Annotated in this window: 214 protein-coding genes, 2 tRNA genes, 1 pseudogene and 1 riboswitch (1 of these 218 only partly in view); of the genes and pseudogenes, 128 read left to right on the top strand and 89 right to left on the bottom strand. The window is 62.7% G+C overall.

Translation table 11 applies throughout. From position 1 onward, the window contains the following. The 3 genes from NKI01_RS06675 to NKI01_RS06665 form a co-directional block, all read left to right on the top strand. On the top strand, positions 1-243 hold the 3' portion of the coding sequence (locus tag NKI01_RS06675; RefSeq protein WP_023677641.1) for an ETC complex I subunit. 63 nt of this gene lie to the left of the window's left edge; only the last 243 of its 306 coding nucleotides appear in the window; its start codon lies beyond the left edge, outside the window; it ends in the stop codon at positions 241-243. A 55-nt stretch (positions 244-298) separates the two neighbouring features. After that, positions 299-375, top strand: a tRNA-Arg gene (locus tag NKI01_RS06670). A 60-nt stretch (positions 376-435) separates the two neighbouring features. After that, positions 436-1,656, top strand: coding sequence for an anion transporter (locus tag NKI01_RS06665; protein WP_352962336.1), 1,221 nt, complete (start codon positions 436-438; stop codon positions 1,654-1,656). 108 nt (positions 1,657-1,764) lie between these two features. On the opposite strand, the gene NKI01_RS06660 is transcribed toward NKI01_RS06665, so the two are convergent. From NKI01_RS06660 to NKI01_RS06645, 4 genes are all read right to left on the bottom strand, one after another. After that, complete coding sequence (locus NKI01_RS06660; protein WP_352481771.1) at positions 1,765-2,079, bottom strand: cupredoxin domain-containing protein; 315 nt, start codon at positions 2,077-2,079, stop codon at positions 1,765-1,767. Positions 2,080-2,090: 11 nt separating this feature from the next. Further along, positions 2,091-2,615 carry a DUF4142 domain-containing protein gene (locus NKI01_RS06655; RefSeq protein WP_352962335.1) on the bottom strand — a complete coding sequence of 175 codons (525 nt, stop codon included), beginning with the start codon at positions 2,613-2,615 and terminating at the stop codon, positions 2,091-2,093. Between the two features lie 104 nt (positions 2,616-2,719). Beyond that, the gene (locus NKI01_RS06650; protein WP_023719752.1) at positions 2,720-3,391 is read right to left on the bottom strand and encodes an RNA polymerase sigma factor; all 672 of its coding nucleotides are present in this window, start codon (positions 3,389-3,391) and stop codon (positions 2,720-2,722) included. Positions 3,392-3,643: 252 nt separating this feature from the next. Continuing rightward, on the bottom strand, positions 3,644-4,813 hold the full coding sequence (locus tag NKI01_RS06645) for a cystathionine beta-lyase (protein ID WP_352588592.1): 1,170 nt from the start codon (positions 4,811-4,813) through the stop codon (positions 3,644-3,646). A gap of 435 nt (positions 4,814-5,248) precedes the next feature. Between NKI01_RS06645 and NKI01_RS06640 the strand changes: the two genes are divergently transcribed. From NKI01_RS06640 to NKI01_RS06620, 5 genes are all read left to right on the top strand, one after another. Next, positions 5,249-6,277, top strand: a complete 1,029-nt coding sequence (locus NKI01_RS06640; RefSeq protein WP_023719749.1) for an amino acid ABC transporter substrate-binding protein — start codon at positions 5,249-5,251, stop codon at positions 6,275-6,277. Between the two features lie 80 nt (positions 6,278-6,357). Continuing rightward, on the top strand, positions 6,358-7,545 hold the full coding sequence (locus NKI01_RS06635; RefSeq protein ID WP_023719748.1) for an amino acid ABC transporter permease: 1,188 nt from the start codon (positions 6,358-6,360) through the stop codon (positions 7,543-7,545). Between the two features lie 4 nt (positions 7,546-7,549). Then, the gene (locus NKI01_RS06630; RefSeq protein ID WP_023719747.1) at positions 7,550-8,707 is read left to right on the top strand and encodes an amino acid ABC transporter permease; all 1,158 of its coding nucleotides are present in this window, start codon (positions 7,550-7,552) and stop codon (positions 8,705-8,707) included. Positions 8,708-8,776: 69 nt separating this feature from the next. Beyond that, positions 8,777-9,526: an amino acid ABC transporter ATP-binding protein gene (locus NKI01_RS06625; RefSeq protein WP_031194215.1), complete on the top strand. Its 750-nt coding sequence runs from the start codon at positions 8,777-8,779 to the stop codon at positions 9,524-9,526. 257 nt (positions 9,527-9,783) lie between these two features. Further along, positions 9,784-11,703, top strand: coding sequence for a multicopper oxidase domain-containing protein (locus NKI01_RS06620; protein ID WP_352962334.1), 1,920 nt, complete (start codon positions 9,784-9,786; stop codon positions 11,701-11,703). A gap of 74 nt (positions 11,704-11,777) precedes the next feature. Here NKI01_RS06620 and NKI01_RS06615 read toward each other — a convergent pair whose 3' ends face one another. From NKI01_RS06615 to NKI01_RS06605, 3 genes are read right to left on the bottom strand one after another with little or no spacing between them, the layout of a single operon-like run. Further along, entirely contained in the window at positions 11,778-12,491 is a 714-nt protein-coding gene (locus NKI01_RS06615) for a HoxN/HupN/NixA family nickel/cobalt transporter (protein WP_023719744.1), read from the bottom strand. Between the two features lie 30 nt (positions 12,492-12,521). Further along, entirely contained in the window at positions 12,522-13,550 is a 1,029-nt protein-coding gene (locus tag NKI01_RS06610) for a cation diffusion facilitator family transporter (protein ID WP_502895887.1), read from the bottom strand. Beyond that, on the bottom strand, positions 13,547-13,810 hold the full coding sequence (locus NKI01_RS06605) for a metal-sensing transcriptional repressor (protein ID WP_023719742.1): 264 nt from the start codon (positions 13,808-13,810) through the stop codon (positions 13,547-13,549). The genes NKI01_RS06610 and NKI01_RS06605 overlap by 4 nt, the downstream gene beginning before the upstream one ends. 103 nt (positions 13,811-13,913) lie before the next feature. Between NKI01_RS06605 and NKI01_RS06600 the strand changes: the two genes are divergently transcribed. After that, entirely contained in the window at positions 13,914-14,585 is a 672-nt protein-coding gene (locus tag NKI01_RS06600) for a TIGR02117 family protein (protein ID WP_352481908.1), read from the top strand. Between the two features lie 194 nt (positions 14,586-14,779). On the opposite strand, the gene NKI01_RS06595 is transcribed toward NKI01_RS06600, so the two are convergent. Then, positions 14,780-15,985: an FAD-dependent monooxygenase gene (locus NKI01_RS06595; protein ID WP_352962333.1), complete on the bottom strand. Its 1,206-nt coding sequence runs from the start codon at positions 15,983-15,985 to the stop codon at positions 14,780-14,782. A gap of 19 nt (positions 15,986-16,004) precedes the next feature. After that, positions 16,005-16,250, bottom strand: a complete 246-nt coding sequence (locus NKI01_RS06590; RefSeq protein WP_023722726.1) for a zinc-finger domain-containing protein — start codon at positions 16,248-16,250, stop codon at positions 16,005-16,007. A gap of 150 nt (positions 16,251-16,400) precedes the next feature. Here NKI01_RS06590 and NKI01_RS06585 point away from each other — a divergent pair, with 150 nt between their 5' ends. The 3 genes from NKI01_RS06585 to NKI01_RS06575 all read left to right on the top strand — a co-directional run bounded on the left by NKI01_RS06585 (position 16,401) and on the right by NKI01_RS06575 (position 20,821). Continuing rightward, positions 16,401-18,602: an RNA degradosome polyphosphate kinase gene (locus tag NKI01_RS06585; RefSeq protein WP_352495566.1), complete on the top strand. Its 2,202-nt coding sequence runs from the start codon at positions 16,401-16,403 to the stop codon at positions 18,600-18,602. Next, positions 18,602-20,134, top strand: a complete 1,533-nt coding sequence (gene ppx, locus NKI01_RS06580) for an exopolyphosphatase (protein WP_352962330.1) — start codon at positions 18,602-18,604, stop codon at positions 20,132-20,134. The genes NKI01_RS06585 and ppx overlap by 1 nt, the downstream gene beginning before the upstream one ends. A 63-nt stretch (positions 20,135-20,197) precedes the next feature. After that, entirely contained in the window at positions 20,198-20,821 is a 624-nt protein-coding gene (locus NKI01_RS06575; RefSeq protein WP_352588586.1) for a hypothetical protein, read from the top strand. 18 nt (positions 20,822-20,839) lie between these two features. Here the strand turns inward: NKI01_RS06575 and NKI01_RS06570 are convergent, their stop codons facing one another. From NKI01_RS06570 to betI, 5 genes are all read right to left on the bottom strand, one after another. Then, positions 20,840-21,253 carry a DoxX family protein gene (locus tag NKI01_RS06570; RefSeq protein WP_352588583.1) on the bottom strand — a complete coding sequence of 138 codons (414 nt, stop codon included), beginning with the start codon at positions 21,251-21,253 and terminating at the stop codon, positions 20,840-20,842. A gap of 140 nt (positions 21,254-21,393) precedes the next feature. Then, complete coding sequence (locus tag NKI01_RS06565; RefSeq protein WP_352501902.1) at positions 21,394-21,828, bottom strand: DoxX family protein; 435 nt, start codon at positions 21,826-21,828, stop codon at positions 21,394-21,396. A 159-nt stretch (positions 21,829-21,987) separates the two neighbouring features. Next, entirely contained in the window at positions 21,988-23,385 is a 1,398-nt protein-coding gene (gene fumC / locus NKI01_RS06560) for a class II fumarate hydratase (protein ID WP_352817510.1), read from the bottom strand. Positions 23,386-23,650: 265 nt separating this feature from the next. Further along, complete coding sequence (locus NKI01_RS06555; RefSeq protein ID WP_352962328.1) at positions 23,651-24,406, bottom strand: SDR family NAD(P)-dependent oxidoreductase; 756 nt, start codon at positions 24,404-24,406, stop codon at positions 23,651-23,653. Between the two features lie 112 nt (positions 24,407-24,518). Continuing rightward, on the bottom strand, positions 24,519-25,157 hold the full coding sequence (gene betI / locus NKI01_RS06550) for a choline-binding transcriptional repressor BetI (RefSeq protein WP_352541621.1): 639 nt from the start codon (positions 25,155-25,157) through the stop codon (positions 24,519-24,521). Between the two features lie 86 nt (positions 25,158-25,243). Between betI and choX the strand changes: the two genes are divergently transcribed. The 3 genes from choX (at position 25,244) to NKI01_RS06535 (ending at position 28,493) form a co-directional block, all read left to right on the top strand. Next, positions 25,244-26,179 carry a choline ABC transporter substrate-binding protein gene (gene choX, locus NKI01_RS06545; protein WP_352962325.1) on the top strand — a complete coding sequence of 312 codons (936 nt, stop codon included), beginning with the start codon at positions 25,244-25,246 and terminating at the stop codon, positions 26,177-26,179. A 101-nt stretch (positions 26,180-26,280) separates the two neighbouring features. After that, complete coding sequence (locus NKI01_RS06540) at positions 26,281-27,036, top strand: alpha/beta fold hydrolase (RefSeq protein ID WP_352962324.1); 756 nt, start codon at positions 26,281-26,283, stop codon at positions 27,034-27,036. Between the two features lie 8 nt (positions 27,037-27,044). Then, complete coding sequence (locus NKI01_RS06535; protein ID WP_352481758.1) at positions 27,045-28,493, top strand: amidase; 1,449 nt, start codon at positions 27,045-27,047, stop codon at positions 28,491-28,493. Between the two features lie 43 nt (positions 28,494-28,536). Here the strand turns inward: NKI01_RS06535 and NKI01_RS06530 are convergent, their stop codons facing one another. Continuing rightward, positions 28,537-29,334 carry an NIPSNAP family protein gene (locus NKI01_RS06530; RefSeq protein ID WP_352481757.1) on the bottom strand — a complete coding sequence of 266 codons (798 nt, stop codon included), beginning with the start codon at positions 29,332-29,334 and terminating at the stop codon, positions 28,537-28,539. 150 nt (positions 29,335-29,484) lie between these two features. On the opposite strand from NKI01_RS06530, the gene NKI01_RS06525 reads away from it, so the two are divergent. After that, positions 29,485-30,078, top strand: a complete 594-nt coding sequence (locus NKI01_RS06525) for an LmrA/YxaF family transcription factor (RefSeq protein WP_023722739.1) — start codon at positions 29,485-29,487, stop codon at positions 30,076-30,078. 60 nt (positions 30,079-30,138) lie between these two features. Here NKI01_RS06525 and NKI01_RS06520 read toward each other — a convergent pair whose 3' ends face one another. After that, positions 30,139-30,732: a hypothetical protein gene (locus NKI01_RS06520; protein WP_023722740.1), complete on the bottom strand. Its 594-nt coding sequence runs from the start codon at positions 30,730-30,732 to the stop codon at positions 30,139-30,141. Between the two features lie 119 nt (positions 30,733-30,851). Between NKI01_RS06520 and NKI01_RS06515 the strand changes: the two genes are divergently transcribed. Continuing rightward, entirely contained in the window at positions 30,852-31,988 is a 1,137-nt protein-coding gene (locus NKI01_RS06515) for a metallophosphoesterase (protein ID WP_352481755.1), read from the top strand. Positions 31,989-32,048: 60 nt separating this feature from the next. Here the strand turns inward: NKI01_RS06515 and NKI01_RS06510 are convergent, their stop codons facing one another. Next, positions 32,049-32,228, bottom strand: coding sequence for a CsbD family protein (locus tag NKI01_RS06510; protein ID WP_352481754.1), 180 nt, complete (start codon positions 32,226-32,228; stop codon positions 32,049-32,051). 133 nt (positions 32,229-32,361) lie between these two features. Between NKI01_RS06510 and NKI01_RS06505 the strand changes: the two genes are divergently transcribed. The 3 genes from NKI01_RS06505 to NKI01_RS06495 all read left to right on the top strand — a co-directional run bounded on the left by NKI01_RS06505 (position 32,362) and on the right by NKI01_RS06495 (position 35,340). Beyond that, positions 32,362-33,804, top strand: coding sequence for a patatin-like phospholipase family protein (locus tag NKI01_RS06505; protein WP_023722743.1), 1,443 nt, complete (start codon positions 32,362-32,364; stop codon positions 33,802-33,804). 29 nt (positions 33,805-33,833) lie between these two features. Next, positions 33,834-34,502: a glutathione S-transferase family protein gene (locus tag NKI01_RS06500; RefSeq protein ID WP_023722744.1), complete on the top strand. Its 669-nt coding sequence runs from the start codon at positions 33,834-33,836 to the stop codon at positions 34,500-34,502. An 82-nt stretch (positions 34,503-34,584) separates the two neighbouring features. Next, positions 34,585-35,340: an SDR family NAD(P)-dependent oxidoreductase gene (locus tag NKI01_RS06495; protein WP_023722745.1), complete on the top strand. Its 756-nt coding sequence runs from the start codon at positions 34,585-34,587 to the stop codon at positions 35,338-35,340. A gap of 19 nt (positions 35,341-35,359) precedes the next feature. On the opposite strand, the gene NKI01_RS06490 is transcribed toward NKI01_RS06495, so the two are convergent. Next, positions 35,360-36,211 (bottom strand): LysR family transcriptional regulator, encoded by an 852-nt coding sequence (locus NKI01_RS06490; protein WP_352481751.1) that lies wholly within the window; start codon positions 36,209-36,211, stop codon positions 35,360-35,362. A 97-nt stretch (positions 36,212-36,308) separates the two neighbouring features. On the opposite strand from NKI01_RS06490, the gene NKI01_RS06485 reads away from it, so the two are divergent. The 7 genes from NKI01_RS06485 (at position 36,309) to NKI01_RS06455 (ending at position 39,843) form a co-directional block, all read left to right on the top strand. Continuing rightward, complete coding sequence (locus NKI01_RS06485; RefSeq protein ID WP_352962323.1) at positions 36,309-36,770, top strand: RidA family protein; 462 nt, start codon at positions 36,309-36,311, stop codon at positions 36,768-36,770. A gap of 47 nt (positions 36,771-36,817) precedes the next feature. After that, positions 36,818-37,606, top strand: coding sequence for an SDR family oxidoreductase (locus NKI01_RS06480; RefSeq protein WP_023722748.1), 789 nt, complete (start codon positions 36,818-36,820; stop codon positions 37,604-37,606). A 429-nt stretch (positions 37,607-38,035) separates the two neighbouring features. Further along, the gene (locus tag NKI01_RS06475; protein ID WP_010915421.1) at positions 38,036-38,245 is read left to right on the top strand and encodes a cold-shock protein; all 210 of its coding nucleotides are present in this window, start codon (positions 38,036-38,038) and stop codon (positions 38,243-38,245) included. A gap of 414 nt (positions 38,246-38,659) precedes the next feature. Next, positions 38,660-38,881 carry a hypothetical protein gene (locus NKI01_RS06470; RefSeq protein ID WP_031195260.1) on the top strand — a complete coding sequence of 74 codons (222 nt, stop codon included), beginning with the start codon at positions 38,660-38,662 and terminating at the stop codon, positions 38,879-38,881. Then, positions 38,881-39,288 carry a hypothetical protein gene (locus tag NKI01_RS06465; RefSeq protein ID WP_023722751.1) on the top strand — a complete coding sequence of 136 codons (408 nt, stop codon included), beginning with the start codon at positions 38,881-38,883 and terminating at the stop codon, positions 39,286-39,288. The genes NKI01_RS06470 and NKI01_RS06465 overlap by 1 nt, the downstream gene beginning before the upstream one ends. 1 nt (position 39,289) lies before the next feature. Next, the gene (locus NKI01_RS06460) at positions 39,290-39,454 is read left to right on the top strand and encodes a hypothetical protein (protein WP_023722752.1); all 165 of its coding nucleotides are present in this window, start codon (positions 39,290-39,292) and stop codon (positions 39,452-39,454) included. Between the two features lie 71 nt (positions 39,455-39,525). Then, positions 39,526-39,843: a YkgJ family cysteine cluster protein gene (locus tag NKI01_RS06455; RefSeq protein ID WP_036245865.1), complete on the top strand. Its 318-nt coding sequence runs from the start codon at positions 39,526-39,528 to the stop codon at positions 39,841-39,843. Between the two features lie 38 nt (positions 39,844-39,881). Here the strand turns inward: NKI01_RS06455 and NKI01_RS06450 are convergent, their stop codons facing one another. Next, positions 39,882-40,802, bottom strand: a complete 921-nt coding sequence (locus tag NKI01_RS06450; protein ID WP_352588556.1) for an AraC family transcriptional regulator — start codon at positions 40,800-40,802, stop codon at positions 39,882-39,884. A 44-nt stretch (positions 40,803-40,846) separates the two neighbouring features. Here NKI01_RS06450 and NKI01_RS06445 point away from each other — a divergent pair, with 44 nt between their 5' ends. After that, complete coding sequence (locus NKI01_RS06445) at positions 40,847-41,392, top strand: nuclear transport factor 2 family protein (RefSeq protein WP_352962322.1); 546 nt, start codon at positions 40,847-40,849, stop codon at positions 41,390-41,392. 86 nt (positions 41,393-41,478) lie between these two features. Further along, a complete protein-coding gene (locus NKI01_RS06440; protein ID WP_023722756.1) occupies positions 41,479-42,090 on the top strand; it encodes a LysE family translocator in 612 nt (203 codons plus the stop codon). A 6-nt stretch (positions 42,091-42,096) separates the two neighbouring features. Here the strand turns inward: NKI01_RS06440 and NKI01_RS06435 are convergent, their stop codons facing one another. Genes NKI01_RS06435 through NKI01_RS06425 form a run of 3 tightly spaced genes read right to left on the bottom strand, consistent with a single transcriptional unit; the run spans position 42,097 to position 43,961 of the window. Beyond that, the gene (locus tag NKI01_RS06435) at positions 42,097-42,483 is read right to left on the bottom strand and encodes a nuclear transport factor 2 family protein (protein ID WP_352495556.1); all 387 of its coding nucleotides are present in this window, start codon (positions 42,481-42,483) and stop codon (positions 42,097-42,099) included. Between the two features lie 16 nt (positions 42,484-42,499). Beyond that, positions 42,500-42,946, bottom strand: coding sequence for an OsmC family protein (locus NKI01_RS06430; protein ID WP_023722760.1), 447 nt, complete (start codon positions 42,944-42,946; stop codon positions 42,500-42,502). 52 nt (positions 42,947-42,998) lie between these two features. Continuing rightward, a complete protein-coding gene (locus tag NKI01_RS06425; RefSeq protein WP_352962321.1) occupies positions 42,999-43,961 on the bottom strand; it encodes a zinc-dependent alcohol dehydrogenase family protein in 963 nt (320 codons plus the stop codon). Between the two features lie 146 nt (positions 43,962-44,107). Here NKI01_RS06425 and NKI01_RS06420 point away from each other — a divergent pair, with 146 nt between their 5' ends. After that, positions 44,108-44,707, top strand: coding sequence for a TetR/AcrR family transcriptional regulator (locus tag NKI01_RS06420; protein WP_352495553.1), 600 nt, complete (start codon positions 44,108-44,110; stop codon positions 44,705-44,707). Positions 44,708-44,923: 216 nt separating this feature from the next. Here the strand turns inward: NKI01_RS06420 and groL are convergent, their stop codons facing one another. Next, on the bottom strand, positions 44,924-46,579 hold the full coding sequence (groL, locus tag NKI01_RS06415; RefSeq protein WP_352481739.1) for a chaperonin GroEL: 1,656 nt from the start codon (positions 46,577-46,579) through the stop codon (positions 44,924-44,926). Positions 46,580-46,641: 62 nt separating this feature from the next. Beyond that, positions 46,642-46,938 (bottom strand): co-chaperone GroES, encoded by a 297-nt coding sequence (gene groES, locus NKI01_RS06410; RefSeq protein WP_006333965.1) that lies wholly within the window; start codon positions 46,936-46,938, stop codon positions 46,642-46,644. A 215-nt stretch (positions 46,939-47,153) separates the two neighbouring features. Between groES and NKI01_RS06405 the strand changes: the two genes are divergently transcribed. Further along, complete coding sequence (locus tag NKI01_RS06405) at positions 47,154-48,089, top strand: bifunctional helix-turn-helix transcriptional regulator/GNAT family N-acetyltransferase (protein ID WP_352962320.1); 936 nt, start codon at positions 47,154-47,156, stop codon at positions 48,087-48,089. Between the two features lie 37 nt (positions 48,090-48,126). Here NKI01_RS06405 and NKI01_RS06400 read toward each other — a convergent pair whose 3' ends face one another. Beyond that, positions 48,127-48,960 carry a GyrI-like domain-containing protein gene (locus tag NKI01_RS06400; RefSeq protein ID WP_352642913.1) on the bottom strand — a complete coding sequence of 278 codons (834 nt, stop codon included), beginning with the start codon at positions 48,958-48,960 and terminating at the stop codon, positions 48,127-48,129. A 294-nt stretch (positions 48,961-49,254) separates the two neighbouring features. Then, positions 49,255-49,458, top strand: a riboswitch (cobalamin riboswitch). Positions 49,459-49,550: 92 nt separating this feature from the next. On the opposite strand from NKI01_RS06400, the gene NKI01_RS06395 reads away from it, so the two are divergent. The 7 genes and pseudogenes from NKI01_RS06395 to NKI01_RS06365 all read left to right on the top strand — a co-directional run bounded on the left by NKI01_RS06395 (position 49,551) and on the right by NKI01_RS06365 (position 58,786). Continuing rightward, the gene (locus tag NKI01_RS06395) at positions 49,551-50,369 is read left to right on the top strand and encodes an ABC transporter ATP-binding protein (protein WP_036244226.1); all 819 of its coding nucleotides are present in this window, start codon (positions 49,551-49,553) and stop codon (positions 50,367-50,369) included. Next, positions 50,366-51,310 (top strand): ABC transporter substrate-binding protein, encoded by a 945-nt coding sequence (locus NKI01_RS06390; protein WP_352962319.1) that lies wholly within the window; start codon positions 50,366-50,368, stop codon positions 51,308-51,310. Before NKI01_RS06395 ends, NKI01_RS06390 begins: the two co-directional genes overlap by 4 nt. 29 nt (positions 51,311-51,339) lie before the next feature. After that, positions 51,340-52,341 carry a FecCD family ABC transporter permease gene (locus tag NKI01_RS06385; RefSeq protein WP_352962318.1) on the top strand — a complete coding sequence of 334 codons (1,002 nt, stop codon included), beginning with the start codon at positions 51,340-51,342 and terminating at the stop codon, positions 52,339-52,341. 82 nt (positions 52,342-52,423) lie between these two features. After that, positions 52,424-52,903, top strand: coding sequence for a MarR family winged helix-turn-helix transcriptional regulator (locus tag NKI01_RS06380; RefSeq protein WP_023717107.1), 480 nt, complete (start codon positions 52,424-52,426; stop codon positions 52,901-52,903). After that, positions 52,900-54,078 carry an HlyD family secretion protein gene (locus NKI01_RS06375; protein WP_352962315.1) on the top strand — a complete coding sequence of 393 codons (1,179 nt, stop codon included), beginning with the start codon at positions 52,900-52,902 and terminating at the stop codon, positions 54,076-54,078. Before NKI01_RS06380 ends, NKI01_RS06375 begins: the two co-directional genes overlap by 4 nt. A 313-nt stretch (positions 54,079-54,391) precedes the next feature. Next, a pseudogene (locus NKI01_RS06370) lies at positions 54,392-55,928 on the top strand (DHA2 family efflux MFS transporter permease subunit). 173 nt (positions 55,929-56,101) lie between these two features. Continuing rightward, complete coding sequence (locus tag NKI01_RS06365; RefSeq protein WP_352849104.1) at positions 56,102-58,786, top strand: EAL domain-containing protein; 2,685 nt, start codon at positions 56,102-56,104, stop codon at positions 58,784-58,786. Between the two features lie 48 nt (positions 58,787-58,834). Here the strand turns inward: NKI01_RS06365 and NKI01_RS06360 are convergent, their stop codons facing one another. Continuing rightward, a complete protein-coding gene (locus NKI01_RS06360; RefSeq protein ID WP_352962312.1) occupies positions 58,835-59,353 on the bottom strand; it encodes a CAP domain-containing protein in 519 nt (172 codons plus the stop codon). Between the two features lie 213 nt (positions 59,354-59,566). Here NKI01_RS06360 and NKI01_RS06355 point away from each other — a divergent pair, with 213 nt between their 5' ends. From NKI01_RS06355 to NKI01_RS06335, 5 genes are all read left to right on the top strand, one after another. Continuing rightward, positions 59,567-60,328, top strand: coding sequence for a Tll0287-like domain-containing protein (locus NKI01_RS06355; RefSeq protein WP_023717112.1), 762 nt, complete (start codon positions 59,567-59,569; stop codon positions 60,326-60,328). Further along, complete coding sequence (locus NKI01_RS06350; RefSeq protein WP_352962308.1) at positions 60,325-63,111, top strand: ATP-binding response regulator; 2,787 nt, start codon at positions 60,325-60,327, stop codon at positions 63,109-63,111. Before NKI01_RS06355 ends, NKI01_RS06350 begins: the two co-directional genes overlap by 4 nt. 2 nt (positions 63,112-63,113) lie before the next feature. Beyond that, positions 63,114-63,485: a response regulator gene (locus NKI01_RS06345; RefSeq protein WP_023717114.1), complete on the top strand. Its 372-nt coding sequence runs from the start codon at positions 63,114-63,116 to the stop codon at positions 63,483-63,485. 24 nt (positions 63,486-63,509) lie between these two features. Beyond that, the gene (locus NKI01_RS06340; RefSeq protein WP_023717115.1) at positions 63,510-65,075 is read left to right on the top strand and encodes an adenylate/guanylate cyclase domain-containing protein; all 1,566 of its coding nucleotides are present in this window, start codon (positions 63,510-63,512) and stop codon (positions 65,073-65,075) included. A 113-nt stretch (positions 65,076-65,188) separates the two neighbouring features. Further along, positions 65,189-65,887, top strand: a complete 699-nt coding sequence (locus NKI01_RS06335; RefSeq protein WP_084642425.1) for a superoxide dismutase — start codon at positions 65,189-65,191, stop codon at positions 65,885-65,887. A 483-nt stretch (positions 65,888-66,370) separates the two neighbouring features. Here the strand turns inward: NKI01_RS06335 and NKI01_RS06330 are convergent, their stop codons facing one another. Continuing rightward, on the bottom strand, positions 66,371-66,736 hold the full coding sequence (locus NKI01_RS06330) for a winged helix-turn-helix transcriptional regulator (protein ID WP_352481730.1): 366 nt from the start codon (positions 66,734-66,736) through the stop codon (positions 66,371-66,373). A gap of 107 nt (positions 66,737-66,843) precedes the next feature. Here NKI01_RS06330 and NKI01_RS06325 point away from each other — a divergent pair, with 107 nt between their 5' ends. Next, a complete protein-coding gene (locus NKI01_RS06325) occupies positions 66,844-67,548 on the top strand; it encodes a glutathione S-transferase family protein (RefSeq protein WP_352481729.1) in 705 nt (234 codons plus the stop codon). 9 nt (positions 67,549-67,557) lie between these two features. Here the strand turns inward: NKI01_RS06325 and NKI01_RS06320 are convergent, their stop codons facing one another. Continuing rightward, entirely contained in the window at positions 67,558-67,695 is a 138-nt protein-coding gene (locus NKI01_RS06320; protein WP_352856446.1) for a hypothetical protein, read from the bottom strand. Here NKI01_RS06320 and NKI01_RS06315 point away from each other — a divergent pair. Next, entirely contained in the window at positions 67,694-68,518 is an 825-nt protein-coding gene (locus NKI01_RS06315; RefSeq protein ID WP_352962305.1) for a DUF2189 domain-containing protein, read from the top strand. The genes NKI01_RS06320 and NKI01_RS06315 overlap by 2 nt on opposite strands. 6 nt (positions 68,519-68,524) lie before the next feature. On the opposite strand, the gene NKI01_RS06310 is transcribed toward NKI01_RS06315, so the two are convergent. Next, on the bottom strand, positions 68,525-69,157 hold the full coding sequence (locus NKI01_RS06310; RefSeq protein WP_023674336.1) for a LysE family translocator: 633 nt from the start codon (positions 69,155-69,157) through the stop codon (positions 68,525-68,527). A 122-nt stretch (positions 69,158-69,279) separates the two neighbouring features. Continuing rightward, positions 69,280-71,247, bottom strand: a complete 1,968-nt coding sequence (locus NKI01_RS06305; protein ID WP_352909496.1) for a pilus assembly protein TadG-related protein — start codon at positions 71,245-71,247, stop codon at positions 69,280-69,282. Positions 71,248-71,584: 337 nt separating this feature from the next. Here NKI01_RS06305 and NKI01_RS06300 point away from each other — a divergent pair, with 337 nt between their 5' ends. Next, on the top strand, positions 71,585-72,445 hold the full coding sequence (locus NKI01_RS06300) for a TIGR01459 family HAD-type hydrolase (RefSeq protein ID WP_352859359.1): 861 nt from the start codon (positions 71,585-71,587) through the stop codon (positions 72,443-72,445). 31 nt (positions 72,446-72,476) lie between these two features. Next, complete coding sequence (locus NKI01_RS06295; RefSeq protein ID WP_352962301.1) at positions 72,477-73,460, top strand: bifunctional riboflavin kinase/FAD synthetase; 984 nt, start codon at positions 72,477-72,479, stop codon at positions 73,458-73,460. A 2-nt stretch (positions 73,461-73,462) separates the two neighbouring features. Here NKI01_RS06295 and NKI01_RS06290 read toward each other — a convergent pair whose 3' ends face one another. After that, entirely contained in the window at positions 73,463-74,017 is a 555-nt protein-coding gene (locus tag NKI01_RS06290; protein WP_352962298.1) for an HdeD family acid-resistance protein, read from the bottom strand. A gap of 340 nt (positions 74,018-74,357) precedes the next feature. Between NKI01_RS06290 and NKI01_RS06285 the strand changes: the two genes are divergently transcribed. Beyond that, a complete protein-coding gene (locus tag NKI01_RS06285; protein ID WP_352962295.1) occupies positions 74,358-75,263 on the top strand; it encodes an alpha/beta hydrolase in 906 nt (301 codons plus the stop codon). 199 nt (positions 75,264-75,462) lie between these two features. Further along, positions 75,463-76,275, top strand: coding sequence for a MipA/OmpV family protein (locus NKI01_RS06280; protein WP_023717125.1), 813 nt, complete (start codon positions 75,463-75,465; stop codon positions 76,273-76,275). Positions 76,276-76,310: 35 nt separating this feature from the next. On the opposite strand, the gene NKI01_RS06275 is transcribed toward NKI01_RS06280, so the two are convergent. Both NKI01_RS06275 and NKI01_RS06270 read right to left on the bottom strand, forming a co-directional pair. Continuing rightward, positions 76,311-76,523 (bottom strand): antitoxin Xre/MbcA/ParS toxin-binding domain-containing protein, encoded by a 213-nt coding sequence (locus tag NKI01_RS06275; protein ID WP_352495538.1) that lies wholly within the window; start codon positions 76,521-76,523, stop codon positions 76,311-76,313. Between the two features lie 112 nt (positions 76,524-76,635). Beyond that, positions 76,636-76,821, bottom strand: a complete 186-nt coding sequence (locus tag NKI01_RS06270; RefSeq protein ID WP_023717127.1) for a hypothetical protein — start codon at positions 76,819-76,821, stop codon at positions 76,636-76,638. A 43-nt stretch (positions 76,822-76,864) separates the two neighbouring features. Between NKI01_RS06270 and ileS the strand changes: the two genes are divergently transcribed. Both ileS and NKI01_RS06260 read left to right on the top strand, forming a co-directional pair. Beyond that, positions 76,865-79,855 carry an isoleucine--tRNA ligase gene (gene ileS, locus NKI01_RS06265; RefSeq protein WP_352962292.1) on the top strand — a complete coding sequence of 997 codons (2,991 nt, stop codon included), beginning with the start codon at positions 76,865-76,867 and terminating at the stop codon, positions 79,853-79,855. A 195-nt stretch (positions 79,856-80,050) separates the two neighbouring features. Further along, the gene (locus NKI01_RS06260; protein WP_023717129.1) at positions 80,051-80,731 is read left to right on the top strand and encodes a hypothetical protein; all 681 of its coding nucleotides are present in this window, start codon (positions 80,051-80,053) and stop codon (positions 80,729-80,731) included. A gap of 77 nt (positions 80,732-80,808) precedes the next feature. Here NKI01_RS06260 and NKI01_RS06255 read toward each other — a convergent pair whose 3' ends face one another. Continuing rightward, complete coding sequence (locus NKI01_RS06255) at positions 80,809-81,261, bottom strand: nucleoside deaminase (protein WP_023717130.1); 453 nt, start codon at positions 81,259-81,261, stop codon at positions 80,809-80,811. A gap of 76 nt (positions 81,262-81,337) precedes the next feature. On the opposite strand from NKI01_RS06255, the gene NKI01_RS06250 reads away from it, so the two are divergent. From NKI01_RS06250 to NKI01_RS06230, 5 genes are all read left to right on the top strand, one after another. Continuing rightward, positions 81,338-83,374 carry a pseudouridine synthase gene (locus NKI01_RS06250; protein ID WP_352962289.1) on the top strand — a complete coding sequence of 679 codons (2,037 nt, stop codon included), beginning with the start codon at positions 81,338-81,340 and terminating at the stop codon, positions 83,372-83,374. Then, positions 83,355-83,909, top strand: coding sequence for a 16S rRNA (guanine(966)-N(2))-methyltransferase RsmD (rsmD, locus tag NKI01_RS06245; RefSeq protein ID WP_352849091.1), 555 nt, complete (start codon positions 83,355-83,357; stop codon positions 83,907-83,909). The genes NKI01_RS06250 and rsmD overlap by 20 nt, the downstream gene beginning before the upstream one ends. Positions 83,910-84,013: 104 nt before the next feature. Further along, on the top strand, positions 84,014-85,378 hold the full coding sequence (locus NKI01_RS06240) for a M16 family metallopeptidase (RefSeq protein WP_352962285.1): 1,365 nt from the start codon (positions 84,014-84,016) through the stop codon (positions 85,376-85,378). 286 nt (positions 85,379-85,664) lie between these two features. Beyond that, positions 85,665-86,915 (top strand): M16 family metallopeptidase, encoded by a 1,251-nt coding sequence (locus NKI01_RS06235; RefSeq protein WP_352495532.1) that lies wholly within the window; start codon positions 85,665-85,667, stop codon positions 86,913-86,915. Beyond that, on the top strand, positions 86,912-87,781 hold the full coding sequence (locus tag NKI01_RS06230; protein ID WP_352962281.1) for a patatin-like phospholipase family protein: 870 nt from the start codon (positions 86,912-86,914) through the stop codon (positions 87,779-87,781). Before NKI01_RS06235 ends, NKI01_RS06230 begins: the two co-directional genes overlap by 4 nt. 249 nt (positions 87,782-88,030) lie before the next feature. Here the strand turns inward: NKI01_RS06230 and NKI01_RS06225 are convergent, their stop codons facing one another. Next, positions 88,031-88,927: an MBL fold metallo-hydrolase gene (locus tag NKI01_RS06225; protein WP_352962277.1), complete on the bottom strand. Its 897-nt coding sequence runs from the start codon at positions 88,925-88,927 to the stop codon at positions 88,031-88,033. 140 nt (positions 88,928-89,067) lie between these two features. Here NKI01_RS06225 and NKI01_RS06220 point away from each other — a divergent pair, with 140 nt between their 5' ends. Continuing rightward, entirely contained in the window at positions 89,068-89,970 is a 903-nt protein-coding gene (locus tag NKI01_RS06220; RefSeq protein WP_352962273.1) for a LysR family transcriptional regulator, read from the top strand. Between the two features lie 350 nt (positions 89,971-90,320). On the opposite strand, the gene NKI01_RS06215 is transcribed toward NKI01_RS06220, so the two are convergent. Both NKI01_RS06215 and NKI01_RS06210 read right to left on the bottom strand, forming a co-directional pair. Next, positions 90,321-90,857: a dihydrofolate reductase family protein gene (locus NKI01_RS06215; protein ID WP_352962270.1), complete on the bottom strand. Its 537-nt coding sequence runs from the start codon at positions 90,855-90,857 to the stop codon at positions 90,321-90,323. A gap of 232 nt (positions 90,858-91,089) precedes the next feature. Then, positions 91,090-92,820, bottom strand: a complete 1,731-nt coding sequence (locus NKI01_RS06210) for an adenylate/guanylate cyclase domain-containing protein (RefSeq protein ID WP_352962364.1) — start codon at positions 92,818-92,820, stop codon at positions 91,090-91,092. A gap of 238 nt (positions 92,821-93,058) precedes the next feature. On the opposite strand from NKI01_RS06210, the gene NKI01_RS06205 reads away from it, so the two are divergent. After that, positions 93,059-93,946 (top strand): HNH endonuclease, encoded by an 888-nt coding sequence (locus tag NKI01_RS06205; RefSeq protein WP_352962267.1) that lies wholly within the window; start codon positions 93,059-93,061, stop codon positions 93,944-93,946. A gap of 177 nt (positions 93,947-94,123) precedes the next feature. Here the strand turns inward: NKI01_RS06205 and NKI01_RS06200 are convergent, their stop codons facing one another. Next, positions 94,124-94,693 (bottom strand): hypothetical protein, encoded by a 570-nt coding sequence (locus NKI01_RS06200; RefSeq protein WP_352962264.1) that lies wholly within the window; start codon positions 94,691-94,693, stop codon positions 94,124-94,126. Between the two features lie 111 nt (positions 94,694-94,804). Continuing rightward, positions 94,805-96,802 carry an AAA family ATPase gene (locus NKI01_RS06195; protein ID WP_352962261.1) on the bottom strand — a complete coding sequence of 666 codons (1,998 nt, stop codon included), beginning with the start codon at positions 96,800-96,802 and terminating at the stop codon, positions 94,805-94,807. 337 nt (positions 96,803-97,139) lie between these two features. On the opposite strand from NKI01_RS06195, the gene NKI01_RS06190 reads away from it, so the two are divergent. From NKI01_RS06190 to NKI01_RS06170, 5 genes are all read left to right on the top strand, one after another. Next, the gene (locus NKI01_RS06190; protein ID WP_352962258.1) at positions 97,140-98,195 is read left to right on the top strand and encodes a LacI family DNA-binding transcriptional regulator; all 1,056 of its coding nucleotides are present in this window, start codon (positions 97,140-97,142) and stop codon (positions 98,193-98,195) included. 85 nt (positions 98,196-98,280) lie between these two features. After that, positions 98,281-99,534: an ABC transporter substrate-binding protein gene (locus NKI01_RS06185; RefSeq protein WP_352496165.1), complete on the top strand. Its 1,254-nt coding sequence runs from the start codon at positions 98,281-98,283 to the stop codon at positions 99,532-99,534. Positions 99,535-99,912: 378 nt separating this feature from the next. Beyond that, a complete protein-coding gene (locus NKI01_RS06180; RefSeq protein ID WP_352962254.1) occupies positions 99,913-100,842 on the top strand; it encodes a carbohydrate ABC transporter permease in 930 nt (309 codons plus the stop codon). Then, positions 100,842-101,699, top strand: a complete 858-nt coding sequence (locus NKI01_RS06175) for a carbohydrate ABC transporter permease (protein WP_352481296.1) — start codon at positions 100,842-100,844, stop codon at positions 101,697-101,699. The genes NKI01_RS06180 and NKI01_RS06175 overlap by 1 nt, the downstream gene beginning before the upstream one ends. A gap of 27 nt (positions 101,700-101,726) precedes the next feature. Further along, a complete protein-coding gene (locus tag NKI01_RS06170; RefSeq protein WP_352962251.1) occupies positions 101,727-103,709 on the top strand; it encodes a glycoside hydrolase family 127 protein in 1,983 nt (660 codons plus the stop codon). Here the strand turns inward: NKI01_RS06170 and NKI01_RS06165 are convergent. Further along, positions 103,696-104,442 (bottom strand): gamma-glutamylcyclotransferase, encoded by a 747-nt coding sequence (locus tag NKI01_RS06165; RefSeq protein WP_352818344.1) that lies wholly within the window; start codon positions 104,440-104,442, stop codon positions 103,696-103,698. The two genes, NKI01_RS06170 and NKI01_RS06165, sit on opposite strands and share 14 nt — an antisense overlap. A 314-nt stretch (positions 104,443-104,756) precedes the next feature. On the opposite strand from NKI01_RS06165, the gene NKI01_RS06160 reads away from it, so the two are divergent. The 3 genes from NKI01_RS06160 (at position 104,757) to NKI01_RS06150 (ending at position 106,724) form a co-directional block, all read left to right on the top strand. After that, positions 104,757-104,840, top strand: a complete 84-nt coding sequence (locus NKI01_RS06160; RefSeq protein ID WP_352481318.1) for a hypothetical protein — start codon at positions 104,757-104,759, stop codon at positions 104,838-104,840. Between the two features lie 101 nt (positions 104,841-104,941). After that, complete coding sequence (locus NKI01_RS06155) at positions 104,942-106,105, top strand: putative hexosyltransferase (RefSeq protein ID WP_023717154.1); 1,164 nt, start codon at positions 104,942-104,944, stop codon at positions 106,103-106,105. Next, entirely contained in the window at positions 106,092-106,724 is a 633-nt protein-coding gene (locus NKI01_RS06150) for a hypothetical protein (protein WP_023717155.1), read from the top strand. The genes NKI01_RS06155 and NKI01_RS06150 overlap by 14 nt, the downstream gene beginning before the upstream one ends. On the opposite strand, the gene NKI01_RS06145 is transcribed toward NKI01_RS06150, so the two are convergent. The 4 genes from NKI01_RS06145 to NKI01_RS06130 all read right to left on the bottom strand — a co-directional run bounded on the left by NKI01_RS06145 (position 106,721) and on the right by NKI01_RS06130 (position 110,717). Then, on the bottom strand, positions 106,721-107,176 hold the full coding sequence (locus tag NKI01_RS06145) for a GtrA family protein (protein WP_352481293.1): 456 nt from the start codon (positions 107,174-107,176) through the stop codon (positions 106,721-106,723). The two genes, NKI01_RS06150 and NKI01_RS06145, sit on opposite strands and share 4 nt — an antisense overlap. Then, on the bottom strand, positions 107,154-107,846 hold the full coding sequence (locus tag NKI01_RS06140) for a class I SAM-dependent methyltransferase (protein ID WP_352481292.1): 693 nt from the start codon (positions 107,844-107,846) through the stop codon (positions 107,154-107,156). Before NKI01_RS06140 ends, NKI01_RS06145 begins: the two co-directional genes overlap by 23 nt. Continuing rightward, complete coding sequence (locus tag NKI01_RS06135; protein WP_156948034.1) at positions 107,821-108,891, bottom strand: glycosyltransferase family 2 protein; 1,071 nt, start codon at positions 108,889-108,891, stop codon at positions 107,821-107,823. Before NKI01_RS06135 ends, NKI01_RS06140 begins: the two co-directional genes overlap by 26 nt. A 443-nt stretch (positions 108,892-109,334) precedes the next feature. Further along, positions 109,335-110,717 carry an FAD-binding oxidoreductase gene (locus NKI01_RS06130; RefSeq protein ID WP_352791214.1) on the bottom strand — a complete coding sequence of 461 codons (1,383 nt, stop codon included), beginning with the start codon at positions 110,715-110,717 and terminating at the stop codon, positions 109,335-109,337. Positions 110,718-110,943: 226 nt separating this feature from the next. Here NKI01_RS06130 and NKI01_RS06125 point away from each other — a divergent pair, with 226 nt between their 5' ends. After that, complete coding sequence (locus NKI01_RS06125; RefSeq protein WP_023717160.1) at positions 110,944-111,951, top strand: AraC family transcriptional regulator; 1,008 nt, start codon at positions 110,944-110,946, stop codon at positions 111,949-111,951. Between the two features lie 133 nt (positions 111,952-112,084). Here the strand turns inward: NKI01_RS06125 and efp are convergent, their stop codons facing one another. Beyond that, positions 112,085-112,651, bottom strand: coding sequence for an elongation factor P (efp, locus tag NKI01_RS06120; RefSeq protein ID WP_023717161.1), 567 nt, complete (start codon positions 112,649-112,651; stop codon positions 112,085-112,087). Between the two features lie 114 nt (positions 112,652-112,765). Here efp and epmA point away from each other — a divergent pair, with 114 nt between their 5' ends. The 7 genes from epmA to lpxK all read left to right on the top strand — a co-directional run bounded on the left by epmA (position 112,766) and on the right by lpxK (position 119,566). Beyond that, positions 112,766-113,812: an EF-P lysine aminoacylase EpmA gene (gene epmA / locus NKI01_RS06115; RefSeq protein WP_023717162.1), complete on the top strand. Its 1,047-nt coding sequence runs from the start codon at positions 112,766-112,768 to the stop codon at positions 113,810-113,812. A 169-nt stretch (positions 113,813-113,981) separates the two neighbouring features. Continuing rightward, entirely contained in the window at positions 113,982-115,325 is a 1,344-nt protein-coding gene (locus NKI01_RS06110) for a TldD/PmbA family protein (protein WP_023717163.1), read from the top strand. Then, a complete protein-coding gene (locus tag NKI01_RS06105) occupies positions 115,312-116,118 on the top strand; it encodes a 3'(2'),5'-bisphosphate nucleotidase CysQ (protein WP_352496159.1) in 807 nt (268 codons plus the stop codon). Before NKI01_RS06110 ends, NKI01_RS06105 begins: the two co-directional genes overlap by 14 nt. Before the next feature lie 74 nt (positions 116,119-116,192). After that, positions 116,193-116,438 (top strand): DUF4170 domain-containing protein, encoded by a 246-nt coding sequence (locus tag NKI01_RS06100; RefSeq protein ID WP_352588488.1) that lies wholly within the window; start codon positions 116,193-116,195, stop codon positions 116,436-116,438. Between the two features lie 5 nt (positions 116,439-116,443). Then, positions 116,444-117,223 carry a lysophospholipid acyltransferase family protein gene (locus NKI01_RS06095; protein ID WP_023717166.1) on the top strand — a complete coding sequence of 260 codons (780 nt, stop codon included), beginning with the start codon at positions 116,444-116,446 and terminating at the stop codon, positions 117,221-117,223. Then, entirely contained in the window at positions 117,220-118,536 is a 1,317-nt protein-coding gene (waaA, locus tag NKI01_RS06090; protein WP_023717167.1) for a lipid IV(A) 3-deoxy-D-manno-octulosonic acid transferase, read from the top strand. The genes NKI01_RS06095 and waaA overlap by 4 nt, the downstream gene beginning before the upstream one ends. Before the next feature lies 1 nt (position 118,537). Continuing rightward, positions 118,538-119,566, top strand: coding sequence for a tetraacyldisaccharide 4'-kinase (gene lpxK, locus NKI01_RS06085; RefSeq protein WP_023717168.1), 1,029 nt, complete (start codon positions 118,538-118,540; stop codon positions 119,564-119,566). Positions 119,567-119,820: 254 nt separating this feature from the next. Here lpxK and NKI01_RS06080 read toward each other — a convergent pair whose 3' ends face one another. Both NKI01_RS06080 and NKI01_RS06075 read right to left on the bottom strand, forming a co-directional pair. After that, positions 119,821-120,054, bottom strand: coding sequence for a DUF2093 domain-containing protein (locus tag NKI01_RS06080; protein ID WP_031193470.1), 234 nt, complete (start codon positions 120,052-120,054; stop codon positions 119,821-119,823). A 234-nt stretch (positions 120,055-120,288) separates the two neighbouring features. Further along, entirely contained in the window at positions 120,289-121,215 is a 927-nt protein-coding gene (locus NKI01_RS06075; RefSeq protein WP_352962245.1) for a LysR family transcriptional regulator, read from the bottom strand. Positions 121,216-121,305: 90 nt separating this feature from the next. Between NKI01_RS06075 and NKI01_RS06070 the strand changes: the two genes are divergently transcribed. Both NKI01_RS06070 and NKI01_RS06065 read left to right on the top strand, forming a co-directional pair. After that, positions 121,306-122,199 carry a DMT family transporter gene (locus NKI01_RS06070; protein WP_352962242.1) on the top strand — a complete coding sequence of 298 codons (894 nt, stop codon included), beginning with the start codon at positions 121,306-121,308 and terminating at the stop codon, positions 122,197-122,199. A 68-nt stretch (positions 122,200-122,267) separates the two neighbouring features. Next, positions 122,268-123,086 carry a hypothetical protein gene (locus tag NKI01_RS06065; RefSeq protein WP_352962239.1) on the top strand — a complete coding sequence of 273 codons (819 nt, stop codon included), beginning with the start codon at positions 122,268-122,270 and terminating at the stop codon, positions 123,084-123,086. 34 nt (positions 123,087-123,120) lie between these two features. On the opposite strand, the gene mutL is transcribed toward NKI01_RS06065, so the two are convergent. Together mutL and NKI01_RS06055 are read right to left on the bottom strand one after the other, a co-directional pair. Beyond that, a complete protein-coding gene (gene mutL / locus NKI01_RS06060) occupies positions 123,121-124,980 on the bottom strand; it encodes a DNA mismatch repair endonuclease MutL (RefSeq protein ID WP_352845216.1) in 1,860 nt (619 codons plus the stop codon). A gap of 603 nt (positions 124,981-125,583) precedes the next feature. Further along, positions 125,584-126,486: a LysR family transcriptional regulator gene (locus NKI01_RS06055; protein ID WP_023717173.1), complete on the bottom strand. Its 903-nt coding sequence runs from the start codon at positions 126,484-126,486 to the stop codon at positions 125,584-125,586. A gap of 103 nt (positions 126,487-126,589) precedes the next feature. Here NKI01_RS06055 and NKI01_RS06050 point away from each other — a divergent pair, with 103 nt between their 5' ends. After that, the gene (locus NKI01_RS06050; RefSeq protein ID WP_023717174.1) at positions 126,590-127,579 is read left to right on the top strand and encodes a zinc-dependent alcohol dehydrogenase family protein; all 990 of its coding nucleotides are present in this window, start codon (positions 126,590-126,592) and stop codon (positions 127,577-127,579) included. 20 nt (positions 127,580-127,599) lie between these two features. Here NKI01_RS06050 and NKI01_RS06045 read toward each other — a convergent pair whose 3' ends face one another. Next, positions 127,600-128,502, bottom strand: a complete 903-nt coding sequence (locus NKI01_RS06045) for a LysR substrate-binding domain-containing protein (RefSeq protein ID WP_023717175.1) — start codon at positions 128,500-128,502, stop codon at positions 127,600-127,602. Between the two features lie 91 nt (positions 128,503-128,593). Between NKI01_RS06045 and NKI01_RS06040 the strand changes: the two genes are divergently transcribed. From NKI01_RS06040 to NKI01_RS06020, 5 genes are all read left to right on the top strand, one after another. Further along, positions 128,594-130,144: a trimethylamine methyltransferase family protein gene (locus tag NKI01_RS06040; RefSeq protein ID WP_023717176.1), complete on the top strand. Its 1,551-nt coding sequence runs from the start codon at positions 128,594-128,596 to the stop codon at positions 130,142-130,144. A gap of 41 nt (positions 130,145-130,185) precedes the next feature. Further along, on the top strand, positions 130,186-131,835 hold the full coding sequence (locus NKI01_RS06035; RefSeq protein WP_352962234.1) for an ABC transporter substrate-binding protein: 1,650 nt from the start codon (positions 130,186-130,188) through the stop codon (positions 131,833-131,835). A gap of 105 nt (positions 131,836-131,940) precedes the next feature. Continuing rightward, positions 131,941-132,420 (top strand): DUF3828 domain-containing protein, encoded by a 480-nt coding sequence (locus tag NKI01_RS06030; protein ID WP_352962231.1) that lies wholly within the window; start codon positions 131,941-131,943, stop codon positions 132,418-132,420. Positions 132,421-132,424: 4 nt separating this feature from the next. After that, complete coding sequence (locus NKI01_RS06025; protein ID WP_352962229.1) at positions 132,425-132,967, top strand: hypothetical protein; 543 nt, start codon at positions 132,425-132,427, stop codon at positions 132,965-132,967. A gap of 11 nt (positions 132,968-132,978) precedes the next feature. Further along, on the top strand, positions 132,979-134,163 hold the full coding sequence (locus tag NKI01_RS06020; RefSeq protein ID WP_352962227.1) for a mandelate racemase/muconate lactonizing enzyme family protein: 1,185 nt from the start codon (positions 132,979-132,981) through the stop codon (positions 134,161-134,163). A 29-nt stretch (positions 134,164-134,192) separates the two neighbouring features. On the opposite strand, the gene queF is transcribed toward NKI01_RS06020, so the two are convergent. Then, positions 134,193-134,654 carry a preQ(1) synthase gene (gene queF / locus NKI01_RS06015; RefSeq protein WP_352962225.1) on the bottom strand — a complete coding sequence of 154 codons (462 nt, stop codon included), beginning with the start codon at positions 134,652-134,654 and terminating at the stop codon, positions 134,193-134,195. A gap of 114 nt (positions 134,655-134,768) precedes the next feature. On the opposite strand from queF, the gene NKI01_RS06010 reads away from it, so the two are divergent. Beyond that, positions 134,769-136,814, top strand: a complete 2,046-nt coding sequence (locus NKI01_RS06010; RefSeq protein WP_352481281.1) for an oxidoreductase — start codon at positions 134,769-134,771, stop codon at positions 136,812-136,814. A gap of 141 nt (positions 136,815-136,955) precedes the next feature. Here NKI01_RS06010 and NKI01_RS06005 read toward each other — a convergent pair whose 3' ends face one another. Then, positions 136,956-137,363 carry a hypothetical protein gene (locus NKI01_RS06005; protein ID WP_352962223.1) on the bottom strand — a complete coding sequence of 136 codons (408 nt, stop codon included), beginning with the start codon at positions 137,361-137,363 and terminating at the stop codon, positions 136,956-136,958. 117 nt (positions 137,364-137,480) lie between these two features. Here NKI01_RS06005 and NKI01_RS06000 point away from each other — a divergent pair, with 117 nt between their 5' ends. Together NKI01_RS06000 and NKI01_RS05995 are read left to right on the top strand one after the other, a co-directional pair. Next, entirely contained in the window at positions 137,481-137,909 is a 429-nt protein-coding gene (locus NKI01_RS06000) for a MarR family winged helix-turn-helix transcriptional regulator (RefSeq protein WP_023717184.1), read from the top strand. A gap of 20 nt (positions 137,910-137,929) precedes the next feature. After that, positions 137,930-138,172, top strand: coding sequence for a type II toxin-antitoxin system Phd/YefM family antitoxin (locus tag NKI01_RS05995; protein WP_023717185.1), 243 nt, complete (start codon positions 137,930-137,932; stop codon positions 138,170-138,172). A gap of 5 nt (positions 138,173-138,177) precedes the next feature. On the opposite strand, the gene NKI01_RS05990 is transcribed toward NKI01_RS05995, so the two are convergent. Further along, positions 138,178-140,250: a putative bifunctional diguanylate cyclase/phosphodiesterase gene (locus tag NKI01_RS05990; RefSeq protein ID WP_352962221.1), complete on the bottom strand. Its 2,073-nt coding sequence runs from the start codon at positions 140,248-140,250 to the stop codon at positions 138,178-138,180. A 265-nt stretch (positions 140,251-140,515) separates the two neighbouring features. Here NKI01_RS05990 and NKI01_RS05985 point away from each other — a divergent pair, with 265 nt between their 5' ends. Then, the gene (locus NKI01_RS05985; protein WP_352548954.1) at positions 140,516-141,703 is read left to right on the top strand and encodes a glycine C-acetyltransferase; all 1,188 of its coding nucleotides are present in this window, start codon (positions 140,516-140,518) and stop codon (positions 141,701-141,703) included. A gap of 68 nt (positions 141,704-141,771) precedes the next feature. Further along, entirely contained in the window at positions 141,772-142,806 is a 1,035-nt protein-coding gene (gene tdh, locus NKI01_RS05980; protein WP_023717188.1) for an L-threonine 3-dehydrogenase, read from the top strand. A 197-nt stretch (positions 142,807-143,003) separates the two neighbouring features. On the opposite strand, the gene NKI01_RS05975 is transcribed toward tdh, so the two are convergent. Then, the gene (locus NKI01_RS05975; protein WP_023717189.1) at positions 143,004-143,453 is read right to left on the bottom strand and encodes a MarR family winged helix-turn-helix transcriptional regulator; all 450 of its coding nucleotides are present in this window, start codon (positions 143,451-143,453) and stop codon (positions 143,004-143,006) included. A 137-nt stretch (positions 143,454-143,590) separates the two neighbouring features. Between NKI01_RS05975 and hmgA the strand changes: the two genes are divergently transcribed. Genes hmgA through NKI01_RS05950 form a run of 5 tightly spaced genes read left to right on the top strand, consistent with a single transcriptional unit; the run spans position 143,591 to position 147,734 of the window. Beyond that, positions 143,591-144,904: a homogentisate 1,2-dioxygenase gene (hmgA, locus tag NKI01_RS05970; RefSeq protein WP_352640013.1), complete on the top strand. Its 1,314-nt coding sequence runs from the start codon at positions 143,591-143,593 to the stop codon at positions 144,902-144,904. 10 nt (positions 144,905-144,914) lie between these two features. Continuing rightward, a complete protein-coding gene (locus tag NKI01_RS05965) occupies positions 144,915-145,814 on the top strand; it encodes an MBL fold metallo-hydrolase (protein ID WP_352481276.1) in 900 nt (299 codons plus the stop codon). A 48-nt stretch (positions 145,815-145,862) separates the two neighbouring features. Then, positions 145,863-146,885, top strand: a complete 1,023-nt coding sequence (locus tag NKI01_RS05960) for a fumarylacetoacetate hydrolase family protein (protein WP_023717191.1) — start codon at positions 145,863-145,865, stop codon at positions 146,883-146,885. After that, a complete protein-coding gene (locus NKI01_RS05955) occupies positions 146,882-147,175 on the top strand; it encodes a hypothetical protein (protein ID WP_352481275.1) in 294 nt (97 codons plus the stop codon). The genes NKI01_RS05960 and NKI01_RS05955 overlap by 4 nt, the downstream gene beginning before the upstream one ends. Positions 147,176-147,179: 4 nt before the next feature. Further along, entirely contained in the window at positions 147,180-147,734 is a 555-nt protein-coding gene (locus tag NKI01_RS05950; RefSeq protein ID WP_023717193.1) for a DinB family protein, read from the top strand. Here NKI01_RS05950 and NKI01_RS05945 read toward each other — a convergent pair whose 3' ends face one another. The 3 genes from NKI01_RS05945 to hppD all read right to left on the bottom strand — a co-directional run bounded on the left by NKI01_RS05945 (position 147,735) and on the right by hppD (position 149,518). After that, positions 147,735-148,112 (bottom strand): type II toxin-antitoxin system VapC family toxin, encoded by a 378-nt coding sequence (locus NKI01_RS05945; protein WP_023717194.1) that lies wholly within the window; start codon positions 148,110-148,112, stop codon positions 147,735-147,737. Next, positions 148,109-148,333 (bottom strand): type II toxin-antitoxin system Phd/YefM family antitoxin, encoded by a 225-nt coding sequence (locus tag NKI01_RS05940; RefSeq protein WP_023717195.1) that lies wholly within the window; start codon positions 148,331-148,333, stop codon positions 148,109-148,111. Before NKI01_RS05940 ends, NKI01_RS05945 begins: the two co-directional genes overlap by 4 nt. Before the next feature lie 69 nt (positions 148,334-148,402). Beyond that, entirely contained in the window at positions 148,403-149,518 is a 1,116-nt protein-coding gene (gene hppD / locus NKI01_RS05935; protein WP_023717196.1) for a 4-hydroxyphenylpyruvate dioxygenase, read from the bottom strand. A 153-nt stretch (positions 149,519-149,671) separates the two neighbouring features. Between hppD and NKI01_RS05930 the strand changes: the two genes are divergently transcribed. After that, entirely contained in the window at positions 149,672-150,139 is a 468-nt protein-coding gene (locus tag NKI01_RS05930) for an Lrp/AsnC family transcriptional regulator (RefSeq protein WP_023717197.1), read from the top strand. 12 nt (positions 150,140-150,151) lie between these two features. Here NKI01_RS05930 and NKI01_RS05925 read toward each other — a convergent pair whose 3' ends face one another. The 4 genes from NKI01_RS05925 to aztA all read right to left on the bottom strand — a co-directional run bounded on the left by NKI01_RS05925 (position 150,152) and on the right by aztA (position 153,316). Next, positions 150,152-150,490: a protein tyrosine phosphatase family protein gene (locus NKI01_RS05925; protein WP_023674411.1), complete on the bottom strand. Its 339-nt coding sequence runs from the start codon at positions 150,488-150,490 to the stop codon at positions 150,152-150,154. 186 nt (positions 150,491-150,676) lie between these two features. Next, positions 150,677-151,603, bottom strand: a complete 927-nt coding sequence (gene aztC, locus NKI01_RS05920) for a zinc ABC transporter substrate-binding protein AztC (RefSeq protein WP_023717198.1) — start codon at positions 151,601-151,603, stop codon at positions 150,677-150,679. Between the two features lie 22 nt (positions 151,604-151,625). Next, entirely contained in the window at positions 151,626-152,501 is an 876-nt protein-coding gene (gene aztB / locus NKI01_RS05915; RefSeq protein ID WP_352481316.1) for a zinc ABC transporter permease AztB, read from the bottom strand. Further along, positions 152,501-153,316, bottom strand: a complete 816-nt coding sequence (gene aztA / locus NKI01_RS05910) for a zinc ABC transporter ATP-binding protein AztA (protein ID WP_352481273.1) — start codon at positions 153,314-153,316, stop codon at positions 152,501-152,503. Before aztA ends, aztB begins: the two co-directional genes overlap by 1 nt. A gap of 224 nt (positions 153,317-153,540) precedes the next feature. Between aztA and NKI01_RS05905 the strand changes: the two genes are divergently transcribed. Next, positions 153,541-153,885, top strand: coding sequence for a RidA family protein (locus NKI01_RS05905; RefSeq protein WP_352481272.1), 345 nt, complete (start codon positions 153,541-153,543; stop codon positions 153,883-153,885). Between the two features lie 179 nt (positions 153,886-154,064). Here NKI01_RS05905 and hutC read toward each other — a convergent pair whose 3' ends face one another. Both hutC and NKI01_RS05895 read right to left on the bottom strand, forming a co-directional pair. Beyond that, positions 154,065-154,826, bottom strand: a complete 762-nt coding sequence (gene hutC, locus NKI01_RS05900) for a histidine utilization transcriptional repressor HutC (RefSeq protein WP_352895294.1) — start codon at positions 154,824-154,826, stop codon at positions 154,065-154,067. Continuing rightward, positions 154,823-156,175 carry a formimidoylglutamate deiminase gene (locus NKI01_RS05895; RefSeq protein ID WP_352962218.1) on the bottom strand — a complete coding sequence of 451 codons (1,353 nt, stop codon included), beginning with the start codon at positions 156,173-156,175 and terminating at the stop codon, positions 154,823-154,825. Before NKI01_RS05895 ends, hutC begins: the two co-directional genes overlap by 4 nt. 98 nt (positions 156,176-156,273) lie before the next feature. On the opposite strand from NKI01_RS05895, the gene hutI reads away from it, so the two are divergent. From hutI to NKI01_RS05850, 9 genes are all read left to right on the top strand, one after another. Next, positions 156,274-157,524: an imidazolonepropionase gene (hutI, locus tag NKI01_RS05890; protein ID WP_352962216.1), complete on the top strand. Its 1,251-nt coding sequence runs from the start codon at positions 156,274-156,276 to the stop codon at positions 157,522-157,524. Next, positions 157,521-159,056, top strand: coding sequence for a histidine ammonia-lyase (gene hutH, locus NKI01_RS05885; RefSeq protein WP_352495270.1), 1,536 nt, complete (start codon positions 157,521-157,523; stop codon positions 159,054-159,056). Before hutI ends, hutH begins: the two co-directional genes overlap by 4 nt. A 490-nt stretch (positions 159,057-159,546) precedes the next feature. Beyond that, positions 159,547-160,356: an N-formylglutamate deformylase gene (gene hutG / locus NKI01_RS05880; RefSeq protein ID WP_352481267.1), complete on the top strand. Its 810-nt coding sequence runs from the start codon at positions 159,547-159,549 to the stop codon at positions 160,354-160,356. A 32-nt stretch (positions 160,357-160,388) separates the two neighbouring features. After that, positions 160,389-162,059: a urocanate hydratase gene (gene hutU, locus NKI01_RS05875; protein ID WP_352481266.1), complete on the top strand. Its 1,671-nt coding sequence runs from the start codon at positions 160,389-160,391 to the stop codon at positions 162,057-162,059. Positions 162,060-162,067: 8 nt separating this feature from the next. Beyond that, entirely contained in the window at positions 162,068-162,655 is a 588-nt protein-coding gene (locus NKI01_RS05870; protein ID WP_352962214.1) for a HutD/Ves family protein, read from the top strand. Between the two features lie 268 nt (positions 162,656-162,923). Further along, positions 162,924-171,494 (top strand): glycoside hydrolase family 94 protein, encoded by an 8,571-nt coding sequence (locus tag NKI01_RS05865; RefSeq protein ID WP_352962212.1) that lies wholly within the window; start codon positions 162,924-162,926, stop codon positions 171,492-171,494. Positions 171,495-171,858: 364 nt separating this feature from the next. Then, on the top strand, positions 171,859-173,628 hold the full coding sequence (locus NKI01_RS05860) for a glucan ABC transporter ATP-binding protein/ permease (RefSeq protein ID WP_352962209.1): 1,770 nt from the start codon (positions 171,859-171,861) through the stop codon (positions 173,626-173,628). 596 nt (positions 173,629-174,224) lie between these two features. After that, entirely contained in the window at positions 174,225-174,887 is a 663-nt protein-coding gene (locus tag NKI01_RS05855) for a glutathione S-transferase family protein (RefSeq protein WP_352962207.1), read from the top strand. A gap of 263 nt (positions 174,888-175,150) precedes the next feature. Further along, positions 175,151-175,915, top strand: coding sequence for a heme ABC transporter permease (locus tag NKI01_RS05850; protein WP_352481263.1), 765 nt, complete (start codon positions 175,151-175,153; stop codon positions 175,913-175,915). 242 nt (positions 175,916-176,157) lie between these two features. Here the strand turns inward: NKI01_RS05850 and NKI01_RS05845 are convergent, their stop codons facing one another. Continuing rightward, positions 176,158-177,216: a D-TA family PLP-dependent enzyme gene (locus NKI01_RS05845; RefSeq protein ID WP_352962361.1), complete on the bottom strand. Its 1,059-nt coding sequence runs from the start codon at positions 177,214-177,216 to the stop codon at positions 176,158-176,160. A gap of 145 nt (positions 177,217-177,361) precedes the next feature. On the opposite strand from NKI01_RS05845, the gene NKI01_RS05840 reads away from it, so the two are divergent. After that, entirely contained in the window at positions 177,362-178,048 is a 687-nt protein-coding gene (locus NKI01_RS05840) for a D-lyxose/D-mannose family sugar isomerase (protein WP_023674428.1), read from the top strand. A gap of 743 nt (positions 178,049-178,791) precedes the next feature. Here NKI01_RS05840 and NKI01_RS05835 read toward each other — a convergent pair. The 6 genes from NKI01_RS05835 to NKI01_RS05810 are packed head-to-tail and all read right to left on the bottom strand — an operon-like array spanning position 178,792 to position 184,745. Then, a complete protein-coding gene (locus NKI01_RS05835) occupies positions 178,792-179,658 on the bottom strand; it encodes an RDD family protein (RefSeq protein ID WP_352962205.1) in 867 nt (288 codons plus the stop codon). Then, positions 179,645-180,676 carry a stage II sporulation protein M gene (locus NKI01_RS05830; protein WP_352962203.1) on the bottom strand — a complete coding sequence of 344 codons (1,032 nt, stop codon included), beginning with the start codon at positions 180,674-180,676 and terminating at the stop codon, positions 179,645-179,647. Before NKI01_RS05830 ends, NKI01_RS05835 begins: the two co-directional genes overlap by 14 nt. Further along, positions 180,673-181,983 carry a DUF58 domain-containing protein gene (locus tag NKI01_RS05825; RefSeq protein WP_352962200.1) on the bottom strand — a complete coding sequence of 437 codons (1,311 nt, stop codon included), beginning with the start codon at positions 181,981-181,983 and terminating at the stop codon, positions 180,673-180,675. The genes NKI01_RS05830 and NKI01_RS05825 overlap by 4 nt, the downstream gene beginning before the upstream one ends. Further along, entirely contained in the window at positions 181,980-182,936 is a 957-nt protein-coding gene (locus tag NKI01_RS05820) for an AAA family ATPase (protein WP_352481258.1), read from the bottom strand. The genes NKI01_RS05825 and NKI01_RS05820 overlap by 4 nt, the downstream gene beginning before the upstream one ends. Continuing rightward, positions 182,923-184,122: a DUF4350 domain-containing protein gene (locus NKI01_RS05815; RefSeq protein WP_352481257.1), complete on the bottom strand. Its 1,200-nt coding sequence runs from the start codon at positions 184,120-184,122 to the stop codon at positions 182,923-182,925. The genes NKI01_RS05820 and NKI01_RS05815 overlap by 14 nt, the downstream gene beginning before the upstream one ends. Beyond that, complete coding sequence (locus NKI01_RS05810; protein ID WP_245278514.1) at positions 184,119-184,745, bottom strand: DUF4129 domain-containing protein; 627 nt, start codon at positions 184,743-184,745, stop codon at positions 184,119-184,121. The genes NKI01_RS05815 and NKI01_RS05810 overlap by 4 nt, the downstream gene beginning before the upstream one ends. 149 nt (positions 184,746-184,894) lie before the next feature. On the opposite strand from NKI01_RS05810, the gene NKI01_RS05805 reads away from it, so the two are divergent. Continuing rightward, positions 184,895-185,677: a hypothetical protein gene (locus NKI01_RS05805; RefSeq protein ID WP_023717223.1), complete on the top strand. Its 783-nt coding sequence runs from the start codon at positions 184,895-184,897 to the stop codon at positions 185,675-185,677. A gap of 60 nt (positions 185,678-185,737) precedes the next feature. Here NKI01_RS05805 and NKI01_RS05800 read toward each other — a convergent pair whose 3' ends face one another. Genes NKI01_RS05800 through NKI01_RS05790 form a run of 3 tightly spaced genes read right to left on the bottom strand, consistent with a single transcriptional unit; the run spans position 185,738 to position 188,477 of the window. Next, entirely contained in the window at positions 185,738-186,514 is a 777-nt protein-coding gene (locus NKI01_RS05800) for an N-formylglutamate amidohydrolase (protein ID WP_352962198.1), read from the bottom strand. After that, complete coding sequence (locus NKI01_RS05795) at positions 186,514-187,833, bottom strand: type I glutamate--ammonia ligase (protein ID WP_352962196.1); 1,320 nt, start codon at positions 187,831-187,833, stop codon at positions 186,514-186,516. The genes NKI01_RS05800 and NKI01_RS05795 overlap by 1 nt, the downstream gene beginning before the upstream one ends. Next, positions 187,830-188,477, bottom strand: coding sequence for a cysteine hydrolase family protein (locus tag NKI01_RS05790; protein ID WP_352962194.1), 648 nt, complete (start codon positions 188,475-188,477; stop codon positions 187,830-187,832). Before NKI01_RS05790 ends, NKI01_RS05795 begins: the two co-directional genes overlap by 4 nt. 152 nt (positions 188,478-188,629) lie before the next feature. Here NKI01_RS05790 and NKI01_RS05785 point away from each other — a divergent pair, with 152 nt between their 5' ends. The 5 genes from NKI01_RS05785 to NKI01_RS05765 all read left to right on the top strand — a co-directional run bounded on the left by NKI01_RS05785 (position 188,630) and on the right by NKI01_RS05765 (position 192,442). Beyond that, positions 188,630-189,352 (top strand): LuxR family transcriptional regulator, encoded by a 723-nt coding sequence (locus NKI01_RS05785; protein WP_352962192.1) that lies wholly within the window; start codon positions 188,630-188,632, stop codon positions 189,350-189,352. A gap of 83 nt (positions 189,353-189,435) precedes the next feature. Continuing rightward, a complete protein-coding gene (locus tag NKI01_RS05780; RefSeq protein WP_352962190.1) occupies positions 189,436-190,092 on the top strand; it encodes an acyl-homoserine-lactone synthase in 657 nt (218 codons plus the stop codon). A gap of 198 nt (positions 190,093-190,290) precedes the next feature. Continuing rightward, positions 190,291-190,758, top strand: coding sequence for a GNAT family N-acetyltransferase (locus NKI01_RS05775; protein ID WP_352962188.1), 468 nt, complete (start codon positions 190,291-190,293; stop codon positions 190,756-190,758). A gap of 39 nt (positions 190,759-190,797) precedes the next feature. After that, a complete protein-coding gene (locus NKI01_RS05770) occupies positions 190,798-191,424 on the top strand; it encodes a cupin domain-containing protein (RefSeq protein ID WP_352962185.1) in 627 nt (208 codons plus the stop codon). Between the two features lie 586 nt (positions 191,425-192,010). Then, positions 192,011-192,442, top strand: a complete 432-nt coding sequence (locus NKI01_RS05765; protein ID WP_352962182.1) for a YybH family protein — start codon at positions 192,011-192,013, stop codon at positions 192,440-192,442. 266 nt (positions 192,443-192,708) lie between these two features. Here the strand turns inward: NKI01_RS05765 and NKI01_RS05760 are convergent. Further along, positions 192,709-192,782: transfer RNA gene (locus NKI01_RS05760), tRNA-Gln, on the bottom strand. Between the two features lie 348 nt (positions 192,783-193,130). Beyond that, positions 193,131-194,063, bottom strand: a complete 933-nt coding sequence (locus NKI01_RS05755) for a lysylphosphatidylglycerol synthase domain-containing protein (RefSeq protein ID WP_352481248.1) — start codon at positions 194,061-194,063, stop codon at positions 193,131-193,133. Between the two features lie 328 nt (positions 194,064-194,391). On the opposite strand from NKI01_RS05755, the gene NKI01_RS05750 reads away from it, so the two are divergent. Both NKI01_RS05750 and NKI01_RS05745 read left to right on the top strand, forming a co-directional pair. Continuing rightward, the gene (locus tag NKI01_RS05750) at positions 194,392-195,813 is read left to right on the top strand and encodes a Ppx/GppA phosphatase family protein (RefSeq protein WP_352481247.1); all 1,422 of its coding nucleotides are present in this window, start codon (positions 194,392-194,394) and stop codon (positions 195,811-195,813) included. Further along, a complete protein-coding gene (locus NKI01_RS05745) occupies positions 195,810-196,520 on the top strand; it encodes an RlmE family RNA methyltransferase (protein ID WP_254817516.1) in 711 nt (236 codons plus the stop codon). Before NKI01_RS05750 ends, NKI01_RS05745 begins: the two co-directional genes overlap by 4 nt. A gap of 213 nt (positions 196,521-196,733) precedes the next feature. Here NKI01_RS05745 and NKI01_RS05740 read toward each other — a convergent pair whose 3' ends face one another. Then, entirely contained in the window at positions 196,734-198,155 is a 1,422-nt protein-coding gene (locus tag NKI01_RS05740) for an MFS transporter (RefSeq protein ID WP_352481246.1), read from the bottom strand. Between the two features lie 296 nt (positions 198,156-198,451). On the opposite strand from NKI01_RS05740, the gene guaB reads away from it, so the two are divergent. From guaB to NKI01_RS05725, 3 genes are read left to right on the top strand one after another with little or no spacing between them, the layout of a single operon-like run. Further along, complete coding sequence (gene guaB / locus NKI01_RS05735; protein ID WP_352458563.1) at positions 198,452-199,954, top strand: IMP dehydrogenase; 1,503 nt, start codon at positions 198,452-198,454, stop codon at positions 199,952-199,954. A gap of 31 nt (positions 199,955-199,985) precedes the next feature. Then, positions 199,986-200,525, top strand: a complete 540-nt coding sequence (locus NKI01_RS05730) for a hypothetical protein (protein WP_031193481.1) — start codon at positions 199,986-199,988, stop codon at positions 200,523-200,525. A 28-nt stretch (positions 200,526-200,553) separates the two neighbouring features. Continuing rightward, a complete protein-coding gene (locus NKI01_RS05725) occupies positions 200,554-200,973 on the top strand; it encodes an MAPEG family protein (RefSeq protein WP_023717240.1) in 420 nt (139 codons plus the stop codon). 12 nt (positions 200,974-200,985) lie between these two features. Here the strand turns inward: NKI01_RS05725 and rnd are convergent, their stop codons facing one another. Then, the gene (gene rnd / locus NKI01_RS05720; protein WP_023717241.1) at positions 200,986-202,137 is read right to left on the bottom strand and encodes a ribonuclease D; all 1,152 of its coding nucleotides are present in this window, start codon (positions 202,135-202,137) and stop codon (positions 200,986-200,988) included. Positions 202,138-202,194: 57 nt separating this feature from the next. Continuing rightward, positions 202,195-203,457 (bottom strand): MFS transporter, encoded by a 1,263-nt coding sequence (locus NKI01_RS05715; RefSeq protein WP_023717242.1) that lies wholly within the window; start codon positions 203,455-203,457, stop codon positions 202,195-202,197. Between the two features lie 257 nt (positions 203,458-203,714). Between NKI01_RS05715 and NKI01_RS05710 the strand changes: the two genes are divergently transcribed. The 4 genes from NKI01_RS05710 to aspS all read left to right on the top strand — a co-directional run bounded on the left by NKI01_RS05710 (position 203,715) and on the right by aspS (position 208,771). Continuing rightward, positions 203,715-204,983 carry an ABC transporter substrate-binding protein gene (locus NKI01_RS05710; RefSeq protein ID WP_352495294.1) on the top strand — a complete coding sequence of 423 codons (1,269 nt, stop codon included), beginning with the start codon at positions 203,715-203,717 and terminating at the stop codon, positions 204,981-204,983. A gap of 68 nt (positions 204,984-205,051) precedes the next feature. Continuing rightward, the gene (locus tag NKI01_RS05705; RefSeq protein WP_352962358.1) at positions 205,052-205,924 is read left to right on the top strand and encodes a carbohydrate ABC transporter permease; all 873 of its coding nucleotides are present in this window, start codon (positions 205,052-205,054) and stop codon (positions 205,922-205,924) included. A 19-nt stretch (positions 205,925-205,943) separates the two neighbouring features. Next, positions 205,944-206,768: a carbohydrate ABC transporter permease gene (locus NKI01_RS05700; protein WP_352587941.1), complete on the top strand. Its 825-nt coding sequence runs from the start codon at positions 205,944-205,946 to the stop codon at positions 206,766-206,768. Positions 206,769-206,980: 212 nt separating this feature from the next. Further along, positions 206,981-208,771, top strand: a complete 1,791-nt coding sequence (aspS, locus tag NKI01_RS05695) for an aspartate--tRNA ligase (protein ID WP_352495347.1) — start codon at positions 206,981-206,983, stop codon at positions 208,769-208,771. Positions 208,772-208,846: 75 nt separating this feature from the next. Here aspS and NKI01_RS05690 read toward each other — a convergent pair whose 3' ends face one another. Beyond that, positions 208,847-210,040 carry an aq_1923 C-terminal domain gene (locus tag NKI01_RS05690; protein WP_352587811.1) on the bottom strand — a complete coding sequence of 398 codons (1,194 nt, stop codon included), beginning with the start codon at positions 210,038-210,040 and terminating at the stop codon, positions 208,847-208,849. A 367-nt stretch (positions 210,041-210,407) separates the two neighbouring features. Here NKI01_RS05690 and parC point away from each other — a divergent pair, with 367 nt between their 5' ends. Both parC and NKI01_RS05680 read left to right on the top strand, forming a co-directional pair. Beyond that, a complete protein-coding gene (parC, locus tag NKI01_RS05685; protein WP_352587808.1) occupies positions 210,408-212,660 on the top strand; it encodes a DNA topoisomerase IV subunit A in 2,253 nt (750 codons plus the stop codon). 308 nt (positions 212,661-212,968) lie between these two features. Continuing rightward, on the top strand, positions 212,969-214,189 hold the full coding sequence (locus NKI01_RS05680; protein ID WP_023717250.1) for an AI-2E family transporter: 1,221 nt from the start codon (positions 212,969-212,971) through the stop codon (positions 214,187-214,189). Here NKI01_RS05680 and NKI01_RS05675 read toward each other — a convergent pair. From NKI01_RS05675 to NKI01_RS05665, 3 genes are all read right to left on the bottom strand, one after another. Continuing rightward, entirely contained in the window at positions 214,177-215,073 is an 897-nt protein-coding gene (locus NKI01_RS05675) for a DMT family transporter (RefSeq protein WP_023717251.1), read from the bottom strand. The genes NKI01_RS05680 and NKI01_RS05675 overlap by 13 nt on opposite strands. 122 nt (positions 215,074-215,195) lie before the next feature. Next, positions 215,196-215,960 carry an arginyltransferase gene (locus NKI01_RS05670; RefSeq protein WP_023717252.1) on the bottom strand — a complete coding sequence of 255 codons (765 nt, stop codon included), beginning with the start codon at positions 215,958-215,960 and terminating at the stop codon, positions 215,196-215,198. A 136-nt stretch (positions 215,961-216,096) separates the two neighbouring features. Next, positions 216,097-216,567 (bottom strand): RDD family protein, encoded by a 471-nt coding sequence (locus tag NKI01_RS05665; protein ID WP_023717253.1) that lies wholly within the window; start codon positions 216,565-216,567, stop codon positions 216,097-216,099. A 209-nt stretch (positions 216,568-216,776) separates the two neighbouring features. Here NKI01_RS05665 and sthA point away from each other — a divergent pair, with 209 nt between their 5' ends. Beyond that, complete coding sequence (sthA, locus tag NKI01_RS05660) at positions 216,777-218,165, top strand: Si-specific NAD(P)(+) transhydrogenase (protein ID WP_023717254.1); 1,389 nt, start codon at positions 216,777-216,779, stop codon at positions 218,163-218,165. A 9-nt stretch (positions 218,166-218,174) separates the two neighbouring features. Here the strand turns inward: sthA and NKI01_RS05655 are convergent, their stop codons facing one another. Further along, on the bottom strand, positions 218,175-218,849 hold the full coding sequence (locus NKI01_RS05655; protein ID WP_352962176.1) for an alpha/beta hydrolase: 675 nt from the start codon (positions 218,847-218,849) through the stop codon (positions 218,175-218,177). Between the two features lie 203 nt (positions 218,850-219,052). Here NKI01_RS05655 and NKI01_RS05650 point away from each other — a divergent pair, with 203 nt between their 5' ends. After that, positions 219,053-220,225 carry an OpgC family protein gene (locus NKI01_RS05650; protein WP_023717256.1) on the top strand — a complete coding sequence of 391 codons (1,173 nt, stop codon included), beginning with the start codon at positions 219,053-219,055 and terminating at the stop codon, positions 220,223-220,225. Between the two features lie 22 nt (positions 220,226-220,247). Here the strand turns inward: NKI01_RS05650 and NKI01_RS05645 are convergent, their stop codons facing one another. Further along, entirely contained in the window at positions 220,248-221,330 is a 1,083-nt protein-coding gene (locus NKI01_RS05645) for a LacI family DNA-binding transcriptional regulator (RefSeq protein WP_023717257.1), read from the bottom strand. Positions 221,331-221,496: 166 nt separating this feature from the next. Between NKI01_RS05645 and NKI01_RS05640 the strand changes: the two genes are divergently transcribed. Together NKI01_RS05640 and NKI01_RS05635 are read left to right on the top strand one after the other, a co-directional pair. After that, on the top strand, positions 221,497-221,640 hold the full coding sequence (locus NKI01_RS05640) for a hypothetical protein (protein ID WP_023717258.1): 144 nt from the start codon (positions 221,497-221,499) through the stop codon (positions 221,638-221,640). A 63-nt stretch (positions 221,641-221,703) separates the two neighbouring features. Continuing rightward, positions 221,704-221,847 (top strand): hypothetical protein, encoded by a 144-nt coding sequence (locus NKI01_RS05635; RefSeq protein ID WP_023717259.1) that lies wholly within the window; start codon positions 221,704-221,706, stop codon positions 221,845-221,847. Between the two features lie 69 nt (positions 221,848-221,916). On the opposite strand, the gene NKI01_RS05630 is transcribed toward NKI01_RS05635, so the two are convergent. Further along, positions 221,917-222,288 carry a DUF423 domain-containing protein gene (locus NKI01_RS05630; protein ID WP_023717260.1) on the bottom strand — a complete coding sequence of 124 codons (372 nt, stop codon included), beginning with the start codon at positions 222,286-222,288 and terminating at the stop codon, positions 221,917-221,919. A gap of 56 nt (positions 222,289-222,344) precedes the next feature. Beyond that, positions 222,345-223,604: a multidrug efflux MFS transporter gene (locus tag NKI01_RS05625; protein ID WP_023717261.1), complete on the bottom strand. Its 1,260-nt coding sequence runs from the start codon at positions 223,602-223,604 to the stop codon at positions 222,345-222,347. A 168-nt stretch (positions 223,605-223,772) separates the two neighbouring features. Between NKI01_RS05625 and NKI01_RS05620 the strand changes: the two genes are divergently transcribed. Together NKI01_RS05620 and NKI01_RS05615 are read left to right on the top strand one after the other, a co-directional pair. Then, a complete protein-coding gene (locus NKI01_RS05620; protein WP_023717262.1) occupies positions 223,773-224,435 on the top strand; it encodes a GntR family transcriptional regulator in 663 nt (220 codons plus the stop codon). Between the two features lie 96 nt (positions 224,436-224,531). Next, complete coding sequence (locus tag NKI01_RS05615) at positions 224,532-224,789, top strand: DUF982 domain-containing protein (protein WP_023674477.1); 258 nt, start codon at positions 224,532-224,534, stop codon at positions 224,787-224,789. 52 nt (positions 224,790-224,841) lie between these two features. On the opposite strand, the gene NKI01_RS05610 is transcribed toward NKI01_RS05615, so the two are convergent. Then, positions 224,842-225,000 carry a hypothetical protein gene (locus NKI01_RS05610; RefSeq protein WP_023717263.1) on the bottom strand — a complete coding sequence of 53 codons (159 nt, stop codon included), beginning with the start codon at positions 224,998-225,000 and terminating at the stop codon, positions 224,842-224,844. A gap of 123 nt (positions 225,001-225,123) precedes the next feature. Continuing rightward, complete coding sequence (locus tag NKI01_RS05605; RefSeq protein ID WP_352962173.1) at positions 225,124-226,167, bottom strand: aldo/keto reductase; 1,044 nt, start codon at positions 226,165-226,167, stop codon at positions 225,124-225,126. 280 nt (positions 226,168-226,447) lie between these two features. Here NKI01_RS05605 and ppk2 point away from each other — a divergent pair, with 280 nt between their 5' ends. Further along, the gene (gene ppk2 / locus NKI01_RS05600; protein WP_352962170.1) at positions 226,448-227,368 is read left to right on the top strand and encodes a polyphosphate kinase 2; all 921 of its coding nucleotides are present in this window, start codon (positions 226,448-226,450) and stop codon (positions 227,366-227,368) included. Positions 227,369-227,419: 51 nt separating this feature from the next. Here ppk2 and NKI01_RS05595 read toward each other — a convergent pair whose 3' ends face one another. Beyond that, positions 227,420-228,067, bottom strand: coding sequence for a dihydrofolate reductase family protein (locus tag NKI01_RS05595; protein WP_023717266.1), 648 nt, complete (start codon positions 228,065-228,067; stop codon positions 227,420-227,422). Positions 228,068-228,253: the final 186 nt, after the last annotated feature.

Here is a 228,253-nt window from a genome sequence, read left to right as displayed (position 1 = left end):
TATTGGGTGCTGGAATTCGATCCGGAGCAGCGCAAGAAGATCGATCCGCTGATGGGCTACACCACGTCCGGCGACATGCGAAGCCAGATCAGGCTGACCTTCGACACCAGGGAAGAGGCGGTCGCCTATGCCGAGAAGGAAGGGCTGGCTTTCCGCGTCGAGGAGCCGAAGGAAATCAAACGCCGCCAGATTTCCTATGCGGAGAATTTCCGCTATGACCGCAGGACGCCCTGGACGCATTGATCCTATGCCGGCCCTGCCGGCGCCCAACAATCAGCCGGTCATGCGGCCGGCCAGCGGTCCCGTAGCTCAGCTGGATAGAGCACCGGCCTTCTAAGCCGATGGTCACAGGTTCGAATCCTGTCGGGATCGCCAAACAATTCAGGTCCATTCCGGACAGGTTCACTCGCCAGTCGCGAACAGGATTTCCGAAACATGACAGCGATGGGTGCGGCGGCACTGCTGATCCTTGTCCTGACCTATGCCGGCGTCGCGGTCGGCAGGATACCAGGGCTGCGCCTCGACCGGGCAGGCATCGCGCTGCTCGGCGGTGCGGCGATGATCGCCATCGGCGCGCTCAGCATGGAGGACGCCTACCGCGCCATCAGCTTCGACACCATCACGCTTTTGCTCGGCATGATGATCGTCGTGGCGCATCTGAAAGTGTCCGGCGCTTTTCGCGCGCTCGGCGGGTTCGCCATTGAGCATGCGCATGCGCCATTCATGCTGCTGGTGATGGTGACGCTGTTGACCGGCGTCCTGTCGGCATTCCTGGTCAACGACGCCATCTGCCTGGTCATGGCGCCGATCGTCGTCCATGTCACCCGCGTCATCAACCGCAACCCGGTTCCCTATCTGATCGCCACCGCCACGGCCTCGAATTGCGGCAGTGTCGCCACCATCACCGGCAATCCGCAGAACATGGTCATCGGCGCCCTGTCGGGGATTTCCTATCCGGCCTTCTCGGCGGCACTTGCACCGGTCGCGGCGTTCGGCCTCTTCGCCGTCATCGTCATCATCCGCATCGTCTACCGCGCCGAATTTTCGCGCAAGGCCGAGCTCAGCCCCGAAGTCTATCGCGGCCGCATGCTGCCGGGGCAGGTGCTCAAGGCGGTGGTCGTCTGTATCGGTTTGGCGGTCGCTTTCTTTGCCGGCGTTCCCGTAGCCAAGGCGGCGCTGATTGGCGGTGCGATTCTGTTGCTGACCCGCGCCATCAAGCCTGAGCGCATCTATCGCGAGATCGACGGGCCGCTGCTGTTCATGTTCGCCGGGCTGTTCATCGTCGTCGCCGGTGCCGAAAAGACATTGCTGACGCCCGACATCGTCGCTTCGGCAAAGGACCTTGGGCTGAATGATGTCTGGCGGCTGTCCGGCTTCACCGCAGTGCTGTCCAACATCATGAGCAACGTTCCGGCCGTGCTGGCGCTGCGGCCGTTCATACCCGGCCTGGAGAATCCAGAGCGTGCCTGGCTGGTCGTCGCCATGAGCTCGACCCTGGCCGGCAATTTCACGCTGCTCGGCTCGGTCGCCAATCTGATCGTTGCCGAGCACGCGCGGGTCTCCGGCAAGCCGCTGGGCTTCATCGCCTTCTTCAAGGTTGGCCTGCCATTGACGCTGGTCACGCTTCTTGTCGGGACGGCATGGCTGGCGGCCTAAAAGCACGTCGCGTTCGACCGGCCTCATGCGACGCGCTTTAGGCTCTTGTTTTATGCATGTCGTTATCGCAAAACCGCTGCACACTTTTGCGCGACAGGCATTAGCCAGTCAGGGCGATGTCACCGTCACATGGCCCTTCATATTGGGATGGAAGCGGCAGAAATAATCGACCGATTCGGCCTTCTTCACCATCAGGCTTGCTGCCTGCTTCGGCGGGATCATCACTTCCCAGCCGCCGTTGACGGTTGCCGTGTGGGCGAACACGTCCTTGTTCACCCACTTGATCGTGTCGCCGACCTTCGCCTCGATGTTTCCGGGCGAAAACACAACCTTGTCGATCGTCACCTCAATGGTTTCGGCCTTGGCAGGTGCGGCGCCGATGGTCAGCGCCAGCGCAACCCACAGATGCCGCCTCGACACCATTGGCCCGATCCTCACTTCAGCATACCGGCGACGTGTTCGGCGTGCTGTTCGTGGCCCTGGAATATTTTCAGGCCGGTTTCCAGCAGGCTCTTCAGCTCGGCATTGCCGGCCGACGGGATCAGCAGAGTTTCGAGCGCGCCATTGACCTGCTTGTGGTAGGCCACCTCGCTGGCGACATAGGCCTTGTCGAACGCCGCGCCCTTGAGCTTGGCAAGCTTGGCACGTTCCTCGGCCGCCGCCTTGGTCAGCGCTTTGCTGGTCGGATTGTCCTCAGGCGTGACCTTGAGCTTCTTGACCAGGTCGAGAGCCTGTTTGTTGACGGCCTCGTGATCCCGCACCATGTCCTTGGCGAAATCTACGACCTCTTTGTTTTTCGATTTCTGCAGCGCCTGCTTGGCCACCTCGACGTCAAGCACGCCCGCTGTGTAGGCGATATGTGCGATCTGCGGATCGGTCGGCTTGTCGGCAGCTTGCGACAAGGGCGCTGCGCTAAGCAGGAAAAATGCGGCCAGTGCCGTGGTCGATCGAATAAACATGATGCTCTCCTTCGCCCCGACGCCGAGCTGCATCGGGCTTCGTTTTCAGTGATGCTCATTGGATGCAGGTCGCCGGAAAACGTTCCCGCGAAAATCGACGCGACCTATCCGGAAAGACCAAGCCGCTGCATCACGGCATTGGTCAGCCGTTCACAGCGCCGGCCCGCGAACGGAAACGCGTCGAGCAGCACCGGGCCGATCTGGTCGTCCAGCGCCTTGCGCACCAGCGCACGAGCGCGGTGCAGCCGGGTCTTGATGGTTTCTGGTCGCACGCCAAGCAGTTCGCCGGTCTCCTCGATGCTCAGCCCCTCGATGACTCGCGCCACGAACACCAGCCGGTAGACATCGGGAAGACTGTCGGTTGCCCGTTCGACAAGCTCAAGGATCTGCCGTTGCGCCATCGTCCGCTCCGGATCGTCGCTCGGGTTGAGGGGAAACCGGATGATTTCGGCTTGCGGATTTTCAGGTATCGCCACCATTCGCCGCCTTTTGCGCAAGCGGCCGAGCGCTTCGTTGATGACGATACGCGACAGCCACGTAGCGAGCGAGGCATCGCCACGAAAGGCCTCGAGGTGGGCAAACGCCCTGACATAGGCCTCCTGGACGATGTCCTCGGCCTCGCTGTCGTTGCGCACAACGCCGCGGGCGATGCGGTAGAGCCTCTGGTTGTGCGTCTTGATGATGGTGCGGAATGCATCGCCATCGCGTGCCAGCGCGCGGCCGACAAGCTGCATGTCGCCGGAAGCGGCGGACGTTGCCGTCAACACAGCCGGCATTGGCGATCTCCTGATAGGCTTCTCATCGGGATATTGGATGCATCGGCCGACAAAAGGTTCCCGACCGATCCGCCGGCCAGCCTCGATCCGCATCAAGCGCCGGCAGAAGCTATTCTATCGCTTCCGCCACGCCGGCGTCTCTATTTTGTAGACGCCGCTTCATCGGCTGATCGGTCGCCATGACACCGCTCAGGATCGCAGTGTTTCCAGGCTGTTACGCCGATTCCTGACTCAGTCTGGCAAGGTGCTGGCTCAGGCCTCTGCGGCCGCCGCCAGCCCGCGCGCCAGGTCGGCCTTCAAATCCTCGACATCCTCGAGCCCGATCTGCAGGCGCACCAGCGGTCCGTCATACGGGCCCTTGGCGACGGTACGGTCGCCCAGGAATACCGGCACGGCAAGGCTCTCATAGCCGCCCCAGGAATAGCCGAGGCCAAAAAACTTCAACGCGTCGAGGAAGGCGTGCTGCTGCTTCTGTCCGCCGCCTGCAAGGACGATAGAGAAGATGCCGCTCGATCCGCAAAAATCGCGCTTCCACAAAACGTGGTCGGGATGGCTGGGCAGCCCCGGATGCAGCACCTGCGCCACGCCCGGCTGGCCCTCCAGCCAGCCGGCGAGGGCAAGCGCGCTCTTTTGATGGTGCTCCAGCCGCACGCCCATTGTGCGCAGGCCGCGCAGCACCTGGTAGACGTCATCCGGCCCGGCGCAGCATCCCATCGTGTTGAACGTCTCGCAAAGCTGCTTCCAGCAGGCTGCGTTGGCCGAGACCGTGCCGAGCAGCACGTCGGAATGGCCGGCCGGGTATTTCGTCGCCGCATGGATCGAGATGTCGACGCCATGGTCGAGCGGGCGGAAGTAGAGCGGCGTCGCCCATGTGTTGTCCATCATGACGATGGCGCCGGCGGCATGCGCTGCCTTGGCGATGGCCGGTAAGTCCTGCACCTCGAAAGTGTTGGAGGCCGGCGATTCGGTGAACACCACCCTGGTGTTGGGCTTGATCAGCGCCGCGATGCCGGCGCCGATGCGCGGTTCGTAATACTCGACCTCGATGCCCAGCCGCTTCAGCATCGTGTCGGCGAAATTGCGGGTCGGGTGATAGACGGAATCGACGATCAGCAGATGATCGCCGGCCGACAGGAAGGCGAGCAGCGGCAGCGTCACCGCCGCCAGGCCCGATGGAACCGCGACCGTGCCCGCAGAGCCTTCCAGCGCATCGATCGCGCTGTTCAGCGCATCGGTGGTCGGCGTGCCCCGCGTTCCGTAGGTGTATTTCTGGCTGCGTGAAGCCATCGCCGCCGCGTTGGGATAAAGCACGGTCGAGGCATGCACCACCGGCGGGTTGACGAAGCCGAAATAGTCATGCGGGTTGTTGCCGGAATGGGCGAGCCGCGTGTTGATGCCCATCTCGCTGCCGTCTTTTGCCATTGCATTTCGTCCCGTGAGTAGGTCGTTAGCCATAGTGCGGCGGCATTGGCCGCGCAACCGCACCGCACTCGCCAGGCAAAGGTCTTGAATATGCCAATTCAGCAATGCGCCGTAGATCCGCAGGGCGCCCGGCGCGGTCGGGAAGTCGCGGTCGGGAAGGCGCGATCGGATTTTGCCGGCTTTATCGGCGCGTTGACCGATTTGCGGGCGCGTTGTCTGCGATTCAGGCATTTCAGCCAGTTGGTTTTCAAAGTCTTTCGGATTTGGTCATTTCCCTTGACCTCACAGGAATAATCGCCTTCGATGTTGTTCGTGAATGGGAGACAGCGCGTCGGTTACGATGCGGGATTCCGGTAATGGGCCGGGATACGAAGCTGCGTTCACACGGGAAAAAGTCAGGTTCGCCTGGAAAAAACAGAAAAGGGTCTGTGGGTCATGAAACACATTGCAATCGGCGTTTTGGGCGCCGCCGCGTTTGGATTCGCGGCTTCGGCCGCATCCGCGAGCACGCTCGACGACGTCAAGGCGAAAGGCTTCATCCAGTGCGGCACCAACACAGGTCTTGCTGGCTTCGCGGCGCCGGACGACAAGGGTGAATGGAAAGGCATCGATGTGGATTTCTGCCGCGCCGTGGCGGCCGCCGTCTTCGGCGATGGCACCAAAGTCAAATTCACGCCGCTCAGCGCCAAGGAGCGGTTCACCGCGCTGCAGTCGGGCGAGGTCGACATCCTGTCGCGCAACACCACCTGGACCATCAACCGCGATACGGCACTTGGCCTGAACTTCGTCGGCGTCACCTATTATGACGGTCAGGGCTTCATGATCAACGCCAAGAAACTGCCGGGCGTCAATTCGGCGCTGCAGCTTTCGGGCGCGGCGGTCTGCGTGCAGAGCGGCACCACGACCGAGCTCAATCTCGCCGACTACTTCAAGGCGAACAAGATGGAATACAACCCCGTCGTCTTCGAAAAGCTGGATGAGGTCAACGCCGCCTATGACGCCGGCCGCTGCGACGTCTACACCACCGACCAGTCGGGTCTCTACGGCATCCGCCTGACGCTCAGCGCGCCGGCCGACCATGTCGTGCTGCCCGAGATCATCTCCAAGGAACCGCTCGGCCCGGCCGTGCGCCAGGGTGACGACCAGTGGTACCACATCGTCAAGTGGACCTACTTTGCGCTGTTGCAGGCCGAGGAACTGGGCATCACCCAGGCTAATGTCGACGAGATGAAGAACTCGGACAATCCTGAGATCAAGCGCGTGCTCGGCCAGGAAGCCGACACCAAGATCGGCACCGATCTCGGCGTCTCCAACGACTGGGTCGTCAACATCGTCAAAGCAGTTGGCAACTACGGCGAAATGTTCGAACGCAATGTCGGTTCGGGCAGCCCGCTGAAGATCGCGCGCGGCATCAACGCGTTGTGGACCAAGGGTGGCCTGCAATACGCTCCGCCGATCCGCTGATCGAAATGTGATCCGGAAGGCAGCTTCCTGCCTTCCGGTTTCTCTTTCCAGGGGATGGTCGCCAGAAGGGTGGTGGTTTAATGGCATCGCAGGAAATTCTTCGCGAGGAGCCAAGCCGCGGTTCCTTCATCAATGATCCTCGCGTCCGCGGCATATTCTTTCAAGCACTGGTCCTCGTCCTGCTGGTAGCGGGTGTCTGGTGGGTCACCCACAACGTCATCGCCAATTTGACGCGGCTGCACATCGCTTCCGGCTTCGGCTTTCTCAAGGGCCGCGCCGGCTTCGACATCAGCGAAAGCGCCATCGCTTATTCATCGGATTCGACCTATTTCCGTGCCATCCTGGTTGGCTTTATCAACACCGTGATCGTTGCTGTCGTCGGCATCATCACCGCCACCATCATCGGTTTCATCGTCGGCATAGGCCGGCTGTCGCATAACTGGCTGATCAGGAAGATCTGCACCGTTTATGTCGAGGTGTTCCGCAACATCCCACCGCTGCTGGTCATCTTCTTCTGGTATTCCGGCGTGCTCGCCGTGCTGCCGCCGCCGCGCGACAGCATCAATTTGCCGTTCGGCTCCTTTCTCAACCAGCGCGGCTTCTATTTTCCCCGCGCTATGTGGGGCGAGGGATCCTGGCTGATCCTGGTCGCACTGCTCCTCGGCATCGCCATGGCCTGGTTCGTCGCCCGCAAGGCGCGACAGCGGCAGATGGCGACGGGGCAGCCATTCCCGGTGTTCTGGACATCCATAGCGTTGATCGTCGGCCTGCCGCTGCTGGCCTACGCGCTGAGCGGCTTTCCGCTGAGCTTTGAATTTCCAAAGCAGTCGACCTTCAATCTCGTCGGTGGCTTTCAGGTCAGGCCCGAGTTCCTGTCACTCTATCTGGCGTTGTCGTGCTATACGGCCGCCTTTATCGCCGAGATCGTGCGCGCCGGCATCAGGGGCGTCAGCGCAGGCCAGACCGAGGCGGCCGCTGCACTCGGGCTGCGTTCGGGATCGATCCTCAGGCTTGTCGTCGTGCCGCAGGCGATGCGCATCGTTATTCCGCCGCTGACCAGCCAGTACCTCAACCTGACCAAGAATTCCTCGCTCGCCATCGCCATCGGCTATCCGGACCTGACGGCGACGGCTGGCACGGTCTTGAACCAGACCGGGCAGGCAGTCGAAGGCGTGGTGATCATGATGGCGGTGTACCTGGCGCTCAGCCTGATCACGTCGGCGGTCATGAACGTGGTGAACGCCAGGATGGCGCTGGTGGAGAGATAAGGCCATGCAAGAGCACGATATGTCCTGGGTGCGGACGGAGATGGCGCTGGCGCAGGCGGCGCCGTCGAGCGAGCGCGGCCTCGGCGCCTGGGTCCGCAAGAATCTGATCGCGTCGACCGGCGACACCATCCTGACCATCATCGGCATCGTGCTGGTTGCCATGATCCTGCCGCAGATCGTCAATTGGGCTTTCATCAACGCCCAGTGGACGGGACCGGACCGCACGGTCTGCGCCACCGTGGCGCAGGGCGGCATCCAGCCGGACGGCTGGACCGGCGCCTGCTGGGCCTTCGTCAACGCCAAGTTCGGCCAGTTCATGTTCGGCCGCTATCCCCTGGAAGAGCGTTGGCGCCCGATCCTGGTCGCCATCCTGTTCGTGGCGCTGCTGGTGCCGCTGCTCATTCCGCGCGTACCGCGCAAGGGGCTGAATGCCATTCTTCTCTTTTTTGCGCTGCCGGTCGTCGCCTTCGTTCTGCTGCTCGGCGGCATGTTCGGCCTGCCCTATGTCGAAACCCCGCTTTGGGGTGGACTGCTGGTGACACTCAGCCTGTCCTTCGTGGGCATCGCTGTGTCGCTGCCGGTCGGCATCGTGCTGGCGCTCGGCCGGCGCTCGAACATGCCGATCGTCAAGCTGCTGTGCGTGATCTTCATCGAGACGGTACGCGGCATCCCGCTGATTACGGTGCTGTTCTTTGCCAGCGTGATGCTACCGCTGTTCCTGCCGGCCGGCGTCAGCTTCGACAAGTTCCTGCGCGCGCTGATCGGCGTGTCGCTGTTTGCCGCCGCCTACATGGCCGAAGTGGTGCGCGGCGGCCTGCAGGCGATCCCCAAAGGCCAGTATGAGGGCGCCGATTCGCTCGGCCTCAGCTACTGGCAGAAGATGGGTCTGGTCGTCATGCCGCAGGCGCTGAAGCTGGTCATTCCCGGCATCGTCAACACCTTCATCGGCATGTTCAAGGACACCAGCCTGGTCATCGTCATCTCGATGTTCGACCTCCTCGGCATCGTCAAGCAGAACTTCTCCGACGCCAGCTGGGCAACGCCGCAGACGGCCAGGTCCGGCCTGGTGTTCGCGGCCTTCATCTTCTGGCTGTTCTGCTTCGGCATGTCGCGCTATTCAATGTACACGGAACGCCGTCTCGACACCGGCCACAAACGCTAAAAAGGGGACCTTGTCATGGTCATAGAAAACGCCGTCAGCGCGGAAGAGATCAAGGTCAATGCCGCCAAGATGCATATTTCCACCACCGATGTCGCCATCGACATCATCGCCATGCACAAATGGTACGGCGAATTCCATGTCCTGAAGGACATCAATCTAAAGGTGATGCGCGGCGAGCGGATCGTCATCTGCGGCCCGTCGGGCTCCGGCAAATCGACGATGATCCGCTGCATCAACCGGCTGGAGGAACACCAGAAGGGCAAGATCATAGTCGACGGCAAGGAACTGACCAACGATCTGAAGAAGATCGACGAGGTGCGCCGCGAAGTCGGCATGGTGTTCCAGCACTTCAACCTGTTTCCGCATCTGACCATCCTCGAGAATTGCACGCTGGCGCCGATCTGGGTGCGCAAGATGCCGCGGAAGCAGGCCGAGGAAATCGCCATGCATTTCCTCACGCGCGTCAAGATCCCGGAACAGGCCAACAAATATCCCGGCCAGCTTTCCGGCGGCCAGCAACAGCGCGTGGCGATCGCCCGCTCGCTGTGCATGAACCCGCGTATCATGCTGTTCGACGAGCCGACCTCGGCGCTCGACCCGGAAATGATCAAGGAAGTGCTGGAGACGATGGTCGGGCTGGCCGAGGAAGGCATGACCATGCTCTGCGTCACCCATGAAATGGGCTTTGCGCGCAAAGTCGCCAACCGGGTGATCTTCATGGACCAAGGCCAGATCGTCGAGCAGAACACGCCGGCCGAGTTCTTCGACCACCCGCGCCACGAACGCACGAAACTGTTCCTGTCGCAGATCCTGCACTGATCCTGTACGCCGGTTCGGAACAAGACCGGCGGACCGGGCTCGCTGCGTTGCTCAGGGCCTTACGCGTATTCGACGAGCGCTGACCGTGCGCGGCGCGAGAAGATAGCAAGCGTGCTTCAGGCCGCTCGAGTGGTCACCTTGCAACCTGGTAGCTAAGGCCGGCACGGATCATAAGCGCGCCGGCTGCGTTCATTGCTATTGGGAGTTGTATAACGAGCCGCGTTGGCGCGTGCGGCGGCAGGTCAAGGTTCATCCCGATGCTCATCCAACCGATCGATTATTTTCTCGTCGTCTGGTTCGCACTGGCGCTGGCTTCGACGCTTTATGTCGGCTTCGATCAATATCGCAACAATCCCGAGCCGGTGGTGATGAAATGGGGATTCATCCTGGTTACCCTCTATATGGGTCCGCTCGGCTTGCTGCTCTACGTGCTAGCCGACAAGGAGCCCCGGCCGGGCGAGCATGAACTCTTTACCCGGCCGCTCTGGAAGCAGGGCGTCGGCTCCACCATCCACTGCGTCGCCGGCGATGCCACCGGCATCATTCTTGCCGCCGCCGTCACGGCGGCGCTCGGCCTGCCGATGTGGATCGACCTGATCGTCGAATATCTCGCCGGCTTTGCCTTCGGCCTGTTCATCTTCCAGTCGCTGTTCATGAAATCGATGATGGGCGGCACCTATTGGGAGAATGTGCGCAAGAGCTTTCTGCCCGAGTTCATCTCCATGAACTTCATGATGGCCGGCATGGCGCCGGTCATGAGTTTTCTGATGATGGGCCGCGACATGCGCGCGATGGAACCGACGGAGCTTTTGTTCTGGGGCGTGATGTCGATCGGCGTCATCGCCGGCTTTGCGCTTGCCTACCCGGCCAATGTCTGGCTGGTCGCCCGCGGCTTGAAACATGGGCTGATGACACAGCGCCAACAGGCGGCCGGCACCGACGGTCGAGAGCAGCCCCACCAAGGGCAACACGCGCAGATGCAAATGCAGCAGGCCGACGCCAGCGGCCATCACGGGCAGCACCACGATATGGCTTCCCACAAAGGCAAAGGCGGCGCCGGTCATCACATGGAGACGGATGCCACGACCCCGCAAGTCGCCGCCCTCAGCATGGTCTCCCTGCTGGCCCTCGCCATCGGCATGATCGCGCCGGCGAACTGGCTGAACCTAACCTTGTCGGCGCGCGATGTCGGCGGGGTGATCATGCCGCAAGGCATGATCATGGATCGCGACACGCCCGCCGACGCAATGCGCGACATGGCCGCCACCGATCCGCGCCTCGTGACCGCCTCTTATGGTCTGCCGGCAAAGGGCGACCAGGACCTGCCGTTTCGAATGGAGAACGGCGTCAAAGTGTTCGAGCTCAGGCCTTCGGTGGTCCGCTGGCAGATCCTGCCGGACGTTGCGGTCGACGCTTATGCCTATAATGGCCAGATTCCCGGCCCGCGAATTCACATTCGCCAGGGCGACCGGATCAGGATCAACGTCACCAACGGCCTGCCTGAGGAAACGACGGTGCATTGGCATGGCCTGATCCTGCCGAACCAGATGGATGGGCCAGCCGAAATCACCCAGGCGCCGATCAAGCCCGGGCAATCCTATTCATACGAGTTCACCGCAACCCAGCACGGAACCTATTTCTACCACCCCCATGCCAAGCCGGACCGGACCCAGGCGCTCGGCCTCTACGGTGCGCTGATCATCGATCCCGCCAATCCCGCCGATGAGGTCGCGGCCGACCATGATTACGTCATCGAGCTTCAGGAATGGCTGGTGCGGGAAGGGCTGACCTACCCGTCGATGCCGATGGACGGCGGCATGCCGAATTTCTTCACCATCAACGGCAAGGCCTATCCCTCGACCGAGACGATTCCGATGAAGGTCGGCGAGACGCTCAAGGTGCGGTTCATCGGCACCAACAACGGCTTCATCCATCCGATGCACATCCATGGCGGACCGTTCGAGGTCGTTGCCCGCGACGGCGAGACGATCCCTGCCTCGGGTCGTTTCCTTGCCGATACAGTCAACGTCGGGCCAGGTCAGCGCTATGACGTGATCTGGAAGGCACAGCGTCCGGGCAAATGGCTGATCCATTGCCACATCCCGCATCACACCACGAACAACAATGTCGAGGAGAAGGGCGGCGGCGGGCTCATGGTCGTGATCGATGGGACATGACCGGCGTCGGCTTGGCTCGTTCCAACCGCTGCACCGGCCCGGACGCCATGCAGTGGCTGAAACCATGTTTTCTCTTAAGCTGATGTGATCTGCCAGACAGCGACGCCGGCAAGGGCGAGACCGGCAGCGCCCTCGATGGCCCGGGAGATGGTTTCGAACAGCCGTGGCTGGCGCGCGAAAAACTGTACAAGCCGTTCCCGAAACACGATCGACAATACCGCGACGCAGGACAGCGTCAGCGCCACGCCGACCATCATGGTGATGGCAAACAGGACGCCGGCTGCCGGAACACCCCTGGAGATCGCGAAAGTCATCGCGAAAAGCGTCAGCGGGCAGGGGATCAGGCCTGCCATCACGCCGACAGCCTCGCCTTCGTGCCTGTGGTGATGGCTGTGGCTCAAAGCGCGCCAGAGCATCCAGACGCCAATGAGGCCGAGCAGCCCACGACTGATATGCTCCAGGAGCGGAGCGCGGCCAACGCTGCCCAATGCTATGGAGACCAGTGGCAGCGAGAGAGCCGCAATCAGAACGGCAATCGTCACATGCGTGAACGATAGCGTGATAGACACGAGCAGGCCGCGCGAGACCTTCGCATCCGAACCGGCAAGATAGGTCGCCAGGACCGCCTTGCTATGACCCGGCGTCAGCGCATGGGCAGCCCCGAACACGACGCCCATCGGCAGGAAGGCCATGAATGCCAGCCAATTGCCTCCGGCCGCAAGCAGCTTGATCTGCTCGCCGAGCGTCAGATAGATCGTGCGCTGAAATTCGACGAGCGTCTGGAACATCGGACGAGACTAGCAGAAAATCGGCGAGCGTCAGTGCATGTGGCCGTGGTCATGCGTGTGCTCGTGAGGGTGCGGATGGTCGTTCTCTCCACGTTCCGTTGAAAACCGGACATTCGCCTCAGCCAGGGCTGGCATATGCTGGGACAGTTCGTCTTTCAGCGCTGCCGCGATCTTGTTCGCCGCCGACAGCGGTAAGGTTTCGTCCGCGGCAATTGCGATGTCGGCGTGCAATCTATGACCGACCCAGCGCGCCTTAGCATCGACAATATGCGCGCCCGCAACATGCTCGGCGGCATGTCGGATTTCATCCATCACACCGGGTTCGATTCCGTCCAGCATGCGGGTCAGCACCGAACGGGCCGATTGCCACACGATACCGAAGATCGCAATCGTGATCAGCAGGCCGACGATCGGGTCGGCCAAGGAAAAGCCGAGCCAGACGCCGATGGCTCCGATGACCACGGCAAGGCTGGTAAGTCCGTCGGTGCGGGCGTGGTAGCCGTCGGCAATGAGCGCCGCGCTGTTGATTTCGCGGCCGACGCGGATACGGAACACGGCAACCGCCTCGTTGCCGAGGAAGCCGACAATGCCCGCCGCCGTCAGCCAGCCGAGGTGTGTCACTACTTGTGGATTGATCAGCCTGTCGATGGCTTGGTAGGCGGCGACAACAGCGCTGAACAGGATGATGAGCACGATGATGATGCCGGCCAGATCCTCGACCCGGCCCAAGCCATAGGTAAAGGTCCGCGACGGCTTGCGCCGCGCCAGCACGAACGCAATCCATAGCGGGATCGCCGTTGTCGCATCGCCGATGTTATGGATCGTGTCGGCCAGCAATGCCACGCTCCCCGACAGCACAACCACGACCATCTGCAACGCCGCGGTGATGGCCAGGATTACGAACGACCATTTGATTGCCCAGATGCCCCGGTCGGTGGTAGCAATTGTCGCATCGATGACGCCGTGGGTGTGACCGTGCGAACCGTGATCGCCGTGATGATGTGCGGCGTGCGAGCCGAACCCGAGCCAGTCCAGAATGCGGGCTACGATGGCATTCATAGATACTTCGCCAGCTGCTTGAGTTCCGCCAGCGAGTTGCCGCCGGTTTCCACGCTGTCCGTGAGGCAATGCTCGATGTGATCGTTGATCAGCTCGCGCTTGGCGCTGCTGATGGCCCTTTCGACGGCATGAAGCTGCTGCGCCAGATCAACGCAAGGGCGATGCGCCTCGATCATGGCCAGCACAGCCGCAAGGTGACCTTGCGCGCGCTTCAGGCGCTTTATGATGGAAGGATGCGAGGCGTGGAGGTGATCTGACATGCTTGAGCATATCCTCCCGGGGAGGATACGCGTCAAGCGCTTTGTCAGCCGTGCAACTCCAGAGACGCTTCACCTTGAGCATGGCTTGCTCTAAGCCTTTCCCATGAAGAAGCTTGCCCGTTTTCTTGGCCTGCTGGTCGTTGCAACAGTGCTTGCCGCAGCGCTGGGCACGCTGCTGCCGCGCCCGCTCTGGCCGGCGGCAGTTGCCGATCCGATCGGCGCAAGCCACCGCATCTTGGTGCTGCAAAATCCGATCCACACCGACATCGCCATCCCGGTCGACGACGATATGCGCCGGCGCTTCCATTTCCTGGTCGATGCCGGCATTCCTGCCGACATGGCGGAGGTCCGCTACATCGTCTTCGGCTGGGGCGGCCGCGCCTTCTATCTGGAGACGCCGACCTGGTCGGAGCTGAAGCCGATGCCGGTGATGAAGGCGCTGACCGTCGATGCCTCGGTGATGCATGTCGACATTTCCGGCGACATCGCCGAGCCGCATCCCGACGTCGCCGGCTTCGACATCGGCGACGAACGCTTTGCGGCGCTGCTCGATTACATTGCGGCAAGCTTCCAGCGGGGGCCGAACGGGGCCATTCCGATCGAGAATGCGGCCTATTCCCGCTTCGATCGTTTCTTCGAAGCCAATGGCCATTTCAACGCGCTGATCGGCTGCAACACCTGGACGGCGGCGGCACTGCGCACGGCCGGGCTGCGCACCGGCTGGTGGAACCCGCTGCCAGCCTCGCTCGGCCTGTCGATGCGGCTTCACAATTGAAGAGGGTTCCGGCTGATCAACGCCGCGATCCTTCGAGCCCTCCTTTCGCCAATCTCTAACGTTGCAGGACCTAGCAAGGCGCCGAAACTGCCAATCTCCCTCCTTGTGGGGGAGATGTCCGGCAGGACAGAGGGGGGCGCTGTCCCGCCGGCCTATCGAGCTTTTTATCGCCGATCCCCAGACTCGCGCGCCCGCTAGCCATAAAGCCAATCAAGATCGGCGGCGAGCTTTTCGGGTGAGCGCATCGCCAGGAACAGGTTGCGGGCCATCGCCACCGGCCCGGCCGCGTGCCAGGCGAGGCGGTTGACCGCGCCGCGGCGGGCGACCTGGGCGACGCGCGGCCGCCGCGCCTGTTCCCAAGCGGCAAGCGCGCCGCTGAGATCGGCAGGCGAGGTGGCAACGAAGCCGGCAAGCGTCGCCGCGTCCTCGATCGCCATCGCCGCGCCCTGTGCGGCAAAGGGCGTCATCGCATGCGCCGCATCGCCGATCAGCGCGACGCCTTCCGGTGTCGTCCACCGCCGCTGCTCGACGGTGTGGATCGGCCATGCCGTCCACGGCGCCGCCTCGCTCGCCAGACGGACCAGCGCCGGCGCGGTACCGCGCATGGCGCTGACGAGGATGGCGGGGTTGGCCTGCCCCGACCAGCCCTCGGCGATGCGCTCGCCCCTGGTGAAGGCGGCGAGGTTGAAGGCAGTGCCACGGCTGACCGGATAGGCGACCATATGGAAGCCGGGATAGAGGAATGCGGTAACGCAATCGGGCGCACCGATCGCTGCAAAGGCTTGGCCAGCAGGGCTGTCGGCACCGACGGTGGCGCGCCACGCCAGCTCACCTGAAAACCGGCTACTACCGAATTCGGCCGCTTTGCGGGCCAGTTGTTCTCGCACCGACGACCAGACGCCATCCGCGCCGATCAGCAGACAGCCAGCCTCGACCGTTTCGCCATCAGCCGATGCAGTGACGGCAACAGCTTTCGGTCCGGCTGCGATGTCGGTCACCCGCGCGCCAGCGACCAGTTCGATCCCGGGCTGCTCCGAAACCCGCTGCATCAGCGCTGACTGCAGATCGGCGCGGTGGGCGACGAGATAGGGTGCCCCCCAGCGCGTTTCGGCGGCCGGGCCAAGCGGTACGCGCGCCAGCTCGCCCAGCGTGGCGGCATCCTTGAGCACAACCGCCTCCGGCCGCACCGCCGTCGGCAGCAGCCGATCGAGTACGCCGAGTTGTCGAAGAATGCGTGTCGCGTTGGGCGACAACTGGATGCCGGCGCCGGCAGCCTCGAGGTGCTGCGCCTGTTCGAACAGTTTTATCCGATAGCCGCGCTCGGCGAAGGCCAGTGCCGCGGTCAGCCCGGCAACGCCCGCCCCGGCGATGACGACCTGCCGGGACTGCGTTTCCTGCATCAGGCTTGTCGCAGGAGAATCAGGCGGCCTGGTCGATATAAAGGCAGCCCGGCGGCACCGTTTCCAATGCCTTCAGCTTCGGCGAATAGCGATAGAGCGTCGAGCAGTAGGGGCAGACCTTTTCATTGTCGTCGCCCATGTCGAGAAATACATGCGGATGGTCGAAAGGCGGATTGGCGCCGGTGCACATGAATTCCTTGACGCCGATGTCGATTGCCGGATAGCCCGCATCGTTCTGGAAATGGGGAATGGAACCGCCTGCCATCGTCGTCTCCTGATCTTGTCGATTGCATCTGGATCATAACCCGTCTCTTTGCAAGATCGATGAAATGAAACTGTCGCAAAAGCCTGTCAGAGGATAAGTTAAGCCGGTTAACACCGTAATCCGCGGACGGGTGTGAGAAGAGCAGGAACTATGAACGAACTGAAGCCGGTCCAGAACGAATTCATCACCATCGAGGCTGCGAGCCGCGAAGGCGGCAATCCTGACCGCTTCGTCAACCGCGAGTTTTCCTGGCTGCAATTCAATCGGCGCGTGCTCGAGGAATCGCTGAACGCCAATCATCCGCTGCTCGAGCGCGTTCGCTTCCTGTCGATATCGGCGGCCAATCTCGACGAGTTCTTCATGGTCCGCGTCGCCGGTCTTGCCGGCCAGGTGCGCGAGGGCATCGTGCTGAAGAGCCCGGACGGGCGCACCCCCGAGCAGCAGCTCGAACAGCTGTTGCGCGAGGTCGAGCGCCTGCAGGAGGACCAGCAGAACAGCCTTTCGGCGCTGATGCTGCAGCTCAACAAGGAAGGCATCGAGAGCATCACCCGCGATGCGCTGACCAAGGACGAGAAGACCTGGCTCGAGGACCATTTCCAGGAGCAGGTGTTTCCGGTCCTGACGCCGCTGTCGATCGACCCAGCGCATCCGTTTCCGTTCATTCCCAATCTCGGTTTCTCGATGGCGCTGCAATTGCGCCACCGCAAGAACGGCGAGGAAATGAGCGCGCTTTTGCGCCTGCCGGTAGCGCTGAGGCGCTTCATCCGCTTGCCGGATCGCAAGCATCACGTCCGCTTCGTTCCGCTCGAAGAGGCGGTCAGTCTCTACATCGGCAAGCTGTTCCCCGGCTATGAGGTCAAGGGCTCCGGCACGTTCCGCATCATCCGCGACAGCGATATCGAGGTCGAGGAAGAATCCGAAGATCTGGTGCGGCTGTTCGAGACGGCGCTGAAGCGTCGCCGCCGCGGCTCGGTCATCCGGATCGAGTTCGACAGGCTGATGCCGTCCGAATTGCGCGACTTCGTCGCCGGCGAGCTTGGCGTCTCGGCCAGCCGCATCAGCGTGCTTACCGGGCCGCTGGCGCTTAGCCAGATCTCGGAGATCGTCGCCGTCGCTCGCGACGATCTGAAGTTCACGCCCTACAATCCGCGCTTCCCGGAGCGCATCCGCGAGCATGGTGGCGATTGCTTTGCCGCCATCCGCGAGAAGGACATCATCGTCCACCACCCCTACGAATCCTTCGACGTGGTGGTGCAGTTCCTGCGCCAGGCGATGGCCGATCAGGAAGTGGTGGCGATCAAGCAGACGCTCTACCGCACCTCCAACGACAGCCCGATCGTGCGGGCTTTGGTCGACGCCGCCGAGGCCGGCAAGTCGGTGACGGCGCTGGTCGAGCTCAAGGCGCGCTTCGACGAGGAGGCCAACATCCGCTGGGCGCGCGACCTCGAGCGCGCCGGAGTCCAGGTCGTCTTCGGCTTTCTCGAGCTGAAGACCCACGCGAAAATGTCGCTGGTGGTGCGGCGCGAGGATGGCAGGCTACGCAATTACGTGCATCTCGGCACCGGCAATTACCACCCGGTCACCGCGCGCATCTACACCGACCTGTCCTTCTTCACCACCGATCCGACGATCGCGCGCGATGTCGCGCAATTGTTCAATTTCATCACCGGCTATGCCGAGCCGGCCGAGCAGATGCGGCTGGCCATATCGCCGTTCACGCTGCGCAACCGCATCCTCAAGCATATTTCGGACGAGATCGGCCACGCGCTGGATGGCAGGCCGGCTCGCATCTGGATGAAGATGAATGCGCTGGTCGATCCGATCATCATCGATGCGCTCTACGATGCCAGCCGCGCCGGCGTCGAGATCGATCTCGTCGTGCGCGGCATCTGCTGCCTGAGACCGCAGGTGCCGGGCCTGTCGGAGAACATAAGGGTGAAGTCGATCGTCGGCCGCTTCCTCGAGCACAGCCGCATCTATTGCTTCGGCAACGGCCACGGCCTGCCCTCGGACGGGGCGATCGTCTACATCTCCTCGGCCGATTTGATGCCGCGCAATCTCGACCGCCGGGTCGAGACCATGGTGCCGATCACCAATCCAACTGTGCATGAACAGGTGCTCGGCCAGATCATGCTCGGCAACATCATGGACAACCAGCAAAGTTTCGACGTATTGGCTGACGGAACCTCCCGGCGCGTTGTGCTGGAGGAGGGCGAGGAACCGTTCAACGCGCAGGAATATTTCATGACCAATCCGAGCCTGTCCGGACGGGGCGATGCGTTGAAGTCGCATGCGCCCAAGCGCATCGCGCAGTTCAAGCGCCGCAAGAAACAGAACGCAGCGACGGGCTGATGATTTCAGCGTCCCAGGGCCGGCTTCAGGACCGCCGACCGCTGTCCATCATCGATATCGGGTCGAACTCGATCCGTCTTGTCATCTATGAAGGGCTGGCGCGCTCGCCGACCTTGCTGTTCAACGAAAAGATGCTCGCCGGCCTCGGCCGCGGCATCGTTTCGACCGGAAAGCTCGATCCCGAGGCGGTGACGCGCTCGATGGAAGAGTTCCGCCGTTTCCGCGCGCTCTCCGACCAGGCCGGCGCCGAGCGCATGTATGTGTTGGCGACCGCCGCCGCCCGTGAGGCGGTCAACGGCCCCGACTTCATCCACCGCGCCGAGGATGTACTCAAGACCGAGATCCAGGTGCTGAGCGGCCGCGAGGAAGCCCATTATTCGGCGCTCGGCGTCATCTCCGGTTTCCACCCGGCCAACGGCATCGCCGGCGATCTTGGCGGCGGCAGCCTCGAACTGATCGATATCGACGGCGAGGCGATCGGTGACGGCATCACCCTGCCGTTGGGCGGCTTGCGCCTGCAGGACATGGCGAAGAACTCGCTGACCCAGGCGGCAAAGATCACGCGCGAGCAACTGGCGCGGGCGAAATTGCTGAAGGGCGGACAGGGCAGGGCCTTCTACACGGTCGGCGGCACCTGGCGAAACCTCGCCCGTCTGCACATGGAAATGACCAACTACCCGCTCGGCGTCATGCACCATTACGAGATCGGCATCGAAAGCGCCGCGAGCTTCCTCCGGCAGGTCGCCAAAGCCGAGATCGATAAGGTCAAGGGCATCGAGGGCGTCTCCAAGAACCGCCGCTCGCTGCTGCCCTACGGCGCCATCGTGCTGCAGGAGATCATGGCGGCGATGCAGCCGTCGAAGATCATCGTGTCGGCGCTGGGCGTGCGCGAGGGCTTTCTCTATTCGCTGCTCGACAAGGCCGAACAGAAAGCCGATCCGCTGATCTCGGCGGCGGAAGAGCTTGCCCGCCTGCGCTCGCGATCGGTCGACCACGCGCATGAGCTTGTCGAATGGACCGGTAAGGCCTTCGCTGCCTTCGGCATCGACGAAACCAGGGATGAGGCGCGCTACCGCCACGCCGCCTGCCTGCTCGCCGATATCGGCTGGCGTGCCCATCCCGAATATCGCGGCAAGCAATCGCTCAACATCATCGCCCACGCCTCGTTCATCGGCGTCGACCATCCCGGCCGCGCCTTCCTGGCGCTTGTCAGCCTGTTTCGCCACGAGGGCGTGTTCAATGAAGCCGCGCCGGAAATCCGCGGGCTGGCGACGCCGCGCTATCTCGAGCGCGCCCGCGTCTTGGCGGCGCTGCTGCGCGTCGTCTATCTCCTGACGGCGGCAATGCCCGGCGTCATGCCGCGGCTGAAATGGGAAAACCGCGGCAATGGCGTGCTGGCGCTGGTGCTGCCGGCGTCGCTGTCCGACCTCTACGGCGAGCGGCCGGCCGGCCGGTTGGCACAGCTGGCAAAGGTCACCAACCGCCGGCTGGTGCTGGCGGTCGAGGGCGGGCCTAGTATTTCAGTGAAGTAGTTTCAGGCACGACGCCAATTGCATGTGGCAATTCGCTGCGAGCTCCACGCTTGGGAGAAGATCGTGAAATCCAGTCAAATCCTGCTGCTGCTTTCCATCCTGCCATTGTTGATTTTCGACGCGGCCAGAGCTCAGACGGTTTCCAAGGTTTCCGTTGCTGCAAAAGGCGCGTTTGAGTTTGACAAGAGTTATCCAAAAGCCGCAGACGGAAAAACACTGTTCAATTTGCTCACAGGTTTTCTAAAACCTAAAAGCGGGCAAAAGATAAACTATTTTGTATTTAGAATAAGCGACGAAATGATCAAATTTCAAAGATCGATTTCGATGAACACGTTTTATGCGGACGTTAATCTCTGTCCTGGCGCTGTCGATCGAACCGTGTCCGTTCATCAGCCCCTCGGCAACTTTCTTGAGCCTGTCGCGGGCCGAATCGACCTGTTGCCATACGTTAAGAGGGCAAGCCTGATCCAACTGCGCAACTACCTGTATGTCGCGATTGACAGCAATCTTCGGAGCTACTCCCCCAAGGGCGCAGATCAATATGGATATGAATGGTTGCCGATCGCGGTACAAAGCAGACAGGTTTGCCTGACCATCAGCGTCGGCCGAATGGGGCATGGGGGCTTCCTCTCTCAGCCCATAAACATAACCAGGCTTGCGGAGTTCGTCTTTCTCGACAGCAAATGAGCCGAGCCGGGCGGCAGCTTAGCCAGTCCCTGCAGCCATCCGGCCGTCGGCCGACCATGCACCCGCGCCAGCCATCGCCAGCGCCAGAAAACCGCCTGATATCGCGATGTCCTTCATCAGCATCTGCGAATGCATAAAGGTCAGCGTCGGATCGCCGCCGCCCTGGCCATAGTGGCCGATGAACGCTGTCGCGACGCAAAAGGCGGCGAGCAGCAGCGCCACGATCGGCGTCTTGAAGCCGACGAGGATTAGCAGCCCGGCGATCAGTTCGAACAGCCCGGTGCCCCAGGCAGCCAGCGTCGGCAGCGGCAGGCCAAGGCCGGCGAAATAGCCGGTCGTGCCGGCAATGTCGGTCAGCGCGTGGAAGCCGGACGGCACGAACAGTGCGGCGAACAGCAGTCGGGAAAGCAAAAGCAGCGCATTGCGGGGCATGGTAACCTCCGTTGTCGGCCGGGTGGCCAAGAGCCCGATCCTAGCAGAATTCCGGTCAGCGGACCGACAGGCACAAACGACAACGAAAAAGGGGCGCGGAAAATTCCGCGCCCCTTTTGTTCAGGAAATGCTGGACTGCTTCAGCCGCGCTTGGCGTCGATCGAATACGCGCCTGGGCCCGAGGAGGCGAGCACGAGGAAGCCGCCGGCAATGCCGAGGTTCTTCATGAAATTGATCATCTGCATCTGATCGGCCCAGCCCGTGTGGGCAACCAGCGCGGTGGCGACGGTGAAGATCGCCATTACCCAGCCGACGATCCGGGTCTGGAAGCCGACGAGGATGGCCAGGCCGCCAAGCAGTTCGATAAGGCCGACGACAATGGCGGTCACCATCGGCAGCGGCAGGCCAAGGCTGCCGAAATAGCCGGCGGTGCCGGCAATCGCCGTCAGCTTGCCGAAACCGGAAAGCAGGAAGATGACCGAAAGCAGGATGCGGCCGAGCAGGATCGTGCCCGAGGCGCCGGCGGCGGTGCCGGAACCGGCAAACGAAGTATTGGCGGACGTGTTGGTGGACATGCGTAACTCTCCAGAAGGGTTTGGCCAAACGGCTTGGGATACCCGTCTAGTTAGCGCAGGCCGACTGTTCACCAAAGATGCCAGATTGGTTACGGATTGTTCACCAAGGTAACGTTTTCGCGATCAACATGGGTGTTGAGATCCAGGCATATCAACGCCCTAGCCTGGATGCGTCATGTCCTCCGGCCGCACCAGCCGCTCATAATCGGCTTCGCTGACCAGCCCGGTGGCCAGCGCTTCCTGGCGCAGCGTGGTGCCGTTCTTGTGCGCCGCCTTGGCGATCTTGGCGGCGTTGTCATAGCCGATCGTCGGCGCAAGCGCCGTCACCAGCATCAGCGAACGGTCGAGTGCTGCCTTGATGTTGTCTTCGCGGGCCTCGATGCCGACGACGCAATTGTCGGTGAACGACACGGAAGCGTCGGCCAGCAGCTGTACCGATTGCAGGAAACAATAGGCCATCAGCGGATTGTATACGTTGAGCTCGAAATGGCCCTGACTGCCGGCGAAGCTGATCGCCGCATTGTTGCCGAACACCTGCACGCAAACCTGCGTCATCGCCTCGCATTGGGTCGGATTGACCTTGCCCGGCATGATCGAGGAGCCCGGTTCGTTTTCCGGCAGCGACAATTCGCCGAGGCCCGAACGCGGGCCGGAGCCGAGCAGGCGGATGTCGTTGGCGATCTTGAACAGCGCCGCCGCGCAGGCATTGATAGCGCCGTGCGAGAAGACCATGGAATCATGCGCGGCCAGCGCCTCGAACTTGTTCGGCGCGGTGACGAAATCGATGCCGGTGATCGCGGCGATGCGCGCCGCCACCTTTTCGGCGAAACCGACCGGCGCGTTGAGACCGGTGCCGACCGCGGTGCCGCCCTGTGCTAGCTCCTGCAGGCCGGGCAGGGTCATCTCGATGCGCTTGACCGATGAGGCGACCTGCGCCGCGTAGCCCGAGAATTCCTGGCCGAGCGTCAGCGGCGTCGCGTCCTGGGTGTGGGTGCGGCCGATCTTGACGATGTGGGCGAAAGCCCTGGTCTTGGCCTCGAGTGCCGTATGCAAATGTCTTAGCGCCGGTAGCAGGTCGTGAGTGATGCGCTCGGCGCAGGCGATGTGCATGGCGGTCGGATAGGTGTCGTTCGACGACTGGCTCATGTTGACGTGGTCGTTGGGATGCACCGGCTTCTTCGATCCCATGACGCCGCCCAAAAGCTCGATCGCCCGGTTGGAAATCACCTCATTGGCGTTCATGTTGGACTGGGTGCCTGAGCCTGTCTGCCAGACGACCAGCGGGAAATGCTCGTTCAGCTTGCCGTCGATGACCTCCTGGGAGGCTTCGACGATGGCCTTGCCGATCGCCGGATCGAGCCGCTTCAGCTCCATATTGGCCTCCGCTGCCGCCCGCTTGACGATGCCCAGCGCCCGCACGATCGACGCCGGCTGTTTCTCCCAGCCGATCTTGAAATTGGCAAGCGAACGCTGCGCCTGCGCGCCCCAATAGCGGTCGGCGGCGACCTCGATGGGACCGAACGTGTCGGTTTCGGTTCTGGTCTCTGGCGCGCTCACGAAGTCTCTCCGGTTTGCAATTTGCAAACGGCGTATCGCGTTGCACAAATGCCTTCAAGCGGAGATTGCGGGTGACGGGAATGCAAATCGGTTGAAGGTGCTGGCAATCTCCCCACTTGAGGGGGAGATGTCGCCGAAGGCGACAGAGGGGGGGCGGTAGGTCTTGACGCAACTCCCATAGCGGACGGAACAGGCTGGTGTTCCACGCGAGACGACCCCCTCTGGCCTGCCGGCCATCTCCCCCTCGAGGGGGGAGATCGCAACCTTACCCCGCCGTGTATCCTCCATCCACGGCGAAGATTCCGCCGCTGGTCCTTGCCGCTTCGTCGCTGGCGAGATAGACCGCGATGCCGGCAAGGTCGCTGGTCCGGCCGATGCGGCCGAGCGGATAGCTGCGCTCGACATAGGCCTTGGGCTCGGCTTGCGCGGCCTCAGGCAGGTTTTCGATCGACCTGCGCCGCATCGCTGTGTCGACCGTGCCGGGCGCGATCGCGTTGACCCTTATGCGCGGCCCGAGCTCGAAGGCGAGCGACTTGGTCAGCGAATTGAGCGCGCCCTTCGACAGCGAATAGAGGCTGGACGGCCGCTTCGGGATCATCTTGTGCGCGAAATAGGACGAGATGTTGATCACCGAAGCCGCACCCGGCGCGAGATGCGGCAACAGCCGTTGGGTGAGAAAGAATACCGCCGTGACGTTGAGCGCGAATGACTGCTGGAACTGGTCCTCGCTGACGGTCTCGAACGGCACAAGGAACGCTACGCCGGCATTGTTGACGAGGATATCGACAGGTGGGCCGCGCCTGGCATGCTCGACCACGGCATCGATGCCGGCGCTGGCCGACAGGTCGGCCGACAGCGTGTCGACATTATCCCCGAGCTGCTTGCGGGCGGCGTCGAGTTTTTTGCCGTCGCGGCCGACGATCAGCACGTCCGCGCCTTCGCGCAAGAAAGCCTCGGCGATTGCCAGCCCGATCCCGTCCGAGCCGCCGGTGACCAGTGCCCGTTTGCCGCCTAGTCTCATCCAACACTCCCGCGCATTGCCGTCTTGTCTGATAAGCAGAACAGCGCCGTTGCCAATTGTGGTCAAGCCGCCGGCCTATCCTACAATATGAACTTTCGGCTGATGCGCCTGTCTATTCGGCAGCGGCTGCACCGCGCCGAACAGCCAGCCGCGTAGCGACGAAATCCTTGACCTGATGAATGGCCTGTTCACGCGTGACGCTGCCTGGCTGCAGGCCAAGCCGCAACCACAGCCCGTCGATCAGGGCGGTGACGCCGAAAGCGATCTCGTCAGCATCGCGTGCCGGCGCCAGACCGCGCAGGCCAGATAGCAGGTTGGAGCGCATGCGCGCATGGATCACCTTCTGGATGCGGGCAAGCTTTTCGTCGCGCGGCACCTCCGCGCAAAGCGAAAGCCAGGCGTGGCAGAGGGACGGCTGGAAGAGATGCGGCTCGAAATTGCCTTCGATGATGGCCTCTATCCGTTGCATTGGCGTGCGCGCCTGTCTCAGCCGCTCGACCACCGCATGCCGCAGCACCAGGTTCGATTCGCGCATGGCATGCTCGAACAGCTCCCGCTTGCTGTTGAAATAATGCAGCACGATACCCTTCGACGCGCCGGCCTGTGCCGCCACTTTTTCTATGGTGGCGCCAGCTATGCCTTCGCGCTGAAGCACGGCAAAGGCGGCTTGCCGCAGCTCTTTGCGGCGTATGTCGCTGAGGCGCTTGAGTTTCACGGGCCGGATCCATGCATCGAAAACCGACGTTGACATTTTCGTCCGCCGAGATCAAGAATTGACCGGTGGGACAATATAAGGACCGAATGGTCAACACCGTTGGTGAAATGAGGAGAACCGAAATGCTTCGTAGCCTTGGAATAGGCGCCTCGCTCTGGGTCCTACTGGCGACCCAGCCGGTCTTTGCGGCTGAACCTGAACAATGCAAGGTCGTGCGCATGGCCGAGCCTGGATGGAACGACCTTGCCTTCACCACAGGCGTCACCAGCGTCTTGCTCGATGCGCTCGGCTACAAGCCGGCAAGCTCGCTTCTGGGCATCAACGTCATCTATGAATCCTTGAAGAACAATGATTTGGACGTGTTCCTTGGCTATTGGGATCCGGCGATGATCACCTATTACGAGCCCTATAAGAAGGACGGCTCGGTAGACGATGTGCGCGTCAATCTCGTCGGCGCCAAATACACCTTTGCCGTGCCGACTTACGTCTGGGAGGCCGGCGTCAAGGATTTTGCCGACCTGCAAAAGTTCGCCGACAAATTCGGCAGGAAGATGTATGGCATCGAGCCGGGCTCGAACCAGCTGATGATGGACGCCATCGCCGATAAGTCGCTGGGCCTCGATGGCTGGCAGGTCGTCGAATCGAGTGAAGCCGGCATGCTTTCCGAGGTCGGCTACGAGATCAAGGAAAAGCGCTTCATCGTCTTCCAGGGTTGGGCGCCGCATCCAATGAACACGATGTACGACTTCAAATATCTGAGCGGCGGCGACAAGTTCTATGGCCCGAACTTCGGCGCCGCGACGGTGACGACGCAGGTGCGCAAGGGCTATCTGCAGCAATGCCCGAATGTCGGGCAGTTGCTGAAGAACCTCGCCTTCGACGTCGATTTCGAAAATCTCGGCATGGGCTATCTCATCAATGACGGCCTGAAGCCGGAGGAAGCCGGCCTGAAGGCCATCAAAGGGAATCCGGATAGGCTCGGCGCCTGGCTTGCCGGTGTCACCACATTCGATGGCAAGCCCGCGCTCGACGCGGTCAAGCAGCAGCTCGGCCTTTGATATCGGTCGATCAGGCTGGCTGGAACGGCCGCAAGCGCAAGGTCGGTGCCGGCTGCACTGAAACGGCCTGCGTCGAAATCGCCGGGCAGGAGCCCGCGCTGGTGCTGGTGCACGGCTTCTCCGACACGAGCCGCAGCTTCTCCTTGCTGGCGCCGCATCTCGCCGGGCGCCGGCTTATCATCCCAGACCTGCGCGGGCATGGCGCCTCGCCGGCCGGGACACGCGGCTTCGCGTCAGCGGATTTCGCGGAAGATGTGGTGAGTTTGATCGAGCGGTTGCGCCTCGAGCGGCCGGTTCTGGTCGGGCATTCCTTGGGCAGTATGGTGGCGATCGAGGCAGCAGCGCGCTATCCAGAGATGATTGGCGGCCTGGTGCTGATGGCCGGAACGGTGCGGCCGCAGATCGGTGAGTATCACCCGATGACCATTGGTGTGCGGGCACTTCGAGACCCGATATCGCCGGCCGATCCGTTCTATGACTATTGGCATGCCTGCGAGGCCGAGGTTCCAGCGGACTTCCTGACCATGGTTGCAAAGGAGGCGTCAGCCATGCCGGCGGCACTTTGGCGAGCAATCCTGGAGCAGGTTCGGCGCGTCGATCTTACCGACAAGGCGCGTACGCTGCGCCTGCCGGCGCTTGTCATTGCTGGCGGGCGCGACCTGCTCTTCGACGAAACGCACCAACAGCGGCTCCTCGAAGAAATCCCTGCCGCGGAGTTCGTGGGCGCGGCGCGGTGCGGGCATAACCCGCACTGGGAGGATCCGGCATTGGTCGCGGCAGCCATCGCCCGATATTTCAAGGTCCGGAGTAAAGCTGGATCCCAGTCGACGGCCGACGCGACCGGCAGTCCGGGCTGAGAGCAGTCATGAACCTTTCCGAATATGTGGCGTTGGATGCCGTCGCCCTGGCCGGGCACGTTCGTTCGGGCGAACTGTCCGTTGTCGAGGTCGTCGAGGCGGCTATCGAAGCAATCCAAAGCATCAATCCCGCCATCAATGCCGTGACACTGATCGATGCGGACCGGGCGCTTTCCGCGGCGGCAAGCTGCAACCGGCACGCCGCACTCGCCGGCATTCCTTTCCTGGTCAAGGACACCGGCGTGAATGTGCGGGAGTGGCCGACGACGCACTCGTCGCTCTACTTCAAGGATGCCGCGCCGAAACCCGACAGCGAGATCGTCCGGCGATGGCGGGCCGCCGGTCTGATCTTGCTGGGCAAGACAAACACGCCTGAATTCGCCAATGACTTCGTCACCGAACCCAGCTTTCGCGGCCCCACCTTGAACCCTTGGGATCTTTCGCTGACGGCGGGCGGCTCAAGCGGTGGAGCTGCTGCCGCGGTGGCAAGCGGCATGGTGGCGGTCGCCCACGGTTCCGATATCGGCGGCTCGATCCGGGTGCCGGCTGCCTGTTGCGGCGTGTTCGGCATGAAGCCGTCGCGCGGACTCACGCCTGTCGGCCCCTGTCGAGGTCAGGTCGGCGCCGGGCTCTACGCCGACAACGTCCTGTCCCGCACCGTTCGCGACAGCGCCGCCATGCTGGACATAACTGCCGGTCCAGAACAAGGAGCGCCTTACTCCGTGTCAAAATCGGTGCCGTCCTACCTGGACTGGCTGTCTTCGCCCGGCGAGCATCTGCGCGTCGCGTGCCTGGCGCACCGGCCGGATGGCGCGCCGGTCGCGCCCGAGATCGAGGAAAAATTACGTCAAGCCATGGTCCTCCTCGAGGATATGGGGCACGAGGTCACACAGGCGCGTTTCCCGCGGGAAGGCAGCGCCGAAGCGGACTGGAGCATCTTCTGGATGTCGGAGGTCGCGCGGCTGGTTGACGAGCGCGCCGACGAGATCGGGCGGATGCCGGGGGCCGGCGAAATCGAAAGCCTCAGTCGTCACGCGCTCGACTGTTTTCGACGGTCCTCGGCCGCCGACTATCTCAGGGCGCAGGACCATGTGCACAGCGCTTCGCTGGCGATGGCGAGGGCGTTCGATGCGTTCGACCTGATCATGACGCCGACCACGGCCGGCCTGCCGCCCCGGCTTGGCGCCATCCATGGCGATGGTGCTCTCTTTGATTACGAGGCTTGGGCGAGCCGGGCTTACGGCTTTGCGCCTTTCACGGAAATCTTCAACGTCACCGGCCAACCGGCCGCCAGCCTGCCGCTGTTCCAGTCGAAAGGCGGCCTGCCGATTGGCATCCAGCTCATTGGCCGCAAGAACGAGGATCACCGTCTGCTGCGCGTTTCCCTTGACCTGGAGCAGGCAACCGCATGGACGGCGCGTTACCAGGCGATCCATGCCAGACACTTTCAGGCATGAACCAGGAGGCTCCGGCGACGTAGGAGGCGTCGACGATGTTGGTTCATACCGAAATTGGGTGCTGCCCGAGCAGCGATCGCGCCGTCGGTAACAGACGCAAAACCTCCGCGGGCCTGGCGAATTCCCGTTGTACGGTCTGCTGAAGCGCCTGCCAGTCTGGGGAGGCGGCCAAGGCCGCCTCGTGGCGGGTATGCGCCTCGGCGCTGTCGAAACCCGTGACGCTGATGAAGACGTTTTCGCTGGCCCGCACCGGCAGCCGCGGAAAGCTGTTTTCGGCATGCTCGGTGACGAAGGCGGCGAGCGGTTGTCCGCCAAGTGCGGCAAGAACCGGAAGAGCCCCGGTCTGGAAATCCCTGGCGAAGCCGGCTTCGAGGCCCGGTCGCAAATGATGAATCCTGATGACAACAATTGCCTGCAAAGCACTGCTTGTGCTTGGTTCTTCGAGATCCGTCTGGGGTACTCGTTGCGATCCCGAGAGGTCGAAGCCGGCGCCCGGCCAAGCCGGTTTCAGCAGCAGCACGTCGTCGGAATCGATCATCGTGGCGTTGGCGGCGTTGCGCCAGGCCGCCCAGACCGGCCCGTCATAGAAGGCGGCCAGCGCATGCTTCCGCGCGATCATGCCGTCGAAGCCGCGCAACCAGACGAACATATCTGGCCGGTCGAGGTCGCGGAACTGGCCGATGATGGTCATCCCCGCGGTTTCCTGGCCCTCGATCAAATGATTGTCGAAGATGCCGATCAGCGTCTCGCGTCGGCCAGGTTTCAGCGTGTATTGCCGAAGTTCGACGACGGGCGAGGCGAGCAGATCGGATTTAGGCGCGGCATTCAAAGGCAGGTTCATCGCTCGATCTCAAAAACAGGATAGTCATCCTGTTTTATAAAACAGACCGGTTGTCCTGTTTTGTCAATCTGCTATCGTGTGGAAATGTCAGCAGAGACCACAGCCCGCCCAAAGGCGCGGGCTAAAAAACGCACCAATGACCCCGAAGGCATGCGCAAAAAGGTGCTCGATGTCGCCGAAGAGGCGTTTCAGGCACGCGGCTATCACGCCTCCAGCATGGGCGACTTGATGGCGACGGCGGGCGTCACCGGCGGCGCGCTGCACCACCATTTCGCGACCAAGAAGGCGCTGGCGCTAGCAGTCATCGAAGAGCGGGTCGCCGCCGCCGTCGAGGAGACCTGGATCGCGCCAGTGCGGAGGGCCGGCTCGGCGCGGGAGGGCGTGCGCGCCGTGTTCGCGGCCGTCGCGGCGGAGCTGGAGCAGCAGGGATTCGTGCGCGGCTGCCCGCTCAACAATCTGGCGCACGAACTGTCGCTTGCCGATCCGGATTTCCGCATTGCCCTTGCCGACATTTTTTCGGCCTGGCGTCAGGCGATTGCCGACAAGATCAGGGCCGACCAGCAGGCGGGCCGGGAGCAGGGCACCGATCCGCAGCGCTTCGCAGCGCTCGCCGTCGCCACCTATTCCGGCGCCATGTCGATGGCCAAGACCGCACAGGACACAAGAGTGCTGCGCGACTGCCTGATGGCCTTGGAACAGGGAGTCACGAGGCGACGTCGCAGGATACTCCACAAAGCCCCTTGACGCCGGCAGGACAGAGGCGCCGCCGTCGCTCACTATGACCGAGGTGGGGAGGCCGAGCTCTTAATTCGGCAGCGGCTTGATCAGCTCGTAGCCGACCACGCTTTCGGCGCTGGTGCCCTCGTCATAGCGCCTGGCCACAACTGCCTGCAAGTCGGGTGCGTAAAGCGCGGTAAACTCGTCCCGCGTCTCGCCGGCCTCGCTCCTGATCGTCTGCTTGACCGCGAGCACGGAGTATTTGCATTCACCCAGGCTGAACGTCTCCTTGCCCTTGACGTTGATCTCCAGCGTCTCGGTGCCCTTCGGCGGCTTGTTCGGTGCGAGGCGGGCAAACACGATCTTGTTCTTAGCCCCCGCCTTCAGCGGGAACACCTTCCTGAGATCGGAAAACGGGATCATCGCCAGCTGCCCCGTGCTGCTGTCGCGAAACACCTCGATCAGTCCGCCGAACAGGTACTGCGACTGCGGCGATTGCGACTGGTATTTGTTGGCAACGGCCACCATTCCGCCCGCTGCCGGTCGAAATTCGCTGTGGATGCCAGGCCTTTCGAGAATGAAGCCGGCCTTGGCCGATTTGACGTCGATGCACTCGGCGCCATGCGCTGCGCTCGTCACCGCCAGAATGGCCATTGTCATGCCGATGGATGCAGTTTTCATGCCGTCCTCCTCTGCCCGCGCAAGTTGAATGCCGAAAGCAATGCCAGACCTGGGAGAACGTGTCGACATACTTTGCGAGCAACTGGACTGCCGATCCGCGTCGTGCTGAATTTTAGCGCATGATGCATCGCATTCCCGCCCTACCGGTTTCTCGGCGCAGCTTCCTGATGCAGGCAGCGGCCGTTGCCGCGGCCGGCGCCGTTTCGCGCCCGGCCTTCGGCCAGACCGGGCAGCGCATCCCGCCGATCGACGCCACCTTCCTGTTTATCGCTGATGTCCATGCCTGCCGAATGGCGAACGGATTGAGCCCGCATTGCGAGCAGGAGGGCAAGACCGACGCTGCCTTGCTGCGCAACGTCGCCGCACTCAACGGCGTCGGTGACAGACAATGGCCGGCTGAAATCGAAGGCGTTGCCACCGGCCTGCGCTCGACGGGCAACATCGGCACGCCGCTCGGCCTCGTCGTCGGCGGCGACATCACCGATGACGGCGGCGGCCAGATCACCCAGCCCAGCGAGGGCACGCAGCTGCTTCAGTTCAGCCAGCGCTACCAGCAGGGCGTCGGCCCCGACCGTGTGCACATGCCCGTCTATGTCGGCCTCGGCAACCACGACCTCGACCAGAACGGCCCGCGCTCGCATGTCGACTGGTACCGCCGCGAAATGCGCGACTATGTCGAGGTCAACCACCGCCCCGGCGTGTTCTTCAAGCCGCCTGCGCCGGCGACCGACTACGACGTCGAGACCGACTGCTATTCATGGGATTGGGGCGGTCTGCATCTTGTCCAGACGCACCGTTTTGCCGGCGATACCGGCCACGGCGCCGCCAACAGCCTGCCATGGCTGAAGCAGGATCTGGCGACCTATGCCGGCGACGGCCGCCCGGTCATCCTGTTCCAGCATTATGGCTGGGATACTTTTTCGATCGAAAGATGGGACGCCGCCGAGAGAACCTTCGACGACAGCGGCACGGGTCCGCCGCATTGGTGGAGCGAAGTCGACAGGCAGGCGCTGCTGGCCGTGCTGAAAGGCTACAATGTCGTCGGCATCTTCCATGGCCACCAGCACGCAACGCCGATGATCTACCGCCGTGACGGGCTCGACTTGTTCAAACCGAAGGCCGCCTTCATGGGCGGCTTTGCCTTGGCGCGGGTGACCGGAAACAGCATGGATGTGGTGCTGGGCGAAGCCGCCGGAAATCATGGCGAGGTCACCTTCACCAATGCATACAGCAAAAGCCTGACTTTCTTACGGTAAGAGAGGGCGCAAAAAAGGCGGCCGAGCCACCTTTTTCCTGGTTCGCGAAGGGGGCCAGTGTCAAAGCGCCTTCTTCACCTTGTCCTTCACGTCGCCGTAAGCCTTCTGCATCTTGCCGGTCGCCTTGTCGACGTCGCCTTCGGCCTCGGTGCGCCTGTTGCCGGTGGCCTTGCCGGCGGCCTGCTTGACCGAGCCCTTGGCTTGCTTGGCGACGCCTGCCACCTGATCCTTGTTCACCATCGCGCATCTCCTGGAGTTCGGGAGTTTTATTTGCGAGGCAAACGGTCAGGCACCGCTTCGGTTCCATGCATCGCCGGACAACCGGTTGCACCCGGCGCGGTAATGCGGCTAGGCTCTGCCCGGGGGGATTTCGATGCGTTTTCGCCTTGCCTGTGCCGTTGCGACGTCCATGCTTTTGGCAGGCTGCGTCGCCGATGATGTCGGGCCGATCAACGTCTTTACGCCCGAAGCCGGCAGGCCGTCGCCGGCTTTCATTCCAGATCCGGGCGACGACGGCTCGACTGTGCTCGGCCTCGCCTTCTCCGGTGGCGGCACCCGGGCCGCGGCCTTCTCCTACGGCGTTCTGCGGGCGCTGGACGACATCGTCATCGACGAGCAGCCGCGGCGGCGCACGCTGGTCGATGACATCAGGATGATTTCCGGTGCATCAGGCGGCGCGGTGACTGCCGCCTATTTCGGCTACAAGGGCGAGGACGGCTACCGCGACTTTCGCGAACGGTTCCTGATCCAGAATGCTGAGGCCGACCTTCGAACAAGGTTGTCGCCGTTCAACCTTGTCCGCGCCTACTATGGCGGCGTCAATGACCGCAGCGGTTTTGCCAAATGGCTGAACGACAATCTCTTCGACGATGCGACATTCGAGGCGTTCGCCAAGCCGGACCGGCCCATCATCTGGATCAACGCGTCCGATATCTATAACCGCACGCCATTTCTGTTCAGCTACGACACTTTCGCGGCGCTTTGTAGCGATCTCGACAAGATGCGGTTGGCTGATGCGGTCGCGGCTTCCGCTGCCGTGCCGGTGGTCTTCGCGCCGATCGTGGTTTCCGCCACCAGCCCGGATTGCGGCTACCGCAGGCCGCAATGGTTGAGCCGGGCACTGGCCGATCACAATGCCTCGATCAGGCTCAAGGCCTATGCCAGCGCGCTCGATTCCTATCAAAACGCCGATCCCCTCGACTATGTGAAATTGCTGGACGGTGGTCTGACCGATAATCTCGGCGTCACCGGCTTTACCCTGGAGCGCTCCGCCGCCGGCACCCCCTATGGTCCGCTGTCGCCGGCCGCCGCTGTCCGGTTGAGGACGCTGCTTTTCATCGTTGCCGACGCCGGCGCCGACAACGACGTGAGCTGGGCCAAGTCTATCCACGGACCGCGGCTTAGCGAGTTGCTCGACGCCGTGACGAGCACCACCATGGCGGCCGCGGTGCGCGACGAAGCCGACGCACTGAAGCTGGCCGTCTCGCAATGGCGCGGTGAATTGGTCCGCTACCGCTGTGCTTTGCCGACCTCGACCGTGGCTGCCTATCGCGGCTCGACTGCCGGCTGGGATTGCCGCGATGTTGAACTCGTGGTCCAATATCTGTCCTTTGCCGACCTCGACCAGGCGACACAGGCCAAGCTGAACGCTGTCCCGACGCGGCTGAAATTGCCGGTCGATCAGGTCGACCTCACCATCGCGGCCGGTCGCGAGGCGCTGCTGGTCAATACGGATATCACCAAGGCGGTCGCCGCCATCCGCGCTCGCGCCGGCGTCACGCCGGGGGCACAATTGGCCGCGGCACAAGCAAACTGAGCCGCTGGGCTCGACACGGAGAGACCATCTTGGCTGAATTCACGCTCTTCATCGGCAACAAATGCTTCTCGTCCTGGTCACTGAGGCCATGGCTGGCGATGAAGCATCTGGAGATACCGTTCGAGGAAGGTTTTGTGCGCCTGCGCACGCCCGAGACCGCCGCCAATCTGGCCAGGATATCGCCGACCGGCCAGGTGCCGGTGCTGAACCATCGGCTGCCGAATGGCGAGATCCGGATCGTCTGGGAAACCCTTGCCATCCTTGAATATCTTGCCGACCTGTTTCCCGACAAGAAGCTCTGGCCGGCCGATATCGGCGCTCGCGCGCACGCCCGCTCGGCGGCGACAGAGATGCATTCCGGCTTTCGCGAGGTCCGCTATGGCTGGCCGATGAATTTGCGCCGGCCAAAAGGCCACAAGCCGCTCGACGCCGAAGGTGAGGCGCAACGGGCGCGCATCGAGGATCTGTGGCGGCAATGCCGGGAAAAATACGGCAAAGGCGGGCCGTTCCTGTTTGGCCATTTCACCGCGGCCGACGCCATGTACGCGCCGGTCGTCACCCGCTTCGACACCTATGGCGGCACGCTGGCGCCCGACACCCGCGCCTATGTCGATGCCGTGCTTTCGATGCCGGCGATGCGCCACTGGTATGCGGAGGCGGCGAAGGAGCCATGGCCGGAGCCCGGCCCCGACGAATGAGCCGAGCAACCGGCGAGCTGGTCTTCCACTTCGCGGCCCGCGGCCTATCTGAAGATCGGGCAGGGGCTTTGGAGACTTCACAATGACAGCTGTTTCTTCCGCACTGGCCGGCAAGGTCGCGCTTGTCACCGGCGCCTCGTCGGGCATCGGCGAGGCAACCGCTGTGGCGCTGGCGGCCGCCGGGGCAAAGGTGGCGATTGCCGCCCGCCGCGCCGATCGCCTCGAAGCGCTGGCCGCGCGTATCGAAAAGGCCGGCGGCACGGCACTCCGTATCGCGGCCGACGTCACCAGCAACGACGATGTCACCGCCATGGTCGACAAGGTTGTCGCCGAATGGGGCCGCCTCGACATCCTCGTCAACAATGCCGGGGTGATGCTTCTGTCGCCGGCCGCCGAGGCGGTGCTCGATGACTGGCGCCGCATGGTCGAGCTCAACCTGCTGGCGCTGATGGGTGTCACCAAAGCGGCGCTGCCGCATCTCAGGGCCGCCAAGGGTCACATCGTCAATGTCTCGTCGGTCGCCGGCCGCGTCGCCAATCCCGGCGCCAGCGGCTATGCCGCAACCAAGTTCGGCGTCGTCGGCTTTTCCGAATCGCTGCGCCGCGAAGTCTACTCCGACAAGGTTCGCGTCACCGTCATCGAACCCGGCCTGGTGCGCACCGAGCTCGGCGACCATATCACCAATCCGGCGGCGAAGACTGGGCTCGACCAGCGGCTCGCCGCCATGGAGGCGCTGGCCGCCGAGGACATCGCCGCGGCCATTCTCTACGCCGTGAGCCAGCCGGCGCACGTCAACGTCAACGAGATCGTCATCCGCCCGACCGACCAGGAACGGTGAATGACGTCGGATCGTTTCGTTAGACTTCGAATCCCGCCCGCAGGAAATCGCCACACTCCTCGACCAGCCGGGACGGGTCCCTCGCAAGGTAGACGCCGAAATCCGCCATCGGCGCCGGCGGCAGGTTGAAGCGTCCGTTGAGGCTTTGGCAGTCGGGCGGCAGTCCTTCCTGCAGCAGAAGGCCGATGCCAAGCCCGGCCCTCAGCGCCGAGATCAGCGTCGCGAAAGTCGACACGCGGCAGCCGATCTTCCAGCCGAGCCCGGCCTCGGCGAGCGAGGCCAGCATTCTGTCCTGCCAGGAGCAGGCGCCTTCGAAGATGACCAGCGGAAGCTCGACCTCGTCATCGATCTCGATCATGCGGCTTGCCGCCCAGACCAGCTGTCGTGACAGATGACCTCGCGGCGCCTTTGTGAAGCGCGCCGGATCGGCCATGACGATGTCGCATTTTCCTTCGCCCAGCGACTTGCTGAGATCGGCGCTGCTGGCCGATGTCAGCTCGATCTCCACGGAAGGATGCCGGCGGCGGAAGTCGGCAATGATCAGCGGCAGCCGTGTCACCGCCAAATCCTCGATGATGCCCAGCCGGACACGGCCGACCAGCCTGCGGCCTTCTATCTCGCGCCTGGCATCGTCGCCGATCGCGATGGCCTTGCGGGCGAAGGCGAGCAGGATCTCGCCGGCCTCGGTCAGCGTCACGCCGCGCGGCGAACGGCGCAGCAGCTCGGCGCCGACTTCACCCTCGAGGCGCTGAAGCTGCATGCTCACCGCCGCCTGGGTGCGGGCAAGTCGATCGGCCGCCCGGCTCACCGTTCCCGTATCGGCCACGGTGACGAAGGCACGCAGCAGCCTGACGTCGATATCTCCAGTCATAAGAATTCCTGATAGCTGTGTCAGCACTATCAGGCTATCCGAAAGCCCGATCTGAATTCAAGGTCCGCTCGCACGAACGAAAACAGGAGCAGCCACCTTGTCCTACAGAAGAAGATTTGAGGAGTTCGGTGTCGCCTGGCCGTCGCTCGAGCGGCCTGCTTTGCCGTTCTCGCCGACGGTTCGGGTCGCCGACATCGTCTATGTCTCCGGTCAGATTCCCGAGATCGCGCAGGAGATCGCCGCGATCGGCCAGGTCGGCAGAGAGATCGTTCTGGCTGCTGCGCAGAACGCCGCCCGGCTCTGCGCGGCCAACATCGTCTATTGGCTGGACAAGGAACTGGACGGCAATCTTGACCGTGTCGTGAAATTCGCCAAGCTGACCGTCTATGTGAATGCGACGGCCGGCTTTTCGGCCTATTCGGAGGTCGGCAACGGAGCATCCGAATTTCTGCTCCATGTTTTCGGCGAGCGTGGCGAGCACGCCCGCTGCTCGCTCGGCATGGCCGGCTTGCCGGCCAATGTTCCGGTCGAAGCCGACGCTATCGTGCATGTCCGCTAGGGAAGTCGCTCGAAATAGCCAGTGAAACCAGCAGGAGGCTTGGCTTGATGGATGCAAATCTTGAGGGGCGGAGGGCGCTTGTTCTCGGCGGAGGCAAGGGCCTCGGTTTCGGCGTTGCCGAAGCGCTCGCGGCGAAAGGCGCCGAGATCATCCTGGTCGGACGAGGGGAGGCGACCCTGGATGTGGCGCGGCGCGCGATCGAGGCCGCCGGCCACATCTGCTCGACCTTCAGCGCCGACCTCTCCGACCACGACAGCGTCTCCCGGCTGATCCATGCCGTCGAGGACGAGCATCAGCGGATCGACATCGTCCTGCTCAATGGCGGCGGCCCGCCGCCCTTCGCGGCCAGCGTCTTCGATGCGAGCGTCTGGGAGAAGCAGTTCACCAGCATGGTGCTGAGCCAGATGCGCGTTGCCATTTCTTTCCTGCCAGGCATGCGGGCGCGGCGCTGGGGACGCATCATCGCCGTTTCCTCGACTTCCGTCCGCGAGCCGATCCCCGGCCTTACCGCCTCGAATGCGCTGCGTGCGTCGCTCGCCGGGTGGGCCAAGACGCTGGCCGGCGAAGTGGCGGCGGACGGCGTTACCGTCAACCTGTTGCTGCCTGGCCGTTTTGCGACGGACCGGACCAAACAGTTCGACGCCATGGACGCCGCCGACAGGGGTGTCGACGCTGCCGTGATCGCCGCCGAGAGTCAGGCCGATATCCCGGCAAAGCGCTACGGCACTCCCGCCGAATTCGGTGCGGTTGCAGCATTCCTGGCCAGCGACGCCGCCGCCTATATTACCGGCGTGGCTTTGCCGGTGGATGGCGGGCTCAGTCGCGGCATGGTGTGAGGAGCAGGGGGCGGCGGCGCGAATGGTCGCATCACACAGGAACGCCCCTCGTGCCTTTTATCTGCGCGGGGGGCGTCCTGGTGATCGTCCGCCTTTTCTCAAGATCGCTCTTTCGAGAACGGCGTTCGACACCGAAAAAATGCTCCGGCGCCAAAATGGTTCCCGGCTAAGTGGTTTTTTCGGCGGGCAATAGCCCGGTTTTCGCTGTCGTATTTGCCGCCGCCGCGCATCTCCACGAGTGTTGCAAATCAAAAAATTGACACAGCGCGCAAAGAAGTCTACAAGAATTTTGTCGATGTTTGTTTGACCGACTTTTGTTATCCGCGTGCCGAGGCGCGCCTTTGACGAACTTCCCCATCAAAATCGAGACAAACGTTGTTGTGCATCCGCATGACGGCGAACGAATATTTGCCATGGAAAGGGTTCGTTATGAGCACAGGCACAGTTAAATGGTTCAACGCCACCAAGGGTTTTGGTTTTATTCAGCCTGACGACGGTTCTGCCGACGTTTTTGTCCACATCTCAGCCGTCGAGCGCGCCGGAATGCGCGACATCGTCGAGGGCCAGAAGCTTGGCTACGAGATGGTCCGCGACAACAAGTCGGGCAAGATGTCCGCCGACCAGTTGAAGGCGGCCTAAAACGGAATTCAGCCTCACCGGTGACCACGGATGTACTGGCACCGGTGAATGGCAAATTCCAGCACATGATCGCGGGAGGTTAAGTCCCCGTTCATGCGCATGAGAAGAACGTTTCTTTGCGCGTCTCTCGGGATGCGCATGCGCTCTCATGGAAGGTCAGGCGGTGCCTGGCCTTTTTCATTTTTGCGCTTCGACCGCCGAAAGAGCGCTGCTCGACGGCCCGGACGTGCTAAGAGGCTGTTTCGAAATTCGCTCTGACGGCCATCAGACGGCCGTCAGAGTAGAATTTCCAAACGGTCTCTGAGGACGTTCCAGCAATTTGAAACCGGCTGCCGTATTGCTTTGTGCGGGATCCTGGCCGAAAGACCAGTCTCGCCACTTTTCGGCGGCGCGCTCCGAACCGGGAGAAAGACCTTGACCGCAACTTCAAAAAGACCCCGCGACCAGGCCGAATCCATTTTTAGCAAGACGCGGACCCAGTCGATGTCGCTCGACCGCATCAATTCCGAACGGGATGCCGTCAGCCAGGCGCGCGAAGCCAAGACCGCGCGGCTGCGCGAACTGCGCCTGGAAAAGGAAGCCGACGACATGGCGGCAGCGCTCGCGGCCTCGCCGAAACGCGCGGGCAAACGCTGATGGCCACCAAACGCGTGCCTCAAAAGGCGATCGCCGCCGATTCGACCATCGCCGATGTCGTGGGTGAACTCGACAAGCCGGTCGAATATGTCCGGCGCGTGCTCGAAAAGCTCGAGCGCTGCCGGCGTGTCCACGGCGATGCCCAGGTGCGGCTCGGCGTGCGCGGCCGTGCCGAATGCCCCAATTATCTGATCGAATACGTCCGGGAAAACGCCAAGACGCACGAGCGCGTGACCTATCAGGACGCCGCCTACAGTGGCAGCACGCATCGCGAGCTGGCGCCCCGGCACATCGAGGAAGCCAGGAACTGGTCGCCCGAAGAAATGAACATCACGGCCGTTTCGGCGCTCATCGGCCGCCTTCGCAATCCGAATGCGCCATCATCGCGTTTCTCTGACGAGGATTGATATGGCAATCAAGTTTTCCGCCAAGGGCCAGCCAGCCGCGCCTGCTGCCGCCGTGAAGCCGGCCAAGCCGGCCGCCGCACCAAAAACCGGTGAAGCCGCCGAAGCGGGTACCGATCTGTTCAGGTCGCCGGCCGAAGCACCGCCGCGCAAGCCGAAGAAGAAATAGCACCCTTGCAGCAAAATGCCGGCCGGAAATCTGCGCCAAGGCTGCTTGCCCTGGCGGTCGCAGAGGATTTTTTGTCGCCACAAGAGGGCGCCGATCCGGTTGCCTTCGATTGCCAGACCTGTGGCGCCTGCTGCGCCTACTCGTCAAGATGGCCGCGCTTTTCAACCGAGGATGACGCGCAACTCGACCTTATCCCGCAAAAATACGTGGCTGCCGATGAAGCCGGCATGCGCTGCGACGGCGCGCGCTGTTCGGCACTGTGCGGCGAGGTCGGCAAGTCGACCGCCTGCGGCATCTACGAGATCCGTCCCGACGTCTGCCGCGCCTGCATGCCGGGCGATGACGACTGCCTGATGGCGCGCCTGGCTCACGGACTGCCGACGCTGTAATGACGGCCCTCGGGCTGGCGTCTCACTTTTGAAATTCGTCAGTCAGATGAGCGAAAGTCGCTGCGGTAGAGGCCGGGCGATCGTCCGGTCAACCGTTTGAATGCCTGCGAGAACGACGGCACCGACTCATATCCGACGGCGCACCCGATCTCGCCAATGTTCTGGTTCGTTTCCCGCAGAGCCTTGGCGGCAAGGTTCATCCGCCAGCGAGTCACATAGGACAGCGGCGGTTGTCCCACGAGTTGAGCGAAGCGACGCGCGAAGGTGGCCCGGGACTGTGCCGCGCCGCTGGCAAGGGAAGCGATAGTCCAGGGACCATCCGGCCGCTCGTGGATCAGGCGCAAAGCCTGCGCAATGCCTTTATCGCGTAAGGCGCCAAACCATCCGCCTGTTCCGAGAGGCTGATGTTCTATCCAGGCACGCAATAAGAAGATCAACGTGCTGTCGAGAAGACGTGGGGCGACAATGTCGTGACCGCCGAGATTGCTTTTTGCTTCGACCTGCAGAAGTTCCAGGGCAAGCCGCAGCGGCTCGCTGGTGTCGATCTGATCTCGGGTCAAATGGATCAGCGGTGGAAGCAGCGAAACCATCGGATATGGTCCGACGCCGTCGAGTGAATATCTCGCACAAAGAAGAGTTGTCGCGCCGCTCTCGCTTTTCGGTTCCAGTCCGCTCCGATTTGCGGAAAGGACGGCGGATATCGATGCCGTCGGTGCATCCGCCGGATTGCAAAGGGCATGCCCGATACCGCTCGCGACAAGGATGACGTCTCCCTCGCCTAAGCGGATCGGCTCCTTTTCACCGGCTAGCCGCAGCCAGCATTCGCCGTTCTGTATGACGTGGATGGCGGCATTCCTTGTCGGATCGACCGAAATACCCCATGGCCGATGCAGGGTCGCGCTGCCGATCATGGCGCTGCCAAATCTCAGCGAAGCAAGAACTTCGGACAAGGCATCCATGAGAACCATCCTCCGATGATGAATCGGACAACGATATTAGACGATTGGATAAGAATCTAGCGGAATGGCATATCGACCATCTCACAAGCGTGGCTGATTATGTTGGCAATGTCGGCCTGCGGACGCTCCTGTCCACAACAGGCGGAAGCAGCCACCTCACGGAGCAAAACATGCGTGACGAACCATCAAATCCAGTTACAGCCAAGAGTCATAATTCGCTCGAAACCAACAAGACGATCGTCCTGGACTTCATCGACAAAGCAGTAAACCAGGGCAACATCGAAGCTGCTTCGATGCATTTTGGCGAACGCTACATCCAACATAATCCGAACATTGCGGATGGTGCGGACGGCTTCAAAGCCTATCTGCAGCAGCTCAAACAGTCATTTCCCCTCGTGAGGGGAGAGGTGAAGCGGATTTTTGCCGAAGGGGATTTCGTCATCGTGCACATGCAGGCAAAACGCGAACCCGAAGAGGAGGGCTTGGCCATCGTCGACATTTTCAGGCTGAACGAAAGTAAGCTCGTCGAACACTGGGAAGTTCGGCAACCCATCGCGGATAGCAAGCTGCACGCCAATAGCATGATCTGAATGCGGATAGGCTCTCAGGCTGGCTTGTGCCCGCACGTTTCGCTGATTACGCTGCCGGCGGCAGGGCCAGCACCGGGAGACCATCTGTGAGCATCGAATTCCTGTTGACGTCGCTGATTGTCGTGGCTTCGCCCGGCACTGGCGTTCTCTATACGCTGAGCGCCGGGCTTTCGCGTGGTGCGCGTGCCAGCATCATTGCCGCTTTCGGCTGCACGCTCGGCATCATTCCGCATATGGCGGCCGCCATCACCGGCCTCGCGGCTCTGCTGCACACCAGCGCCGTCGCCTTCGAGACGCTGAAATATCTCGGCGTCGCCTACCTGCTCTACATGGCCTGGAACACGCTGAAGGAGAAGGGCGGCCTGAGCGTCGACGAAAATGTCGCGCCGCGCTCGGCCGGCAAAGTGATCACTTCGGGCATCCTCATCAACATCCTCAATCCGAAGCTGTCGATCTTCTTCTTTGCCTTCCTGCCGCAATTCGTCAGCACCACCGAATCGCATGCGCTGTCGAAGATGCTGGAGCTCAGCAGCGTCTTCATGCTGCTCACCTTCGTGGTCTTTGTCGGCTACGGCATCTTCGCGGCGTCGATCCGCAGCCATGTCGTGTCGCGACCAAAGGTGCTGACCTGGATGCGCCGCACCTTCGCCGGAGCCTTTGTCATGCTCGGCGCCAAACTGGCGCTGGCGGACCGGTAGACAGCCTTATGCCTTCACGTAGCCCATGGCCTCGACAATCTGCCCGTCCGCCACACGCATCAGGTTGACGCCGCGCAGCGAATTGCCGTCGGCCATCCAGTAGCGCCAGCGGATCGTCGCCCGGTCGCCGGCGACGAAGGTTTCTTCGATGTCGAAGCGCATGCCGGGTCCGGTCGCGATCGCCGACCACAGTTCGACGCAGGCGCCCTTGCCGATGCGGCGGGCGCCGTCCGGGGCCGGCGTGGTGTTCTCGATCACGCAATCTTCCGCCACCAGATCGTCGAGCGCCGACGCGTCGTGGCGCTGGAAGACGTCGTTGTAGCGCCGCATGATCTCGGCCGTTTCGGCGGAGCGTTTTGCCGCGGCGATGTCGATGATGAGTTCCTGTGTCATTGGATATTCCTTCCCTTCAGTGATCAGCAACGGTTTCGACGAGGCGGGCCTTGAGCGTGATCGCCGCGACGCCGGCCAGCGCCCGCGACACGAGGCAGCTCTCCTTGGCCGTCTGCGCCAGCCGCTCGAAATCCCCGGCAGCCAGCCCGGCCACGCTTGCCTCCGTCTCCAACTCGATACGGGTGATCGTCGGTCCGGCCGCGGTGGCGCCGAGATGCGCTTTCGCGATTGTGTGAATGCGTGCGGGAGTATAACCTTCGCGGCCCAGGATGGCGCTCAGCGCCATCGAGAAGCAGCCGGCATGCGCCGCCGCGATCAATTCCTCCGGGTTGGTGCCGGGACCGTTCTCGAAACGCGACGGGAAGGAGTAGGCGCCTTCGAATACGCCGCTGCCTAGCCTCAGCCGGCCCGAACCTTCTTTCAACGATCCCTGCCATTGGGCCTCTGCTTCACGAATGGTCATTGTGTCTCTCCTTTGATTTGAGGGGGTCAATCAGATTTTGGGGGCGAACCAGTCAGGCGCCGTCGACGACCACTTTCCCGAAGACGTCGCCTTGCTGGAAATAACGGTAGGCGTCTTGGGCCTCGTCGAAGGCGAACACCTTGTCGATGACAGGCTTAAGCCGATGCACCGAGATGGCGCGCAGCATGGCTTCGAGGTTGGTGCGATTGCCGACGAAGAGGCGGCTGATGGTGGCGAGGCTGCGCTGGTAGACCGGGCCGGGGATCTGCACCGTCCCGCCTTTCGCATCCTGTATGGTGAGAAGCACGATGCGCCCGTAAAGCGCGCAGGCGATCATCGATTGCGCGAAGGTCGGCGGGCCGCCGGTCTCGACGACGAGGTCGATGCCACCGGTTTGCTCGCGCACAGCTGCACCCCATTCCGGCATGTCGGCCGTCGAGACGACGAGGTCGGCGCCCAGCGCCCGCAGCCGGTCCAGCTTCTCGCCGCGCGAGCTGACTGCCACGACCCGGCAGCCGAGCAGCTTGGCGAATTGCAGCGCAAACAGCGCGACGCCACCTGAACCGATGACCAGAACCCACTGCCCGGGCTTCGGCATCTCGGCCGCCGTCACGGCATTCCAAGCGGTCAGGCCGGCACAGGTCAGTGTCGCCGCTTGATGCCAGTCGAGATGATCGGGAAGCCACACCGCCCATTGCTCGTCGAGCACCGCGTATTCAGTCAGCATCCCGTCCAGCGTGCAGCCAAGCTGGTCGATCAGCCCGGCATTGATGCGGCCATCAATCCAGCGTGCAAAATAGCTGCCGGTGATGCGGTCGCCGGCGGCAAAGCGGGTGACGGCAGCTCCGACGGCAACGACTTCCCCGGCACCGTCGCTCAGCGGGACGACGTCTTGGCGCGGCGTCAGCGGATAGGTGCCGTTGAGGATCATCGTATCGCGGCGGTTGAGCGATGTGGCGCGGACACGCACGACGATCTCTCGCGGCTTCGGCGTCGGCTGCGTCCCGTCGTGCATCACCAGGCACCTGGTCCCGCCGGTTCCTTCAAGACGATAACTGCGCATTCGCCCCTCATTGATATATAGACTGATCTACATATTATATAGACCGGTTGTCATATTCGAGGCAAGGCCTATAATGCTCATTCCTGACAGAGGTTGACATGGCGAACGACACCCGCACCCGCATACTCGAGACGACGGCGCTGCTGCTAAGGCAGCGCGGCTACCACGGCACGTCGCTCAACGACATATTGAGCGCCTCAGGCGCACCGAGAGGCTCGCTCTACTTCCACTTTCCGGGCGGCAAGGATCAGCTGGTCGTCGAGGTTACGCGCGATAGCGTCGCCGATGTGACGCAGAGGCTGGACGCCGCGCTCGCTGCCGAAAAAGATCCGGCGGTGGCGGTCCACCACATCTACCAATCGGTCGCGCGCATGCTGGAAGACAACCAGTTCACGCTCGGTTGCCCGATCGCGCCCGTGGTGTTGGATTCGCCGACCGACATGCCGGAGTTGGCTGAGTTGTGCCGGTCGGCCTTCGAGCAATGGATAGGCCTGCTCAGGGCGGCCTTCGTCAGGGCAGGGGTGCCCGAGCGCCGCGCGCACGCGCTGGCGCTGCTGGTCGAATCATCGCTGGAAGGGCTGATGGTGATCGCACGCGCCACCCGCGACCGCGCCCCGGTGCTGGCGGTAGCCGATGAGGTCGCGGCGCTGATTGAGGGGGCATTGCCGGCGAAAGAGATCGCAGTCACGGCGCATTGACGTTTCGCGCTTCCACGGCATCGAGGCCAGCGCGGAGCCCTGCCGAAGGGCCGACGCTCCAGCTCTGCAATTCACGTTCTGCGCCGACGCCGAAGAAACGGTCAGGGGTATGCTCCCGCTGCTTTGGAATCGGACCGCCTCTCATCCTCCGTCCCATCAACGAAAAAGGGCGACCTCTCGGCCGCCCTTTCCGTACATGAAGGCTGATGGGTTGGATTAGAAATCCATACCGCCCATGCCGCCCATGCCGCCGCCGCCCATGCCGCCAGGCATGCCGCCGCCAGCCGACTCCTTCTTCGGAGCCTCCGCAATCATGGCTTCGGTGGTGACCAGCAGGCCGGCGACCGAGGCCGCGTCCTGCAGAGCCGTGCGCACAACCTTGACCGGATCGACGATACCCATGGCGATCATGTCGCCATATTCGCCGGTCTGGGCGTTGTAGCCGAAGGTCGCGCCCTTGTTCTCAAGGATCTTGCCGGCAACGATCGATGCTTCCGCACCGGCGTTGGCCGCGATCTGACGGGCCGGAGCCTGCAGCGCGCGACGCACGATGCTGATGCCGGCGGTCTGGTCGGAGTTGGCGCCGGTTGCCTTGATGCTCAGCGAAGCGCGCAGCAGTGCGACGCCGCCGCCGGGAACGATGCCTTCTTCGACGGCCGCACGGGTCGCGTTGAGGGCGTCATCGACGCGGTCCTTCTTTTCCTTGACTTCCACTTCGGTCGCACCGCCGACGCGGATGACGGCAACGCCGCCCGCCAGCTTGGCGAGACGTTCCTGCAGCTTCTCCTTGTCGTAGTCCGAGGTGGTCTCCTCGATCTGCTGCTTGATCTGGGCGACGCGGCCCTGGATCTCGGCCTTCTTGCCGGCGCCGTCGACGATGGTGGTGTTCTCCTTGGAGATCGACACCTTCTTGGCGCGGCCGAGCATGTTCAGGCCGACATTCTCGAGCTTGATGCCGAGGTCTTCGGAGATGACCTGGCCACCGGTGAGGATAGCGATGTCTTCCAGCATGGCCTTGCGGCGATCACCGAAGCCAGGCGCCTTGACGGCGGCGATCTTCAGGCCGCCACGCAGCTTGTTGACGACGAGCGTGGCCAAGGCCTCGCCCTCGACGTCTTCCGAAATGATGACCAGCGGCTTCGAGGTCTGCACGACAGCCTCGAGGATCGGCAGCATGGCCTGCAGGTTGGAGAGCTTCTTCTCGTGGAGAAGAATGTAGGCGTCTTCCAGATCCGCAACCATCTTCTCGGCGTTGGTGACGAAGTAGGGCGAGAGATAACCGCGGTCGAACTGCATGCCTTCGACGACTTCGAGCTCGGTCTCGGCGGTCTTGGCTTCCTCGACGGTGATGACGCCCTCATTGCCGACCTTCTGCATCGCTTCCGCGATCATCGAGCCGACCGAAACGTCGCCATTGCCGGCGATGGTGCCGACCTGGGCAACCTCTTCCGAGGTCTTGATCTTCTTGGCGTTCTTGATCAGCGTCGCGACGACGTCGGCGACGGCGAGGTCGATGCCGCGCTTGAGGTCCATCGGGTTCATGCCGGCGGCAACCGCCTTGTGGCCTTCCTGGACGATCGACTGTGCCAGAACGGTCGCGGTCGTGGTGCCGTCGCCGGCGATGTCGTTGGTCTTCGAAGCAACTTCGCGGACCATCTGCGCGCCCATGTTCTCGAACTTGTCTTCAAGCTCGATTTCCTTGGCGACGGTGACGCCGTCCTTGGTAATGCGCGGTGCGCCGAACGACTTGTCGATGACGACGTTGCGGCCCTTGGGGCCGAGCGTGACCTTCACCGCGTCGGCGAGGATGTTGACGCCGCGCAGCATGCGCTCACGAGCGTCGCGGGAGAATTTTACGTCTTTGGCAGCCATTTTTAGCTCCTGGCAGGGGCTTGGATTGAGCCCGAAGATTTAAATGAGGGTGAGGCCGATATTCAGCCGATGATGCCCATGATGTCGGCTTCCTTCATGATCAGAAGGTCTTCGCCATTGAGCTTGACTTCGGTGCCCGACCACTTGCCGAACAGGATACGGTCGCCGGCCTTGACGTCCAGCGGGACGAGCTTGCCGGCTTCGTCACGGGCGCCGGAACCGACGGCGATGATCTCGCCTTCCTGCGGCTTTTCCTTCGCCGTGTCGGGGATGATGATCCCGCCCGCGGTCTTGGATTCGGATTCGACCCGACGAACGACCACGCGGTCATGAAGCGGGCGGAACTTCGACTTTGCCATTTTTTATTCCTCGATGAGAATGGTGAGAACAGTTCCTCCGTCCGGCGGCGCCGGACATGGTTAGCACTCATCTTGGGGGAGTGCTAACGTGGCGCTGAAATAGTGTGGCAACTCGCGCGAGTCAAGGCGCCCGGTGAGCATCATCAGAACAATTGCTTCAAACAGATACTTGACCAAGTCAACTAAATGGCTGATCTTACCGGCAGGAGGATGCCATGATCATTCATCATCACCCAGGCAAGGAGCGGATCGACGCGGTGCGAGCCTTCAACCGCTTCTATACCCGCCAGATCGGGCTGCTCGACGAAGGGCTGCTGAAAAGCACCTTCTCGCTGACCGAGGCGCGGGTGCTCTATGAACTGGCGCATCGCGATGGCCTGACCGCCACGGACCTTGGGCGCGATCTCGGCCTCGATCCCGGTTATCTCAGCCGGCTGCTGAAGAAATTCGAGGAACGTCATCTGGTCGAGCGCGCCACGATCGAGGCGGATGCAAGGCGTTCGTCGATCGCCCTGACCAAGGCCGGGCGGCAGGCTTTCGCGCCGCTGAACCAGGGCTCGCACGACCAGGTCGCGGCATTGCTCGACCGGCTTTCGGTTCCCGAACAGGACAGGCTGGTCAAGGCCATGCAGACGGTGCAGCGTCTGCTGGGCGCGACCGCCGAACCCAACATTCCCTACACGCTGCGGCCTCTGCAGGTCGGCGACATCGGCTGGATCATCCATCGCCAGGGCCTGCTCTACGCGCAGGAATATGGCTGGGACGAAACCTATGAGGCGCTGGTCGCTGAAATCCTCGGCACATTCGTCAAATCCTTCGATCCGAAATGGGAACGCAGCTGGATCGCCGAGCGGGAAGGCGAGGTCGTCGGCTCCGTCTTCGTCGTGCGCCAGTCGGACGCGGTGGCGAAATTGCGCCTGCTCTACGTCGAGCCCTCGGCGCGAGGTCTCGGCATCGGCAAGCGGCTGGTCGAGGAATGTATCGGCTTTTGCCGCGCCACGGGTTACAGGACACTGACGCTGTGGACCAACGACGTGCTCGCCGCCGCCCGCCACATCTATGAGTCTGTGGGCTTTAAATTGACCAACGAGGAGTGCCACCATTCCTTCGGCAGGGATCTGGTCGGCCAGAACTGGAACCTGGAACTGTAGCAGCGCTTCCGGCGCTTCGGCGTCGGCCTGCCGTGCCTCACCCTTTGATCGGTATCCAGATTTCCAGCCCGCCATTGCCGCTGCGCGGATCAAATTCGGGGCCGTAACGCTCGAATTCCGGCGCATCGGCGATCTCGTGCCCAGAGGCTGGCAGCCATTTGTTCCAGATCGTGTTGACCGTGCGGCGGATGGTCGAGATATGGTCACGATGGGCGAACACGCCGTATTTCTGCGCCGGCACGCGCACACGCCAAAACTCCCTCGGCAGGTCCGAAAAATCGGACACTTCGACGCCAGCGATGTAGTCGAAATTGCCGGCGTCGTCGCCGTTGACGCAGACGCCATAGGCGACGTCGCCGATCTCGCCAGGAATGTTGCCAATATAGGGGCCGAACCGCTGCCACTGCATCGGGATGCCGGCGCTGGTTTCGCAGCTGTAGCGCTCGCCGAGACCGGCGATGAGAAACGGCCGGCTGGTCTCAAAACGCGGTGGTTCGAGAGTGGCGAGAAAGGACTGGTCCATCAGGATCGGCTCCACAAGATCGAGGTTGTCGAGCGAGCCTTGTGCGCGTACCAGTTCCGGCGTGGTGCCGAACTGGTCGCGGAAGGCGCGGGTGAAGGCCTCATGCGAGGCATAGCCGGCGTCGAGCGCGACCGAGAGGATGTCGGGTGCGCCGGCGCCAAGCTTGCGCGCCGCTTCGGTCAGTCGGCGAGAACGGACGTAGCTCATCACCGAACGGCCGGTAGCCGCGCCGAAAGCCCGCGTCACATGAAAGCGCGACACCCCGCTGCTCTTGGCGACATCGTCCAGCGAGACTGCTTCGGGCAGATGGCTTTCGACGAACCACAGCGCCTTCTCGGTCGGATTCATTTGGCACCTCGCATTGGCCCAGTCTCCGCATTGGCCCAGTCTTTACATGGCCCAGTCTTTACATTGGCCATGTCTTATATTGGCAAGATTATGGTGCCGCTTCCTGGCGGAGGCAGTTTGATCGAAATTGCGCACTGCGCAAATCGAGAGCGACGGTCGTCGGCAAGTCGCAGGCGTCGCGCGAAAAGGCTTGACAGGAAGCGGGCAAACGTCCTTTTAAATGTAACGTTATTACATCACGAGGTCTATATGGCTCCTTCTGACAAGACTTATTGCGCTGTGATTGGCGGAAAACTAGGGTGGCTGACTGATGGTCCCCGAGTCGAAAGGCAAGGGGTGAAAAGGGAACACGGTGAGATCTTCGGATCGAGGCCGTGGCTGCCCCCGCAACTGTAAGCGGTTAGCAAAATCCGAAGTGCCACTGGCCGGCAAGGCTGGGAAGGCAGGATGGCGCAAAGACCCGCGAGCCAGGAGACCTGCCATCAGCATGAGTTGACCGGACGGGGTGTGCCGGGAGGAGACGTGGACATCGGTCTTGTCGGCCGGTCCGTCCAGCTTCCTTCCGTCGCCATTGAGAAAGTGACGGTAAGTTGGACGCCTCCCAGCCTCTTCTTGAAGCGTGTGAACTGAGCGCGACGACGAATGGCCGGTGCCTGGTCAGCGCGGTGAGCCTTTCGATAGCGCCGGGCGACCGCCTCGCCATCATCGGCCCCAACGGCGCCGGCAAGACGACGCTGCTGCGCATGCTATGCGGTACGCTGCGGCCAAGCGCGGGAGATGTGAGATTTTCCGGACGCCGGCTGGAGAGGTTTTCGGCCGCCGAGCGGGCACTGCACATGGCGGTCGTTGGCCAGACCGACCAGCCTGATCCGCGGCTTGCCGTGATCGACTACGTCGAGCTTGGGCGCGTCCCGCATGCCGGCTTGCGACGGAGGAGCGAGCAACGCGACATCGTCATTGAAGCACTTCGCAGAACCGGCCTGCTGCCGCTGCTCGGCCGCACGATCGGCTCGCTATCCGGTGGCGAGCGGCAACGCGCCCAGTTGGCGCGCGCCATCGCCCAGGAGCCCAAAATCCTGTTCCTCGATGAACCGACCAATCATCTCGATCCGCGCGCCCGCAGCGACCTTCTCGAACTCGTATCGCAGTTTGGCATGACCGTCGTGGCGGTGCTTCATGATCTGTCGCTTGTCACGCCATTTGCCACCAGGGTCGCGGTGATGAACGAGGCCCGCCTGCAGGCACTTGCCAGTCCGCGCGAGGCGCTGACCAAGAAGTTGATCCGCGAGATTTTCGGCGTTGACGTGCTTTGGCTGCGCCATCCCACCGAAGACCGCGAACTCACGGTCTTCGACGTTCCGAACCGCGCCTCTTCACATCCCGATTTGACCAAGGAGCAACATCCGTGAAACGCCTCGTACTGTCTTTTGCCTCCCTCCTACTTGCCCAGACCGCCTTCGCTTTCCCGGTAACCGTTGATAGCTGCGGCACGCCGCTGACGTTCGACGCCGCGCCGAAGCGCGCCGTCATCCAAGATCTGAACATGGCGGAGATGGCCTTCGCGCTGGGGCTGCAACCATCGATCGTCGGCCTGACCGGCATCACCGGATGGTATAAGGTCGGTCCGGAATTCAAGGCCGAGCAGGGCGCGATCCCGGAACTCGCGCCGAAATACCCGACCCTCGAAAACCTCGTCGCCGTCGAGCCCGATTTCTTCTTCGCCGGCTGGTATTACGGCATGAAGCCTGGCGGCGAGGTGACGCCCGATACGCTGGCCCCGCACGGTATCAAGACGCTGGTGCTGACGGAAAGTTGCGTCCATCTCGACCAGAACCGCCCCGCAGCCTCGATGGACCTGCTCTATGGTGATGTCGAAAAGCTGGGCAAGATTTTTGGCAAGGAGGCGGAGGCGGGAGAGCTTGTTTCGAACTGGAAGGCGCAGCTCGCCGATATCACGGCAAAGATCGGCGACCGCACGGGAACGCGTGTGTTTCTTTACGACTCCGGCGAAGACAAACCCTTCACATCAGGCAAGTTCGCGATCCCCAGCGCCATGATCGCCGCAGCCGGCGGCGACAACATCATGGCCGACATGCCGACGAGCTGGGGCAATACGGATTGGGAGACGGTGGCGGCCCGCAATCCGCAATTTCTTATCCTGCTCGACTACCAGGACGGCGGCTACAGAAAACTGCTCGATTTCCTGAAAGCTCATCCGGCGATGAAGGAGACTGAGGCGGTCAAAAATGAGCACTTCATTGCGCTGCGCTATGGCGAACTGACGCCTGGGCCTGCCAACATCGAGGCGATCGGCAAGATCGCCAGGGCGATGCACCCGGAAGCTTTCTGAGCTTGCGCCAGAGAGCGTTCGAATTGGCGATGACAGCAGGAGCAGCAGCGATTGCCGCTCTTGCTCTGCTGTCGATTGCCTATGGATCGACGGTCATCGCGTTGAGCGACGTGATTGCTGCGCTCGGACATGCCGCCGGGCTGGACGGAGACATCGTGTCCGGTCCGGCCGGCAAGATCCCGATTGCCAAGATCGTCCTCGATCTTAGGCTACCGCGCACGATTATGGCCATCTGTGTCGGCGCCGGGCTGGGCGTCATCGGCGCGCTGCTGCAGACGGTAACGCGCAACGACCTCGCAGATCCGTTCTTGTTCGGCCTGTCGTCCGGAGCCGCGGCCGGCGCGGTTTCCGTCATCACCATTTTTGGCGACCATTTCGGTATCTGGACGTTGCCGGTCGCGGCCTTCACGGGCGGCGTATTGGCCGCCGGCATCGTGCTTTTGCTGGTTTCGCGGGTGAGGGGGCAAGGCCCCGAACGGCTGATCCTCGCCGGGCTTGCCGTCTCGTTCATGTTCACCGCCTTGACTAACTATCTCGTCTTTGCCGGAGACCAGCGCGCCGCTCACTCGGTGTTGTTCTGGACGATGGGCGGGCTCGGGCTGGCCCGTTGGGACAATATCGAGCTGGCTGCTCTGGGCGCAGGCACCATCCTTGTTTATGGACTTTGGAACCACCGCCGGCTCGACGCTTTCCTGGCCGGCGAGAATGCCGCTGAAAGCCTCGGCGTCCCGGTTGCGCGGATGCGCAGGATGACATTTCTCGTCGCCGCTTTCTCGACGGCGATCCTTGTCTCGGTCGCAGGCGTCATAGGTTTCGTTGGCTTGACGATCCCACATCTGTCCAGGACCCTGGCCGGCCCGCTTCATCTGCGCCTGATTGCAAGCTGCGCCCTCTTCGGAGCGGTGCTGTTGCTGGCAAGCGACCTTCTCGCGCGCACGCTGCTGCCGCCGCAGGAACTGCCGATCGGCATCATCACCAGTTCGGTCGGCGCTTTCTTCGTGGTCACGATGCTCATTCGCAATCGCTCATGATGTGACTGCCATGTACATTTGCCGCCTTCTGGCACAATCCGGGTTCCTTGAATTATGAGCACGCTTATTATATATGTCGCTCATGGTTTCCGACGGCATCGACAGATTGGGCTTTTTGATCCACGACGTGCAGCGCCTGATGCGCAAGCGCTTCGAGGCGCGCGCCAGTGGTTTCGGCCTTTCTTCGGCGCAATGGCGGCTTCTGGTCCGTGTCGCCAAGGAGGCGGGTGTCGCGCAGGCGCGGCTTGCCGAGCTTCTCGAAATCGAGCCGATCAGCGTCTCGCGCCTTGTCGATCGCATGGAGGAGGGCGGCTGGATCGAGCGCCGTCCCGACGCAACCGACAGACGAGTGCGCATGATTTTCCCGACCGCCAAGGCGAACGCAGCCTACGCCCACGTCAAGAGCCTTGCCGGCGAGGTGTATGAGGAATCGCTCGTTGGCGTTTCGCCGGAAGATCGCCGCGTCCTGGTCAAGGCGCTGGAGACAATGGTGCAGAATCTTGCGGATGGTGAGACGCCGCCCTCGGAAAAAGTGAAGAATACGGAAGGCGCAGCAGCATGAACGCGGTAGCCAAAGTAGATAAGAATGCGGCCAAGCTGGAGATGGAAGCTCCCGCGAAGCCGGCGGCAGCTCCGGCAACGGTCGCTCCGCAGGTAGCTCCGGCGCCAGTGGCGCCGAAGAAGAAGCGTCGTGCCGGCCGCTTCCTTTTGATGTTTGTGCTGCCCGCTGCGTTGATCGCCGGCGGCAGCTATGTCTGGGTGACCGGCGGCCGCTATCAGGAGACCGAGAACGCCAATCTGCAGCAGGCCAAGGTGTCGATAGCCGCCGATACGGCGGGCCGCATCGTTCAGGTCGATATTTTCGACAACCAGTCTGTCAAGCAGGGCGACGTGTTGTTCGCCATCGATCCCGAGCCCTACCGGATCGCATTGGCCCAGGCCGATGCGGCGGTGGCCGGCGCGCGGCTCAATGTCGAGCAGCTGCGTGCGGCCTACAGCCAGGCGCTGGCGCAAGAGAAGTCCGACGAAAGCCAGGTCCAGTACGCGCAGTCGCAGTATGACCGCGCCGCCGACCTTGCCCGCAAGGGCATCAACGCCAAGTCGTCGCTGGACGAGGCCAAGAACGACCTCGACAAGGCCAAGCAGCAGCTGGCCGTGGCCCAGCAAGGGATCGTCAGCGCCAAGGCGGCACTTGGCGGCAATCCCGACATCGAGACCGACAAGCATCCGACAGTGATGGCGGCGCTCGCCGCACGCAACAAGGCGGCCTACGATCTGGTCCAGACAACAGTCAAAGCGCCTGCCGACGGCATCATCAGCCAGGCCGCTTCGTTCAAGGTCGGCCAGTATGTCGGCTCGGGCACGCCGCTGTTTTCGCTGGTCGAGACCGGCGATACCTGGGTCGACGCCAATTTCAAGGAAACGCAGCTCACCAACATGAATCCGGGCCAAAAGGCCGAAATCGTGGTCGACACCTATCCGGGCAAGACGTTCGAAGCCACCGTCAAGGCGATTGGCGCCGGCACCGGGGCCGAGTTCTCGCTGCTGCCCGCGCAGAACGCCACCGGCAACTGGGTCAAGGTCACGCAGCGCATTCCGGTCCGCCTGGAGTTGACCGACGCCGACGCCAAGATGGCGCTGCGCACCGGCATGAGCGCGACCGTCACGGTGGACACCGGCGTTTCCCGCGGGCTGCCGGGCATTTTCCGCCGCGCCACGGCAGGCGAGGCCAAGTAAAGAGGCCTGACAGCGGCCGCATGGCAAACAGCGAGATGGATGCAGGTGACAGGATTGGTCCGAGGGAGGCGCAGGAAGAGTTGAATGCGTAGACGGGCTGCGCTGCGGCCTGGCTAAACCAGACAACGTTGCGCAGGATCTTCGGTCCTCAGGTTTCCGGGCGGCAGGCGCCCGCTTTGTCGAGACGCTCAGTCGATGTAACCCCCACATCGATGCTCGCGTCCCACCGCGATGAGGGTCTCTCTGCAGCGAGGGCCTCGCCGTCCGGAAACCTAATGTACACGTTTTTGTTACCTGCTGGAAGTTTTACGTCATGAGCACCCCAGAACCCTTTCGCGAAGTACCGCACCGCGGCCTGATCACAGTTGCGCTCATGCTGGCGACGATCATGCAGGCGCTCGACACGACGATCGCCAACGTCGCGCTGCCGACCATGACCGGCGATCTCGGCGCCTCCCCCGACAACATCAACTGGGTGCTGACCTCCTACATCGTTGCCGCCGCGATCATGACGCCGGTGACCGGCTGGCTTGCCGACCGCTTCGGTCGCAAGGAGCTGTTCCTGACGGCGGTGGTCGGCTTCACCGTCTTCTCCATGCTGTGCGGCATAGCCTGGAGCCTGGAGACCATCGTTCTCTTCCGGCTGATGCAAGGCGTCTTCGGCGCGGCCATCGTGCCGCTGTCGCAGACCTTCCTGCTCGACATCAACCCTAGGGAACGCCACGGCCAGGCCATGGCCATCTGGGGCGCCGGCATCATGCTGGGACCGATCCTTGGCCCGACGCTGGGTGGCTGGCTGACCGAGAATTTCAACTGGCGCTGGGTGTTCTTCATCAACCTGCCGGTCGGCATCATCGCCTTCCTCGGCATGGCCGCATATCTCCCCAGCGTGGCCCGGCGGGTGCGCAGCTTCGATTTCTTCGGCTTCGCCATGCTCTCGCTCGGTGTCGGCGCGCTGCAACTGATGCTCGATCGTGGCGGTGAGGTCGACTGGTTTTCCTCGATCGAGATATGGATCGAGCTTGGTCTTTCCATCACCGGCTTCTGGGTATTCACCATTCACACGTTGACGGCGGAGCACCCCTTTATCGACCCGAAGATCTTCCTCGATCGCAATTTCGTCACCGGGCTGGCGTTCATCGTTGTCATGGGCGTGCTCATTTTGGCGAGCATGTCGCTGCTGCCGCCAATGCTGTCGACCATCTTCGGCTATCCGACCCTCACCATCGGCATCGTCCTGGGGCCACGCGGTGTCGGCACGATGATCGCGATGCTGTTCGTCGGGCGGATCATGCACAGGATCGATGCCAGGATCCTCGTCGTCATCGGCTTCCTGCTGACCGCGCAATCGCTCTACACGATGTCCAGCTTCTCGCCGCAGATGGACAACTGGCTTATCCTCAGCTCCGGCGTCATCCAGGGCCTTGGAATGGGAATGGTGTTCGTGCCGCTGTCCACCGTGGCCTTCGCCACGCTCGACGCACGCTTCCGTACCGATGCCACGGCGTTGTTCAGCCTGGTGCGCAATCTTGGCTCATCGATCGGCGTATCGGTGGTGACGGTTCTGCTGGTGCGTAACACGCAGATCAACCACGCCGAGCTCTCGGCCTATGTCAACCCGTTCAATCCCAACCTCTGGGCGGCGTCGCCGGCAGCAGCGGGCGGCGATCCGATGGCGCTGTCGCTGATGGATCGCATGGTCAATATCCAGGCGATGATGATCTCCTACGTCAATGACCTTCAAGCTGCTGATGATGATGACACTGCTTGCCGTCCCGTTTGTTTTCCTGCTGCGCAAGCCAAAGGCTGCGCCGCCCGCCGGTGGAGCGCCTGCCGCGCATATGGACTAAGTCTCACGGCTCCGGCAACCGCGACCGGCTCACGGCTTCCGTTGCCTGTGCCGGTCGGGTCGGCATTGTGCCGGTTCACCTGCCATTAGTATATGCCGACCAATATGCACTCGCTTTTGGGTTGAAGGCGAGCCTCCTTTGCTTGCCTCAAGCATCAGCGGGAGGAACTGTGTTTGGCCACGAAATCATCCAGGCAAACCGCCGAAGTGCCCGAATCCGCCAATTTGACGACGCTGGCACAACTGGCGACTGCCTCATATGAGGCGCTCGAGCGCGAGCTTCGCGCCACGATTGCAGCGCTTCAGGACCAGGCACTGCGGTTCCAGACCGCGATCGAGAACATCTCGCAAGGCATCTGCTTTTTTGACGCCGATGAACGGCTGATCCTGTGCAACCGGCGCTATGCGGAAATCTATCGCCTTGCGCCGGAGCAATTGCAGCCGGGTGCGGCGCTGCGCGAAATCGTCGAGCGGCGCGTCGCTGTCGGGACCTCGGCAATGAATGCGGACGCCTATCTGGCGTTGGCCCGGGCAGTCAATTCGGGCACTGCTTCGGGGAACTGGACAGCCGAGCTCGCCGATGGCCGGACAATTCAGGTCTGCCATCAACCGATGCCTGACGGCGGCTGGGTGGCCACGCACGAGGACATCAGCGAGCTCAGCGCCAACCGCTTGGTCGTCGACGAGCGTATCTCCTTGCAGACGCTGATCGACCTGGTGCCTGACTACATGTGGGTGAAGGACACCGAAAGCCGCTTCGTCGTCGCCAACCGAGCCATTGCGTCCGACAGCGGTCGAGACAGCACGAGCGACATGATCGGCCTGAGCGACTTCGACCTTCATGCGCCGGATCTTGCGCAGAAATTTCGCTTCGTCGAGCAGCAACTGATGCGCGACGGACAACCGATGATCGACGAGGAGGAGTTCGTCGTCGATGCGTCAGGCACCGGCAAATGGTTCCTGTCTACGAAACTGCCATTGCGCAACGTTCAAAACAACATTTTCGGCCTCGTCGGCATTGCCCGCGACATCACTGCGCGCAAGCAGGCCGAAATCCTTCGCGATGGGCAGGCGCATATCCTCGAGATGATCGCAAAGAGCGCTCCCCTCGAAGACGTGCTCGAGCGGCTCATGCGTCTGGTCGAGTCCCAACTGGCGGGGATATTCGGTTCGGTCTTGCTGCTCGACAAGGATGGCAGCCACTTGCGCCACGCCGCCGCGCCGAGCCTGGCGAAAGACTACACCGACGCCGTCGACGGCGCCGCGGTCGGCCCTCGGGCGGGGTCTTGCGGAACGGCGGTCTATCGGCACGAGCCGGTGATTGTCGCTGACATCATGCAGGATCCGCTTTGGCAGGATTATCGCGAACTCGCGCGGCCGCACGGTTTGCGTTCGTGCTGGTCGACCCCGATCCTGTCGCATCAGGGCGCGGTGCTTGGCGTCTTTGCGATGTATTCGATGACGGTGCGCGAACCGACCGAGGCCGAGACCCGCCTGATCGATTTCACCACGCGCATCGCCGGGATCGCCATCGAACGCAAACAGGCTGAAGACCGGATCCACTTCATGGCCAATCATGACGTGCTGACCGGGCTTCCCAATCGCGCCTTGCTCGAGGATCGGCTTTCGCAGGCGGTCCTGTACGCCCAGCGATACGATCGCTGGGTGACGGTGGTGTTCATCGATCTGGACAATTTCAAATTTGTCAACGACACGCTCGGCCACAATGCCGGAGACGAGCTTCTGAAGATCGTCGCAAGTCGCATGGTCGACTGCGTGAGGGCAACCGATACCGTCGTGCGGCTTGGCGGCGACGAATTCGTCATCGTGCTTTTCGACCAGCCGGCGAACGTCGATCTCGTTTCCGAGACCTTGCAAAAGCTCAGGTCGGCACTCGCCGAACCGGTTCGGCTCGGGGCGCATCTTGTGCGGGCGACGGCCAGCATCGGCATTGCCAACTATCCGAAGGATGGGACTGATCCCGATACGCTGCTGGCAAATGCCGATGCGGCCATGTATCGCGCCAAGGAGTTCGGCCGCGACAATTTCCAGTTTTACGCTCCGGAGTTCAACACCCGGGCGCATGAAAAATTCGTGCTTCAGGAAGAGTTGCGAAACGCCTTGGCGCGTTCGGAATTCACTCTGCTCTACCAACCGCAAGTGGACCTTCGGTCAGGTCGGATTTTTGCGGTCGAGGCGCTGATACGCTGGAACCATCCAACGCTTGGCACGATAATGCCGACGATGTTCATCCCGACCGCCGAGGAGACAGGTCTGATCGTACCGATCGGCGACTGGGTTCTGCATGAGGCGTGCCGGCAGAACAAAGCCTGGCAAGACGCCGGGCTGCCGCCCTTGACCGTTTGCGTGAATGTGTCGGCGCGGCAATTCAGGGAGCGCAACCTGATCGATCGCATCGTCAGCGCGCTGAAGGACAGCGGCCTGGAGGCCAGGTATCTCGAGCTGGAGGTGACCGAGAGCCTTATCATGCAGGATATCGAGCTCGCCGTCGCGACCATGAACGCCCTGCAAAGCCTGGGTGTCCAGATCTCGATCGATGATTTCGGCACAGGCTATTCCAGCCTCAGCGCACTTAAGACCTTTCCCGTGGCGCGGCTGAAGATCGACAAATCCTTCATCAAGGATCTTGCCGCCGACGAGAACGACCAGGCTGTGGCCAGCGCGGTGATTTCATTGGGGCAAAATCTCAACCTGAGGGTCATTGCCGAGGGCGTTGAGACAGATGATCAGGTGGCCTTCCTGCGCAGGAACAATTGCGACGAAATGCAAGGCTATCATTTCAGCAGACCGGTTTGTGCGCAGGACATCGAGGAGTTGCTCGGCGGCCGCAAAGACTGACGGCTCGATCATCCGGCACGGACTCCGCCGACCAAAGGCGAAACCGTGCTATCTTCCGAGCACAAGGCACCAGTAGCGAAGCGTGTTGTCGCGGCCGTCGCGTACATAGGCGAGGCCGAAGCGGGTGAAGCGCGGGTCTAGCATGTTGCGGCGGTGGCCTGGCGAATGCACCCAGATATCGAACAGCTTCTGCTGGTCGAAGCGGCCTTCGGCGATGTTCTCGGCGGCGGCGCCGGCAATGCCATTGTCTTTGACGCGCGAGGCAAAGTCCTTGCCCCAGCCGGTGGTGTGATTCATGCGGCCGCGGCGCGCCATGTAGCCGGCCTGCTGCAAGGCCGCCTGTTCGAGACGAGGATCGGCGACAAGCGGTCCAAGACCGGCTGAGGCCCGAATGCCGCTCAGGGTGCCGGCCGCGGAAGCAGAGACACCGGCGCCTTCGCCGGTGGGCAGCACGGCGGTTGCGCAGGCGGCGAGCCCGGCAAGGGCGCCAAGGCCGGCAGCTCTGAGCAGCATGCGCCTGTTCAGGCTTGGTTTGCCTTCACAATTTTCAATTCTCGCAACGGTCATGCCCGCCTGACATAGCGGTGATCATGGCTTTTGCCGGGCAGGCGATTAGAATCTCGCTCAAGCCGACCCACAGCGCAACAAAAAGGGCCGAGCTCGCGGGTCGCAAGTCGCCCAGACTGTTCGTTGCGGAACCAGCAAAGTTTGCCGCTGGGTCCCCGCCTTTTATCGTGTTATGCTAATATACCCTAAAGGCCGTCCTTGAAGGGAACGGAAATGTCCGCCATGTCAACGTTGACCCGGACTTTCATTGCCGCTGTTCTTGTCGGCTGCGCACTCGTCGTCTCGTCTGCCATCGGAGCGGGAGTTACCGAGGATGTCGTGACGGGAACGCGACTCGCGGAATTGCTCCGTGCGGGGCGAAGCATCATCTCGAACTATCAGACGCTCATCAATGATCCTGCTCTTGGCGACAAGCACCTCGACGGTGAGCGCATTACGAGAGAAGCCATCGCCGCATACTCAAAACACACCGGCCACGACCCGCTTTCGGGCGGATTGACCGAGCGCGACCGGCGTCTGCTTGAGGCCCAGATTGAGGCGATGCGAGAGGTGGTGGACGAACAGCAAGATAACATCAACCGCGCGGGAACCGCTTTCAAAGGCTTCGTGCCAGCGGTGTTTGCGCGTCTGATGAATGACAAGTTCGCTGCCAAGGCCGGCAACGAAGCTCGGGTGCGCGTGACCGCGCCAGAGCAACTCGTGCGCAACCGCAAATCGCTTCCGGACGCATGGGAAGCACGGATCATCGAAAGCGTCTTGCTGGATCCGCAGAGAGCAAAGGGAGAAGCCTACACGGAAGTCACCGAGGCGGATGGGCGCCCTGCATTTCGAATGCTGCTGCCCGAATACTATACTGGCTCGTGTCTTTCCTGCCACGGCGAGCCGAAGGGCGAGATCGACGTGACAGGATACCCAAAGGAGGGCGGCAAAGCGGGCGATCTGGGAGGCGCGATAAGCATCGTCTTGTTCAAATGAGCGCTTTGGAACAATCACCGCACCGCGTGGAAACGGTATCGGCGCCGGCGAGGCCCTTTGCGCGTCCCTTTGCCCATCTACCGATTTCGGCCCGCATAGCTGCGCTGACAGCGGCCGGCCTTATCAGCCTTATCGTATCGTCAATCTTTCTCACACAGGCACTTTATCGCAGTGCAGATCGAACTGCGGAGACCAAAGCATTTTTCGACGCCGCGTCCACTGCGGCTGCGGCGCACGCAACATTCGGCGAATTGCGATACTGGCTGACTGATCTGTCGGTTAGCTTGTTGATGAATTCCCAGCGTAATGCCGAGCAGGCGCGCGAGCGACTACTGGCACATCTGGACCGCCTTTCGAAATCATCACCGGATGCGGTCAGGGAAATCCGCGTTGAGATGGATGCCTATGTCAAAACAGCGCTGGAGGCGGCCGACAGCTATACTCAAGACAACCGCATCATCGGCAACACTCTCCTCGCCGAGGCGCGCACCCACAGCGCAAACGTGGATGCTGCGCTTAACAAACTCGTCGACCGAGCGAGCGCCGAGGCAGAAGCCGCTCGCAACGAGGTCGTAACGGAAACCCAGAAAACGGCGACTACTGCTGCCGTTCTGGTGGCCATCGTGGTGATGATCGGGTCACTTCTCACCATCCTTGTTCTTCGCTCGATCGTCGGACCGTTGCGGCGGCTGAACCGGGTAATCGGAAATCTGACGGAAGGACGCTACGACGTCGAAATACAGGCAGAGGGAGGGGACGAGCTCGGCGCGATGGCGCGGACGCTTCGGCTTTTCCGGGCGAGCGCAATTGCCAAGCAACGACTGGAGGATGAGGCGGAGCGGCAAAGACGGACGATCGGAGCGGCACTCGAGGCGATTTCTGACGGATTTGTCCTGTTCGATTCGGAGGACAAGGTCCTTCTTGCCAACAGCAAATACTGCGAAATCTTTCCCGACAATGACCGAGCTACTCTGCCGGGGCAAAGCCTTCAGGATATTCTGAAAAGACGCTTGGCGAGCGGGCACGTCGACCTTGAGGGCGCGTCGCCGGAGGAATGGATTGCGAAGAGGCTGCGCATCCAGATGGATCCGGCAGGCTTCGTCCACGAGGGTCGCTTCGGAGAACGCTGGGTCCGCGTCAGCAAACGAAAGACCCCTGACGGCGGGACCGTCGCCGTTTACACCGACATCACGGAACTGAAGCAGAGAGAGGTCGAACTCGAGCGGGCCAAGAGTCATGCTGAAGCGGCAAATGAGGCCAAGAGCAGCTTCCTCGCGTCCATGAGCCACGAGCTGCGCACTCCACTGAACGCGATCATTGGCTACAGCGAGATGCTGATCGAAGAGGCGAGCGACCAGCAAATGAATGAGTTCGTGCCAGATGTGGAAAAGATCGCCGGGGCCGGTCGCCATCTCCTCGCGCTCATCAACGACATCCTCGATCTGTCGAAGATCGAGGCAAATAAGATGGCAAATTTCCTCGAGACTTTCGACGTCGCCGACTTGTTGCGCGATGTCCAGGCCACAGTCGCGCCACTGATGGCGAAAAACCGAAACAGTTTCGTTATGGACCTCGCGGGCGACCTCGGGAAGATGCATTCGGACCAGACGAAGTTGCGTCAGAACCTCTTCAATCTCCTCAGTAACGCAGCCAAGTTCACCGAGGGGGGCCGTGTAACACTGGCGATTCGACGCGAGAGGAGATCGGACGGCGACTGGCTGATATTCACAGTGTCCGACACCGGGATCGGGATGACGCCAAAGCAGCAAGAACGGCTCTTTGATGCTTTTACGCAGGCAGACGCCTCCACCACTCGCAACTACGGCGGGACGGGATTGGGCCTCAGCATAACCCGGAGTTTCTGCCGCATGATCGGAGGCGTTGTAACCGTTAAAAGCGAGTTCGGAAAAGGCTCGACTTTCACAATGGAGATTCCAGCCGAGTGCGACGAAGAACCTGGCGAGCAGAAACCCGCCGAGCCGCTGTCGTCGAGGCCCTCGGAGCAGGCGGTTCTGATCATAGATGACGAACCAGCCGCCCGAACTCTCATCGCCAGGTCCTTGGCTGAGGCGGGACTGGCATCAATCGAAGCAGCAAGCGGCGAGGAAGGCATAGCCGCGGCGCGAGCGCATCGCCCGGCCGCAATCGTTCTCGACATCATCATGCCGCATCAGGACGGCTGGTCAGTGCTGCGCTCACTGAAGGGCGATAAGGAGCTCTGCGAGATTCCGGTAATCCTTGCGACGATACTTGCAGATCGCGAACTCGGCCTCTCACTCGGTGCGGTCGAATACCTCACGAAGCCGATCGACACCCAGAAGCTTATACGAACAATAGAGGCTTGCGGCGGCGGCAACCGCGATGTGCTTGTTATTGACGACGATCAAGCCTCCCGCGACTTCCTTCGGCGTATCCTGATCAAGAAGGATTGGCGGGTTCACGAGGCAAGCGATGGCCTGCGCGGCCTCAAGCTGATGAAGCGGTTGTTACCGCGTCTGGTCCTGCTTGATCTGCTGATGCCCGAAATGGACGGGTTCCAGACCCTGAACGAGATGCAGCAGGTGCCCGAGCTTCAGAACATTCCGGTCGTCGTCGTGACTTCCAAGGATTTATCGGCGGACGAGCTCAAGTGGCTTCGCGACAGGGCGGTCGCGGTTGTAATCAAGGGCGCAAATAGTCGGTCTCAGTTGGTCGAGGCCCTCGAGCGCCAGATCTTCCCACTTGGGTCGACAGGTGCCAGCATTGCCGATCGCGGAACCGCCCCCATGGCTGAAGGAAGCTAAAGATGACGAGGATCCTTCTGGTAGAAGACAACGAATTGAACCGCGACATGCTTTTGCGGCGGTTGTCACGGCGTGGGTTCGAAGTCCTCATTGCGGAAAACGGACAGTCGGGCGTGGAACTCACCGTTTCGGAAAGGCCCGATCTCATCCTCATGGATATGAGCTTGCCGGTCATGGACGGGTGGGAGGCGACCCGGCGGATCAAGGCTGATCCGGCCACCTCCGGGATCCCGATCATTGCGCTTTCTGCGCACGCGATGGCCAACGATCGCGAAATGGCACTCGAGGCAGGCTGCGATGACTACGATAGCAAGCCGGTGGACCTGTCGCGACTTGTCCAGAAAATTGAACAATTGCTTGCCGCGAATCGATGAGGCGCGGACCGACGGTTTGAAAATATGCCTGCTAAGAACAAGTTCCAACGCCATGCGATCGCCGTCCATCTGGCGCAACAGCTCGCCGGACCGGCGCGGGCAATCTCAGGATTTCAGGAGTTGCTAACCGAGCAGGTGCAGGATCTCGGTCTGGGCCACATGAGACCGGATCTAGAGAAGGTTGGCGCCGCTGCTTGCGAATTGAGTAGCCTGATCGACAGCTTGATCCACGGCAAAGCGGACAATCAGAACCGGGCAGGGGTCGAGATCGAGGCGAAACTGCGCCACGACTTGCGAACGCCGCTCAACGCCATCATCGGCTATTCCGAAATGATTCGTGAAGAAGCCGAAGAATTGCACGAATACGCGCTGGAAGAGGATGTCAGGGTGATGCTCGCCGCGGCGGCTGAGTTGCTGGCGCATGTCGATGCGATTGCCGGCCTCTCGCGCGCACCCGACAGCGAGGAACCGCGGACCACGGATCAGGCTGAGATCGATGTGGCAGGGCTCGAACGGGCACTGATCAAGGCAGAGCACGACGCAAGCTCCGGTCACGGTGGCCGCATACTTGTCGTCGACGACATCACCAGCAACCGCGGTCTCCTCTCGCGCCGCTTGCAACGTGACGGTCATCAGGTAGTCACTGCCGAGTCCGGTCCGTCGGCGCTGACTCACCTCGCGGAACACGAGTTCGACCTGGTTCTGCTGGACGTCCTAATGCCGGACATGAACGGCATCGAGGTGCTCTCGCGATTGAAAGCGGAGCGCCGATGGCGGCATATCCCTGTCATCATGATATCGGGGTTGGACGAAGTGGACGCGGTGGTCCGCTGCATCGAGGCAGGGGCCGACGACTACTTGCCTAAACCTTTCAATCCGGTCCTGCTGCGCGCCCGGATCAACTCGAGTTTGGAGAAGAAACGTTGGCTCGACCGCGAGCACCAGTATCTTCAGCGGATCGAGGCGGAGAAGCGGCGGGCTGACTCGCTTCTCCATGCGATCCTGCCCGGTCAGATCGTGGCACGGCTGCAACGGGGCGAAGAGTTCATTGCCGACCGGTTCGATGAAGTGACCATTCTTTTTGCCGATATTGTCGGTTTCTCGAGCATAGCGGCAAGGTTGCCGCCGTCGGACCTGATCAAACGCCTCGACGGGCTATTCAGCACGTTCGACGTCTTGGCGGAGAAGCATGCCGTGGAGAAAATCAAGACCATCGGAGACGCCTATATGGCTGCGGGCGGTGTTCCGGAACCGGCAGCTGACCATGCCGACAGGATCGTGGCACTGGGGAAATCCATGCTGGACGCGTTGAAGCCCTTAGCGTGGGGCAACGATGGTTTTCGGATCCGCATTGGCGTGCACACGGGACCGGTGATCGCGGGCCTGATCGGCCGGCATCGGTTCGTCTACGACGTCTGGGGCGAAACCGTGAATATTGCAAGCCGGCTCGAGTCCCAGGGCGTGGCCGACCGCATGCAGATTTCGGAGGCAACCAAGCAGGCCCTGCACACCTCCTGGAAGCTCGAACCGCGCTGTAATGTAGAACTGGCAGGTGTCGGCAGGATTGAGACCTATCTCGTTCAACACTGATCGGAACAATGGCTAACCCTCAGGGAATTTCGCGAAGCGATGCTTGGAGTCGCGACACCTCGTAAACGAACAGCATGCAGCATTGGCGTTCCACTTTCACCCGGAGCTACACCATGAACAGGCGTCAGAGTCTTCTATTTCTCGCAGGAGCATCGGCCGCGGCAGCCAACACAACCCTGTTGGGCGCCGCGGCCTTTGCGCAGGAGACCCAACCCTTCAAGCTCCCACCGCTCGGCTACGCGAACAACGCATTAGAGCCGCACATCGACGCGACCACGATGATGATCCATCACGACCGCCATCACGCCGCTTATGTGAATGCCTGCAATCAACTCGTGCCGCTTTGGCCCGAGCTCGCCAGCACGCCGATGGAGGCTATTCTGGCAGATCTGGGCAAGGTCCCGGAAGGCGTGCGCAACAATCTTGGGGGACATTGGAATCACACTCACTTCTGGGAGCTGATGACTCCCGGGGGCCCCAACCAGCCCGGTGGCGACCTCAACGCCGCCATAAGCAGCACCTTCGGCAGCTATGCGGGCCTGACCGAAAAGCTCACGGCGGTTGGCCTTGGCCGCTTTGGCTCCGGCTGGGTATGGCTTGTCGTGAACAAGGACAAGAAGCTCGACATCGTCAGCACAGCCAACCAGGACACGCCGCTCGAGCTAGGGGCGCGTCCGGTGATTGGCGTCGACGTCTGGGAACACGCCTATTATCTCAAGTATCAGAACCGCCGCGCCGACTACCTCAAGGAATGGTGGCGCGTGGTGAACTGGGACAAGGCCCTCGCCAACTTCAAGAAGTCGACCGGCTGAGGGGGCCGCAGATCGCGACGCCTCGTCCCTTCAGCCGCAGCAGCCGGCCGCGTTCGTGGTCACAGCTGTTTTTTTCAGCGTCTCGCGCGAATACCGAGCGGTTCGCCGGCTGGGGTAGCGCCTTCGGTTCAGACATCCCGGTTGCCAATTTCCGCGACTGGCTTGTCTGTCGTGTTCACACCTTTGATATGCCCCAAGCTGTGACCGAAGGGCAGCAACGGGTCCGAGACGCGACCTTCGCGGCATCATTGGCAAAGGTCCGCAAGTGGCGCAAACCAGCCCACGCTATGCTGGACGCGAAGGTCAGCTTTTTGGCCCAATCATCCCGAAAGCGGATCTCCGCTTCCGGCCCAAACGCGACGTTAGAGTATCTGCTCGGCAATGACAGCTTCTGGCGCTGTCCGTGCATTCCGATATTCGGCCGGATCCTATCCAAAGCGGTTGTCCAGCCTCGGATAGCAAGCGTCAGATTTTCACGATCGGCTAGGCCGCTGTGTCTAGCCTCGTTTCCGGCATCGGTGGAGCCTGGCCGACCCGGTCGTCCCCGGTATGTTCCCACCATCTGCCCAAGGCCTCGATGAGCGGCACAAGCTTGAGACCGGGCGTCGTGAGATCGTAATCCACGCGTAGCGGATAGCCGGCATGCGCCGTTCGCCGCACAATCCCGGCGTCCTCCAGCTTGCGCAGTTCGAGAGCCAGAATGCGGTGCGACACGGTCGGGTTGTCACGCCTCAGATCGCTGAAGCGCTTGGTGCCGTCCTTGAGATAGTAGAGCAGCAAGGTGGGCCAGCGACCGCTGAGCACACGCATGGTCTCTTCGATCGGGCAGCGTGAGACGACATCTTTCATGGGGGGACCTGGTTACAGAATAGTGCGTAATTTACATGGGGCGACCAGCGTTTAGGGTCAAGTTTCGCTGCGCAGCGTAATCCCTAAATTATGGAAGAGACAAAGAAATGGAACCTATCCTCCTTTATGGCTTCCCGCTGGGAAGTTCGATGGGGCTCGTCGCTGCATTTGAACGCGTCGGACAGCCCTACCGCCTGTGTCGAGTCGACATGCTCACTGAAATGAAGAACGACGCCTATGCCAGCATCAACGGCCGTCAGGAAACGCCGGTGTTGATCACCGACGAAGGCAGGGTGCTCACCGAGACCATGGCGATTGCCGCTTGGCTCGAAGCCCGCGATACGCAACGTCGTATCAGCTTTGAGCCTCGCTCGCCGGAAGCCGACCGGATGCACCAGCTGATGGCTTTCGTGAACACCGGCTTCACCGCCGCTTTCACCCCGCTCTGGGCCGCATATGAAATGGAATCGGCCGAGCCGGTGCTGCTGGCAACCTTGCGTGACTTTGGCCGCAAGGTCGTTACCAACCGCCATGACCAGCTCGAGGCGATGATCCTCGACACGGATTTCCTGGTCGGCGACCGGCTGACGCTTGCCGATACCACGCTGATCGGCGTGGCGCGCTGGGCGGAGTTCCACAAGGCGGTCGACGGCGCAGCTTATCCCAAGCTGGCGGCGTTGCGCCGCCGGATCGAAAGCGATCCGGACGTGCGATTTGCGCAGGCCATCGAGGATGGTGAAAAGCCGGCCGGGTCAGGCGCTTGCCTCGGTCACGTGCGGCTGGCCGAGGTGATCGATCGCTTCGCGGCCTAATCTGTTCGTTCAGCCGCCCGGCGCGCCCTGGCGCCGGGTGGTGGCGACAAGCGCGCCGAGATCGGCTATCATCGCGCCGTTTTTGAAGTGGCAGCTGCGGGCGGCCATCCTGGCGGTGACCGCCCCGACACACGGGAGAAAGGTCATGGCCGGCTTTCATGTCATGGCGGACGCACGTGGAATGCATGTACAGCCCACGGTGCGCCGCATCAGCACCGAGGATCTGATCGATGCGCTCCGTCTCGGCGTAGAGGATTTCTGGGCAAAGCCGTCGCATTATGTGTTCCTGTGCCTGATCTATCCGGTGGTCGGCCTGATCCTGACGCAGTGGACGTCGGGCTCGAACGCCATCCAACTCATCTATCCGCTGATGTCCGGCTTCGCTTTGGTCGGTCCGTTCGCCGCTATCGGGCTTTACGAAATCAGCCGCCGGCGCGAGTTCGGCATGGATACATCCTGGTGGCATGCGCTCGACGTGCGCCACTCGCCGGCGCTGCCCGCGATTGCGGTCATCGGCATCATGCTGCTGGTACTGTTCCTGCTCTGGCTGTTCACCGCGCAATCGATCTACACCAGCCTGTACGGCAATCGGCCTCCGACCTCTATCGTCGGCTTTATTCGCGAGGTGCTGACGACCAGCAAGGGCTGGACACTGATCCTGCTCGGCAACCTGGCCGGGTTCGCCTTCGCCGCGATCGTGCTGGCGACGACTGTCGTCGCCTTTCCGCTGCTGCTCGACCGCGATGTCGGCGCGGTCTCGGCAGTCGAGACGTCGGCGCGCGCAGTTATGACAAACCCGCTGCAGATGGCGCTGTGGGGTCTGATGGTCGCCGTGCTCCTGGTCATCGGCTCGATCCCGCTATTTGCCGGGCTTGCCGTCGTCATGCCCGTCCTTGGCCACGCGACCTGGCATCTCTACCGCAGGGTGGTCGAACCGGAGCGGGCACAGCAGGTCAGGCGGCCGATGTAGGACCGATCAGCGTTGCGCGTCGGTTGCCATCTTGACGGCCAGCGCGGTCAGCACCGTGCCCATCATCCAGCGCTGGATCACCAGCCATAGCGGCCGCCCGGCGAGGAAGATGGCGATCGAGCCGGCCGTCACCGCGATGATGGCGTTGACGGTCAGGCTGATGGCGACCTGCGTGGCACCGAGCACCAGAAGCTGCGACAGCACGTGGCCCTTGCCGGGGCTGATGAACTGCGGCAGCAGCGACAGATAGAGCACTGCCACCTTCGGGTTGAGCAGGTTGGTCATCAGGCCCATGGCGAACAGCTTGCGCGGCCTGTCCTTAGGCAGTTCGCGGATCTGGAAGGGCGAGCGCCCGCCCGGCTTCACCGCTTGCCAGGCAAGCCACAGCAGATAGAGCGCGCCGGCAAGGCGCAGCACGTCATAGGCGAAGGGCACCGCGAGCAGCAGCGCTGTGATACCGAACGCCGCCGACAGCACGTAGAATAAAAAACCGAGCGCCACGCCGCCCAGCGAAATCAGCCCGGCCTTCGGCCCTTGCGACAGCGAGCGCGAGATCAGATAGATCATGTTCGGGCCGGGCGTCAGCACCATGCCGAGGCAGACCAGCGCGAAGGCGAGATGGTTGGCGGGTTCAGGCAAGAGCGTATCTCCGGATGGGGACACTCACCACATGCTTCCCCCACCCGCAAGGGCATGAGGGCAGGAGCCTTTGCGCCAGCGCGCTGCGCCCCTCTGCCTTTACGTCGCCAATCCCATCGCCTTCAGCCGACGATGCGCAGGTTCGACAATTCGTTGGCGATTTCCTTGAAATTGTCGGACAGCGTCGCGCCCGTCGCATTCCAGAACAGCTTGGCCGGCTTGCTCGGGTCGGCCGGATCCTTGCGGAAGCGCGAATCCGAGGAACACGCCTTCAGCGCATCGATCGCCTTCTTGTCGCCAGTATCTGTGGGCGACAGGTCGAGCGCCACCGTCATCACCAGAATGTTCGAATTCTTTGCATTGGCGCAGAGCGTTTTCATCTGCTCGTCGAGTGCTGCCGTGTAGTTGGCACCGGTATAGGTCGTCTTGCCGATATCGGTGCTGGTATTCATGAACAGGCGGGTCACGCTTCCAGATCCCGGATAGGTCAGGCCAGTGTAGCCGTAGGCGGCGTAGGTCGACCTGTTGTTGGCGTAGCTGCCGTCGCTGACGGCGCTATAGGTATTGGCTCCGTCGGTCAGCACCACGACCACCTTGTCGTTGCCCCTCTCGCTGTTCGGCCGGCCATCGGTGAACGGTGGGTTGCTCGATACCGTTCGCCAGCCCCAGGCAAGTCCCTCCGGTACGTTGGTGTTTCCGTTCGGCGCCATGGCGTCGATGGCATCCTTGATCTCCTGCTTCTCGGCGTCCTGGCTGACGTCCTTCAACGGCGTGATCGGGTTGGTGGTGCAGGAGGAATTCGGCCCATCACCCGCGGCTGCGGATTGCGAACCGTACGGTTTCACCAGGAAATATTTGCGCATGTCAGACTGTCGCTGCGAAGCGGTAGGACCGGCGACATAGGGCCAATCGGCCCACCAGTTGTTGCCGTAATTGTAAGACGTGCTGATGACGTCGTTGATGCCGTCACGGTTGAAATCGAGCCACAGAGTGCCAGCCTCATCCGGGGCGAACATCGGCACGAAAAGCGTGGCCGGCGCGGCTGTGTCGGGCGTGGTGTCGTCGACATTGTAGGGATATGGCCGTGCCTCGACGCAACCTTGCCAGCTCGCATAGCGGCTCGTCGTATAGATATATTCCGGTGCGCTCCAATGGCCGTACTGGCAGGTGCCGTTCTTCTTGTATGTGTCGCAGACATATTGCTTCGAATTGGGTACCTCTTCGCGGCCCGATTCGACCGTCATGTCGGCGTAGAGGCTGAAACGCGTCAGCGGCTGGTCCTTGGTCTCGCCCCAGCCGGTGCCGCGCTTGTACCAGATGCCATTGAGCTTCTCGGCATATTTGTCCGGATTGTTGGCGGCGCTCATCGTCGTCCAGTCGAAATCTTCATGCTGGATTGGGGAGATGCCGTCCTGATCCATCCAGCCGTCCTGGTCGTGGGTAGGGCCGATATTGACCGAGGCCGCAAACGGCACGAGCGAAAACTGAACCGGTTTGGTGATCTGCTTCATCTGCTGCGCCTGAAGCGCCAGCGTATCGACAAGCTGCTTTGCGGCCGACTTCAGCAGGTCTATTCGCTTCTCGCCGGTGCCGGAGCCGAGATCGCTCATCGAGCCCGAATTATCCAGCACAAGCGCGACTTCGAGGGTGTTCTTGAGGCGGAGTTCCGAACATTCGGTCAAGGTCGTGTCGCTTGCCGTGCCGCCGATCAGCAGGCTGGCGGCCGGGAGAAAATAGGGGTGGAAGGTGAGGCTGGCGCAGAGCTTCAAGGTGCCGCCGCCGGCGTTGTTGTTGGGCAGCGTGACGGTCAGCGCTGTGTTCGCCGGGTCGATACGTGCGAGATTGGTTTCGAAAAATGTCTTGGCGTAGGCCTTGACGTCGTCGTCGCTGGCGCCGGCGACGATCTGCTGGGCGGCGGCGAGGCCGGCCGCATCAAGTGCGTTCAGCGTTTCGTGCTTTTGGCGCAGCAACTCCCCGTAATCGACACTGAGCGCCAGACCGGCCATCAGCGGCACAATGGTGATTGCAGTCATTAAGGAGTAGTTGCCACGTCTGTCGTGTCGGAATTTTCCGATTATTGCCTTCAGCATTCCCGCCCCTCCCTATTTTTCCCGGACGATGCCACGCATTTTTAAATTTCCGATTGCTAAAATACGTCCAAGGTCGGTACGGATTTTCAATCCCCGTTAACCACACGTCCGCAATCGGCAATGCCGCTCCGCGCTCTCCGCGGCAAAGTCGCTAAAAGCGGATAAGGCGCTGGAAAAGAAAAGCTTTCGCCATCACTTACCCGCCGGCGCCCCGGGCGGCAATCTTGCGGGCACAACGAAAGCTGGTGACAGAGCGAAGCGCTTCGGTTAATCCGGGCCGGCCGCTACGGACCGTCGGTCGCGGCGCTTGCAAGCATCATAGTACAGGGACAACGGCATGGCGGATTCGCCCGACATCATCGGTTCGCTCGCAGACCTGTCGGGAGCCTATTCAGCCATCCTGTGCGATGTCTGGGGCGTGGTGCACAATGGCGAATGGCATTTCCCCGCGGCTGCTGCCGCGCTGATCGCTGCTCGCGCGGCGAAAATACCTGTCGTGCTGATCACCAATTCGCCGCGTCGCAGCGCCGACGTGGTGGCGCAGATGAACGCCATCGGTGTTCCTTCCGCCGCCTACGATCGTGTCGTGACGTCCGGCGACGTGACCCGCGACTTGATCGCCGAAGGGCCGCGAAAGATCTTCCACATAGGCGCCGATCGAGATTTCACGCTCTATGATGGTCTCGACGTCGAGCTTGTCGAGGAGTTCGAAGCATCCGGCGTGGTCTGCACCGGCTTGTTCAATGACGAGGTGGAGAAGCCGGAAGATTATGCCGATCTTCTGCGGCGGCTGCGTGCCAGGAACCTGCCCTTCATCTGCGCCAATCCCGACATCGTGGTCGAGCGCGGCGAACGTATGATCTGGTGCGCAGGGGCTTTGGCCCGCGAATACGCGCAGCTTGGCGGGCGCACGCTGATCGCCGGGAAACCTTATGCGCCGGTCTATGAGGTCGCCATGAAAGAGATCGCCGTCATTCTCGGCCGCACGGTCGAGCGTTCGCAAGTTCTGGCCATCGGCGACGGCATGATGACCGACATCAAGGGCGCGGCCGACAATGGCTTCGACGTGCTCTACGTATCGGGCGGCATCCATGCCCGCGATTACGGTGAAGCGCTGCAGCCAGACCCGGCCAGGCTCGCGGCCTTTCTCGAAAAATACGGCTACAGGCCGGTCGCGGTGATTCCCAGACTGCAATAAGTTCAGGCCCAGACTGCAATAGGTTCAAGCTATGACGGCAATGTTCGAACGCATTTCCGCAACCGCACCGCTGCCGGCCCATCTGCGCGGCGGCGTGGTGGCGATCGGCAATTTCGACGGCGTCCACCGCGGCCACCAGGCGGTGCTCGAACGCGCGCGCGCCGAAGCGGAGCGTCGCGGCGTACCTGCCCTGGTGCTGACCTTCGTGCCGCATCCGCGAAAAGTGTTCAGGCCGGACATGCCGCTGTTCGTGCTGACGCCGCCGCCGATGAAGGCGCGGCTGCTGTCGCATCTGGGCTTTGCGGCGCTGGTCGAGCAGCCGTTCACACGCGAGTTCGCCTCCTTGTCGGCGGAGGCTTTCGTCACCGGCGTGCTCGAGCGCAACCTCGGCATAAGCCACGCCGTCACCGGCTTCGATTTCCATTTCGGCAAGGACCGCCAAGGCGGCCCGGCCTATCTGATGGCGGCCGGCGAGCGCCACGGCTTCGGCGTCACGCTGGTCGATGCCTTCCGCGACGAAAGCGCCGAGGTGGTGTCGTCGAGCCGCATTCGCACGCTGCTGTGCGAGGGCAATGTGGCCGAGGCCGCCGGCCTGCTCGGCTACCGTTTCACCGTCGAGGCGGAGGTGATCGGCGGCCAGCAGCTCGGCCGGACACTCGGCTTTCCGACCGCAAACATGAGGCTTTCGCCGGAAGCCACCCTGAAGGAAGGAATTTATGCAGTCCGCTTCCGCCGCGCCGACGGCTCGCTTCATGATGGCGTCGCCAGCTTCGGCCGCCGGCCGACGGTCGACGACAATGGCGCACCATTGCTGGAGACTTTTGTGTTCGACTTTTCCGGCGATCTCTACGGCGAGATTTGTGCCGTGTCCTTTTTCGGCTACCTGCGTTCGGAGGTGAAGTTCGACGGGCTTGATGCGCTGGTCGCACAGATGAAGCGCGACGAGGCCGAGGCGAGGGCACTGCTCGCCGGCGTCAGGCCGCTTTCCGGGCTCGACGCGGCCGTGGCTTTCTGAATCTACTTTTTCAGCGCCAAGCCGACGGCGATGAAGGTCCAGCCCTGGAAGATCAGGTCGATGGCCAGGAACAGGCCGAGCACCCACACGCTGTTGACGGGCCAGCCCATGGCGATGACCAGGCCAGCCAGCGCGCTGATGATGCCGGCCGCGACCACCCAGCCCCAGCCCGGCTGCGGCCGGTGGCTGTAGCCGACCCAGGCCCTGAGCACGCCTGAAGCAAGGAGCGCAACCGCCAGGAGGAAAGTCAGCACCGTCGAGGCGAGGACCGGATTGTCGAAGGCGAAGAAGCCGGCGACGGCGTAGAGAAGGCCGCTGAGCAGCCAATAGAAGAAGCGGCCCCATGTCTTCACACCGAAGGCATGGATGATCTCGACAACGCCGGCCATCAGCATCAGCCAGCCCACGACAAAGACGGAGGCAACGGTTGCGATGAACAGATTGCCGAAGGCGATGCCGCCGAAGATCAGCAGCAACACGCCGAGTGCGATGAACCATCCCCACTTCGCCCGCGTCTGGCCAATGGCGTCTTTCAAGGCGTCGCCGTGCAGTGTCATCGCCCTTCTCCCTCAAAGTTGCCTAGCTTCTTTGTTCCGGAAGGTAGCGCCGATCGCCTTGCCCGTCCAGCGAGCAGGCTGCGAGCGCCACGCCCCGAGCGATCCGCTTGCCACACTTCCGCTTTGTCCCGAAGAGGCCAAATATCAGATGGAATATTCGACCATATGCGAGGGGAGTGCTAAAGATGACGAGTGGGTTTAGGGGCGACCCGCCGTCTCGTGTATTCGCCATGACGCAAGTGTAACGAAAAATCCCCAGCGCTGGCATTGGCCATTTATCGATGACGTGTGGCTGCTGCTGTACGCCGTTTTCTACGCTTGATGAGGCTAGGGAAGCAAAATGGGCGATGTGGACGAACACCCCGATCTGACGGAGATCAACGCCGTCCGCAGGTTGTTGACCTCAAAGCCACGAACGGTCCGCTGGGACGAACGCCGGGCACGGCTCGACGAGGTTGGTTCGGTGTGGCCGATTGCCGAGGACATCCGATGCGGGGATGTGGTTTTCGATGGCCTCGAGGGAGAGTGGTCCCTGGCGCCTGGGAGTGACAGGGATAAGGTTTTGCTGTTTTTCCACGGTGGTGGCTACTGCTCCGGCTCTCTTAAAAGTCATCGTCGAATGGTGACAGAGGCAGGTCGAGCAATGGGAATGCGCACTGTCGCGATCGACTATCGACGCGCACCGGAACATCCTTTCCCTGCGCAACATGAAGACGCACTCACCGCATGGCGCTTTCTGAGGCGGCAAGGCATCGCGCCGGATCGCATCGTGGTTGGCGGAGACAGTGCGGGCGGCAACCTCACCCTGTGCCTGGTCAGTATACTGCGCGCGGCAGGCGAGCCGTTGCCGCGATGTCTTTGGCTGGTTTCGCCCTGGACGGACCTTTCGATGTCCGGCGCGACACTATCAACCAAGGACGCAATCGACCCCATCATCCACCGGGCGTATCTGGAGGAACTGGCAACCGCCTATGTTCCCAATGGCGTTGGTCGGCGCGATCCCCTGATCTCGCCGTTGTTCGCCGATCTGAGCGGATTTCCCCCAATGCTTATACAAGTCGGTTCGGCCGAGACGCTGTTGTCGGACGCAACTCGGCTCGCGGAAGCCGCTGGCGCGACTGACGTCAAAGTACGTCTCGAAATTTGGCCGCATATGATTCACGCTTGGCCGGTTTGGAATGCGCGGTTGAGTGCCGGTCGCCGCGCTCTTCACAGCGCGGGCATGTTTGTCCACGAGTATTTATAACCCTTGCCGAGGCAACTGCTGGCGCATTCCAGACGTCTTGATCTGGGATCTTGGTGCGCCAATACGATTCGTTGCTATGCGGAAAACAGGGCCAACGCCGCCAATGTTACGGATATTAAGTCAAATTTTACCGAAATGGCGCCATGGCTTGGATGAAGGCTGGTTGTATCGGCCAATGCGTTCGACGTATGGAGTAACGATGCGGTCAGTCCCGACGATCCCGACGGTCTTGGCCGCATTCATGCTCGGCACCTGCGGCGTTGCCAAGGCCGGCGAGGGCACCTTCGGCTGGCTGTCCGGAGACTGGTACCTGACGGTCGGCGCCACCGGCATGGTCGCGCCGAATTTCGAGGGCGGCAAGAAGTACCTGCTCAGCGCCTCGCCGATCATCTCGCTCGGCAAGGCTGGTCCCGCGGCGCGCTTCAACTCGCGCAACGACAATATCTCATTGGCATTGATCGACGATGGCGGCGTCCGCGCCGGCCTGACAGGCAAGTTCCTGTTTTCCCGCGATGGTGGTGACGCCGACGAATTGAAGGGTCTCGACCCGGTGCGCTGGGGCGGCGAGGCTGGCGGCTTCTTCGAATTCTATCCTTTGGATTGGCTGCGTGCCCGCGCCGAATTGCGGCACGGCATTCGCGCCCATAACGGCTTTGTCGCCGACATCGCCGCCGACGCCTTTTACGATGTGACGCCCGACGTCAGGATTTCCGGCGGGCCGCGCGTTTCATTCGCCTCATCGGACTATTTCGACGCCTATTATGGCGTTGATGCCAAGGAGTCACTGGCCTCGGGGCTGAGCGAATATCATCCAGGCGGCGGGGTGAAATCTGCGGGCCTGGGCGGCGCGGTGACCTGGAAGGTGACCGAGCCGATGACGGCCAGTCTGTTCGGCGAATATTCCCGCCTGATGGGCCCGGCCGCCGATTCCAGCCTGGTCAAGGAGCGGGGCTCCAGGGATCAGTTCATGATCGGCGTGTCGACGACCTATCGCTTCGATTTCTCGATGTGAGCGGGCGGGTTGTGCACGACGGAGAGCCGCAAGGCTCAGACGACTATGCCGTAGCCGATCCGGTTGAGTTCCTCTTCCACAAGCGTGGCACCTGTTGCAGACTGAGGGAGATCGATGGGCGCGTCGTTGAGAACCCGACTTCGCTTACGCAGCCAGCGTTGCGCCTTTTCATGGTTGCCAAAAACGCGATTCGCCATCGTTGAAATGCGTTCAAGTCGCAAGGCGGACTCGGTAGTCGTCAGGGTCACATTCCGTCCTTCCAGCGCGCTAAACTGTGAAATGCAAACCGAAGATGCTGGTCTCTCGACGCCATCTACCGACAAACATAGGCGCAATTGGTGTACGCTCCTAGCGGAAGCATCAGAGTTCGGGCTTTTCAACATCGCCTGTCTCAGTTAAAAGCCCAGCCATGACGAGCTTTTCGCGCCTTCTCGCGACTGCGATACGAATTACAGGCCCGGTGTTCCGGGCGGCTTGACCGCCGCCGGAGCCGCCGGGAATCTTGCGCGCGGCCTCTCGCGCTTTTTCCAGATCATGATAGTTCAACGCCCGGGCTCTTTTGCCGACGGGCAACGCATATGGCAGACGAATGACTGATACCGAGACCGCCGAGACGATCGACTATTCCAAAACGCTCTACCTGCCGCAGACGGATTTTCCGATGCGCGCCGGTTTGCCGGAAAAGGAACCGCTGCTGGTCAAGCGCTGGCAGGATATGGACCTTTACCGCAAGCTGCGCGAAGACGCAGCCGGCCGCGAAAAATACGTGCTGCACGACGGCCCGCCCTATGCCAATGGCAACATTCATATCGGCCATGCGCTGAACAAGATCCTCAAGGACGTCATCACCCGCTCATTCCAGATGCGCGGCTATGACTCGAACTATGTACCCGGTTGGGATTGCCACGGCCTGCCGATCGAATGGAAGATCGAAGAGCAGTACCGCGCCAAGGGCAAGAACAAGGACGAGGTGCCGGTCAACGAGTTCCGGCAGGAATGCCGCGAGTTTGCGGCGCACTGGATCAAGGTGCAGGGTTCCGAATTCCAGCGCCTCGGCGTCGTCGGCGACTTCGACAATCCCTATGCGACGATGGCTTTCCACGCCGAGGCGCGCATCGCCGGCGAGCTGCTGAAATTCGCCATGTCCGGCCAGCTCTATCGCGGCTCCAAGCCGGTGATGTGGAGTGTGGTCGAGCGCACCGCGCTGGCCGAGGCGGAGGTCGAATACCAGGACTATGAGTCGGACACGATCTGGGCGAAGTTTCCGGTCGTCAGCCTCGCTCGCCAGGTCATCAACATCGATGATGGGCAGCCAGCCCTGGATCCCAAGCTGACGCAGACGTCGCTCGATCTGCTTGATGCCAACGTCGTCATCTGGACCACGACGCCGTGGACCATCCCCGGCAACCGCGCCGTCAATTACTCGCCGCGCATCAACTATGGTCTCTACGAGGTCACGGCGGCCGAGAACGCCTTTGGCCCCCAGCCCGGCGAAAAGCTGATCTTTGCCGAGAAACTTGCAGACGACGCTGCCGCGAAGGCCAACGTCACCCTGAATCGTCTTCGCAGCGTTGGCGCCGAAGAGCTTGAAAATCTTACGCTTTCGCATCCCCTCAAAAGTCTGGGTGGTGGCTACGAATTCCCTGTGCCGATGCTGGCCGGCGATCATGTCACCGACGATGCGGGCACCGGATTCGTCCACACCGCGCCGGGACACGGCCGAGAAGACTTCGACGCCTGGATGGATGCCGCCTCTGATCTTCGCCAGCGTGGCATCGACACCGCGATCCCCTTCACCGTCGACGATGCCGGCTTCTTCACCAAGGACGCGCCGGGCTTCGGGCCGGACCGCGAGGGTGGAGCGGCGCGCGTTATCGACGACGATGGCAAGAAGGGCAACGCCAACCAGGCCGTCATCGACGAGCTGATCAAGCGAAACGCGCTGTTCGCGCGCGGCCGGCTGAAGCACTCCTATCCGCATTCCTGGCGCTCGAAGAAGCCGATCATCTTCCGCAACACGCCGCAATGGTTCGTCTATATGGACAAGGAGCTTGGCGACGGCACGACGCTGCGCAGCCGCGCCCTGAAAGCCATCGACGATACCCGTTTCGTACCCGCCGCCGGCCAGAACCGCATCCGCGCCATGATCGAGGAGCGCCCTGACTGGGTGCTGTCGCGCCAGCGCGCCTGGGGCGTGCCGATCGCCGTCTTTGCCGATGCCGACGGCAATGTCCTGCGCGACGAGGCAGTCAACCAGCGCATCATGGACGCCTTCGAGAAGGAAGGTGCCGACGCCTGGTTCGCCGCCGGCGCCAAGGAGCGTTTCCTCGGCAATCACGATGCCTCGAAATGGCAGCAGGTGATGGACATCCTCGATGTCTGGTTCGATTCAGGCTCGACGCATGCCTTCACGCTTGAGGACCGGCCCGACCTGAAATGGCCGGCCGACGTCTATCTCGAAGGCTCCGATCAGCATCGCGGCTGGTTCCACTCCTCGCTGCTCGAAAGCTGCGGCACCAGGGGCAGGGCGCCCTACGAAACCGTCGTCACCCATGGCTTCACCATGGATGAGGAGGGGCGGAAAATGTCGAAGTCGCTCGGCAACACCGTCGTGCCGCAGGACGTCATCAAACAGTCCGGCGCCGACATCTTGCGGCTGTGGGTGGTGACGACCGATTATTGGGAAGACCAGCGGCTCGGCAAAAACGTGCTGCAGACCAACATCGACGCCTACCGCAAGCTGCGCAACACCATCCGCTGGATGCTGGGCACGCTCGCCCATGACGATGGCGAGGAGGTGCCGCTGGACAAGATGCCGGAGCTGGAGCGGCTGATGCTGCACCGGCTCGCCGAGCTCGATGAAGTCGTACGCTCGGGCTACGACGCCTTCGAATTCAAGCGCATCACCCGCGCGCTGCTCGACTTCATGGTGATCGAGCTGTCGGCCTTCTATTTCGATATCCGCAAGGATGCGCTCTACTGCGAAGCGCCTTCCAGCGTGAAGCGCAAGGCTTCCGTGCAGGTGGTGCGCCATCTCTTCGACTGTCTGGTGAAATGGCTGGCGCCGATGCTGCCTTTCACCATGGAAGAGGCTTGGCTCGACCGTCATCCGGATGTCGTCTCGGTGCATCTCGACCAGTTCCCGGAGATCCCGGCGGACTGGAAGGACGAGGCGCTGGCGGAGAAGTGGCGCAAGGTGCGGCAGGTCCGCCGTGTCGTCACCGGCGCGCTGGAGATCGCCCGCGCGCAGAAGGTCATCGGCTCTTCGCTGGAAGCGGTGCCGGTCGTCACTCTCGACGATGCCCTACTCGAAGCGGCGATCGCCGATGTCGACATGGCCGAGATGGCGATCACCAGCGATCTGGTTATCGCGCACGGCAAGGCGCCGGCGGGCGGCTTTACCCTCGACGATGTCAAAGGCGTCGCCGTGGTCGTCGAGAAGGCGGAGGACCGCGGCCTGGTGAAATGCGCACGCTCCTGGCGCTACACCGCCGATGTCGGCTCAGATCCGGAATTCCCGGATGTTTCGGCCCGTGACGCAGCTGTCCTGCATGAGCTGAAGGCTTTGAGCCGCCTTTAAGGCGGTGCACAATTGCCACGGCGGGCGGCCGATCGGCCCCCGTGCGTTGCCCTTAACGAGTGGTTGAGGTAAACACGCGAAACTCCGGACGACAAATTGTCGCCGGAATTCCGTCGGAAGAGCATAGGCGATGGGGGCCGGACCTTTCTTTGGCCGGCGGCAATCGAGAGGCTGTCTACAGTGGGACTTTTTGGCATGACCGAGAGAACTTACGCGCGCGTCGCGCTGCTGGCGCCGCTTGTCGTATCGAGCCTCGCCTTGTCCGGCTGCATGGGCTCGCCCACCTACGGGACCGACAAGACCGCGGGCGCGCAGCTTGCCGGCGACCTCACCGGGGCTTTTTCCTTCGCACCCAAACGCAAGGATAGTATCGACTACAAGCCGCGCCCCACGCTGGTGAAGCCAGGGCCGGGGCAGAAGGAAGTCTTGCCGCCGCCGCAGGAAAGCATCGAGACGGCGAGTGCCGAATGGCCCGAATCGCCGGAGCAGCGCCGTGCCCGCCTGCGCGCCGATGCCACCCTGCATCAGGACGACCCGGCCTACCAGGCGCAGGTCATCGATGACGTGCAGACGGATCCGGCGTCGGTCAAGGCCGCGCTGAAGCAGTCGGGCTCGAGCCACCCGCCAGCCTGGACTCCGGCCGATTCGGACAAGGACCGCGCCGCGGAAATCATGCGCCGCCGGGCTGAAGGCAAACAGGGCGACCCGACCACCCGCAGATATCTGAGCGAGCCGCCGGTGCAATACCGCGCTGCCGCCGACACTGCGCCGCAGGGTGACCTCGGCGAGGACGAGTACAAGAAGGAACGCCGCCTCAAAAGGGAGGCGGCCGCCAAGAGCAAGAGCAGCGGCATGTTCGACTGGCTGCCCTGGTAGACTGACGGCGCCAGAGACGTTCTGGCCTGGATTGGCTGAACTGGATTGGCTGACTTGGATCTGCCGAACCAGGAAAATCAGGGTCCGCGTCGCTCGCGAAAAAAGTCCTTCAGCAATGCTGCTGCAGCGTTCTCGGCCATGCCAGGATAGATGTCGGGCACATGATGGCAGGTCGGTGACGTGAAGAAGCGAACGCCATTGACGACTGCGCCGCCCTTCTCGTCGGCGACGCCGAAATAGAGCCGGCGCAGCCTGGCGAAAGAGATGGCGCCGGCGCACATGGTGCACGGCTCCAGCGTCACATAGAGATCGTGGCCGCTGAGCCGCTCGCTGGAAAGCTTGCGGCAGGCCTCGCGGATCGCCAGCATCTCGGCATGGGCGGTCGGATCGGCGAACTCGCGGGTGCGGTTGCCGGCACTCGCAACGACCGTATCGCCGCCGACGACGACCGCGCCAACCGGCACCTCGCCACGCAGGGCGGCGGCTTCGGCTTCTTTCAGCGCCAGCGCCATGAAATCCTGCCGCCTCACGCGGTTTCCATTCCGATTATCTCCTCGCCACTAGAGCGCGATCCTGTTACTACCCGCGCAAACGAGCAAAGGCCACATGGACGACAAAAACAAGAAATTCCCGCGCAAGGCCGGCCCGAAACCGGCGGGGCCGCGTGGTCGCGATGGCGCTCCCGGCAAGGGTGGCAAGCCGTCCTTCGGCGTCAAAAAACCCTACACTCCGCGCGGCGATCGGCCGGCGGCGGCCGAAGGCGAACGGCCGAAACGCGACTTCAAGCCGAAGCGCGAAGGCGACCGGCCGTTCGGCAAAGGGCCGCGTCCGGAAGGCAAGCCTTATGAGAAGCGCGAAGGTCCACGCAAGCCTTATGCACCGCGCGGCGATCGGCCGGCGGCGGCCGAAGGCGAACGGCCGAAGCGTGACTTCAAGCCGAAGCGCGAAGGCGACAGGCCGTTCAGCAAAGGGCCGCGTCCGGAAGGCAAGCCTTATGAGAAGCGCGAAGGTCCACGCAAGCCTTATGCACCGCGCGGCGACCGGCCAGCAGCTGCCGAAGGCGAGCGGCCGAAGCGCGACTTCAAAGGCAGCGAGAGGCCATTCAGCAAAGGGCCGCGTCCGGAGGGCAAGCCTTATGAGAAGCGCGAAGGTCCGCGCAAGCCCTACGCGCCCCGCGGCGACCGGCCGGCCGCTGCCGAAGGCGAGCACGGCGACAAGCGCTTCGACCGTCCCAAGCGTGACTTCGGGGATCGTCCTAAGCGTGATTTTGGCGGCGATCGGCCGCAAGGGGCACAAAGGGCACAGGCGGCATCGGAGGGCGGCTTCAAGCCGCGTCCGCGTCGCGTCGAGGCAACGGAAGAAGCCGGCGAACGCATTGCCAAGCGGCTGGCGCGTGCCGGCCTGGCCTCGCGCCGCGATGCCGAGGAACTGATCGCGGCCGGCCGCGTCAAGGTCAACGGCAGGTCGCTGACCTCGCCGGCCTTCAACGTGATGCCCGGCGACATCATCCATCTCGACGGCATGGAGATCCCGCCGATCGAGCGCACGCGGCTGTTCCTGTTCAACAAGCCGGCCGGCGTGGTCACCACCAACCGCGATCCCGAAGGCCGCAAGACCGTCTTCGACGTGCTGCCCCCCGGGCTGCCGCGGCTGATGACCATCGGCCGGCTCGACATCAACACCGAAGGGCTGCTGCTGCTCACCAATGATGGCGGCCTGTCGCGCGTGCTCGAACTGCCGGCGACCGGCTGGCTGCGGCGCTACCGCGTGCGCGTCCACGGCAAGGTCGAGGAAAGCGCGCTCGCGGGCCTGCGCGAAGGCATTGCCGTTGACGGTGTCTTTTATGGCGCCATCGAGGCGACGCTGGACCGCGAGCAGGGTTCGAATGCCTGGCTGACGCTCGGCCTGCGGGAAGGCAAGAACCGTGAGGTCAGGAACATCCTGGGCTCGCTCGGTCTCGACGTGACGCGGCTTATCCGCATTTCCTACGGGCCGTTCCAGCTCGACGATTTGCCGGAAGGCCATGTGTTGGAGATCAAGGGCCGCGTGCTGCGCGACCAGCTCGGCGAGCGCCTGGTCGAAGAGTCCGGTGCCAATTTCGACGCCGATATCGCCAAGCCGTTTTCCAACAAGCCGGTCAGGCGTGAGCGGGAGGAGGAGCCCGAGCGGCCGAAATTCACCCGTGACGGCGAACGCCGTCCGATCGGCGAGGGCGGCCTGATCAAGAACCGCAAGCGCCGCGAAGGCAGCCGCGACGAAGCGCTCGGCAAGCTGTCGACAAAACCGGAGAGGAGCTTTGGCGAGCGTGGCGCCAAACCTGAACGCGGCGACTTCGGGGACAAACCCCGTGGCGGCTTCGGCGGCAAGAAATCCGAACGCGAGCAGCGGCCGATCGAACCGCCGGGCCAGCGCAAGGCCAATGTCTGGATGGCGCCGGGGGCGCGGCCGATCGGCAAGGGCAGGGCGGAGGCAGACGCCGCCAAGGCGGCGGAAAACAAGGCGCGCAAGGCCGCTTTCAAGCCGTCTTATGGCAAGCCCGGCGGTGCAAAGCCGTTCGGCAAGCCTCGTGGCGAACGTTCGGATAGCGGTGGCGACCGGCCGCGTGGCGGCCCGAAAGGAAGCAATGCGGATCGTCGGCGGTGAGCTTCGCGGGCGTCCGCTGGCGACGCCCCGCACCTTTGCCATCCGCCCGACGACCGACCGCACGCGTGAGGCGGTCTTCAACGTGCTGGCGCATCGCTTTCCCGAAAAACTGAACGGCGCGCGCGTGCTCGACCTGTTCGCCGGCACCGGCGCGCTCGGCCTCGAAGCGCTGTCGCGCGGCGCTGCCTATGCTGTCTTCATCGAGGAATCCGCCGAAGGGCGCGGCCTGATCCGCACCAATGTCGAGGCTTTCGGCCTCACCGGCCGCACCAAGATCTTCCGTCGCGACGCGACGGCCTTGGGCGAGGCGGGCACCATTGCCGCATTCGGCCTCGTCTTTGCTGATCCGCCCTATGGCAAAGGCCTTGGCGAACGCGCTTTGCGCTCGGCCAAGGCCGGCGGCTGGCTCGCCCCCGGCGCGCTCTGCGTCGTCGAAGAAGCGGCGGCGGCGACGTTCGAGGCGGGGCCGGGCTTTTCGGTTGTCGACGAGCGCAACTATGGCGAGACGGTCATCCGCTTCATCGAGGTTGGGTGAGGCCCCGCAATTGGCGAGGAAGCAGCGCCTTCAAAATGACGAACAATTCGCTTTGCCTCGACCAGCAACCCCGCCTATCGTTCCACCCCAAACCGGAGCCATCTATGACATTTCAGGCTGAATGGCTGCGCGGAACGCTCTTGGGACTGGCCCTGGTGATGGCCGCGCCGGCTCTGGCGGACAACAATCCCGACGATGGCGCGGTGACGGATTTCCTGCTCGACAACGGCATGGAGGTCGTCGTCATCCCCGACCACCGCGCCCCGATCGTCACCCATATGGTCTGGTACAAGATCGGCAGCGCCGACGAGCCGCCGGGCAAATCCGGCATTGCCCATTTCTTCGAGCATTTGATGTTCAAGGCGACCAGCAACCATGCGGCCGGCGAGCTCGATCGCGCCGTCGCCGCCATCGGCGGCTCGGACAACGCCTTCACCTCCTACGACTACACCGCTTTTCATGAGACAGTGGTGCCGCAGGCGCTCGGTGAGATGATGGGCTTCGAGGCCGACCGCATGCGCAATCTCATCCTCAACGACGATGTCATCAAGACCGAGCGCGACGTCATCCTCGAGGAGCGCCGCTCGCGCATCGACTCCAATCCGCAGGCGGTGCTCGACGAGGAGATCGACGCCACGCTGTGGCAGAACCAGCCCTACCGCATCCCGGTCATCGGCTGGATGCAGGAGATGGAGAAGCTGAACCGCACCGACGCGATGGCCTTCTACAACAAATATTATACGCCCAATAACGCCGTGCTGGTGGTGGCCGGCGATGTTGAGCCGGAAACGGTCAAGGCGCTGGCCGAAAAGACCTATGGCAAGATCGCGCGCGGCCCGGATCTGCCGCCGCGGATCCGCCCGATCGAGCCCGAGCAGAACACCAGGCGCACGGTGACGCTGACCGACGGGCGCGTCAGCGTGCCGAGCTTTACGACGCAGTGGGTGGTTCCGTCCTATCACACGGCAAAGCCCGGCGAAGCCGAAGCGCTCGACGTGCTGTCCGAAATCCTCGGCGGCGGCAACCGCAGCCGGCTCTACCAGGAGCTTGTCGTCAGGCAAGGGATAGCCGCCGCGGCCGGCGCCTTCTTCCAGGGCACCATGCTCGACGACACCAATTTCACCGTCTATGGCGCGCCGCGCGGCGATGCCAAGCTTGCAGACGTCGAGGCCGCGGTAGACGTCGAGATCGCCCGCATCGCGAAAGACGGCGTCACAAGCGATGAGCTGGAAAAATCCAAGGACCGTTTCGTCCGCTCGATGATCTTTGCCCGCGACAAGCAGGAGGACATGGCCAACATCTACGGCTCGACGCTCGCCACCGGCGGCAACGTCCAGGACGTCCAGCAATGGCCCGACCGCATCCGCAAGGTCACCGCCGACCAGGTCAAGGCGGTCGCTGCCCGCTATCTCAATCTCGACCACGCAACGACCGGCTATCTTCTGCCGCAAACCCAGGCTGGGAATTGATGTGATGATGAACCAGCACGGTCCCGCTCTGCCTTCTCCCCCGGGCTCCTCCCCTTCTCCCCTTGTGGGAGAAGGTGGCCGAGCAAAGCTCGGTCGGATGAGGGGTGTTCCAGCTTGGCACCAACGGCACTCCGTCCAACACCCCTCAACCGTCTCGGCGCTTCGCGCCGATCCACCTTCTCCCACAAGGGGAGAAGGGAAGCACGCGCGCTCCGGCCCTCTTCTAGCGACCCTCATCCTCTCCCTCGTCTTCCTCATCCTGCCGGCGCTTTCGGCTCGTGCTGCCATGAACATCCAGGAGGTGACCTCGTCGAAGGGCATCACCGCCTGGCTGGTGGAGGATTATTCGGTGCCGATCGTCGCCATCCGCTTCGTCTTCGATGGCGGCGCGACGCAGGATCCGCCCGGTAAGGAAGGGCTTGCCAACCTGATGAGCGGTCTGTTCGACGAAGGCGCCGGCGACCTCGACAGCGAGGCCTTCCAGGTCAAGCTTGACGATGTCGGCGCCGAGATGAGCTTCGATGCGCAGCGCGACGGAATCTACGGCTCGATGCGCATGCTGGCCGAGCAGCGCGACGGCGCCTTCGACCTGCTGCGCGTGGCGGTCAACCAGCCGCGCTTCGACCAGGTGCCGATCGACCGCATCCGCGCGCAAATCCTGTCCGGCATCATCGCCAACGAGCGCGATCCCGATACGCTCGCCCAGCGCAAATGGCTGGACGCGATCTACGGCAGGCATCCCTATGCGCGGCCGGACCAGGGCACCAGGCAAAGCATCGCGACGATCACGCCGTCCGATCTCAGCGCTTTCCACAAGGCGAATTTCGCCCGCGACGGTCTGCATGTCGCGGTGGTCGGCGCCATCGACGCCGAGACGCTGAAGCAGAAGCTCGACCTGGTATTCGGCAGCCTGCCGGAAAAGCAGGCGCTTACGCCCGTTCCCGACATCGACCTGAAACTTGGCCAGCAGCTCGAGGTCGTTTACGACCAGCCGCAGGCCTCGCTGCAACTCGCCTATCCCGGCGTGAAGCGGAACGCGCCGGATTTCTTCGCCGCGGTGCTGATGAACGAGATCCTCGGTGGCGGCACTTTCACCTCGCGGCTGTTCGACGAGGTGCGCGAGAAGCGCGGCCTGGCCTATAGCGTCAGCTCCGACCTCGTCGACCACCAGCATTCCGAGGCGCTTTCCATCACCACCTCGACCCGCGCCGACAGGGCGGCCGAGACGCTGGCCGTGGTGCGCGACGTGGTCAAGCGCATGGCCGAGGAGGGGCCGACCGAAGCCGAGCTGGCGGCGACCAAGAAATACATGATCGGCGCCTATGCCATCAACAATCTGAATTCCTCCGGCGCGATCGCCGCAACGCTGGTCGAGATCCAGCTCGGCAAGCTCGGCATCGACTACATGCAGCGCCGCGCCGCGCTGATAAACGCGGTGACGCTGGACCAGGTCAAGGCAGCGGCGAAAAAGCTGCTCTCCGCCGAGCCGGCCGTCATGGTGGTCGGGCCGAAGCTGGGTGAGGCCAACAAGGGATGAGCCCTAGCTTCGGCATCGCCTTTGGCGGCGGCGGCGCGCGTGGGCTGGCGCATATCCACGTCATCGAGGTGCTGGACGAACTGGGCATAAGGCCGGCGGCAATCGCTGGCTCGTCGATCGGCGCCATCATGGGCGCCGGCATGGCCTCGGGCATGACCGGCAAGGACATTCACGACTATACGCGCTCGATCCTCGGCCGCCGCGCCGAAGTGGCGACGCGCATGTGGCGGGCGCGGCCCGGCACCTTTGCCGAAGCGTTGCAGGGCGGCCTGCGGGTCAGCCAGTTCAATGTCGAGCGCATCCTCAAGGCATTCCTGCCCGACGCCATTCCCGAAACCTTCACCGAATTGAAGATACCGCTGAAGGTGACGGCAACGGACTTTTATGGCCACAAGCTCGCGGTGCTCGACGAAGGCGAGCTGCATTCGGCGCTGGCCGCTTCGGCGGCGATCCCGGCGGTGTTCCGCCCGGTGATGCGCGACGGCAGGCTGCTGATCGACGGCGGCATCTACAATCCCGTGCCGTTCGATCTGATCGAGCTCGACGCCGACATCATCATCGCCGTCGACGTGGTCGGCGCGCCGACCGAGGCCGGGCGCAAATTCCCGACCTCCGTCGACCTGATGTTCGGCGCCACGCAGCTGATGATGCAGTCGATCATCGCCAGTAAGCTGAACCAGAGCCGGCCCGACATCCTGATCCGGCCGGCGGTGTCGAAATACCGGGTGCTCGATTTCATGAAGGTCGAGGCGCTGATGGCCGAGACGGCGGCGATCAAGGACGAGCTGAAGCGCGAGATCGAAAGGGCGGTCGAGGCGCGGGCCAAGGCCGAAGCCAGCAAGCGCACCAACCGTCTCGGCGGATGACCGTAATCAAGCGCTTGGCGTCAGCGCCCGCTGGCCCATGAGCGTGTCGACATCAGGCGGGCAGGGGCGGTAAGTTTGGGCGCGAAGGCCGGCGTTCATTCGCGCCCCCCTCTGCCCTGCCGGGCATCTCCCCCACGAGGGGGGAGATTGGCTGTCATCGGCGCTTTCGCCTATCACCAGCATTGCAGGATCGAGCGCCGAGGCTGAAGCTTCCGATCTCCCCCTCGAGGGTCGAGATTGGCGGCCATTTCAGCCCCACTTCATCTCGCCGGTGGCAACCTTGGAGCCGATGTCGAGCGCAACGCCCATGCCGAGGCCGGGGAAGCGGGCTTCCATGGCGCTCTTCAGCGCGGCCGCGTCCTTGGCTTTTGCCAGTTCTTCCTCGAAGGCGATGAGATAGGTCTTGGTGTGCTCGACGCCTGAAAGGTCCGTAGCGGCCTCAGGCATCATGTGTCCGGGCACGACGATCGCCGGCTTGCGCGCCGCGATCTTTTCGAGATTGGCCAGCCAGGCGGCGCGCTGTTCCTTGGTCGGGGTGTCGGCGGTCCAGACATGCACGCCGGCAAAGATCATCACCCCGCCGAACACCGCGTTCCGCGACGGCACGAAGAGATAGCGCCGGTTGGCGAGGCCTTCCGCGGCGACGATCTCGATGCTCTCGCCATCGACGCTGAGCGTCGTGCCGTCGAACGCTTCGGGGATGACGACGTCGGCCAGCGCCTGCGGGCCATTTTCCTTGAGCTGCGGCCCCCAGACGGCGAGCTTCTTGTCGACATTGCCGTTGATGGCGGCCACCGTCTCGGCTGCGGCGATCACCCGTGCCTGCGGGAACGCCTGCCTGATCGGCTTGAGGCCGAAATAATAGTCCGGGTCGGACTGGCTGACATAGATGGTGGTGAGCGTCTTGCCCGTCGCCTTGATCGCCTCGGCCACTGCCCGGCCGTCGGGGTAAGTGAAACCGCCATCGATCAGCACGGCCTCAGTGGCCCCGGAGACCAGCACCGGGGCGCGAAAGAAGCCGTTTTCCCCGGCGGGAAAATGCTTCCAGGAAAGGCCGCCTGCCGCATGGCCAAGCCCGGCGGGAGCAAAGACCGCGGCAGCGCCGGCGGCGAGGGTGGTTTTCATGATGCTTCTCCGTGTGAACATGGATGTCTCCTGGGAATGCGGAATTCGGCGGCCTCGATGCCCGCAAGATGGCAAAAGCGGAATGCATATTGAAGGCCGACAAAATAGACGTAATGTATGCTTTCGCCTGACAATGAGGCTGCCTCTGCCATGAGCGAAGCATGAACCTGAACCGGCTGGCCTATTTCGCCGCGGTGGTCGATGCCGGCTCGTTCACGCGGGCCGCCGAGCGGCTGGGCATCACCAAGGCGGTGGTCAGCCAGCAGGTGGCGCGGCTGGAGCGCGATGTCGGAACGACGCTGCTGATCCGCACGACGCGCCGCGTCCATCCGACCGAGGCCGGCCGGACATTCCATGCCCGCTGCCTGCAGGTTCTGCAGCAGGCCGAGGATGCCTTCGACGAGCTCGCGCAGGCCGCCGCCGAGCCGACCGGCACGCTGCGCATCGCGGCGTCCAACGACTACGGCACGTCGGCGGTGGTGCCGGTGGTCGCCGCCTTCAGCGCGCGCTATCCCGCCTGCCGGGTGGAGCTGACGCTGGGCGACGAGACGATCGACCTGGTTTCCGGCCACATCGACGTGGCCATCCGCGTCGGCTGGCTGGCCGATTCCAGCCTGCAGGCGCGGCGCATCGGCACCTTCCAACAATTCATGGTGTGCGGCGCCGGGTTTGAAGGCCGCTTCACCGCCGGCGAACCGCAAGACCTTGCCGGGCTGCCCTTCGTCGCCAACATGGCGCTGCGCGAACCGCTGCTATGGCAATTTTCGCGCGGCGACGAGCAGCAGGCCGTCCGCATGCAGGCAACGATTTCAATCGACGCAACGCCGGCAGTGCTGGCGGCGGTCCGCGCCGGCGCCGGCCTCTCGGTGCTGCCAGACTTTTTGGTGCGGGACGAGCTGGCCGCCGGGCGGCTGGTGCAGATCCTGCCCGAGTGGCGGCTGCCCTCCGGCGGCATCTACACAGTCTACCCCGCCGCCCGCTTCCGCCCGCCCAAGGTAACCAGCTTCGTCGAGATGCTGATTGCGGCCGAGCAAAAGGTGGAGTCAGGCGGGCGGGGGCGCTAGCTTGGGTGAGGAGCTGATGGCCGAAACAGGCGAGCTTGAAGCGCCGAGGCCGAAGCTGCGATCTCCCCCCAACGGCAGGGCTATCGCATAGGGAGCCCCCCTCATCCGACCGCTTCGCGGCCACCTTCTCCCCGCTGGGGAGAAGAGGCTGGCGTCAACGCCGGCGACCTCCTCTCCCTTCGGGGAGAGGTCGGATTGCCCCGAATTGCCCTTCGCAATTCGGTTGGCAATCCGGGTGAGGGGGCACTTGCCCATATGCGATTGCTACAGATTGAAACGAAGGCCGGCGTTCTTTCGCGCCCCCCTCTGCCCTGCCGGGCATCTCCCCCTCAAGGGGGGAGATTGGCTCATCACGCCTTCCCCGCCGCATACTCCAGCGCCACCACGCCGTTGCTGAATTGCCTGGCAAACACCAGCTCGAGCGGCAATTGCGCGCCGGGCGGGAACAGCAGCTTGCCCTGGCTGACAGCACCGGGGTAGCTGAGCAGCCGGATGCGGTCGACAAGGCCGTGGCGCAGCAGTTCCTGCGCGACGCTGAGGCTGCCATGCACATAGATGTTGCCGCCGCTGCCTTGCTTCAGCCCTCTGACCGCGTCCGGCAAGGCGCCAGTCAGCAGCTCGGCCGGCTGCCAGTCGAGCGCCTGCAAACTGGTCGACGCGACATATTTCGGCAGCGCATTGAACCGGTCGGCGAAATCTCCGGTCTCCTTGGGCCACGAGCCGGCAAAGATCTGATAAGTCGTGCGCCCCAAAAGCATGGCGCCGCTGTCGGCAAGCTCGTCGTCCTTGAATTTTTGCATTTCATCGTTCCAGGCCACGCTAGGCAGCTTTTCAACCTCGGCAATGCCATCGACGCTGATGAATTCGGTGATGATGAGTTTTCTCATGGCGGGTTCCTTCTGTCGGGGCGGCCGTGCGGGTCTTGTGCGAACTGCACCGTCAACTAGCGCGGCGCTTTTTCAGGTGGAGGGGTTTTCCCCGTTCGCTTCCAAAGACCGATACCGTGGGAAAAGCGTCTCCGACCTGCCCGTCGTTCGGCCATGCCACGAGGTCCGCGTCGGGTGGGGGCGGTCTTTTTTGCCTGTCCCCGATTGGATCTGGTTCGTAATTACGGGCTGGCTACAGGCGGGCAATACCGGCTTTCAGCAGTCCTTCGCGGACGTGCTGCACATCAGACTCCTGGGCATAGTGCAGGGTGGCGATGAATGAATCGAGGTCGAATTGGGGATCGAGCGTTCTGATCTTGCCTAGATGCGCCGCGGCCGCGATTTCGTCGCCGAGCCAGCCGTAGCAGGCAGCGGCGAAAGCGTGCTGAACCGAGTCCATGGTTGACAGATGCATGAAAGCTTCGATCGCCTCGCCATACTGGCGCGCGGCAAAATGCGCCTTTCCCAGATGGCTCCAGAACCTCTCCGGGTGGTGCGGGTTCAACTGCATTGCCTTGCGGATCCATTCAATTCCCTCTTCCGGCCTCCCCAGCCACGTCAATAACTCGCCTTGCTGCACCACCACGAGGTCGTAATTGGGATTGAGGGCCAGCGCCCGCTCTTGATGGTAGCGCGCTGTGGTCAGCTCATTGTTGTTCACGTTCACTGCCGCGAGGATGCGGTGGACATCGGCATCGTTGTTGTCCAGCGCCAGCGCCCTGTCCAGCGCTGCCATAATGTTGTTCCAGACGGCATCCCTGTCTTCGCACCAGTTATGGACCCAGGCCTGGCCAAGAATGCAGGCCCGCCAGGCATGGGCATGGGCATAATCGGGGTCGAGCGTGACGGCCCTTTCTATCAAGGTCTGCGCGCGTTCATTATCCGCAATCGTGCTTCGGTGATGCAGCACCTTGGCAGCAAGTACACATTCATACGCGGCCATGTTTGCAGGTTTCGCCCGCGCGAGCTGGTCCCGCTGAGCCGCCTCGACACGACCGGGCAGCGTGGCTGCGATCGCCGCGGTCACCTCATCCTGAATCGCGAATATATCGACCAGCTTCCGGTCATATTTGTCTGCCCAAATATGAGCGTCATTCGCCGTGTCGATGAGCTGAACCGTCACGCGCACCCTGTCGCCGATCTTGCGGACGCTTCCCTCCACCAGGTATTGGACGTCGAGTTTCTCGGCCACCTCGCGCACATTCACGGCGCGGTTCTTGTAGACGAAGGCGGAATTGCGCGAGATGACGAACAACTCATGGTGGCGGGACAATTCGGTGATGATGTCCTCGGTCAGTCCGTCCGCGAAAAATTCCTGCTCTGGGTCGCCGCTCATGTTGCTGAATGGCAGCACCACTATCGAAGGTTTCGAGATGGATCGCTTTGCCTCGACTTGTGGCAGGACAGGACTGTCAAACCCAACGCGATAGAGGCGAACCGGGCGGCTGATGTTCTTTAACGTCTTCTCGCCCAGGTCCTCCATGGCGATTTCGAGACGGTCGGCAATTTGCGTCGCCACCGCTGCGGTCACGCAGATACCGCCGACGTCGGCGAGTTGCTCGATGCGAGAGGCAATATTGACGCCGTCGCCGAAAATATCATCATCGTCGAAAATGATGTCGCCGAGATTTATGCCGATCCTGAATTCGATACGCCGTTCTTGCGGCACATCCGAATTGCGCCGTTTCATGCGCTGTTGGATTTCCACGGCGCATTTCACGGCATCGGTCACGCTCTGGAACTCAACGAGCATGCCGTCTCCGGTGGTCTTGATGATCCGGCCCTTGTTCTTCGCGATGGCGGGATCGACCAGTTCTATGCGATGGGTGCGAAGGCGTGCGAGCGTGCCGGATTCATCGGCCTCCATTAGCCGACTGTAGCCCGCCATATCGGCAGCCAGAATTGCGGCCAGTCTCTGTTCCATCGCTGAACCAAAAACCAAGCCTACGCTTCCTGGGCTGCCAAATCCAGCAATTTGGGCTTGTGGCTGAATCAAGAAGTCCGCAGCAGCGAGAAAGGGCGGATCAGAGGAGCTTTTTCCTATTCGCTTCCAAAGACCGATACTTTGGGGAAAAGCTTCTCCGGCCTGGACTACGCTCCCAAGATCGGATTGGTATTACATCTGAGGCAGATATCTCCAAAGAACGAATTGTAAAAAGATCATGGGATTCGGGGTCTTCATTCACCGGTCAGATTCGATCTACAACGACCGCCCCGCTGAGCAATACCAGTTTCCTAGCCAGTATCTGCGCCGCGTTGAAGACTGGATCATCTACTATGAGCCCAGCAAGGTAGAAGACAGCCGCGGCTATTTCGCCGTAGCCAAGGTCCAACAGGTCATCCCCGATCCTGTGACGCCTGATATGTACCTCGCTCTGATTGAGCCCGGAACCTATCTCGATTTCGTCAATCCGGTTCCATTTAACGGATCTGATGGTCTCGTTGAACGAGGCTTATTCAACGACCAGGGACGGATTTCCGGTCGCGCCCAAGCGGCCGTCCGCCCAATCAGTCCAGCCGATTTCAACCGCATCATCGATCTGGGCCTGGACACGAACGGGTCGTTGCTGCCGCGCGTTGATGAGGTCGACACATCTGCTGGTTTTCAGGATGAGCAAGCGCCATTCGAATTCGAGCAGAGCCGTGATCGCGTAAACTACATCGGATCACGAATAGTGCGGGATCGCGTTTTCCGTCGCATCGTCTTGCGCGCCTATGATGAGCGGTGCGCGATCACGGGACTCAAGTTGATAAATGGCGGCGGGCGAGCAGAGGTTTCTGCCGCGCATATTCGACCGGTCGAAGCGAACGGCCCGGATGTCATCAACAATGGGATCGCACTGTCTGGCACAGCGCATTGGATGTTCGATCGCGGACTGATCAGCCTATCCGATGACTTGGAAATCCTGATCTCCCGGCAGGTCAATGATGTCGACAGCGTGCAAGCATTCATAAACAAGACCGGTCGAGCACTTACGCCCCGTCGACAGTTTGAACGCCCGCATCCTCGCTTCTTGCAATGGCATCGCGAACACTGTTTTAAGCAATGAAGGACGCGACTGGCTCCCCAACCTAGTCTAGGTAGACCCAACCTTCGGACGATGCCGTCAATGGTGGAGCAGGAAGGGGGTCGAGCAGGAGAGCGCCTCACGAATCGCAGGCGCAGAAAGCGTGTTGTTGGGTGAGCCATCGCGGACGTTTGCCGATCGGCAGTACAGACTGAGACGTCAGCGCAGCTTCTTAAGAAACTCTGTGTAGGCCCCTAGGTTCGGCACTAACCCGGTCACACGCTTCACAATCTCAGGTCGTTCTAGCTTGCGATGAGAATCGAGGATCCCATCGTAGCCAATGACCTTCAAGGCGCCGGCCCCGAGAAGCCCGCACCAAGCCCTTATGTCCCTCTCAATCTCGATAAATTCCTCGGTGCTCACATACTGGTCGGGCAACTGACCATGAAAAAGTTTGTCCCGATATCGCTTGGCCTTCCGCAACACCTTAGAGAGCCGGTCGTATTCAGCACCGACCATATCGGCAACGGTGATGTCGGCGAGACGTTCGATGCCGTCGGTCAGCTTCTTGTAGGAGAGGTTAGGCGCATCGTGAATCGTTTGGCGCAGCTGTTGGCTATTGGCGTGTTCAAAGGCTTCTGATTGGAAAATAAGATGCGTGAAAATCTTCCGGATTTGACGTTCGGCGCGGAGGTACGTTAGCGTGAAAGCATCCACCCCCCTCGTGCGATGGCCGGAACGGAGTATGTCGTCGACCGGACGAAATTCGTCTTCGAAATTGGAAACCATTGAAATCACACCTCCTCCGTCGAACTATAAAGCGGCGTCGATATGGCAAAAGGCGCAGCGCGACCGTCGGGAGGTTGGCAAGGTTGCAGCGGGCGGCTCCTGCGATATGAGTCAGGCGGCGGGTTGCGGCCCGCCGACTGCTTCTGCAGGTGGCTCGGGCGGTTGAGCTTTAGCAGTTGCCGGCACCTCGCTTGTAATGCCCAGGAAATCTAGGGCCATGCGCTCAAGTTCATCACGGACACCGAACTCAAGCTGATTCCAGAAATCGTCTGACGACACCAGCTTGATCAGTTTCTGGGTGTCCTTGGAGCGATAGCCCTCTGGGAGGTAATCTTCCAGGTCGCCGCGCGGCAAAAGGTAGATGCCGTTGGCCTTCTTCTGCTCAATGAATGCGGCAAGGATGGCCTGCTCATTTTCATCCAGGGTTTCCTTCAGCCGGACGCGACGAGATTTGATATAGGCCCAGATGTCCTGGGCATCGGCCCAGCTTTGGGCGTCCATGGCCTTGTCGATGCGCTCAACCAACGCAGCGCCATCAAGGCTCTTAAGGTTGTCGATGACGTCTTTCTTGATCTCTCCCGTATCCAGCACAAAGAGCGCTTTTACAGCGTGATTCCCGATTTGCTCGATGTAGTCGCGGTCGGCAACGGCCCACCAGCCGACCTTGCACGCGTCCAAAAGCTGCTGGTAAGCTGGAAATAGGCCTTTTCCGCCGATACTCACCACCTCCACCGAGGGAGCGTTCAGCGCGTGCTTCTTGGCCACGATATCAAGCACTCGCTCGAACACTATCCTGTCGTGGAGTCCCTCGACCAGCACCACGGTGTCGGTGAAGAACACACGCTCGTTGTTTTCGCTATTCACTATGTTGAACAGATGCTTGGCGTTGGGGAGGCTTGCGGCGCTTAGGCGGACGATATTGCTCCGCTGGTTCTCGCTGTAGACCCGGGACACATACTGGATTGATGCCGGCGAGATGAACGTTGGCGAATGGGTCGCCATGACGAATTGGTTACCGGTAGACTTCGACAGCTTCTCGAACAGGGCGAACAGGGCAGTTTGCCACTTAGGATGGAGGTGAAGTTCCGGTTCGTCGACGATGATGACAGCGTTCCGAACATTAAGGGCAAATATCGCGAACAGGTAAGTGAGAAGCTCGCGTTCGCCCGATGAGGCGGCGCCTACCGAGAACGACGATCCCTGTTTGGTCAGACGCACGTCATAGGAGTTGCTGAGCGGATCGACCGTGACAAGATCCCATGTATAGCCGAGTGCTTTCAGCTCTGCCGAAAGCTCCTGGAGGTTCTCGTCCTCTCGAAATTTCTTGCGAGCCTCGACATTCGACTCCTCCTGCAGGAGGCGGTATCGCTGGGCCATGCGCCCGATAGCGAGGGAGACGATGTCGAAGCCGCTGCGGGAAGATGCGGCGTCGGATGTGCGCTTCTGGTCGTAGTCGTTGTAGCCGGAGAGGCCTATCGCTGAACTAAATCCGTTAGCTGCCCGGTTGACGGGCAGGTATATCATCGGCAGTTGCAGCGCCGCCTTACCGGCTTGGGCTCTCAAAGTGTTGTCCCCTTCAAAGACGTGCAGGTACGCAAGGAAGTCGCGGGCAGGTTGCTCCGCCGGTTGCTGCACAGATCCGTCGCGCCATACGGCAGTGACCCGCTGCCCTGCGGCGATCTTTGAGACGTCCCAATTCTCGACGCCTTGCCACGGATCGGGATAGAATTTCCTGTTCAATCCATTGCGGAGGTCGGTAGCATCGGCCTGAATGGCCTGCATGTTTTCGACGTCCTGCGCGCCAACCTCCAGCTCGAGCTCAATCACCTGACCTAGCTCCCGCGCCGCGCTGTGTTTCTCAAAAGTCAGCTGATCGAGGGAGTCGTTGTATCGGGTCTCCCAGCGATTTGGTTCGTCAATAGTGGGTGTATGTGCGTAGTAGGGCGCATTAAAAACGTGCCGTCTAAGCATACCGACCAGCGTATCGAGTAGGTTGGTCTTTCCCCCACCGTTCGGCCCGATCAGGATCGAAATGTTCCCATCAAAACTGATCTCGCGCCGGTCAAGAAAGCTCCGGACATTCTCTATGGATAGTTTCCGTATAAGCAAAGTCGCCTCCAGTCAGTTTGGATCATATATGGCAGGGCTGGCGGGGCAGGGTGTTTTCGACGGCTGGAACATCCTCGCCAGACGCCAACAAAAGAATACCCCCAAGCAGGCCAATTCGCCGGCCGGCCAGCCCGTCTCGCCCGGCGCAAGGCGGTCATGACGAACAACCGCCTCGCCTGCTTATCATCCCACTTGCCATCCCCACCACCTTCTCCTAATCTCTCTCTGAGAAAACCTTTTCCCAAACCGCCCGGCGTCCGCTGACTTCACCATTCAGCGCCCTCGCAGGCCGGTAAGAGAAAAGCTTTTCTCAAATGGGAGGATCGATATCCAAATCATGGCGTCCGACGCGCAGCCAACGCCTGTCAAACAGCCGGTCACCTTGCGTGAGGTGGCAGCGCTTGCCGGCGTCAGCGTTGCCACCGCCTCAAAAGCGCTGAACGGGCAGGGGCGGATGACCGCCGAGACGCGGACCCGCATTCGCGAGACGGCGCAGCGGCTTGGCTTTCGCCCGAACAGCCTGGCGCAGAGCCTGTTGCGGCGGCGATCCTTTACCGTCGGGCTGTTGACCAACGACACCTATGGCCGCTTTTCGCTGCCGCTGATGGCCGGCGTTTCCGACGCGCTGGTCGATGCCGGCGTCTCGGTGTTCCTGTGCAATGTCGAGGACGACCCGCGCCTTGCCCAGCTGCATGTCGATGCCATGCTCGACAAGCGCGTCGACGGCATCATCGCCACCGGCAAGCGCATCGACCGCCATCTGCCGGTCGACCTCGCCAATCTCGGCATTCCGGCGATCTATGCCTTTACCGAGCCCGATCCAAACGCCATCGCCTTCGTGTCTGACGATGCCGGCGGGGCGCGGCTGGCGGTCGAGCACTTTTGCCGGCTCGGGCGGCGGCGCATTGCCCATGTCAGCGGTCCGGCGAGCTTTGCCGTGGTGCACGCGCGGGCCGAGGCCTATCGCGCGGTGTTGGCCGAGAACGGCTTGCCGGTCATGGAGCCGTTGCTCGGCCCGTGGTCGGAGGCCTGGGGGCACGAGGCGGTGGCAAAATTGTTCGACGGCGAGGGGTTCGACGGCACGCGCGAAAAGCCCGATGCCGTCTTCTGCGGCAACGACCAGATCGCGCGCGGCGTCATCGACGCTTTGCGCGAGCGCGGTATCGGCGTGCCGGACGAGGTCGGCGTCATCGGCTTCGACAATTGGCAGATCGTCGCCGAGGCAACCCGCCCGCCGCTGACCTCGGTCGACATGAATCTCGCAGCACTTGGCCGCGCGGCCGGCCTTGCCTTGCTTTCGCTCGTCGGCGGCGAACCCGCTCTGCCGGGCATCAGAAAACTGCCGTGCCGGCTGGTGGTGCGTCAGTCATGCGGCCGTCCGCCGGACGGCTGAACGAAACGGGCCGTGTCGATTGTCACCCGCTTGTGGGGGCGCGGCTAAATTAAGACGCTAAATTAAAACCATGTGGAGGAGAAGCATGAGAACCACCATTACCGGGCTCGCCATCGCCGCGAGCATTTTCGGCACGCTTGCGACGGTCGGCTCGGCCGCCGCCGATACCGCCAACATCTGGGTTCGCGCCGACGGCTCGAACTTCATGCCGCGCATCGTCGATGCCTTCAACAAGGGGCATCAGAACCAGATCAAGCTGGACATCATCCCCAACGCCGAAATCATCCCGAAATACGGCGCTGCCGCCGCCGGCGGCACGGCGCCCGATGCGCTGTCGCTCGACCTGATCTACACGCCGTCCTTCGCTGCCGCCGGCCAGCTCGAAGACATCACCGACTGGGCGAAATCGCTGCCCTATTTCGCCAGCCTGTCGCCGGCGCATGTCAAGACCGGCACCTATAAGGGCCGCATCTACGGGCTGCCGTTCTCGGCCGATTCCTCGGTGCTGATCTGGAACAAGAAGCTGTTCAAGCAGGCCGGCCTCGACCCGGAAAAGGGCCCGACCAACTGGGCCGAGATCGAAGCCGACGCCGAGAAGGTCAACGCGCTCGGCGGCGACATCAAGGGCTTCTACTTCTCCGGCAATTGCGGCGGCTGCAACATCTTCACCTTCACGCCGCTGATCTGGGCCTCGGGCGGCGATATCCTCACCGAGGACGGCTCCAAGGCGACGCTGGACACGCCGCAGATGCGCGGCGCCATCGACCTCTACCGTTCGATGGTCAAGAAGGACCTGGTGCCATCAGGCGCGCAGACCGACACCGGCTCCAACTTCTTTGCCGCCTTCGCCACCGGCAATATCGGCATCTCGCCGTCGGGCGCCTTCGCCATCGGCGCGCTCAACACGCAATATCCCGACATCGACTACGGCATCACCTTCCTGCCCGGCAAGGACGGCGCCTGGTCGTCGTTTGCCGGCGGCGATAATTTCGTCGTCACCAAGGGCACCACCAAGGTCGCGGTGGTGAAGGAGTTTCTCGACTTCGCCTATTCGCTCGAGGGCCAGACCATCCTGGCGAAATACGGCAGCCTGCCGGTGCGCGGCGACATCGCCAATGAGGCGCTGAAAGATCTCGACCCGCGCTACAAGGTCGCCGCGGAGGCAATGTCCAAGGGCCGCACGCCCTATTCGGTGGTGTTCAACGACCTGATCAACTCGGCCAACGGTCCGTGGAACCAGATGATGAACGAGGTCTTCTTCGGTGAAGACGTCGACGGCGCCATCGCCAACGCGCAGGAGACCATGCAGTCGATCATCGATTCGGCGCCGCAGAAGTAGCGCCGGCTCCACCTCCCCCTCGAGGGGAGGTCGGACCGCAGGTCCGGGTGGGGTCATCGCGGCAGTGCTCGACATTTCTGTCGGCGCACTTCGCAGACGACCCCACCCCCGGCCTTCGGCCGGACCCTCCCCTCAAGGGGGAGGGGGACGCAGCGCTAACAGCAGGGCTATCGCGTTGAGAAAAGACCCCCTCATCCGGCCGCTTCGCGGCCACCTTCTCCCCGCTGGGGAGAAGAGGCTGGCGTCAACGCTGGCGACCTCCTCTCCCCTCGGGGAGAGGTCGGATTTGCCCGCATTTGCCTTGGCAAATAGGTTTGGAATCCGGGTGTGGGGGTATTCTCCCGATGTGATTGCCCTTCAACCACCGAGCGGCCAGACATGACCACCATCACAGCAACCACCGCCACCCCGGCACGCGCATACAAACTGGTCGGCGCCGGCCGCCGGCAGTGGATCGGCCTGCTCTATGTCGCGCCGGCCGTCGCCCTGGTCGTCGTCTTCTTCATCGTGCCGCTTTGCATGACCGCCTGGATGTCGCTGCACAACTGGCCGCTGATGGGCGCGCACAGCTTTGTCGGGCTCGACAATTACTGGGCGATCCTGCGCGACACCCGCTTCTGGAACGCGCTGAAGTTCACCGGCTATTACACGGTGGTGGTGACGATCGCGATCTTTGCCGTCGCCTTTCCGCTGGCGCTGTTCATCGAAAGGCCGCGGCAGCTGACCGGCTTCTACCGGACGTCCTTCTTCATGCCGGCGGTCATCGGTTTTGCCTCGGCGAGCCTTTTGTGGTCGTGGCTGCTCAATGTCGATTCCGGCCTGTTCAGCCCGGCTGCCTTCGAGCTTGGCCTGACCGAGAAGAAATTCAACCTGCTGGCGACCTTCCAGCCGGCCTTCTGGTCGATCATCGCCATGGTGGTGTGGAAGGTGGCGGGCTTCACCATGATCATCCTGATGACTGGCCTGCAGTCGATCCCGCCGGATCTGCAGGAGGCGGCGATGATCGACGGGGCAGGGCCATTCGCGCGGTTTCGCGCCATCACCCTGCCGCTGATGCGCCGCACGCTGGCGCTGGCGCTGATCCTGTCGGTGGCCGGCTCGATCCTTGCCTTCGACCAGTTCTACATCATCCTGCGCGGCGGCCCGCGCAACCAGACGCTGACCGCCGTCTACTGGATCTTCAACCAGTCCTTCGTGTCGTTCAAGCTCGGCTACGGCGCGGCGCTTTCGATGGTCCTGCTGGTCATCCTGGTGGCGCTCAGCCTCATCCAGCTGCGGCTGCTGCGCCAGCCAGAGGGGGTCGACTGATGGCGCAGGCCCGCAGCCGCAAACGCCGGATAGGTATGCAGTTCGCAGAGCATGCGACCGGCATCATCGCATCCATTCTGTTCCTGGCACCGATCGCCTGGACGGTGCTTTCGGCCTTCAAGCCGGCGCAGGAGGCGCGCCAGCCGCCGCTGCCGCCCTGGCCGACGACGGGCTTTTCGCTAGAGAATTACGCCACGCTCAACACCTTCGGCGATGGCCTCTGGCTGCCGGCGCAAAACAGCATCTATGTCTCGGTCATGACGGTGGTGCTGTCGGTGATCGTCAGCGTGCTCGCCGGCTACGGTTTCTCGCGCTTCCGCTTTCCGCTGAAGAACCTGCTCTTCGTCGTCATCCTGTCGACGATCATGATCCCGTTCCAGTCGATCCTGACGCCGATCTTCCTGGTGCTGACAAAAATCGGCCTGCACAACACGCTGACCGGGCTGGTCTGCGTCTACGTCACGCTGCAGCTGCCGTTCTCGATCTTCATGATGCGCAACGCCTTCGACGCTGTGCCGCGCGAGATCGAGGAGGCCGCGCGCATGGACGGCGCCAACAATGTCACCATGCTGTTGAGGGTGATGCTGCCGCTGGTCTGGCCGGGCATCGTCACCATTGCGCTGTTCGCTTTCCTCGGCGCTTGGAATGAGTTTCTGGCAGCACTCGTGCTGATGACAGACCAGTCCAAATTCACGCTGCCGATCATGATGACCGCACTGCAGTCCGGCCGCTTCGGCGCCATCGACTGGGGCGCCGTGCAGGCCGGCGTCACCGTCATGATGGTGCCGTGCCTGGTGCTCTTCCTGCTGCTGCAGCGCTTCTACATCCGCGGCCTGATGGCAGGGGCCGTGAAGTGACCACAAGAAATCGAACGGAGTGAATTGATGACCGCATCGCCATCCGCCAGTCAGGGCGCCAAGCCAAAACTCGCCTTCCGTCCGCTGCCGGTGCCGCAGGTCGACGTGCGCGGCTTCTGGGGCGACCGCGTCGATGCCGTCGCGAGCAAAACCGCCGGCATCCTCTACGATCGCTGCGTCGAGGCGCGCATGCTCGAGCAGATCGATCCGGACCGGCCGTCGCCCGGCGTCGTCATTCCATTCCATTCACCGTCGCCGGACGAGGCGGCCACTGCCGGCAACGAATTCACCGGCTCGACGGTGACCACGCAGATGTTCTGGGACAGCGATTGGGGCAAGACCATCGAGACCGCCGCCTATTCGCTCTACCGCCGCCGCAACGAGGAGCTGGAGAAGAAGATCGACGCCGTCATCGACATGTATGGCAAGCTGCAGCAGCCCGACGGCTATCTGTCGAGCTGGTACCAGCGCATCCAGCCGGGCCTGCGCTGGACCAATCTGCGCGATTGCCACGAGCTCTATTGCGCCGGCCACCTGATCGAAGGCGCGGTCGCCTATTACCAGGCCACAGGCAAACGCAAGCTGCTTGATATCATGTGCCGCTACGCCGACCATATCGCAGAAACATTCGGTCCCGAGCCCGGCAAGAAGAAGGGCTATTGCGGCCACGAGGAGATCGAGCTGGCGCTGGTCAAGCTGGCGCGGGTGACGGGCGAGCGCAAATACATGGAGCTTGCCAAATACTTCATCGATCAGCGCGGCCAGCAGCCGCATTATTTCGACGAGGAGGCGCGCGCCCGCGGCGCCGATCCCAAGGCCTATCATTTCAAGACCTACGAATACAACCAGTCGCACAGGCCGGTGCGCGAGCAGGACAAGGTCGTCGGCCATGCGGTGCGGGCGATGTACCTCTATTCGGGCATGGCCGACATCGCCACCGAATATGGCGACGACACGCTGCGGGTGGCGCTCGACCGGCTGTGGGACGATCTCATGACCAAGAACCTTTACGTGACTGGCGGTCTCGGGCCATCGTCGCACAATGAGGGTTTCACTGCCGATTACGACCTGCCCAACGACACCGCCTATGCCGAGACCTGCGCTTCGGTCGGCCTGGTGTTCTGGGCAAGCCGCATGCTCGGCATGGGTCCCAATGCGCGCTACGCCGACATCATGGAGCGGGCCCTCTACAACGGCTCGATCTCGGGCCTGTCGCTCGATGGCTCGCTGTTCTTCTACGAAAATCCGCTCGAAAGCCGCGGCGCCCACCACCGCTGGAAATGGCATCGCTGCCCGTGCTGCCCGCCCAATGTCGGGCGCATGGTCGCCTCGATCGGCAGCTATTTCTATGGCCTGTCGGACACAGCACTTGCCGTCCACCTCTATGGAAACGGCACGGCTCGTTTCGATATCGCCGGGGCGCAGATAGAGCTCACCCAGACCAGCAATTATCCCTGGGACGGCGCGGTCTCGATCTCCGTCGAACCGGAAGCGCCGACCGAGTTCACCTTGCACCTGCGGCTGCCGGCCTGGTGCCGCAAGGCAACGCTCAAGGTCAACGGCGCCGATATCGATCTGGATGCTGTCACCAGTGACGGCTATGCCGCGATCCGCCGCGAATGGCGCAAGGGCGACCGCGTCGAGCTCGATCTCGAAATGGCCGTCGACCGCCTCTACGCCAATCCGCAGGTGCGGCAGGATATTGGCCGCGTCGCACTGGCGCGCGGACCGCTGATCTATTGCATCGAAGAGACCGACAATTCCAGCCAGCTGCACCGCATCGCTCTACCGCGAACGGCCGAGATCGAGGCACACAAACAGCCAAACCTTTTGGGCGGCGTCGTCACGCTTTCCGCGATTGCCAAAAAGGAGGCTTTCGAAAACTGGGAAGAGGGGCTCTACCGCACCGAACCGCCGGCGGTCGAGGAAGCGAAAGTCACCGCCGTGCCGTACTTCGCCTGGGACAACCGCGATCCCGGCGAGATGCTGGTCTGGCTCAGGGACGAATAAAGCCCGACGGCGGCGCCCGGCCGATCTCCTCGGCCACAAGTTCCTGCAGCTGCCAGAGATTGCGGTCGCGGATGCCGCAGGCGTCGAGATGGCGAATGGTCTCGAACAGATATTCGGCGCCCGAACCCCAATGGCCGACGGCCGTGGCCAGGGTCGCCGCTATCGCTCGCTTTTCGAGCTTGCCGGCATAGCGCGGATTGGCGGGATCGACAACGAAACCAAGCGCTTGGCCCATGCCGTCGCCCGTCCTGACCTGCAGCCAGCGCGGCACGTTGACGGCCGGCAGGATGGTCATCTCGCGGCGCAGCAGCGCTTCGAGATTGGCCGCCACTGGCTCGGCGATCTCGAACACCATCCCCTGGCATTGGCCGCCGCGGTCGAGCGCCATCATCAGGCCGGGCTGCTCCACCGTGCCCCTGAAGCGCTGCACCGTAAAACAGAACGAACGGTGCCAGCCCGTCGCTACGGCCCGTTCGCCACCCCTGACCTCGCCGGCCGGCTTCCATAGCAGCGAACCATAGGCGAACAGCTTCACCGGCCCGGCCGGCGCGCCGGCCAGCACCTCGTCGCGAATGCGCGCGTAATCGGCATCGGTCATGTAGACCATGCCCGGCGTCGGCCCGGCGTCCTCGACCGCCCGCAAGGTGCGGGCGACCAGCGCCTCGGTCAGCGCCATCGGCGGCTTGCGCGGCGCCGACTGACGCCGCGATGCGGCGGAAATGACCTTGCTCATCCTCACACTCTCAGCTTTGCCGCCATGTTGCCGAAGGCTGGAGGATTCTCAAGGGCCGAGTACGCGGGCGCGGCATCAGGGTTCAAAACTGTCGTGTACAACAGCTTGACGGAATCGCACAAAATACGCGGCGGACTTTTGCGCGTCGAATTCCAGCCACGGCACCGCATCGCTCTGCCGCGAACGGCTGAGATCGAGGCACACAAGCAGCGAACCGTCTGGGCGGCGGCGTCACGCTTTCGGCGATTGCCAAAAGGAGACTTTCGAAAACTGGAAAGGGGCTCTACCGCACCGAACCGCCGGCGGTCGAGGAAGTGAAAGTCGGCGCCGTGCCGCATTTCGCCTGGCACAACCGCGACCCCGGCGAGATGCTGGTCTGGCTCAGAAGCGCCGGATAGCGGTATCGCCAATTTGAGCCGCGTGCACGCCTTGAATTCGCCGGGGCGCGCGTCATCTAGCTTTGAGTGGCGCCTGCCATTTGAACGGGTGGAGGCAGATTTTGGCGCTCGAAGCTGTCGCGCGTCCGAACGCCGGTGGCCGCTTTGTTGCGGTAGCCGTCGTCGCGGTGCCGTTGGCTTTCGTCGTCAGTGGGCTGGCCATTCGCTATGCCGCATTTGCTTCGGTTTCGGCAGAACCCGGCTTCGCGGCCTATGCCCAGGCGCTCTGCCGCTGGGATTGCGCGTGGTATGTCGGCATTTCCGAACACGGCTATGAGCGCTTTCCCATTCCAGGCCAGAGCAATGTCGGACGCTGGGGCTTCTTCCCGCTCTATCCGATGCTGGTGGCGGCAATCCGGTCTGTTTTCCGCTTTCCGACGATACTCGTCGCGTCGATCACATCGATTGCGTGCAGCTATGCCGCCTGTCTGGTGGCGTGGCCACTGCTCGAGAAGAACATGCGCGCTTATGTTCTGTATTGCGCCTTCCTGCTCAGCGGCCCGTTCTCCTATCACTTCACGACTTTCCTGACCGAACCTCTTTTCGTACTCCTGACTTCGTGCGTTTTTCTGGCGCTCAAACGCTCCAGCTATCTGGCTGCGGGACTGTCATCGGCTCTCCTGTCGGCAACCAGGCTCGTCGGGGTGCTCGTTGTATTCGCGACCGTCATTCAGATGTTCACGGATTACCGCGCAAAGGGCGGATCGACGCTGTCGTTCCCGCGTTGGCTGCTTGGCCGACCGGATCTGCTCGTCGCCATCTTCATCTCGCCAGCCGGCCTATTCGCCTACATCCTGTTTCTCTATCTGACCATCGGCGACGGCTTTGCCTTCCTGCACGTGCAGCGCGCGTTTGGACGGGTGCCGGGCAATCCGCTCGCCTTTATATGGGACGGGTTTTCGGCCGTTCCGACAACTGGATGGCTGCCCACGGCGCCGCAATGGAGCGCGCTCGCCGCACTCATCGGACTGGCGCTATCGGCGGTTCTGGCGGTTCGCAGGCAATATGGCGCCGCGTTGTTCTGCGCCTGCTGCATCATCCTGCCGCTGATCACGAACCTGGCCTCGATGGTCAGATACGTCGTTGGGCTTGCACCTCTGACAATATTGCTGGCCATGCTGTCGTCGGCGTCGAAGCTGACTTTTCTTGCGGCTCTGGCTCTCTTCCTGGGCGCCTGTTATTTCATGACCGTGGCATGGATCGGAGGCTATCTTGCCCTGGTCTGACATTTCGGGCCGGTATCTGCGCGGGGCCAGGCTTGCCAGCTACGCGCTGGCGGCGGTTCTGGCGGGAACGGAAATCGTCATTCTTGCGCTTGCTCTCAATCCGAATGTCAACGCCGATTATCGCGCCTATTACATTGACCGGACGACGACCTGCCTCAATCGCGATGCGGTCGGCAGCTATACCCTAGGCGAGACGGTGTCGTTCCGGTCCGACGGAGCCAAAAAGGCAGCCGGCATGAGGGTCTGCGGCTGGTCGGGACCCGTTGCCGACGGCACCCATTCCCTAGGCGAGACCTCGCGGCTTCGGCTGAAGATACCGCCGCTCCACGACAGTGTGACGGCCACGCTGCAAATGGCCGCCGCCATTCGCCCGCCGCAGGTCACGCAGCGGATTATTATTTCGGTGAATGGCGTTCGGGTGCATGCGGTGACGCTGTCCGGCAAAGAGCCGCGAACGGTCTCGTTCGTCATTCCAACGGCGGCCCTCGCCGAGGCCAGGATACTCGATGTCGCCTTCGACTACCTCGACGGCATTCCGCCAAGTTCGGCCGCCAGCAACATCTACAAGCGCGCCATCAAATTGTTGTCGTTCCGGCTCGATCCTGTTGAGCCGGGTTAGGGCGGGCGATCACGTTGCTGGCCGGGTCTTCGCTGCGCAAAAACCCACCGGTCGAGCATGAGAAGATTGACCGCTGGAACAAGCAAGCATGTAACCAGAATGGCGATGATCGGCGGCAGGCCGAGTTTGGCCGTCAAAACCGCCGGCGCCGCGTAGGCAACGGCGAACCCTGTCGCCGTCAGCAAGAAAAAACGCGGAGCTTCCGATCGATGCGATCCGCTCGACGCGAAAGTCACGAACTTATGCGCGAGATAAGAAAACAGGGCGGCTGCGGTGTAAGCCGCGAGCGAGGCACCGACCGGCGAGAGGCCGAACCGTTGCCATTTTACCAAAGCGGTGGCCATCACTGCATAAAGGATCGTTGCGGCGATGCCGACCGACCCGAAGCGCGCCAGCACCCTCAGCCCGGCGTCGCCGGTTGAACGGCGCTCAGACACGCGCACTACACGCATACTGCGCTCCAAGCGGCAAAGGCGCGAATACCCGCTCGACCCTTCTGGCCAAGGGCCTTGCCGATGGCAGCAGCAGGAAATGCTCGGAGCGGATGTCCCGGAAGCCTGTTTCCTGAAAAACGGACCTCGCTTTGGCGGCGTTGAGCAGAACCGCGTCGTGATCGAACGGACACCGGAACACAGCAAGGCGCGTCAGTGGATTGTAGGGATTGTGCTCGATAATGCAGGCGACGCCGCCCGGCCGTACGACGCGCCGCATTTCCAGGAAGAAATCGAGCCAGGAGGAGGGCGGAACGTGATGGACGACGCAACTGGCGAAAGCCAGATCGAACGTGCCGTCCTCGTAAGGCAGCCCCTGAGTGCTGCAGGTCTTGTAGGCCACACGCGGATTGTGTTGGCTGGCGTGCAAAATCGATTCTTGCGAGACATCGCAACCATCGACGCTGTCGAAAGCACCGTCGAGGTAGGGGTGGAGCGAACCGACGCCGCAGCCGACATCCAGCGCCCTTACAGCCGACCCACCCTGCCGAAGCTTTCGCTCGAAGACCAGACGCCGCAGCAGATCCGCCTTGGCGACAAGGAAGAAGTCGTGGCTGAGTCCGGAAAACCGGATGGACCCTTCGACCGCCTCGCCATAGTTGGATTTATAGCTGTCGAAGAGTTCGGCCATTGGCGGGGACTCCACTCCTGGGTTTGTGAAACGATCGGCGGCGCTCACCGGAGGCGGCACGCATCGACTCGTCGAAGCCGGTGAGCCGATCGATGACATAAAGCGGGCGGCGTTTCACCTCGGCGTGGATGCTGCCGACGTAGAGTCCGACCACGCCGGTCATGAAAAGGTTGATCCCGCACAGGAGCGACACGATCACCACCGTGGATGTCCACCCGGCAATGATCCCGGTTTCAAAAAACCAGGCAAAGATGGCGTAGGCGCCAAAGACCCCCGCAAGCGCGGAAATGACCAACCCGCCCCAGAGCGCCAGGCGCAACGGCTTCTCGGAGAAACTGACGATGCCGTGAACCGCAAGGTGCATCATCTTCCAGAACGGGTATTTGGTCTGGCCCAGGGTTCGTGCGTGGCGCTCAAATGGCACGGCCGTCTGCTTGAACCCCATCCAGCCGAACATGCCCCTGACGAAGCGGTCATGTTCGGGCATACGCTTGAAGGTTTCCAGCGCCTTGCGGCCGACTAGGCGGAAGTCGCCGACGTCGCGCGGAATATCGACCGACGTCATTTTCTCCAGCAGGCGATAGAAAAGACTTGCCGTAAAGCGCTTGAACCAGGATTCGCCCTCGCGCTTGACCCGGCGGGCGTAGACGATCTCGAAACCTTCCTTCCACTTAGCCACCAGATCGAGAACGACTTCCGGCGGATCCTGCAGGTCCGCATCCATGACGATGACGGCATCGCCCGCAGCGGCGTCCATGCCGGCGGTAATCGCCACCTGGTGGCCGAAATTGCGGGAAAATTCGATCAGCCGAAAGCGCGGCTCGGCGGCGACCACTTTTTGAAGGTATTCGACGCTTCCATCGCGGCTTCCGTCATCGACGAAGATGGCCTCCGTTTCGCCGTCCAGCCGGCCGATAAGCGAACTGATCCGCTCGATCAGCCGAGGCAGCACCTGTTCTTCATTGTATACGGGCAGGACCAGCGAGTAGCGCGGCGGTGACCTGTTCACCGTTATTCCCGGGCCTTGGACCACAGACTCTCGCATGCGGTTGAAAATGGAACGCAAGCTACAAAGTTCCAAAGGCAATTAAGAAACTGCTAATTTAGTTAGTTCTGAAGGGGATACCGATCCTCGAGGAGGACTGAAGGGTGTCGTGGTGACGTCGGACGTCCGCATCGAAGCGTGAAATTATCGGTAGGCTGCCGGCGCGATCGGCCTGGCGAGAAGCAGTCGCTGAGGCATAACCCGTTGACCGCATTGCCTGCTCCCGGACTTGCCTGTTGAAGCAGCACTACGGGTGACCTGAGCGTGCGGGCCGACCGCTTCGACGCATGTCAGACATGGCTCATGGAACATGGTCGCCGAGCCCGGCCGAGTATCGCGCTTGTAGGCCGCCGAGCGTCCTGGCCGGAACCTATCGTACCGGCCGGGCCTTAGCTGGTCCGGCCGGTACGATACAACACTTGCTGGCCAGACGAGGGCGGCCGTCAAGCGGCCGGCCGGATGTTTTGGTTCACCCGGAAGAGGTTGTTCGGGTCGTATTTCTTCTTTAGCGAGGCCAGGCGCTCGTAGTTATCGCCATAAGCCGCCTTGAGCCTTCCCTCGCCCTCGTCATCCATCATGAAGTTCAGGTAGGCGCCACCCAGATCGAACGGATGCACGGCCTCCCAGTAGGCCTTGGTCCAGCGCGTCACCGGCCCCGCTTTCTGTGGGTCCGGATCGATCCCAGCGATGACCATCGACCAGGTCGCATCACGGTAATTCCACGGTGTTTCGTCTTTGCCGACGCGATGGACAGCGCCGTCGATCGGATAGAGATGCATGAGCGATAGCTCGCTCGGTGTTTTCGCCGCCTGCTTGAGATGAGCGTCGATCGCCTCGTCGGACAGCGTCTTGACAAAATCGCCCCGCCAATACCACTGCATCCCCTTCGGATAGAGCCCATCGAACATGCTCTGCACCGCGGGATAGGGCATCATTCCCATCCAATTGAACCAGGGCGCAGGCAGCGCATCGAGTAGCGGAGCCACCGCCTCTCTGCCCTTTTCCTCCGGGCCGTTGTAGCAACACATCAGCAGACACATCCGCTTTCCCCAAAACTCTTCCGGGAACGGTGCGCTCGACAGGATCGTCTTGAGCCCGAGGAAGATCCCGAGTTCCTCGGGCGCGCGCGGCAGGAACTCGCGATAATGCTGCATGATGGTGCGGGCCTGGCGCTGATCCCATGCGATCGGCCCCGCAAAGACCATGCTGACCTGGTGGAGCTTGAACACAAAGCTGGTGACGACGCCGAAATTGCCGCCGCCGCCGCGAAGCGCCCAGAACAGGCTAGGGTTCCGCTCCTTGCTGGCGGTGACGAAGCTGCCGTCGGCAAGCACGACATCGGCCTCGACCAGATTGTCGATGGTCAGGCCATATTTGCGCGTCAGATAGCCATGGCCGCCGCTCAGCGTCAGTCCGGCGACCCCGGTGGTCGAGATGATGCCCGCCGGTACGGCCAGGCCAAAGGCATGGGTTGCGTGGTCGAGGTCGCCCTGAGTGCAGCCCGGACCCACCCGCGCCGTACGGGCATCCGGATCGACACGCACGCCGTTCATCGCCGACAGGTCGATCACCAGACCGTCGTCGCAACTCCCCAATCCTGGTCCGTTATGGCCGCCGCCACGTACCGCAACCAGCAAATTGTTGTCGCGGCCGAAATTCACCGCTGTGATCACGTCGGCCACGTCCACACAGCGGGCGATGATCAGCGGCCGCTTGTCGATCATGCCGTTGTAGAGCTTGCGGGCCTCATCATAGCGGGCGTCGCCGGTCCGGATGACTTCGCCCCGCAGGCTTGCTGCGAATTTGGTGATGTCTTCATCGTGCATGACATTCCTCCCTGTTATTGGACCTGTCGGCCGGTCGATGAAACGCTAATCCCGTCCGCTGTTCCCGCAAATGTCACATCGTCCATTTCTGTTGCCCGATCGTTCAGAGTGGGATTAGACCGGATGGGTAGTTGCTCGGGCGGCTGTATTGCCGGATAGTTCGAGATGCCTGGCCGAAAAACTCGTTGTCAAAGGGAGTAGCCGATCGTTTCCGGAGGTGTAGTGCATGGATGTCCTTTCCGATGTGCTCCGAGCCGTTCGCCTCACCGGTGCGATCTATTTCGACGTCGACGCCAGCTCTCCCTGGGTCGGCGAGTCGCCGGGCACGGCCGACATTGCCGCCGCCATCATGCCGGAGGCAGAGCACATCATTTCTTTTCATGCCGTGATGTCGGGCTCGTGCTGGGCCGCGCTGGCAGACGATTCGGTGCCCCCGGTGCTCGTGAACGCCGGTGATGTCGTTGTCTTCCCCGGTGGTGTTCCGAACGTCTTGAGCTCTTCGCCCGGAGCGCGGGGCGAACCCAATATGGCGATGTATTATCGGCCGATTGACGAGAGCCTGCCGTTCGCGGTGATCCATGGTGGCGGGGGAGACGAGCGGACCCGGTTCATTTGCGGGTATCTTGGCTGCGATGCACGTCCCTTCAATCCTCTCCTCGCTGCATTGCCGGCCATCCTGTGTGCCCGCAAGCCCGCCGATGGAAGCAGCTGGGTTATCGACCTGTTTCGGCTGGCGCTGGCCGAAGGTGGCAGTGGGCGGGCGGGCGGTGAAACGATCCTCGCCAAGCTGAGCGAGCTGATGTTTGTCGAGATCATCCGCCGCCATCTTGAGACCCTCCCCGGCGATTCGCGCGGCTGGCTGTCAGGCCTACGGGATCCACATGTCGGCGAGGCGCTCCGGCTCATCCACGCTCGCCCCAGGGAGGAATGGACATTGGACCGGCTCGCCCGCGAAGTAGGGCTCTCGCGCACGGCGTTTGCGAGCCGCTTTACCCACTATGTCGAGGTCTCGCCGATGCACTATCTTGCTCGCTGGCGTCTGCAACTGGCGGGACGTTTGCTCGAACGGCCCGAAATGAGCATCGCGCAAGCGGGTGCCGACGTCGGCTACGAGTCGGAAGCCGCCTTCAATCGCGCCTTCAAAAAGTTCGTCGGCATTCCACCTGGCACCTGGCGAAAGGGACGGTCGGCGTTGCTCGAGGCTCAAAGATTGCCCGCTGGCGTCGTGCAATAGGAAAGAACTGGCCGGGCGTTGACGCTGCGGTCTGCGTGCCGCGTCCCAATGCTCGAAAGCCCCCTGGCACAAAGCGGTCGACGATGACCGGCCGCCTCGGCGCGCTAGGGCGAGGCGTTTCAGGCTTCGCGCCTCAATCCTTCGCGCGCTCGACATACGCGCCATCCGCCGTCATCACCACCACGCGGGTGCCGGCGCTGATGTGTGGTGGCACCAGGGTACGCACGCCGTTGGACAGCGTTGCCGGCTTATAGGACGAGGACGCCGTCTGGCCCTTGGTCACCGGCTCGGTCTCGACCACCTCGAAAGTGGCGCGCTGCGGCAGTACCAGCGAGATGGCGATGCTGTTGTATTGCGAGATCTGCACCGGCATGCCTTCCACCAGGTAGGGCGCCATGTCGCCGACCACGCTCTCCGGCACCGCCACCTGGTCGTAGCTCTCCGGGTTCATGAAATGAAAGCCTTCGCCGTCCTGGTAGAGGAAAGTGTGCTCGCGCTCCTCGACATAGGCGCGCTCGACCTGCTCGGTGGTGCGGTAACGCTCGGAAACTTTAACCCCGTCGGAGATACGCCGCATGTCGAGCTGGGTGACCGGCGTACCCTTGCCAGGATGAATGTTTTCGGCAAAGAGGATCACATAAAGCTTGCCGTCCTTTTCGACGACGTTGCCTTTGCGTAAGGAGCTGGCGATGACCTTCACGGGTTTCCATCCTGATAAAATTTGTTGGCGCAAATCGGCTGGAGAGGCCGTTGGGTGCGGCCTAGCGCATCTTGGCCGCAATCGCCAGCCCTCTGTGCAATTCGCCTGAAGCCGATGACCGCCGCTTCGCCATGGTGGACGCCGCATGTCCATGCCGACCGCCGGCCGCGGCTGATCCTGCGCAACGCCATTGCCGCCGGCATGCGCGACTGGTTCGCCCGCCGTGACTTCGTGGAGGTGGAGACATCGGCCCTGCAGATCTCGCCCGGCAATGAAGCGCATCTGTCGGCCTTTGCCACCGAGGCGATCGGGCCGGACGGGCAGCGCCAGCCGCTCTACCTCCACACTTCGCCGGAATTCGCCTGCAAGAAGCTGCTTGCCGCCGGCGAGGAGCGCATCTTCAGCCTAGCTGCTGTGTGGCGCAACCGTGAGCGCGGCCCCTTGCACCATCCGGAGTTCACCATGCTCGAATGGTACCGCGTCGGCGAGGCCTATGAGAGCCTGATGCGCGATTGCGCCGAGCTCGTCGCGCTGGCGGCCGAACGGGCGGGCGCAAAGCGTTTTAGCTTCCGCGGCCGCGAGGCCGACCCGTTCGCCGAGCCGGAACGGTTGAGCGTCGCCGAAGCCTTCATGCGCCATGCCGGCATCGATCTGCTGGCGACTGTGGCAGCCGATGGCAGCACCGACCGCGCGGGGTTGCATGCCGCCCTGGTCCAGGCCGGATTGCGGACCGCGCCCGACGACAATTGGGCCGACCTGTTCAGCCGGGTGATGGTCGAAAAAATCGAACCGGCGCTGGGGCAGGGGCGCGCCACCATTCTTTTCGGATATCCGATCTCGGAGGCGGCATTGGCCAGGCCGAGCGCCGACGATCCACGCACCGCCGAGCGTTTTGAGCTTTATTGCTGCGGCGTCGAGCTTGCCAACGCCTTTGGCGAGTTGATCGATCCGGCCGAGCAGCGCCGGCGCTTTGCCGCCGAAATGGACGAAAAGCAGCGTGTCTATGGCGAACGCTATCCGATCGACGAGGATTTCCTCGCCGCCCTCGCCATCACGCCGCAAGCGAGCGGCGCGGCGCTCGGCTTCGACCGGCTGGTGATGCTCGCCACCGGCGCGCTCAGGATCGACGACGTGATCTGGACGCCGGTGGCCGCTTCCTGAGGGATTGTCGATCTCGCCATTGCCGCTCACCTGCCTGACACTGGCAGCCCTGTTCAGGCGCTTGATGCCCCCGCTTTGCGCCTTCTCCCATTGCAGAAGCTGCATCGGGACAATAGATGGTGCAGCAGCGGCTGCCCTTCAGCCGGCCGGAAATAACAGGATTATGCGCATGACCGATACGCTCGACGCAGCGAAACTGACCGACCGCGTCGCGGCCCTGGTCGAGGCTGCCAAACGGGCCGGCGCCGATGCCGCCGATGCGGTTGCAGTACGCGGCCGCTCAACCGGTGTGTCGGTGCGGCTTGGCAAGGTCGAAGGCACAGAGGCGTCCGAGAGCGAGGACGTCTCGTTGCGCGTCTTCGTCGGCAGACGCGTGGCGAGCGTTTCGGCAACGGCGGCATCCGACCCCAATATGCTGGCTGAGCGCGCCGTCGCCATGGCCAAAGTGTCGCCCGAAGATCCCTATCAGGGTCTCGCCGATCCGGCCTTGCTGGTCAAAAAGCCGCGCGATCTCGATCTGTTCGACGCCACCGAGGTATCGGCGGACCAGTTGAAGGAAGCAGCCCTTGCCGCCGAGGCGGCGGCGCTTGCCGTCAAGGGCGTCACCAATTCGGCCGGCAGCGGCGCCAGCGCCGGGCTCGGCGGCCTTGTGCTCGCCACTTCGCATGGGTTTGTCGGCCATTATGTCGCGTCGCGCTTTTCGCGCTCGACCAGCGTGATCGCCGGCGAGGGCACCGGCATGGAGCGCGATTACGAATTCTCCTCGCGCCAGCATTTTTCCGATCTCGACGCGCCGGAAGACATCGGCCGCAAGGCCGGCGAGCGCGCTGTACGCCGTATTGGCGCGCGCAAGGCTGCGACCGGGCCGGTCGACGTGGTGTTCGATCCGCGCGTCGCGCGCGGCATTGCCGGCCATCTCGCCGGTGCCATCAATGGCGCCGCGGTGGCGCGCAAGACCAGCTTTCTGCGCGACATGATGGGCAAGAAGGTGGCTTCGGCCGCAATCACCGTCACCGACGAGCCGCTCCGGCGCCGCGGCCAGGCCTCGCGCCCCTTCGACGGCGAAGGCGTCGAGGGCGAGAAATTGTTCATGGTCGACAAGGGCGTGCTCAACCACTGGTTCCTGTCGACCTCGGCGGCGCGGGAACTCGGCCTCGTCACCAATGGGCGCGGCTCGCGCAGCGGCTCGTCGGTCTCGCCATCGTCGACCAATCTCGCCATCGAGCCCGGGGAAAACACGCCGGAAGAGCTGATCAAGTCGCTCGAGACCGGCTTCTACGTCACCGAAGTGTTCGGCCAGGGGGTCGACATGGTGACGGGCGAATATAGCCGCGGCGCTTCCGGCTTCTGGATCGAGAATGGCGAGCTGGCCTATCCCGTTGCCGAGGTGACCATCGCCTCCAATTTGAAGACGATGTTCCTCAACATGGTTCCGGCGAGCGATCTCGACCGCAATTTCGGCACTGCCGCGCCCACGCTTTTGATCGAAGGGATGACCCTTGCCGGAGCTTGATCCGGCCGTCTCGGCCGGCGCTACTGAAGACCTGCAGCTGCTGCGCGACGCTGCCCGCGAGGCGGGGCTCATCGCCATGCAGTACTTCAACAACAATCCGCAAGTGTGGATGAAGGGCGGCACCTCGCCGGTCAGCGAAGCTGATCACGCCGCCGACAAATATCTGCGCGAGACCTTGCTGGCGGCCCGGCCGGACTATGGCTGGTTGTCGGAGGAAACCGTCGACGACCCGGTAAGGCTTGTCGCGCGCCGCACCTTCGTCGTCGATCCGATCGACGGCACGCGCGGCTTCCTCGAAGGCCTGCCCACATGGTGCGTCAGCGTCGCGGTGGTCGAGAACGGCCGCACGCTTGCCGGCGTGCTCGACTGCCCGGCGAAGGGCGAAATCTATTGGGCGCTGCCGGGCGAGGGCGCATTCCTGAATGGCAAGCGCATCGGCGTGCGTCCGCCGTCGGAAACGGCCGAAATCGCCGGACCGAAGGCGATGATCGACCTGATGCCGGCGAAATGGCACAAACGGCTGAAGCGCGTGCCCTATATTCCTTCGCTCGCCTACAGGTTGGCGATGATCGCCGGCGGCCAGCTCGATGCCACCTTCGTCAAGGCCAACGCGCATGACTGGGACATCGCCGCGGCCGACCTCATCCTGCGCGAGGCAGGCGGCGCCGTGCTCGATCGGCACGGCCGCGCGCCGCTCTATGCCGGCGAAGTGATCCGCCACGGCGCGCTTGCCGCCGGCAGCGGCGAACTCCTCGCTGTGCTCGCCGGCGTCATCGCCGGGCTGGACAATTGACCATCATCAATAGTTCCAAAGTCGGCGGCTTTGGTCTAGACCTGTCCCAAACTCACGATATGTGAAGGATCGACATGGCCGCTGAAGACGGAAAGAAACAGCTTTTGCACCTGGTGTTCGGCGGCGAACTCAAGAAGCTGGGCGGCACCGAATTCCGCGACCTCGACGCGCTCGACGTAGTCGGCATCTATCCCGACTATCAATCGGCGCACGCCGTCTGGAAGGCCAAGGCGCAAGCCAGCGTCGACAACGCCCATATGCGTTATTTCGTCGTTCACCTGCACCGCCTGCTCGACCCCGAAAACAAGGCTCCCGGTTGACATCGATGAACCATGAAGCGGTCAAGCGATCAGCCCCGCGGTCGGCGGTCAGACGTCGCAAGCCGAAGACGTTCTGGCGCAAGATCCGCGAACCGCTGGCGCAGTCGCGATTCGTCAAGAATGCGCTTGCCGCGCTGTTTGCGTATTTCGTCCGCCTTGTCCGCCTGACCAACCGCATGGTCGACGGATCGGCGAAGTTTTCCGGCGGCGCCTATGCGCAGCTCGAGCCTGGCATCATCGCGCTCTGGCACGGCCAGCATCTGCTGACGCCGGCCTATTATCCCAAGGGACGGCCACTGGTTGCCATGGTGTCGCGCAGCGCCGATGCCGAGCTCAACGCGCTGATGGTCGAGAAATTCGGCATCGAGGCGGTGCGCGGCTCTGGCGGGCGCGAAAGCGCAAGGCATCTCGACAAGGGCGGCGCCAAGGCGCTCATCGCCCTCAAAAAGTCGCTCGCCACCGGCAAGAATGTCGCCATGATTGCTGATATTCCCCACGGCACGCCGCGCGATGCGGGGCTCGGCGTCGTCCTCCTGGCGCGGCTGTCCGGCCGGCCGATCCTGCCTGCCGCGATTGCCACCAGCCGCCGCAAGGTGATCGAGGGCAGCTGGGACAAGACGACGATCAACTTGCCCTTCGGCCGCTCCTCGATTGTCGTCGGCACGCCTGTCTTCGTGCCGGCCAACGCAGACGCCGCGGAAATGGAACGCAAGCGCCAGGAGGTCACGGCCTCGCTCAATGCCGCGACCGCCGAGGCCTATCGCCTTGTGGACGGTTCGAAATGAGTATGCGCTGGGCGCGCGCCTTCCTGACGGCATACCGCTTCGCCGGGGCCGCCGCGTACCCGCTGGTCGGACCTTATGTCGCCTGGCGCACATCCAGAGGCAAGGAGGATCGCATTCGCCGGCGCGAGCGCTACGGCGTCGCCGGACGCGAGCGCCCCGAAGGCCCGGTGATCTGGATCCATGCAGCCAGCGTCGGCGAGACCATCGCCGTCGTGCCGCTGGTCGAGAGCATTCTCGACTACGGCGTCAACATCGTGCTGACGACGGGCACCGTCACCTCGGCGCAGGTCGCCGAAGAACGGCTGGGCGGCCGCATCATCCACCAATATGTGCCGCTCGACCTCAAGCCGGCGGTCAGCCGCTTCCTCGATCATTGGCAACCGGACCTGGCGATCATCGCCGAATCGGAGATCTGGCCGATGACCATCCTGGAACTCGGCGCCCGCCGCGTGCCGCAGGTTCTGGTCAATGGCAGGCTGTCCGACCGCTCCTTCAAATCCTGGAAGAAGCGCGCCAACATCGCCGAAGCATTGTTCGAAAATCTCGCCCATGTCGTCGCCCAGTCGGATCTCGATGGCGAGCGCTTCCTTTCGCTCGGCGCCCGGCCGGTCACCGTGTCCGGCAATCTCAAGGTCGACACCGCGCCGCCGCCGGCCGACGAACGGGCACTGGCGGCGCTGAAACGCCAGATCGGCGCTCGCCCGACCTGGGCGGCGATTTCGACCCATGACGGCGAAGAGGCGGTCGCGGCCGAAGTTCACGCCATGCTGCACAAGCGGCACCACGGGCTTTTGACGATCATCGTGCCGCGCCATCCCGAACGCGCCGGGCAGCTGGCCGCCCAGATTTCCGGCATGGGCCTGAAGCTGGCGCAGCGCAGCAAGGGCGACAGGATCACCGCCGATACCGATATTCTGCTCGGCGACACGATCGGCGAGATGGGGCTTTATCTGAGGCTGACGGAAATTGCCTTTGTCGGCCGTTCGCTGACTTCCGAGGGCGGCCAGAACCCGCTGGAACCGGCCATGCTGGAGACAGCGGTGCTTGCCGGCCGCAACGTCCAGAATTTTCGCGAGGCCTATCAGCGCCTGCTCGACAGTGGCGGCGCCAAGCTGGTGCGCGACCGCGATATGCTGGCCGGCGCCGTGAATTTCCTTTTGACCAACGAGGTGGCTCGTCACGAAATGATGGCGGCGGGTGCGGCGACGGTCGACGAGATGCGCGGTGCGCTGGCGCACACGCTCAGGTCGCTCGAGCCCTATATCCAGCCGCTGGTCGTCAAGTCGCGCCTGAAGGGCGCGAACGGGCGTTGACGTGACCTCGGAAGCGCCGCCCTTCTGGTGGGAAGAGCCGGACTGGCGGGTCGTGGCGCTGTCGCCGCTTTCCGCCATCTATGCGCTTATCGCCGGTCGCCGCATGCGGCACGCGCCGCGCGAAAAAGTCGAGGCGCCGGTGCTCTGCATCGGCAACTTCACGGTCGGCGGCACCGGCAAGACGCCGGTGGCGATCGCATTGGCCGAGCAGGCCCGGCGCATGCAGCTCAACCCCGGTTTCCTGTCGCGCGGCCATGGCGGCTCCTTCGCGCAGCCGCATGTCGTCGATCCGCACCACGACGCCGCCAAGCATGTCGGCGACGAGCCGCTGCTTTTGGCCGAACATGCGCCGGTCGCGGTGACGCCGAACCGGGCCGCCGGCGCCAGGCTTCTGCTGGAGAAGCTCGGCTGCGATTTCCTGATCATGGATGACGGTTTTCAGAGCGCGCGCATCCACATCGATTATGCGCTGGTCGTCGTCGACGCGCGCCATGGCATCGGCAATGGCCGCGTCATCCCCGGCGGACCGCTGCGGGCGAACATCGTCGACCAGCTGGTCTTCACCAGCGGCTTGCTGAAGATGGGCGAGGGCACCGCGGCCGATACGGTCGTGCGCCAGGCAGCGCGCGCCGGCAGGCCGATCTTCGAGGCGCACACCGCCCCGAGCAGCACGGTGACGCTGGCCGGCAGGCGGTTCCTGGCGTTCGCCGGCATCGGCCATCCCGACAAGTTTTTCGACACCGTAGCCGAGGCCGGCGGCGAGCTTGCGCTGACCCGACCGTTTCCTGACCATCATTTCTACAGCGCGGACGAGCTTGCCGAATTGGCGGCGACGGCACGTAAAGCCGGGCTTGGCCTGATTACCACTGCCAAGGATGCTGCCCGCCTGCGTCACGGCGCAGCGCCGCCGGAATTCCTCGACCGGCTCGATGTGCTGGAGATCGACACCGTCTTCGAGCTCGACCATGTGCCGCAACGCATCATCGACGAAACGCTGGATGCCTGGCGGCAGCGCAGGCTTAAAGGCTGACCGGCAGCTTGAGGCCGAGGCAATGCGGGGACCGGAATTTTTCCGCCGGTCGAGTGTATTTTGTTCTTGCTTTGTGCCGGCAGCTATGCTACTAATTTGTATATGGCGATGATTCGCCGACGACCCGCCCTCGAGCCCCGAGGCGGGTTTTTTATTTCAAGATAACTTCTAAGGTTTCGGTGTCGCTGGCTTGACGTCGCGGCAGGAGACGGCGCGCGAAGGATCGCAACGGAGCGATTTGCATTTGCGTCAGACTACCGTCGGCGGCGCAGTTCCGGATGCGCTTCGATCTCGCGGCGCAATGATGCAGCGGCATTCAGATAGGGTTCCTGCCTGGCGACACTCCAATATTTGAGCTCGTCGAGCGGGATGCTCTCGCCGGTCACCGCACAGCGAACGAAGGCGCCGGGGCTAGTCACCTGGAAGTCGCCGTCGAGATAGCGGATGCGGGCTTCCTTGCCGCCGGGGCCTTCGAAACGGTTCATCATGGGGTGGAGCCGAAATTCATGACGATGTCATCGCCACAAATTGCGGCGAGGTCAAGCTTGGTTGGCTTTGCCTGCCTCTGTTTCTGGTGACACTTGCTCGAACAAGCCGGCAAAGCGGATGCCAATGCATGTCGCGCAAAAGTGTGCAGCGGTTTTGCGATAACGACATGCATAAACACAAGAACCTGAAGCGCGTCGCATGAGGCCGGTCGAACGCGACGCGCTTCAGGCATCTCATTCTTCGGCGATGATAAACTCTTCGATCCTCTCCGCTGGCAGCCCTGCCTGGACGGCGATGCGCCGGGCAAGCTCGGCGGCGGCGGCGCGCGGGCGCCCCAGCGGCCGGTCGAGCCAGTAAGATATCGGGCTCAGCGCACTGCGCTCGTCTACGGCGACGATGCGGCCCGATTTCAATTGGTCCACCGTCAACGGCGGACGTGCCAGCGCAATACCGAGCCCGTGCGCGGCGGCGTCGAGCACGAGGTTGTAGTCCTCGAAACGGCGGTCGTGCGGCCGCGGCCGATAGTCCGTCTCCTGCGCCGCAAACCAAGCGCGCCAGGCCGAAGCGTCGGAATCATTGATCACCGGAAATTCGAGCAGTCGGGCGGGATCTCCGCGACCGATCTGCCTGGCCAATTCCGGCGAGGCGACAGGGAACACATATTCTTCGAAAAGCTGTACCGAGATCCGGCCCGGAATGCGGCCGCGCCCGCAGCGGATCGACAGGTCGATGCCCTCGTCGGCAAGATCGCCCTGGCGGATGTCGACGTCGAGCACTATACGCAGCTTGGACGGGTGGTTCTCCAGCGCCGCCATGCGCGGCATCAGCCACAGCCCGCTGACCGAAGGGATCGAGGTCAGCCGCACCACCGCCGTGCCGCGCGGCTCGACCCAACGGTCCGAATTGCTGGCGATCAGGGCAAAGGCTTCGGTGGTGCGCAGATGCAGGCGATTGCCTTCGACGGTCAGCGAGACGCCGCGCGCGCCGCGATCGAAGACTTTCAGCCCAAGCCAGCCCTCGAGCTTGGCGATCTGCCGGCTGACGGCGCCATGGGTGATGTTGAGCTTCTCGGCCGCCGCCGAAAAGCTGCCGGTCCGAGCCGCGGCGTCGAAGGCGCGCAGCGTTTCGAGCGGCAGCATCGGGTCTAAGCTGTGATCCATAGTCACAGGTGATCCTCGATTTGTTCGTTTGTCAACCGACCCGCAATAGCGTTTCTCTACTTCATGGCATTGGATCGCGAGGACACCCAGATGAGCGCTTACACCGGCACGTTGAATACGACACAGCGCATGGATGCCACGGCTGCCATCGCGGTGGCGCTGACGGTGGTCGGCTGGGCCTCCGCCTTTCCGGCGATCCGCGCCGGCCTTGCCGCTTTCGGGCCGCTGGAACTTGGCGCGCTGCGTTTTGCCATCGCCGCGGTTCCGGCGGCGATCTTCCTCGCGGTCAAGCGGCCGGCACTGCCCAGGCTCGATGAACTCTGGCGCTTTGTCTTCGGTGGTGCCGTCTTCGTCGCGCTCTACACGGTGATGCTCAATTTCGGCGAGCTGACCGTTTCGGCCGGTGCGGCCGGCTTCATCATCAATGTCAGCCCGATCTTCACCGCCATCATGGCCATGGCGCTGCTCGGCGAACGCTTCTCGGGCCTGGCCTGGGCCGGCACATTCCTGTCCTTCGCCGGTATCGGGATCATCGCCATGGGCGAGGGGCAAGGGCTGCATTTCAACAGCGGTGCGCTGCTTGTCCTCGGCTCGGCGCTGTGCTCGGCCGTCAACACCATCGTCCAGAAGCCGCTGTTTGGTCGCCACCACCCGCTGACGATCTCGGCCTCGAACATGGTGCTTGGCGCGCTCTGCCTGTCGCCGTTCCTGCCGAGCGGTCTGGCGCAGGCGGCGGTCGCCGATACGGCCGGGCTCGGCGCGGTCATCTTTCTCGGCATCGTGCCCAGCCTCATCGCCTACGCTGCCTGGGCAACAGCACTTTCCCGACTGCCCGCGGCGCGTGCCTCGAACTTCCTCTATCTGGTATCGCCGGTGGCGACGCTGATCGGCTTCTTCTGGCTGGGCGAAGTACCGACGCTGCTCGGCATCATCGGCGGGGCGCTGGCGCTGGGCGGCGTCATCGTGGTGAATTTGAGGAGGTGATTCAGATAATTGAAGCTTTTTCCCGACTCAAACCATGAGCCGTTACTGACGACCATTGCGATGCAGACATGAGCCAGGCCGGCGTCTATGTTGATTGCGTTTGCGAAGCGTGGCGAGGGGTCGACATGGGAATGCAGTTTATCTCCGCAATTTTTTTCTTGTTGCTGTTCAGCCAAAATGCCGTCGCGGGTTGGTATCAGATCGAAAACTACGAAGGTTTCATTGGGCCTAACCCAGTCCATCTGTCGCTGCAGAGGAATGACAGTTTCGGCAGCGGGATTACGGTCGAGGGGAGCTATTTCTACGACGCGAAGCAAAGCCCGATAGCAGTGTACGGCAAGATCAACGGCACCAGCGTATCCCTTTGCGAGATTGCGGACGACAAGGAATTCGACCGGGTGCTGGTCATGGGTTCGAAAACGCCCGTCGACACCAGTGGATGCCCATTTTCTCTCGACATTGGTGAAAGCGGCGCAACAGGAACCTGGAGCAAGGGTGCGGACAAACATCCCGTCACGCTCAAGAAAGTTGCGAGCCTGGACGATACCGGCGACGGGAAGATTGACGGAACCGTTGAGATCCCGTTCTGGGCGCAGACCGCCACCGACAGGTTTTCAGGCATCTACGCGAAAACCGAAGCCGGAATTTGCATGCGAAAATTGCAAGTCATCGGCAAGCGAAGCAAGAAAGTCTATCAAGAGATCGAGTTCGATGACGACAATTGCGACGCGGGAATGCTGATGACGCCAATCTACAGGAATGTTCAAAAACAGACGGAAAAAATCGCCGAGATCATTTCAGTAAACTTTCGTGGCGGCGGCGCTGGCTATACAATGGACTATGTTTTCTCTCTTAAAACTAAGAAGTATCATCAATTGGTGAACTGAGCGGGTGCCTCGCTTGGCATTGCGCAGGTAATGCTTACCGTCGCCCGAACAGCCTCTCGATATCCGCCAGCTTGAGCTCGATGTAGGTCGGGCGGCCGTGGTTGCAGGTGCCGGAGCCGGGCGTCGCCTCCATCTGGCGCAGCAGAGCGTTCATCTCTTCCGGTTTGAGCAGGCGGCCGGAACGTACCGAGCCGTGGCAGGCCATGGTCGCGGCTATCCTGTCCAGCCGCTCCTTCAGCGTGTCGACCGTGTCATTGTCGGCGATCTCGTCGGCGAGGTCGCGCACCAGCTGCTGGACGTTGGTCTCGCCGAGCATCGACGGCGTCTCGCGCACCGCAACGGCGCCTGGGCCGAAGCGCTCGATGCCGAGGCCGAAGCGGGCCAGCGTCTCGGAGTGCATGGCAAGCCGCTCGGCGTCTTCCTCCGGCAGGTCGACAATCTCGGGCAGCAGCAGCATCTGCGACGGCACCGCGCGTGAGTGGAGGGCGTTCTTCAAGGCCTCGTAAACCAGTCGCTCATGCGCCGCATGCTGGTCGACGATGACAAGCGAATCCCTGGTCTGGGCGACGATATAGTTCTCATGCACTTGCGCGCGCGCCGCGCCCAATGCCGTGCCGAGCAGCGTCTCTGCCGCCTGATCCTGTCCGGCGCGCGCGTCGGCACTGTGCAGTGGGCCGGCGTCGAAGGCCGCCTGCTCGTCCTCGCCGAAGCCGCCATTTGCAGAGCCCATATCGAGCGGCCGCTGCGGCGAACGGGCAGGGTCGAAACCCGCAAAGCCCGACGCCCGATAGGCGGCCTCGTAACTGCGGTGACCGTTGGCCGGGCCGCCATGCGCATAGGATGCCGCGCCCGGCCGGAACGCTGCCATCATGCCGGCGGCACCGGTGGTGGCGGCGCGGATCCCGGCATGGGCCAGTGCTTCGCGGATGGCGCCGACGATCAGGCCGCGCACCAGCCCCGGATCGCGGAAGCGCACGTCGGCCTTGGCCGGATGGACGTTGACGTCGACGATCGCCGGATCGAGCGTCAGGAACAGCACGGTGACGGCATGGCGGTCGCGCGGCAGCACGTCGGCGAAGGCGCCGCGAATGGCGCCGGCGATCAATTTGTCACGCACCGGGCGGCCATTGACATAGGCATATTGCTGCAGGGCGTTGGCGCGGGTGAAGGAGGGCACCGAGACATGGCCGGCGAGGTGCACGCCGTCCCGCACCGCGTCGATGGCGATCGCATTGTCGGGAAAGTCGGCGCCCATCACCTGTGCCACCCGGCGCAGCCGGCCTTCCGGGCTGTCCTCGGTCGCCGGCAGCTCCAGCGTCGAGCGGTCCGGGCCGGCCAGCGTGAAGCGCACGGCGGGAAAGGCGATGGCGATGCGCTTGACCACGTCGCCGATGGCCGAGCCTTCGGCGCGCTCACCCTTCATGAATTTGAGCCGCGCCGGCGTGGCGAAGAACAGGTCGCGCACCTCGACCGTGGTGCCGCGATTGGCCGCCGCCGGCCTGACGGCGGAGACGCGGCCGCCGGCGATGCCGATCTCGGCGGCGTTTTCACTGGACGCTGTGCGCGAGCGGATCGACAGCCGCGCCACCGAGCCGATCGACGGCAAGGCCTCGCCGCGAAAGCCGAGCGAGCGGATGTCGTGAATATTGTCGGCGAGCTTCGAGGTGCAATGGCGCGCGATCGCCAGCGCCAGTTCCTTTTCCGGAATGCCCGAGCCGTCGTCGCTGACGCGGATCAGGTTCAGCCCGCCACCAGCGGTGACGATCTCGACACGCGTGGCGCCGGCATCGAGCGCGTTCTCGACCAGTTCCTTGACCACGCTTGCCGGACGCTCGATGACTTCGCCGGCGGCGATCTGGTTGATCATCGTTTCGGAAAGCTGGCGGATGGGCATGGCAGCACTATAGGCGGATTCGTGGCCGATGCGGGAGGGGGAGAATAGCGTTGATTGTTGCAAGGCAGGGAGACTGCTCCGTTGCGCTCCGTCCCACCCCCCTCTGGCCTGCCGGCCATCTCCCCCGCAAGGGGGGAGATCGGACGTCGCCTCGGCCTCCGCCAGTCTCCAATGTCTCAAAGGTTGGCGGGACGCATGAACCGCCAATCTCCCCCCTTGCGGGGGAGATGGCCGGCAGGCCAGAGGGGGGTGCTGTCCCGCCACGATGTAGAGATAGGAATATTGTTGAAGTGAATGGGCTTGGCCCCCAATTGACTTAGTGGATTTAGTCGGGCGAAGGCCAAAATCTGAAGCGAATGGCCGTTGGAGGCGACATTTGGACGTCATCCTAGATTACTTAATGGTAAACTTCGCTCGATGGATACAGCGTCGAAAGAGTCGTATTGCAAGAGTAATTTTGTTCACTATTTGGACGGTTATTTCGATATCGCTAACAGTTGTTCTGGTTTACCTCCTGTATATTCGAAATCTTACCATATAGATTATTGTTCAATCGTCGGGTCGTTCTCGAGGAAATCCACGCAGCTGACCGCGACCGTGCCTTCAACTCATGAGCTTGGGCAGCGCTGCCGCCAGTGCATCGACGGCAAGGCGGACTTTCATCGGCAGATGTGGCGTCTGCAGCCACAGCGCATGGGCGTCATAGAGAAACCTCGGCTGTTCCGGCAATAGCGGGACAAGTACGCCCGCCTGAATGCGCTGGCGAACCAGCCAGTATGGCAGCCAGGCGAGCCCCATGCCGGCGGCCGCGGCATCGGCGATGGCATCGAGATCGTCGAGCCGCAATCTGCCGGCGAGCCTGACCTCCGTCGCAGGCTGGCCATTGCGTGGAAACAGCCACGGCTGAACGGCACGCCCGGAACGGCGGTAGATGATCGCGTGATGGCTGCCGAGGTCATCTATCGCCTGCGGCTGGCCGTGCCTGTCGAGATAGGATGGCGACGCGCAGACGACCATGTGCTGGCGCGCGACGCGCCGCGCCATCACCCCGGCCTGGTCCTCCAGATCGCCCGTTCGGATGGCAAGGTCGCAGCCGTCCTCGGCGAGGTCGGCGAGGGCGTCGCTGAACGACAGGTCAAGTTCCAGCGCCGGATATTGCTGCGCAAGCCCGAACAGGATCGGGGCAACGCAGCGCCGGCCGAAATGCACCGGCATGAGGACGCGCAGCTTTCCGCGCGGTTCGGCAAGCTGGTCGGCGGCGAGCGCATCCGCGGCCTCTGCTTCGGCAAGCACCAGCCGGCAGCGTTCATGATAGGCGCGCCCGAAATCTGTCAGGCTTTGGCGGCGCGTGGTCCGGTTGATGAGGCGCACGCCCAGGCGCTCCTCGAGAAACCGGACATGCTTGCCGACCATCGGCCCGGATAGATCAAGAGCCGCCGCCGCCGCCGCGAACGAGCCCAGGTCGACGGCTTTGACGAACACGGCCATGCTCGTAAGGCGATCCATATTCAAAACCCACAGTTTCTGCTGATCTACTCAAGCGGCTATTTATCTGCCCGATCGCCGCTGGCATAGCCTATTCAGTTCAAATATTTTGGAGTTGTGACCGATGGCGCGTGTCGTTCGTTTTTATGAGCTTGGTGGTCCCGAGGTTCTGCGCATCGAGAATGTCGACATGCCTGCGCCGGGACGAGGCGAGATCCAGATCCGTGTCAAGGCGTTGGGTCTGAACCGGGCCGAGGCGTTGCTGCGTTCAGGCAGATATATCCAAACCGCGCCGTTGCCTTCCGGTCTTGGGCTTGAGGCCGCTGGCCTCGTCGAAACGGTCGGCGAAGGCGTGGACGGGTTTGCGCCGGGCGATGCCGTCAGCATCGTGCCGCCAGTGTCGATGGCCCGCTGGCCTGCCTATGGTGAGATTGCCACATATCCCGCCGAGCTCGTCGTCAAGCATCCACCATCGCTGAGCTGGAAAGAGGCCGCCGCTGCGTGGATGCAATATCTCACCGCCTACGGTGCGCTGATCGACATTGCCAAACTCGGCAGGAAGGACTTTGTCGTCATCACTGCGGCATCGAGCAGCGTCGGACTGGCGGCGATCCAGATTGCCAACCTGGTTGGCGCGACGCCGATCGCCGTCACACGGACGTCCGCCAAGAAGCGGACTCTGCTTGAGTTCGGCGCGGCCCACGTCATCGCCTCGGCAGAGGTGGATCTGGAAGCCAGGTTGAAGGAAATCGCCGGCCCGGACGGCGTGCGCGTGGTGTTCGACGCGGTCGGCGGGCCGATCTTCGAGCCTCTGACGGCAGCGATGTCGCCAGGCGGCATTCTCATCGAATATGGCGGCTTGAGCCCCGACCCGACACCTTTTCCGTTACCTGCAGTGCTAGGCAAGACGCTGACGCTGCGCGGCTATCTCGTCCACGAGATCGTGCGCGATCCGGCCCGGCTACAGGCCGCCAAGACATTCATCCTTGATGGACTGAAATCGGGTTCGCTGAAGCCCGCAATCGCTAGAACCTTTCCGTTTGATCAGATCGTCGAGGCGCATCGTTATCTCGAGTCGAACGAACAATTCGGCAAGATCGTCGTGACGGTTTGACCGGGCATTGTGGGATAGCCTCACGCTTGCGCCGCCAGCCAGTCCCGCACCTTGCGGGCGTTGTCGCTGAGCTCGCGGTTCCTCGACCAGATGACATGAAAGCCCTTGCCGGTCGTCATTGTGTGGCCGGTGACGCGCACCAGCAGCCCTGATGCCAGCAGCCGCTCGGCGAGATGACCCCAGCCGAGCGCGATGCCTTGCCCTTCCATGACTGCCTGGATCACCAGCGCATAGTCGTTGATGCGCAAGCCACGCCCCGCATCGGCGATGTCGACACCGGCCGAGGCGAACCATTCGTCCCAGCTGGCGGCCTCGCGAAACGGCTCTTCGAGATGAATGAGACGATGCGATGGAAGGTCCTTCACGTTCGCCGGCAGCCCGAACCGGGCCACATAACTAACGCCGGCGACGGGGAATATCACTTCATCGGCCAGCGGCAGCGAATGATAATCCGGCCATTCCTTGGGCTCGCCGCCGCGGACGCCGAGCGGAATGTCTTCGGCGATGATGTCGAGATCGCGGTCCGCGGTCTGGATGCGCAGGTCGATGCCCGGCAGTTCGTCGCGAAACTGCTGCAGGCGCGGCATCATCCAGAACGAGGCGAATGCGGTCGAGGCGGCGAGCGTCACGTGAGCGCCGACGGCGATCTGGCGCAGATCTTCCGCCGACTTGCGGATGTGCGACAGGCCGAGCGAGACGTCGGCGTGAAAGCGATCGCCGGCCTCGGTAAGGCTGACTTGCCGGTGGCGGCGCTGGAAGAGTTTGGCGCCGAGCTGCTCCTCGAGCCCACGGATCGCATAGGAGACGGCAGCCTGCGTCATGCCGAGCTCCCGCCCGGCGGCGGTAAAGCTCGACAGCCGGCCGGCGGCCTCGAAAACGATCAGGCTGCCGGCCGAGGGCAGCAGATGGCGCAAGCTTCGCATAAGCTGAGCTTATACAAGAGATCAGGATTTTCCAGCGTCACAGCTGCATTTTGTCTGGCTAGATTGATCGAGACAGGAAGATGGAGCCTCCATGAACGCACCGGCCGTTGAAGTGAGCGAACATACCAATCGTCGCGCGGGTGGCCGCCTGGGGCGCAAGGCGCTGCGGGGAGCTCCCGTAGCGTCATTTCCGACCCTGGTTCGCAAGATTCCTGTGTATCAGATGGTCCCGGACGAGGCGGTGGAGCTCATCCACCAGGAGTCGCTCAGCATCCTCGAAGAGGTGGGATGCGAGTTCCGCGACGACGAGGCTATCGCAATGTGGAAGGCGGCGGGCGCCGATGTCTCCGAGACAAGGGTCCGGATCGACCGCGCCCTGCTGATGGACCTCGTCTCGAAGGTCCCGTCGGAGTTCACGCTCAATGCGAGGAATCCCCAGCGTTCCGTACGTGTGGGTGGAAACAACTCCATCTTCGTGCCGATGTACGGGGCGCCTTATGTGCGCGACCTCGACAACAACAGGCGCTACGGCACACTCGCCGACCTCAACAATTTCCACAAGCTGGCCTACATGGCGCCGGCGCTGCATTCGTCGAGCTCGATCATCTGCGAGCCGATGGAAATCGCGGTGCCGAAGCGTCACCTCCACATCATCCATTCAGCGCTGAAGCACTCCGACAAGCCGTTCATGGGCATCGTGACCTCCAAAGATCGAGCCGAAGACACGATGGCGATGGCAGGCATCGTGTTCGGCGAGGACTATGTCCGCGACAACCCGGTCCTGGTGGCGATCACCAACTGCAATTCGCCGCTGGTCTGGGATGCCACCATGCTGGACGCGATGAAAGTCTATGCGCGCCACAACCAGCCGCTGATCCTCGCGCCCTTCGCCCTTTGCGGCGCCTCGACTTCGGCCTCTGCAGTCGGTGCGGTCGCGCAGGTCAATGCCGAAGCGCTGGCGGGCGTCGCGTTCACACAGCTCTTGCGTCCGGGTTCGCCGCAGATCTACGGACAGTTCATGGTGACGGTCGACATGAAGACCGGCGCTCCCATGGGCGGCACGCCGGAGGCGGCCCAGATGATGTATCTCATGGGCGCGCTGGCGCGGAAGTATCGGCTGCCGTGGCGCACGTCCGGTTTCCATGTCGGTTCGAAGCTGAACGACGCCCAGGCGGGCTACGAGGCGAACATGCTGATGCATGCCGCCATCCTTGCCGGCGCCAACTACATCTGGCACTCCGCCGGTTGGCTCGAGGCCGGCCTGACCTGCGGCTATTCGAAATTTGCCACCGACTGCGAGCAGCTTGTCGGCTGGTACAAATATGCTGGCGGGCTGCCATTCGACGATTTCAAGGAGGCTATGGCGGCTATCCGCGAGGTCGGACCGCAGGGCCATTTCCTCGGCACCCAACACACGCTCCAGCATTTCGAGTCCGCCTTCTTCATACCGAGCATCATGGACTTCAATTCGTTCGAACAGTGGAAGGCGGAAGGAGCAAAGGACCACGACACCCGCGGCCGCGAGAAAGCGCGCAACATGCTCGCCGATTATGAGGAGCCGAAGCTCGATGAGGGCATCGCCGATGGTCTCAAAGATTTGATTGCGCGGCGCGAGGAGAAACTACCGGACAGCGTTAGTTGATAACGGGCGAAGACCCGATGGGAACCATAACGGAGGAAAAAATGACACTCTTCAGAAGCAATGGTGATCGCGTACCGAGCGCCATCGAAGCGATGGCCAGCGAGGCGCGTGCAGGTCGTGTGGATCGGCGCGAGTTTCTGGCTCTGGCAAGCGCTTTCGGCGCATCGACGACCCTTGCCTACGGCATGATCGGTCTTGCCGTGCCAGAACGGGCTTTGGCTGAAGAGCCGAAGAAAGGCGGCACGCTGCATGTTTCGATGTCGGTGAAGGCACAAAAGGACCCGCGCACCTACGACTGGGTGGAACTTGCGAACATTTCACGCTGCTGGCTCGAGCCGCTTGTCCGCTACACCCGCCAGTTCACTTTCGAGCCGGTTCTGCTTGAAAGCTGGGAGGTCAATGACGACGCCACCGAATATGTGCTGCATGTGCGCAAGGGCATCACCTGGACCAATGGTGATGCTTTCGGCGCCGATGATGTGGCCTACAATCTGACGCGCTGGTGCGAAAAGGCTGCAGCCGGCAATTCCATGGCCGCGCGCGTCGGTGCACTGATCGACGCAAAAACCGGCAAGGCCAGGGATGGCGCGATCACCAAGGTCGACGACAACACGGTCAAGCTGAAGCTGAACGAGCCGGACATCTCGCTGATCCCGAACTTCACCGACTATCCGGCGCTGGTGGTCCATCGCAACTTCGACGCCGACGGTGCCAATCCGATCGAGAAGCCGATTGGCACCGGGCCGTTCGAACTGGTGTCTTATGCGGTCGGCCAGAAAGCGGTCGTCAAGCGTCGTGAGACTGGCAAGTGGTGGGGCGGTGAAGCGCTGCTCGACGGCGTCGAATTCATCGACTACGGAACCGATTTCAACGCGTCGATAAATGCATTCGACTCCGGCGAAATCGATCTCAACTTCGAGACGCCCGCCGACTTCATAGACATCCTCGACAAGATGGGGCTGGTAAAATCGGAGGTCGCGACAGCGACCACGCTCGTTGCCCGGACCAACGTCACGCACAAACCCTACGATGACAAGCGCGTCCGCAACGCCCTGCAAATGGCCGTCGACAACCAGGCGGTGCTCGAACTTGGCTATGCCGGGCGAGGGACTGTTGGTGAAAACCATCACGTCAGCCCGATTCATCCGGAATACTTCGCGCTGCCCAAGAAGAAACGTGACGCCGCGGGCGCCAAGAAGCTGATGGCCGAGGCCAAGCAGGCCGACTTCGAGCATGAACTGATCACCGTCGAGGACGATTGGCAAAAGAATACCGGCGACGCTATTGCCGGCCAGTTGCGCGACGCCGGGATCAAGGTGAAGCGCACCGTGCTGCCGGGTTCGACTTTCTGGAACGACTGGACCAAATATCCTTATTCCATGACCATTTGGTACATGCGCCCGCTTGGCGTCCAGGTGTTGGCGCTGGGCTATCGCACCGGCGAGGCCTGGAACGAAACCGGCTACTCGAATCCTGATTTCGACGCCAAGCTCAAGCAGGCTCTCTCGCTCATCGACGTGGAAAAGCGCCGCGAGGTCATGAAGGACATCGAGCAGATCCTCCAGGATTCGGGCGTCATCATTCAGCCGTTTTGGCAGAAGCTGTTCAGCCACATGAACGAGAAGGTGAAGAACTACGGTGTCCACCAAACCTTCGAGATGGATCTCCAGAACGTCTGGCTGAACGCCTGAGTTGCCAGCAGAGGACGCGTTGCAGGATTTCATGGACCGCAAGAAAGCCGACAGGCAAGATGCGTGGTACTGATAGCTTCCGTCAGTGAACAATCGGGGACACGCATGAAACTGCCACTTTTTGTTGCCGCGCTTTCGATGGCCTTGCCGGCGGCCGCGTTTGCCGGCCCTGCTGCCAACGCCGTGAAGTTCTTCTATGTCCCGTCGGTCAAATTCGAGGCCGATGCGCAATATCGCGACCGCTTCACCGCGCCGGTGACGAAACTGTTCGAACTGAACGACAACGCGGCAAAGAACCATCCGGATGAAGTTCCCTGCATCGACTTCGCCCCTGGTCTCGATGCGCAGGACTACGACGAGAAGACCGTGGCCAAGACGCTGACGCTGGCCGAAACGCTGGATGGCGACAGCGCCAAGGTGACGGCGACGTTCAACCTTTTCCCGGAAGGCGATGATTCCAAACGCGAAATGGTCTGGTCACTCAGGAAGATCGATGGCCAGTGGAAGGTCGCCGACATCACCTCGAAGACCAGCGGCTGGACACTCAGTGCGCTCGAATGTCTGGCCGGGCAGACCCCGGAGTGATGCCGTGCTCCGCTGCCGTCCCTGGGTTCTGACGACTGCGTGCCTGCTGGCCGGATTGAGCAGCGCCGCCGCTCAGGGCCTGTTGGGCGCGCCGCCCGCAGACGCGCCGGCCGACAACGCGGCACCTCCGCTGGCAGAAAACGCACCGGCCGCACCCCTGCAGCCGGGCTCGCCGACGGCGGTGGTGAAGCCGTTCTACGAGCATGCCGGGCTCGAGGTCGATCCGGCTCAGCGGGGCCATTTCACCGATCCGGCAAAGTCGGTGCTGGACAAGAGCGACGCGCTGCGGAAGTCGGGGCAGGGCGAGTGCCTCGATCCCAACATGGCGCTCGACAATGCCGAATACGACGAGGCGGAGATCGACAAGAGCCTGAAGACCATCGAAGCGGTCAAGGGCGACCAGGCCAAGGTCGTTGTCGCTTTCGTCGCCTCCGGCAATCCGCACCGGCTGGAATGGAAGCTCAAAAAGGTCGACGGCGACTGGAAGATATCGGACCTGCTCTCGGTGACAGGCGAATGGGCGCTCAGCCAATACCAGTGTGAGTGAGAACGGAACCGATGAAGATCAGCAACATCCGCGTCACCCACGTCAACGTCCCGCTCGATGCTCCGTTCTGGTGGACGGCTGGTCTCTACGGCGGCGCCTCGAAATCGATCATCGAGGTCGAGACGGACGAAGGCGTGGTCGGACTGGGCGAGGCGCCATGGTGGCATTTCGGCGAGGTGATCAAGGCCGAGATCGCGCCGGCGCTGATTGGCGCCGATCCGCTCGACATCGCCGACTGCGAGGCGCGCTGTGTGCCGCCCTGGCAGATCACCGCCAACACCGGCGAGAACGCAGCCACGGTGGCGTTCGGCGCCATCGAACTGGCGCTCTGGGATATAAGAGGCAAGGTCTTCGGCATGCCGCTCTATAAGCTGCTCGGCGGCGCGGTGCGCAAGGACATTCCGTTTTCGGAATATTTCGCCTTTCGCCCCGCTCAAGGCGGAGCCGGCGGCGAGATGGCCGCCGAAGCGATCGTCGACTATTGTCTCGGCATGCGAGAACAGCACGGCTCGACGATCTTCGAGGGCAAGCTGATCATGGGCGATCCCGAGCTCGAGATCAGGACAGTGCGCATGCTGCGCGAGGCGCTTGGCGATAAGGCGCAGATCAAACTCGATTCCAACATGCAGTGGTCGCTGACCACAGCGCGCTGGGTACTGCGCGAGATCGAGCCGTTCAACATCCGCAATTACGAGGATCCGGTCGCGACCTTCGAGGAGATGGCAGCGCTGCGCCAGCATTCGCGCATTCCGTTCTCCACGCACATCCCGGATCTCAGACGGGCAGTCGCGCTCGGTGCGCCGGATTACTTCGTCTGCAATTTCGCAGCACTCGGCGGATTGTCGAAAACTCTGAAATTCATCGCCGCCTGTGAGGCGATGGGCAAGGGGTTCTGGTGCTATTCGAACGATCTCGGCATCATGACATCGGCTTATCTGCACGTCGTGGCGGCGACACCGTGGATCAGCGAAGCATCGCAGTCGCTGTTTCGCTGGCAGATCGGCGATGTCATCAAGGACGGTCCTTTCCGCCAGACGGGCAATACGGTGCGCGTGCCGGAGGGTGACGGGCTGGGCGTCGAACTCGATCCGGCTGCGATGAAGCGCTGGGCGGGCCACTTCGCCGAACACGGGCCGATGGGCCATTTCAGCGACCCGAACAATCCCGGCCGCTACCGGCGGCTCCCGCTCAACTGATGCAACGTATTTTCCTCAGAAACTCAGGCTCACCCGCGCCCGCGATAGGGGGCGACGCCGGTGTCGGGCAGCCACACACCTTCCGGCGGGGCGCCCGTCTGCCAGAACACGTCGATCGGAATGCCGCCGCGCGGATACCAGTAGCCGCCGATGCGCAACCACGATGGCTTGGTCGCGGCGATGATGCGGCGGCCGATCATGACGGTGCATTCTTCGTGGAACGCGCCATGGTTGCGAAACGAGGTCATGAACAGCTTGAGCGACTTCGATTCCACCAGCAGCGCATCGGGTGCGTAGTCGACGACGATATGGGCGAAGTCCGGCTGGCCGGTGACCGGGCAGAGCGAAGTGAATTCCGGGCAGGTGAAGCGAACGATGGCCGGCGGGCCGTCGCCGCGCGAAAATGGCACGGTTTCCAGGACTGCCGCTTCAGGGCTCTGTGGCGCCTCGACGTTGGTGCCGAGCTGGGTGAGGTTTTTCGTATCGGTCATGAGCAGGTTCCTTGCTGCATGTCGCCCAAAACTGCGCAGCGATTTTGGGATAGCGACATGCGTAAAAACAAAAATTTGCCGCTCAATAGCACAATTTGAAACAGCAGGAAGACGATGACTAGCAACGACCCGCTCCTCCAGCCCTATCAGCTCAAGCATCTGACGCTGAAGAACCGGGTGATGTCGACCAGCCATGAGCCGGCCTATTCTGAGGACGGCATGCCAAAGGAGCGGTACCGGCTCTACCATGCCGAAAAGGCCAAGGGCGGCATGGCGCTGACCATGACCGCCGGCTCGGCGATCGTCTCGCGCGACAGCCCGGCCGCCTTCGGCAATCTGCATGTCTATGACGACCGCATCGTGCCGTGGCTCGCCGAGCTTACCGATGCCTGCCACGAGCATGACTGCAAGGTGATGATCCAGATCACCCATCTCGGCCGCCGCACCGGCTGGAACAAGGCCGACTGGCTGCCGGTGCTGTCGGCTTCGCCGGTGCGCGAACCGGCGCATCGCGCCTTTCCCAAGATTATCGAGGACTGGGATATCGAGCGCATCGTCGCCGACTACGCGGCGGCCGCCCAGCGCTGCCAGGCTGCCGGCCTCGACGGCATCGAATTCGAGGCCTACGGCCACCTGATGGACGGCTTCTGGTCGCCGGCCACCAACCAGCGCGACGACGATTTCGGCGGCTCGCTCGACAACCGGCTGCGCTTCACCGGAATGGTGCTCGATGCGGTGCGTGCCGCGGTCGGCGAAAAGTTCGTCGTCGGCATCCGCATGGTCGCCGACGAGGATTTCGAGAAAGGCCTGTCGAAACAGGAAGGCGTCGAAATCGCCAGGCGGCTGGCCGGCTCCGGCAAGGTCGATTTCCTCAACATCATCCGTGGCTCGATCGAGACTGATGCCGCGCTGACAAAAGTCATTCCGGTGACCGGCATGCGGTCGTCGCCGCATCTCGACTTCGCCGGCGAGGTGAGGGCGGCGACGAAATTCCCGACCTTCCATGCTGCGCGGATTTCCGACGTCGCCACCGCGCGTTACGCCATCGCCACCGGCAAGCTCGACATGGTCGGCATGACGCGCGCCCATATCGCCGACCCGCACATCGTCAAAAAAGTGATGGAGGGCCGCGAGCACGAGATACGTCCTTGCGTCGGTGCAACCTACTGCCTCGACCGCATCTATGAGGGCGGTGAGGCGCTGTGCATCCACAATGCGGCAACGGGCCGCGAGGCTGATATCCCGCATATCATCCCGAAAACCGAGGGACCGAAGCGAAAGGTGGTCGTGGTCGGCGCCGGCGCCGGCGGGCTGGAGGCAGCGCGGGTCGCCGCCGAGCGCGGGCACCAGGTAACGGTGCTGGAAGCATCGAGCCAGGCCGGCGGCCAAGTGCGGCTGGCAACGCAGAACCCGCGCCGCAAGGAATTGATCGGCATCATCGACTGGCGGTTGGCCGAGCTGGACCGGCTCGGCGTCGAGATCCGCTACGACACCTGGGCGGAGAAGGACGACGTGCTGGCGCTGTCGCCGGACGTGGTGGTGATCGCCACCGGCGGCCTGCCGCAGAACCCGCCTCTGACTGCGGGCGACGATCTCGTCACCTCGAGCTGGGACATCATGGCCGGCAGCGTCAAGCCGGCCGAGAACGTGCTGCTCTATGACGACAATGGCGGCCATCAGGGCATGGGTGCTGCCGAACTGATCGCCAACAGCGGCGCCAGGCTGGAGCTGGTTTCACCAGAGCGCTTCTTCGCGCCGGAAATGGGCGGCATGAACCATGTGCCTTACATGCGCGCCTTCCAGGAAAAGGGTGTCACGGTGACCATCAACACACGGCTGCGTTCGGTGCGGCGCGAGGGCAACCAGCTGATCGCCGAGCTCGCCTCCGACTTCGCTGATGGCTGGCGCGGAGAGCGCCGCGTCGACCAGGTGGTGGTCGAGCACGGCACGCTGCCGCTCGACGATCTCTATCTGGCGCTGAAGCCGCTGTCGAAGAACGCCGGCGCGATCGACTACGAAAAGCTGGTCAATGGCGGCGACATCTTTCCCGTGCGCAATCCTCACGCCGGTTTCGTGCTCTTCCGCATCGGCGATGCAGTAGCCTCGCGCAACATCCACGCCGCCATCTATGACGGCATCAGGTTCGGCTTGCGAATCTGAGGAATATTTTGGATTGATTGGTGGCGCGCAGCCGAACCTCCGTACGGAGAGCCACCACGGTACTTCGGCTCGTTCTGCGCGCCGCGCACGCCGCCGGCTTGCGGCCGGACACCGTACGATCTTGCGATTGCGGCAGGCCGCTCAAAACATCCTGGCGGTAGCCATGCAGAACACGGTGATGACCAGCAGCCCGCCGGCGATGCGTTCGCCTTTTGTCATCTTCGCGCGCAACTGGGTTTGCGTCGCCGCATCAGCGCCGGCCAACTGCCTGCTGGCGGAACCCACCAGTGCGCCCTGGACCCCGGCGGCAATCAAGGCAGTCAAGATGCCCAGCGCCAGGACCTTCTCCATCGAGCCGAAGGAGCCGTTGTGGAAGAAATACCAGAGCAGCAAACCCGTGAGGAAAACCACGCCGGCCGCGCCCATTTGCGGCCGGAAGAAACGTTCCGCCCGGATCTCCGGTTCGCGGGCAACCGCGATGGTGGTGCCGGCCCAGAACACACCCGCCATGACGTGAAGGCCGAGGACGACGATGTAGACATATTGCATGACCGCATTTCCTCTCTTGCCCACCGCTAACCATATGGATAGATATCAAATGATTAGATGTCAACGCATAAGCTCGAGCCGGTTCCATAGGCTTTGCCCTTGTTCTAGTGTCGGATCATGACGCCCTTTGACCGCCCGCCGATCGGGATGAATCTCGCCCGCACCGCCAAGCTGGTCGCGCAGGCTTTCGACGCTGCCCTGGTCGAGGCGGGGGGCACGCTGCCGGTCTGGGTGACTTTGCTGTCGGTCAAGTCGCGGGAGCTGGCCAACCAACGCGAGCTCGCCGGCATGATCGGTATTCGGGGCGCAACACTGACCCATCATCTCAACGCCATGGAGACGCAAGGCCTGCTGATACGGCGCCGCGATCCCGAAAATCGCCGGGTTCACCAGGTGGAGCTGACCCAAGCCGGAGAAGCGCTGTTCCTGAAATTGCGCACCGCCGCGTTAGCCTTCGACAAGCGGCTGCGGAAGGGATTATCCGACGACAGGTTGGCGGAGTTTGCACAGGTGCTGGCCGCGCTGCGGGCCAATGTCGAAGGTTAGAATTAGGCTAGGAAAACGCTATGCGCGAAATTTCGCTGAAGGATGCCAGGACTACACTCTCGGCGCTGCTCGATCAGGTCGTCGCGGGAGAACCGGCGGCCATCACGCGGCGCGGCCGCAAGCAGGCGGTCATTTTGTCATTTCAGGACTACGAAAAACTGGCGCGTGTGCCCAACATTGGACAATTGCTGGCAGCATTTCCCGGTGATGAGGATGACCTTCCGCCTCGGCTCATCAGGTCGGTTCGCAAGCCCGAACCATGACGGATCTACGCCCGGCTGCCCTGCAGCACCGTCAGCCTGGCCTTCTTGGGCGCCCGGGCCACCAGCCATTCGCGCACCCTGTCCGGTGGCATCGGGAAAGCGATGGAATAGCCTTGCACCTGGTCGCAGCCGATCGCCATCAGCGAGTCGAGCTCGGCTTCGGTTTCGGCGCCCTCGGCGACGATCGAGATGCCGAGACCGCGGGCGAGCTCGGTGAGGGCACGCACGATCTTGGTGTTGCCGCTGTTCTCGTTGATGTTCTGGACGAAACGGCGATCGATCTTCAGCCGGTCGATCTCGTTTGGATTGACATGGCTGAGCGATGCGTAGCCGGTGCCGAAATCATCGAGCTCAAGATGGATGCCGGCGGCGCGGATGTGCCGCAGCTTTGCCGCGATACCGGTCTTCTCGTCATCGAGAATAACGGATTCGACGATCTCCAGCGATAGTTTGTGCGCGGGCAGGCCAGCCCTCTCCAGCGTACCGAACAGGAAGACTTCGAAATCTGTCTCGCGCAGCTCCGAGCCGGACACATTGACGGCGATCCGTCCGAAGGCGATGCCTGCGCGGTTCCATTCGGCTGCTTCGTCGATCGCCTTGGCAATAACGATGCGGCCGATCTCGGGCATCAAGCCGCATTTTTCTGCGATCGGGATGAACTCGCCCGGCGCGATCATGCCGCGCTCGGCATGCCTCCAGCGAACCAAAGCCTCGATGCCACTGATAGCGCCATCCGACAGCGACACCTGCGGCTGGAAATAGACTTCGAACGCCTTCTCAGAGATGGCGATCCTGATGTCGAGTTCGAGCTGCTTGCGATTATCAAGTTCGCGCCTCAGCTCATCGGAGAAGAACGACAAACTGCCGCCGCCCTGCCTCTTGGCTGAATAGAGTGCCAGATCGGCATGGACGAGCAGGTCCTGCGCATTGTCGGCGTCGACGGGGTAGACCGCAATCCCGGCACTTACGCCTGGATGGATCGTCGTGCCTTGGAAGATGACCGGCTCATTGAGTTTGGCCAGCATGCGTCTGGCGACGATATCGATGTCCGCGGTGCTGCCGGCGTCGTTGAGGACGACAACGAATTCGTCGCCTCCGAGACGCACGTTGAGATCCGACGTCCGGCAGGAATCGCGCATGCGCTGCGCGGCCACCACCAGCACATAATCGCCAGCGGCGTGGCCGAGTGTGTCGTTGATCTGCTTGAACCGGTCGAGGTCGAACTGCACTACGGCGACCCGCTCACGCCTTCGCTGCGCACCACTGATGAACGTATCGAAATGGTCGGTCAGGAAGGTACGGTTGTGCAGGCCGGTCAGCCCGTCATGCACGGCAATGAAGGCCATGGAATTGCGTGCATCGACCAGCTCGCGCGTCCGGCGCAAGATGGCATTCGACATCGGCCGGGAAATGAAAAGTGCCACCAGCAGGATGACGCCGATGGTCGAATAGAACAATGTGCGATGAAGATCGAGGAGCCTTTCGGAGCGCTGGTCCGCGTAGGCGCTGATGCGCTGGCCGAGTGCTGCGTAGCCCGACAATGTTGCGTTGGCAACGGAAGCGTCCAGATTAACGCGCTCCTCTCCGCCCTTGTAGCCGCCGCTGCCGGTCGTGTTGAGCCGCGATTCGAATGAAGAGATCAGACGCTTGCCGTTGGCGATAAGCCCGACCGAGAAATAGTCGAGATGGTACGGCTTGGCGAAAAGCACGCTCTCGATCGATTTCGGATCGAATCTTGCCGGCGACACCGGATCGGCGGCGGTCCGCTCGAGCAGCAGATCGTAGTTCTTCTCGAACTCCACTGTCGCTTGCTTGAGCGCGCTAACCAGGGCGTGCTGTTGATCGCGCGAGGCGCTGCCTGTTGCGCCGGCAAGGAAGACGATGCGCTGCGACAGGGCTTTTTGTGTGCTGACGATATCGAGCAGCGCCTGATTGTGCCGTTGGGTCGCCATCACCTGTTGCAGCAGGATGAAGGACGCCACTACCATGGCGGCTATGATCAGCAGAGCCAGCCAGTAGCCGGACTTGATCAGGAGTATAAGCCTGCCCGAAACGGCGTGCACCGGCTGCTGCGACATTTTCCGAGTCGGCCCTCTCGCCAACGAATTCTTGTGCGACAACCTTTGGCTTCAAAGTGTTAACAGGTTTGGGGCGGCAACAGGCCGGCGGCGGCGACCGTGGCGGGAAACCCGCAAAGTGGTTATTGCAATCTTTCGCAGCGCCTCTGCATTTGAACATCGTGGCCTCTGCCGTGCCATTGCCGCCACCGAAGCGGTCGCTTTTGCGATGGATTTTTCGTCCGCGCGGCGCGACAGTCCTCATCGATCTCAACAGGGCCTGATCATGACCGAAGCATTCCTTTCCCACATCGACAGCGAGCTTGAAGGACTGAAATCGGCAGGTCTCTACAAATCCGAGCGGGTGATAACCTCGACCCAATCGGCCGAGATCGAGGTGGGCGGCGAGAAGGTGCTGAATTTCTGCGCCAATAATTATCTCGGCCTCGCCGACAGCGCCGAACTGCGGGAAGCAGCCAAGCAGGCGCTCGACCGTTACGGCTACGGCATGGCGTCGGTGCGCTTCATCTGCGGCACGCAGGAAGAACACAAGCAGCTCGAGGCGACCATTTCTGATTTCCTCGGCATGGAGGACACTATCCTCTACGGCTCCTGCTTCGATGCTAATGGCGGCCTGTTCGAGACGCTGCTCGGCGAGGAGGATGCGGTCATCTCCGATGCGCTGAACCACGCCTCGATCATCGACGGCGTGCGGCTGTCGAAGGCAAAGCGCTTCCGCTACGCCAACAACGACATGGCCGATCTGGAGGCGCGGTTGAAAGACGCGAGCGACTGCCGGTTCCGGCTGATCGCCACCGACGGCGTGTTCTCGATGGATGGCACCATCGCCAATCTGAAGGGCGTCTGCGACCTCGCCGACAAATACGATGCGATGGTGATGGTCGACGACAGCCATGCAGTTGGTTTCGTCGGCAGGAATGGCCGTGGCTCGGCCGAACATTGTGGCGTCGAGGGCAGGGTGGACATCATCACCGGTACGCTCGGCAAGGCATTGGGCGGAGCGTCGGGCGGCTACACGTCGGGCAGGAAGCCGGTGGTCGACTGGCTGCGCCAGCGCTCGCGGCCCTATCTTTTTTCCAACACGCTGATGCCGGCGATCGCCGGCGCCTCGATAAAGGTCTTCGAACTGATCAAAGTCGGGGATGGATTGCGGAAGAGGCTCTACGACAATGCCGGGCATTTCCGGTCCGAGATGGGCAAGCTCGGCTTCACCCTGGCCGGCGCTGACCACCCGATCATCCCCGTGATGCTTGGCGATGCGACGCTGGCGCAGGAGATGGCGGCGCGGATGCTGAAGCGCGGCATCTATGTCATCGGCTTCTCGTTCCCGGTGGTGCCGAAGGGCCAGGCGCGCATCCGCACGCAGATGTCGGCCGCCCATTCCAGCGCAGACATCGATCGCGCGGTTGAGGCGTTCGCCGCAGTCGGTCGGGAACTCGGCGTGATTTCCTGAACGGCCGGAACCGAAAAGCGATTCCGGATCAAGAGGTTCAAGCGACTAAGGTTCTGGGGAACAAAAGAATGTCGAACATGATGAAGGCGCTGGTCAAGGCCAAGGCCGAGCCGGGCATCTGGATGGAAGAAGTGCCGGTGCCGGAGATCGGCCCCAACGACGTGCTGATCAAGATCAGGAAGACGGCGATCTGCGGCACCGACGTCCACATCTATAATTGGGACCAGTGGGCGCAAAAGACCGTGCCGGTGCCGATGGTTACCGGCCACGAATTTGTCGGAACCGTCGCCGATTTCGGTGCGGCGGTGACCGAGTACAAACTCGGCCAGCGCGTTTCCGGCGAAGGCCATATCGTTTGCGGCCATTGCCGCAACTGCCGGGCGGGCAGGGGGCATTTGTGCCGCAACACGCTCGGCGTCGGCGTCAACCGGCCGGGCGCCTTTGGCGAATACCTGGCGATCCCGCAGCACAATGTGGTGCCGATCCCCGACGACGTGCCCGACGAGATCGCGGCGATCTTCGATCCCTTAGGCAATGCTGTTCACACCGCATTGTCCTTTGATCTCGTCGGCGAGGACGTGCTGGTCACCGGCGCCGGGCCTATCGGCATCATGGGTGCACTGGTGGCGCAGTGCGTCGGCGCGCGAAAAGTGGTCATCACCGATATCAACCCGGTGCGCCTGGCACTGGCGAAAAAGCTTGGCGTTCAGCATGTCGTCGACGCATCGAAGGAAAAGCTGCGCGACGTGATGCCGGCGCTTGGCATGACCGAGGGCTTTGACGTCGGCCTCGAAATGTCGGGCGCAGCCCCTGCCTTCCGCGACATGATCGACACCATGAACAATGGCGGCAAGATCGCCATTCTCGGCATCGCGCCGACCGGCTTCGAAATCGACTGGAACAAGGTCATCTTCAAGATGCTGCATCTGAAGGGCATCTACGGCCGCGAGATGTTCGAGACCTGGTACAAGATGATTGCGCTGGTGCAGGGTCCTCTCGATGTCAGCGGCCTGATCACCCACCGCATCGGCATCGACGACTATGTTTCCGGCTTCGAAGCGATGAAGAGCGGCAATTCCGGCAAGGTGGTGATGGACTGGTAGGCGATCAGAAATGTTGGCGGGACAGCACCCCCCTCTGGCCTGCCGGCCATCTCCCCCTCAAGGGGGGGATTGGCAGCTTCGCCGACATCGCTCTTCTTTGGAGATTGGCGAAAGCCGAAGCGACGTCCAATCTCCCCCTTGAGGGGGAGATGTCCGGCAGGACAGAGGGGGTGTGAACGATCGCTGCGTAGCAGCTTTCACAGCTCCTTTCGTCGATCCGGCAACGCCATCTCCAGGGCCGCCACTCCGCTGACAACGGCCGCTCGCTGTTCCGTGCTCAGCCTCGCAAGCAATTCCAGCTCGAACGCTTTAGCCAGCGGCACCATCTCGCGATAGGCGACAAGGCCAGCTCGGGTCAGCGTCAGATGCTCGACCCGCCTGTCTTTTCCATCCGGTGTGCGAGTGAGCCAGCGGCGCCGTTCGAGCTCGGCGACGGCTCGCGAAACCTTGGTCTTGTGCATGGCCGACTGCTCGCCGAGTTCCGTCGCGGTCATGGTGCCGTGCTGGCCGAGCCCGGCCAGCGTGCGCCATTCGGGTCGGGTCAGGCCGTGACGGTCCTTGTATATCCTGGAGAATTCCCGGCTGACGGCATCGGCGAGACGGTAGAGCCGGTAGGGCAGGAAGCTTTCGAGTTCCAGGACGTCCATGATTTTGTATCCCGGCAGACGCCGCGGTTGATAGTTACATTTTCAATGGTTACAGATGAAACCAGTTTGGTCAATGCTTGAGTGCCGCAGCCATCGGAGGCGAGGAGCGCGCTCTGTCAGTATCCAGGGAGGATGCCATGGCCTATTCCTACATGCCGGGTTTCGGCAACGACTTCGAGACCGAGACTTTGCCGGGCTCGCTGCCGCAAGGACGCAACTCGCCGCAGCGGCCGGCCTACGGCCTCTACGCCGAGCAGCTTTCGGGCTCTCCTTTCACTGCGCCGCGCGGCACCAATGAGCGCTCCTGGCTTTATCGGATAAGGCCGAGCGTCAGGCATACCGGTCGCTTCAAAGCGGCGAATTATCCGCTGTGGAAAAGCGCGCCGAACGTCGGCGACCACCAGCTCGCTCTCGGCCAGTATCGCTGGAGCCCCGTGCCGATGCCGAAAGAGCCGACAGACTTCATCGCCGGCATGCGCTCGATCACCACCGCCGGCGACGTGCTCGGCCAGACCGGCATGGCGGCACATGTCTATGTCGCCAACCGTTCGATGGCCGACGACCATTTCTTCAACGCCGACGGCGAGTTGCTGGTCGTGCCCCAGGTTGGAGCCTTGCGCTTGATCACCGAGATGGGCGTCATCGAACTCACGCCAGGCGAGATCGCCGTGCTACCGCGTGGCCTGGTGTTCAAGGTCGAACTGTTGGATGCCGAAGTGCGCGGCTATGTCTGCGAGAATTACGGCGCCAAGCTGACGCTGCCGGATCGCGGCCCGATCGGCGCCAATTGCCTGGCCAATCCGCGCGATTTCAAGACGCCCTGCGCCTGGTTCGAGGATAAGGACACGCCCTGTCGGCTGATCGTGAAATGGTGTGGCCAGTTCCATGTCACCGAGATCGATCATTCACCGCTCGATGTGGTGGCGTGGCACGGCAACTATTCACCCTACAAATATGATCTTGCGACGTTTTCCCCCGTCGGCGCGATCCTGTTCGATCATCCCGACCCATCGATCTTCACCGTGCTGACCGCGCCGAGCGGCGAGGAAGGCACTGCCAATATCGATTTCGTCATCTTTCCGCCGCGCTGGCTGGTTGCCGAAAATACGTTCCGCCCGCCGTGGTATCACCGCAACATCATGAGCGAGTTCATGGGCCTGATCCATGGTCAGTACGATGCCAAGGAAGAGGGCTTTGTGCCCGGCGGCATCAGCCTGCACAACATGATGCTGGCCCACGGACCCGATGCGCCTGGCTTCGAAAAGGCCTCGCGCGCGGAGCTGAAACCGGTCAAGCTCGCCAACACCATGGCCTTCATGTTCGAGACACGCTTCCCGCAGATGGTGACCCGCTATGGCGCCGAGCTCGAAACCCGGCAGGACAATTATATCGACTGCTGGGCCGATCTGAAGAAACGCTTCAACGGCACGCCCGAGGGCGACTGGTCTTGAGCGCCGTCGCATGATGGATCGTCTGGTGCTTCTTGGCTCGAAGGGTGGTCCGGCGCTCCGGCCGGGCGGACCGTGGCCGAGTTCATCGCTGCTGGAGATTGGCGGCCGCACCCTCGTCGTCGATTGCGGGCTGGGCGTAACGCGCGGGCTGACCGATGCCGGCGTCAGTCTGAAGGCGCTTGACCTGATCTTCATCACGCATTTGCATTCAGACCATGTGCTGGAACTCGGACCGTTGATCCACACCGCATGGACGGCCGGCCTGGGGACAAAGGTCACCGTATTCGGCCCGCCCGGCATCGGCTACTACTGGCAGCGCTTTTGCCAGGCGATGGAGTTCGACATCGAGATCCGCATCGCCGACGAAGGGCGGCCGGATCTCCGCGACCTGGTCTCGATTGTCGAGTTTGGTGAAGGGCAGGTGGCGGAAGAGCGCGGTCTCAAAATATCGGCCTTGCGTGTCGACCACCCGCCGGTGACGGACTGCTTTGCGCTGCGCTTCGAGCAAGCCGGGCAAAGCATCGTCTTCTCGTCCGATACGGCGTTCTTTCCGCCATTGTCGGATTTCGCCGAAGGCGCCGACGTCCTGGTCCACGAGGCCATGCTGGAAGAGGGCATCGAGCGGTTGGTCGCGAAGACCGGCAACGGTGCAAGACTGAGGGAACACCTGCTTGCCAGCCACAGCTTTGCCGAGGAAGCGGGCCGCATCGCCAGCGATGCAGGCGTCAAAAGACTGGTCCTCAACCATCTCATTCCCGCCGACGATCCCGAGATCGGCGAGGCCGACTGGATTGCCGCCGTCAGGAAAACATGGGCCGGCGACTTGACGATCGCCCGCGACGGCCTTGTTGTGGGGCTGGAGCATGATCTCGAAAAGTGGAAACCGGTTTTCGGAAGAGATCATGCCTAGAACAAAAAATCAAAGCAGCACCAAAGCTGCGCCAGGAGAGGAAACCGCATGAAGCTTGCCACCTTGAAGGACGGGACGCGCGACGGAAAACTCGTCGTCGTCTCGCGCGACCTGACGCGGTTTACCGATGCGTCGTTCCTGGTGCGGACGCTGCAGGCCGCGCTCGATGACTGGCGTCGGATCGCGCCGCATCTCACCGCCATGGCCGAATCGCTGGAGAACAATGCGGTGCCGTCGGCTCGCTTTCACGAGCACGACGCCCATTCGCCGCTGCCGCGCGCCTACCAATGGGCCGACGGCTCGGCCTATGTGAACCATGTCGAGCTGGTGCGGAAGGCGCGCGGCGCCGAGATGCCGGCAAGCTTCTGGACCGATCCGCTGATCTACCAGGGCGGTTCGGACGCCTTCCTCGCACCGCGCGACCCAATCCGCATGATCGACGAGACCCTTGGCATCGACCTGGAAGGCGAGGTCGCCGTCATTGTCGACGACGTGCCGATGGGCGCTGGCCTCGACGAGGCGCGGGCAGCGATCCGGCTGGTCATGCTGGTCAACGACGTGACGCTGCGCGGCCTGACCGGACCCGAGCTTGCCAAGGGGTTCGGCTTCTTCCAGTCGAAACCGTCATCAGCCTTTTCGCCGGTTGCGGTGACGCCGGACGAACTGGGCGATGCCTGGGACGGCGGCAAGGTCAGCCTGCCGCTGCTGGTCGATCTCAACGGCAAACCGTTCGGCCGGGCGAACGCCGGCATCGACATGACCTTCGACTTTCCGGCGCTGATTGCCCATGCCGCAAAAACGCGGCCGCTGGCCGCCGGCACCATCGTCGGTTCGGGCACCGTCTCCAACAAGCTCGATGGCGGGCCGGGCAAGCCTGTCTCGGCGGGCGGCGCCGGCTATTCCTGTATCGCCGAGTTGCGTATGATCGAGACCATCGAAGCCGGCGAACCGAAGACGCCGTTTCTGCGCTTTGGCGATACCGTGCGCATCGAGATGAAGGACAGGGGCGGGCATTCGATCTTCGGCGCCATCGAGCAGAAGGTCGAGAAATACGAGGGGGCAAGAGAATGACAGGCGAGACATTCTATCTCCTGTGCGGTGTCTGGGCCCTTGTCATGCTGGCGATCTTCATCCCGGCGATCCGGCTGAGCTATCGCATCGAGGCGCGCTCGCCCGGCCTGACCAACCGCAGCGGCTTTCCGCGCAAGGCGATGATGTTTCACACCGTCACCAACACGAACGTCGCGCGTGACCAGGAAACGCAAGGCATGCGGCGGCGCATGATCGGGCTGCTGCTGATTGTTCTCGCTGGATTCCTGCTAATGGGGGCAGGCTTGTCGTTGGTCCGGTCAGCTGCGTGAAGTCATGGACCTGCTGAACCATTTCCGCCGCATGGCGCGCAACAATCTCTGGTCGAACGACCGGCTTTATGGCGCCGTACTGCAGCTTAAGCCTGGTGAATTCGAAGCCGAGCGAACCAGCTTCTTCCCGTCGATCAAGGCAACGCTGAACCACATTCTGGCGGTCGATCACCTCTATCTCGATTTTCTCGAAGAGGGCGGCGTCGGCGCCGCGGCCTATGATGAGTTCTTGCGCTTCGACGAAGCGGACGCGCTCTTTGGCAAGCGGGCGGAGGCCGACCGGCGGCTGATCGCTTTTTGCGACCGCCTGTCGGCGGACGATCTCGAACGCCGCGTCGTCACTGATCGGCGCGAGGACGGCATGATACCGGAGCGGATCGGCGATTTGCTCGCCCATCTCTTCATCCACGACATCCATCATCGCGGCCAGGTGCACGCGATGCTGTCTGGCACCTCGGTGAAACCGCCACAACTCGACGAGTTCTTCCTCGATTACGATGTTAAGTTGAGGAAAGCCGAAGTCGAGCGGCTGGGACTGCGAGACCAACTGCTTGGCTAATTATGCCAAAGCCACATCGTAACTGGCGAAATGCGGGTCGGATGTAAGGATGGTGAGATTCTCCATTTGCGCCTGCGCAATCAGAAGTCTGTCGAACGGATCACCATGGTGGTGGGGTAGGCTGCCGACGGCGTTTGCGTGCTGGAAGGTTACGGCGAGCGGCTGAAATTGCATCCTTGGAAGCAGCGTTGGCAGGTCGTCCGGCGCATCGAGTTTTCTGATCGAGCGTTTGATGGCAATTTCCCAGACGCTAGCCGCGCTCGCGAACACCACCGCTTCCGAAGCCAGAATAGCGCGGTGGTGCTCGCTGAGACGCCGATCGTCCGAAATCGACCAGAGGATGATGTGTGTGTCGGCGAGAAACGGGCCGACCGTCATTTCACGTACTCATCCCACTCGGGACCGAGTTCATCAAAATCGTCCGCAATCCAGATCTTGCCCTTCAATGCGCCGATACGCGGCAGGGATTCGGCCACTGCCGGAGGTACGATACGCGCCGCCACCTTGCCGTGGCGTGTGAGCACGATCTCCTCGCCGGCTTCCGCACGGCTGACGAGTTCCGACAATTTGGCCTTGGCTTCGGCAATGGAAACATTCATGACTCGATCCTTTATGACCAGAATTTAGGTCATAACTGATCAAACCACAAGGCACCTCGGCCGAACTGGCTACGCTGCCTTGCCGTCCACCTTCAGCACGCCGCGCTTGATCTGGTCCTGCTCGATGGATTCGAACAGAGCGCGGAAATTGCCCTCGCCAAAACCTTCGTCGCCCTTCCTCTGGATAAACTCGAAGAAGATCGGCCCGATCACAGTCTTTGAAAAAATCTGCAGCAGGATCTTGGTCGTGCCGCCGTCGACGACGCCTTCGCCGTCGATCAGGATGCCGTGCCTTTTCATGCGCTCGATCGGCTCTTCATGGCCGTTCACGCGGGCATAAGACATGTCGTAATAGGTCTCGGGCGGGCCCGGCATGAACTTCAGGCCGTTGGCGGCCAGCCTGTCGGTGGCGCCGTAAATGTCGTCGGTGCCGACGGCGATGTGCTGGATGCCCTCGCCATTGTACTTCTTCAGATATTCGGCGATCTGGCTGGTCTCGTCCTTGGACTCGTTGAGCGGGATGCGGATCTTGCTGCAGGGCGAGGTGATGGCGCGGCTGACCAGGCCGGTGATCTTGCCGTCGATGTCGAAGAAATGGATCTGCTTGAAGCCGAACAGGTCGCGGTAGAAATCCCACCATTTGTCCATCTGGCCGCGATAGACATTGTGGGTCAGGTGGTCGAGATAATAGAAGCCGACGCCTTCCGGCCTGGGATCGCGCTCGCCCAGCCAGTCGAACTCGGCGTCGTAAGCCGAGCCCTTCTCGCCATAGGTTTCGATGAAATAGAGCAGCGATCCGCCGATACCGACGATTGCCGGCACGTCGAGCGACTTGCCGGCGCCTTCATAGGGCGTCGCGCCCTTGGCAACGGCGTGGTCGAAGGCATGCCTGGCATCGACCACCCGCCACGCCATCGAGGCGGCGCAAGGGCCGTGCTTGTCGACGAATTTCATCGCATGCGAGCCGGGTTCGGCATTGACGACATAATTGATGTCGCCCTGCCGCCAGACGGTGATGTCCTTGCTGCGGTGCTTGGCCACCGGCACGTAGCCCATGCGGGTGAAAAGCTCGGCGAGCTTTTCCGGCTCGGCATGCGCGAATTCGACGAATTCGAAGCCGTCGGTGCCGGCGGGATTGGTTTTGCTGATCTTGGCGGGCGGTGCGTCGTGCGGGAAGGGACCCATGGCATTGCTCCGAAATCTGGCCCGAAATCTGGCATTGGCCGCATCGGCCATATCTGAGCCCAATCATAGCGCGGAGCGAGTGCAAATTGCTTGCATTCAAACGCTTGAAATGTTCCGATCATGCGCAACTTGTGCATGACCGGGTCGAAATCCATGGATGAAGCGCGCATTGACCAGTTTGACCGCAAGATAATGGCTCTGCTGCAGGCCGACGCGCGGTTGACCAACAACGATTTGTCGGAACGAGTGAATCTGTCAGCGTCGCAATGCTCGCGCCGTCGCCAGCGGCTGGAGGAGGACGGTTATATCAAGGGCTACCGGGCGGTGCTCGACCGCGACAAGCTCGGCTTTTCCCTGGTCAACGTCATTTCGGTGACGCTCGCCACCCACAACCGCGACAATGCGCGGCGTTTCGGCGAATTAGTGGCGCGGCTGCCGCAAGTGCAGGAAGCGCACGCGCTGACCGGCGAGATGGATTATATATTGAAAGTGGTGACGCCGGACCTGAAGTCGCTGTCGGAATTCGTCAACAGCGTGCTGCTCCCGCACGAATCGGTGCAGCATGTGAAGACGGCGATCGTGCTGGAGACGTTGAAGGAGACCGGCGCGCTGCCGATCTGAGGGCGCGAACGTTCACCCCTTCGATTGCTGGATCAGCCCATAGAGATTGGTGCAGCGGGCGCCGGACCGGCAATAGGCGAACACCGGGCCTTCGAGTTCGTCGAGCGCCTCAGCCTGGTCCTCGACATTCTCGGCCGTGATCTGGCCGCTGATGACGGGGATGTAGCGGAAGGCGAGCCCGGCGCCCTCGACCGCCGCCTTGACGGTGTCGGCCGATGGCTGGCCGGGCTGCTCGTCGTCCGGCCGGTTGCAGATCACGCTCTTGAAGCCGGCGGCCTTGATGGTCGCGACATCCTCGGGCTGGATCTGGCCCGAGACCGAATAGTCCTCGCTGATCTGACGGTATTCCATGGCTGGGGTCCTCGCAATCTGGTTAGCGGCAGTCTTGCCACTCCCTGACCCGGTCGGCAATCCGCGCGAAAAGAAATCCATCCGCGCAGATAGAGATTTCGATGCCGGAAATCCAGCCGGGCTAACGCCGCATGTCGCCAGGACGCATCATGCGCCAGCCCGGCTGGATGAACCGGATCGGTCGGCTCAGCTGCCGAGGATCGCGCCTTTGATCTGGGCGATGTTGTTGTGCATCAGGTCGATATAGGTCGAGGCCGGGCCGTCGGGCTGTGAGAGCGCATCGGAATAGAGCGTGCCGCCCACCTTGATGCCGGTCTCGCTGGCGATCTGCTCGATCAGCCGCGGATTGGTGATGTTCTCGACGAAGATCGCCGCCGCCTTGTCCTGTTTCACCTGGCTGACCAGCTTGGCGACGTCGGCGGCGGAGGGCTCCGACTCGGTCGACACGCCTTCCGGGGCCAGGAACGTCAAGCCGTAGGCCTGCTCGAAATAGCCGAAGGCATCATGCGAGGTGATGACGACGCGCTTCTCTTGCGGGATCGACTGGATCGCTGCCTGTACCTCGCCCTCGAGCGCATCGAGCTTTTGCGTATAGGCGGCTGCATTGGCCTTGTAGCTGTCGCAACCCGCAGCGTCGGCCGTGCAGAAGGCGTCGGCGATGTTCTTCACATAGATCTTGGCATTGGCGATCGACTGGAAGGCGTGCGGATCGGTTGCCGTCTCACCATCGGCGTGGGCGTCGGCCTCGGCGAATTCGGGCTTGAAATTGATCGGCGTGACGCCCTTGGTCAGCACGGCGACGGTCGCCTTGGTTGCGCTGGCGTCGACCAGGCGCTGCAGAAAACCTTCGAAATGCAGGCCGTTGACCAGCACGATGTCGGCCTTGGCCATCGCCACCGCATCGGCTGGGCTCGGCTCGTAGACATGCGCATCCCCGTTCGGCCCGACGATGGTGGTCAGATCGATCCGGTCGCCGCCGACATTCTTGGCGAAGTCTCCGATGATGGTGAAACTGGCGACCACTTTCAACGGCTCCGCGAAAGCCGAAGATGCGCCAAAGGCGGTTAATGTTATAACGCTCACGGCCAAAGCGGCGCGGATCGATTTCAGCATGGACAAGTCTCCTTCGTTGGGATCAGGCAGTTCTGTGGCGGTGATGGATGATGCGGGCGCGCAGGATGCCGCGCGTCCCGAACAGGATCGAGGCGAAATAGACGACGCCGGCGGACAGGATGATGGCCGGGCCGGAGGGCAGCGACGCATGATAGGACAACAGCAGCCCGGCAATGCAAGAGGCAAAGCCGATCACTGTCGCCAGCACGCACATCGGCTCGACGCGCGAGGTCCAGAAGCGGGCCGCCGCTGCCGGCAGCATCATCAGCCCGACCGACAGCAAGGTGCCGAGCGCCTGGAAGCCGCCGACGAGGTTGAGCACGACGAGGCCGAGAAAGATGAAATGCACCGGGCTGCCCATCCGGCTGACCGAGCGCAGGAACAAGGGGTCGAGGCATTCGGCGACCAGCGCTCGCCAGAAGATGGCGAGGCTGACCAGCGTCACCACGACGATGCCGCCGATCAGCGTCAGCGCCTCGTTGTTCAGCGCCAGCACGGTGCCGAAAAGCACATGCATGAGATCGACGCTGGAGCCGCGGATCGACACCATAAGCACGCCGATCGCCAGCGAAATCAGATAGAAGGCCGCCATCGAGGCGTCCTCGCGCTGGATGGTGAAGCGCGAGACGGCGCCGGCGCCGAGCGCCACGATGATGCCGGCGATCAGTCCGCCGATGGTCATCGGCAGGATCTCCAGGCCATAAAACAGGAAGCCGGCGGCAGCACCCGGCAGGATGGCATGGGCCATGGCGTCGCCGGACAGGCTCATGCGCCGCAGCATCAGGAACACGCCGACCGGGCAGGCGCCGAGCGACAGCATCATCGAGCCGGCGAGCGCCCGCTGCATGAAGGCGTAGTCGGCAAACGGGGCGACGAAAAGACCGTAAAGCACGTCCATCATGCCGCCCTCGGCCCGGAGCCGTGATGATGGTCATGGCTATGCTCGTGGCTGCTGTGATCGTGCACACTGTGATCATGCTCGCCAGGCTCGCACCATGGCGCGTTGTCCTCCCAGGCTTCGTGGAAGCGGCGCGCGCGCAACAAATTCTCCGGCCGCAGCGTCTCTCTGGTCTCGCCCCAGGCGACCGGCTGGCGCGCCAGGAGCAGTGTTTCGGGGAAATTCTGCCGCACCAGGTCGAGATCGTGGACGACCACCATGATCGTACGCTCCTCGCCATGCCAGCGCTTGATCAGTGCGATCAGGTCGCCGACGGTCTTCGTGTCGACGGCATTGAACGGCTCATCGAGCAGGATGAGCTCGGCATCCTGCAACAGCACGCGGGCAAACAGCGTGCGCTGCAGCTGGCCGCCCGACAACGTGTCGATCGGCCGCTTCTCGAAACCGCCGAGGCCGACGGCCATCAGCGCCTTGCTGACCGAGTCGCGATCTTCCCTGGTATAGCGGCCGAGCATGCCACGCCGCGGCCACAGGCCAAGCGAAACCAGGTCGACGACCCGGGCCGGAAAGGAGCGGTCGAGCTCGGACTGCTGCGGCAGGTAGGCGGCGCGCACGCCGGGCGCCCGGATCACCGCGCCGGCCATCGGCTTCAGGACGCCAACGATGCCCTTCATCAGCGTCGACTTGCCGGAGCCGTTGGCGCCGACGACCGCCGTCAAGGACCCCTTGCGGATCGTACCATTGAGGTGGTGGATCGCAGGATGGCTGTTATAGCCCAGCGTCAGGTCGCGGAAGGTCAGGCAGGTTTGGCTCATGTGACGATCCATGGGGCGACGATCGGTGCTGCAGGGGCGGATTCGATATGTGATGTTATTACATTAGTCAACAAGCCAATCGGGCGGAATTGCGGCCGGGCCGTCATGTTGTCCGCTTTGGCTTGGCTCAAGAGGTTCCGCTCGAGCGGCCTTGCTCGAAGCCAGCAGCGATCCTAAACAGGCGCAGCCGACAAGAGAAAGCCGGACAAGAGAAGGAATATCCAATGAGCATTCGTCGCATCGATGTAGGCCCGCGCATGAGCCAGATCGTGATCCACGGCAACACCGTCTATCTGGCCGGTCAGGTCGGCAAGCCGGGTGGAAACGTCGGCGCCCAGACAAAAGACATTCTGGCGGCGATCGACGAATTGCTGGCCAAGGCCGGCACCGACAAGACCAAGATCCTGCAGGCGATCATCTGGCTGGCCGACATGAGCACCTTTGCCGAGATGAACGCCGAGTGGGACAAATGGGTACCGCAGGGCAACACGCCGGCCCGCGCCACCGGCGAGGCCAAGCTTGCCGGACCGGAATATCTGGTCGAGATCATTGTCACCGCGGCGATTTGAGCAGCTCCGTAGGTTCCCCCTCATCCGGCCGCTTCGCGGCCACCTTCTCCCCGAGGGAGAAGAGACTGGCGCTGGCACCAGCGATCTCCTCTCCCCTCGGGGAGAGGTCGGATTGCCCCGAATGCTCTTCGCAATTCGGGGCAATCCGGGTGAGGGGGTCTGACCCTCAGTTGAAATGCTCACCCCTGCGACGGCGTGAACCGCGCCACCAGCGTGTGGCTCTCGGCCGCGTAGGTGAACCGGACATGGGTGACGGGGTGCTCGGCGCTCCATGTTCGCCGCTCGATCACCAGGCACGGCGCGCCGGTCGCGATGTCGAGAGCCGCCGCGATATGCTTGTCGGCTGCAACCGCGCGGATGCGATGCTCGGCCGCACTCCATGGCACACGGCCGATCAGCCACGGACCGGGCGCCGTGTCGAAAAACGCCTCTTCGGCGGCCTCCGGCACGGCAGCCAGGTTGATCAGCCGCTGCTCGTGGGCGAACGGCCGGTTGCCGGCGAAATGCCGGCATTCCAGCGCCAGCACCGGCCCGGCGACGTCGAGTTCCAGCAGGGCGCGATCGTCGGCACTGCTGCGCCTTCTGCTTCCCGCCACGCGCTCGTAGCGGTAGGGCAGGCCAAGTGCCTCGACCTCGATTCGGATGTCGTGGATTTCGAGAACGGCCGCCTGCGATTGCGGCCGGCGGACAAAACTGCCGGAGCGACGCCGGCGCTCGATCAGCCCGGCCTTGGCCAATTGCGACAGCGCCTTGTTCACCGTCATGCGCGAACATCTGTATTCTTCCGTCAGTTCATGCTCGAACGGAATGCGGTGGCCGGGCGCCCAGGCGCCGGACAGGATCCGTTCGCTGATGTCCGACAGGATGCGCTGGTGTAGCGAAAGGGCCTCGCCGCCGTCCGCGCTTCCAGAATCCGCGCTTATCGCCTCGATCATGCTCATGCCGAAAGCGCCGTCATCACCTTGCGGAAGCGCTCGGCAATGGCATCGCGTCTTGCATGCCTGCCGTCGCTGACCAGTTTCCTGCCATGCACCCAGACGCAATCGATCTTGGTGCCGTTGGCAAAAATCCAGGCGTCGAGGATCGCATCACCTGCCTTGCCCGCCAACGATGGATGCTTGCCGTCGAGCGAGACGAGATCGGCCGAGGCACCGGCAGTGATCCGCGAGGCGCCGGCGCCCAACGCGGAACTGCCACCCTCGAGCGCCGCATCGAACAACGCGCGACCGGTCGATCCGCCGGCCACCGCCAACACGTTGCGGGCGCGGTGGGCGAGGCGCTGCGAATATTCGAGTTGCCGCAACTCGTTCGGCAGGCCGATCAGCACGTTGGAATCCGAACCGATGCCGAAGCGGCCGCCATGCTGCATGAACAGCGGCGCGGCAAAGGTGCCGTCGCCGAGATTGGCCTCGGTGATCGGGCAGAGGCCGGCAACGGCGCCGCTTTTCGCCATATCGGTCGTCTCGGTGTCGGTCATGTGGGTGGCGTGGATGAGGCACCAGCGGTGGTCGACCTTGGCATTGGCAAGCAGCCATTCGACCGGCCGCGCCCCGGACCAGGCAAGGCAGTCCTCGACCTCCTTCATCTGCTCGGCGATGTGGATGTGGATCGGCCCCTCCGGCGCCATCGCCGTGATGTTTTCCAGTTCCTCGGGTGTCACGGCACGCAGGCTGTGTGGGGCCACGCCGACGACAGCCTGAGTCAACGCGCGAAGGGATTCGCGGCTTTTCTCAACAAGCCGCGAGAACTGGTTCACATCGTTGATGAATCGCCGCTGGCCTTCATTTGGCGCAGCGCCGTTGAAAGAGGAATGCGCGTAGAAGACGGGCAGCAAAGTCAGCCCGATGCCTGTCTCGGACGCTGCGGCAACGATGCGCTCAGCCATCTCGGCGATATTGGCATAGGGCCGGCCGTCGCGGTCGTGGTGGAGATAGTGAAACTCGCCGACGCGCGAGAACCCGGCCTCCAGCATCTCGACATAGAGCTGCGCTGCGACCGCCTCGACCTGGTCCGGCGTCATCGACAGCGCAAAGCGGTACATCACCTCGCGCCAGCTCCAGAAACTGTCGGCGGAAGGGCCGCGCAATTCGGCAAGGCCGGCCATGCCGCGCTGGAAGGCATGGCTGTGCAGGTTCGGCATGCCGGACAAAAGGACAGAATGGCGCTCGTCGCCAGGCAGAGGCGAGGTATTCGCCTCGGCCGTTGCGATCTTGCCGTCGGAGATTACGATCCGCACATCGCTGCGCCAGCCGTCGGGCAGAACTGCCTGTTCCGCAAAAATCGCCGTCACGTCTTTCTCCAAATCCCGGTTGGCCATGTGATGATAGCGCTTGCAGTGCCTTTTGATATGTATATACATAATAACTCCCGATTGAAACGGAAAAGATGATGGCTGGAGAGAGCAAAAACCGGGCAGGGGAGCTTCGCCTCTGGCGCAATGCGCGCCTCGCGACCATGGCCGATAACAGCGCCGGGTTAGGCGTCGTCGAGCACGGCGCCATCGCGGTGCGCAGCGGCCGGATCGTCTATGCCGGGCCGGAAGCCGACATGCCGGCGGCGCTCCGCCCCAGAGCACTTGGCAAAGACGCCGAGGCGACCGACTGCGAAGGCCGCTGGATCACCCCTGGCTTGATCGACTGCCACACCCATCTGGTCCATGCCGGCAACCGTGCCAATGAATTCGAGATGCGGCTGGCCGGCGCCACCTATGAGGAGGTCGCCAAGGCCGGCGGCGGCATCGTTTCCTCGGTCAAGGCTCTGCGCGCCGCGAGCGAGGACGAGCTGGTCGCCCAGTCGCTCCCACGCCTCGACGCGCTGATCGCCGAAGGCGTCACCACCATCGAGATCAAGTCGGGCTACGGTCTCGACCTCGAAAACGAGAAGAAATCGCTGCGCGCCGCGCGACGGCTGGGCGGTGAGCGGCCGGTGACGGTCAGAACCACTTTCCTCGGCGCTCATGCGCTGCCGCCCGAAGCAAAAGGCGACAAGGACGCCTTTATCGATCTTGTCGCCAACGAGATTTTGCCGGCCGTCGCTGCCGACGGCCTTGCCGATGCCGTCGACGGTTTTTGCGAGGGCATTGCCTTTTGGCCCGAGCAGATCGCACGCGTGTTCGATGCCGCGAAGGCGGCGGGCCTGCCGGTCAAGCTCCATGCAGACCAGCTGTCCAATCTGCACGGCGCGGAACTTGCGGCACGCTATGGTGCGCTATCGGCCGATCACCTCGAATATACCGACGAGGCGGGCGCGGCGGCGATGGCGAAGGCAGGAACCGTGGCGACCATCCTGCCCGGCGCCTACTACTTCATCCGCGAGACCAAGAAGCCGCCGATCGCCCTGTTTCGCCAGCATGGCGTCAGGATGGCCGTTGCCACCGATAACAATCCCGGCACCTCGCCGCTGACCTCGCTGCTGCTGACCATGAACATGGCGGCGACATTGTTCGGCCTGACCGTCGATGAATGCCTTGCCGGCGTCACGCGCGAGGCTGCCCGCGCGCTCGGGTTGCTTGGACAGACCGGTACGCTGGAGGTCGGAAAATCCGCCGATCTGGCGATCTGGGACGTCGAACGCCCGGCCGAACTCGTCTACCGCATGGGCTTCAACCCGCTGCATGCCCGCATCTGGAGGGGACAATGACCGAACTCAAGCTCAGGCCAGGCAATGCCAAGCTGGCCGATTGGCGCGCCATCTATCGCGGCGCCGCACTGAGGCTCGACGATGCCTGCCGGCCGAAGATCAAGGCCAGCGCCGAGGCCGTCGCCAGGATCGTTGCCAAGGGCGAGCCGGTCTACGGCATCAACACCGGCTTCGGCAAGCTGGCCAGCGTGCGCATCCCCGCCGCCGACCTCGAGACGCTGCAGCGAAACATCGTGCTGTCGCATGCCGCCGGCGTCGGCGAGCCGATGCCGCTGGCAATTTGCCGGCTGATGATGGCGCTGAAGCTGGCCAGCCTGGCCCAGGGCGCCTCCGGCGTGCGGCCGCGGACGATCGAGCTGCTCGAGGCGATGCTGGCCAACGACGTTATCCCCGTGGTGCCGGCGCAAGGCTCGGTCGGCGCTTCCGGCGACCTCGCGCCGCTGTCGCACATGACCGCGGTGATGATCGGTGTCGGCGAATGCTTTACCCCGCATGGCCGCTTCCCGGCCAAGGTCGCCTTTGTCTCGCACGGCCTGGAGCCGGTGATATTGGGCGCCAAGGAAGGCCTTGCGCTGCTCAACGGTACGCAGTTTTCGACCGCCTATGCGCTGGCGGCTTTGTTCGAGGCGGAAGTGCTCTATCAGTCAGCGCTGGTCGCCGGCGCGTTGTCGACCGATGCCGCCAAGGGCTCCGACGCGCCGTTCGATCCACGCATCCATCTGCTCAGGAAACATCGCGGCCAGATCGAGACGGCCGAGGCGTTGCGTAATTTGATGGCCGGCAGCGCCATCCGTGAATCGCACCGCGTCGGCGACGAGCGCGTGCAGGACCCATACTGCCTGCGCTGCCAGCCGCAGGTGATGGGCGCAGCACTCAGCGTGCTGCGTCAGGCCGCCGATACGCTCGGCACCGAGGCCAATGGCGTCACCGACAATCCGCTGATCTTTGCCGAGGACGACACAGCGCTTTCTGGCGGAAATTTCCACGCCGAGCCGGTGGCCTTCGCCGCCGACATGATCGCGCTCGCCGTCTGCGAGATCGGCTCGCTGTCGGAACGGCGCATCGCCATGCTGGTCGACCCGGCGCTGTCGGGCATGCCGGCCTTTCTGACGCCCAAGCCGGGTCTGAATTCCGGTTTCATGATCCCGCAAGTGACAGCCGCGGCGCTCGTCTCGGAAAACAAACAAAAAGCGTATCCGGCCAGCGTCGATTCGATCCCGACCTCGGCCAACCAGGAAGACCACGTCTCGATGGCGGCACATGGCGCGCGCCGGCTCATCGGCATGGTCGAGAATGCGACGGCCGTCATCGGCATCGAATTGCTGGCCGCGGCGCAAGGCTGCGATTTCCATGCCCCGCTGGCCTCGAGCGCGGCACTGGAGGCGGTGCGCCGGCTGGTCAGGGCAGAGGTGCCGCATCTCGACAACGACCGGCACTTCCATCCCGACATGGAGAAGGCCATCGCCATGGTACGCAGCGGCGCGGCGGTGGAAGCGGCAAGCGCGGTAAAGCTGCCGGGAGTGACGTCGTGAGACTGTACGCCGCCACAGGTCGGACGTTGGCGAAACCCTCGACGCCAGCTGATCTCCCCCCAAGTGGGGGAGATGTCCGGCAGGACAGAGGGCGGCGCTGTCCCGCCAACCTCAGCCCGGCAATACCGAAATTTTCAAAGTCAAAAACAAAAAACCCGCCTCGAGGGCGGGTCGTCGGTGACAATCATCACCATACCCATATTAGTAGCATAGCTGCCGGCACAAAGCAAGAACAAAATACGACACGGCCGGCAAAAAGCGAGGTCGGTGTTCACGGACAATTGCAAGGTCGCGTTCTGCCGCGCCCCCCTCTGCCCTGCCGGGCATCTCCCCCACGAGTGGGGAGATTGGCCGTTACACTGGCTTTCGCCAATCTCCAACGTTGCAGGACTGAGCGAGGCGCCGCAGCTGCCAATCTCCCCCCTTGTGGGGGAGATGCCCGGCAGGGCAGAGGGGGGCGCCGTAGAGCTCCAACGCGCGGAGACTTCTCATGACTTGGCTCACCGTCACCCGAGGCACGGCACCCCTGCTGGTTTCGATCCCGCATACCGGCATCGATCTGGCCGGCCTCGACAACCGACTTATCTCGCCCTGGCTCGGCCGCCGTGACGCCGACTGGTGGATCGACAAGCTTTATGATTTCGCCGAGAGCCTTGGCGCGACGGTGGTGCATACGGCGATCTCGCGCACCGTCATCGACGTCAACCGCGATCCGTCTGGCGTTTCGCTCTATCCCGGCCAGACGACGACTGGGCTCTGCCCGACCGAGACCTTCGACGGCGATCCGCTCTACCGCGAAGGCGAGGAGCCGGGGCCGTCTGAGATCGACGAACGCCGCGAAAAATTCTTCGTGCCCTATCATGCCGCGTTGCAGGCCGAGATCGACAGGCTGCGCGCTTTGCACGGGAAGATCGTCGTCTATGACTGCCACTCGATCCGTTCGGTGCTGCCGCGCCTGTTCGAAGGCAAATTGCCGGTCTTCAATCTCGGCACCAATGACGGCAAGAGCGCCGATCCGGCGTTGCAGGAGAAAGTCACGCAGATTGTCGCAGAAACCGGCGAGAGCTTTGTCGTCAACGGCCGCTTCAAGGGCGGCTGGATCACGCGTCATTTCGGCCAGCCGCAAGCCGGCGTCCACGCGCTGCAGATGGAGCTCTCCAACCGTGGCTATCTGCGCGAGCCCGAAGGCAAGGGCGAACCGGATAACTGGCCGGTGCCTTACGACGCCGAATTCGCAGCGCCGATCCGCGTCACGCTGAGAAAGATCCTGGAAACGGCGATCGCCTGGGCTGAACGCTGACGCACGGCGCACCTCACTCGAAAGGGACAATCATGACCGATCCTCGCCACAATATCCGTGAAGTGCGCAGCCCGCGCGGCAGCGAGCTCAACGCCCGCACCTGGCTGACGGAAGCGCCGTTGCGCATGCTGATGAACAATCTCGATCCGGACGTCGCCGAAAATCCCAACGAACTGGTCGTCTATGGCGGCATCGGCCGGGCGGCGCGCACCTGGAACGATTTCGACCGCATCGTTGCCTCGCTGAAGACGCTTGCCGACGACGAGACGCTGCTGGTGCAATCCGGCAAGCCGGTCGGCGTGTTCCGCACCCATGCCGATGCGCCGCGCGTGCTGATCGCCAATTCGAACCTCGTGCCGCACTGGGCGACATGGGAGAAGTTCAACGAGCTCGATAGAAAAGGCCTTATGATGTACGGCCAGATGACGGCCGGCTCATGGATCTACATCGGCACGCAAGGCATCGTGCAGGGCACCTACGAGACCTTCGTCGAGGCAGGCCGTCAGCACTATGGCGGCAATCTCAAAGGCAAATGGATCCTGACCGGCGGCCTCGGCGGCATGGGCGGTGCCCAGCCGCTCGCCGCGGTCATGGCCGGCGCCTGCTGCCTGGCGGTCGAATGCGATCCCGACCGCATCGATTTCCGGCTGCGCACCCGCTATGTCGATGAGCGCGCCGACACCCTCGACGAGGCGCTGGAGAAGATCGAGCGCTGGACCAAAGCCGGTGAGGCGAAATCGGTCGGCCTGGTCGGCAACACCGCCGACATCGTGCCGGAACTGGTGCGGCGCGGCGTACGCCCCGACATCGTCACCGACCAGACCTCGGCGCATGACCCGCTCAACGGCTATCTGCCCAAGGGCTGGTCGCTGGCCGAATGGCGCGAGAAGCGCACCAGCGACCCGAAGGCGGTCGAAAAGGCTGCCCGCGCGTCGATGCGCGAGCATGTCGAGGCGATGGTGGCGTTCTGGAACGCCGGCGTGCCGACGCTCGACTACGGCAACAACATCCGCCAGGTGGCGAAGGAGGAGGGGTTTGAGAATGCCTTTGCCTTCCCGGGTTTCGTGCCGGCTTATATCCGTCCGCTGTTTTGCCGCGGCATCGGCCCGTTCCGCTGGGCAGCACTTTCCGGCGATCCCGAGGATATCTACAGAACCGACGCCAAGGTGCGCGAGCTGACTCCTGGTAACACCCATCTGCACAACTGGCTCGACATGGCGCGTGAGCGCATCGCCTTCCAAGGGTTGCCGGCCCGCATCTGCTGGGTTGGCCTTGGCGACCGCCACCGGCTCGGCCTCGCCTTCAACGAGATGGTCGCCAGCGGCGAACTGAAGGCACCGGTGGTCATCGGCCGCGACCACCTCGATTCCGGCTCGGTCGCCTCGCCGAACCGCGAGACGGAGGCGATGAAGGACGGCTCCGATGCCGTCTCCGACTGGCCGCTGCTCAACGCCTTGCTCAACACCGCGTCCGGTGCCACCTGGGTGTCGCTGCACCATGGCGGCGGCGTCGGCATGGGCTTTTCGCAGCATGCCGGCATGGTTATCGTCGCCGACGGCACGCGTGAGGCGGCCAAGCGCCTTGAGCGGGTTCTGTGGAACGATCCGGCGACGGGCGTCATGCGTCACGCCGACGCCGGCTACGACATCGCGATCGAGTGCGCCAGGGAGAACCAGCTCAACCTGCCCGGCATATTGGGCTGAGCCGCGCCTTGCGCATCCTTCGGGCCTCGGAATACCGGTCGATGCCGTGGAAGAACGGCGGCGGCGTGACGACGGAGATTGCCGTCTCGCCGGCAGGTGCTGGGCTCGACGATTTCGACTGGCGCGTCTCGATGGCGCTGGTCGAGGGCGGCGGCCCGTTTTCCGGCTTTCCCGGCGTCGACCGGACTTTGGCCTTGCTGGAAGGCGAGGGCATGGTCCTCGATATCGCCGGCCGGCCGCCGGTCGAAATCACCAAGGCTCCCGCACCGCTTGCCTTTCCGGCCGACGTGCCAACGCAAGCGACGCTGATCGCCGGTCCGATCACCGACCTCAACGTCATGACCCGCCGGACCCGGGCGATCCACCAGATCGAGCGCCTGTTGATTTCGGCTCCGACGAAAATCCGGTTTGGAGCCGATGAAACACTCATCCTGTCCCTCGACGGCGAGCTTAGGGTGGCCGGCGCCGCGCCCGTGCAACTGGGGCCGCTCGATGCGCTGTTGCTCGGGCCGCAAGCGCCGGAACTGCGCCTTGATCCCGTCCGGCCGGCGATGCTGTTCGTGATCCGCATCGATCGCATTGCCGGCAACGATTAACGCCTGTTTCCAAACATGATCGAGACGCCGGTCAAATATTGCGTAAGCTGGTCCCTGCATCACGAAAAAGCCTGAATCTTCCGCCGATCAGAAGCCGAAACGATGCTCGGAGGCGCTCGCCTGGAAGTTGTCGAAAGACGACACCTTGTCGTGGTGCGGAAACAAACATTCGGCCAAGTGTTGCGATGCAACCAATTGCATTTGGACCGGTTTTAGGGACATTGCCGTGGCGGTGACGCCGCACTGCGTCCCCAACACGGAACCTTAGATGAATATCCAGACCAATCTCGCACAGATCGAAAAGACGAGCGCCAGCTTCCCGGCTGTCACCGACGAGCCGATACGCTCCCATTTCCTGACGGAAGATCGGCTGCGCGCGTTGGGCGCAGCCCTTGCCAATGGCGATGCCAAGGATTTGTTCGGGCTGACGCCTTTCGATTTTCAGGCGCGCATCCGCGACAGCGCCAGGAAGATTCTCGATGTCTACCGTTCCACCAACGCTGCCCAGGCGAGGGGCGAAACGATCACGCCCGCGGCACAGTGGCTGCTCGACAACAACTACCTGGTCGAGGAGACCATTTTCCAGGTCAAGCGCGACCTGCCGCGCCGCTTCTATCGCCAGTTGCCGACGCTGAAACTGTCCGACGGATCCAGCGTGCCGCGCGCGTTGGCGGTCGCATGGACCTATGTCGCGCATTCCGACAGTTCCGTCTCGTCGGCCATGTTCAAGGCGATCGTCGAAGGCTTCCAGTCCGTCGAGCCGCTGAAGATCGGCGAACTATGGGCGCTGCCGTCGCTGCTGCGCTTTGTCCTGATCGAGAATCTTCGCCGGATCGCGGTGCGCGTCAATCGCACGCGGGAGTTGCGCCAGATCGCCAACGAGGTCGCCGACCGTGTGCTGGCGACGGACGACAGCGCCGACCGGCAGACGATACTTTCCGGCTACAGCGCCCATGCGCAGGACACCACCTTCGCAACCCAGTTGCTCTACCGGCTGCGCGACGGCTCGCAAAATGCCGGCAGGGCGCTGGAATGGCTGGAGGGCGAGCTGGAAAGGACGGGCTCCGACGCCGAGGAAATCATCCTCAGCGAGCACCGCACGCTGTCCAGCGGCAATGTGACCACCGGCAACATCATCCGCGGCCTGCGCCTCATCAATGACATCGACTGGACGGTGTGGTTCGAGGGCGTCAGCCGCATCGACACTTTGCTGCGCGAGCGCACCGATTTCGCGGCGCTCGATTTCTTTTCGCGCGACCAATACCGGACTGCGATCGAGGAGCTGGCACGCCGTTCCGATCTTTCCGAATTTCGCGTTGCCGAACGGGCGATTGAACTCGCCGGCCATGCTGCCGATGCGCCGGGCTCCGAAACCGGTCCGATCGCTCACACCGACGTCGGCTTCTTTCTGGTCGGTCCGCGCCGGATGGAACTGGAGCGGTCGATCGGCTACCGGCCTACCATCGGCAAGACGATCAACCGGACGTTCCGCAAGACCGGATGGCTGGGCATCGTCGTGCCGGTGTTTGCGCTGACGGTCCTGCTTCTGGTCGTCTCCGGCAATGCGCTCGCCAATCTCGGCCTGTCAGTGCCGTCGATCGTCCTGATGCTGGCCCTGTTCGCGGTGCCGGCCAGCGAAGGCGCGCTCGCATTCTTCAACACCGTCGTCTCGCTGTTTTTGAAGCCGACGCGTCTCATCGGCTATGATTTCAGGCATGGTGTACCGCCCGAGGCACGGACGCTGGTGGTGGTGCCGTCGCTGATCGGCTCGCGCGACGACGTTGAGGAGAACATCCGCAACATCGAAGTGCATCACCTCGCCAACACGGCGGGCGAGATCCATTTCGCGCTGCTTTCCGACTGGCCGGACTCGAAGACCGAGATCGATACGGCGGATGTCGAAATCCTCGAATTCGCCCGCGCCGAAATCGCCCGACTGAACGCCCGCTATCCCTCGGATGGCGCGCCGCGCTTTTATCTGCTGCATCGGCGCCGGCTCTACAACGCCTCGCAAGGCGTCTGGATGGGCTGGGAGCGCAAGCGCGGCAAGCTGCACGAATTGAACCTCTTGCTGCGCGGCGACAGCGACACCACCTTCCTGCCGTTGGAAGTGCCCTTGCCGGAGAGCGTCGTCCACGTCATGACGCTGGACGCCGACACCCGCACAACCCGCGACGCCGTCGCTGCGCTGGCCGGCAAGCTTTGCCACCCGCTCAACCGTCCGCATTTCGACGCGGCCCGGCGCGAGGTCACGGCCGGCTATTCCATCCTGCAGCCGCGCATCACCGCGTCGCTGACCAGCGGCGACGAGGCGTCGTTCTTCCAGCGTGTCTTTTCCGCCAATCGCGGGCTCGATCCGTACGTCTTTGCCGTGTCGGACCTCTACCAGGACATCTTCGGCGACGGTTCCTTCACCGGCAAGGGTCTCTACCATGTCGATGCCTTCGAGGCGGCGCTGAAGGGCCGTATCGAGGAAAACACCATCCTCAGCCACGATCTGCTCGAAGGCGCGCTGGCGCGATCGGCCTTGGTCACTGACGTCGAACTGGTCGAGGACTATCCGACCCGCTATTCGGTCGACGCATCGCGCCACCATCGCTGGGCACGCGGCGACTGGCAGCTTCTGGGCTTCATCCTCGGCCCGCGCTCAAACGTGCCGGCGCTGTCGCGTTGGAAGATGGTGGACAATCTGCGCCGCTCGGTGACGCCGATCTTCTGGGTGATGGCCGCGATCGCCGGCTGGACGCTGCTGCCCTTCACGCAGGCGGCGCAATGGCAGGCGCTGCTGATCCTCACGCTGTTCATGGCGCCGACTTTCGACATCGTCAACGCCATCCTGCCGAAGAGCGGCGACCAGACGCCGCGCGGCCATTTCTCGGCACTGGCGCGCGACGTTGCCTTCGGTACCGCCCTGGTGGCGCTGAAGATCGTGCTGATGGCGCATCTTGCCTGGATGATGGGCGACGCGATCATCCGCACGCTCTACCGCCTGTTCGTCAGCCGCCAGAACCTGCTCGAATGGCGCACCGCCTCGCAGGCACACAAGGGCGGCGACAACGATCTCGGCTCCTATTACAGCATCATGTACGGCGCGGTGATCATCGGCGTCGTCGGCCTCGCTGTGCCGGTGCTGGCCGATTCCACCGGCGCCTTCGTCGCCTTCTTCTTTGCCTTGTTCTGGATCGGCTCGCCCGCCATCGCCTGCTGGATCAGCCGTTCGGCCGAAACCGAGGATCGCCTGCGCATATCGGCCGCCGATATCCACGCGCTGCGCACCGTGGCGCGGCGAACGTGGCATTATTTCGAGACCTTCGTGACGGCCGAGCATCACCATCTGCCGCCGGACAATTTCCAGGAAAGCCCGGCCCCCGTGGTGGCGCCCCGCACCTCGCCGACCAATATCGGCGTCTACCTGCTGTCCGTGATTTCGGCACGCGATTTCGGCTGGATCAGCCTCTCCGACGCCGTCAACCGCATCGACGCGACCATGTCGACCATCGAGAGCATGCCGCGCGATCGCGGCCATCTCTTCAACTGGTACGACACCACGACGTTGAAGCCGCTCTATCCGCTGTACATTTCTGCCGTCGACAGCGGCAATCTCGCCGGCCATCTGGTGGCCGTGGCCGCTGCCTGCGCCGAATGGGCGGAAGCGCCGTCGGTGCATGTGCAGGGCGACTTCGAAGGCATCCTCGACACCGTCACCATCCTCGACGAAAGCCTTGAGGAGTTGCCCGACGACCGCCGTCAATTGCGGCCCTTGCGCCAGCGGCTCGCCGACCGTCTCGACGGCATGCGGCGGGCGGTGGAATTGATCAAGGCGCAGCCGGAGATGGCGTCGATCCGCACTATCAACCTGGCCGTCCTGGCCGGCGAGATACGCAAGCTCGCGACAGCCATCCACACCGAGGCCGCATCGACCCAGAGCGACACCATCGCCGATTGGGCGGCCAGGCTCGAAGCCACCTGCGAGGCGCATGTCCACGACGCGCACAGCGACGAAAACGCCGTCGCGGCATTGCGGGCTAAGCTTCTGAGCTTGCGCGAGCGCACGCGCCGTTTCGCCTTCGAGATGGATTTCTCGTTCCTGATGCGGCCCGAACGCAAGCTCTTGTCGATCGGTTACCGGGTCGAAGAGCATCAACTCGACGAAAGCTGCTACGACCTTTTGGCCTCCGAAGCGCGGCTGACCAGCCTGTTCGCCATCGCCAAGGGCGATTTGCCGACCGAGCACTGGTTCCGGCTCGGCCGGCCGATCGTCGAGATCGGCTTCCAGGGCGCGCTGATGTCCTGGTCCGGCTCGATGTTCGAGTATCTGATGCCGCCGCTGGTGATGAAGGAGCCGCAAGGCAGCATTCTCAACCAGACCAGCAAGCTCATCATCAAGCGCCAGATCCAGTATGGCCGGTCGAAGAACGTTCCCTGGGGGATTTCGGAAGCGGCCTACAACGCCCGCGACCGCGAACTGACCTATCAGTACACCAATTTCGGCGTGCCCGGGCTCGGGCTGAAGCGCGGCCTTGGCCAAAACACGGTGATCGCGCCCTACGCGACCGTGCTGGCAGCGCAGTTCACGCCGCATGAATCCGTGCAGAACCTGGCCAGGCTGAGGCGGCTGGGCGCACTTGGCCGGCATGGCTTTTACGACGCGGTGGATTTCACGCCGCAGCGCGTCCCCGAGGGCACCGACCATGCCGTCGTGCTGAACTACATGGCCCACCACTCGGGCATGTCGATCGCCGCCGTTGCCGATGCGATCTTCGAGGGGCGCCTGCGCGACCGCTTCCACAGCGATCCGGTGATCGAATCTGCGGAATTGCTCTTGCAGGAAAGGGCGCCGCGCGACATCCCGACGGCGACCGTCAGGACCGAGGCCGACGAGCGCTCGAAGGACGAGACCGAACTCGAGAGCCCGGATACGCGTATCGTGCTCGATCCGCTCAGGGCGCTGCGCTCGACCAGTGTCATGTCCAACGGCCGCTACTCGGTCATGGCCACCGCCACCGGCTCGGGCTACAGCCGCTGGGGCGAACTTGCCGTCACGCGCTGGCAGCCGGATCCGACCGAGGACCGGCTTGGTTCCTACATTTTCCTGCGCGACGCCAGCAATGGCGACTGGTGGTCGGCCACCGCCGAGCCGAAGCGCGCCACCGACGAGCGTGTGCAGACGCTGTTTTCCGACGACAAGGCGAGCTTCGTCAAATCGATTGCGTCGCTGCGTTCGGAGGTCGAGTGCATCGTCATCTCGGAAGGCAATGGCGAGGGCCGGCGGGTAACGCTCTACAATGACGGCGCCGCCGACCGGCACATCGAAGTGACTTCGTATGCCGAACTGGTGCTGGGCTCCGAGCCCTCGGACAATGCGCATCCGGCCTTTTCGAAGATGTTCGTGGAAACCGAGATTGCACCGAACAACGGCGCGATTTTCGCCACCAGGCGCAAGCGCGAAAAGGACGAACCCGATGTCACCATGGTGCATTTCGTCACCGATCCGTCTGGATCGGCGCGTGATGCCGAGGCGGAAACCGACAGGCGCTCCTTCATCGGCCGCGGCCGCACCATCACGGACGCGGCTGCCTTTGATCCCGGCGCCAAGCTTGGCGGCCATTCCGGCTTCACCCTGGATCCGATCGCCTCGCTTCGCCGGCAGGTGCGCGTGCCGGCCAACAAGAAGATTTCGCTGACGTTCTGGACCGTCGTCGGCGCCGATCGCGCCGAATTGGATGCCGCTATCGCACGGCTCGACCATCCCGAAAGCTTCTCCCGCCAGGCGATGCTCGCATGGACGCGCTCGCAGGTGCAGACCCGTCACCTCGGCCTCAGCCTGTCCGACGCCGCCAATGTGCAGAAGCTGGCGCGCTACCTGATCTATCCCGATCCGTTCCTGCGCCTGCCCGGCGAATCCATCGCCTCCGGGCTCGGCAGGCAGTCCAGCCTGTGGCCGACCAGCATATCCGGCGATTTTCCCATTTTCCTGGTCAGGATCGCCGATGTCGCCGATCTGGAGATCGTCGCCCAGGCGCTTCGCTTCCAGGAATACATGCGCGCCCGCGGCATGATGATCGATTTTGTCGTCGTCAACGAGCAGGCTTCGTCATACGTGCAGGACTTGCAGCGCGCGGTCGAGACGCTGTGCGAAAACAGCCGGTTGCGCGGCAAGGAGCTTGGACCCCGCCAGCACATCTTCGCGGTGCGCCGCGATCTGATGGAGGAAACGACCTACAGGACTTTGCTCGCCGTCGCCCGGGTGGTGCTGCATACGCGTAACGGCACCATCTTCGACCAGATCGAGCGCGCCGAGGCCGCGGCACTGCAGGCGCGAGACGCCGCCCTCCAGCCGGCAGACCTTGCAGCGCTTCGCGAGCCGTCCTTGCCGGTGCCGACGGCGCAAGCGTTTGCCGCCCAGGCACTGGTCGAGGCCCGCGTCGACGGCAGCGGGCTCGATCAATGGAACGGTTTCGGCGGCTTCGACGGCGGCGGACGCCACTACGTCGTGCGTCTTGCCGGCCGGCGCACGACGCCGCAACCGTGGATCAACGTCATCTCCAACCCATCGTTCGGGTTCCACATATCGGCTGAAGGCGCTGCCTTCACCTGGAGCCGCAACAGCCGCGACTATCAGTTGACGCCGTGGTCGAACGATCCGGTCACCAACCGGCCGGGCGAGGGCATCTATATCTACGATCATGCCAGTGGCAAAGCGTTCTCGCCGCTGGCTGCCGTGGTGCGTGACCCGACAATGACTTACGAAACCTGGCACGGGCAGGGTTTTTCGACGTTCCGTTCAAAACGCGGGCCGCTGTCGATGGACCTGACCCATGTCGTCGATCCCGTCGATCCGGTGAAGATATCGCGGCTGCGCATCCAGAATTCGGGTTCGGCGCCGATGCGGCTACGCGTCTACGCCTATGCTGAATGGGTTCTTGGCGGCCATCGTTCGCGCACCGCGGCAAGCATCGTTCCGTCCCGGGATGCCGCGACCGGCGCTCTGCTGGCGCAAAATCCCTATGGGCTCGATTTTGGCGAACGGATCGCCTTTCTGGCCGCCGACGGTGCGGTGCATTCCGTCACCGCCGACCGCGGCGAATTCATCGGCAGGCTGGGCACCAGCGAGCTTCCGCATGCCGTGCTGAGCGGCGCCGGCCTGTCGGGCCGTGTCGAGGCCGGCGACGATCCCTGCGCGGCCATCGCACGCGACATCGACATCGCTGCCGGTGGCGACGTCACGCTGCTCTGGCTGCTCGGCGACGCGGCCTCGCCCGAGGAGGCCAGCGCGCTGGTGCAGACCCATCGCTCCAGGGATTTCGATCAGCGGCTGGCCGACAATGAGCGCACGTGGCGCGGCTTTCTCGACACCATCCAGGTCGAGACGCCGGACAAGGCACTCGACGCCATGGTCAATCACTGGCTGCCCTATCAGAGCCTGGCCTGCCGCATCCGTGCCCGCTCTGCGTTCTATCAGGCAAGCGGTGCCTTCGGCTTCCGCGATCAACTGCAGGACACCTTGGCCTTGCTGGCGCATGACCCCAAGCTGGCGCGTGATCAGATCCTCAATGCGGCGCGGCGGCAATTTCCCGAAGGCGACGTGCAGCATTGGTGGCTGCCGCGCACAGAGGCAGGCGTTCGCACCATGATCTCGGACGACGTGGTCTGGCTGGCCCACGCCACGGCGCGCTACCTGCTGGTGACGGGCGATACCGCGATCCTGAAGGAGCAATTGCCCTTCATCGAGGGGCAGGCGCTGGGCGAAGGCGAGCACGATGCTTTCTTCATCCCGGAAATCTCGAAGAAGACAGCCTCGCTCTATGACCATTGCGCGCGGGCGCTCGATCTTGCCGTCAAGCGCAGCAGCCCAGCCGGGCTGCCGCTGATCCTCGGCGGCGACTGGAACGACGGCATGAACCGCGTCGGCGAGCACGGCAAGGGCGAGAGCGTGTGGCTGGGCTGGTTCCTGCTGAAGACGCTGGGCGACTTTGCCGCTGTCGCCAAGGCGCAGAGCGATGCCAAGCGCGCGCAGGCCTGGACAAAGCACGCCGAGATGCTGAAGCGGGCGCTGGAAAGCACCGCCTGGGATGGCGAGTGGTATCGGCGCGGCAGCTTCGACGACGGCACGCCGCTCGGCTCGCGCAAATCGGACGAGTGCAAGATCGACTCGATCGCCCAGTCCTGGAGCGTGCTTTCGGGCGAGGGCGACCCGGCGCGGTCGACGACGGCAATGGGGCAGGCGCTGAAAACGCTCGTCGACGACGAGCTCAAGATCGTCAAGCTGTTCACCCCGCCGTTCTCGAGGACGGAAAAGGACCCGGGCTACATCAAGAGCTATCCGCCGGGGGTCCGTGAAAACGGCGGCCAATACACGCACGCGGCGACATGGTTCGTCATTGCGCTCGCCGAGATGGGTCGCACCGACGATGCCTACCGTTGCCTTTCGATGCTCAATCCGGTCAACCATGCACTCGATGAAGCCGCGGCAGAGCGCTACCGGGTGGAACCCTACGTCGTCGCGGCCGACGTTTATTCCGGGCAGGACAAGGGCGGCCGCGGCGGCTGGACCTGGTATACCGGTTCGGCGGGCTGGCTTTATCGCGCGGCGGTCGAGAGCATTCTCGGCATCGAGCGTCGCGGACAGCGCATTCAATTCACGCCGAGACTTCCCAGCCATTGGGACGGTTATTCGGCGACCCTGAAGATGCTGGGCGCCGAGATCAAGGTACGCGTCGTCCGCGACAAAAAGGCTCGGGCCATCTCACTTGAAGTGAATGGCACGAAGACCAAATCTTCGTCCTTCGAGCCAAAAGCCGGAGACAACGCCGAGGTGATCGTCAGAATACCGGCCTAGATTCAAGGGCTTGGAGCGTCCCTTGCGCTTCCCCAGGGAACGCACGGGCACTCCAAGTGCCTCTACCGGTTATATTTGCGTTTGACCTTGCTGAATGCCTGCACACGACTTTAGACGTCGTGCCCGGGGTCTTGCTGATTAAGATTGTGGCAGTGCTTTCCAGCTGCCATGATTTTGCCGCAACGCTGACATTTCACCTTTTATCTCAAACTGTTAGACGATCACGGCAAATTTCGAAGCGTCGTCATCTTTTGTTCGCGGAATGGGAACGGAAGAGGTAGACGAGCATTGTTTTGCGACGCGTCAACCGATACGAGTCAAAAAATGACGCACTGCACCATAAATAATTGGCGGAGTAGCTGAAGTGTCACTTCTGCAAATCTACTGGCGAGCCCTTGGTTATCTCGCTGCCGACAGGAAACGCGTTGCGTTTATCTGCGGGGCGAATGTCGCGCTTGCCATTATCGCCATTCTCGAGCCGATCATGTTCGGCCGGGTGATCGATGCCATTTCGGACCGCGGCTCGGTATTCTCGACGCTGGCGATGTGGGCCGGCCTCGGCGCGTTCAACATCATCGCCTTCGTGCTGGTGGCGCGCGGCGCCGACCGCTTTGCCCACCAGCGGCGCAGCGAGGTTCTTTGCCAGTCGTTCGAGCGCGTTATCACCATGCCGCTAGCCTGGCATCATCAGCGCGGCACCTCCAATTCCCTGCACACGCTCCTGCGCGCGGTCGAGACCCTGTTCAGCCTCTGGCTCGAATTCATGCGGCAGCATCTGTCGACCGCGGTCGCGCTGGTTCTGCTGGTGCCCACGGCGCTCAGCATGGATATCCGCATGTCGATGGTGCTGCTGGCGCTTGGCGCGCTCTATGTTGGCATCGGACGGCTGGTGATGCGGCGCACCAAGGAAGGCCAGGCGGCCGTCGAGCGGCATTACCACAAGGTGTTTGCGCATGTGACCGACTCGGTCAGCAACGTCGCTGTCCTGCAGAGCTACAACCGCATCGGCCACGAGACCGAGGCGCTCAAGCGCTACGTCAAGAACCTGCTCGATGCACAGAATCCGGTGCTCGACTGGTGGGCGATGGCCAACGCGCTGCACCGGCTGTCGTCGACGATTTCGATGATGGTGGTGCTCTTGATTGGCGCCTATCTGGTGACGCACGGCCAGTTGCGCATCGGCGACGTCATCGCCTTTACCGGCTTTGCCACGCTGCTGATTGCCCGGCTCGACCAGATGTCGGCTTTCGCCAACCAGATTTCCGAGGCACGCGCCAAGCTCGAGGAATTCTATCATCTCGAGGACTCCGCTTCCGATGCCGCCGAGCCCGACGGGCTGCGCGACCTCGTCAAGGTCACGGGTCATGTGCGTTTCGAGAATGTCTGCTTCGAGTTCGGCAATTCCGGGCAGGGCGTCGACGACGCGTCGTTCGAGGTCCAGGCCGGCCAGACCGTCGCCATCGTCGGCCCGACGGGCGCCGGCAAGACGACGCTCATCAACCTCCTGCAGCGCGTCTTCACGCCGTCCGGCGGCCGTATCCTGATCGATGGCATCGACACCCGCACGGTGACCCGCAAGTCGCTGCGCCATTCGATCGCCACCGTGTTCCAGGATGCCGGCCTGCTCAACCGCTCGATCGAGGACAACATCCGCGTCGGCCGTGCGGAGGCGACCTATGACGAGGTCCATGCCGCTGCCAACGCCGCCGCCGCGCAGGATTTCATCCTGTCGAAGAGCGAAGGCTACGACACGGTCGTCGGCGAACGCGGCGGACAGCTGTCCGGTGGCGAGCGCCAGCGCATCGCGATTGCCCGCGCCGTGCTGAAGGACGCGCCCATCCTGGTTCTCGACGAGGCGACCAGCGCGCTCGACGTCGAGACGGAAGACCGCGTCAAGGACGCCATCGACGAATTGCGGCGCGGCCGCACCACCTTCATCATCGCCCACCGCCTGACCACCGTTCGCGATGCCGATCTGGTCGTGTTCATGGACAAGGGCCGGGTGGTCGAGATGGGCGGGTTCACCGAACTGTCGCTGCGCAACGGCCGCTTCGCCAGCCTGCTGCGTGCTGGCGGCCTGCTCAACGACGAGGAGGTTCGCCGCCTCAGCCATCCGGTGAACGAAGCCGCCTGAGTGGCACGGTTCACCTTCTCCCCTTGTTGTGGGAGAAGGTGTCACCGTAGGCGACGGATGAGGTGCGCTCCAGCTCGGCGCACACCTTCATCCAAAATCCAGACTGCGGCGCACCGAGTAGCGCCTTACTCCGTCCAGCATCCCTCATCCGTCTCGGCGCTGCGCGCCAATCCACCTTCTCCCACAGGGGAGAAGGGGAGACCGCGTCACCGCCACGGCTGCAAGCTCTCATCGCGGACCTAGGCGATAATTGTGTCGCAGACGGCGTTCAGATCCCGCAACTCCAGCTTGGCGCAAAATCTTCATCCAAAAATGGAGATGTAAGCGCACTGCAGATCAGGATGTGAACCCGTAAATCGGGATTGACCGGAAGGGCCTCGGTCTGCGTTCAGGGCGCAAGCTCGCAAAAGCGGTCGATGGAACAAGGCAGCCCCTACGCGCAGCCTCGCCGAATTGGCCCATCGCGCTATCACGACCTCTGATCGGAAGCGGCGCCCTGCAATGAAATAGGTCAAGACCGATGTCGATTTCGGGGAGGCTCATTCGTCTCACGATAGGAAGCCGAAGAAATTTGCCCAAGCAAAGAAACGGATACGATGACAATCACTATCACAGCATTTGAACGATCACCCGATGGCGGCAAGGGACTGGCGCGCGATACGCGCGTTCGCTGGGCGCTCGAAGAAGTGGGTCAGCCTTATGAGGTTCGTCTTGTTTCCTTCGCAGGGATGAAGGCGCCTGACCATCTGGCAATCCATCCTTTCGGCCAGATCCCCACCTATGAGGAAGGTTCTCTCTCGCTGTTCGAGACCGGCTCGATCGTCTTTCATCTTGCCGAGCAGCATGCGGGCCTGCTGCCGAAGGATCGCGATGCCCGCGCACGCGCGATCACGTGGATGTTTGCCGCACTAAACACCGTCGAGCCGCCGATCCTGGAATTAACGACGGCAAGAATATTCGAAGGTGACAAGCCTTGGAGCGAGGAGCGCTTGCCGTTGGTAAAGGACCGTGTTCGCGCTCGGCTGGACAAACTCTCGGCTCACTTGGGCGTCGCCGACTGGCTCGATGATGCGTTCAGCGCGGGCGACCTATTGATGGTATCAGTGCTGCTGCGACTAGGAATGTCAGGCATTTTGGACGAATATCAAAACTTGGCTGCCTATGTAGCGCGCGGGGAAGCACGGCCCGCCTATATCCGGGCTTTCGCCGCGCAATTTGCGATCAACGCCCCATCAACCAACTGCCGACAGCAGGTTTGAAGTCTGCCGCCGAGCGTTTGACCAATGCTCGACGCTTCCAGCTTGACCGCTTTTGGCGTCGACTTCGGCGCGATCAAACGCCCCGATTGGGTTGTTTACCGACTGGCGGCTTTCATATTGCGATGAGTTCTGATTCAGGCTCGACATGAGCCGTCATCCGGCTCGGAGCCACGCGCCGATCCACCTTCTCCCACAAAGGAGAGAAGGAGAGACCGCCGGCTCCGTGGTTGCCGCAACTCCGCCGGCGGTCTATGTAAAGCCGCATGAGCGACACGACTTCACGCCTCTCCGGCTGGATGGACCTTGCCAACCCGACGCAGTTCGTCGGGCTGGTCGACAAGGTCGTGCCGTGGTTGGCGAGCGTGGCCGCCATCATCCTCGCTGTCGGTCTCTATATGAGCTTCACGGCGCCTGAGGATTTCCAGCAAGGCATCACCGTGCGCATCATGTATATCCACGTGCCTTTCGCCTGGCTTGCCATGATGTGCTACACGCTGATGGCGATCTCGGCGCTGGGCACGCTGGTCTGGCGCCATCCGCTGGCCGACCTGGCGCTGAAATCGGCGGCGCCCATTGGTGCCGTCTTCACCGCCCTTGCGCTGATCACCGGTTCAATCTGGGGCAAGCCGATGTGGGGCACCTGGTGGGTGTGGGACGCGCGGCTGACCTCGGTCTTCATCCTGTTCCTGATGTATCTCGGCATTATCGCGCTGACGCGCGCGCTCGACGATGCCGGGCGTGCCGCCTGGGCTGCGGCAATCATCACCCTGGTCGGCTTCATCAACATCCCGATCATCAAGTTTTCGGTCGACTGGTGGAACACGCTGCACCAGCCGGCTTCGGTGTTCCGGCTTGGCGGGCCGACCATCGATCCAAGCCTGTTGTGGCCGTTGTTGGTGATGGCGCTCGGCTTCACCGTGCTGTTCTTCGCGCTGCATCTGATGGCGATGCGCACCGAGATCCGCCGCCGCCGCGTCATTTCGATGCGCCGGGTCGCGGCAAGGCAAGCTGAACGGCAACCCGGCTGATCTTATCCGTCGAGTTTCTTCCCACCCCCCTCTGTCCTGCCGGACATCTCCCCCGCAAGGGGGGAGATCGGATGCTGCTTCTGCTTTCGCCAATTACCAACGTATCAAAGTGGGTGCGGGCGGCGGAGCTGCCAATCTCCCCCCTTGCGGGGGAGATGTCCGGCAGGACAGAGGGGGGTGCTGTCCCTCCGGCGTCCGGAAAATTCTATACATTAAAGCCTCCGCACGCGCTCCGGCCTGGTTCATCCCATCCGTCCTCGCGCCTTGACCGGCAAAGTCTCGATCACCTTGTCGCCTTCGATCAGATGCACCTCGTCGAACAGATTGGTGACGACGCAGCAATGGTCGGGCACGACGCGCACGCGCTCGCCGATGCGAAGCTCGGCGTCGCCTGACAGCGTGACGTTGCCATGTTCTTCGCTGAGACTGGTAACCCGCGCTCCCGCAACGCCTAGCAGCTCGCCGAAATCGGCGAGCCCCAGCGTGTCGCTGGACAGGGCCTTGCTGCCGGCGTCGAGGATGGCGCGTGTCGGCGTTGGACGGCTGACCACCGTCGACAGCACCGTCAGCGCGCAATCGTCGAGGCTGCCGACGCCTTTGGCGACCTGGTAGCGGTCGAGATAGATGTAGGTGCCTGGGCGGTATTCGGTGACGACGGAATGCTCGCCCGAGCGCCACATGTCGGGCGTGCCGCCGCTGGAGATACGCTCGCAGGCAAGGCCGGATGCGGCAAGTGCTTGCTGCGCATCGGCGAGCCACGCCTCGGTCTCTGCAGCGCGGCCCGCCCCCGGGTAGGTCATCAAGCCGCCGAAGACGAGCCCCCGGACCTTGTCGATCTCGCTCGCCAGCGCGACTGCCTCGCCGGCCGACTGCACACCGCAGCGGCCCATGCCGGTGTCGCATTCGACCAGCACCGGCAGGCGGTGGCCGGGATCGGTAAAGGTGGCGGCAAGTCCCATCAGCGTGTCCATGCTGTCCGTTGTCACCGACAGTGTTACGCGGCCGTGCAGCGCCTTGAGGCGCTCCAGCTTCGCCCGCCCGAGGATATTGTAGGGCAGAAAGATGTCGGTCAGGCCGGCGTCGGCCATGATTTCGGCCTCGCCGATCTTCTGGCAAGTGATGCCGACGGCGCCGGCCGCGATCTGCTTTTTTGCCCAGTAGGGCAGTTTGTGGGTCTTGATGTGCGGCCGGAGTTTCAGCCCGTGCCGGTCGGCATGGGCCTGCGCCCGCGCGATGTTGGCTTCGGCGCGGCCGGCATCGATCAGGATCGCCGGCGTATCGAGGTCGTCTATGCTGCGCATGGTCTCACCATCGGAAAATTGGTTGACCTTATGGCCCTGATCGGACCGCATGTCATGGGGCCAGCGACAGCAGTTTGCATCGACACCGAATTGACGTTCGGCTATTGCGTTAGCGCTCGCAAAGCGACGGGAAGGAACCACGATCATGAAACGCTCCGCCATCAACGACATCATCCGCGACGCCGACGCCTTCATCCGCTCGTTCGGCTACATCATGCCGCCCTTCGCCTACTGGAGCCCCGAAGAGATGAAGGCGCGCCGGCAGGATTCGTCGGCGATCTTCTCCTCCCGGCTCGGCTGGGACATCACCGATTATGGCCAGGAGAAGTTCGACGAGCTCGGCCTGTTTCTGTTCACCGTTCGCAACGGCCGCTACGAGGACATGAAGAAGGGCATGGGCATGCTCTATGCCGAGAAGATCATGATCTCGCGCAAGGACCAGCTGTCGCCGATGCACCGCCACAACATCAAGGCCGAAGACATCATCAACCGTGGTGGCGGCAAACTGGTGCTGGAGCTGTTCATGCATGATCGCGATGGCGGAATCGATCCGAAGGCCGAAGTATCGGTGCCTGTCGACGGAACCATCCACAGGCTGCCTGCGGGTGGGCTGCTGAAGCTCGACCCAGGCCAGAGCGTGACGCTGCTGCCGGGCGTCTGGCACGCCTTCTGGGCGGAAGGCAAGGACGTGCTGATCGGCGAGGTTTCGACGGTCAACGACGATCTCACCGACAATGTCTTTCGCGAACCAATCGGCCGCTTCGCAGACATCGACGAGGACACAGCACCGCTTCACCTGTTGGTGTCCGACTACGAGAAGTGGGTGGGATAGGGCAGGGTGGCGAGGAACACTTACGCTCGAGAGTGAAGGTCCTCGGCAATCAGCCGCTTCTGTCGCAAGTCGACCCGAGTCGTTGTGCACAGCTGATCCAGCGGCATTTTGACGTGGGCCTCGTCAAGCGGGATTAGCGCGTAGTAATTGCCCTCGCCGGGCTGTGGGATTGGCGCCGGGGCCGACTTCTCATCGGAAGGATCGACTCGTGAGGCGGCAATGATCACTCCGCGGGAATCGTATACCGCGTGAAGCACTGTTGGCATGTCTTGGCTCCTCAGGGAGAACTTATCGCCGCGAATCTTATTTGCATATCGTCTGATACGTTCGTCTGTATTACCTCGGTCTGGCCTGACTCGTCGATGTAGGTATACAGGCTTTCCCAGCGCAAAGTGGCCGTGCGAAGGACGACCGCCGCACGTACCGAGTATCCCCAGTAGGCATCGCCTGTTCCGAGCTTCCAAAACCACACCATTTGGCTGCCAGCTCGTTGGAAAGTGGATTGAGTGACGAAAGTGGCCAAGGAAGTCTCCTTGCAGCTTGATTTCCGTAGAACCTGGAACTCTCGAGGAGTTTTCTTGCAACATCCGCTTGCGACTGCGAGGGAACACGAGCACCCTCGGACGGATAGGCATTTCAACCCCGCGAGACTGAATTTGCGGGAGAAGATGGCACCGGTCAAGCATCAATCTTCGGTGGCAATGGGCTGCTGCGCACGCTTTTCGTGCATTCCCACGCCTGATCTAACGCTGGTGCTTGTTTTCCCTGCGGTTGCCCAGCAGGAGCTTGCGTTCGAGATGTGCCCGCAACTCCCCGTAGTAGGCCGTCAGGAACGCGCGCGCGTCATGGGCTTGGGGTGCCGCGCCGATCTTGCGTCCGATCGTCTCGGCAACCGTCCGCAGGGCGAAATAGTCGTCGCGGCGCAACACCTCCTCCAGCTTGTGGAGTTCGGCAATTCCGTAGGCGTCGAGCTGGGCGTGGCTGAACCGGAACGCGCCAGCGCCGGCATCCTGCCGGGCCGACAGATCTTCCAGCAAGGCGCGCTTCGGTGCCTCGACCACCCAGGTCCCCGCCAACAGGTCGCCGATCCGCATGCGGTCTCGATTGAAGAGCGGGAACAAGGCAAACAGCAGCGTCCACACCAGTCCGAACACCGTCGTCAGCGTGTCGGCAAGGTCGGTCCCGCTGCGTCCGACGATGATCGACAGCGGCAGGAACACCTCGATCTCGCGCATCAGGTTGCGGGCGATGACTTGGTCGATGGACAGGCCGTCTCCGTTGCGCGATGCGACCCGGATGCCGACGATCCGCTTGCCGGGCGTCGCCGCGCGCCGGCCCGCTTCGAAGACGATGAAGTAGGCGTTGCGCAGAAAGAAGATCAGGATGATCCAGACGACGAAGAGCGGCTGAAACCCCTCGCTGCCAAGGCCTCCCACCCCGAACAGTGCGACGATCGTGATCACGATTGCAGCCACCGCGATAAACACGATGTCGAGGAGGAAGGCGGAGGCCCGCGTGCCGGCGTCGGCCAGCTTTATCCGAAGATCGACGCCTTCGGGCGTGATCAGCGGCCGTATAGCCGCGAAGGCGGCGCGCCTACCGATCGCCATGCCGCACCGCCCGGAACAGGTAGAAATAAGCGATCCATAGCGCCAGCATGCCGCCGCCAATGGCATAGCGCGTGACGTCGCTGGTGATGGTCTGCCTGCCAATGCCCTCGAGCAGCCCGGCAAACAGCAGCATGACCGAGACCCCGACCATAGCATTCGCGGCGATGCGTCCGGCACGAGCCGCTGCCACCATGCGTGTCAATTCGCCGGGAAAGGCGATGCTGGTGCCGATGCGCATGCCGGCCGCGCCGGCCAAAGCGATCGCGAACAATTCGGTGGTGCCGTGGATGGCCAGCCAGCCGCCGAGCTCCATGCCAAGTCCCTTGGACCAGTACACTTGGAACAACGCGCCGATCATGCAGCCGTTGAACAGCATCAGCAACACCGTCGGCACGGCGAAGGCAAAGCCGAGGGCGAAGGCCAGGATCGCGACCTGGACGTTGTGCGTGAACAGATAGGCGGCAAAGCCTGAGAGAAAGCCATTGTCGCCATCATAAAGCATGTTGCGCAGCAGTTCGGCCGAGGCATCGGGACCGCGGCCCCCCGCCAGGCTGGACGGGATGATCGCGTCGAACCAGCTCTTGTCGGATGCCACCAGCCAGGCGCCTGCACCAATGCCGATCACCATCAGCGCGACCGAAACCAATGTCTCGCGCCACAGATCGCGAATGGCTTCGGGCCAGTCGTGCAGGAAGAAATCGGCAAGGCGCTGCCGCAGCCCGCGACGTGCGCCATAGAGATAGAAATAACCGCGCAGCGACAGCGCTTCGAGATAGGCGACCAGCGCGTTGTCGAGCGAGGTCGCCCGTGCCACGGAAAGAGAAGACAGCGCCGATCGATAGAGCAGCGGCAGCGACAGCAGCTCCTCTTCGGAAAGCGTGCGCGGCGCACGCTTTTCGACACGCGCGAGAAGCGCCTCGAATGCTCTCCAGTCGGCCTCGCGCTCGCGGCGGAAGCTGGCCAGCGACTGGCGCACAGCATCGCCGCGTACCGCATTGCCGGCGACTGGCGCCGTCACAGCAGATCCTCCTGCTTGAACTGCAGATAACGCTCGACCAGCGCGGGACCCAGCCGGTTGTGGTTGGCTTCGATGACATGCGCCCCGAGCAGCCGCAGCCGGCCGATGACGACCTGCCTTTCGCGCAAGAGCCCTCCGGCAACGACCGCGCGGGCAACGTCCTCGCCGGAGCGTGGCGGCAGGTCGGCCAGGCCCTCCAGTTCGGTGTCCTTCATCAGCATGAACAGCACGAGATGCCGTTCGGTGAGCCGGCCCACCGTGCGCAGCATCAATTCCGCGCTGATCGGGCCGACGAAATCGGTGAAAATGATGACCAGCGAACGGCGGTCGAGCCGTGCCGAAAGCGTGGTCAGCGCCAGGGTGAAATTGGTCTCCTCGCTGGAATAGTCGATCTCGGCTGCCCGTTTCTGGATCATCGCGAAGCTGGCGGAGCCGCGCACGGCGCCGCTCGAAACGCGCGGCCTTGCATCGAAGCCGAACAGGCTGACCATGTCGCCGCCCTTCAGCGCGATGAATGCCGACAGCAAGGCGGCCGTCACCGCCCGGTCCACCTTCGGCACACCGTCGACCGGCTCGCACATCAGGCGTCCGCTATCGATGGCCAGCACGACATTGTTGTTCTCCTCGATGCGGAACTCGCGCGCCAAAAGCTTGCCGTGGCGGGCGCTGCGCTTCCAGTCGATCATCCGCCGGCCCATGCCCGGCTGGTAATCCTTGAGCGCGTCGAACTCGCGGCCTTGACCGGCGCGGCGCTGCGCATGGCCTTCGGCAAGCGCCGCATGTTGCAGCAGGGTGATCGCCTCGCCGCGGGCGCTGCTGACGTCGGGCAGCACCGCAACCTTGCTTTCCACCGGCAGCACCACCTGGTTCCAGACCAGCCCGAACGGCCCGCGCCAGCGCACCCAGAGACGGTCGAAGCTGGCGACGCCGCGTCGCAGCGCCTGGAAGCGAAGGTCGAGCGACCCGCCTCCGGCCGTCGGCCGCAAAGTCCCACCGCTGCCGTCCACCGGCGCCAGCCGCGCATCGTGGCCGACGCGAGCCTCCGCGGCGCGCGGCCGGCCCGAATGACGGGCTGCAATTTGCACGCTGAACTCGCCGCCGACACCGACCTGCTGCGGCGCATCGATGCTGGCATTCAGCGATGCCCGTCCGCGTCCGGCCGCGGCATCCACCGCCAGGAAGGCAAGCAGCAGGCAACTCCACAGCAATCCCAGATACCAGAATGACGGCAGCGCCAGCGCGACCAGGAAGGCCGGCACCGCGCCGGCCGCTGCTGCCCACACCGCTCGGCCGCTGGGATAGATCAACGTGGTGCTTCCGTCTGGTCGACCAGGTCGGAGACGATCTGCTCGACCAGGCGGCCATCGATCTGGGCGGCAGGCGAAAGGATGACGCGGTGGCGCAGCGCCGGTATCGCCAGCGCCTTGACGTCGTCGGGGATCACATAGGCACGTCCGTCCAGCGCCGCCCGGGCACGAGCCGCCCGCGCCAGCATGGCGCCCGCGCGTGGACTGGCCCCCACTTCCAGATCGGCATTTTCGCGCGTAGCCCGAACCAGCGCCGCTATATAGCCGATGACATCGTCGACGAGGGTGACGGAGCCGACGGTTGCAAGTGCCTCCTGCAGCGTCTCGCGGTCCGTCTGCGCCTCGATGCCATATTGCGCGATGTCGTGCGAGGCGGAGCCGCCGCCGTGATGGACGATGATGGCTCGTTCTTCCTCGGGGCCGGGATAGCTGACGCGGTGCTTGAACAGGAAGCGGTCGAGCTGCGCCTCGGGCAGGGGGTAGACGCCCTGGTGCTCGATCGGATTCTGGGTCGCGACGACCATGAAGTTGCGGCCGAGCGAATGCGTGGTGCCGTCGAACGTGACCGCATGTTCCTGCATCGCCTCGAGCAGTGCGGCTTGCGTCTTGGGTGGCGTGCGGTTGATTTCGTCGGCAAGCAGGAGATCGCAGAAGATCGGGCCGCGCGTCAGCGTGAACTGCCCGGTCTGGAAGTTGTAGATGTTCGACCCGACGATGTCGCCGGGCATCAGGTCCGGTGTGAACTGGATCCGCCCGTAGGCGACCCCAAGCGCTTGGGCGAAGCAGCGCGCGGTCATTGTCTTGGCCGTGCCGGGAGGGCCTTCGAGCAGGATATGCCCGCCTGCAAACAAGGCGGTCAGCATCAGGTCGACCGTATCGTGCTGCCCGGTAATCGCCTTGGCCACTTCTTCCCTGATCCGTGTCGCCAGGGCCTTCACATCATCGACGTTCACCGAGCCTCCTTGCTGTCCAGTCGTGCAGCCGCTCAGCTGCCTGTTGCATCTGCGCCAAGTTCTTGGCCTCGCCGGCGGCTTGCGAGCGCATCGTGAAGCCGCCAGCTTGCTCCTTATCGCGAGAGTCGAGCCAGTGGTCGAGCGCTGTGCCTTGCAACCCTTGCGGTGCCCCGAGCAGCGCGCCGGCGCGCACCCGCATCAAGGCCGCATAGCGGCTTCCCAGCTCGTCCAGCCGGCCGGCACGCCGCATGAGCATCGCCGTCGTATCGACCAGCGCACGCTTGCCGAAAGCAATTGCACGCTGGTCGGCACGCGGCGGGCCGAATCGGCCGAGGCCATGCAGGAACGCCAGCGCCGCAGCGACCAGGATCGTCAGTGTCAGCGCCAGGAAGGGCGGCTCGACCAGAAGCTTGGCCAGATCATACTTCCGCCCCGCGCCGTGCAGCGTCAGATCGAACATCACCGGCCCGTCGTCCGGCTGGAGCAAGGCGATCAGCCCGAGCGCCGCTGCCGCCTTGTCGGGATCCTTGAGGGCGGCGTTGTTGATCAGGTCGGGGTCGGTCAGGATATAGAACGGCTTGTTCTCCACTTGCGTCAGGACGGCCTGGCCTTTGCCGGCTGCAATGACCGGGTGTTCGTCCGCTACCCACTGCAATTCGTCCGGGGTGTTGACGAGCTGGCCCTCGATGTCGAGTTGCTTTGGCGTACTCTGGCCAGCACCGATCTTTGCATCGGCGATCCGGCCAAGCCATTCGTTCACCACCGAACCGGGCAATCGCCCGAATTTCATATTCCAGCCTTCGTGCTCCTGCAGCGGCAGGATCTGCCACTTGGGCAGCACGAAGAGCGTGTTCTGGTCCTGACGAAGGTTGAGGATGTGGTCGAGAGCCTCCGGATCGCTGTCGGGCGAGATGGTGACGATCAGCAGCATGTCGGTGCCGAGATCGTCCTCGGTCCGCGCCATGAAGGGCGGTTCGCCGGTCAGCTTCAGCCATTCCGCCAGACCGGCGTAGCCGACGCCGCTTTTCGACAACGGCGTGGCGCCGCCATTGCCGGGTTGCCGGAAATCGGGAGCATAGGTGGACAGCAGGAAGAAACCGGCTGCCGCAAGCAGGCTGGCGAAAATCCCCCAAAACAGTGTCTTTCGATTGAACGGCTCCTGCGCCTCGACCGCCGGTGCGCTCACGTCCAGGCATCCCGGAAGGCGAAACGTTCATAGGCGCCGCGTGCTTGCCGCCAGCCTTCCGCGCCGACCGGCCGGCGCGCGAACAGCGCCGTCTCGACAATGCGGGCGATCTCGGTAAACGCATGGCGTGCCCTTCCCGGCAGGGAAGGAGCATTGGCGATGTCGCGCGCGGTGAGCGACGGGCGCAGGAAGTCCGGCAGCCGGCTGGCAATATCGGCGACGCTGCGCCGAAGCAGCAAGTGAACCGCCTCGTCATAGTCGCCGCGTGCGGCCAGCGCATCCGCTTCCGACAGCAGGATCTGCGCGGCGCCCGCGTCGGGACGCCAGGTCTCTTCGGCCTCGGCCTCGGGCCGCGCGCGCTGCCACGGCAGGTGCCAGGCGATGCCTTTCACCTCGAAGAAGACCAAAAGCAGGATGATTGCGGCGCCCGATATCACCGCCCCCCAGAACAGATAGATCATGTAGGGACCGAGCGATGACAAAAGATCGAGCAGCGGCTTCAGCCAGTCGGGCGGCTGGGGCGGCACATAGGCCGGCAGGTCGAACTGGATCGACTCATCGGCGATCAGCTGCTTGTGCAGATTGGTCAGCCATTCGGCTTCCGCTGTGCCTGGCTGTGCCACCGTCACCCGCTCCCCTGCAACCTGCAGTTCCCAGCCGACACTGACAATGCAGCACAAGAATTGCAAGTGGGCTGGACGCCCACGGTTAATCTTGGCAGAATTGCTATTAGGGCGCCGTGATACTGTTACGGCGAAACACGGGGGGAATCATGGCTTCAACGACACTGGAACGGCCTGAGAAATTCGAGATCGGCAGAGTGTTCAACAACAGCTTCGCCGTGATCGGCCGCAACATCGGCTTATGCCTTGGGCTCGCGCTGCTGTTTTCAGGCTTGCCGGCGATTATTCTTCGGCTGTGGAGCCAACCGCAACTAGATGCGGTTCTGCAGGGCGACCCCGGCGCCGCGGCCGATCCCTCGATGATGTTTCAGAATTCATGGATTACGGTTATTGCGGGATTGCTATCCTTCGTTTTCGCGCTGCTGCTCCAGTCGGCGCTGGTGCGGGCAACGATCGAGGACTTGAACGGCAAGCGGCCGACCTTTGGCGACTGCATTCAGATAGCCATCCGCAATTTGCTGCCGACCCTTGGTATTGGCCTGCTCGTCGGCCTGGGTGCGGGCCTGGCGTCGATAGCTTTGCTGGTTCCCGGCATCATCTTGTGGCTCGGATGGTGCGTGGCGGTGCCGGTTCTGATCCAGGAGCGGCTTGGCGTGTTCGGTTCGATGTCGCGCAGCCGTGTCCTGACCAAGGGCAACCGCTGGCCGCTATTTGGCCTCTTCCTGATCCTGATGGTCATCGCGATGGTCATCCAGTGGGTGATGCTGGCAGTCATCGTCATGTTTGGCGGGATCATTGCCGATGTGGCGGCAGCCTTGGTGTCGACCGTGCTGTCGATGGTGCTGTCGGTCGCCACGGCGGTCAGCTATGTCGAGCTGCGGCAGGTCAAGGAAGGCACCAGCGTCGAAGAACTGTCGCAAATCTTCTCCTGAGGACGGTGGAGGCTTTTCACCGGCTGGCATCTTGCGTTGCGGTCGAGCAGCCGAGCTCGGTCACAACGCCTTTGTCTGTGCCGGCAACGCTGCTGCCAGGCGGTGCGCCCATTCCTCGATGCCGGAGCGGCCCGCCAGCAGGTCCTGCCTGATCTCGACGAGGACGGCTGGAATGCCGCGATCGTCGCCATGGACCGGTATGGCGTAGTCGCCCTCGCGGCTGATCACGTAAGGCTCGTTTGCCGCGACGTTGAGCCCGATGCCGGCGCCCAGGCCGGCAAGCATTGCCTGGCCGAAATCGATTGCCCGGTCGTAAAGCACGCCGGCATGCCAGGGCCTGCCAACACCGAGGTAGACCGGCGTGAAGGAGTGGATCGTCGCGATCCGTGTCGCTCTGCCCTGCTTCGCCCGCTCGTCGAGATGGGCAGCGACGCGGTCATGAAACGGCGCGAACATGATCTCGGCACGCCGGCTTCGCTCCTCCGGATCGAGGCCGACATTGCCGGGGATGTCAATGTCTTCCGACAGCACCGGAATACTGCCGCTGGAACCAAGCGGCCGGTTGAGATCGATCAAAAGCCGCGAATAGGAGCTGAGGAAAGCCGGAGCATCGAGCAGCTTCGACAGAGCGCGGGTGAGTTCGGCGGCGCCGATATCCCAGGCGATATGGCGCTGCAAATGGCTGCTGTCGAGACCGAGCCGCGCATACTCGGCCGGAATATGATTGGACGCGTGCTCGCATATCAGGACGATATCGGAACGCCCCGTTTCGTTTATCGCTTCGACCGCGGGTGGCCAACCCTGAGGCTGGATGGCGTTGGCAAGCGGCTCAGCCATCAATAGAGCGTCCGGTAGAGATCGCAGACCGCCACTGGATCGAGACCGGCGAGGCGCTCGGTCTCATGCCGCTTGAGGCCGACAAAGGTCTCGACGAACACCGGCGCGAACCATCCGGTGACCGTCTTGTCGGCAACGAGCGCGTCGAGTGCCGCCGGCAGCGTTTCCGGCAGCCGTACGAGGCCAAGCTTCTTGCGTTCGGCGGCGCTCATCTGCGTCGGGTCGCCGGTGACCAGCGGCGGCGCCGGCAGCTTGGCCTTCAGCCCTTCCAGCCCGGCGCGCACGATCGCCGCCAGCGACAAATAGGGATTGCCGGTGGCGTCGGCTGCCCGGTATTCGATGTTGTACTGCAGCGCCGGATCGCGCCCGCCGATGGTCACCGTCGGGCAGATGCGTAAGGACGCCTCGCGGTCGCGATCGGCAAGCCAAGTGTAGGACGAACTCCAGCTATGCGGCTTCAGCCGGTAGTAGGACGACACACTCGCCGCCGTCATGGCGGTGATCGCGGGCAGGTGGCGCAGCACGCCGGCGCAGAACGAAGCGGTCCGGCTGGAAAGACCGCCCGGCTGGGCCGGATCGTAGGTCGCCGGCTTGCCGGCCTCGTCGACGAAACTGAAATGGATGTGGACGCCGTTGCCGACGGCATCCGGCGCGATCTTGGGCGCGAAGCTCGCCCGCCAGCCGGCACATCGCGCGACTTCGCGCGTGATCTCACGGATGGCGACCGCGCGATCGGCCGCGGCGAGCGCATCGGCTGGCTCGCATGTCACCTCGAATTGGTCGGTGCCGAATTCGGCGATCACCACTTCGGGCGCGACGCCGGCTTCCGCTAGCGCCGCCATCAGATTGGCGGCAAACGGATCGGCGCGGCGCAATGCGGCCAACGACATCGAATGAGCCGGCCCAAAGTCGCCCTCGATATGGAATTCATGCTCGAACGCGGCGATGACGGAAAGCCCGGTCGCCGCCTTCAACTCCGCCAGCGCATCGCTCAGCATGGTCCGCGTACAGCCGACCCACGGGCTGCCGTCCAGTTCGACGATGTTGCCGGCGACCATATCGAACGGCGTCGCCGATCCGGTCAGCGCCGTGCGAAACCGCGCGTTGAGATCGGGAATGAGCCGCACATCGCCGGACGAGCCCCAGGGATTGGGGTCAACGATGGAATTGAAGGGCGTCAGCGACAGATTGGCCTGCAGCCAGCCGACGCCGGTCGCGGCGATCTTCTGCAGCTTGCTTTCGACGACGGAGCGGCCGCGCGTGATCGCCGAAAGGTCGGTGGTGACGACGGCAACGAGCGGTTCGACGGTCGATGTCATGTAGCTTTTCCCAAGGCTTCGAAACGGGCAGTAATGATGGCGGTGTCGGCGATCCAGCAATAGCCGCCGAACGCCTCGAGCGCGCCATCATGGCGCTCCTGCGAGGCGGCGGCGCAAGCGTCCGATACGCAGGTGACGAGGTAGCCGCGATCGGCGGCATCGCGCACCGCCATGTCGACGCACTGGTCGGTCATAATGCCGGCGACGATCAGGTAACGCACGCCGAGGTTTTTCAGGACATAGTCGATGTTGGTTGAGTTGAAGACGCCCGACGATGTCTTCGGCAGCATGATCTCGTCGCCGACCGGCGCCAGCGACGGCACCGGCAGGCCCTCCGGCCGGCTCGGCGCGATATGGATCGGCGTCAGCTTGTGGTCGAGCGAGCGGTCGCGGCCGTCTTGGGTCAGGCTCTGGATGATGGTGTGGATCACCTCGACGCCGTTGGCCCGCGCCGCCGCCAGCAGGCGCTCCTGGTTGGGGATCGTTTGCGACGCCGTCTGCCGGTAGAAATAGTGATCGGGGCCGCGCTCCGGATGGGGCGGATCGGCGCCGGGCTCCAGCCAGACGCGCTGCATGTCGACTAGCAGCAGCGCGGTTTCGCCGGCCCGGAACGGCTCGTTTCGTTTCGGCAATGCTTGCGTCATGCTTTCTGGTCCTGCTTCGCTGGTCACAATCCGGCTGATTTAGCTGATTTTGGTCCACACGTCCTGCATGGTGGACACACTTATTGGGAGTATTCGAAGTTGCTAATTTGAGTTAAACTTTGTTTTCGAGCGTGGAGACGAGGGTCTCTGTGATGATCGATTCAGACGTGTTCGACTTTGTCGAACGCTGCAGGAAACACACAGCTACCGGGCCGCTGCTGAGCGACCTTCTTGATACCGTAAGGAATCTCGGCTTCGAGCACCTTATCCTGAGCGGTGTGCCGCTCGGTGGCCAGAAGCTTGCACCGATGGTCGAACTGAATGGCTGGCCGGCCGGCTGGTTCGAGCGCTATGTCGAGGCCGAGCATGCGGCGGTTGATGGTGTTTGCATCTACTCGGCAAAGACTTTGAAGCCGTTCCTGTGGTCCGACGTCCCGGCAAAGTGGTCGGATACGGAGGGCTCGCGACGCGTCGCCGGCGAGGCGACGGAGTTCGGCATCTGTAGCGGCTTCGCCGTACCGATGCTCAGCGTTCATCACTGGCAATCCGTGCTGTCATTTGCGTCTTCCGCGAAGTCCTGCACCCTGTCGCCGCGCCATCAGGTGCAACTGGTGACGATGGCGGTCTACGCGGGCATGTCGATCCAGGCCTTGGCGAATGACGATGATGACCATGAGGGCGTGCTGACCGACCGCGAAAAAGAAGTGCTCTTGTGGGCCGCGGCCGGCAAGACCTCATCGGAAACCTCGCAGATCCTTGGCCTGACCGAGCGCACGGTCAAATGGCACTCGACACGGGCTCGCGAGGCTTTTGGCGTCGCAACGACCACGCAAGCGGTCGTCGAGGCGGTGCGCCGGCGTCTGATCCATCCCTAAACGCGTCAACTGTCCCATCGGACAGGTGACGTATATTAGCGCGACTGCGAGTATCCCTGCGAGAACGATCGGGGGATCGCGCCATGATAACGGCCCACGTAGTCAATGCGCATAACAAGCATCTCTATGAAAACGAATTCGACGAGTTTCTGCGCCGCCGGCACGATTTCTTCGTGCACCAGAAACGTTGGCGCCCTCCGAGCCCGGACGGTCGCGAGCTGGACCAATTCGATACAGACGCGGCGACTTACCTGCTCGGTATCGAAGACGATCGCGTAGTGACTTCGGCTCGATTGATCCCAACGAGCGAGCCGCATATGGTCTCGGAGGTTTTTTCTCACATGTGCGAAAAATCGGGTGTGCCCAGGCGACCCGATTGGGCCGAATGGACGCGCACATTCGTCGTTCCCGACAAACGCACTGCTGGACTGAGGGGCACACTGACGCAGCTGTGCTGCGCGGTGATGGAATACGCTCTCGACGAGGGCCTTAGCGCCGTCGGCGGCATCCAGGAAACCTACTTCATGCCGCACCACGGCGCCCTCAAATGGCGGGCCGAGCCGATGGGCATGGCAAGGGAAGAAAACGGCGAGTGGTACATCGTCGCGTATATCGAGGTGAATGAGGCGGCGCTGGCGAGTGTGCGGAAGATACTGGGGATTGAGCAGAGTTTGCTGGTTCGGCGGGGGGCGCAATTGCCCTTCTCTGCGCCTCTTCAGGAAAAGCCGCTAGCTAGTTAGGCGGAGGTATAGTCTTAGGAAAAGGCACAAATACCATGTCAAAAGGAACGTATTAGGTTAATTGCTACTATTTTTCGCCGGACACCGCGCGTGTTGATACGGGCGCCCCAGCATAGTGATCCGCGTTTATTATGATTCGTGAATTGAACTCAGTGAGAAAGAGTGGTTAGATACTCTAGTACAAACAGGAGAACCGACATGTTACTCACTGTTCGCCCCGCCAAAAACCAGGAGTCCGCCTTCGCTTGGCCAATATACAACAGATATATTGGCGAAAATATCTTCGGGTTGAGCGGATCTAAATTAGATAAATCAGACTGGTTACTGCAAGAGGAGACGAAATTTAAAGATTACTGGAGCGCCGCAGACGCCTACATTATTGAAGTCGATGGCTCGCCGGTAGGGTGGATTTCTACGTCGAAAGCCAACAACACTCTGACTATACAAAATGTATTCGTCGATGACGGGTGGCAAGACAAGGGCATCGGCGAAAAGTTGTTCTCGGAGATGATCCCAACTTGGAAGGCAGAAAGACGGGTTGTGGAAGTTCCCATCCTTATAACCGGCACTCTTAGCGAAGAGATCCAGCGCGGTCTCGAACGGCTTGGCTTCGAGGAGAGTGGTAGCGACGGCCTTGTCAGGATGATGAGGGTGAATTTCTCGTAGAATCTTAAATCGTTCGGCACTGTGAGGAGGAGATGTACTATGCAGATCGACAGCCCAGAACGTCGCTTTGACTTGTGCGATGTAGAGGTGGAGACCCTTAGGCGCGCTGCCGCGGAACGGGACCTTGATTTCGATCCGGGTCGCCGTAGCTACACAGCGGCCGAGCTAAGCGCATACGGTTTGGTCCGCGAATCCTATAATTCGCAAGAACTTCGAGGGATGGGAATTACCAGCAAGAAGGTTGTCACCAGTTTTGATCCTGAAACTGCCCGTGCTCGGGATACTCTCTTGGTGGATGCTCCATTCGCGAACAAAATCCGCAAATGGCAGATTCCGGTGGATATATGTGAGTGGCGAACGATGATAACGGAATTTCCACCAGACTCGTTCGTTGAACCTCATGTTCATCCCGCCAACTCGGAAGAGGACCCGGGAGGAAGCCTCCGCACCATCCTGAAAGGATCTATATCCTATGCCGGACGTGTATTCGGACCAGGCGATTGGTTTTTTATCCCAAACGGTGTTCCGTATTCGTTTCGGTCTGACTTAGATCGCGACACGATTGTCCTCTACAGCTACGCATTTTTCGCTCCGGCGCAGGGCAACCGCTTCTCCTATCCGATGGAGATTGAGCACTACAGAGTCGGGACCGCAGCAGTCGCCTAGAGGGACCAGAGCCGGCGCGGGTATCTCCTCGCCGGCTTTGTCGTTGCTTGATTGCAGATCGGTTAGCCTTGGCATCGAGGTAGCCGTCGCGTCACTTGGATGACGGGGCGAGACTCGTGGGCCGACCTGATGCCCCGGGGCGCCCACGGACGTCTTTTTAACACGCGCCTAATCCTTGGTGGATAGATTTCACAGCGGGCGATTACGGTGACGGTGCACTATTTTCTTTTCGCCGCCTGCCTCGTTTCCCGGGTTTCACGGCCTTGCCGATTTTCCCGGCGATGCTCCCTCGGCCCACGGGTGCATCGAAAACCGCGACATCGGCGACGCGGCAATACTCGATGAGCAGTTCTTGTGGAACCATAGTCTTCGGACGTGAAAACACTTTGGCTCGCCCGTACGACGCCCGCGATGCGGCAGGCCGGGAACGCCGGCAAGGTGCACCATGCGGCGGGAGCCACATGGTAAAAGTGCACTCACCGTAATTCTGATCTATACTCCGGACACCAGCCCGAACGCCTGTGGCAAGGCGAAGGGCGGATGAAGCGCTTGATAGAGTTCTCTTTTTAGTCATGGCGATGTCAAGATGTTAGCCTCCGACCTGACGAAATTTATGGAGCAGGATCATCTGGCTCTGGATGCCTTCGTAAAGGGCGATCCTGAGCCCTTGAAAAATCTCTACTCGCGACAGGACGACGTCATTATTGCCAATCCCTTTGGCCCGCCGGCGAAGGGATGGAGAAAGGCCGCTGAGACTATGGAACGGGCCGCCACCAATTACCGGCACGGCAAGGCCATCGGCTTTGAGCGCATCTCGGAGTATGCGACAGCCGACTTGGGATACATCATCGAGGTCGAGCGGTTCCAATCCAAGGTCGGCGGTGGCAACAAACTGGTGCCGATTGCGCTTCGAGTCACCACCATATTCCGGCGCGAGGAAGGCGCGTGGAGGATCGTCCTTCGTCATGCCGATCCGATAACCTCGGCACGCCCGCCGACGTCCATTGTCGGGGAGTAGAAGGGTTGCCGGAGAGGTTTTAGGAATTACGCTGACAGTGCACTAATTTCTTTTCGCCGCCTGCCTTGTTCCCGGGTTCTCACGGCTTTGCCGATTTGCCCGATCTCGGTCCCAAGGGGTGCATCAAAATCGTAACATCGGCGACGCGGCAATACTGGAGAGGGCGACACGGGAAAAAGTGCACTGTCACCGTAATTCGACCACCGTAATTCGACGGAAGTTATTCCTGGAGGAGCGGGTTCGGCAGCTAAGTAATTGAAATTGCTTGGCTGGGGAACCTGGATTCGAACCAGGACTAACGGAGTCAGAGTCCGTGGGTCTACCGTTAACCTATTCCCCAGCAGGCGCTTGTCGCGCAGGGTGGGCCGCCAGGCAGCCGCGCGGCCCTTGTAGCCGCCGCCGGAAAATAGTCAACCCTGCCGTAGGCATTTCAATCGGCACACGATTGCTGCTGGTTTTTAATTCGCCTCCCATCCGTACACATTTCGGGGCGAGACAGTGAAATCATTGGATCGCTGCGCGCTTCGGCTACTGTAACGGCATGGATCCTAGGGTCTCCGCGACGTAGACCCTAGGATCCATGCCGTGACCTTCGAGCTTCGCAGCGTTGAACAGCAGGGCCGCGCCTGGCCTTGCGACCCTCTGCCCATTCTTCACGCGCAGTCTGAAGCGCTTGCCCCCTGATGTCTCAACTCTCGCTGCGGCTGTATTGCGAGTGCTCGAAGAACAGCACCACGCCGAGTGCGATCAGCAGCGGGATGATCAGATAGAACAGCCGGAACACCAGCAGCGCCGCCAGCACGCCGACCTGGTCCATATGTGACAAGCCCGCGAGGAACACCACCTCGAAGACGCCCAGCCCGCCCGGCGCATGCGAAATCTGCGCGATCGAGAACGACACCAAGAAGACGCCGAGCACGATGAAATAGCCGGGATTGCCGGTGGCGGGCAGGGCGAAGAAGATGATCGCCGCCGCCGCCAGCAGCTCGATCGGGCCGACCAGCAATTGCCGCGCCACGATCGGCAACGCCGGGTAATGCAGCTGAAAGCTGCCGATCCTGAGTGGTCTCAGATGCAGCCAGCTGCCGAAGACATAGGCCGCCACCACGAGCAGCATGGCGAACCCACCTGCTTGCGCCAGTCGGTGATGCGGTATGCCGGAAAACCGGTCGATCACCTCGGGCTCGAGCAGCAGGACGATGCTTGAGACGAACAGCGTCGACAGCACGAAGGTGATCCAGCAGATCGCCACCAGAATGCCGACGTCCTGCCCGGTCAGGCCCCTGGTGCCGTAGGCGCGGTAGCGGATCACCGCACCGGAAAACACCGAGCCGCCGATATTGTGCGACAGCGCGTAGGTGGTGAACGAGCAGAAGGTGACGAACAGCCACGAGACTTTCTTGCCGATGTGCAGCAGCGCGATGTGGTCGTAGCCGGCGAGCGAGGCATATGCGATGACCGAGCTCAGCGCCGCGAGCACCCAGCCGCGCGCCGGGATGGCGACTATGCCGTCCCAGACGTCGTCGAGCGAGATGCCGCGCAATTCGTGCAGCAGCAGCCACAGCGAGAACACCACCGCGGCGATGCCGATGACGGGCCAAAAATAGCGCCTCCAGTTCATGGCATGACGATCATGCGTTGCAGCCCGTACCGTTTTCCGGTTCGCAGCAGGCAAACCGCCCGCGTTGCCGAATGATTTACCCTCCATTTCAGAAATGCCTCATTGAAGCCGGCTATTCAACCGGGAAGGCGCGTTGTGGCGCTCGCGCCTTCTCTTCTCCAAAGGGGACAAGGGATCACCGACGTCGCCGGCTTTCATGCCGCCGGCAAAATTCGCCGTGAGCACTCTTGGTGATCCGGCCCGGCGCTGATAGTCTGGCGGCAACTTGAACATGTAAAAGCGCCTGCTGCGTCCGATCTCGGTTCGCGCGGCGCCGGAAGGAACGACAGTGGAAGACCACGACGCCGGCGCTGGCGCGCCGGAAGTGGGCGTGTCCAGGGGGTCGCCGACGCCGTCCGGCCAGGCAAGCCCATCCACCGGACGCTACGGCCGTCAGGTGCAGCCCCGGTCCGGCAATGGACAGGCTGGCGACACGTCCCACGATTACAAGGGTCAGAACGGCCCGCATCAGAACGGCAAGCCCAAGAAGCGGCGCAAGCGCCGGCGCGGGCGCAAGGTTTTCGCACGCGACGAGGCTCGTCCCGTGGCTGCCGGCACTTCGCTGCCCGCCGCCGGCGAGGCCCCGGCCGCTCGCCCGCCCCAGCCAGCGGCTTCGATCGCGCCCCAGTCCTCGATCGCGCAATCGGCTTCGATCGCGCAATTGCCTCCAGCCTCGCCAAGGCCGGGGCAAGGTGCCCGCACACCGCCGCCGCTGCAGGAATTACCGGTGTTTGCCGCGCTCGATCTCGGCACCAACAATTGCCGCCTGCTGGTCGCGGTGCCGACGCGCCATGGCCAGTTCCGCGTCATCGATGCCTTCTCGCGCATCGTCAGGCTGGGCGAGGGCCTTACCGCCAATGGCCGGCTCGGCGACGCCGCAATGGACCGCGCGGTCGAGGCGCTGAAGATCTGCGGTGACAAATTGCGCAACCGCAAGGTCAGGAAGGCCAGGCTGATCGCCACCGAGGCCTGCCGAACCGCCGCCAACGGCGTCGAGTTCCTCGAGCGCGTCGAGCGCGAGGCGGGCTTGAAGCTCGAGATCATCGACCGCCAGACCGAAGCGCGGCTGGCGGTGTCGGGCTGCGGTTCGCTGGTCGAGCGCGACACGCAAGGCGTCGTGCTGTTCGACATCGGCGGCGGCTCGTCCGAAATCGCGCTGATCGACCTCACCGGTCAGCGCTCGCCAAGGCTTGCCAACCATATCGTCTCGTGGACGTCGCTGCCGGTCGGCGTCGTCTCGCTGGCCGAGCGTTTTGGCGGCCGCACGGTCACGCGCGAGATCTTTGGCGCCATGGTCGAGGATGTCGCAATGCGGCTGCGCGCCTTCGACGGGCGCGACCGGCTGAGCCACCTCCTGTCCAGCCCGAAATTCCATTTGCTCGGCACTTCGGGCACTGTGACGACGCTTGCCGGCGTCCATCTCGATCTCGAACGCTATGACCGCCGCCGCGTCGACGGGCTGTGGATGGATCGCGACAGCGTCGACCGCATGGTCGAAAAGCTGGTCGGCTGGGATTTCCAGCAGCGCGTCGCCAACCCTTGCATCGGCGCCGACCGCGCCGACCTGGTTCTGGCCGGCTGCGCCATACTGGAGGCGATCCGTGCCGTCTGGCCGTCGGAGCGGCTGCGTGTCGCCGACCGTGGCCTGCGCGAGGGCATATTGAGCGAATTGATGGCCGATGACGGCGTCTGGCGGCGAGGCCGGCAATGACCAAGAAACCGGAAAGACCGAGCTCCGCCGGAATTCGCGTGCTGAAGACGAAGATCAAGAAGAAAAGCGGCTTGAAGGAATCGTCGCGCCGCTGGTTGCAGCGCCATATCAACGATCCCTATGTCCAGCGTTCGAAGGCCGACGGCTATCGTTCGCGCGCCGCCTACAAGCTGATCGAGATCGACGACAAGCACCATCTGCTCAAGCCAGGCATGAAGGTGATAGACCTTGGTGCGGCACCCGGGGGCTGGTGCCAGGTCGCTGCCGCACGTACGAAATCTACCGCGGAACACCCGAACGTCGTCGGCATCGACTATCTCGAGATGGACGCCGTGCCGGGCGCGCCGGTGCTGCTGATGGATTTCCTCGATCCGCAGGCACCCGAAAAGCTGGCCGAGACGCTGGGCGGCCAGCCCGACATCGTGCTCTCCGACATGGCCGCACCGACCACCGGCCACAAACGGACCGACCACATCCGCACCATGCATCTTTGCGAGGTGGCGGCCGATTTCGCGCTGTCGGTATTGAAGCCTGGCGGACATTTCCTCGCCAAGACGTTTCAGGGCGGCGCCGAAAACGAACTGCTGGCCAGGCTGAAACGGAATTTCCGCTCGGTCCACCACGTCAAGCCCCCGGCCTCGCGCGATGAGTCGGTGGAGCTTTATTTGTTGGCGAAGGATTTTAAGGGCGGAAACGGCACAGCGTAAAAGTCGCTCTGTAGCGATCCTTCGCACCCCCCCTCTGTCCTGCCGGACATCTCCCCCTCAAGGGGGGAGATTGGATGTCATCGCGACCTTCGCAAACCTTCGATCGTGAAGAGTGAGTGCAGTGCCGAAGCTGCCAATCTCCCTCCTTGAGGGGGAGATGGCCGGCAGGCCAGAGGGGGGTGCTGTCCCGCCGGCGCTGGAGGGCGCCACTCCTCAACTCCCCGGCGGGCTCACCGGCTCCAGCGTCTTCGGCGGCGTTAACCTGCCATGTCCCGACACGGCATTGCCGGCGTCCGGCGCTAGCCGCGTGAACGACAGCGAGGCTGCCGCCGACACCGCCGCTACGATGAAGAAGGCGGTGTGGAAGTCGCTCAGCGTCAGCGGGCCGCCATGGATATTGGTCGACACTTCCAGGATGCCGCCGGCCAGCGCCACGCCGAGTGCGATCGCCAACTGCTGGAACACCGCCGTGATCGGCGTGGCCTTGCTGGTGTCGGCGGCCGAAATCTCGGCGTAGGCAAGCGCATTGATGCCGGTGAAGAACATCGAACGGATGAAGCCCCCGGCGAGCAGCATGGCGAGGATCAGCCCATAGGGCGTGTCGGGTGTGAACAGGCCGTTGATGGCAATGGACGCGGCAGCGACGAGCGAGCCTGAAATCAGCACACGGCGGAAGCCGGCGATCCTGAAGATCAGCGCGGTGACGAATTTCATGCCTATGGCGCCGATTGCCGAGACGAAGGTGATCATGCCGGACTGGAACGGCGTCAGCCCGAAACCGATCTGGAACATCAGCGGCAAAAGAAAAGGTACGGCACCAATGCCGATGCGGAACAGTCCGCCGCCGAGCACCGATGAGCGGAACACCCGATTGCGAAACAGCTCGAGCGCCAGCAGCGGATTCTTGGCGTGGCGCGCGTGCAGCAGATAAAGCACCGCCGATGCCAGCCCGACGGCAACGGTGATAAAGCCGGCAGCCGGCGGCAGGGCCGGCAGGCTGACCACCGACAGGCCGAACACAATGCCCGATGCCGCCAGCCCGCTCAGCACGAAACCAATGAAATCGAGCGGGGGCGTCTGCGCAGCGTCGGTCTTCGGCAGGAAACGCGTGGCCAGCCAGATCCCGATCAGCCCGATAGGTACATTGATCAGAAAAATCCAGTGCCAGGTGAAATAGGTTGTGATGAAGCCGCCGACCGGTGGACCGACCAGGGGGCCGACCAGAGCCGGGACGGTCAGCCACGACATGGCGGCGACGAGTTCGCTTTTCGGCGTGGCGCGTACCAGCACCAGGCGTCCGACCGGCGTCATCATGGCGCCGCCAATGCCTTGCAGGAAGCGTGAGACCACGAAAGCCGGCAACGAATTGGACATGGCGCAGGCGACCGAACCGATGATGAACACGGCGATCGCGGCGCGGAAGACATTCTTGGCGCCGAAGCGGTCGGCCATCCAGCCGCTGATCGGAATGAAGATCGCCAGGGATACCAGATAGGCGGTCAGCGCCAGCTTGAGCGCGATCGGGCTGGTGTGGATGTCGATGGCGATCGCCGGCAACGATGTCGCAATGACGGTCGAATCCATGTTTTCCATGAATAGAGCGACCGCCAGAATAAGCGGAATGGTGCGGTTCACGATGGATCCGGCCTTGAAATGTGCGTCGCTATTGCTTGCCGGCCTTGGGGCCAAACCGACACGTAGGGCGGTTATCACGCCTTGGCCCGGATGTCGCATTAATTTGCTGTCACGTTTGTGCGACCGCAAGTCGTGCGCAGCACCTGGGGCAAAATGCATCGTCGCCACTATACAACCATCGGCTTTTCAACGGCGACGGGACGTGTTACGAGCCAGCGCCAATCCTGAAAGGGAAGAAGACGAGTCGGCGCTGTCCATCCAGGGCGAGCGCCTTTCCTGCATTCCGAGGGCTGGCCATGGCAAAAATCATCGAGACGTCCACCGGCGCATTGGCGCTGACCTTTGACGACGTGCTGCTGCAGCCCGGTCATTCCGAGGTCATGCCTGGCGAGACCGACATCCGCACCCGCATCGCCGGCGACATCGACCTCAACGTGCCGATCCTATCGGCCGCCATGGACACGGTCACCGAGGCGCGGCTTGCCATCGCCATGGCCCAGGCCGGCGGCATCGGCGTCATCCACCGCAATTTCTCGCCGGCCGAACAGGCCGAGCAGGTGCGGCAGGTAAAGAAATTCGAATCCGGCATGGTGGTCAACCCCGTCACCATCGGTCCCGAGGCGACGCTGGCCGATGCGCTGGGTCTGATGCGCACCTACAGCATTTCGGGCATTCCGGTGGTCGAGAACGGCGGCACCGGCGGCCACACCGTCGGCCGGCTCGTCGGCATCCTGACCAACCGCGACGTCCGCTTCGCCTCCGACCCGGCGCAGAAGGTCTATGAGCTGATGACCCGCGAGAACCTGATCACCGTCAAGGAGAACGTCGATCAGGACGAGGCCAAGCGGCTGCTCCATCAGCACCGCATCGAGAAGCTGGTTGTGGTCGATCGGGACGGCAATTGCGTCGGGCTGATCACGGTCAAGGACATCGAGAAGTCGCAGCTCAACCCGCACGCCACCAAGGATGCGCAGGGACGCTTGCGCGCCGCCGCCGCCACCAGCGTCGGCGATGACGGTTTCGAGCGGGCCGAGCGCCTCATCGACGCCGGCGTCGACCTTCTGGTGATCGACACCGCGCACGGTCATTCGCAGCGCGTCCTGGATGCGGTGACGCGGGCCAAGAAGCTTTCCAACTCGGTTCGCATCCTGGCCGGCAACGTCGCCACAGCGGAAGGCACGCTGGCGCTGATCGATGCTGGCGCCGACGCGGTCAAGGTCGGCATCGGGCCGGGCTCCATCTGCACCACCCGCATCGTCGCCGGCGTCGGCGTGCCGCAGCTCTCGGCAATCATGTCGGCGGTCGAGACGGCGCAAAAATCGGGTGTCTCGGTCATTGCAGATGGCGGCATCAAATATTCGGGCGATCTGGCCAAGGCGCTGGCCGCCGGCGCCAGCGCGGCGATGATCGGTTCGTTGCTGGCCGGCACCGACGAGAGCCCGGGCGAGGTCTATCTGCACCAGGGCCGCTCCTTCAAAGCCTATCGCGGCATGGGCTCGGTCGGCGCGATGGCGCGCGGCTCCGCCGATCGCTACTTCCAGGCCGAGGTGCGCGACACGCTGAAACTGGTCCCGGAAGGCATCGAAGGGCAGGTGCCGTACAAAGGACCTGTGTCTGGCGTGCTGCACCAGCTTGCGGGCGGCCTGAAAGCCGCTATGGGTTATGTCGGTGGCCGCGACCTTGCCGATTTCCGCGAGCGCGCCACTTTTGTGCGGATATCCAATGCCGGACTTCGTGAAAGCCACGCCCATGACGTCACGATTACCCGCGAAAGCCCGAATTATCCTGGCGGAGCCTGATCGCCATGCGCATTGGCGCAATCTGGCGGCGATGATCCTGCGGCTGTCGCGCCACGCCGCCGCACTCTGTTTCGCCACCGTGGCGATTTTCATCATCATGACGGCGATGGAGTTCCTCTATTTTCGCCAATTGAGCGGCGGCCTGCCGTCGCTCGACATGCGCTATGCCGGTTTCACCCCGGATGAGGGCATGGCCTGGCTGACGGCGCTCGGCCGGCGTGGCAGCGAGATCATTCTCGTCTGGCATTACCTGACCTTCGACCTGCTGTTTCCGGCGCTGCTGTCGCTGACGATGGTCAGCCTGATCCTGGCAACGGGCCGGCGGCTGAAGAATTTCCATTCGCTGCCTGCGCAAACCCAGTCGATATTCGCAGCTGTGCTGGTGCTGCCCTACACGCTCGCCGACTATGCCCAGAACATCGCCGTGGCTCGTCTTTTGTCCGATTTCCTGTCTGCCAATCCGGATTCGCTATCCTTTGCCTCGGCGCTGATCGTCACCAAATTCGCGCTTCTGGCGGTGCCGGTGACCGTCATTGCGGCTTTCACTCTGATGGCTCAGAAACGGCCTTGAAGGCTGGGTGACAACGACAGAGGGCGTCTTGAACCAGACCGCGATCTTCTGGCCGATGCTGGCGCAGGTGCTGCTGGTCTATATCGTCTATGTCGTAATGGGCCGGCGCCGCTATGGTGCGGTCAGGTCGGGCGAAGCCAAGACCGGCCAGTTCAAGACGCGCTCGACGGAGCCTGGTTCCAGCATCACCGTCGCCAACAATCTGAGCAATCAGTTCGAACTGCCGGTGCTTTTCTATGTCTTATGCTTGACGCTGCACGTGACCAATGGCGTCAATTATCTGACCTTGGCGCTGATGTGGATCTTTGTCGTCTCCCGCTATCTTCACGCATCGGTCCACTTGACCAGCAATCGGCTAATCCTGCGCAGCAGGGCATTCTACGTAGGCGCGGTAGTTCTCGCACTTGGCTGGATATGGCTGGCGCTGCATCTGCTCGGCTTGGTCTGAGCAAGCTCAAGCCTACAAATCGAACACCGCGATCTTGCGCTTGTCGAACCTGATCGCGAGTTCACCGCGCACCAGCCTGAGCGCGGCCTCGCCAAAGACGGCGCGCCGCCAGCCTTGCAATGCCGGCACATCGGCGTCCTCGCCCTCTGCAGCGATGCGATCGATGTCGTCACTGGAGGCGAGTACCTTCGATGCGACACCTTCCTTTTCGGCAACGATCCGCAGCAGCACCTTCAGCAACTCCGCCGCGGCGCTCGACCCCTCCGGCGGCTGGAAGCTCTTCGGCAGCTTCGGCATCTCTTCCCTGGGCAGCGCCAGGGCAGCGTTGACTGCGCCAAGCAGTGCCGTCGCCGTCGACGAGCGCTCCCAGCCCTTCGGCGTGGTACGCAGCTTGCTCAGCGCCGCCGTATCGCGCGGCGCCTGCTGCGCTACTTCGTAGATCGCATCGTCCTTGAGCACCCGGCCGCGGGGCACGTCGCGCTCGCGCGCTTCGCGTTCGCGCCAGGCGGCCACCGCCTGCACGATCGCCAGTTCCTGTGGCTTGCGCAGCCGCATCTTGAGCCGCTTCCAGGCATCCTCGGGATGCGGATCGTAGGTCTCGCGCGAGGTCAGCACGTCCATCTCCTCGTTCAGCCAGTGGGCGCGGTTTTCCCGCACCAGCTCGGCGCTGAGGTGCTTGTAGACCTCGATCAGATGGGTGACGTCGGCGAGCGCGTAGTCGAGCTGCTTTTCGGACAGTGGACGATGGCGCCAGTCGGTGAAACGCGACGACTTGTCGAGCCGCGCGCCGGTGATGCGCTGCACCAACTGGTCGTAGGAGACGCTGTCGCCGAAGCCGCAGACCATCGCCGCGACCTGGGTGTCGAACACCGGATGCGGCACCAGATCGCCGAGATGCACAATGATTTCAATGTCCTGCCGCGCCGCATGGAAGACTTTGACGATCGCCTCGTTGGCCATCAGCCTGAAGAACGGTTTCAGGTCGATGTCGGGCGACAGCGGATCGATCAGCGCCGTCACCCCGGGCGCTGCCATCTGGATCAGGCACAGGATCGGCCAGAAGGTCGTTTCGCGAATGAATTCGGTATCGACGGTGACGAATTCCGCCTTTTCGAAAGCGGCAATAACGGTCTCGAGTTCGTTCTGGGTGGTGATGACGTGCATCAAATCGCTTTTGGCAAGGGATAGGGTCTCTTTCAATTTCAGCCGCGCGCGCTTTCGTCAAGCGCAAGCACCTTTATCGGGCTTTGCGGGTTCATCGGGATCGGCATTCCGCTTCGCCAACCGGGCAAAAACCGTCGATGTGCGCAACAGCGCCGTAAAACGGCTGCGATGGCTCGCCGGCACAGCAGAGCGCGCCCGCATCCGGAAAAGGATGACCGCCACGAAGATCGCATAGACGGTGGCGCTGAACACGAACAGCGCGCTCGGCCCGAAATATTGCATCACCGTCGAGGCTGCGAAGGGGCCGCCAATGGCGCCGAAGGAATAAAACAGCATCAAGGCTGCGTTGATCAGCACAAACTCGCCCTTGTCGGCGCGGTCGTTGGAATGCGCCGCCGACAACGAATAGAGCGGCATGGCAAAGCAGCCGAAGATAAAGACGAGCAGGAAGTTGAGGAAAGGGCTGCCGCCTGCCACGAACGCCAGCGCCAGTGCCGCCACCATCGCACAGCACGTCGTCATCAGCAGCACCGAGCGCCGGTCCCAGCGGTCGGAGAGATAGCCAAGCGGATATTGGATGATGGCGCCGCCGAAAATGCCGACGCTGACGAAGGTGACGACGTCGGCGACCGACATGCCGATCTGCTCGGCATAGACCGGCGACAGGGTGCGGAAGGCGCTGTTGGTCACGCCGACGGCGATGCAGCCGAAGCAGCCAAGCGGCGAGATGCGCCAGACGCGTGCCAAATCGAGTTTGACGTCTTCCGGCGGCGTCGGGTTGGAGCGGTCGCCGAGCGAAACCGGCACCAGCGACACGGTGATCATCATCGACATGATGGCGAAGATGGCAAAGCCGCCAGCGCCGAAGATCGGGATCAGGAATTGGGCGCCCGTCACCGAACCGATGTCGACCATGCGGTAAATGGCAAGCACCCGCGCCCGGTCGGTGTTGGTGACGCCGGAATTCAGCCAGGCTTCCATGATGGTGAACAGGCCGGCAAAGCAGAACCCGCCGGCAAAGCGCACGGCGCACCACATCACCGGATCGATGACCAGCACCAGCAGCAGCGTTCCCGCCGAGGCGATCGCCGCCAGCGCGGAAAAGGCGCGCACATGGCCGACGGACTTCATGATGCGGGTGACGGCAAGGCAGCCGAGCAAAAAGCCGGCGAAATAGAACGTGCCCATCAGGCCGATAGAGGAAGCGGGAAAACCCTCCTGCGCACCACGCAGCGCAATCAAAGTGCTCTGCAGGCCGTTGCCGCCGAGCAGGATGCCGGCGGCGATCAGGAGCGGGATCAGCGGGCGGATGGAGGACATGAAGGAAAGCCTGTCGTTGATCCTTCTTGAACCATCGCCTTCGCCAATGCCAGCGGCAATTCCCGGAGGCGTTGGGGCCAGCCGGGGGCTGCCGCTTCGCGCCGGACGTTCCGTGTTGGGAACTCAAGGCGTATCTTTGTAGTTCAGTGCTGGTGGGCGAATGCGCGTCTTGTGAGCTGCGGGTGTGCTGAGGACGGTGTCGGGCATCGACGTCCGTTTCTGCTGCTGCCTGAAGCTCCAAAGGGAGATCCGACATCATGAAGTTTCGTTCCGCATTCGCTGGATTTGCCGTGGCCGCAGTTCTGGCGGCCGGGCCGGCGCGGGCTGTCGACCTCGCCATGGTGTCGGGCGATACCGGCAACGGCCAGAGAATCCTTCGCGAGATCCTCGATCAATACGAGAAGAAGACCGGCAACAAGGTTAGCGTGGTTCCGGTGCCGCCCTCGGGGACCGACCAGTTTAGTCAATACAGGCTGTGGCTTGCCGCTGGAAACAGCGACGTTGACGTCTATCAGACGGACGTCATTTGGGCCCCCCAGCTTGCAAAGCAGCTCGTCGACCTGACCGCGGCGACCAAGGATGTCGTCGGCGCTCATTTCCCATCGATCATCAAATCGCAGACCGTCGACGGCAAGCTCGTCGCCTTGCCGATATTCACCGACGCTCCGGCGCTCTACTACCGCAAGGATCTCCTCGACAAATACGGCGCCAAGGTCCCGACCAGCTGGGCCGAGCTTGCCGATACTGCCAAGCTTGTCATGGACAAGGAACGCGAGGGCGGCAACAAGGACATGTGGGGCTTCGTTTTCCAGGGCAACGCCTATGAGGGACTGACCTGCGATGCACTCGAATGGGTGAAGTCGAACGGCGGTGGTCAGATCATCGAGCCGGACGGCACGATCTCCATCAATAATCCGCAAGCAGCCGCGGCGCTGGAAATGGCGAGGAGCTGGGTGGGAACCATCTCGCCTCCCGGCATTCTGGCCTATCAGGAAGAAGAGTCGCGCGGTGTCTGGCAGACCGGCAACGCCGTCTTCATGCGCAACTGGCCCTACGCCTATGCGCTTGGCAACAGCGAAAGCTCCCCCATCAAAGGCAAGTTCGAAGTGACGACGCTGCCGTCCGGGTCGGGTGAGGGCGCCCGCCCGGCAGCAACGCTTGGCGGCTGGAATCTTGCGGTTTCCAAATATTCGAAGAACCCGGCCGCAGCCGTCGAGCTGGTCAAATGGATCGCTTCGCCTCAGATGCAGAAGTACCGCGCCTTGAAGGGGGCATATCTGCCGACCATTCAGGCGCTCTATGACGATGCCGACATCGCCAGCGCCCAGCCGGTTATCCCGCGCTGGAAGGAAGTTGTCCTCAACGCGGTGCCGCGTCCCTCGGCCCAGGCCAAGACCAGGTACAATGAGGCATCGAGCGAGTTCTGGACCGCCGTCCACAACACCATGTCCGGCGAGGGCACGGCCGCCGACAACCTTGCCGATCTGGAGTTCTCCTTGACCAGGCTCAAGGGCACCGCCTGGTGACCTCGCCGCGCTCAGGCTCGCTGCTGGCGCGTCAGCGTGTGCGCTCGGCATGGCTGCTGCTTGCCCCGATGCTCATCGTGCTCGCCGCCGTTGCCGGCTGGCCGTTGATGCGCACGATCTATTTCGGCTTCACCGATGCCTCGCTCGCCGACCTCGAAGCCCGTCGCTGGGTTGGCTTCGCCAATTATTTCTCCATCCTGCAAATGCCGAGCGGCCGCGTCATCTATGACGGGCTGCTCGCCGATCCGGTCTGGTGGCGCGCCGTCTGGAATACGGTGCGCTTCGCGGTGATTTCGGTAACCTGCGAGACGGTGCTCGGCATGATCGTCGCGCTGGTGCTCAACACCAAGTTTCGCGGCCGCGGCATCGTGCGCGCCGCGATACTAATCCCTTGGGCCATTCCGACGATCGTCTCGGCGAAAATGTGGCAGTGGATGCTCAACGACCAGTTCGGCATCATCAACGACGTCCTTCTCAAGCTCAGCCTGATCGGCACCAAGATCGCCTGGACGGCTAGCGCCGACACGGCCATGGTCGCCATCCTCATTGTCGACATCTGGAAGGCGACCCCGTTCATGGCGCTTCTCATTCTCGCCGGCCTCCAGATGCTTCCACAAGAAATCTACGAGGTCGCCAAGCTCGACGGCGTCGGCGCGTGGAAAGTTTTCTGGAAGATCACCTTGCCGCTCATCCGGCCGGCGTTGATGGTGGCCATGATCTTCCGCGGTCTCGATGCGCTGCGCATCTTCGACCTGATCTACGTGCTCACGCCAAACAATATCCACACCAAGTCGATGTCGGTGTTTGCCCGCGAGAGCCTGTTTGAGTTCGACAAGTTTGCCTACGGCTCCGCCGCCTCGACGCTGCTCTTCCTCATCCTCGCTTTGCTGACCATGCTCGTTCTGTGGCTCGGCCGGATAAGACTGGACAAGGACTATTGATCATGTGGGGCTGCTGACCATGTGGATCGTCAAGCGCACGGCTTTCTACCTCCTCGTCGCCGTTATCGTCGTCGTCGCGGTATTCCCGTTTTACTACGCCATCGTCACCAGCCTGAAATCCGGGACGGCGCTCTTCCAGATCGACTATTGGCCGAAGACGATCACCTTCAGCAATTACAAGACCGTTTTCACCGAAGGGACCTTCCTGCGCAACCTCGTGAACTCGCTGTTCATCTCGAGCGCCGTTGTCGTCATTTCGCTGTTCCTCGGCGTCACCGCCGCCTATGCCCTGGCGCGCATCCGCTTCCGCGGCCGCTCGGCTCTGCTCCTCATTATCCTGTCCGTCTCGATGTTCCCGCAATTGACGGTGCTTGCCGGTCTGTTCGAGCTGATCCGGGCCTTCGGCCTCTACAATTCGCCGTTCGCGCTGATCTTGTCCTATATGATCTTCACCTTGCCGTTCACCGTCTGGGTGCTCACCGCCTTCGTTCGCGACCTGCCGATCGAGCTGGAGGAAGCGGCGATCCTCGACGGCGCCACGCCCTGGATCATCATCAGCCGCGTTTTCCTGCCGCTGATGTGGCCGGCGCTGGCGACCACCGGGCTTCTCGCCTTCATCGGTGCGTGGAACGAATTTCTGTTCGCGCTTACGTTTACCTCCAACAACGAGCAGCGAACCGTGCCGGTCGCCATTGCGCTGCTCTCCGGCAGCTCGCAGTTCGAGATCCCGTGGGGCAACATCATGGCCGCATCGGTGATCGTCACCGTGCCGCTCGTCATCCTCGTCCTGATCTTCCAGCGCAAGATCATCTCCGGCCTCACCGCAGGCGGGGTCAAGGGATGAGGTGCATAATTGAACTGCTGGACAGAGCAGCGAACTCGGATTAACGCCTCTGGCATAAATTGATGCCGGTGGGACAGGGGCGGGAAGAACGCGAACTCGTCCCGGGCGCCGCTTGCCTTGACAAATGCACACTCTCATGTGCTTTTCGCGCAAATTTTCAGGCCGGGCCATCGTGCTTTGGCCGCAACCAACATCCGGACCTAGCAATGACAATGCATCGTTACCGCAGCCATACCTGTGCCCAGTTGAGAAAGAGCGACGTCGGCTCCGCCGTTCGCCTGTCGGGCTGGGTGCATCGCGTGCGCGACCATGGCGGCCTGCTGTTCATCGATTTGCGCGACCATTACGGCCTGACCCAGATCGTCGCCGATCCGGATTCGCCCGCCTTCAAGATTGCCGAGACCCTGCGCGGCGAATGGGTCGTCCGCGTCGACGGCGAGGTCAAGGCGCGCCTCGCCGACACCGTGAACCCTAATTTGCCGACCGGCGAGATCGAGATTTTCGCGCGCGAGATCGAGGTTCTGTCGGCGGCCAGGGAATTGCCGCTGCCGGTCTTCGGCGAGCCGGATTATCCGGAGGACATCCGCCTCAAATACCGCTTTCTCGATCTGCGGCGCGACACGCTGCACAAGAACATCGTCGCGCGGACGAAAATCATCGCCGAGATGCGCAAGCTGATGGGCGAGGTCGGCTTCACCGAATTCTCGACGCCGATCCTGACCGCCTCGTCGCCGGAAGGGGCGCGCGACTTTCTGGTGCCGTCGCGCATTCACCCCGGCACTTTCTACGCGCTGCCGCAGGCCCCCCAGCAGTACAAGCAGCTGATCATGGTGTCCGGCTTCGACCGCTATTTCCAGATTGCGCCGTGCTTTCGCGACGAGGACCCGCGCGCCGACCGTCTGCCGGGTGAATTCTACCAGCTCGACGTTGAGATGAGCTTCGTCGAGCAGGAGGACGTGTTCACCACCATGGAGCCGGTGATGCGGGGCGTGTTCGAGACCTTTGCCGCCGGAAAGCCGGTGACGCAGAAGTTTCCGCGCATCGCCTATGATGTCGCCATGCGCAAATACGGCACCGACAAGCCGGACCTGCGCAACCCGATCGAGATGCAAGCCGTCTCCGATCATTTTCGCGATTCCGGCTTCAAGGTATTTGCCAACATCCTTGCCAACGATCCGAAGGCCGAGGTCTGGGCCATTCCGGCCAAGACCGGCGGTTCGCGCGCCTTCTGCGACCGCATGAACTCATGGGCGCAAGGCGAGGGCCAGCCCGGGCTGGGCTACATCTTCTGGCGCAAGGAGGGCGAGAAGCTCGAAGGCGCCGGGCCGCTGGCCAAGAACATCGGCGAGGAGCGCACGGAGGCGATCCGCCAACAACTCGGCCTTGCCGATGGCGATGCCGCTTTCTTCGTCGCCGGCGACCCGAAGAAATTCGTCTCCTTCGCGGGTGCGGCGCGCACCCGCGCCGGCGAGGAGCTCAACCTTGTCGACCGTGATCGCTTCGAATTGTGCTGGATCGTCGACTTCCCGTTCTTCGAATGGAACGAGGAGGAGAAGAAGATCGACTTCGCGCACAATCCGTTCTCGATGCCGCAAGGTGGCATCGATGCGCTTAACGGCGAGGATCTGCTCGGCATCAAGGCGTTCCAGTACGACATGGTCTGCAACGGTTTCGAGATCGCCTCAGGCGGCATTCGCAACCATCTGCCGGAAACCATGGTCAAGGCGTTCGAAACGGTCGGGCTGGACCGCGCAACCGTCGAGGAACGCTTCGGCGGCCTTTACCGTGCCTTCCAGTATGGCGCGCCGCCGCATGGCGGCATGGCGGCCGGCATCGACCGTGTCGTCATGCTTCTGGTCGGTGCCAGGAACCTGCGCGAAGTGACCATGTTCCCGATGAACCAGCAGGCCTACGACCTGTTGATGAACGCACCGTCGGAAGCCAGCCCGCAGCAGCTTCGCGAATTGTCGCTGCGCGTCGTGGCGACGAAGAAAGAGGTTTAGGAAACGCTCCGAACAAGTCCTGTGGATTCATAAAAAAGCCCGGCATCGCTGCCGGGCTTTTGCTTGGAAGCTCGGTCAGTCTTCGTTCGCCGTAACCGTCACGCCGAGCGTCTTCGGCAGGTCGAGCGGGTTGGACATGGCGCCCGCCATGATCAGCGCGAACGGCACCGCTGCCGGCGGCTCGGCCGAGACCTCGATGCTTTGCGGATCGTCGAGGAACTTGTTGACCGCGGCCGAAACCTGCGCCGTCAGTTCCGGATTGTTGAGCTGCGCCATGCCGAAGGGCACGATCGCCTTGGCCTGGTTGGCGATGTCCTTGCCGGACATGCCTTGCTGCTTGCCGGCATAATCGAGCACCTTCTTGGTCAGCGAATCGTCGTCGAAGCGGATCGAGGCGCTGTTGAACGATAGCTGCTGCAGCAGCCCGAGCATGGCCATGCCTTGCGCCGAATTGTCGGCGCCTTCGGGCTGCGCTGCCATCTTCTTCTGCATGTCCTGCATCGATTTGATGACATCCAGCGTGTAGCCGCCGAGATTGAAGGTCATGCCGAGCGTGCCGGCATTGTCGACCGAAATTTCGTATTTCGACAAATCCATCTTGCCGTCGGTAGGCTGCCAGGTGCCTTCCATCTCAAGATTGCCCGATATGTTCTGGTAGCCGAGCGCGTTGATGACTTCCTTGGACTTCGGATCTTCGACCAGCGTCAGGTCGGCAGTGAACTTTTCCGTGGTGCCGGAGAACGCCATGGCCTTGCCGTCGGCCGGCGGCGTGATTGCGATGGCAAGCCCGTCCATCGAGAAGGCAGTCTTGTCGGCGACCTTGACGGTCATGTTGTCGAGCTCGGCCGATTTGTAGATCATCAGCGAGCCCAGCGGGCCGCTTGCGCCTTCGGCCGGAACCGTCATGTCGTGGATGACGAAGGGGCTGAGATTGAGCGTGACGCCATCTTCGCTGTGTTCGAACGGCGAAGTCGATACGGTCGCGATTTGATAGCCGCCATTGGCTTCGGTCACGCCTTCGAGCTTGACGTCGCCGATCTTGAGCGCCTCCTTTTCGGCCGCCGGTTTGACCGCTACGCCTTGCAGAACCATGCTGGAGGTGTCGCCGGTTACTCCGGTCCAGGAGAGGTCGACGCCCTGGGCGGCGAGGGCAGCCTTCAGCCGGTCGGCAACCGCGGTATCCTGCGCGAACGCCGCATTCAGCGGCAGCGTCAGCAAAAAGGTCGAAAAAGCCAGTCTTTTAATAAGTGTCGAGTGTCTGATCGTCATCGAGAGCTCCCCTGAGAGTGTCCTGAAATTCTTTTCAAATCGTCGCGTCGTCACCATTCAGCGACGAACTGGACCGGAAAAAGGCGGGCCTCGGCACAATGGTCGAAGATCGCGGCCAAAGGCAAACCCGATCCATCAGGCTTGCGATAGAAGCCGGATGTAACGGATTGATGTTGGCCGGCGTCGCGACGCTTCTAATTCCTGTTGCACAATGCAGGTCGCGCAAAAGTGCGCAGCGGTTTTGCGCGACATGGATCAAAACAAGGACCTAAAGCGCGCGCATAAGGCCGGTCGAACGCGACGCGCTTTAGGAGGACGTATGCCGGCGCCTCTTGCCGCGAATCACCCGCTCGGCTAGTGCCAGCCCATGGGAAAAAGGCTTTTGCCGCCTGAAACTGGCGGCGGCGACAATATCGAGCCGGTCGATCTGAAGAAGGCGCTGGAAGAGCGCTATCTCGCCTACGCGCTGTCGACCATCATGCACCGGGCGCTGCCGGACGTGCGCGACGGGTTGAAGCCGGTGCATCGCCGCATAATGCATGCCATGCGCTTGTTGCGGCTCAACCCCGACCAGGGCTTTGCCAAATGCGCCCGCATCGTCGGCGAGGTGATGGGCAAGTTCCATCCACATGGCGACCAGTCGATCTACGACGCATTGGTGCGGTTGGCGCAGGATTTTTCGATGCGCTACCCGCTGGTCGACGGGCAGGGCAATTTCGGCAATATCGACGGCGATAACGCCGCCGCCATGCGCTACACCGAAGCGCGCATGACCGACGTGTCGACGCTGCTGCTGGAAGGCATCACCGAGGACGCGGTCGATTTCCGCCCGACCTACAACGAGGAAGACGAGGAGCCGGCCGTGCTGCCCGGCGCCTTCCCGAACCTGCTTGCCAACGGCTCGTCCGGCATCGCCGTCGGCATGGCGACCTCGATCCCGCCGCACAATGCGGCCGAGCTTTGCGACGCCGCGCTTCACCTGATCGATCATCCGGATGCGCCCGTCACCAAGCTGATGGACTTCGTGCAAGGTCCGGATTTCCCGACCGGCGGCATCATCGTCGACAGCCGAGCCTCGATCCTCGAAGCCTACGAAACGGGTCGCGGCGGCTTTCGCGTCAGGGCGAAATGGAGCCAGGAGGACCAGGGCAGGGGCACCTGGAACATAGTCGTCACCGAGATCCCCTACGGCGTCCAGAAGGCCAGGCTGATCGAAAAGATCGCCGAGCTCTTGATTGCGCGCAAGCTTCCGTTGCTCGAGGATATCCGCGACGAGAGCGCCGAGGACATCCGCGTCGTGCTGGTGCCGAAGAGCCGCTCGGTCGATCCCGGCATCATGATGGAATCGCTGTTCAAGCTGACCGAGCTCGAAAGCCGCTTTCCGCTCAACATGAACGTGTTGTCGCGCGGCAAGGTGCCGAACGTGCTGTCGCTGAAAGGCGTGCTCAAGGAGTGGCTTGAGCACCGCCGCGACGTCTTGATCCGCCGCTCCAAGCACCGTCTCGGCGAGATCGAGAGGCGGCTGGAGATCCTCGCCGGCTATCTGATCGCCTACCTCAACATCGACGAGGTGATCAGGATCATCCGCGAGGAGGACGAGCCCAAGCAGGTGATGATGGCCCGCTGGTCACTCACCGACACCCAGGCCGAAGCCATCCTCAACATGCGGCTGAGGGCGCTGCGCAAGCTCGAGGAATTCGAGATTCGTGAGGAATTCAACGGCCTGACCGGCGAGAAGAAGCAGATCGAGGCGCTACTTGCGTCCGACGCCAAGCAGTGGGCGACGATCAAGTGGGAAGTCGCCAATGTTCGCCAGAAATATGGGCCCGAGACCGAGATCGGCAAGCGCCGGACCGAGTTCGCAGATGCACCCGAACATGACCTGACCGATATCGCCCACGCCATGATCGAGCGCGAGCCGGTCACCGTCGTCGTATCGGAAAAGGGCTGGCTGAGGGCCATGAAAGGTCATCTGACCGATCACTCTGCCCTGACCTTCAAGGAAGGCGACAGCCTCAAGCTCGCCTTCCATGCCCAGACGACCGACAAGGTGCTGGTCTTCACCACCGGCGGCAAGTTCTACACGATCGGCGCCGACCGGCTGCCGGGTGGGCGTGGCCATGGTGAGCCGATCCGCATCATCGTCGACATGGACAACGACCAGGATATCGTCACCGCCTTCGTCCATGATCCCAAGCGCAAGCTGCTGCTGGTTTCGCATGACGGCAACGGTTTCATCGTGCAGGAAGAGGAGGTCGTCGCCAACACCCGCAAGGGCAAGCAGGTGATGAATGTCAAGGCGCCCGACGAGGCCCAGCGCTGCGTGAGCGTCGCCGGCGACCATCTCGCCATTGTCGGCGAGAACCGCAAGATGCTGGTGTTCCCGCTGGCCGAGATCCCGGAGATGGGACGCGGCAAGGGCGTGCGCCTGCAGAAATACAAGGATGGCGGCGTCCTCGACCTCAAGACCTTCACGCTCGCCAGCGGCCTGTCCTGGCAGGATTCGGCAGATCGCACCTTCACCAAATCGCGTGACGAGCTTGCCGAATGGATCGGCGCCCGCGCCTCGGCCGGTCGCATGGTGCCGAAGGGCTTTCCGCGCACGGGCAAGTTCGGGTAGGCGCGCGAACGCGAAGGAGCGTGACCTTTCGGGGGGCGGTCAGGCGAGGTGGTGAAAGGGAATTCGTGTTTTCGCGCCCGGCGGCGCATTTTGTTCTTGCTTTGTGCCGGCAGCTATGCTACTAATTTCACTATGGTGCTGATTCGCACCGACGACCCGCCTCCCAAGGCGGGTTTTTTGTTTCGGGCTCCTTTCGACCAAATTGGAATGCCGTCACGATTGCTGCACTATATCAGTGCATAAGCTTCGCCATGGGAAATCGCGGGGATAACGCATCTGAACGACACGGGCGTTGGGGAGGTAGTCGCTTGAAGGAAGTCAGGATACAGAAGCCGGAGCGGCAGCAGCGCCTGTTTGGCCTGTCGACGCCGCTCAGGGCCGCTGTCATTCCGCCGCTGTCGGCGGCGCGCTGGCTCCTGGTGCTGATCGTCGCCGCCGGCGTTTATTTCTTCCACGGCTTCCTATTCCCGGTCCTTGCCGCCCTGGTGATCGCTTTCGCCAGCTGGCCGCTCTATCGGCGGCTGCTCGCCGGCGTCGGCGGCAACCGCACGATCGCCGCGACCCTTGCGATCCTGTTCATCCTGACCTTCCTGGTGGTGCCGATCGCGCTTGCCGGCACCTATGCCATCAACGAGGTGCGCGAATGGGTCGGCTGGGCGATCGAGACCAACCGCTACGGCGCGCCGACGCCGCACTGGATCGCCACGCTGCCTGTGGTAGGCGAATGGCTCAATGAACAATGGACGGTCAACGTTGGCCATCCAGGCGGTATCGGCGAACTGATCCAGCTGATCAGCGGCGCCAATATCGGCAGCATCTATCGCGGCGTGCTTGCCGCCGGCGGCAGCGCCTTCGGCCTTTTGCTGACGCTGCTGTTCATGATGATCGCGCTGTTCTTCGCCTATCGCGACGGCGAGCATTTCGCCGGGCAGGTCGATCGCCTCGGCGAACGCATCCTGCCGGCCAGATGGGAACGGATCTCACGCGTGGTGCCGGCGACGATCTCCTCGACCGTCACCGGCATGACGGTTATCGCCATCGGCGAAGGGCTGGTGCTGGGCATCGCTTACTGGTTGGCCGGCGTGCCGTCGCCGGTGACGCTCGGCGCACTGACCGGCATCATGGCGCTGATCCCCGGCGGCGCGCCGCTGTCGTTCACGCTGGTCTCGATTTATCTCGCCGCCAGCGGCTCGCCGATGGCCGGCCTGGCGCTGTTCATCTGGGGCGCCGTCGAACTCTTCGTCGTCGACAAGACATTGCGCCCGAAGCTGGTTGGCGGGCCGATAAAGCTGCCCTTCCTGCCGACTTTCTTCGGCCTGATCGGCGGCGTCAAGACAATGGGCTTTCTCGGCCTGTTCATCGGCCCGGTGCTGATGGCCCTGCTGGTCGCGATCTGGCGCGAATGGCTGCGCGAGGTGGAGCTGACCGATGAACTCGCTGCCGCCGAACCGGCGGAGCAGGAAGATGCACCGCCGCAGATCGAAATTGTCGCCGAACGCGCCGCCGCGAAAAAGAATCAGGCCGGGTGACTGACGGCGAGCGTGGCGCGGCGCTTACGCCCCTCGTGCAACTGCCAGAGCGAATGGCCGATCAAGGTGACGATGAGGATCGTGCCGCCGATCAGGCTGTTGCGCGACGGGGTCTCGGCGAAGATCATCCACACCCAGACCGGCGCCAGCACGGTTTCTAACAGGTAGAACATCGCCACTTCCGGCCCGGAAATGTATTTCGGACCGTTGGCGAGGCAGAAGAACGAGATCGGCATGATGACGGCGCCGTTGAAGACGATCCACCACGGTGCGTTGACGTGAAAACCCACCTTGGAAACCATCAGGGCGGCGATGGCCAGTGGCAGCACGACTCCGATCAGCGCGGTGAAGCCCATATCCTTGCCGCTGGCGCGCGAGATGGTGATGGCCGCGGCGATCATGAAGGCGGAGCATAGTGCCATCAGGTCGCCGAAGAGATGCCCGGTTCCGACGGAATCACCGACAATCATCACGACGCCGGCGATCATCAATGCCAGCGCTGCGACCGTCAGGGGCTGTGGCCTCTCCTTCAGGAATAGCCACGACAAAAGGGCCGCGAACATGGTGGTGAAGGCCAGGATGAAAACGAGGTTGGCGGTCGAGGTGTTGTAGACGCCGGTGATGAAGGCGATCGAGCCGAGTCCGTAGAGGGCGGCAACGATGAGCCCTGACCAGCCCGGGATAAGCTGCGGTGCCTTTGCGCTCAGCGAGCGCCAGATGGCCCAGATGACGAGCGTGGCGACGAAGGTCGTGCCGGTGCGCAAGAGCAGGATCGTCCATGCCTCGCCGTCGGCGAGCCGGATCAGCGGAATGTCGACGGTCAGCGTCAACCCGCCGATGGCGGTGATCAGAAGGCCTCTCTGGTGGTCGTTGTGGGAAGACATGCAGCAATTCTCGCGATAGGCTTGGAGGCGCAAAATTGACCCGCCCGGTCTTCCGCCGATCGGCCGGAAGCCCAGCGGCATCCTCCTCGAAACAATTTAAGGGTGAATACCGAAAGCGGAAATCAGCGCGAAACCGCTTCGTGATTGTAGCGTTCCCAGCCTTTCGGGCCGAGATGCTCCTGCGGCTGGAAGCGCATCTTATAATTCATCTTGCGCGAGCCGTTGACCCAGTAGCCCAGGTAGACATGGGGCAGGCCCATCGCCCTGGCGCGGGCGATGTGGTCGAGGATCATGAAGGTGCCGAGGGAACGGTCCTCGAAATCCGGGTTGAAGTAGGAATAGACCATCGACAGGCCATCGGCCATCTTGTCGGTGAGCGCCACGGCGATCAGTTCGCCCTGACCCTTGCCGGTGATGAAGCTGTCAGGTCCGCGGCGACGGTATTCGATGACCTTGGTGTCGACATGGGTATCCTCGACCATCATGGCGTAGTCGAGCACGGTCATATCGGACATGCCGCCACGGCGGTGGCGGGCGTCGAGATAGCTGCGGAACAGCGAATACTGCTCGGTGGAGGGTTCGGCGTCGTGCATGGCGCCGACCAGATCCGAATTATGCTGTATGACGCGTTTCATGTTGCGGCTGGCGGTGAACTCCTGCGCCAGGATGCGCACCGACACGCAGGCGCGGCAGGTCTCGCAAGCCGGCCTGTAGGCGATGTTCTGCGACCGCCTGAACCCGCCCTGCGTCAACAGATCGTTCATCTCGGGGGCCTTGTCGCCGACCAGGTGGGTGAACACCTTGCGCTCGAACTGGCCCTCGAGATAGGGACACGGCGAGGGCGCGGTCAGAAAGAACTGTGGCGACTGGGTCGGGTGCTGCGTCATCGAGCCTTGGAAACACTCCTGCGAATCGCTCTACCTTTGGCGCGGACGCCGAAAAATTCAACAGGATTGTGAAAGCCTGTGTGAATGGACGTCTTCACTTTTGTGCGCAAAGGCTGCGGCCGCGCTTCAAAGCCGCTCAGCGGCCGCTGCGGCTGACGACCGTGCCGAGCAGCAGGTCGTGCAGCATGCGCTTGCGGTCGGAAAACAGGCTCACCAGCAGGACCAGCGGCGAGAGGATGACATTGCCGGCCCAAAACAACACCGAATGGACGACGGCAGTCAACCCGTCGATGCGGCTGCCGTCGAGCCGGTCGAGCCGGATGCCCATCATCTTCATGCCAGCGGTGGCCTGATCTTTACTGCCGAGCGTGTTCCAGATGTAGAGGATGGCGACGGCCGGCACGAGAATGGAAAACAGCATCCAGCCGAGGCCGAGCGTCAACAGCCCAAACAAGAACACCAGGATCGCGAAAGGAATGGTGAGCAGCGCGACGATGAAATAATCGATGACGAAGGCGAGAATGCGCCGCGTGCGCACGCCCTCATAGGCGCGGACGTCTTCGAGCCTGCTGGTGATGATTTCGCCGTCGAGAACGCGAGCGTTCATGTCATTTCCTCGTAATCGAACCCGGGTTAATGCACGGGCCGCGTATTGATGAAATGGTGAAGGTTCGCGGTGGAATCAAGATCGAACCATTCGCCACCGTAGATGGTGACGGAGTGCCCGGCGCCGTCTGACTTGTTGAATTCATGGCGCGGATAGCGTTAGCTTGCTGCGGCGCAACAAAAGGTGCCGAGCCGAGGGGACGGGGCGACATGGACTACGACATGCTGGTCATCGGCAGCGGCCCATCCGGGCGCCGCGCCGCGGTGCAGTCGGCCAAGCTCGGCAAGTCGGTGCTGGTGGTCGACAGGGGCCGGCGTCTCGGCGGCGTGTCGGTACACACTGGCACCATACCGTCGAAGACGTTGCGCGAGACGGTGCTCAACCTCTCCGGCTGGCGTGAGCGCGGCTTTTATGGACGCGGCTACCGGGTCAAGCAGGACATTTCGGTCGGCGATCTGGTCGAGCGCCTGCACAAGACGCTCGACCATGAGGTCGAGGTGCTGCAGCACCAGTTCATGCGCAACACGGTCAAGAGCGCTCGCGCCGCGGCAAAATTCCTCGGCCCCAATAAGGTCAGCCTGACCACCGACACCGGCGACTACAGCGAGGTTGGCTTCGCCCATGCACTGATCGCGGTCGGCACCCGGCCGCACCGGCCGCGCGACGTGCCGTTCGACAAAACACGGATTTTCGACAGCGACGAGATGCTGGAGCTCGACCGGCTGCCGCGCACGCTGACGGTGATCGGCGCCGGCGTCATCGGCGTCGAATATGCGACGATCTTTTCCGCGCTCGACGTTCCGGTGACGCTGGTCGAGCCGCGCAATACCATGTTGGATTTCGTCGACCGCGAGATCGTCGACGACTTCATCCATCAGATGCGCGACCGCGGCATGACCATCCGCTTGGGCAGCGCCGTCAAGGAGATCGCCTCCAAACCCGATTATGCCGAGGTGATGCTGGCAGACGGCCGCACCATACGTTCCGAGATGGTGCTTTATGCTGCCGGGCGTACCGGCAATGTCGGCAGCCTGGGCTTGGAAGCGGTCGGCATCGAGTCCGATTCCAGGGGCCGCATCAAGGTCGATCCGCAGACCTTCCAGACCAGCGCGCCCAACATCTATGCCGCCGGCGACGTCATCGGTTTTCCGAGCCTGGCCTCGACCTCGATGGAACAGGGCAGGGTGGCCGCCTGCCATGCGTTCGGCGTGCCCTTGCCGCCGCCGCCCGAAACCTTTCCCTACGGCATCTACGCCGTGCCGGAAATCTCCACCGTCGGCCAGTCGGAGGAGCAGGTGCGCGAGAGTGGTGCTGCCTACGAGGTCGGCGTGGCGCGGTTTCGCGAGACATCGCGCGGCCACATCATGGGCGTCAATACCGGCTTCCTGAAGCTTCTGTTCTCGATCGAAACACGCCGTCTGCTCGGCGCCCATATCGTCGGCGAGGGCGCGACCGAACTCATCCACATTGGCCAGGCGGTCATCAATCTCGGCGGCACCGTCGACTTCTTCGTCAACAACACCTTCAACTATCCGACGCTGGCCGAAGCCTACAAGATCGCCGGGCTGGACGCCTGGAACCGCATGGGGCGAGGATAGCTTCGAGGCTCATCGATCTGACGTTGCAACGGCGACCGCAGGATCCGCCAGCCATTGCCTGACGATCTCGGCGTCCGGATCGCCGATTTCATGGCCGGAGGCAATGGTTTGGGTCTCGACCTTGGCGCCATGCGAACTCAGCAGGGCGGCCAACACCGGCGCGAATGGCGCATAGGTCAGGTCGGCGGCGCCGGCGATGATCAACGCCCGCGCCTTCGACAGGTCGGCCGGCGGCACCTCGTCAAGCACCGGCATCGGACGCAGCAATGCGGCGCACTCGATCAGGCCCGGATGCAGCAGCATGACGCTTGAGACCAGATTGGCGCCGTTCGAATAACCGACAAAGGTCGCGCGGCTGAGATCGAAGCGGTGGCGCTTCGCGATGCCGTCGACGAAGCCCGCGAATGCGTCCGCCTCCGCACGGATGCTCGCCTGTTCGAAACGCGTCGGGGTGATTCGCGTGAACCAGCGGAACCCGCCCTCCTGAGGGATGCGGCCACGGACCGCAACCAGCGCCGCATGCGGCGCGATTTGCCGACCAAGCGGCAGCAAGGTCGTCTCATCGACTCCCGATCCATGCTGCAGGAACAGCCAGTCACCGGGTAAATTGGCGGGTCGATGGAGCCGGTAGAAAAAGCCTGAATTTTCCTGCAAAATACCGTCTTCGAGGCTCTCCTCGGCCATAGTCACATCCTTTTGATTTCGCGTTACTTTCGTTAATTTGCCGGCTTCAAAACGAAATATTTTCAAGCTCCGCGAAAGTTGATTGAACCGGGCGCATTTCAGTCCGTTTCTTTGCCGATATAATCCCCGCGGGAGGGATCGAAGCAGTGTGCGCCGGGTGGTCGCATGCCGGCATGAACAACCAGCTTTAAGGCCTTTTATCGATGACCATGCCAGTTTCGCCGGAACGCGATACGCGTATTGACGTGTTCCGGGCTCTCGCTCTCCTGACCATATTCATCGACCATGTGCCGGGCACCGTTTTCGAAACCCTGACCTACAAGAATTTCGGGTTTTCGGATGCGGCCGAGGCCTTCGTGCTGATCTCCGGCATGTCCGTCGCTCTCGCCTACGGCACCAAATTCCAGCCGGGAAACCGGCTGATTGCAACGCTGAAAATGTGGCGCCGCGCCGGCGTGCTCTATGTCACCCACATCGTCACGACGATGGTGGTCATGGCTATCTTCTGCGCGGCGGCGGTGTTTGCGAAACGGCCGGACCTTCTGACGCTGATCAACATCGAGCCGCTCGTCAGAAACCCGCCACAAGTCCTGGTCGGCATCGTCACGCTCGGCCATCAGCTCGGTTACAACAACATACTGCCGGTCTATGCAGCGCTGCTGTTGATGGCGCCGGCCTTCCTGCTGTTCATCAGCTATCGGCCACTGGCGGCGCTTGCCGTGTCCGCAGCCCTTTGGCTGCTTGCCGGAATCTACCAGATCGCGCCACCGAACTACCCGGAGCCCGGGTTCTGGTTCCTCAATCCGCTGTCATGGCAATTGCTGTTCAATATCGGCATGGCCAGCGTGTTGCATGTGCGGCGCGGCGGCACCATCCCGGTCAATCGCTGGCTGGTCGGCGCCGCCGCCGCCTATGTGCTCACGGCGCTCGTCTGGGTGCACAGCCCGCTGTGGGGGCATGTGTCATGGCTCGACCTGCCGGTGGTGCTGACCGGTTTCGACAAGACATTCCTGTCGTTGCCGCGACTGCTGCACATCCTGGCGATGAGCTACCTGGTCGTCGCCTTGCCTTCCGTCTCGAACCTGTTCCGCACCGGTCGTGACAATCCGCTCGCCATATTGGGCAAACGCTCGCTGCCGGTTTTCATTGCCGGAACGGTGATTGCCATGGCGGCGCAAGTGATGAAGCTGATCAACCCGGGCGGCATTGCCTATGACAGTCTGCTGCTCGCCGCCGGCATCGCCATGCAGTTCGCGCTCGCCTTCTATCTGGAGTGGCTGTCCGCCATCGGCTGGTCCGGCAAGGGCAAGCCGGTCCGCAACGCGCCGCCTGGCCGTCCATCCTTTGGCATCGGTCCCATGGCGGCCAATAGATAAGATTTGGAGCCGATCTGCCCAGTCAGCCTGTACTTGGCGGCGGTCCGGACGATGCCCTGACGACAAGTTCGACGTCGAGCGTTTCTCGCCGCACTGTGCCATCGAAGTCGAGGATTCTTCGCGCTGCCCGGCGGCCGATCTCGGCGATCGGCTGGGCGATGGTGGTGAGCGGAGGCTCGCAAATTGCGGCTTCAGGCACGCCGTCGAAGCCGACGACGGAAACATCGCGGGGAACCGTGATACCCCGTGCGTTGAGCCATTCCAATGCCACCATTGCGATCCGGTCCGACATCGCCAGGATGGCGGTCGGCGGTTCCGCCGAGGCGAAGATGGTTTCGAGACCAGCCCTTGTGCTCGCCTTGTCGTTTTCGGTCTCGTAGACCGGCACCTTGGCGGTGTCGACACCAAATTGGGAAAGCTCTTCGAAATAGCCGAGGAGGCGGTCACGGGTCCCGGTATAGGCTGCCGTCCGGACCTGCTCGGGCGAGACAAGTCCGGTGCTGTCGTCGGCGAAGGCCAGCGACAACACGGCGAAGCGGCGATGTCCAAGTACCGCCAGATGGTGCGCCGCCAGCCGGCCGCCGGCAACATTGTCGATACTGATCGCCGAGACCGTGTCGTCCTGCGAGCCGAACTCGAGCGCGACGAAGGGGAGCTTTCGTTCGCGTGTCAGCTCGACGAGGCGCGGACCGCCCTCGATGCAGAACAGGATGAAGCCGTCGACCAGGGCGCTCTGGATGTTCCAGGCAAGTTTTTCCTCGTTGCCAGCTGACACCAGGGCAATTCCCGCGCCGGTGGCGTCGCATGCCTCCGAGATGCCGGCCATCATCACGCGAGCAAAGGGGTCGTCGAAGAAATAGGACAGCGGCTCGGTGGTGGCGACGCCGATCGCATTGACCTTGCCGGCACGCAGCAGGCGGCCCTTTGGATCGGGGCCGGCATAGCCCAGCGCCTCGGCCGCCGCCTTGACCCGCTCGCGGACTTCCTCGCGCACGATTTCGGGACGGCTGAAGACATTGGAGGCAGTGCCGTGTGATACGCCCGCGGCTTTGGCGATGTCGGCCAGCCGGATGGGCCTCCTGCTGCCTTCGGTGAGTGATGCCATTTGTTTGTCTCCGGGATTCCGGTCCAACAGTATCGCCGATTACCTAACACCTTCCTTGGATCGATTCAAATTTTTGCTTGACATTTATGGTGCGGCGCGTATTCTTTGAATCGATCCAAGAGCGTTTTTCGTTCTACCGATTGGATCGATACAAGAGGAGAGTGCCATGCACCCCGTCAATTATCTGTTCGAGGACATTTACCGGAACGACTGGAGCATCCGCTCGAGCGCGGAGGCCCGGAAGCGGCGCGACAGGACCGGTCCGTGGATTCGCGACCTGCGTTTCCTGAAGCGACGCGAGTGGAGCTGATTGGCAGCGCATTTTTTCGCCTGCTGATTGGATCGATTCAAATAAGCTAGAGGAGATTAAGCCATGCACCCGGTCAAGCATCTGTTCGAAGACATCTATCGCAATTATTGGGGCATCTCGCCGGCTACCGAACGGCCGGAGCGACGGCGTGTGGTCAAGACGACCAAGCGCGACGGGCAAGTCCGGCTCGAACGTCCGCGAGACTGAGCTGGCAAGACAGAGCTCGTGGATCGAGCGCGGCTGGTGAAAGAGCAGCGGCCGCCATTGGTTGTCGCATCAATGGCGGCGCGGGCGCACCAGCGCCGAGGCGGCCATCACCAGCCAGCCGCCGATCAGCAAGGTGCCGCCGATCGGCGCCGACATCGGGAACAGCCGCGAGCCGAGGAAGTCGCGAGCGAGGAGATCTCCCGAGAACAGCAGAAGCCCGACGAGGAGGATGAGGCTTCCGCTTCGCAGGATGGTATTGCCACCGAGCAGCCCGACGGCAAGCAAAACCGGCGCATGCATGAGCAGGAAGGACGCGGCCGTACCGACGAAAGCGCCGCCGAGATGCGCCGACGCCGCCGAAAGCGCCACGCCGGTTGCGCCGCATAGGCCGCCGGCAAAAATCAGAATGCGGCTGCCTGCCGCGTGTTCATCCGTGCTCATTTTCCAGGCCTCCGTAATTGCTGGCGACCGCCTGAGATAGCGCTGCGCGAACCGTGTCAGGATTTGCCGGCTTCCGCCAGCATGTCGCGTTCGCGGCGCGACTGGACCAGCCAGTTATAGGCCGCTCCGCCCGCCATCAGCACGGATGTGCCGAGAAACACCGCGCGCATGCCGAAATGGCCACCAACGAAGCCGCCGAGCAACGGTCCGGCGACCTGCCCGACATATTGCGCCGAGATCGACAAGCCCAGCACATTGCCGCCGACGCCGTCAGGCACATTGTGGCGGATGACGCTGGTGATGCAGGGCAAAAGACCGCCAAGCGCCACGCCCATCAGGAAACGCAGGCCGACGAGCTGCCAGCCTTGCGTGACGAAGGCCTGCGGGATCAGGAGCAGCGCCGAGACTGCGAGCGCGGCAACGATGACGTTCCAGTGGCCGATACGGTCGGCGAGCTTGCCGAGCCGCGACGCCGACAGGATGGCGCCGAGCGCTGCCGCCGACATGACGATGCCGGAGACCAGCGTGACCTGGCTCGGATCTTCGATGAGCTGCTGGACATAGACGGTGATGATCGGCTCGATCGACATGGTGGCGAAACTCAACAGCGTCCCGGTCGCCAGCATGGCGACGACGGGGCGCTTGTCGGGAATTTGCGACCAGCCGCCTTTCGCCTTTTCTTCTGACGCGGCCTTGGCGGCAACCGGGCGAGGGGCCTCCTTGATCAGCAAGGTGGTTGCCAGAAAGGCCAGGAAAATGACGCCGCCGGCGAGCAGGAATGTGGCGCGGATGCCAATCAGCGGCGGCAGCGCGCCGCCGAGCAGCGGGCCGACCAGGGCACCGGCCGTGATTCCGGCCGACAGCACGCCCAGCGCCCAGCCGGAGCGATCCTTCGGCGTCTGCATGGCAACCAGGATGGTCGAGCCCGAAGAATAGCCGCCGGCAAAGCCGATCAGCAGGCGCAAGAACACCAATTGCCAGACAGTCTGCACCATGCCGGTCAGCGACATGCACATCGCCATGCCGAAACTGGCGCGCACCAGCATCAGTTTGCGGCCGTAGCGGTCGCCTAACCGCCCCCACAGGGGTGCGACCAGCGCGGCAGCAAGGAAAGTGGCGCCGTAGGCGATGCCCGACCACTGCACGATCGCCGCATGGCCCTCGGCGCCCAGCTGTTCGACGTAGAGCGGCAGGAACGGCAACAGCAGCGTCATCGCTGCGAGCGTGCTGAACGAGCCGGCAAAACACACGGCGAGATTGCGGCGCCAGTGGACGTTATGCGTGCCTTGCACGGCGAGGGTGGCGTCTTGCGGCATGTCAGAGACTGCTGTCGTTGGGTTGCTGCGGATACCATTTTGGGATACCAAACTGGTATCCGTCATGGACGCAAGGCTGGTCGCTGTCAATGCGGTCCCTGCAAAGTGATCGCCAGTAATGGCCGGTGAGCAGAGGGCCAATGAACCGGCTCCAACAACGGAACGCCAATGTCGCAGATGCAGAACGTCGAAAAGCAGCTTCGCGAGATGATCCTCGGGCTCGAGATCGGTCCCGGCGAGCGGCTGACGGAGCGCTGGGTCGAAAGCCGCTTCGGCGCCTCGCGCACGCCGGTCAGGGCGGCGTTACTGCGGCTCGAGACCGAAGGCCTGATCTGCCGCGACGGCCGCGGCTGGACGGTCTCGCCCATCAATCTTGCCGAGCTGGAGCAGATCGCCGTCTATCGCGAGGCGGTCGAGGTCGCGGCAGTCAGGCTGACTTGTGCCTTGCAGGACAGGGGTGCCGTCGAAATCATCGAGGCGATGCTCGATTCCTGCGACGACCAGACGCCGCGCGAGGAATGGCATCGTGTCGGCATGGATTTTCATATCGAGCTGGCGCGCCTGTCAGGCAACGAGTTCCTGTTCAGAGCGGTTCGTGATGCGATGACGCGCCTGTCGCGCGCCCGCTGGCTCGAGGTTCGCGACGAGGCAGCGCTTGGCCGTGCCTGGGCCGAACACCATGACATTCTGTCGGCGGTGCGGGCCGGCGATGCCGACGGGGCCGCCTGCCTGCTTTCATCTCATATCGACGGTAGCCGCGACCGGCTGGTCACGTCGTTGCGCAACGACCGGCGCGGCCTGCGCGCCAGGGGATTTGCCGTCGTCGCTTGAGTGAGGATCGGCGGCCATTGATCACGAAAAAGGCAGATGAGCGAAGAAAGCTACTTTCGGTCTCGCTTCGCAAATGCCGATGGCGTAAGAGCGGCGATGGAAAACAACCGATTTGACACACCCGTGACCGTCAAGGGCGCGGCGGGAAGCAATCAGCTCTTGCGTACGGCCCGCGAGGCTTCCGACTACCTCCTCAACAATTGGCCCGGCAAGCGCAGCCCCAAGCACCGCGAAGCGCTGCAAGCCTGTCATGATGCGCTGGCCGGCGACAAGCCGGCCATGAACGCAAGACGGGCCTTCATTGCCGCCGCCCGCGAAGTGAACGTCTTCGTCAGCGACAAGGCGCCGGCCTGAGGCATAGCGGGGACTTGATCGAGACCCGGGCCGCCTGACAGGCCTGATATCATCACTCGGCCGTTTCGGTGTTGGTTTGGGACTCGCTTTCGCCCTCGGGCTTCGAGCGCTCCTTGGCCGCGACCTTGGCAGCCTGCTTTTCCGCCTTCTTGGCAGCCTTCTGCCGGTCGCGTTCCTTGCGTTCCTGACCGTAGTTCGGTGCTCGTGGCATATCGTTTCCTTTCATTGTGCTTGGCCTTTGCCTAGGAGCATTGGGCCACAAACACAACACCGCAAGGCACGATCGGCTCCATATCTCGTCGCAGTCCGGGGAGCCCCGCTTCAGGGCGTTTTTTCAGGCGCCGTCCCGGTCGAGGACGAGATCGGCGGGCCCGAACCGGTCCTTTGCCGTGAATTGCTGGTGCCAGTAGGGATAGAGCACGGGCGGCCTGCTGACCACGTCGAGGCGTGTGCGCTCCTCATCGCCGAGCACCAGGCTTGCAGCAGCGATATTGTCCTTGAAATGCGCTTCGGTTCGTCCGCCGATCACCAGCGAACTGACGGCGGGCCGGCCAAGCAACCAGGCAAGCGCCACCTGCGCTGCCGACACGCCGTGGTTCTTGCCGATATCGATCAGCACGTCGACGATCCGCCACAGCCGGTCCTCGTCGCGGATCGGCGGTTCCGACCAGCCGCTGAGCTGGCGGGCGGTCGGCTGGTCACGGTGATATTTGCCGGACAGCAATCCGCCGGCGAGCGGGCTCCAGACCAGCAGGCCGAGCCCCTGGTCGACCGAGATCGGCAACAATTCATACTCGGCCTCGCGGGCTTCCAGAGTGTAGTGGATCTGCTGGGTGACGAAGCGCGGCTGGTGATGACGGTCACTGATACCGAGCCCCTTCATCACCTGCCAGCCGGAATAATTGGAACAGCCGACATAGCGGACCTTGCCCTGCGCGACCAGCGTGTCGAGCGCGGCGATGGTTTCCTCGAGCGGTGTCAGGCCATCCCACTCGTGCAGGAAATAGATGTCGATGACATCGGTCCTGAGGCGCTTCAGGCTCCTCTCGCATTCGCGGATCAGATGATAGCGCGACAGGCCTTCATCATTGGGGCCTTTGCCGATCCGCATGCGCGCCTTGGAGGCGATCAACACGTCGCCCTTGCGCTTGCCGCCGAGCGCCTCGCCGATGATCTCCTCTGACACCCCGTTCGAATAAACGTTGGCGGTGTCGATGACGTTGATGCCGGCATCGATGCAAAGGTCGATCATCCGGCGCGCCTCGTCGAGATCGGTCTTGCCGACCGCCGAAAACGCGCCGCCGCCGCCGAACGTCATGGTGCCCATGGTCAGCGTCGAAACCTTCAGCCCGGAACGGCCGAGAGTGCGGTATTCCATGTCGTATCCTCATGATTTTATCGGGAAAGGGCGTTTCAAACGACAGCCCTGAATGAACCGGGCATTTGTAGGATAATTCGTTCCGCTTGTCGCCCGTGTTGCAGGGCAACATCGATCACATCTTACGGATTGGACGCGCAGCCAGCGCAACAGCGGCTGCAATAAAACCGTCATTGCTGGCCTATACTAACATCGGTTCAGCGCTTCGATTTCCGGCCGCCGGGCCGGGCGGCAGAGCGCCTGACAGCGGCCGACACGGCCTGTAAGCGGAGCAGCGCAAATGACCGAGATAAAACAGAATTCCCCGGCCAGGGACTGGCTGGAAGCGGAACTCGCCGACACGCTCGACGAAGATTATGAGCTGGAAATCTCTGAGCCGGCGCTGTCGATGGAGATCGCCAAGATCTATAAGAATGCGCATCCGCCATCGATCGACCGCCTGCAATATTTTCGGGATCTAATCACGCTGCAATCCGAATTGATCAAGCTGCAGTCCTGGGTCGCCTATCACAAGAAGAAGCTCGTCGTGGTATTCGAGGGCCGCGACTCGGCGGGCAAGGGTGGCGTCATAAAGCGCATCACCCAGCGGCTCAATCCGCGCATCTGCCGCGTCGTAGCACTACCGGCGCCGACCGAGCGCGAGAAGTCGCAATGGTATTTCCAGCGCTACGTTCCGCATCTGCCGGCCGGCGGTGAGATCGTGCTGTTCGACCGCTCCTGGTACAACCGCTCCGGCGTCGAGCGGGTGATGGGCTTTGCCCAGCCGGATCAGGTCGAGGAGTTCTTTCGCGACGTGCCGGATTTCGAACGCATGCTCCTCCGCTCAGGCATTACGCTTGTCAAATACTGGTTTTCGATCACCGATGAGGAGCAGCAGATGCGCTTTTTGATGCGCATCCACGACCCGATGAAGCAATGGAAATTGTCGCCGATGGACCTCCAGTCGCGCGTGCGCTGGGAGCAGTACACCAAGGCCAAGGAAGAAACCTTCGCCCGCACCAACATCCCGGAAGCTCCCTGGTTCATCGTCGAGGGCAACGACAAGAAGCGGGCGCGGCTGAATTGCATCGACCATCTCCTCAAGCAAATGCCCTATGAGGAGGTGCCGCACGAGGAGATCACACTGCCCGAGCGCCTCTTCAATCCCGAATACGAGCGCCAGGTGCTGCCGCGCGAACTGTATGTGCCGGAGAAATACTGACTAAAGCAGCGAGGAGGGGCGCTGCCTCCGTGGGCAGCGCCCTGCAACAAGCTAGGCGCGCTCGATGATGACATGCGTGGCCTTCGGCGTCGCGACCTGCTCGCTGCAGCGGTAGCCGAGCTTGGGCATGTCGATGCCGGCAAAAAGGCTCTCGCCTGCGCCGAGCAGGACAGGTGAGATCGCCAGATGCATCTCGTCGATGAGCTTTTCCTTGAGATACTGCCGGATCGTAGAAACGCCACCGCCCAGCCGTACATCCTTGCCGTCAGCCGCTGCTTTCGCCTTCTCCAGCGCTGAGTGGATGCCGTCGGTCACGAAATAGAAGGTCGTGCCGCCCTCCATGACAATGGGATCCCGCTGATGGTGCGTCAGCACGAAGACCGGCACGTGGTATGGCGGATTGTCTCCCCACCAGCCTTTCCAGCTCTCGTCAGGCCACTCGCCGCGGATCGGCCCGAACATGTTGCGGCCGAGGATCCAGGCGCCGACATTCTCGAAGCTGCGCGCGGCGAACGCCTCGTCAGTGTCCGTGGTCCCGCCATCCTTGCCGAGAACCATCTTGCGGAAGGTGCGGGTGCCGAACATCCATTCGTGCAGGGCTTCCCCGCCAACACCCAGCGGGTTCTTCAGGTCTTGGTCGGGACCGGCGCCGAAGCCGTCGATCGACAAGGTGAAAGCGCTGACGCGAAGTTTGGACATGAGAGCCTCCTTGATAACCAATTGTGAGATGCAAGCAGTTATCGGGTAGCTTAACTGATTGCATTTTGCAAGCGGTTTTTTGAATCGCCGGGGCCAATCGCTTCCAAATCATGTTGGAATGACCAATCTCAATGTTGGCGCCGCCCCTCATCCGCCTGCCGGCACCTTCTCCCCGTATAGTGACGG

The organism is Mesorhizobium sp. M0815 (assembly GCF_040319995.1).
Lineage (GTDB): Bacteria > Pseudomonadota > Alphaproteobacteria > Rhizobiales > Rhizobiaceae > Mesorhizobium.
This window is presented reverse-complemented; position numbering and strand designations above follow the sequence as displayed.

Bases quoted from the DNA above. Each gene is read 5' to 3' on its own strand.
- NKI01_RS06665 (WP_352962336.1), top strand. From the start codon at position 436: ATGACAGCGATGGGTGCGGCGGCACTGCTGATCCTTGTCCTGACCTAT.
- NKI01_RS06660 (WP_352481771.1), bottom strand. From the start codon at position 2,079: ATGGTGTCGAGGCGGCATCTGTGGGTTGCGCTGGCGCTGACCATCGGC.
- NKI01_RS06655 (WP_352962335.1), bottom strand. From the start codon at position 2,615: ATGTTTATTCGATCGACCACGGCACTGGCCGCATTTTTCCTGCTTAGC.
- NKI01_RS06650 (WP_023719752.1), bottom strand. From the start codon at position 3,391: ATGCCGGCTGTGTTGACGGCAACGTCCGCCGCTTCCGGCGACATGCAG.
- NKI01_RS06645 (WP_352588592.1), bottom strand. From the start codon at position 4,813: ATGGCAAAAGACGGCAGCGAGATGGGCATCAACACGCGGCTCGCCCAT.
- NKI01_RS06640 (WP_023719749.1), top strand. From the start codon at position 5,249: ATGAAACACATTGCAATCGGCGTTTTGGGCGCCGCCGCGTTTGGATTC.
- NKI01_RS06635 (WP_023719748.1), top strand. From the start codon at position 6,358: ATGGCATCGCAGGAAATTCTTCGCGAGGAGCCAAGCCGCGGTTCCTTC.
- NKI01_RS06630 (WP_023719747.1), top strand. From the start codon at position 7,550: ATGCAAGAGCACGATATGTCCTGGGTGCGGACGGAGATGGCGCTGGCG.
- NKI01_RS06625 (WP_031194215.1), top strand. From the start codon at position 8,777: ATGCATATTTCCACCACCGATGTCGCCATCGACATCATCGCCATGCAC.
- NKI01_RS06620 (WP_352962334.1), top strand. From the start codon at position 9,784: ATGCTCATCCAACCGATCGATTATTTTCTCGTCGTCTGGTTCGCACTG.
- NKI01_RS06615 (WP_023719744.1), bottom strand. From the start codon at position 12,491: ATGTTCCAGACGCTCGTCGAATTTCAGCGCACGATCTATCTGACGCTC.
- NKI01_RS06610 (WP_502895887.1), bottom strand. From the start codon at position 13,550: ATGAATGCCATCGTAGCCCGCATTCTGGACTGGCTCGGGTTCGGCTCG.
- NKI01_RS06605 (WP_023719742.1), bottom strand. From the start codon at position 13,810: ATGTCAGATCACCTCCACGCCTCGCATCCTTCCATCATAAAGCGCCTG.
- NKI01_RS06600 (WP_352481908.1), top strand. From the start codon at position 13,914: ATGAAGAAGCTTGCCCGTTTTCTTGGCCTGCTGGTCGTTGCAACAGTG.
- NKI01_RS06595 (WP_352962333.1), bottom strand. From the start codon at position 15,985: ATGCAGGAAACGCAGTCCCGGCAGGTCGTCATCGCCGGGGCGGGCGTT.
- NKI01_RS06590 (WP_023722726.1), bottom strand. From the start codon at position 16,250: ATGGCAGGCGGTTCCATTCCCCATTTCCAGAACGATGCGGGCTATCCG.
- NKI01_RS06585 (WP_352495566.1), top strand. From the start codon at position 16,401: ATGAACGAACTGAAGCCGGTCCAGAACGAATTCATCACCATCGAGGCT.
- ppx (WP_352962330.1), top strand. From the start codon at position 18,602: ATGATTTCAGCGTCCCAGGGCCGGCTTCAGGACCGCCGACCGCTGTCC.
- NKI01_RS06570 (WP_352588583.1), bottom strand. From the start codon at position 21,253: ATGCCCCGCAATGCGCTGCTTTTGCTTTCCCGACTGCTGTTCGCCGCA.
- NKI01_RS06565 (WP_352501902.1), bottom strand. From the start codon at position 21,828: ATGTCCACCAACACGTCCGCCAATACTTCGTTTGCCGGTTCCGGCACC.
- NKI01_RS06555 (WP_352962328.1), bottom strand. From the start codon at position 24,406: ATGAGACTAGGCGGCAAACGGGCACTGGTCACCGGCGGCTCGGACGGG.
- betI (WP_352541621.1), bottom strand. From the start codon at position 25,157: ATGTCAACGTCGGTTTTCGATGCATGGATCCGGCCCGTGAAACTCAAG.
- choX (WP_352962325.1), top strand. From the start codon at position 25,244: ATGCTTCGTAGCCTTGGAATAGGCGCCTCGCTCTGGGTCCTACTGGCG.
- NKI01_RS06535 (WP_352481758.1), top strand. From the start codon at position 27,045: ATGAACCTTTCCGAATATGTGGCGTTGGATGCCGTCGCCCTGGCCGGG.
- NKI01_RS06530 (WP_352481757.1), bottom strand. From the start codon at position 29,334: ATGAACCTGCCTTTGAATGCCGCGCCTAAATCCGATCTGCTCGCCTCG.
- NKI01_RS06525 (WP_023722739.1), top strand. From the start codon at position 29,485: ATGCGCAAAAAGGTGCTCGATGTCGCCGAAGAGGCGTTTCAGGCACGC.
- NKI01_RS06520 (WP_023722740.1), bottom strand. From the start codon at position 30,732: ATGAAAACTGCATCCATCGGCATGACAATGGCCATTCTGGCGGTGACG.
- NKI01_RS06515 (WP_352481755.1), top strand. From the start codon at position 30,852: ATGATGCATCGCATTCCCGCCCTACCGGTTTCTCGGCGCAGCTTCCTG.
- NKI01_RS06510 (WP_352481754.1), bottom strand. From the start codon at position 32,228: ATGGTGAACAAGGATCAGGTGGCAGGCGTCGCCAAGCAAGCCAAGGGC.
- NKI01_RS06505 (WP_023722743.1), top strand. From the start codon at position 32,362: ATGCGTTTTCGCCTTGCCTGTGCCGTTGCGACGTCCATGCTTTTGGCA.
- NKI01_RS06495 (WP_023722745.1), top strand. From the start codon at position 34,585: ATGACAGCTGTTTCTTCCGCACTGGCCGGCAAGGTCGCGCTTGTCACC.
- NKI01_RS06490 (WP_352481751.1), bottom strand. From the start codon at position 36,211: ATGACTGGAGATATCGACGTCAGGCTGCTGCGTGCCTTCGTCACCGTG.
- NKI01_RS06480 (WP_023722748.1), top strand. From the start codon at position 36,818: ATGGATGCAAATCTTGAGGGGCGGAGGGCGCTTGTTCTCGGCGGAGGC.
- NKI01_RS06475 (WP_010915421.1), top strand. From the start codon at position 38,036: ATGAGCACAGGCACAGTTAAATGGTTCAACGCCACCAAGGGTTTTGGT.
- NKI01_RS06465 (WP_023722751.1), top strand. From the start codon at position 38,881: ATGGCCACCAAACGCGTGCCTCAAAAGGCGATCGCCGCCGATTCGACC.
- NKI01_RS06460 (WP_023722752.1), top strand. From the start codon at position 39,290: ATGGCAATCAAGTTTTCCGCCAAGGGCCAGCCAGCCGCGCCTGCTGCC.
- NKI01_RS06450 (WP_352588556.1), bottom strand. From the start codon at position 40,802: ATGGATGCCTTGTCCGAAGTTCTTGCTTCGCTGAGATTTGGCAGCGCC.
- NKI01_RS06435 (WP_352495556.1), bottom strand. From the start codon at position 42,483: ATGACACAGGAACTCATCATCGACATCGCCGCGGCAAAACGCTCCGCC.
- NKI01_RS06430 (WP_023722760.1), bottom strand. From the start codon at position 42,946: ATGACCATTCGTGAAGCAGAGGCCCAATGGCAGGGATCGTTGAAAGAA.
- NKI01_RS06425 (WP_352962321.1), bottom strand. From the start codon at position 43,961: ATGCACGACGGGACGCAGCCGACGCCGAAGCCGCGAGAGATCGTCGTG.
- NKI01_RS06420 (WP_352495553.1), top strand. From the start codon at position 44,108: ATGGCGAACGACACCCGCACCCGCATACTCGAGACGACGGCGCTGCTG.
- groL (WP_352481739.1), bottom strand. From the start codon at position 46,579: ATGGCTGCCAAAGACGTAAAATTCTCCCGCGACGCTCGTGAGCGCATG.
- groES (WP_006333965.1), bottom strand. From the start codon at position 46,938: ATGGCAAAGTCGAAGTTCCGCCCGCTTCATGACCGCGTGGTCGTTCGT.
- NKI01_RS06405 (WP_352962320.1), top strand. From the start codon at position 47,154: ATGATCATTCATCATCACCCAGGCAAGGAGCGGATCGACGCGGTGCGA.
- NKI01_RS06400 (WP_352642913.1), bottom strand. From the start codon at position 48,960: ATGAATCCGACCGAGAAGGCGCTGTGGTTCGTCGAAAGCCATCTGCCC.
- NKI01_RS06385 (WP_352962318.1), top strand. From the start codon at position 51,340: ATGACAGCAGGAGCAGCAGCGATTGCCGCTCTTGCTCTGCTGTCGATT.
- NKI01_RS06380 (WP_023717107.1), top strand. From the start codon at position 52,424: ATGGTTTCCGACGGCATCGACAGATTGGGCTTTTTGATCCACGACGTG.
- NKI01_RS06375 (WP_352962315.1), top strand. From the start codon at position 52,900: ATGAACGCGGTAGCCAAAGTAGATAAGAATGCGGCCAAGCTGGAGATG.
- NKI01_RS06360 (WP_352962312.1), bottom strand. From the start codon at position 59,353: ATGACCGTTGCGAGAATTGAAAATTGTGAAGGCAAACCAAGCCTGAAC.
- NKI01_RS06355 (WP_023717112.1), top strand. From the start codon at position 59,567: ATGTCCGCCATGTCAACGTTGACCCGGACTTTCATTGCCGCTGTTCTT.
- NKI01_RS06350 (WP_352962308.1), top strand. From the start codon at position 60,325: ATGAGCGCTTTGGAACAATCACCGCACCGCGTGGAAACGGTATCGGCG.
- NKI01_RS06345 (WP_023717114.1), top strand. From the start codon at position 63,114: ATGACGAGGATCCTTCTGGTAGAAGACAACGAATTGAACCGCGACATG.
- NKI01_RS06340 (WP_023717115.1), top strand. From the start codon at position 63,510: ATGCCTGCTAAGAACAAGTTCCAACGCCATGCGATCGCCGTCCATCTG.
- NKI01_RS06335 (WP_084642425.1), top strand. From the start codon at position 65,189: ATGAACAGGCGTCAGAGTCTTCTATTTCTCGCAGGAGCATCGGCCGCG.
- NKI01_RS06330 (WP_352481730.1), bottom strand. From the start codon at position 66,736: ATGAAAGATGTCGTCTCACGCTGCCCGATCGAAGAGACCATGCGTGTG.
- NKI01_RS06325 (WP_352481729.1), top strand. From the start codon at position 66,844: ATGGAACCTATCCTCCTTTATGGCTTCCCGCTGGGAAGTTCGATGGGG.
- NKI01_RS06315 (WP_352962305.1), top strand. From the start codon at position 67,694: ATGGCCGGCTTTCATGTCATGGCGGACGCACGTGGAATGCATGTACAG.
- NKI01_RS06320 (WP_352856446.1), bottom strand. From the start codon at position 67,695: ATGACCTTTCTCCCGTGTGTCGGGGCGGTCACCGCCAGGATGGCCGCC.
- NKI01_RS06305 (WP_352909496.1), bottom strand. From the start codon at position 71,247: ATGCTGAAGGCAATAATCGGAAAATTCCGACACGACAGACGTGGCAAC.
- NKI01_RS06300 (WP_352859359.1), top strand. From the start codon at position 71,585: ATGGCGGATTCGCCCGACATCATCGGTTCGCTCGCAGACCTGTCGGGA.
- NKI01_RS06295 (WP_352962301.1), top strand. From the start codon at position 72,477: ATGACGGCAATGTTCGAACGCATTTCCGCAACCGCACCGCTGCCGGCC.
- NKI01_RS06290 (WP_352962298.1), bottom strand. From the start codon at position 74,017: ATGACACTGCACGGCGACGCCTTGAAAGACGCCATTGGCCAGACGCGG.
- NKI01_RS06285 (WP_352962295.1), top strand. From the start codon at position 74,358: ATGGGCGATGTGGACGAACACCCCGATCTGACGGAGATCAACGCCGTC.
- NKI01_RS06280 (WP_023717125.1), top strand. From the start codon at position 75,463: ATGCGGTCAGTCCCGACGATCCCGACGGTCTTGGCCGCATTCATGCTC.
- ileS (WP_352962292.1), top strand. From the start codon at position 76,865: ATGACTGATACCGAGACCGCCGAGACGATCGACTATTCCAAAACGCTC.
- NKI01_RS06260 (WP_023717129.1), top strand. From the start codon at position 80,051: ATGACCGAGAGAACTTACGCGCGCGTCGCGCTGCTGGCGCCGCTTGTC.
- NKI01_RS06250 (WP_352962289.1), top strand. From the start codon at position 81,338: ATGGACGACAAAAACAAGAAATTCCCGCGCAAGGCCGGCCCGAAACCG.
- rsmD (WP_352849091.1), top strand. From the start codon at position 83,355: ATGCGGATCGTCGGCGGTGAGCTTCGCGGGCGTCCGCTGGCGACGCCC.
- NKI01_RS06240 (WP_352962285.1), top strand. From the start codon at position 84,014: ATGACATTTCAGGCTGAATGGCTGCGCGGAACGCTCTTGGGACTGGCC.
- NKI01_RS06235 (WP_352495532.1), top strand. From the start codon at position 85,665: ATGAACATCCAGGAGGTGACCTCGTCGAAGGGCATCACCGCCTGGCTG.
- NKI01_RS06230 (WP_352962281.1), top strand. From the start codon at position 86,912: ATGAGCCCTAGCTTCGGCATCGCCTTTGGCGGCGGCGGCGCGCGTGGG.
- NKI01_RS06225 (WP_352962277.1), bottom strand. From the start codon at position 88,927: ATGTTCACACGGAGAAGCATCATGAAAACCACCCTCGCCGCCGGCGCT.
- NKI01_RS06220 (WP_352962273.1), top strand. From the start codon at position 89,068: ATGAACCTGAACCGGCTGGCCTATTTCGCCGCGGTGGTCGATGCCGGC.
- NKI01_RS06215 (WP_352962270.1), bottom strand. From the start codon at position 90,857: ATGAGAAAACTCATCATCACCGAATTCATCAGCGTCGATGGCATTGCC.
- NKI01_RS06210 (WP_352962364.1), bottom strand. From the start codon at position 92,820: ATGGAACAGAGACTGGCCGCAATTCTGGCTGCCGATATGGCGGGCTAC.
- NKI01_RS06205 (WP_352962267.1), top strand. From the start codon at position 93,059: ATGGGATTCGGGGTCTTCATTCACCGGTCAGATTCGATCTACAACGAC.
- NKI01_RS06200 (WP_352962264.1), bottom strand. From the start codon at position 94,693: ATGGTTTCCAATTTCGAAGACGAATTTCGTCCGGTCGACGACATACTC.
- NKI01_RS06190 (WP_352962258.1), top strand. From the start codon at position 97,140: ATGGCGTCCGACGCGCAGCCAACGCCTGTCAAACAGCCGGTCACCTTG.
- NKI01_RS06185 (WP_352496165.1), top strand. From the start codon at position 98,281: ATGAGAACCACCATTACCGGGCTCGCCATCGCCGCGAGCATTTTCGGC.
- NKI01_RS06180 (WP_352962254.1), top strand. From the start codon at position 99,913: ATGACCACCATCACAGCAACCACCGCCACCCCGGCACGCGCATACAAA.
- NKI01_RS06175 (WP_352481296.1), top strand. From the start codon at position 100,842: ATGGCGCAGGCCCGCAGCCGCAAACGCCGGATAGGTATGCAGTTCGCA.
- NKI01_RS06170 (WP_352962251.1), top strand. From the start codon at position 101,727: ATGACCGCATCGCCATCCGCCAGTCAGGGCGCCAAGCCAAAACTCGCC.
- NKI01_RS06165 (WP_352818344.1), bottom strand. From the start codon at position 104,442: ATGAGCAAGGTCATTTCCGCCGCATCGCGGCGTCAGTCGGCGCCGCGC.
- NKI01_RS06145 (WP_352481293.1), bottom strand. From the start codon at position 107,176: ATGCGTGTAGTGCGCGTGTCTGAGCGCCGTTCAACCGGCGACGCCGGG.
- NKI01_RS06140 (WP_352481292.1), bottom strand. From the start codon at position 107,846: ATGGCCGAACTCTTCGACAGCTATAAATCCAACTATGGCGAGGCGGTC.
- NKI01_RS06135 (WP_156948034.1), bottom strand. From the start codon at position 108,891: ATGCGAGAGTCTGTGGTCCAAGGCCCGGGAATAACGGTGAACAGGTCA.
- NKI01_RS06130 (WP_352791214.1), bottom strand. From the start codon at position 110,717: ATGCACGATGAAGACATCACCAAATTCGCAGCAAGCCTGCGGGGCGAA.
- NKI01_RS06125 (WP_023717160.1), top strand. From the start codon at position 110,944: ATGGATGTCCTTTCCGATGTGCTCCGAGCCGTTCGCCTCACCGGTGCG.
- epmA (WP_023717162.1), top strand. From the start codon at position 112,766: ATGACCGCCGCTTCGCCATGGTGGACGCCGCATGTCCATGCCGACCGC.
- NKI01_RS06110 (WP_023717163.1), top strand. From the start codon at position 113,982: ATGACCGATACGCTCGACGCAGCGAAACTGACCGACCGCGTCGCGGCC.
- NKI01_RS06100 (WP_352588488.1), top strand. From the start codon at position 116,193: ATGGCCGCTGAAGACGGAAAGAAACAGCTTTTGCACCTGGTGTTCGGC.
- NKI01_RS06095 (WP_023717166.1), top strand. From the start codon at position 116,444: ATGAACCATGAAGCGGTCAAGCGATCAGCCCCGCGGTCGGCGGTCAGA.
- waaA (WP_023717167.1), top strand. From the start codon at position 117,220: ATGAGTATGCGCTGGGCGCGCGCCTTCCTGACGGCATACCGCTTCGCC.
- NKI01_RS06080 (WP_031193470.1), bottom strand. From the start codon at position 120,054: ATGATGAACCGTTTCGAAGGCCCCGGCGGCAAGGAAGCCCGCATCCGC.
- NKI01_RS06075 (WP_352962245.1), bottom strand. From the start codon at position 121,215: ATGGATCACAGCTTAGACCCGATGCTGCCGCTCGAAACGCTGCGCGCC.
- NKI01_RS06070 (WP_352962242.1), top strand. From the start codon at position 121,306: ATGAGCGCTTACACCGGCACGTTGAATACGACACAGCGCATGGATGCC.
- NKI01_RS06065 (WP_352962239.1), top strand. From the start codon at position 122,268: ATGAGCCAGGCCGGCGTCTATGTTGATTGCGTTTGCGAAGCGTGGCGA.
- mutL (WP_352845216.1), bottom strand. From the start codon at position 124,980: ATGCCCATCCGCCAGCTTTCCGAAACGATGATCAACCAGATCGCCGCC.
- NKI01_RS06055 (WP_023717173.1), bottom strand. From the start codon at position 126,486: ATGGATCGCCTTACGAGCATGGCCGTGTTCGTCAAAGCCGTCGACCTG.
- NKI01_RS06050 (WP_023717174.1), top strand. From the start codon at position 126,590: ATGGCGCGTGTCGTTCGTTTTTATGAGCTTGGTGGTCCCGAGGTTCTG.
- NKI01_RS06045 (WP_023717175.1), bottom strand. From the start codon at position 128,502: ATGCGAAGCTTGCGCCATCTGCTGCCCTCGGCCGGCAGCCTGATCGTT.
- NKI01_RS06040 (WP_023717176.1), top strand. From the start codon at position 128,594: ATGAACGCACCGGCCGTTGAAGTGAGCGAACATACCAATCGTCGCGCG.
- NKI01_RS06035 (WP_352962234.1), top strand. From the start codon at position 130,186: ATGACACTCTTCAGAAGCAATGGTGATCGCGTACCGAGCGCCATCGAA.
- NKI01_RS06030 (WP_352962231.1), top strand. From the start codon at position 131,941: ATGAAACTGCCACTTTTTGTTGCCGCGCTTTCGATGGCCTTGCCGGCG.
- NKI01_RS06020 (WP_352962227.1), top strand. From the start codon at position 132,979: ATGAAGATCAGCAACATCCGCGTCACCCACGTCAACGTCCCGCTCGAT.
- queF (WP_352962225.1), bottom strand. From the start codon at position 134,654: ATGACCGATACGAAAAACCTCACCCAGCTCGGCACCAACGTCGAGGCG.
- NKI01_RS06010 (WP_352481281.1), top strand. From the start codon at position 134,769: ATGACTAGCAACGACCCGCTCCTCCAGCCCTATCAGCTCAAGCATCTG.
- NKI01_RS06005 (WP_352962223.1), bottom strand. From the start codon at position 137,363: ATGCAATATGTCTACATCGTCGTCCTCGGCCTTCACGTCATGGCGGGT.
- NKI01_RS06000 (WP_023717184.1), top strand. From the start codon at position 137,481: ATGACGCCCTTTGACCGCCCGCCGATCGGGATGAATCTCGCCCGCACC.
- NKI01_RS05995 (WP_023717185.1), top strand. From the start codon at position 137,930: ATGCGCGAAATTTCGCTGAAGGATGCCAGGACTACACTCTCGGCGCTG.
- NKI01_RS05990 (WP_352962221.1), bottom strand. From the start codon at position 140,250: ATGTCGCAGCAGCCGGTGCACGCCGTTTCGGGCAGGCTTATACTCCTG.
- NKI01_RS05985 (WP_352548954.1), top strand. From the start codon at position 140,516: ATGACCGAAGCATTCCTTTCCCACATCGACAGCGAGCTTGAAGGACTG.
- tdh (WP_023717188.1), top strand. From the start codon at position 141,772: ATGTCGAACATGATGAAGGCGCTGGTCAAGGCCAAGGCCGAGCCGGGC.
- NKI01_RS05975 (WP_023717189.1), bottom strand. From the start codon at position 143,453: ATGGACGTCCTGGAACTCGAAAGCTTCCTGCCCTACCGGCTCTACCGT.
- hmgA (WP_352640013.1), top strand. From the start codon at position 143,591: ATGGCCTATTCCTACATGCCGGGTTTCGGCAACGACTTCGAGACCGAG.
- NKI01_RS05965 (WP_352481276.1), top strand. From the start codon at position 144,915: ATGATGGATCGTCTGGTGCTTCTTGGCTCGAAGGGTGGTCCGGCGCTC.
- NKI01_RS05960 (WP_023717191.1), top strand. From the start codon at position 145,863: ATGAAGCTTGCCACCTTGAAGGACGGGACGCGCGACGGAAAACTCGTC.
- NKI01_RS05955 (WP_352481275.1), top strand. From the start codon at position 146,882: ATGACAGGCGAGACATTCTATCTCCTGTGCGGTGTCTGGGCCCTTGTC.
- NKI01_RS05950 (WP_023717193.1), top strand. From the start codon at position 147,180: ATGGACCTGCTGAACCATTTCCGCCGCATGGCGCGCAACAATCTCTGG.
- NKI01_RS05945 (WP_023717194.1), bottom strand. From the start codon at position 148,112: ATGACGGTCGGCCCGTTTCTCGCCGACACACACATCATCCTCTGGTCG.
- NKI01_RS05940 (WP_023717195.1), bottom strand. From the start codon at position 148,333: ATGAATGTTTCCATTGCCGAAGCCAAGGCCAAATTGTCGGAACTCGTC.
- hppD (WP_023717196.1), bottom strand. From the start codon at position 149,518: ATGGGTCCCTTCCCGCACGACGCACCGCCCGCCAAGATCAGCAAAACC.
- NKI01_RS05930 (WP_023717197.1), top strand. From the start codon at position 149,672: ATGGATGAAGCGCGCATTGACCAGTTTGACCGCAAGATAATGGCTCTG.
- NKI01_RS05925 (WP_023674411.1), bottom strand. From the start codon at position 150,490: ATGGAATACCGTCAGATCAGCGAGGACTATTCGGTCTCGGGCCAGATC.
- aztC (WP_023717198.1), bottom strand. From the start codon at position 151,603: ATGCTGAAATCGATCCGCGCCGCTTTGGCCGTGAGCGTTATAACATTA.
- aztB (WP_352481316.1), bottom strand. From the start codon at position 152,501: ATGGACGTGCTTTACGGTCTTTTCGTCGCCCCGTTTGCCGACTACGCC.
- aztA (WP_352481273.1), bottom strand. From the start codon at position 153,316: ATGAGCCAAACCTGCCTGACCTTCCGCGACCTGACGCTGGGCTATAAC.
- NKI01_RS05905 (WP_352481272.1), top strand. From the start codon at position 153,541: ATGAGCATTCGTCGCATCGATGTAGGCCCGCGCATGAGCCAGATCGTG.
- hutC (WP_352895294.1), bottom strand. From the start codon at position 154,826: ATGAGCATGATCGAGGCGATAAGCGCGGATTCTGGAAGCGCGGACGGC.
- hutI (WP_352962216.1), top strand. From the start codon at position 156,274: ATGGCTGGAGAGAGCAAAAACCGGGCAGGGGAGCTTCGCCTCTGGCGC.
- hutH (WP_352495270.1), top strand. From the start codon at position 157,521: ATGACCGAACTCAAGCTCAGGCCAGGCAATGCCAAGCTGGCCGATTGG.
- hutG (WP_352481267.1), top strand. From the start codon at position 159,547: ATGACTTGGCTCACCGTCACCCGAGGCACGGCACCCCTGCTGGTTTCG.
- hutU (WP_352481266.1), top strand. From the start codon at position 160,389: ATGACCGATCCTCGCCACAATATCCGTGAAGTGCGCAGCCCGCGCGGC.
- NKI01_RS05865 (WP_352962212.1), top strand. From the start codon at position 162,924: ATGAATATCCAGACCAATCTCGCACAGATCGAAAAGACGAGCGCCAGC.
- NKI01_RS05855 (WP_352962207.1), top strand. From the start codon at position 174,225: ATGACAATCACTATCACAGCATTTGAACGATCACCCGATGGCGGCAAG.
- NKI01_RS05850 (WP_352481263.1), top strand. From the start codon at position 175,151: ATGAGCGACACGACTTCACGCCTCTCCGGCTGGATGGACCTTGCCAAC.
- NKI01_RS05845 (WP_352962361.1), bottom strand. From the start codon at position 177,216: ATGCGCAGCATAGACGACCTCGATACGCCGGCGATCCTGATCGATGCC.
- NKI01_RS05840 (WP_023674428.1), top strand. From the start codon at position 177,362: ATGAAACGCTCCGCCATCAACGACATCATCCGCGACGCCGACGCCTTC.
- NKI01_RS05835 (WP_352962205.1), bottom strand. From the start codon at position 179,658: ATGGCGATCGGTAGGCGCGCCGCCTTCGCGGCTATACGGCCGCTGATC.
- NKI01_RS05805 (WP_023717223.1), top strand. From the start codon at position 184,895: ATGGCTTCAACGACACTGGAACGGCCTGAGAAATTCGAGATCGGCAGA.
- NKI01_RS05800 (WP_352962198.1), bottom strand. From the start codon at position 186,514: ATGGCTGAGCCGCTTGCCAACGCCATCCAGCCTCAGGGTTGGCCACCC.
- NKI01_RS05795 (WP_352962196.1), bottom strand. From the start codon at position 187,833: ATGACATCGACCGTCGAACCGCTCGTTGCCGTCGTCACCACCGACCTT.
- NKI01_RS05790 (WP_352962194.1), bottom strand. From the start codon at position 188,477: ATGACGCAAGCATTGCCGAAACGAAACGAGCCGTTCCGGGCCGGCGAA.
- NKI01_RS05785 (WP_352962192.1), top strand. From the start codon at position 188,630: ATGATCGATTCAGACGTGTTCGACTTTGTCGAACGCTGCAGGAAACAC.
- NKI01_RS05780 (WP_352962190.1), top strand. From the start codon at position 189,436: ATGATAACGGCCCACGTAGTCAATGCGCATAACAAGCATCTCTATGAA.
- NKI01_RS05775 (WP_352962188.1), top strand. From the start codon at position 190,291: ATGTTACTCACTGTTCGCCCCGCCAAAAACCAGGAGTCCGCCTTCGCT.
- NKI01_RS05770 (WP_352962185.1), top strand. From the start codon at position 190,798: ATGCAGATCGACAGCCCAGAACGTCGCTTTGACTTGTGCGATGTAGAG.
- NKI01_RS05765 (WP_352962182.1), top strand. From the start codon at position 192,011: ATGTTAGCCTCCGACCTGACGAAATTTATGGAGCAGGATCATCTGGCT.
- NKI01_RS05755 (WP_352481248.1), bottom strand. From the start codon at position 194,063: ATGAACTGGAGGCGCTATTTTTGGCCCGTCATCGGCATCGCCGCGGTG.
- NKI01_RS05745 (WP_254817516.1), top strand. From the start codon at position 195,810: ATGACCAAGAAACCGGAAAGACCGAGCTCCGCCGGAATTCGCGTGCTG.
- guaB (WP_352458563.1), top strand. From the start codon at position 198,452: ATGGCAAAAATCATCGAGACGTCCACCGGCGCATTGGCGCTGACCTTT.
- NKI01_RS05730 (WP_031193481.1), top strand. From the start codon at position 199,986: ATGATCCTGCGGCTGTCGCGCCACGCCGCCGCACTCTGTTTCGCCACC.
- rnd (WP_023717241.1), bottom strand. From the start codon at position 202,137: ATGCACGTCATCACCACCCAGAACGAACTCGAGACCGTTATTGCCGCT.
- NKI01_RS05715 (WP_023717242.1), bottom strand. From the start codon at position 203,457: ATGTCCTCCATCCGCCCGCTGATCCCGCTCCTGATCGCCGCCGGCATC.
- NKI01_RS05710 (WP_352495294.1), top strand. From the start codon at position 203,715: ATGAAGTTTCGTTCCGCATTCGCTGGATTTGCCGTGGCCGCAGTTCTG.
- NKI01_RS05705 (WP_352962358.1), top strand. From the start codon at position 205,052: ATGCTCATCGTGCTCGCCGCCGTTGCCGGCTGGCCGTTGATGCGCACG.
- NKI01_RS05700 (WP_352587941.1), top strand. From the start codon at position 205,944: ATGTGGATCGTCAAGCGCACGGCTTTCTACCTCCTCGTCGCCGTTATC.
- aspS (WP_352495347.1), top strand. From the start codon at position 206,981: ATGCATCGTTACCGCAGCCATACCTGTGCCCAGTTGAGAAAGAGCGAC.
- NKI01_RS05690 (WP_352587811.1), bottom strand. From the start codon at position 210,040: ATGACGATCAGACACTCGACACTTATTAAAAGACTGGCTTTTTCGACC.
- parC (WP_352587808.1), top strand. From the start codon at position 210,408: ATGGGAAAAAGGCTTTTGCCGCCTGAAACTGGCGGCGGCGACAATATC.
- NKI01_RS05675 (WP_023717251.1), bottom strand. From the start codon at position 215,073: ATGTCTTCCCACAACGACCACCAGAGAGGCCTTCTGATCACCGCCATC.
- NKI01_RS05670 (WP_023717252.1), bottom strand. From the start codon at position 215,960: ATGACGCAGCACCCGACCCAGTCGCCACAGTTCTTTCTGACCGCGCCC.
- NKI01_RS05665 (WP_023717253.1), bottom strand. From the start codon at position 216,567: ATGAACGCTCGCGTTCTCGACGGCGAAATCATCACCAGCAGGCTCGAA.
- sthA (WP_023717254.1), top strand. From the start codon at position 216,777: ATGGACTACGACATGCTGGTCATCGGCAGCGGCCCATCCGGGCGCCGC.
- NKI01_RS05655 (WP_352962176.1), bottom strand. From the start codon at position 218,849: ATGGCCGAGGAGAGCCTCGAAGACGGTATTTTGCAGGAAAATTCAGGC.
- NKI01_RS05650 (WP_023717256.1), top strand. From the start codon at position 219,053: ATGACCATGCCAGTTTCGCCGGAACGCGATACGCGTATTGACGTGTTC.
- NKI01_RS05645 (WP_023717257.1), bottom strand. From the start codon at position 221,330: ATGGCATCACTCACCGAAGGCAGCAGGAGGCCCATCCGGCTGGCCGAC.
- NKI01_RS05640 (WP_023717258.1), top strand. From the start codon at position 221,497: ATGCACCCCGTCAATTATCTGTTCGAGGACATTTACCGGAACGACTGG.
- NKI01_RS05635 (WP_023717259.1), top strand. From the start codon at position 221,704: ATGCACCCGGTCAAGCATCTGTTCGAAGACATCTATCGCAATTATTGG.
- NKI01_RS05630 (WP_023717260.1), bottom strand. From the start codon at position 222,288: ATGAGCACGGATGAACACGCGGCAGGCAGCCGCATTCTGATTTTTGCC.
- NKI01_RS05625 (WP_023717261.1), bottom strand. From the start codon at position 223,604: ATGCCGCAAGACGCCACCCTCGCCGTGCAAGGCACGCATAACGTCCAC.
- NKI01_RS05620 (WP_023717262.1), top strand. From the start codon at position 223,773: ATGTCGCAGATGCAGAACGTCGAAAAGCAGCTTCGCGAGATGATCCTC.
- NKI01_RS05615 (WP_023674477.1), top strand. From the start codon at position 224,532: ATGGAAAACAACCGATTTGACACACCCGTGACCGTCAAGGGCGCGGCG.
- NKI01_RS05610 (WP_023717263.1), bottom strand. From the start codon at position 225,000: ATGCCACGAGCACCGAACTACGGTCAGGAACGCAAGGAACGCGACCGG.
- NKI01_RS05605 (WP_352962173.1), bottom strand. From the start codon at position 226,167: ATGGAATACCGCACTCTCGGCCGTTCCGGGCTGAAGGTTTCGACGCTG.
- ppk2 (WP_352962170.1), top strand. From the start codon at position 226,448: ATGACCGAGATAAAACAGAATTCCCCGGCCAGGGACTGGCTGGAAGCG.
- NKI01_RS05595 (WP_023717266.1), bottom strand. From the start codon at position 228,067: ATGTCCAAACTTCGCGTCAGCGCTTTCACCTTGTCGATCGACGGCTTC.